Genomic DNA, 230,686 nt, shown 5'->3' on the forward strand with positions numbered 1-230,686 from the left:
CGACTACAGCGCGTTCGGTCCATTCCGGTTCGACCGCAACCAATACGACGACGCTCTGCGGGACCTGACCAGGCCGATCAGCTCGGACATCGCGTGAACACAATTCGCCGCAGGTGCCGCTCGCATCGGGTCTGTAAAGCTAACTTTACAGACCCGTCGGTGCGGCGGCTGGCCTCTGTGAACCCTGAGTCTGCGGCTCGACCTGGAGTACTGCCTGCCGAGTGGGCCGGACGCGCGATTCGTTGATCAGCAGCTGGTCGGTGCCGTTCGAACAGTGTCGTCCGGTGCGTTCGCTCTCGTCGTTCAAGGGGCAGTCGAATTTCTCGGGATCGTGGTGGATGGCGACGACTGCCGACCATGTCGGCTATGAATCCTGGTTGGAGCGGACCATTTGATCTCGTTCAATGCCGATCCCGAGGTGGTGGCCGTTGCGTCACAGCCGTTCTGGTTCCGCTGGAACGACGGCCACAAGGGCCGGCGGCATGCGCCGGACTACTTCCTTCGGCTGCGTGACGGCCGCGCGGTCGTCGTCGACGGGCGGGCCGCCGACCGGATCGAGATCCGCGACGCCGAGGCATTCATGGCCGCCGCGCGCGCCTGCGCAAGTGTGGGCTGGGAATATCGTCGAGTCGGTGCCGTTCCGGCGGTGCTGGCGGCGAACCGGCGTCGGTTGGCTGGCTATCGCCATCCTCGCTGCGTGCGTCCAGAGCCGGGGCTAGCTCGGGAGGTCCTTCGCCGAGCTGCGGCCGGTGATGGCTGGAGCGGAGGCGGTGGGCGATCCCGCGGTGGTGTTGCCGACGCTGTTTCACCTGATGTGGTCCGGCCTGTTGACTGCGGACCTGAACACCACGGTGCGTAGCGCCGGCGTCCGCGAGATCTGGGAACGCCTCCTCGACCATCACCACGCAGCGGTCGCCCACACCGCAGTCAACGCCTATATCGTCGATCGCCGCGCCCCGGCCGCAACCCCGCACCCGATACCCTGGGTATTGGTAACCACGGATATTCGTTCGTGCGGAATAGCCCCAGATTGGGGCGAACGCCCGCTCGCCGACGCAGCCTGATCGCCCCAGACAACCTTGCCGGTGAAGTTCTAGCGGTAGCCGTGCACCCTAGTGCCGGCGGATGGGGTGAGGTTTGGGCAAGGGATGCTCTGTGATGTCGGAGGCGGCCGACCGTAGAAGGTCGAGAAGAGCGCAGCCCAGGTAGCCCCGAAAACTCGCATAAGCGGCACGGTAGTAGCAGTTCCAGTAGCTCACGACCCGCCTCTGGGTGCGCGCGAAGAAGGCCGGGTTGTCCGCAACGAATGTACCGTAAGCGAGATGTCCGCTGGCACCCGGCGTAGCGAGATCACGAAGCCCGTCGCGGATGACGACCAGGATCTCCAAGACGTACTCGCCGACCAATTGCACCACGAACGGGACGACCCAGGGATCCGCGGATCCGACGAGCTGCTCCAAGTGGCGCTGCCGCACCCTCCCATCGCAGTGCCTCGAGTACAAGCAGTGCAGAAGCTGCCGTTGACGCGCCGACAACGACCTCACCGCGTCAGCCGATGGCTCGTCGTTGTAGAGGCGCCCAGGGATGTGACCTGCTGGCCCCCCACCACGACCGAGAAGGGGTTAAGCGACCCGAAGCGGGAAGCAGGCATGACCGCCAGCACTGCCTGGGCATCGCCAGCAAGTTCGGCCGGGAACGCCGCGATCAAATCATTGCTGACGGAAGGCGGTTGCACGGGCTGATCATAGGCGGAGGCCCTGGCCCACGGCAGGGATCAACGACCTTCCAGTCACCCAACCCGGCGAACATATGTGGTCAGAGCACCTAGGTCTTCTGACGGGCGAGGGTCGCGGCGTAGCCGAGGTGAGTGTTTCCGGCGATGGTTGCCCACTCGGTTGCGGTGCCGATGCGCAGGCCGAGGAGATCACTGATTACGGCGTCGGGCAGTTTGACGGCCAGTTGCATCAGGGCGCTGTTGCGGCCGATGCGCGGTGGGATGCCGAGTTCCTTGAGCCGGAAAGCGAGCTGCTGGGAGCTCATGTGCTGGCCAGGGACCGCTCCGGGGAACAGCCATGAGTGGTTGTCAGTGTGTCCGAGGACGGCATAGCCGCGGCGATCGGTAGTGAGGCGCAGGACGAGGTCGTTCAGCGGCGGTGGAAGATCGACAGGTTTGCGGCCGAGCTTGAGCTGAACCCCGTTGTTGGTGCGGATGACGTGGTTGACCTTCAGTTGCGTGATTCGGGCGGCGGGCTGGGCGTAGAGCAGGCCACCCTGCTACCTGGTTCGCGGGTCTTCGACACCGAGGAAGTCGGGGTCATGCTGCGCCACGTTCTGGCCTCCGAGCCCGTTCGGACTTCCAGGACTGGCAGCCCTGGCGAGGACTGGTCGTGGCCGCCGCGACCCAGATCCTCGACTACGTCGGCGGAACTCTGATCATTCCCCAGACGGTTCTGGTCAACCAATACTGGCAGGAGATCCGCACCGGACTGGCCGACGCCGGGATCCCGATCTGTCACTTCGTGCTCCACGCCGACCGCGACGAACTCATCCAGCGCATCCAGAACGACCGTGTCATGGGACCCTCGCAATGGCGATTCGATCACCTCGACGATTACGACGCCGCCCGCTCTTGGCACAGCCGGCAAGCACACGTCATCGACACCACCGGCCTACAGCCACGCCAGGTCGCCGAACTCATCGCCGCCGACACCGCCCGCGCCACAACGAAATAGGCCAACCCGGGCGGCAGAAACAAGCGGAAAGCCCTGCCACCGAAAACAGCCCACCACAGGTCACCCACCGACCGATCGGCCAACCTCACCGGCACACTTCCGCCAGCAGGACAACTCGATCAACTATCGGATCGAACCCGAGCACCGGGTGGTCGTAGTCACCCTCGGCGGCCATTGTCACAGGTTTGCCCAGGCAGCGACCGATCACCCGAAAGAAATCGCAGAGGGTGTCCACACCGTTTTGACCTTGTAGCTGGCGGAGGTCGATGTCAAAGTCGATCTCCGCCGGAGACGTTGGCCGGAAAATCGCCAGAACGCCCGGATCAGGCCAGACATGCAATTCCGCCGCGTCCGCATCAGCCGGGCGCGACAGAACCTCCGAGGCAGACGGCAACGGCCTGACCTCGACGCCCACCCAGTACTCCCAAGCCCAACCACTCGACTGGACCAAGTCGAACATCGCCTGCCAGTCCTGTACCGAAGTGTCCGGCACTGTCACATCGGGCAGGGCTCCCATCAGGTCAGGATCGAAAAGCGCCTGGACACTATCCCAGAGCAGATCAGACATCCCGTAATGATGCCAACAGTCAACCCCGGAATCCAGCTCGCGACACGCAAGCCGGACATCAACACGCCAACCGACTGATGCTCATTTCCACGGCCGGGGTCCAAACCTCGGCATCGCCGACGCCGACCGGCCCGCCGGAGACCACACCGGTGACGAATATCCAATCGGCTCGACCGGAGGGAAAGTCGGCTGGCTCGACAATCATTCGTGGAGCTCCATCACACATTGAATGCTCCTCCGCCCATACGATGAAAGGTCCACCTCATTCCATGAGGATTTTCAGGTGGTCGGCGAAAGTCTCGACCAGGCTCTTGAGCACGGCTTCGCCCTTCACGGCGGACGCCAGCGAGGGGCGACCAATGATGCCGCTGGTTGTGTACGCGGCCATACCGGTAAGCAGGAAGTGAGGCCGGTCGTCCGCATCGTGGTCCGATACACGCCAGTTGTCGCCGACGAGCTCCGGTTTCGCGTGCAACAGGATGGAGGTTTCCAGTTCGCCACCGTGCATGTCGGCGTGGGCGGTGGTCGCCATCCCCGCGCTCTCGCGAGCCGCATTCCACTCTTCTCGGCCGGGGAAGAGTGCGACACTACGGGCTTCGGTGTTGGCCTGGAGGGCGATATTCGACAGAACGTAGTTGCCGCCGTGGCCGTTGACGAGCACCAACTTGTTGATACCGGAGCGCGCCAGCGAGGCCCGGATGTCCTCGATCACCGCGATGAGAGTGGCGGCATCGATGCTCACGGTTCCAGCGAACCCCTTGTGCTCATGAGAGCACGAGATGGTGATCGGCGGTAGCAGCAACAGTCCGTACGTCTCGGATAGTCGCTGTGCGATCAGGCAGGCGACCGCAGTGTCGGTGATCAACGGCAGATGCGCGCCATGTTGCTCGAAGCTGCCGACCGGCAGGACCGCCACGGTCGCCGCACGGCGGGCCTCATCCACTGATGTCGCGGTGCTCATCAATTCCACTCTGACGTTCTCCTAGTCTTCATCGGGGCCGCTGATTCCGGTAGGCGCAGGGTGCGGCGAAGCGTGTGGTCGAGCTCGCGAGCGTGGCTGAGATATCCTGTCTGGGTGAGCTTTTCGGTCACTCGGTGTAGCTGTTGAATGGTGCGACTCGAGCGAGTGTCAGCGACGATCACCAGGGCATGGCCAGCTGTCTCGTATGCGTCATCGGGTTGGCCCACTCCGGCGTAGGCTGCGGCCAGCCGCGCCAGACCGACCCCGAGGTCACGGCGGTTGCCGGGCTTCCAGTTCTCCAGTCCGTGTTGAAGGTCGTCGAGGGCAGCCTCCGGCCGCCCGAGCTGCACCCAGCAATGCGCGGCTTCCATCGCGATGTACCCAGGGGTGCAGTAGCCCGACATGTCTCCCGGATCGTTCTCGGGACTGCTGCACGTTCGGGTGACAGATTTGATCACGCGGCCCGGCCGGCCGGTGGGGTCATGATGGTCTCGTGTTCGACCGGCGTCAAACGGCCGAGGGCGGTTTGACGCCGGCGGCGGTGGTAGGTCCGCTCGATCCAGGTGACTATCGCGATGCGTAATTCCTCACGGCCGCACCAGGATCGGCGATCGAGGACATTCTTCTGCAACAGCGCGAAGAAACTCTCCATGGCGGCGTTGTCACCGGCCGCCCCGACACGGCCCATGGATCCGGCCATGGCGTGACGAGTCAAGGCGCGCACGAACTTTCGGCTTCGGAATTGCGACCCTCGGTCGGTGTGCAGGATGCAGCCGGCCACATCACCGCGTCGGGCGACCGCGTTGTCGAGAGCGCGCACGGCCGGCACCGATTTCATTCGCGAGTCGATGGAATAGCCGACGATCCGGTTGGAGTAGAGGTCCTTGACCGCGCAAATGTAGAGCTTTCCCTCACCGGTCCGGTGCTCGGAGATGTCGGCCAACCACACACGATTCGGAGCCTCGGCGGAGAAGTCGCGCCTGACCAGGTCGTCGTGGACCGGCGGCCCGGGTTTGCCTCTGCCGCTTCGCTTCTTGCCGAATACGCTCCACCAGCCGTGGTCCGAGCAGATCCGCCACGCGGTCCGGTCGGCCATCGGCTCACCCGCGGCGCGGGCCTCGTCGGCGAGGAACCGGTAACCGAATTCCGGGTCGTCGCGGTGGGCGTCGAACAACGCGTTCGCGCGGTGGGCCGCCTCGAGTTCGGCATCGGTGACCGGCTCGGCCAGCCATCGATAGAACGGCCGGCGGGCCGGTTTCAGCACCCGGCACGTCACCGCGACGGGGATTCCGTCGGCGGCCGGCTCGCGGACGAGCAGGTAGGTCATCTTCCCGGCAGATTCGCCTGCGCGAAATAGGCGGCGGCCTTCTCGAGAACCTCGTTCTCCTGCTCCAGCAACCGAATTCGACGCTTCGCATCCCGAAGCTCTGCCGATTCGCTGGTACTGGTACCCGGTTTGGTTCCCTCGTCGATATCGGTCTGGCGCATCCATTTCGACAGCGTGACCGGGTGCACCCCGAAGTCGGCGGCGATCCGATCGAGGGTCACCCCTGGTTCACGATTGCGAGCCACCCGCACGACATCGTCACGGAACTCACGAGGGTAGGGCTTGGGCACAGCGACATCCTTCCAGCCCGCCCGAAGGCAAAGCCAAATCAGGTGTCACCTATCCATGCAGCAGTCCCTTCCGAGCTCAGCCAGATCGAGGCGATGCTACGCGAGCTCGACGTGCTTACGGCAGTCACCGCGCGCGACACAGACTCGCTGGTTCGCCAACTCCACATCGACGCTGTGGCCAACGAATTCGAGGCTCGAGAACTCGCAGATCGCACCCGCGAAGTTGCCGAGCTTCGCGACAATTTGGAATCCCGCCTGGACTACCTGCGGACAGAGATCATCAGCGCGAATTACAGGCTTGCCACATGATGACCGGCTCGACCCATATCGGGACTGTGAAATCAAGGGTGTCAGCGGACATGGAATAGTGGCTCTGGCTCACTTCCGATGATCAGTCCGTGTCGATCACGTTGTGAGGCAATGGATTACGGTAGATACCCTGCTCGTGGTTGTTGGTGAGGCGGTCGAGTCGGTCTTCCAGTTCTTGTTCCCCATTTGGCGAGTGTGCGGCTCGTCGGTGTGGAATCGAGGGGGCGAACGATCGGTTTCGCGGCGATGACGACGGCTCCGGTGGCGGCGTGCCCGGTGTGCGGAACGTCGTCTGATCGCGTGCCCAGTAGATACGAGCGCCGACTGGCCGACCGCGCCGTTGATGGTCGGGAGGTATCAATTCGCCTGCGGGTCGAGCGGTTTCGATGCATGAACCACGAGTGTGGGCGCAAGATCTTCGCCGAGCCCGCTGTGGGCGTCGCAGCGCGATATCAGCGGCGAAGTCGGGTTCTGACCCGATTGCTGATCTCGATCGGGTTGGCGTTGGGCGGGCGTGCCGGGCACCGGCTGACCGGCCATATCGCCGCGCAGGTCTCGCGATCAACGTTGCTGCGACTGGTGCGTGAACTACCAGTGACCAAGGAACGGTGAAGGAAAAATCGGCTTCCGCTCAAAAGCCAACAATTGGGATGGCTGGACAATGGACTACACCGGGCCGGGAAATAAGGGAGCCGACATCAAGGTCAGACTGGGAGCAGATGCAGAAGCATGGTATGAGTAGCCGTTCGACTCGATACAAATACGATTAAACACACTTCGAATGTTTGATATTGGGCTCAACAATTCAGATCACCACACCATCTGAATGTCCAGTCTGATGACGACACCGACGGCGCATCCTCGAATAATATGACCGCGCCTCTGCCACAGAGCAGCGGAGGCACGGTCCTAGCCGGTAGGATGCGGCAAGTGTGCATGGCGATGAGTTGGAATACACTATCCGGGATCTATATGCGAAGAATTTAACCCGATGTATTCCAGATGACGGCACGTCGACTTTGAGATCGATACGGACGCCAGGAATCGACAGCAGCTAACAAAGCTGGTTTGACGAAAGTAGGCCGATAGGCCCGGATATCGGAAAGGAATACAATGAACGACCGACATTTGCTGACAAGCTCGGACGCCTACAAAGCCATCCATAGTGAAATGAGTTCATTTTTTCACTTGAACCGGAGGTTCCCGGAAGACGTGTATCGAGTTGGAGGTTCGAGAACAGTCTTCATGGAATACGAGACGGGGATCAATCCTCGCTTCTGGCCTACGCTCAGCCGTTTGGCGCAGATAAATGGTGACGAAAACGTCGACTTCATGGTGGTGAATCCCGCGCACGGAAGCGTAAACGTTCCAGCAAGCTGGAACGTTTACCCAGCATTCTCGATGCCCGTGTCCGCTTCCGCCGCCGAATTCGGAGACGCCCTTACTGAGCCTACACCGGACGATGACAATTTCTGGCTCATTGGTGATCTGTCGGAAGTCATCGCAATCACCGGCGCCTCTGGATTATGGGGATGCTGGGGAGAGCAGAGTAGCGGAATTATGGCTATCCGAGCCGCTGATACCGGCGAGTTCCAGAGATGGCGCGAGGATATCGATCTCCACTGGTGGGGCACCTATGGGATCCTGGATATCATCGCCCCGAATTGTCGAGACTGGCGGATACCACACGAATTTCTGGATCCATTCGTAGACAACTACCGATGGACACTACAACCCCAGGCTCTGGAGAGAATGGCATTCGGAAAGACAGCGGATCCGAATCAAAAATGATAAATCACTCCTACGAGATCGAAGGAACATTCGACCAAAAAGACGGCACCAGATTGCCACTCTTCTACTAAGTCATGCACCGAATGATGAATTTCGAATCACACCCGAAAGCACGACGGGTCGGACACTTTGTCAACCGACACGATGGCGATCAATATCGAGTCTTAACGAACAAGCAATGGGAGCTGGTCGAGCTATTGTTGCCGAAATCCGATGGCCGTGTGGGCCGCAACTTCATCAACAATTGCCTAGTGGTAGAGGGGATGTTATTCCGGTTGCGGACCGGAGTGCCGTGGCGGGATCTACCCGAGGTATTCGGGCCATGGAAGACGGTATGGAAGCGGCATCACCGGTACGCCGATGACGGCACGTGGGATCGGGTTCTGGTCGCGTTGACCGCGCTCGCCGACGCGACCGGAAACCTGAACTGGGTTCTGTCGACAGATTCTCCGGCTCGCACCAGTATGACGCGAATGCGCGCCCTCGACCCCGGATGTACCCGCCCGAATGGTGAGTCGCGTGTCGGCCGAACATGAGGCGACCTGACCACAAATGCACGCCAATGATTCGAGGTGGATCCGATGCATGAGCCCGTAGTGTGGGCAGTCCCGCCTACCGATACTGGTGAGGTGCGTTATTGGATGATGCCGCACCAGGCGGCGAAGCCGCGCACTGATTCGGTGCTGCGGGCTTCTTCTCGGGCGAGAACGCGGATTGTTTCGTGGACCATCGGGTGGTAGCGGGTTTGGGTCGCGCCGATCGTTTTCGCCTTTTGCAGCGCACCGAACGCGGCGGGGCGGTCGCCGTGGAGCAGGTAGCCGCGGGCGAGGTCGATGTAGTGATGGCCGGCGCGTTCGTGGGGTGTGGTTTTGGGGATCCGGACGTCGGCGGCTCGGGTGATGGCTGTGGTGCCGTCCATCATTTCCACGGCGAGCCCGACCGACCAGATGGCGACGTTGGTGGGGCCGAAGCAGAGTTGGAAATGGTTGAGATCCTGGCCGATTCGCTGTGCGGTTTCGGTCGCTTCGGTCAGGTGTGCGTCGGCGAGGTCGCGGTTCCCGGTGCGGGCGGCCACCAGCGCGGATTTGAGGTGCAGGTTGCCCCACATAGATAGGGTGCGTTCGTCTGCGGTGCCGATCGACGGTTCGATCCGCCCCCGGCTGTGTTCGAGGAGCCGGGTGGCGGTGTTCCAGTCGGCGGTGCCGAGTAGTTCGCCGGCGCGTTGGTAGTCGCCGCACAGCACGAGCAGTTCGTCGCCGGATAGGGCTGCGGCCCACTCGTATCGGTCTACCGCCAGTGATGACAGATCGATGTAGCCGAGTTTGTAGGCGACCTGCGAGGCCGCCGCGTAGGTTTCGGCGGCGAGGCCGAACAGGCGCTCTCGATCGGTGCCGGTCGTGTGGGTCCAGGCGATGCGCAGATCGGCCAGTAGGCTCGGCAGCAGGGTGCCCAGGTCGCCGAGTCGTACCGCGTGCCGCAACAGCGACGCTTTCGCGACATCGGTGGCCAGTTGCGCGAACGGCCGCGCCGGGAGGTCGTCGTCCGGGTCGAGGCGGTAGGCGGCGAGTTCGCGGCGCAGGTCGGAGATTCCGGCGTGGACCTGCTGTTCGTCACGGGTGGTCCGTGGGTAGGGCTGTTGGGTGAGGTCGGCGATCCCGACCTTCAACGCGCGGGCGACCGTGCTGATGAACGCCGGTGAGGCGGGGACCTTGCCCTGCTCGACCTTCTTGAGCAGGCTCAGGCTCACGTTTGCTTCGGCGGCGAGGCGGGGCTGGGTCTTTCCGGCGAGTTTGCGCAGCTCCGGGAGCTTGCGGGCGATGCCACCGATGTTGTCGTGCTCTATCACGTTCATGGCCTCATTTCAGCGGTTTCCCTGCACCCGGAGGGACAAGAACTTTGTCCCTCCGCCGTATTGCGTTGCCGCACAGTGTTGTCAGCGCGGCTCGACACCAGGTTCTCGCCATCGACCCACCGGCGGACCACTGGCGCGACGCCGCTGGGGGACCTCCTGTATCGATGCGCGTCGGGCGAGTTCCCCTGCACCGATTTTCTCGCATACGGCCCCGGTGTGGGAGTCCTCGGTGCCGAGTGCGCACTCATTCCGGACGAAAGGTGATCGCGGTGGACAAGAAGATCCTGCTGACCGGCGGCGGCGGATATATCGGGTCGGTTCTGACGAGGAAACTGTTGGCCGACGGGTTTCGAGTGGTCGTGGTGGACCGGTTCTTCTTCGGGCGGGACACACTGCCCGCCGCCGGCACCGACCTCACGCTGATCGGCAAGGACGTGCGCCGATTGACGCGCGCCGACCTCGATGGTGTCGACTGCGTGATAGATCTGGCCGCGATCTCCAACGACCCCGCCGGAGAACTCGATCCGCAACTCACGATGGATATCAACCTGCATGCGCGGGTCCGCTGCGCCCGGCTGGCGCGGGACGCGGGCGTGGGCCGCTACATTCTGCCGTCGTCGTCGAGTGTCTACGGCCAGCAGGACGGCCTGCTGGCCGAGTCGGCGGTCATCAAGCCTCGCACCACTTATGCGGCGGCGAACGCCGACGCCGAGGCTGGCGTGCTGGCGCTTACCGGCGACGGGTTCACCGTGGTCGCGGTGCGGCAGGCGACGGTGTTCGGCGCCTCGCCGCGGATGCGGCTGGATCTGGTGGTGCACCAGATGGTCATCCAGGCCGTGCGACGCGGCGTGATCCCGGTGCTGGGCGACGGGCGGCAGTGGCGGCCGTTCGTGCATATCGCCGACGTCGCCGACGCCATGGTGACCCTGATCGGCGCACCGGCCGACCTCATCACCGGTCAGCGGTTCAACCTGGGCGGCAACGACCTGAACTATCGGATCGTCGAACTCGCCGAGATCATCGGCCGCGAGACGAACGTGGACCGCTTCGCCCCGTACCCCGGCCTGGACGACCGCTCGCACCGCATGGACTTCACCAAGATCGAGAACACCCTGGGCTTCGTACCGTCCCGCACCGTAGCCGACGGTGTCCGGGAGGTCATCGACGGGCTGGAGACCGGCCGTATCGACGAGAACGATCCGCGCGGGTTCACCGTGCCCTGGTACGAGCGACTGCTGTCGGCCGGCGGCCCGGACAGCCCCGCCGTCTACTGATCGCAGGAAAGGGGGAATCACCAATGCGGACAGGCGAATTCGATGCGGTTGTGGTCGGTGGCGGCGTCACCGGGTTGACGGTCGCGCTGCGGCTGGCCGGAGCCGGGATGCGGGTCGCGGTGATCGAACGGGACCTGCTGGGTGCCGGAGCGACCACCCACAACCACGGCGTGCTGCACTCCGGTGCCCTGTATGTGCGGTGGCATCCGGAGATCGTGCGCGACTGCGCCGACGGACGGACCGCGTTCGTGGCGTCGTTCCCCGACTGCCTGTCGGGTGTCGAAACCTGCTGGTACATCGGCACATCCGCGACTGTGGACGTGTACCGGCCGCTGTGGGAGCGCCACGGCATCGCCGCCCGCCGGGTGGAGCAGGCCCAGCTGGGTGAGGTGCTGGCCGATCCGGACGGTGTCGCCGGCCACGCGGTCGCCGAATCCGTGATCGACTCGCACGCGCTGATCTGTGAGCTGGCCGCACGCGCGGCGGCGGCCGGTGTCGAACTGATCGTCGGAGCGGACGCCACCGAGATCGTCACCGCGGACGGGCGGGTCCGGGGCGTCACGACCACCACCGTCGCGCTCGACGCCCCTCGCGTGGTGGTGTGCGCCGGGATCGGTACCCGGCCCCTGCTGCAACGATCGGGCTCCAGGGTCGTCACGGAGTTGACCTCGCGCCTGGAGACCATGATGGCGTTCCCGGGGACGCTGGCGACGGCGGTGATCGGGTTGGAGTTCGGGTGGCCGTTCCTGGCGCCGTCGGTGACCGGCCGGGCTGTGCTCGCGTCCCGCTACGGGGCACCGCAACGGTTCGTGCGCGGTGAGGCCGACTGGCCCGTCCCCGCCGCCGAGATCGCCGCTCTGATAGGCGATCTCGGCACCCGACTGTGTCCGGGCGTGCTGGACCTGGATGCGGGAGTGGCGTGGGTCGGGGTGAAGACCGAACACCCGACCGGCTCCGATCAGTGGGGAACCTCCCCGAACTACGCCGTTGTCGACCACCGGGTCCGCGACGGGATCACCGGCTGGTGGACGGTGCTACCCGGCAAGATGACCCTCGCCCTGCACGCCTCCCGAGCCGTCGCGACCGCGATCACCGGCACTCAGGGAAACCTGACGCTCCCGGCACCCGGCCGCAGTGCTCCGCGGTCGGTGGAATCGCTGGTCGCGGTCACGCCGTGGACGGCACACGAGGAGGTGGACGCGGCATGATCCCACCGTTCTCCGCAGCCCTACGCGACGACGAGATCGCCGTGATGCTCGCCGCGACCGCCGAGATCGCGCGGTCGGGCCGGTTCGTGCTCGGCCCGCACACCGAGGCGTTCGAGGCCGCCGTCGCCGCCATGGCCGGTACCCGACACGCGGCGGCGACCAGCTCCGGGTCGACGGCACTCGAGGTCGTGTTCCGGGCGATCGGGGTGTCCGGCCGCACCGTGCTGGTGCCGGCCAACACGAACTACGCCACCGCCGCGTCCGCGCTCGCGGCCGGTGCCAGGGTGCGTCTCTACGACGCGGGCCTGTACCCCGACCTCGACGACCTGCGGGCGAACCTGAGCGCCGACGTCGCCGCCGTGGTGGTCGTCCACATCGGCGGCTATCTCTCCCCGGACCTCCCGCAGATCGTGTCGCTGTGCGACGACGCGGGGGTCGCGCTTATCGAAGACGCCGCCCACGCCCACGGATCGACTCTCGAAAACCGTGGTGCGGCCGGAAGTTTCGGTATCGCGGCCGCGTTCTCGTTCTTCGCCACCAAGGTCGTCACCGCAGGCGAAGGCGGCGCGATCACCACCGACGACAACGCGATCGACGCGGCGGCGAGAATCTACCGCAACCAGGGCAAGGACGACACCGGCCTGCACGTCGTCACCGGCGGGAGCTGGCGCATCACCGAACTCGGCGCGGCCCTCGCCCGTACCCGGCTCACCCACCTCGCCGACGACCTGATCCGCCGACGCAACATAATCGACCGCTACACCGAATACCTGACCGCACTGACGTTTCCGACACTGCACGGGCAGGTCAGCGGCCACAAGGCCATCGCGATCCTCGACACCGGCGCGGACCGGGAACGGTTGCGTCGCACCGTGTCCGAGCGCGGGATCATCCTCGCGCGGGGTGTATACGAACAGCCATTGCATCGGCAGCCGGTATTCGCCGACCTCGCGGCGGGCCGAGCATTCCCGGTCGCCGACGGGTTCGCCGACACCCACATATGCCTGCCGTTGTGGCCGGGCATGGACGACGACACGGTCGATCGGATCATCGGCGCGGTGACCAATTACTGACTGCTCTGCCCGGCCGGTTCAGCCGCGGGCCGGGTCCGGACGCGCCCAGTCGAACCCGAGTTCGCCCTTCTCCGACAGGACCGCTTCCCACCAGGGCTGATTATCGCGATACCAGGCCACGACCTCACCAATGCTCGTGTCGAACTCACGTTGCGGCTTCCACCCCAACACGGTCTCGATCTTGCGCGGGTCGATCAGATAACGCCGGTCATGGTTGGGCCGGTCCGGGATGTGCTCGATCCACTCGACCGGCTCCAACCCCAACTCCGTGATGACGCGGCGGGCGATCTCGATATTGGTGACCTCGCAGCGACCGGACACATCGAAGATCGGCAGCAGCGACGGGTCCGTCGCCGCTGCCGCAGGGATCGGGTCCAGTTCGGCGTGCAGGACGCGGTGGATCGCGGCGCAATGGTCGGCGACGTGCAACCAGTCCCGCGACTGCCGGCCGTCACCATAGATCGGGACCTTCCGTCCCCGCAGCAGGTTCGTCACCGCGAGCGGGATCAGCTTCTCCGGCATCTGATACGGGCCATAGTTGTTGGCGCAGTGCGTCATCCGGATCGACATCTCCGGATAGGTCTGCATATAGGCGCGCACCATCTGATCCCCGGCCGCCTTCGCCGCCGAATACGGGGTCTTCGCGTTCAGCGCGGAGCCCTCGCTGAACCATTCCGCACCCGCTGCCAACTCGCCGTACACCTCGATCGTCGACACATGCACATGCGCGGTCACCGGCATCAACCGGGAACACTCCGCCATCACCTGAGCACCCAGCGCATTGGAACGCATGAACGCCGACGGACTCAGAATCGCCCGATCATTGTGCGACTCCGCCGCGAAATTGACGACATAGTCAGGCCGGTACCGGCGGTAGACATCGGCCATCGCGTCGAAGTCAGCGATATCGGCGTTCTCGAAGCTGATCCGATCCCGCACCGGGGCGAGATTGGCTTCGTTTCCCGCGAACCCGATGTAGTCGACCGCGACGATCTGCGCGTCCGCCTCCCACTCAGCAAGTAGGTGGACGTAATTCGCGCCGATGAACCCCGCAGCACCGGTCACCAGGTAGACAGCCATGGGGCCAGAGCCTAGCCGACACCCTGGTGAGGCATAGTTGCACAGCGCTCAAGGTAGCCGGCGAACCAAAAAGGGACTGCTGCACGGATGGGTGATACGGCCTGGCTGCGATCCTTGTGGTCCCTTGTCAGGCAATGTGTCTGGTGCCGCCGCGCCGAACGTCAGCGAGTGTTTGTGTCGCTGTTGGGCGGTAGCTTCCAACTGGATTGGGTCATATAGTTCGTAGCCGGCAGACGAGTGGGCGAAGGGGAGGTGATATGGCCGATCGTGTTGATGTCAGTCCGGCGGAGTTGCAGTCCGCCGCGGACGGATTGGACAGGCTGGCCCAGGATCTCGCCGATGCCGTGGACAGGCACATGCGGGCGGTTCGCACTTTTCTCGGCAGCGACTGGCAGGGCACAGCCGCCGATTCCCATGAAAGCCCGTGGACGGACTGGGAGGACGGGGCGCGGCGCGTCATCTCCTCGTTCGTCTCCGACGCCGCGAATCTACGTACCGCCGCGGGTGGATACCGCACCTCCGATGACACCTCGGCACAGGCCATCGTGCAGAAGGGTTTCAGTCTCAACCTGCCGGATGTCCGATAGTGGCGGGCGATTACCGAGTCGATCTGCCCGGACTACAGCAGTTGATCGATGACGCGGCGAGGTTGGAGACGACTATCGAGGATCTCGTGACCGAGATCGACAAGGGTATCGACCAATTGCATATCAGCTGGGCAGGCGGTGCCGCGGACGCTCACCGCGTCGCCCACGACAACCGCGTGGCCGCAATCGCCGAGATGCGTGCGGCGCTGCGGGAGATGAGGGCGAAATTGTCTGCTGCCCATACCGCTTACACACGGGTGGGATCGGTCAACCATGGAATGTGGCCGTAGTGAGCCCGCCGCCGACTGTCCCGATCATCAATGTCCGGGGTGATGAATACCATTCGGCCGGAGAGGTTTTCGGGCAGATGTCGACCGATGCTGTCACGACCCACGCGGCGCTGGGGATCGTGCTCGCCACGTACGCAGGTATGGCAGGCGACGACAGTGTCGGTCAACAGTGGGCCTCCGCCTACGATCCGGCCGCGCAACAGGCCATCTCGACATCGGCGAAACTGGCCACGGCCTGCGGGCAGACACGGAACCTCATCGTCATCGGCGCCCACAACCACGAGACCGCCGAAACCACCGCCGACCACCGGGATCTCCCTCCACCACCGGCACCGCAACTGTTACTGGACCCTTGCCCACCCGAGAACGCACCCTCCGCGTTCGGTGGCGGCATCCCCGAGCCGTTCGGGTGGTCCATCATCAAGGACGCGGTCGGTTTCGGATGGCCGAACGGCCACCAGGACCAACTGGAGGCAATGAAACAGGCGTGGCACACCGCCTCCCGCGACTACCGGACAATCGCCCAGGCGGTGCCGAACGCTACTGGCCTACTCGACAATCAGCAATCACCCGAGATCGAAGTCACCGTCCAGACCTGCAACGATCGTCAGGCCGATTTCAACTCGCTCGCCGACGCCTGCCAGTCGCTGGGCGATGCGTGCGGCGAGTATGCCGCCCATCTCGACGAGGCACACCACAAGATCCTCAACGAGCTGAAGGAATTCGCCCTCGAAGCCACTGCCTGGGAGGTCGGGTTCGCCGTACTCGCCCCGTTCACCGGCACCCTGTCGGAATGGGTGGGCAATGCGGCGTTGGTCGCTCGCGTCGCCGCCAAGGCACGTCGCATCGCCGCCATCATCGGCGAACTCGCCACCAAAGCGGCGAAGATCGTCACCGGCACCCTCACCCCACTCGCTGAGCGGCTCAAGCCCCTGCTCGAACGGGTCCGAACCTGGGTCGAAACGGCCAAGACGAAACTGGGGCGAGGTGGCGACGGCCCTCCGGGGACGAAAGTCGGCCCCGCCGCGACGGACGCGGACCGCGAAGCGCTGATACATGAACTTCAGCAAGCGGGGGTCAAGTTCGATCCAGATAAACTCGTCCGGATCGGACGGAATGCCGACGGAAAGATCATCTTCCTCGAACAAGGAAACCCACGAGCCGGACTCCAACACGTACTCTCCCATGCCAACGACTTCGCGAACAAAGGAATCCCCGAGAACGAGATCGCAGATGTCGTCATGAAAGCAGTGACCCAAGGAGAACGAGTAGGCGTATCGGGTCGCGACCGACCGATATACCAGATCATGCACAACGGGACGCTGATCAGAGTCGCTGTGACAGTAGGCAGCAACGGGTTCATCGTCGGAGCCAACCCGGTATCATAGGAGCACAATGAATCACCTGGAACTACGACCGGAAATTCAAATGTATCCGACCTGGGTAGAGCGGGACGGAGTATTGGAGAATGCGTCGCCGGACTCTTTGGGGATTTCGGATACCCTGTCCGACGCATTGAATGCATGGGCGGATCGATGGGATTCAACCTATGACCTCGTCAACGACCCCGGCAATCCGAAGTTCGAATCACCGACAGCCGAACAAGCCTTCTGGTCCGATGGTCGACAACTCGCCGATCGTCTGCGTTCGGAACTCGGCAACGACTGGACAGTGAACTTCGACTCCAACGGCTCGGAATGACCCGACGGCACACGCCCAGCCGGGCAGGCACAGCAGCCAGGGACCGCAAGGGGTACGCGTAGTGGACTTGCAGGAATGGGAAAATCGTCTGCGGCAGGATCTCGCCGCGCTCCAGTCCAGCGGCTACCAGTTGGCGACCAAAGTCGCCACCGTACGAGGCCGCGCCGAGGCCAACGGTGTCCGGGTCGAGGTCGACGCCGACGGAAATATCACCGACCTGCAAATCGCTTCCGGCGCTATGCAATGGACCAGCAGCCGACTCACCGCCACCCTCCTCGACTGCCATCGCAACGCCCGCGCGGACGCCAGAGCACAGATCGAAAACCTCGCCGCGAAATCCGATCCCCATATCCGCGACCAACTCCAGCGAGCACGCAAAATCCCCGACCCTCAAAGGCATCTCGACAGCCAACAAATGACCGAAGACGAGATCCAAGCTGCTGACGACGCCTACTTCCACAACCGCAACCGCTACGGCGGATGGAACGACCGACGATAGGCCGCACGTCTCGTCCGCAGCCCGAACCGGCGGGGATCGAGCGTCGACTCGACCGAAACCCGCGTGCCGGGACCCGGTTCGGAACCCCAAGTGCGACTTGAATACCAGGAACGTTCCGAACCAGCCACCAGCCGACTCGCCCCACCACGACCACATCGAACACCGCCGGATCATCGCGGGAAGGAGAAAAGCGCAGCTCAACCAGGGTAGCGCTGGACGTTCGCGTCCAGCGAGGATCGCAACTTGACCCGCTGGGTGTTCTTGAAGGCCACCGGGTCGTAGCGCTGGACGTTCGCGTCCAGCGAGGATCGCAACAACGAGGAGACCGGCGAATTCTACGACACCTATAGGTAGCGCTGGACGTTCGCGTCCAGCGAGGATCGCAACATGGAGCGCATGGGCTTCACCGCCACCCCGGATGGGTAGCGCTGGACGTTCACGTCCAGCGAGGATCGCAACATGATCTGTTGGACGCTCGATAAGCGTCGGCCGGAGTAGCGCTGGACGTTCGCGTCCAGCGAGGATCGCAACCGTCTCGGATCCTGGCGATGTACTCGCGGCTGAAGTAGCGCTGGACGTTCGCGTCCAGCAAGGATCGCAACGCGCCCTGAATGAAGGCGTCCCACTCGCTGGCGCTGGTAGCGCTGGACATCCGCGTCCAGCGAGGATCACAACGTCGTCGACCGTGGCCCGTGATCGGGCCGTCGACTGCGTAGCGCTGGACGTCCGCGTCCGGCGAGGATCGCAACACCAGCCGGTGAACGTACGCGGTTGCCGCAGTGGTAGCGCTGGACGTCCGCCGTCCAGTGAGGATCGCAACCACCGAGACGACGACGTGACCGGCGTATCCGGCAGTAGCGCTGGACGTCCGCTTCCAGCGAGGATCGCAACCTGTGGTGTCAATCCGGTGGCGGCGGCAGCGGTGGTAGCGCTGGACGTCCGCGTCCAGCGAGGATCGCAACGAGACCGGCCAGCGCAAACCACGTGTCAGCCAGGTCGTAGCGCTGGACGTACACGTCCAGCGAGGATCCGCAACGCGCGTCGCCGGACGAGGCCGGCCGCGGCAAGCTCCGCCCCCGCCGGACCGGGCCTCAGCTTCGGTCGAGCAGTCGCGTCCGCCATTTGCGTCCACTCCCCCATGGATCGATCATTTCCGCAGGTCGATCCGTGTGTTTAACGGATGTGTCCCCCTCCGGACACAGAATAACAGCAGGTCAGGGGCTTGATCGCAAGGTTTCGCCTCCTCTGCGTCCACACAGCGGTCCACACACAGGGAATCTGAGGGGATTCGGCCTGACGCAAGGACCCATGCCCCATGGCAACAACTCCCCGTGTACGAGTCCGCAAAGACGGCACAACCTACTCACAGGTGCGCTACCGCATCGAACGTGACGGCACACTCGTCCAAACCTCCCAGTCGTTCGACGACCACGCCGCCGCGATTCGGTTCGCCAAACTCGTCGATCGCGTCGGCCCGGTCGAGGCCGAGCGCGTACTCGCCGCGCAACTCGCCGCGGTGCCCGAGGCGGTCATGTTGACGCCGTGGCTGCACCGCCACGTGAAGCTGCTCGGCGAATCCGTCGAGGCGGAAACGAAGCGAAAATACGAGCGCATCATCGACCACTCGATCACACCGTTCTTCAACGGAAATCATCTTCCGGTGGACGCGGTCACTCCCGATATGGATGTCGCGTGGGTGGAATGGCTCGCGCACGAACTCGGCAACTCACCGAAAACCATCGCCAACAAACACGGCCTACTCTGCGCGGCGATGGCCGCGGCGGCCCGGCGTCGACCGACACCCCTGATCCCGTGGAACCCCTGCGCGGATACGAAGCTGCCCAAGCGAATCGCACGCGAGGTCGACCACCTCAACGAACTCGAGTTCGAGCTGATCGACGCGCTACTGACGCCGCATTGGCGGCCGTGGTGGGAATTCGGCGTGATGTCGATGTGCCGCCCCGGCGAGCAGGGCGCGCTCACCGTCGGCGATATCAGCCCGCTCACCGGCGCGGCGTCGATCACGAAGGCATGGAAATGGGCCAACGGCAAGCTCAAACTCGGCGACCCGAAATCCGCTCGCGGCATCCGCACGACCTTCGTGCCGCTGGAAACCGTTGCGCGCCTGGATCTCGACCGCGACACCAGCGCACCGCTGTTCGTCGGGCACACCGGCCGACCGGTGACAAGTATCAGGTTCTGGGACGAGGGTTGGGCACCGATGATGGACCGCCTCCGCGCACTCGCAACCGACGATGCCGATCCGTTCGCCGGCCGAAAAGGATGGGAGGGCTTGCCCTTCGACGTTCTGCGACAACGGTTCGGACACCTCGCCAAACGCATGGCCGCCAAGAAACTCACCCCCTACACCAGCCGCCACACCGGCATCAGCTGGCGCCTACAGGACGGTGAACCGATCTGGGTCGTCAGCCGCGACGCCGGACACTCATCGATCGCCATCACCGACGCACGATACGGACACATCTCCGCCGCGGCCAGCGCGGCCAGCGCCGAGGCCATCGCGGGCAGGTTGCCGCGGTTGCGTGCACACATCCTCGACCTGGAACAGGCACGGCGACGACGGCTCGTACGGCTCGGGCAACTCGGCGAGATCGAGCGCGTCGCCGGTGGATTCGAGGCGGTCTGGATGGACGAGCGCGGCCTCGTACGATCGGCCATGTTCGTAAGGTATGACGAGGCGGTCGACCACGTCGCCGAGAACGAGGCCGGCGACCTGCTCGCCACCGCATGACCGGCCGCTTTCATTTCATTACAGGTGCGACGAAATGAAAATCCAGCCCGGCCACTGCCGGCTTCCGATCAGCCCGGAGTCGGTGTGCGGCACAGCGATTCTGACCGGTCCCCGATGACGGGACCACCCGGTCTTTGAGTCCGAGTTGTTTCGTCCGGATTCAGTTGATGCCGCAGGCCGCAGGATGGTGGGTGTGGTCGCAGCGGGCTGCGTACTCGGACGGAGTGAGATACCCCAGCGCCGAATGCCGATGCCGATGCCGATGCCGATGGTTAGCCGGATAATTTCGATTGGCAGATGCGCCGCATACACCACGGGCAGTAACCTAACCAACCGTGTACAAGTATGTCCTAGCCGCTGTTATCGCGTTGACGGTTCTTTCAGGCGGGTTTTATCTACTGGTAGATCGGATGACCAGCCGAGCAAATGAACCGTCTACAGTGTGCGACACTATAGAGCCTATTTCCCCTGCTCCTACTACCGGCACATCAGGGTATTTCACTGCCGGCAACACGGGTGGTGGATACTGAAATAATAAAGAGAACCTCCTATCACCCGCAACGAAATCCGGCATCTATTCGCGGACTTGCTGCTGCAACCGATCCACACCATCAGTTACCGACTGCACTGGTCGATCTGGCGCTGACGGCACCAACACCGCGCCCACACCAGCCGTTACCAGCGACGATCCCGCCGCCTCACCTGATCATGAAGTCCGGCTGGAGTATTAGGCGAGTGCAACACGCAAAAGTGGGTATTGACCGAGACCGAGTACGGATGACCGGGGCCACCGGGGCACGTACAGGGCCAACTGATCCGGCGACATTGCGGTAGCAGCTGAGCAGGAACATCCCCGCGCGTGCCAGAGCCGACCGAATCCGCCACCGGCGCACCGGTTTCGGTGGAGGACCATCCCCGCGCGTGCGGGGCCGACCGTTGACACGCCGCCACGCGGCCGGATTGTCTGGACCATCCCCGCGCGTGCGGAGCCGGCATGCGCTGGAATAGCATTGCGCGCCCATCGCGGGGACCATCCCCGCGCGTACGGAGCCGACCCAATCGCGGTCGTGGTCCGACGATGTGGGTGCGGACCATCCCCGCGTGTACGGAGCCGACACTTGTCGACCTGCAGCGTTACAGTGCAGTTTGTCGATTTTCATTCGGTTGACGCCGACGGTGCGCATCTGTCGTTGTAGAGGAAGGTGAACGGCAACTCGCTCTGCTTGTGGACTGCGGGAACGGTGTTTACACCGGTCACGATGTGTTCCGGTCGTGTGTGACCGGCGAGCCGCCCGCTGGCCACTCGCCCCTCGGAAAGGATGGGAGTTCGTCCATGCGTCGTGCCCTGCCCCGTGTGCCCCTGCTGGTGTTATTCGCTGTGACAACCGCGACCACGGTCACCGCCGATGCGGAACCGGCCCCGCCACTCTGGGACGGTACGCGCACCATGCCCACTTGTTGCCGCCGATGCGGCGCGGATTGTCCGGCGACCGGCGCCGCCACGACTCGCAGTCGTCGACGTCCTCGTAATCGGCATGTTGCCAACACTTTTCACGCTCACGCAGGAATGTGAAGAACAGTCGGTAGTCCTTGACGTAGGCGCGTTTGGACTCCTCGGCCAGGAACCCGACCTTCGACCGGCGCAGGAAATACGCCGGCCAGGCATCGACACGCCCACCCGGGTCGATCAGGATCGGCGTCCCCGGCTCGATACTCAGCGCACGGTCACGGCTGTCGATCGCGGCCCAGTCGTCCAGCTGTGGGAGAAACATCCCGCGACGTCCAATACAGCAGCCATTCCCCCTGGCAGATCACCGACACCAGATTCCATGCAGCGCATCACAACACGTCGGCACGCAACACATCTGAACCTTCCAGGGAACAGTGCCGTTGATTCCGAGATACTTTGCGACTTCACGGTCTCGCTTGAACCGGCCGTCAGGAGGAATGAAAACACCGATATTCGTGCACAGCAGTGCCTTCGAAATAAGCGATCCGCTCGTCAGTCGCCCCGCTCCTGTTCGCATCGGTATGAACAGGTATCTCCGCGTCCCGCACCAGCCGCGCCAACGCGTCAACCTATTCCTAGGTGACACCGGCCGGCCGGCCGCATATCCGCACTTCCGGCGAATGGCCGTGTGTCGTTGCGATTCCGCTCAGCTGTCTATCGCGTGGCAGGCGGAGAGCAACGCGCGCAACTCCGCGCGCGGCGGGTTCGGCCGTACCGCAAGGAAACTCGGCATCACCGGTTCGGGGTTGCGCAGTGGGCGGAACACCACTCCGGGGAACGTCAAGCGGACGGCCATGGTGGCGTAGTAGACGGTCCAGCTGGGTTGCCCGAAACCGACGGCGGCCAGGGTGTCCTGATCGGTGGTGAACTCCGGGCCGAGCACCGGTTCGAAGCCGGCCTGCCTGCAGCAACCGATGACCAGATCGTAGAGCGCGGGATTGTGGGAGCGAGCGACCAGGCGTAACGGCAGCTCAGCAAGCCGGGCCAGGTCGATCTCTCGGAGCACAGCCAGATCGTGCCGAGCCGGAATCGCCGCAACGAGCGCGTCCGACCACAGCGGCAGCAGTTCCAGGTCCGACTCGTCGCGAGGACCGCGCAGCACGGCCGCGTCCAGCTCGCCGGAACGCACCCGCTTGATTCGCTCGTCGGCGTCGGCATTGGCAAGTTCGAGATGGGCGTCCGGGGCAAGCCGCGCGAACTCGACGAGCAGCTTCTCCAGCCGGGTGCCGAGCCCGGTACTGGTCCCCAATCGGATGGTTCCGGTGCGCTCGATGCGCAGATCTTCGACGGCCTGTCGAGCCTGCGTCACGGCGTTCAGCACCTGTTCGGCGTGCGGTTGCAGCCGCCGCCCGGCTTCTGTGAGGCGCACGGTGCGGGTGGTGCGCTCGAACAACGTCACCCCCAGCTCCCGTTCCAGCCGGTTGACCTGCTGGCTCACCGCGGACTGCACGATGTGCAGGCGCTCGGCGGCGCGGCCGAAGTGCAATTCCCCGGCCACCACCAAGAAGTACTGCAACTGACGTAACTCCACCGCCGCAAGATTAATCAGTTCTGGTGATCAATGCCAGCTGGTTCCGGCCATTTTTCCTCGCTTCCGATCACGGTTTCCTGGAGTTGACAGCCAAGCACCACGGAAGGAACGGCGAAATGCCTTACCGCACCATCAACGACACCCAGCTCTACTATGAGGACGAGGGCACCGGGCAGCCGCTGTTGTTTCTGCACGGCTGGGGTACCAGCGGGCGGACCTGGGGCGCTCAGCAAGCCGAGCTGGTTCACGATTTCCGGGTGGTCACCCTGGACTGGCGGGGCTGCGGTCGATCGGATCGGCCTGTGGCAGGAAATACGCTGGAAGGCGTGGTCGCGGACCTGGTGGCGTTCATTCGAGAGCTCGGGCTCCAGCGGCCGATCGTCGTCGGTGTGTCGATCGGCGCCACCTTCGCCACCGAGCTCGCGCTGGCCGATCCGGATCTGTTGGGTGGAGTAATCGCCGTGGACGGTCCGGCATATTGGCCGGCGCAGGGCATGCCGCTCGCGGAGGTCATTCACGAAATGCGTTACAACCGTGTGTCTTTCGCCGCTCAGTGGGTGCCGAACTGGTTCGCGCCGGGCACGAGTCCGACGCTGATCGAGTGGACCGTGCGCCAGATCCTCGATGCGGGCGTGTACATCGACGAGCAGTTCCATGTCTTTGCCGAGTATGACCCCCGCCCGCGACTGCCCGAGTTGCGCACCCCGATCCACTACGTGCACGGCGCATTGGACGCAGAGATCCCGATCGAGGTGGCGCGGGTGTGTGCTGCCCACACTCCGGGCGCCGAGGTCACTGTGATCGAGGGCGCGGGACACATGCCGCAGCAGGAGAAGCCCGCCGAGTTCAATGCCGCGTTGCGGATCGCCGTGGCGGGCTTCACCACCGATGCGGCCGACGCCTGAAACTCTCGACAGATAGGGACTATTCGCCATGCCCACAACCACCGTTCAACTCAGCGGCGGGCCGGCCACCGTGGCCTACGATCGCACCGGCACCGGCCCCGCGGTGATTCTGGTGCACGGCACGGCGGCCGGTCGCGACCAGTGGGCCGCACTGACCACCGAGCTCGCCGATCGCTACACCGTCGTCGCTCTGGACTATTCGGGTTCGGGCGGCACCGTCGACCACGGCGGGCCGCTCACCCTGGCCGATCTCGCAGCGGAGGTGCGAGCCGTCGCCGATCATGCCGGGCTCGACCGGTTCCACTTGGTCGGCCACTCACTGGGCGCGGTGATCGCCGCCCACTTGGCCGCCACCGCACCCGAACGCGTGCGTTCACTGCTGATGCATGCCGGCTGGGTACGCACCGACACCCGCATGGACGCGGAGTTTCGATACTGGATCGACCTGCTGCACAACGACGCTCGACACGGCACCAACTCGTTCGCACAGTTGCTGCCCTTGATGGCCTTCGGCCCGCGCTACTGGACGCGAGTCAGCGCCGAGCAGAACACAGCCGTGGTCAAGCAACTCACGGACGCCGTCGCGCCCGGCGCCGACCGGCAGACCGAGGTGAACCGTACCGTGGACGTGACCGAACTGCTCGGCCGCATCACCGCACCGACCCTGGTCTTGGCCAGCGTCCACGACCGGCTCATCCCGGCCGAACAGCAACAGCAACTGCTGGCCGCCATTGCCGACGCCCGCTACGCGGAAATCGACGCCGGACACGGCGCACCGGGTGAGGATCCGGATGGCTTCCACGCCAAAATCATCGGGTTCCTGGACCCACAAATCCCCCCAAGCTGACATCAACACCGGACCTGCCAGAGAAATGAATGCAGTTCGTGCCGAACGCGCGTCCGCAGGTGCCGATGGAAACCTCGCGGCGTTCGAAATGCGGTGGCAGGATCGACCAGGCCGGTTCGTGCAAGGGTCCACCAACGCCCGATCCCGATCCGATGGCGACCGGGTCCGACCCGGCGCTTCTTGCGCACCCCCGACGGGTCTTCTCAACCCTCGTCCCGCCAGAGCCGCCGGGTGCGTTTGCGATTGACGGTCAGGCCCTCGGCACAGCACGTGCGCTTTGCACCATCCCCACCGCGGATGGGTCCGCGATTTCGCCCGGAGCCGTTCCCCCCACTCCTTGCCGATCTCGTCTGTCAACGGCTGTCGGCGCCGACAGCCGCACCGATCGCGCTCCGTGCGGGGCTCGTCGGCATCGGTCACAATCGAGCGATGCTGGACAGAGTGCGCACGATCGGCACACAATCGCGCAGGACAACGAGCATGCTGTTCTCGCGAGTGGGCAAGCGCTACAACACAATCAACCGCCGCGCAGGCCGGCTCGAGCTATTCCCGGCCGTCGGATTCGCGCTCAGCGCGGGTCTCGTGGTCGCTATTGGGGCCTACGGGCTCCTGCATTGGGCCATACCGGCCAGCGAAGCGAAAGCGGCACCGATAGATATCACCCGTGTCGCGTTGACGATCGTCGCCGGAGTTGGCGGGGTAGTGGCATTGGTGATCGCCTACCGCCGCCAGCGTGATATCGAGCAGAGCAGATTCGTGGAACGCTTCGGTGCGGCGGCAAGCCAGCTCGGGGCGGCGGATGTCGCGGTGCGGATCGCGGGGGTGTACGCGATGGCGGGCGCCGCCGACCAATCCGATGGCCTGCGTCGTCAGCAATGCATCGACGTCCTCTGCGGCTACCTGCGCCTGCCCTACGTCCCCGACCATGGCAGCAGTGGCCGCACCAAGCTCGTGACCACCATCCCCCGTGCCGAAGGCGGTGAAACCGAGGAGCACGTCGAGTACCGGCAAAACGATCGGGAGGTTCGCCGAACCATCCTCCGCGTCATCGCGGACCATCTGCTGACTGAAGCCGAATACTGCTGGTCGACAAGCAATTTCGACTTTCGCACCGCGCACCTCGAGGGAGTCGTCTTCGACGCCGTAACCTTTTCCGGCCTCGCGTGGTTCGACGAGGCGACGTTCGCCGGCCCTGCCCGGTTCGACAAGGCGACTTTCGCCGGCCCCGCCGGGTTCGACAGGGCGACCTTCACCGGTCCCGCCGTATTCAACGGCGCGACCTTTTGCGACCGCACCCGATTCAGCGAAGTCACATTCAACGACCGCGCCGAGTTCCGAGGTGCGACGTTCAGAGCCGTCGCTGAGTTCTACAGAGCGACTTTCGACGGTCACGCCGAGCTCCGCGAGGCGACATTCAACAATGCCGGGTTCTACAGGGCCACGTTCAACGGCCACGTTCGCTTCGACAAGGTGACCTTCAACGGCGGCCTGGTCTTCCATGCGACGACGTTCAATGGTCACGCGGAGTTCCAACAGGCCACGTTCAGCCATGCGGTCGACTTCGGCAAGGCGATATTCAACGGGCGCGCCGGGTTCCGAGAGACGAAGCTCAACGGCGATGCGCAGTTCGCCGAAGCCGTTTTCGACGGACCTGCCGACTTCGCGGGAGCCACATTCACAGGCCGGACAACTTTCCTGGACGCTGACTTCGGCTCCGAACAAGTGGTTTTCGACGGTCCCGCACGGTGGAGTCCGCCTGAGCCGGAGTTCGACTGGAGTCGAGGCGTCGGCGAGAAACCGGCGAATATCGAGCCGCAGGACTGGCCACGTGCCACAACAACCTCATGATGGAGACCCCGCCGGCGCCGGCGAAGTCTGCCACAACGGCTCGTCCGCATCAGCGACCCCTTTAGGTCGGCGAGGTAGACGCATCCAGAGGAATGCCTCCGGGCTTGTCGGCAGCCATCGCTCAACGCGCGTTCCCGGTTCGACTACCGAGCCTGCTGTATCGGGCTGTGAGGTTGTCCCGGCAGGGGATTCGGGCCTGCCTTTCGAATGTGCCTGTGCAGTAGCGTTGCCGGGCGTGTCCGATGCTTTTTTTGACAGGGTGTTCGCTGAGGTGACCGATCGGGATCCGGAGGTCCGCCGAGCAGGCTTGAAGCGGCTGGCGATCTGGCCCGGCTACATCAATTCCATTTTGACGCAGGTGCTGCGATACGAGGAGTATTCCTACGCTTGGTCGGATTGCGCCGACATGTTGAGCGAAGACCTCTGTGATGACAAGTTTTCCTTGGAACTCTTCGTCGATGACCTGATCGAGGCGCCGGACCAGGTCGTGTTCGATCGGTTGGCCGGTCTGCTCGGGCTACCGACTGGGACACGCCTACCCGGCTTCGCCATCGACGGTCACAGCGGTGCCTGCGTGCTCCCCGCGCCCGCTGTGTCAACCGACCTCCATCAACGGGTCGCCGTGCTGGTGACGCTGCTCGGAAGCCCCCTGAAGTCCGTGCGGCAGAACGCAGTGCGGTTCCTGGCCGCCCTCGGCCCCGGCGTCGCCCCGCTACTGCGCGCGATACGGAACACCCGGACGCCGGGTCGGCGCGCAGCGATCAGCGCGCTGGCGGAGTTGGATTGGACCGAACTGGACCCGGCCGACCAAATGTTGGCGCAGCGGCTGATTCGAGTCAAGCAACCCGGCGAAGTACCGCAGCCGGTGACTCCGCAGGGCGAGTGGTATGCGGTGCCAACGACCGACCAGGCGGCAGTGCTGGCCGCGTTCGATCTTCGGGACCCGATGCCGGTCACCATGCGGATGGGGTTCGCGCCCTGGCAGCGGAACGGTCCATGGCGGCCGCTGCCCGAGTACCTCGGCTACGGCGTCACCGGTCAATACGGGCAGGTGTTCGTCACACCGGTCCTGGACGGGTGGACATTGGTATTCGCTGACAGCAGCGTGCTCGCCGCGGAGGAGAACCCAACCGAAGACGAAGTCGAGTTCGCGGCCGCGCATCGCCGCTGCGCCGAGTTGAGCCGCCACTTCGGCGCCGCGCACTGGTACCTCGAATCCGAGGACGGTGGATGTTTCGACCAGAGCGGATGGTGCATCGCCGCGAACGGCGACATTGTGCGTTCCTGCTACTACGACTTCGATATCGACGGCGGCGTACGGATCGGCCCCGCAACCGAATCCGGATCACACCCGACCATCGACGAAACTCGGGCTTGGATAAACGAGAACAGCCAGGGAGGAGCCCCACTGGTGCGGCCGCGCTCCCGCGCATCGGAAATAGCGGAACTCATGGCCTCGCTGAAAGCCTCTCGCCCCGATTTCGCGTTCCGTCCCAGGGCTGAAGTGACCGACGACATCGACGACGAGCCGCTGGTATGGGAATTCCGGTCACTCGTGGTGGCCTCGCGACTTTCGGTGAACCCCAGAGCGCTGGGATCACATACCCGTGTCCAAGGCACCGGCGTCCTTGCCGTGCCCGCAGGCAAACCAGACACGAGACGCTATGGCGCTCTGCCCATCTAAGGTTTCGCGGCCGGCAGCGACCTCGCGGACGGTTCTAGTCCTACCCCTCAGTCATAGCGAGCACGGGGTGTGGTGTGTCTGCGGCTGCCTTCGGGGGCGGACACGACGATCGTGCCTGTCATCGACCGAGGTCGTCGAGATGCGGCACCGACTCACAGATTCGCCAGGCCTGCCAGCAGCGCCGGCGCCGGGAAGGTGCCCTGCATGGTCGCGGCACGAGCGTACCCGCGGTCGCGGGCGACCAACACGATCGCGGCTGCGGCCATCAACCCGCAACCCATCAGGATCAGCGCCCAGCCTGCTTCCTCGCGCACTCGTAGCAATACCGTTCCCGAGAGGACGGCGATCGCGCGGAACAGGTTGTAGAAACCCTGATTGAACGCCCACGGCCGGACAGCGGCCAGGTCGGCCTCGGAGACGCGAAAAACCTTGGAATACACCGCAGGTCGCGTGAACAGGACAGATTCGAGAACGAAGATGTAGAGATGCACGACCCCAGCGGCCGCGGCCAGTGTTTGTACGACTCCGAGCATCGGACCTCCACTGAGCAAGCCTCCCGGTTACAGGGAGGCAAGTCCGCGTCATGCTACTCGGAGCAGCCCCGTACACACTGCCACCGGTGCGCGAACTGGGGCCGATCGCTGTCGGGCTCGAACTGTAGCCGATGGTGCGGATCGCCCCTCAACCGAACAACCAATTGACGCAGCACGTCCACCGCCTATCGATCGCGATGCGCAAAGCGTCGGCTCGTGGCAGCAGACCCACACCCGAGGCGGTGGGGTGGCGGTTCGGCAGTGCACGACCTTGGTGACGACCCGATCGAAGGGGCGGTCCGCGCGATGATCGTCGGACAGGGCCGGGAACGCGGCCTGATGGCGATGTCGTCGCGGATGAAACGCATCCGTTCGATGCCGTCGATATCGCGCTCGGTTCGTCGGTGTCCCAGTTGATGATTCGCACGCCATCAACCTGTTCGAGGTGAGTTCGGCGGCCGGGGGTGACGGCCGGGTCGACCGAGCGCAGCAGCCGGGGACCGATCTGTTCGGGTGACTCGTCGCGGAAGGTCAACGCCCACTTCGCGCAGCGATCGCATCAACTCCCCGTTGAGGTTTCCGAGGAATTGGCTTGTGTCTGCCCCTGGCCACGACATCGGCCAGAGCCGCTCGGACCGTGGGGAAATCGTCTTCGGCGCCGCGCGAGTCCTGTAGCGAAGCGAGCGTATTCGTACACGTGATGATCCATCGCGCTCGACGACCGAGGCAGACATTTCGCATTCGGCGAACACACCAGGGTTGTCGTTCCCAGCGCTGTTGAAACATCCCGCGTTCCCGCAGAATTCGACGCGGCTAGAGAAGCGAAATCTCTAATCGCTCGGTAGGACCACGCCCCCACCGTAATTGAGGACCGTAGGGCAGACGCCGGAACCGTCCTGAATGCCGCCGTTTCGATCGGGAGACAGACATGGCTCTCGAAACCCGAAACGTTGTGCGAGACAATCCCCGAAGAACTTCGCGCATGGAGCCGACACCGGGTCAGGGGTGATCGGGGCACTGCAGACCCTCGGCTGCGTCGCGCCATCCGTGGCGGGTCAACCACAGATGCACCAGTTCGGGGAGCCTGCCGACCGTCGGTGCGGGTCGCGGCGGGTTCGCCGCCGTCGGTGCCTGCCCGCCACGCGACGGACCGCACCGACCGGTCATCGGAGCCGGCACGGAGGGGCACCCGGCGACACCGGACCGTGAACGGTGTCCGGACACGCCGATGCGACGCGGCCGGGTGGCATCGGAGCGCGGCACCGCCGACCGTCGGACGCGCGCAACGTCTTTCGTCGAACCCTCCGGTCGCGGAGCGTAGTCGGGGGTTCGGGCGTGCCAGGGCGGTATCCGCGCGAGGAGGAGGAGGAGGAGGAGGAGGAGGAACCCGCGTGTGCATCGATCATGGCGAATGGCGGCCACGAAGAAGACTCCGACGGATTTCGGGCCGGACGCGAGATCGGCACGGCCGGAACACCGTCGGGTCCGATTCCGTCGCGGCCGGGTGTCTAGAGGGTGGTCTGTCTCCACCACGGCAGCAGGGGTTCATAGTCGTGCTGGTGGGCGTAGATCACGATGTGGGCGCGGGGTAAATCGGGGGCGAAGGTGACCGCCAGTTTCTCGTCCCGCAGATCCGACGGCGGATGGGTCCGCAGGGGATCGGACCAGGTACGCACGAACGTCTCCGTCTCGTCCTTGACGATCAGGGTCGGGCGCGCGGCCAGTGTGTTCACCGCGGCCTGCGCCGCGGTGGCCGTGGCGAACACCGCGATGATGTATCGGCGCTCTACCGCGCCAGGGAGTCTCTGGTTGCACACCCAGCGCCCCACCGCGTCGATATGGCCGAGGAAATCTTCGTTCGCGGCGCGACCGTCGGCCAACCCCGTGCAGTCCGCTCCCGATGGCGCGATGCCCATGAAGTTCCCGTCGTCGTTTTGCGGCAGCAGGGTGGGGAACAACGCCCTGGTCGCGTTGATCTTCTCATTCGCCGCCGATCTGGCGGACTCCGCCGCGGCGTAGGAGGCATGGATGGCAGCAGCATCGGGAGTGGTCGACCTCGCGGCGGCCGGCGCGCCACTGCCGCCGTCGCGGGAAGTCGACGTCGCGGCCACCACCACGACCGCGGCCACCACCGCGAGCACCGCCGCCGCGAGCACAGCCCGCGACCGCGATCGGGAACCCTTCGTCGGCGTCTTCCCGACCGGAGCCGGCGACGCGGGAGCCGGGGCTGGGTCGGATGCCCGCACCGTCGGCGCGGGCGGGGCAGAGACGTTGAGCACGGTGGGTGCGGACCTGGCCGAGATCGCCTCCGGCACCGTCGTCTCCGGGCGGGACACCGCCGCGCGGGCAGCAGCGGCGAACTCCCCGCACGACGGGTATCGGTCCTCGGGGCGTTTGGCCAGCGCGCGCACCAAGACCGCGTCCAGTCCCGCAGGCAGGTCGGGACGTACGGCGGTGATCGGGGGCGGCGGTAGTTGCAGATGACCGGTGATGATCTGCACCGGATCGGGCGCGTCGAACGGACCGCCCCCTGTCAGCAACCGGAACAGGCTGCACGCCAAGGAGTATTGATCCGAGGCGGGCACCACCCGCCCCGTCGTCATCTGCTCCGGCGACGCGTAGGTCAGGGTCGCGGTGAACACACCGGTCCGCGTCAACCGTGCCGCGTCGGCACGCAGCCGCGCGATCCCGAAGTCCGCCAACAACACTCGCGGTGGCACCCCGGCCGTCGACGGGCGTTCGAGCAGGATGTTCGCCGGCTTCACATCCCGGTGCAGCATCCCTCGCCCGTGGGCGTAATCCAGTGCGGCGGCGACGGATTCGACGACATGAACGACCAGCCCGACCGCCGTGGCCCCCTGGTCGAGACGGGTCGCGTCGTGGCCGTCGACGTACTGCATGGTCATCCACAACCGGCCGTCCTGCTCTCCCCGGTCGAGCACCGCCACGATACCGACGTGCTCGAGCCGGGCGACCAGATCGGCTTCGCGTTCGAAACGGGCACGAACCTCTGTGTCGGACAACAGATCCCGATTCAACAGCTTCAGCGCGACCAGTTTCGGCAACCGCGGATGCCACGCCCGGTACACCTCCCCCATCCCTCCCCGCCCCAACAACCCCTCGATCCTGTATCCGGCGAACACATCCCCGCGCTCCACCAAGCCCCTTTCCTCAGACAAGCCGAAAACCACGCGCAGCCTAGCCGAAACCACCACCGCCACCCGTTCCCCGCATTGAACCTTCCACAGTCACCGGCCGACACCCGTACTGGACCTGCGCGGTCAGCTCGGCTTCGCGTACCGGGCCGCGCCGGACCAGTCGATCATCACGCAGGCCTCGTCACCGAGGACCCAGGCGTCGTGGCCGGGTGGGCAGAACAGGTAGTCGCCGGGGCCGATGTCGTTCTCGGTGCCGTCGTCCATGCGGATCCGCATCCGGCCGGAGAGGCAGTAGCCCGAGTGCATGGCCTGGCAGCTGTCGGTTCCGGCGATGGGCTTGACGTGTCGCGACCACTGCCAACCCGGTTCGAATACGGCGCGGCCGACCGGACCGTGTGGCGTCTCCACCAGGTCCATGCGGCCTGCTCCGGCTTCGAATGGCCGTGTCTCGTCCGGGGTGTGGAAACTTCGCACGACCAGGCTCCGTGCCTGACCGTCGGACATATCGTCTTCGCGCAGCAGGTCGAGATTGCGGAAGACCGCCGGGCCGTCACAGAGTATGGCGATTTCCTCGGCGAACCGCGTCGTCTCGGGAAGATCGGAATTCTGCATCGCCTCGGTGTAGGAGGGAAATTCGACCATCTGCAGATACGTGTCCGCACGATCGCGATCCTTGGTCTCCATACCGCGCAGAGCTGTGCGTTTGCCCGCCGTCGCGGCGAGCCAGGCATCGAGCTTCTCGTTGAACTCATCGATGTGGGTGGTCGTGAACTCGATCGCCTGAACAAACCTGGTCATAGCTGGGACTCCTTTGAAGAAAGACACCCCGGCCAGAACGATACTCCGCGATAGCTGGATAGGTGCTGATTCCGGTGTCCGGATTCCACCCGGGGTGCTGTTCGGTCTCTGACTCTGCCCCGATGCACGTTTACCGACCTCGAGCCGGGCTTTCGGTCGCGAGCCCACGCGGTCGGGCCGAACCCCGTCCCGTCTAGATCGGACAGCACGATCCGGCCTGACTCCTCGTTCAGCAGCGGGCTTCCCGTGTGGGGGTCGCGATGGGTCGTGTGGCTCCACCTCGAGGTGGAGACGCGACCTGTGGAACGACCAGCGGCAGGAGCATGTGCTCGGCGGGAGCACACGCCGGTTCGTCGCTTGACGAGCGAAGCGCGTCACTGCGACTTCCGAGCACGCTACGATCGGCTCTCGATTCGAGTCCGAGGAGGTCCGATGGCGAAAGAAGTTGTTCTACAGTCGTTTTCCGGTGAACAGGCCCGCACGATCCGCAGCACGATCGCCGACGTGCAGGCCCGCGGATACGTCGATGCCATCGCCACCGGCAACCCGTTCGAGTCCACCGAGGCGTTCATGGACCGCTTCGACGTCTATTCGGCCATGCCGGGCTTCTCAATGGTCCTGGCCACCATCGATACCGAACCGGTCGGCCAGATATTCGGTTGGCCGCTCGCCACCGACACCACGTGGTGGACCGGCCTCGACCTCGACTCGGGACAACCCGAATCCGGTGAATTCGCCGTAGAGGACGGAACCAGAACGTTCGGGCTCAGCGAACTCATGGTCGACAAGTTGTACACCGGCCGCGGCATCGCCGGAACACTGTTCCGGGGCCTGCTCGCCGACCGCCACGAGCAGCGAGTCACCTGGCTGGTCAATCCCACCAACTCCGCGTACGCCATCTACCGGCACTGGGGAGCACGACGCGTCGGCACACTCCAACCCACCTGGAACGGCGCCCCACGCTTCGACGTACTCATCGTCGACCTCCCACTCTCGCCCCCCTCCGGCGGCTGATCCGGAGTCCTACCCGTCATCGTGGGAATGCGCCGAGCAGGCGAGGAACCGGCGAGTTGCGTCGTCGGTGACCGCAGTGGCCGGATTCCGCACGGCCGGTGCGGGTTCCGGGTGCCCTAATACATCGTCCTGCACCGCGCCCCCTCGATGTCCTCGGCTCACTACGCACGCGACGGCCGCCATCATCGCCGGCGATCCGGCAAATCCTGCTCGACCATTCTGCTCGCGGATCTGGATGCCCCGCGCAAACAGCGCAACACCCCTGCCCCGGCTCTATCAGCACTTGATCGACGAACACGGCATAGGTTTCCCATCCGGTGGTGGTGGGCCATGTGGTGTTTCCTGCCCGATGGTCACCTTGTGATCGGGTTGCGCGGTTGGTCGCTGCGGGTGGCACTATGACACTGATATGTCAATGGTTTCCGAGGTCGTTCGTGACAGTCTCGATGGTCTGTCGGTCGGCGACGCGCTGGGTGCTCAGTTCTTCGTGCCAGGTCGTTCCCTGCCCGATCTTCTCGCTGGTCGACCGCCCGCGCCGCCGTGGCAGTGGACCGACGATACCGAGATGGCCTGTTCGGTATACCTGGAGGTCCGGGACCGAGGGCATATCGACCGCGACGCACTGGCAGCGGCCTTCGCCGACCGCTGCGAACCCTACCGGGGCTACGGCGCAGGCACGGTCGTGGTGCTGCACGAGATCCGCGACGGGCGTCCCTGGACCGACGCCGCGGGCGCGGTTTTCGGCGGGCGCGGCTCCTGGGGCAACGGAGCCGCGATGCGTGTCACCCCTCTCGGTGCGCATTTCGCCGGAGATCCCGACCGTGCCGCAGCGCAGGCCGCGTTGTCGGCCGAGGTGACACATCAGCATCCCGAAGCGATTGTCGGCGCCATGGTGGTCGCTGTCGCGGCGAGTCATGCTGCGGCCACTCGTGGAAATCCCTGCCCGCCGGGCGAATTGCTGCAGGTGGTCGAGCCTTATCTGATCGACGGACGGACCGCGGCAGGTGTCCGCCGCGCTCGGAGGCTGCTGGGTCGGTCGGTTGCCGAAGCCGCGCACGAACTCGGCAACGGAGCAGCGGTCAGTGCGCAGGACACCGTGCCGTTCACCCTGTGGGCCGCCGCCACCTTTCTCGACGACTATCCCGCAGCTATCACCGCGTGCATCGAGGCCGGTGGCGATGCGGACACAACCGCCGCGATCGTCGGTGGAATCGTGGCGGCGCACACCGGAATCGGTGCCCGAGGCAGGATCTGTGGAATACCCGAGCAGTGGCTGTCGGCACGAGAGCCACTGCCACCCTGGTCACGGGATTCGTGATCGCCGACAGTCCGGTAGCTAACACGTATGCGGCGTTGTCATCGGCAGGGTGCGCGATCAACGACTGGTAGACCGCGATCGGATGCGGGCTCCGCCGGTCGGTGGTGTTGCGAGGCGGTCTCGGGTTCATCGCAGGCCGCGCTCGTTGGGGTGTGTGGGAACCTCGCGGGCGGTGATCGCGAACATCGGGATGACGCGGTGTCCCGCGCGCTTCTCGAAGACACGGTAGATCGGCAGGTGCTCGGCGAGTTCGTGATAGCGGGTATCGCGGTCGGTGCCGAGGATTTCGGTCGCTGTCACCGGGATGTCGTGTCCGGCGATGGTCACCTGTGCGTCAGGGTGCGCGCGGAGGTTCATCGCCCAATTCGGTTGGCGGTCCTGCCCGTAGTTGCTGCCGATGATGATCAATCGCTTCCCGTCGGGCAGGTAGAGCAGCGGTGTGGTGTACCGGCGGCCCGTCTTTCGGCCGGTGTGGGTCAGCAGCAGCAGAGTCGCGCCGATCGGACCGAATAGGGTGAAGCGGCCCCTGCTGCGTCGTATCAACCAGCAATCGAGCGGGGCGGCGTTCTTGCTGAGCCATGTTCCCGCCGGTGTCGCCGCGAAGCCGAGGATGAGTTTGGCCAGTGGTCCCCCCGCCCGGCCCCAGGTGACTTCCGGCCAGCGGCTCGGTACCTCCTCGTGCGCGACCACGGTGACTCCTTCATCGCGAGTGGATTGCGTTGAGCGGGAATGGTCTTCGGGAGAAGATGTCAGCTGATCGACCTGCCGGTAATGAGATCGGCGGCCCGCTCGGCGATCATGACGACCGGTGCCTGGATGTGTCCGCGGGTGATGCGCGGCATGATCGAGGCGTCTACTACGCGCAGCCCATCGGCCCCGTGGACCCGCAGTGTCGGGTCGACGACCGCGTCGGCGTCGATACCCATGCGGCAAGTGCCCGCCAGGTGATAGACGGTGCTTGCGGTGTGGCGGATGTGCGATTCGATACTCGCCGCGTCCCCGAGGTCCAGGTCGTCGAACCACGGCGCGCCGACATAGGGTGCGAGTGCGGTGGTGTCGAGAAGGCTTTGTGCGACGTTCATTCCGCGCACCAAGGTCTGGATGTCCCCCGGATCGAACAGGTATCGCGGATCGATCCGCGGCGGGTCGGTCGCCCTGGCCGAGCGCAGGCGTACTGTCCCGAGACTGGATGGCTGTATCAGATCCACGGCGATGGTGATCGCGTGCTCGGAGATCGGGTCGAGGCCGTGATCGAGGAACGCGACCGGCAGGAAGGCGAGCTCCAGGTCGGGAGCTGTCCGGGTGTCGTCGCCGGGGAGGAAGCATGCTGCTTCGCCGACGTTCGAGGTCAGCGGTCCGCGGCGGCGGAGCAGGTAGGTCAGGCGCGCGGCGAGGGTGCCGGCCGCGGCCAGTGTGACCGGTTGCGGGCAGTGCACGATCAGCGGCACGTACAGGTGGTCCTGGAGGCCGTTGCCGACGCCGGGGAGCGTGATTCGACAGTCGATTCCGTGCTCTCGCAGGTGTTCTGGATCGCCGATGCCCGAAAGCATGAGCAGCTGCGGTGAATTTACCGCGCCCGCACTGAGGATGACCTCGGCGCGAGCGGTCAGTGCCGATGACTGTCCGTGCTGGTCGGCGACTTGCACGCCGGTGGCGCGCACGCCGTCGAAGGTGACGCGCTCGGCACGCAGATTCGTCAGAACCGTCAGGTTGGGATGGTGCAGGCCGCGCAGGTAGGCATCGGCCGCACTCCAACGGCGGCCGCCGCGCTGCGTCGCGGGAAGCGATGCGTAGCCGGTGGTGTCCGCGACGTTCGCCTCGGGCAGCGCGTGGAAGCCACGCTCGGCGCAGGCGGACAGGAAGGCCGCGGTCGCCGGGGATTGGCTGCGGATCTCCTGGATGTGGAGGGGACCGTCGCTCCCGTAGGTGTGTTCCTTGTTGCTGCCGGTGCGACGTTCACTGCGTTGAAAGTATGGTTCGACCTCTTTGTAGGACCATCCAGGGTTGCCCGCGGCGGCCCAACCGTCGAAGTCTTCGCGATGCCCGCGGGTCCACACCTGGGCGTTGATCGAGGAGCAGCCGCCGAGTACGCGGCCGCGGGGGCAGCGGATGACCCGATCGGCGAGGCCGGGTTGCGGCGTGGTCCGGTAGTCCCAGTCGTACTCGGTGCCGATCAGCATTGGGAAGGCGGCGGGAACCTTTATCGCCGGATGTTTGTCCGGTCCTCCTGCCTCGATCAGCCCGACGCGAGTGCGCGGCTGCATGGACAGGCGGGCGGCGAGTGCACAGCCCGCCGAACCTGCTCCGATGACTAGGTAGTCGAAGGTTGTATCCATGAGGTCGATCCTCGAAGTGGTTCGGTGACTTGCACCCCGATCAAGCGGGCGCATGTCTGTACGACGGTGTCGCGGTCGGCGATCGACCAGGAACGCGACGCGGCGAGCGCTCGCAGCTCGGCATCGGGCTCGAAAGCGATGACCGAACCCACGTGCTCGAATACCTCGGCATCCCCCACCGAATTTCCGATGGCGAATGAACCGGCCCCATCGAATTCCGGGTCGTCGACGAGTCTGCGCATGATGACCGCCTTTCCGCCGGGATAGCCCGGTGCGTAGACGAGATCGCGCGTATGGCGCCCATTCTCGACGGCCACCATGGCGCCCCACCCCGCATCGAGCCCCAGCCCCACGACGACCTCCTGCACGAGCGGATGCGCACTTCCGGAGATCAGATGCAGCCGATATTCGGCACCGCGCAGCAGCTCGATGAGGTCGGTCGCGAATGGATAGAGCCGGCCGCGGCAAGCCGCCCAGGTACGCGCCGCAGTCGAGCGCACCGCGGTGGGAGCAACACCTTCCATCGCTGCGGCGTACGCCTCGTATGCCGTATGGAGGACGCGCACACGGTCGCGGCGAGCGGTCAATGCGCCGTACTGTTCGATCGCGGCGAGGCAGGCCGTGGCGGCGTCACGGTGGCAGACCCCGTCATCGATCAGATTTCGCAGATAGTGGGCACCCAGGACACCGGGGAACAGGGTGCCATCCATATCGAGAATGGCGTACTTCATACGATTTCGGCCTCCTGCTCGGTGGCGTTCTCGGTCAGCGCCGTCGCCTCTTCGAGCAGCGCATCGACGATTTGATACTCGGGAACGGTGCGGACCACCTCCCCCTTGACGAAGATCTGGCCTTTGCCATTGCCGGAGGACACGCCGAGATCGGCCTCGCGCGCCTCACCGGGGCCGTTGACCACGCACCCCATCACCGCGACACGCAGCGGATACGGGAACCCCTCGAAAGCCGCCTCGACCCTGGCGGCGAGCTGGTGAATGTCGACCTGGACCCTGCCGCAGCCGGGGCATGACACGATCTCGAGTTCGCGGGGACGCAGCCCGAGCGACTGCAGGATATGGTTGGCCGCCTTGACCTGTTCGGTCGGCGGCGCCGAAATCGAGACCCGGATCGTATCGCCGATGCCCTCGGCGAGGAGAATTCCGAAGGCCACCGCCGATTTCACGGTTCCCTGCAGCAGCGGCCCCGCCTCCGTCACACCCAAGTGGATCGGGTAGTCGCACCGTGCGGCCAGGAGCCGATTCGCCGCGATCATCGTGCGCGGATCATGGTGTTTGACCGCGATTTTCAGATCACGGAAGCCGTGTTCCTCGAATAGGGCCGCCTCGTGTAGCGCCGAATCGACCAGCGCTTCGGCGGTTGGGGCGCCATGCCGCTCGAGCATGCGGCGATCCAGCGAGCCGGCATTGACCCCAACACGAATCGGTATTCCGGCCGATGCCGCGGCTTCGGCGATATCGCCGACGCGATCGTCGAACTCCTTGATGTTGCCGGGGTTCACCCGCACAGCCGCGCAGCCGGCATCGATGGCGGCGAAGACATAGCGGGACTGGAAGTGGATGTCGGCGATCACCGGCAGCGGCGATTTCGCGACGATCAGTGGCAGCGCGGCCACATCGTCGGCCGTCGGCACGGCCAACCTGACAATGTCGCAGCCCGCCGCCGTGATCTGGGCGATCTGCTGGAGGGTGGCATCCACATCGGAGGTGCGGGTGGTGGTCATGGTCTGCACCGTGATCGGCGCACCCCCGCCCACGGCGACCTTGCCCACCTGGATCCGGCGGGATCGCCGTCGCGGTAGCGCCGCTACGGGCACACCGAGGCTTTGAATCGTCATGAATTCTCCGCACGATCGGTCAGCGCCACATGCGACGCGCGCGCGATGGCAGCGATGTCCGTCGCGCACAGCCCAGCGGCAGTGAGGATTTCGGCTCGGTCGCCGTGTCCGAGGTAGCAGTGCGGCAAGCTCATCACGTGCACCGGAATACCAACCTCGGAGATGGCCGGGTCGCGGGCGATGGCCGCGCCGACCGCCCCGACACCGACGTTGTCTTCCACCACCACGATCAGCCGGTGCCTGCGACATTCGGCGCGCAGCGCTGCCGAGGGCGGCAGCACCCAGCGCGGGTCCACGACGGTGACGCCCACCGCGCCCGCCAGCAACTGGGCGGCCTCGACCGCGGCGCCTGCGAGTGGGCCGACCGCGACGATCAACACCTGCGGATCGTCGGCGCGCTGGAGTACGTCGAGATCGTCGATTCTTTCGATGGCCGGGATGTCGGGTCCCACCGAGGCTTTCGGGAAGCGGACCGCGCTCGGCCCGTCCGCGTAGGCCACCGCGGCATTCAGCAGTTCGCGCAGCGAGCTCGTATCGCGTGGTGCGGCAACCCGCATATCCGGCACGGTGGCGAGCAGCGTCAGGTCCCACATGCCGTGGTGGCTGGGGCCATCCGGCCCGGTGACCCCGGCCCGGTCCAGGACGAAGGTCACAGGTAGGTGGTGCAAGCCGACGTCGAGCAGCACCTGGTCGAAGGCCCGGTTGAGGAAGGTCGAATAGATCGCGACCACCGGGTGCAGGCCCACCATTGCCAGACCGGCCGCGCTGGTCACCGCGTGCTGCTCGGCGATGCCGACGTCGTAGCAGCGGCGCGGGAAGCGCTCGGCGAAGCGAGACAGTCCGGTCGGACCGGGCATGGCGGCCGTGATCGCCACGATATCGTGGCGGACCGCGCCGATATCGACCAGTTCCTCGGCGAACACCTCGGTCCAGGATGTGCGCTTGCTTGCGGCGGACACCAGCGGCTCCACCGCGTGCATCCGCTCCGCGTGTGCGCATGCCGTGTGGTGACCGTGCCCCTTGATCGTCTCCACGTGCACCACAACGGGTCTGCTTAGGCCCCTGGCGCGCCGCAGCGCGGCCTCCGTCGCGGCGATGTCATGCCCGTCGATCGGGCCGATATAGTCGAGGCCGAGAAGCTGGAAGATATTGGGCGACATCGGCATCGCCGCCCCGAGCGGGGCCGCCCGCAGTGCGGTCAAATGGTGGGCGAGTGCGCCGACCGTCGGTGAATACGAGTGATGATTGTCGTTGAGCACGATGATCACCGGCCGCTGTGGCGCGGCGCCGATATTGTTGAGTGCCTCGAAAGCCATACCGCCGGTCATCGCACCGTCGCCCACCACCGCCACCACGGCCCGGTTCCGGGCATCGTGGAGCTCGAGCGCTTTGGCGATGCCATCGGCATAGCTCAGCGCGGTGGAGGCATGGCTGTTCTCGATGATGTCGTGCTCCGACTCGGCGCGATCGGGATATCCGGACAGACCACCCGGTCGCCGCAGTCCATCGGCAAAAGCGTGCCATCGTCCGGTGAGCATCTTGTGGACATAGGTCTGGTGGCCGGTGTCGAAAAGGAGGAAGTCCTCCGGCGACTGAAAAACACGGTGCAGCGCAATGGTCAACTCGACCACGCCGAGATTGGGACCGAGATGGCCCCCGCCGGCCAGGACGGTGTCCAGGAGGAGTTGGCGAATCTGTTCGGCCAGGATCGGGAGTTGATCCGCGGGCAGATCGCGGACATCTTCGGCACAGTGAATTCCTGCCAGCGGCCGGTTCACGCGCGCGAGCGGCTCGCCCGCCAAGGCAGTGGAAGATGCACCGGGTTCGCGGGCAATGGAATCAGGAACGCTCATACTCGAGAACATCCTCTTCACAGCCGACTTGGATTCGCCATATTTATTCACCGACACAAACGAACTCCATTCCCGACAACTCGGCCGGGCCATACCACCGCAAAGGGCGGCTTTGGTGGTCCACCTGTCCGGATACGGTCTGCTCGGATCAGCAGTTGGCGCGAATATAGGGCACGACTTATCGTCGGGCCGGAACGGTGATATCGCACAGTGCAGACGCTGCGGCACGCAGGATCAGGGATGAGTTGGAGCGATCGATCGGGTCCCTGTTCGCGGGACGCGGCGAATTCGCAAGATCGGCTGTATGCGTTGGTGACGCGTTACGCTGACGAGCCTGACCATAATTGTACCGCACCGACTCTCGACCGAAACCCTGCGGAGCGATGAAATTTGCGATTGCCGCCGACACCGTGAGTCACGCTACCCGAGCGACCCGGAACCGCTGAAATGCTGCGGCAAAACAGATTTGGGCGAACCGTAGCAAGATCGCCACGGATGATTGCCGACCATTCGCCCGCGACATCATGCGATACTTTCAATACGGGGGGCCGAAGTTCCGGGCCGAAACCACCACTCGTGCTACGCAGGCGCAGGGCATAGCGGCGGTCCAGCGGGGAACCCTGTCGTCGCATCGGCCCGTTTACCCGGCCGCTCAGGTGGCGCAATATTCCTCTCGGATCACCCGAACGACATGCCATGCCATACCTTGTGCCGCGGGTAGATCCGAAATGCGGTGATGTACCTGAGAATGTCGCGCAGAGACACGAAACGCTGACCGAATTCTGACATTCACTCGAGGGGAACGTCCTGATGATGGCACCTCGCAATATCGCGCCCATCGGCTACTCCGGCGGATCTGCCCCGCGTTCGGGGCCGTCGGGCACCCTCGGCGCTGACAATAGGCTGACAACCTACGCGAACACAACGCGGCGTCGCGTCGATACCATTCTCGAACTGTTCTTCGCCGATAAAGCCCGCCGAGCCGACTCCGATCGGTTGCCCCCGGATATCGTCGGCGCCCTGCACGCTCACATATTCGCCGGAGGATCGCGAACGCGTGCGACATTGTGTGCTCTCGGCTGGCAGTCCAACGGCGGACAGGAACGTCTGCCCGGCGCGGTGCTACGCGCCGCAGCCTCGCTGGAACTCCACCACGCCGGAGTTGTCGCCTATAACGACCTCATCGAAAACCAGGAGCCGCGCCGCGGGATCGTGCCGCTGCGCCGCATGATGGAGTTCAGATACGTCAGCGAGTCCCTCGGCAAGCAGTCCGCCGGACTGCTCGGTCTGCTGACTCTGGCCTGGTCCGATGAGCTGTTTCACGGCGCCAGACTGACCGCCCGCCAGCGCTGCGCGGCTATTCCGGTGCTCGCCGAGATGCGGGCCGACGTCATCTACGGTCAACTCCTCGCACTCACCGGAATGGACTGTGACCTCGGCGATGTGGACCTGGCCCTGCGGATCGTCCGCTACAAAACCGTCGGCTATCGCTACGAGCACCCGCTTCAATTGGGCGCATCGCTTGCCGGCGCGAACCCGGATATCCGAAGAACCCTGTCCGCCTATGCCCGCCCGCTCGGCGAGGCTTCGCAGCTGTGCGCCGATCTGCGCAGCGTCTTCGGCAACCCGCTCACTCGCGAGCAACCCCGGCCCGAAGACCTCCAAAGAAGCCGCACCACCGTGCTGTTCAATATCGCGGCGGCTGTGGCCGATGCGGATCAGCGTGCAGAACTACTGACACTCACCGCGAATCCGGATCTCGACGCGACCGGCGCACAGCGCTGCCGCGAGATTATCGAGACCACCGGCGCGGCCGCCGAGACAGTGCGTATGGTCGCACAACGCCGCGCCCTTGCCCTGCAAGCCCTCGAGGCGACGCCGATCCCGATGCCTGCCGCCGAGATGCTGCGCGTACTTGCCCGCCGCGTTACGGCCAACATCCCGAGTTCCTGTTGTCTCGGGCGGGGCACATCGTGATGATCCCTGTGTAACGAAGCGAGGTTGCGCTGCGCGAAGATCACGCCATGGAAGCCGGTAGCCCAGGCCAATTTGTGTACGAAATTGCAATCGGGCCACACCAATCGGCGAAGAGAATCGGCCGCAAGATCCGATGAATGCGTCCGCTCCCCGACATCGAAGGCGAGCTTTGGACTCACTCGACTGTTTGCGGGCAACCCACAAATATAGCACAGCGATCCTCGCCCAAAGATGAACGCGAGCACGTGCTGCGCACGCATGATAGCCTCGATATGTTTCACAGAGGCGGATCGCTCTGGCCGGCTCGGGCAGGGACGTAACCGCCGAGGCCCATCAGCTGAATAAACAGCAGGGCTCCTCAATTCGATCAGACCGGTATCACCGGCCCCCCAGTACAGACGGGTCCATTTCGAAGACTCGATGACCGGGTCGAGAACAACCGGGCGGATAAATTTACTCGGAGCGAACCGTGATCGACGATCTGAACGATGACTTCTGGCCGGGGACCGAACGGATCATCGAATCCTTCCTCGACCGTCAACGTACCCGCATGACAGATGCCGGGCTCGGTGACTATTACGATGACGTTCGAGCAATGATCGACAACCCAACGGGGAAGCATTTCTGTTCATGGTTTGTCTATTGGGGTTGGCGCGCGGCAGGCGGATCAGGTCCGGCACAATTACAGAATCTGCAAACCACGGCAGCTTCGATCGAGATGCTGCATGCCGCGCTTCTGCTGCAAGACGACGTGCTGGACGGCAGTGACTACCGCCGGGGGCAACCGGCAGTTCGGAAGGTTTGCGCGAATCGTCACGCCGCTCATGGCTGGTACGGTGATGCGGCACAATTCGGAGACGGTTGCGCGATCGCTTTGAGCACTATCGCCCAGGACTGGTCGACGCAATTACTCAGGACGCTGCCCGATACGCCGAGTATCCAGCGTGCCATGGAGATCTTCCACGACCGAACCGTTGTCACAGAATGCGGACAGCTCCTCGAACTCGTCACTCGGGCCGACCGCGACTACACCATCGAGCGGGCTTTGCGGATCAACCAGTACAAGAACGGCGCGTACATGTTCGCGCCGACCATGCGAATGGGTGCCGCGATCGCCAATGCCGGGGAGCGGGTTCACGAAGCGTTCCATTCAGCAGGGTTGCTGTTGGGCGAGGGCCATCAGAGCCGCAACGACTTGCATGGCGCATTCGGCGACTCCCGGACCCAGCCGACCGGGGGCTTCGACGACCTCACCGAGGGCAAGCCATCACTACTGCTTTCCTACGCGATCCAGGACGCCGATGCCGACCAGCACGCGACCCTGCTCGAGCTGTACGGGAAGCCGCATCTGACACCCGCGCAGGCTCAGCGAATTCGCGCGTTGCTGGAAGCCACCGGAGCGCGCACCAAAACCGAGGAGTTTATTTCCACCCGATTCGCCGAGGCATGCGCCATCCTGCGATCGGCGCCCATCACCGCAGCCGGATACGCAGGTCTCACCGAGTTGGCCCGCCGCGCTCTGTATCACACCACGAAGATAGGCGCACGTCATGTCCAGGAAAAGTGAAATCCTCAGTACAGATCTCGACCGCAAAGCGTTCGCGTACTACGACAACAAACGCAATGACCCGATCAACCTCGCGCTCGGCGATTTGGACGGACTCTATCACCATCACTTCGCCGTCGGCGATTTCGACCGCACGATCCTCGAACTACCCGACGACCAGCGTGACACCGCGATCAACGAAGCTATTCACGCGATGGAGACCGATCAGGTCGAACTGCTCACGACGGCCCTGGAACCGTTGACATCAACCGCACGGGTCCTCGACGCGGGCTCCGGCCGCGGTGGCACCGCATTCATGCTGCACCGGCGATTCGGGTGCCGCGTCGACGGCGTGAATACCTCTGCCTATCAGATCGACTTCGCCCGCACCGAGGCACAACGTCACGGCCTCGACCAGGTGGTGTCGTTCCATCGGCGGAACATGAACGACACGGGCTTCCCCGAGGAAACCTTCGACGCCATCGTCACCAACGAGACCACCATGTACGTCGACCCGTATACAGCGTTCCGAGAATTCTCCCGTGTGCTCAAGCCCGGAGGCACCTACGTTCTGGTGTCGTGGTGCAACAACGACACCGTTGCACCGCATCCCACGGCGGAGGCGATGGCGATCGACGAGAACTACCACTGCCACACCCATCGCCGCAGCACCTACCTCGCGGCGCTGTTGAACGCCGGACTGGTGCCCTATCGCGTCGACGACCTCACCGCTGACGCCATCCCCTACTGGGAACTGCGCTCATGGTCCACGCTCGCCACCGGCGTCGAAGAACCATACTTGACCGGCTATCGCAACGACCACGTCAACTACCTGCGGATAATCTCCCACAAACGAGCCGATTACCAACCTGTGCCCGCAGTTGAATCCGCGACCAACGCGGAATGACGCGACGAAAAGTGAGCGTGGCCGCCCGGCGACCAAGTCAATTGTGGATCTCGAAGGAGATTGCGTCGAGGACTTCCTCGCACTTGCCGATCGCGTCCTTCTCCGAACTGCCCGATGCGACGACGTACATGCCAACGGCGTTGCGTTCATGGCTGTCGGTCTGCTCGACAATCGTGTCACCGACGGTCGATTTGAAATTGAGCCGCAGATCGGACCGATCCTCGAATTGCCCGGCGCCCCGGATCGCGACGATGCGCCCGGCAGGCGGCAGGAAATAGCGCACGGCCGCGCCACCGCTACCCGACCCAGTGGTGGCGGCGTAGCCGGGCAACCGCAGTCGCCGCAGCGCGACCAGCAGCGCCAGCCGGGTCACCTCGATGCCGGAGGCCAACCGCATCAGCTCGGGCAGTCGGGAACCCCCGATCCGGCTCTGCGTCTCGATCACGGCGGGGCCGCTGTCGGTGATCATCACCTCGGTGTGCGCCGGACCGGTCACGATGCCGAGGCAGTCCAGCAGGTCGAAGACGAGAGCTATGGTGTCCTCGGTGTGGTGGCCCAGATCGCCGGGAATCGAATGACCGGCCTCGAGTCGGCCGATCATATGTTTGCGCGTGATGGCGAGGACCAGATGGTTCCTGTCGATCGTCAGGGTGTCGACGCTGAATTCGGCTCCGCGAGCTCGTTGTTCGACCAGCACCTCCCGATAGCCGCGCCGTGCGAATTCCGACCACACGGCAGGCGCGTTCGCCGGATCGACGTAGTGCACGTCGCGGCTGCCGGTGGCGTCGACGGGTTTGGCGACCACATCGCCGCCGAGCTCGGCGACCGCATGGGCGAATTCCGCGGGCGTCGTGCAGGTTCGGTATTCGAGAGTGGGTACACCGTTGTGCCGCATGAGTTTTCGCATCGTCGGCTTGTGCACCGACGAATACACCGCCGGAACCGAGTTGCCCGCGAGACCCAGTATCGCGTTGAGCCTGGCCGCGGCGAGTAGACCGTCCTCGTCGAGCGAGACGACCGCCGTCGGTGGCCGCGACAGCGCGGACTCCAGGACCGCGGCCTCCACGCTCGGGTAGTTCCCGAGGAAGTCCAGGTCGTGGAAGGCGGTGACCAGGCCGGGCAGCGCCGGATCGAAGTTGGCGCGGCGGGTGTCGTGGATCAACTCGACGTCGATGTCCTCGTCCCGCGCGATCCGCAGGATGTCGGCGTTGCCGCCGATGACGACGATCGCCTGCCGATCACCGGTCGCTGAACAGCTGTTCATCGTCCTCCTTCCGCTTGGCGGCTGCCTCGGCCGCACTGATCCCGCCCTGCCGCAGAATGTGCAGGGTCTCGTTGACCTCGGCGACGCAGCGGTCCAGATCGGCCGCGATGACCTCCGGGTTCGGCGTCCAGGTCGCCTCCTGCAGATACCGTTCGAGCAGGTAGGCCGACCGGCGCGCCCGATGCCGCGCCAGTTCGAAGAACTGCGATTCGATCTCCGCCGAAACGGCGCCCGCGTCCTCGCGCACCAGCGGATAGAAACGGTTCGGGTCGGGAAAGGTGGCGTCGACAGGATCGAAGGCGCTGGCCATCGTCACCCGCTCGCCCGGCGTGCGCAAACTGGATGCCCGATGCAGCACCGCGGCGCCCTGGAGCAGCACCGCCCACCCGGCTCGCACCAAACCGGGAGTGACGATGCGGGATTCGGGCACCTCCTCGCCGGCATCGAGGAACGCGCGCCCCAGATTGCGTGGACCGTCGAAGAATTGGAAGTCGCCGCCGTCGAGGTCGGCGGTGTCGAAGACGTTCACGACCAGCACGATGCTGTTGGTGTCGCAGTGCCATTTGACCGCGGGCAGCACCGGATCGGCAGGCGGAATGTTGAGGTGCCCCAGCTCGTGGGACAGGTAGGTCGGCAGGACAGCCACGCCCAGCACGGACTGGATGAACTCGTGCAGGCAGGGTGAACCGATCAGATCGCGGATATAGGCGTTGCGATGCACGGTCCCGCGCACCATCGCCCCGGTGGCCGCGGGCTTGACAGCGGTCGATGCGCCGGAATCGCCGTTCAGCACGGTCGATTTCAGGGTTCGCACCACGTGCTGCAACTTCTCGACGCCGCGTGGGCTGAACATCCGGAACGGCGCGGTGACCGCGATATCGGCGGGGAAGCGGGCCTGGATGCGCGGTGAATATCCGAGCTGCGCCATCGTCGTGTGCGCGGCCGGTCGTCGCAGATCCAGATCGGTCGCCGGATCGAACACGATCTCGGGAGCGACGCTGCGATAGCGGGGATGCGGCGGATGCGGACCGCTGACGTCGATCATGCTCGACTGCTCCTGTCGGTGGCGAATTGTTCCCGGTTCAGGCCGGCTTCACACCAGCCGCGCAGCACCGCGTCGACCGCGTCCTCGAAGCCGCGGTCGATGCCTGTCGTGCGGTTGATGTGCAGATGCATCAGTGACCGAGCGATGGTGAGGAGGCTGCGGTCGCGACGCTGCTCGAGCAGTGTGCGCCGGTAGCGCTCCTGGGTGGCGCGCCAGCGCTCGATGACCGGCCCGGACCGAGTGAAACTCGCGCGCCGGTCCGCGAATTGCGCGATGTACCAATGCCTGTCGGCGCGGAATACTTCTCGGCGGTGATCCCGATCGAGGGCCGCGCACAGCTGCTCGCGCCAGGACGCACCGAGGATCGCCTCGGCGATGCTCGCGGTCCGGACGGCGACCGCGAGCAGGTTCTCGCGATCGAGAGCTCGGTTGTCCGCGGCGGCGGACACCGCCAGCACGCTGTCGGCGTGGAATACCGATTCGGCCGCGGGCATGGCCTGCGGCCCGCCGTAGCGATGGAGTTCGGGCACGTATCCGGCCAGCACCACGGCGCGGCAGAGACGTTCGGCTCGTAGCGAATCGAGCACCGCGTGGACCGCGAGTTCGGTGCGCCGCCCGAATCCGCCGGAATCCGGTTCCACCCGGATTCTGAGATGGTCGCCGTCGGCGTCGCGATACCGCACGAAGAACCACCGCGGCCCGACACCCTGCGCGCCACCGGGCAGTGCCGCCGCGAATCGCCGCAGCACCTCGTCCTGATGTGCCACGGCCGCATACACCTTGAAATACAGCCAGGCTCCCGACACGGCACGCTCGCGGGCCGTGGACCGATACAGCTCGACATGCGGTCGCGCGGGTGAGACCGGCGGCTGCGGCGTGTAGGAGAAGACGAGTTCGGTGATATGCCCACCGGCGCCATCGATTCCGTCGAAATCGAGAATCGACTCCACGATCCAAGGATCGCGGCCCTGCGCCAGTTCCTGGCGCAACACCTCGACATCGAGCCCGCTCGCGGTGTCGACGCTGGTCCCCTGATCGCCGCGGGGGACTTCGACATAGCGCGGCAACCCGGCCGCGCGGGCCCATTCGGTGAAGCCCGGACCCCAAGCCGTCCGGTCGGCCACGACAGCGCGCAGCGCCATCGGCAACCGCCATTGGCGCCGCCGCAGGACGGTGTTCCGATACCGCACGCGGGGCAGCGACATCCGTGTCGACGTCAGCATCCCCCACGACCATTCGCCGAGCAGGGCCGCGTCGAATCCGGACAGATCCCACAGCAATCGGGCGATTCGCGGGGCGGCATGCACGAGACTGCGCATATCCTCGCGAACCACTCGTAGCGGTCGCGGGTCGTCGGCCGTCGCCACGCACAACCGCGCACCGTCGGAATACACGACGACGTCCCGGATCGGGATTTCGCCGCTGCCCCGAATCCGGTCTATCGCGATGCGCAGCGGGGCGACGCGGGCGCCGGTGCGCGCTACCGCGGCGTCGTTGCCCGCGAAGGGCTCGAAGGCGAGCCCGGCCACGCGGTCTCCCATGGCCCGCACCTCGTCGGTGACCGCCCGCACGTATCGCTCGTCGAGCAGATGGCGGAATCGTCCGGCCACCGCGCCGAGACTGGGCGAACCCGTGGTCGATCGGATCAAGGTGAAGGGCCGGGCAGTGGCGTGGGTTTGTTCGGGCAGGGCGAGGTGGAATCCGATATCGCCGGGGGAATCGGCTTGGACCCCGGTGACACCGGCCAGCATCTCCACCATGTTGTCGGTGAGTTCGAACTCCGAGCGGCTGTGATCGCCACGAGCGGACAGCAATTCGGCCAGCAGTTCGCTGCGGTCCCGCAACGGTCCGGACGCGGGTCCGAAACTCGGTGCCGCGGAACGGTAGTGGTCCGGATAGCCGATCCCGGCCGCGCCGTCGACAACCTCCAGGATCGGCACGGCGTGTGCGACACCGAATTGCTCACGGAAGCGCCGGTGGTAGTCGGTGAGCGCCGTCGATCGGATCGACGGCGGGCAGATTCGCGCCATCGCCTCGATGGCGTGCCGCGCTTCCGCGGCGACCGCGTCGGCGATGCGCAGCGGCGCAACGACTTTCAGGTCCGGCACCACGGCCGCCGACGCATTCGACGGACCGGTCGCGACGAGGAAGCCCAGCGCCGTCAACTCACGCACGTCCGAACCGATCTCGGATGCGTCGGCCCCCAACCGATGCGTGGTCTCGGCGATCAGGTCCCCGGTGCGAATCGGGGAGCCCGCCAGCGTCAGAATCGCGTCGACGGTGCCCGATGCGCGCAGCATGATCGCTCCGTCGCCGCGCCGCTTACCGGCCGCGGCGACGTCGTCGTCCAGTGTCCACAACTCGCCGCGCCGGACCGCACAGTAGTTCGTCACCAGCACTGCCGGATTCGAGCCCGCCGCGCCGGATCTCCTCGCCTCGACCGCCTCGAACCGGGGCGGGCCGACCGCGGTCGATTCGGCGCCGACGATCGCTGTTCCCACCCCGGCGAAGAGCCCGAAAGGCACAGTGCGGCAGCGGAAGCGGATCTCATAGCGACGCAGCGACACCGCAGCACTGCGAATACGCTTCGCGGGCACCGACTTTCCCGCCGCGACCTGCTCCACCACGGCGGACAGTTGCGGGCTCGCTACCGCCACCGCCCGCATGAACGCTGTGTCGTGCACTTTCGCGACCAAATAATCCGTTGCCGCGCCGGCGAATTCGAAGCCGCCACGATCGTCGGTCCCCTCGGCCGCTGCCGCGCCCGCCAGCCGCACGAGCACGGTGTCGAGCACCCTGATCACCATGGCCGCCTCACCTCTCCCTCTGCCGAATACTCGAGCCGCGGAACTCCCGCGTGGCCACGAAGACAACCGATCCCGCCATCCCCACCGCAGAGACAACCAACGCGGTGCGGGTGTCGGCGACGGTCGCCAGTACACCGCCGGTCGCGGCGCCGAGCGGCATGACGCCCCAGATCACCCACCGAATCGAGGCGTTCATCCGCCCCAGCAGCTCCGGCGGGCACACGCTCTGCCGGAAACTGGTCTGGGCGATGCTGAAAACCATCGCGGTGAAGCTGCTCGCGAACAGGCCCGCCGCGACCACCAGCACACCCGCGCCGTGGAATCCGAGCGGAACCAGGATCACCACCCAGCCGAAGCTGGACTTCATCTTCCACAGCGTCGTCAGGTCGCCGTATCGGGCGATGAGCCGCCCGCCGACCACTGCGCCAAGGACACCCCCGATACTTCCGGCACCCAACGTCGCTCCGGTGATCGCCGCGGACGCGTGCAGATCCTTGGAAACGAAAACGACGACGAGCGCGGTCCGCATCGAGACAAAGAAGTTGGTGACGCCCAGGCACAGGGTGATACGCCGAAGTATCCGATGGGTGAAGACGAATTCGAGGCCGGCCCGGATCTCGCCCAACAATCGCCGCCGCGGGGGTCGAGCCGGCCGGTCGCGGACTCGGAAGGAACTGAGCAGCGCCCCCGACCCGACGAAGGTGACACAGTTGAACACGACAGCCAGCGGCGCTCCGATGAGCCCGACGACCACCCCGCCGATACTCGGCCCGAGCACTTCGCTGACCGACGGCGGAATCGCCATCCGGGCGTTCGCATGGACCAGGCCCGATCGCGGGACGATCGAAGGAATGATGCTCTGGTAGGCCAAGGTGAACAGCACCGTCAGACAGCCGCTGACGAAAGTCACCGCCCACAGCAGCGGCAACGACAGCAGATGCAGTGCCCACGCGATCGGGATGGCCATCGTCACCAGTGCGCGCCCGATATCGGCCGCGATCATGATCAGCCGGTGATCATGATTGTCGACGAAAACGCCGAACGGCAACGCACACAGCAGAAAAGCGGCCGCGGGCAGCGCGGTCAGGATCGAGACCTCGAGCGGATCGGCCGACAGCATCCGCAGCGCGATCAACGGCATCGCCAGCGTCGACACCGCGGTGCCCAGCTCACTGACCATCGAGCCCGCCCACACCCGCCGAAACGGGGTCCGGTTCCACGCCTCGGTCGAGGTCATATCACACCTGCGGGGAGAAACCGCTCGCGTGTGCCGAATAATTCGCGGTCGAGTCGAATGCCGCGATCGGCAAATTCTGCGGTGCGCCGATCGACATGCCGACGTACGGCGATCGAGTCGAAAAGGCGAAAGTCCTCGAACGATGTGACGCCACCTGCCACCGCAGGTTCGAACAACAATCGGGGACAAGGTGAGCCGTGGCGGATTCCCAGCGAATTGGAGAACGTCGCGCGCAGCACACGCAGACGTTTCCAAGTATTCCTGCAATGCTCGGCCGGTGCCCGAGTCGTCATCGGACCCATCACATCGCGGTGGGTAGTGAATCACGCGACGAGTTCGACCGCTCGTTGACCACCGAATGACAATCGGATTCGGCGACAACCGGAATCATTCGATTGGATTTGTTCACACCGGACTCCTTCGGGGATCGGCCTGCGCCGAGGGTGCGGCGCTACGCGCCGCACCCTACAAACGATCCTGCAGTACCGACTCAGCTGCGAGCGAAGTCGGTGATCTGCGCGAAGTCGGTAATCTGGGCAACATCGGTGATCTGCGCGAAGTCAGTGATCTGCGCAACGTCAGTGATCTGCGCGAAATCGGTAATCTGCGCAATATCGGTGATCTGCGCAATATCGGTGATGCCCGCATAGTCTGTGATATCGCATGCAGCGCCACCAGAAACGGAGTTCGAGGTGCGAACGTATTCGATTGCCATCGTATTGCTCCTTGCAGATATGTACCAGCACCCGAAATGCTGGAACATAGTAAGTATTCACGGATTTGACACGAATATTCTGCGCGCAGAGTGCAGCTGATTCGGAGGTGATCGGCCGTCCGAATTCATCGGTCGCAACAGGCGGAGCTCTCACAATCGGCGCATTCCGAAAAGTGAAAGTATCCCCCTATCAAGACTTCTGATATCGCCGGGATACGTTCTGTGACCCGGGCGACACCAACAGTACGTCGCGAAGAGAAATAATGTCAAGAGTGATCTTCGGTTCGGACAAACCAACTGTAGCCTCGCGACTACGGATGACACTCTGCGCCACCGGCTTTCGTTCTCGCATAGGTATCACCTCTGTCCAACCATGCGAGATGCCTTGCGCTGCAGCCCAATCGGATGTCGCACCGGACGACCGGCATTCCGAACCGGAATTCAGTTGGCAGTTTTATGAAATCTCAACGAACGAATAGTATTTTGCGCATGAACTCGCCCATGTCGCGAGTTCACCGCGATTCGCGTGTCACGGTCCCCCATCGGACACAAGCACTACGCGCACAGGCGCGCCGCTTCGGCGGTGATCACCTGCGGCAGGCCGAGCTGCCCGCACACCTCCCCCGCCCATCGAATCCACCGGCTCGCACTCCCGCTATACCTCGTTCGTCCCACGCGCCGGTCGTAATCGACTGTGGCACAACCGGACCGACCGGTTCGAGACCGAGTTCGGGCCGCTGCGAACCTACGTGATCGACGGTTCGACCATCCCGATGACACCGACGTGGCATTCTTGCCGGAAGGTATCGACTTCGGGAGGGATGCGGTGGTAATCCCATTGCGCGACATCGGGTATGTGCTCATGGGGCTTGGATGGGATCCCGTGCGCGAGTGGTATCGGGAACGCGCGATCGACCTGAACGCCGCCGCGCTGCTGTATTCCGGCACCGGTCTGCGCGAGGTGGTCTACCACGAGCGACTCGATTCGCCGGATGGGTCGGTGCGGCTGCACGGTGACAGCCTCGACGGCGTGGGTCCCGGTGACGACGAGGTCATCTCCGTCGACCTGACTCGCCTGCCCGGCGACATCACCGCGATCCTGTTGCTGGTGACGAGTCACTCCGAACAGACCTTCGCCGAAGTGCGAAATGTGTTCTGCCGCTTGGTCGATGGTAGCACCGGAGCGGAGATCGCGCGCTACGACCCGAGTGGCGTCCCCGCTACCGGGCTCGTCGTGGGCGCCCTGGTGCGCGCGTCCGGCGGCTGGGAGTTCCGCGAGATCAACGAGGGCGTCCACGCGCGTCATCCCGCCGAGGCCGTTCCATATCTCACCCGGTACCTCACGTAAGCGAGCATCCCCAGTTGTCCAGGGGGACAACGGGATCAGACAGAGCGGGTTCGTCGATGCCGCTCGGTCACACCGGGTCGAGGTCGTTGATCCGTTCGGTGGGTTTGGTTGCGCGGCGGCCTGCGTGGTGGATGCCGACACCGACGATGAGGACGACCAGCAGGGCCGCGCTGGTGCCCAGGGTCCCGAATCCGAGCCCGCCGTTGGCATGGGGTTTGGACAGCAGGTCGCCGACGGTGGCCCCCAGGGGGCGGGTGAGGACGAAGGCGACCCAGAACAGGAGCACTCCCGACATATTGGTCAGGTAGCGCATCGCCAGGATTGCCATCATGACGGCCGCGATCAGTGTGGCGCCTGCCCAGTATCCGAGCCCGGAACTGTCGGACAGATAGTCTCCGACCGACGTGCCGAGGGTATTGGACAGCAGGATCGCCGACCAGTACAGGATCTCTCCACGCAAGCCGGTGATCGCGGAAACGTCATAGGTTTGCCCGCTCAGTTTCCAGATCACGAAAACAATTGCCAGACCGGCGATCAGGATCGCGGCACCGGCCCCGTAGCCGAGGCCGCCGTCGGTCGAAGTGCCCGATCCGGGGCCGCGGTTGAGCAGATCGGAGATGGTCGTTCCCGCAGTGCTGGTCGCGCCGATGACCGTCCAATACAGACCCGGATGGAACTGCCGGACCCGCAACTGGGTGCACAGCGCGACCCCGAAGATCGTAAGAAACAGCGCCGACGCGGCCGCGTAGCCCAAATGCAGTGTTTGGGCGAGCAGGTCGCCGCCGGTTTCACCGAGCGTGGTCGCCGCGATCTTCAGCACCCAGAAGCCGGCCGTCACCTGAGGCAGTTTGTAGTTGCGATGCGCCACCACGGTCATACGCTGATCTCTTTCCGCCGAAACCCGATTCGAGAAACACGCGACAGCTTGTCAGCCGGCTCCTGAGAACACGCTGAGATCGTTGACGCGACACGGCAACCGGCCCGCGACCAGCGCCGCAGGTCGTCCAACCGGCAGTCGTGAATTCCGGCCTTCCCGCGGAAGATCCGACACGTCCGCCGCGAATTCCGGCCGCTCCGCGATTTCGACCACCGCCTCGGCCACGGCGAAGGCCTCCTTCGGACCACCCGCGCCCTCGGCGCGCTCGGGCTGCGCAGGGGACACGGCGGCGTGCCTGACCGACAGCTCGTCCTAGGCCGTGGCCATCAGGCTTGCGATCCACCTGCTCGGCTGCTGCCAGCGCATCGGCAGCCGATGTTCGCCGAGATCACGGCGGTTCGCAACGCTCCGCAGATGCCCGAAGGTGACCCCAACTCGCGCCGGCCCCGCGCCACCCCTGGTCCACACGCGCGGCCGCGCCACCGAAAGACGACACGTAGCGAAAAGCCAGGGCGGCCTATGTGCCAGTCCGGCGACAACCGCGGCTGCTCCGAACCCGGCGCCCGCGACGGTCCGAGTCGTGCGATCGAGATCACCCTACCGATAGTCTGCAAAAGTAGTCTACGAATATAAGCTAACCGCTGACCGCTTCCAGCTGCCGATCGGAGAACTTTCGTGAGAACCCTCCCCCGAACCGTCGCTCGCCCCCTGTTGGCGGCCGTACTCGCCGGATCCCTGGTTGCCGCCGCGGCATGCACCGACCAGGACGCGACCACATCCGCGCCGAGCGCCGCGCGGTCCGAACCGACCGACCGAATCGACACCACCGAACTCCAGCGCGACGCCGACGCGATTCGCGATGTCGGCGTGACCGGCGTGCAGGCCCGGCTGGTGCGTGCCGATGGTGGAAATGCGGTGGTGACCAGCGGTGTCGCCGATCTCGCGGGCAAGAGTCCGGTTCCGGGCGACGGATACTTCCGGATGGCCAGTGCCACAAAGACTTTCACAGCCACCGTGGTCCTGCAGCTGGTCGGCGATGGCAAGCTGGCACTGCAGGACACGGTCGAGAAATGGTTGCCTGGCGCCATTCGGGGCAATGGCAACGATGGCACGAGAATCACTGTGCGCCACCTGCTCAACCACACCAGCGGGCTTGCCGACGCCCTCAATATGGGTTCGCGCCTGCCGACCCCCGACGCCTATCGGCAGCACGCCAACGATGTCGAGACTCCAGGGGAGCTGGTGGCCGCGGCCGTGCGGAATGAACCCGACTTCGTCCCTGGAGCCGGCTGGAACTACAACAACACCGGCTATCTGCTGCTCGGCATGATCATCGGCAAGGTCACCGGCAAGCAATGGTACGAGGAGGTCGCGAGCCGAATCATCGAGCCGCTCGCTCTGAAAGGCACCAGCTATCCGGGTGGGGCGACCACGATCCCCGACCCGCACGCCAAGGCGTACGTCCAATGGCCGACGGGCGGGCTGATCGACACCACCGAGAACCGGCTCGCCGAACTGGTCGGACCGGCGGGCGCACTGACCACCACGACCGCCGACCTCAACACGTTCTTCCGGGCGCTGCTCGGTGGCAAACTCCTGCGCCCCGAGCAACTCGCCGAGATGAAGCGCACCGTGGACACCGCCGAGGAGATCCGGGCGGTTTGGCCCGGCGCGCGCTACGGACTCGGACTGTTCTCGGTCGAATTATCTTGCGGCGGAAGGTATTGGATGCACGGCGGTGACAATGCCGGCTACAAGACCCGCGACGGCGTCACGGACGACGGCGCCCGCAGCGTCGTCGTCTCCATGTCGACGATGTTCCAAGACGGCACGCAGCGCCCCACCGACCAGGAGAACGCCGCACTGGCGCTGGTCGATCACGCGCTGTGCCGCCGGTGAGCGACGGGACCGGAGGAGGCAGCGCAGCGTGACCACGGAGGGACCCGCGAACGCCGCAATCAGACACCGCTACATCGTGGCACCCAATCACGTTCCAACCGAGGGGAATTCAGCAATGCGAACAATCCGTCGCGGTCTGTGTGCGCTGCTGGTCGTCGCATCGGCCATCGCGTCGACCGGCTGCCGGGACACCACCGCAGCACCGATACAACCACCGGCCGACCGTGCCGTTCTGCGACAAGCCATGGTGGACATGGTGCGTGCGGGCGCGGTCGGCGTGCAGTTGCGCGTGCACGACGATTCCGGGGACTGGACCGCGAGCGCGGGAGTATCAGAGCTCGGCAAGCCGGAACCGCCGTCCACCGACGGTCGATTCCGGATCGGCAGCATCACCAAGACTTTCGTGTCCACGGTGATCCTGCAACTGGTCGCCGAAGGCAGGTTGGGTCTCGACGATCCGGCAGACGAGCACCTCCCCGGATACGGTATCGACCGGCGGATCACCGTGCGAATGCTGTTGCAGCACACCAGCGGACTGTTCGACTACACCGGCGACCACAACTCCGACGGCGGGTTCGAGGCCGGAATCCCCTTGCAGGGAGCCGAATATGTCGATGCCAAGATGCGCGGGTACACCCTCGGCGAACTCGCTCGGCTCGCGTTGTCCAAACCGGCCCGGTTCGCGCCCGGCGAGCGCTGGCAGTACTCGAACACCAACTATGTGCTCGCCGGGCTGCTCATCGAAAAACTCACCGGCACACCGTATGCCACGCAGATCCGGACACGATTGCTGATACCTCTCGGGATGTCGGATACTTCGCTGCCCGGCGCCGAGCCCACCGTCGCCGGGCCGCACGCGCACGGCTACCTCGAATATCAGCGCGACGGGAGAACCGAACTGGCCGACATCACCGAACTGAACCCGTCGTGGGCCGGTTCCGCGGGGGAAATCATCTCCACCACAGCCGATCTCGACCGATTCCTGGCCGCGCTACTCGGCGGCCGGCTGCTCACACCGCAACTGCTGCAGGTCATGGGAACACCGTTCCCGGTGCCGGATCGGCCGGGTGGGTTCGGTTTGGGGCTGGTCGATCGCCGTGTCGGCCCGGACTGCGACGTCTACGGACACACCGGCGGTATACACGGTTACCTGTCGCAACTCTACGGCTCGAAGGACGGCGCTCGGCGCGTGGCGATGTCGATCACGCTGAACCAGGATCCGGATTCACAGGCGGGCGCGTTCATTCCCGCCGTGATGTCGATCCTGGGCACCTTGTGTCGATGATGCGGCGCAGGATATTTCGAGGTCAGCGGAATCTGCCGAGGGTCACCTCGAGCCAGTTCTCCAGCACATCCTCTTGACTGAAGATCGGCGCCTGTTCGATCGCCGCCCACAGTGCCGGGTGGCGGGCCGGGTCCTCGGCGAGCAACGCCTTGCCCTGCGCCCAGAACTCGACACTGTCCTCCCACCCGCCGGGCTGTCGCTGCACCGCCGCGCACCCGATCAGGAACCGGTTGACGTTGCCTGCCAACGCCACCGCGGTCCGCACCGGCAGCCCGGCCTCGGCGAGCAACGCCAGCATCCGATCCATGATCGCCAGACTCCGATCGGTCGATACCCCCAGTGCCGGATCCAGCAACCCCGGCCGATCGATCACGAACACCCGATACAGGTCGCGCACAATCTGTTCGAAGCCCTCGATACCACCGGCCTTCGGCATCGGAACCTGGCCGTGCGCATCCGCGACCAACGCCGCCAATAGCTCGGCCTTGTTGCCGAAATATCGGTACAACGCCATCGGATCCACTCCGAGCCTGGTCGCGACCGCGCGCATCGTCATCGCCTCCGCGCCCTGCTCCGCGATCACCGCCGCCGCGCCGTCGAGGATCATCGGCTTGTTCAGTGTCCCGCGCGGTGTCCGCCGCCGGGTCCGCTCCACCATGCATTCCTCCTCGCCGGGCGATGATCGACAATTGTCGACTACAACAGTAGATCCGACCGGCGCAGGCCGGTGGCCCCGGCTACAGCAACTGCGCCTGGATGAAGCCGTGAGCAGGACGGCGGTGCCGCCGATTTCGCCAATGATCAGTGCCGACATGAACGCGGTCGTGCCGCGGACAGGGTGGCGAAACTGGTTGTCGGTCTCGCCTCGCCAAGGAGCCATCCGCGTCGACCTGCCGCTGAGGTGGTTGCTCACCACCGTTTACAGCCTCATGCACGCCGCCGCGGCAGAGGTCAACACCGGACACCTCCCACACGCCGATGCCGCAGGCATACTCGAAGCCACCCTGCTACCCGTGTTGCGAGCGCCGGACCGGGCCACTCGGAGACGGTGAGCCGGGGAGAAGATGCGACCTCGGCTACCTTCGATGGTGTGCTGGAACGGTTGGAGCTGGAGAGTTTTCTGACGCTGGCCGAGGAGTTGCACTTCGGGCGTACAGCGGAGCGGCTGCATATTTCGCGTGCCAGGGTGAGTCAAACGATCCTCGCCATGGAGCGGCGCATCGGCGGCCGATTGTTCGATCGCACCAGCCGTACGGTGGCGCTCACCCCGCTCGGCGTTCGGTTGCGTGCGGATCTGGCGCCCGCCCACCGCATGATGGTGGAGGCGGTGACGCGGGCCAAGGCGACGGCGCGCGGAATCGCGGGCTGTCTGCGGGTCGGCTATCTCGGCGGTGCGGCGGGCACGCTGGCGCTCGAGGCGATCGGCGCGTTCACGCGCACGCACCCCGATATCGATGTGCGGGTGGAGCAGACGCGGATGGCCGATATGTTCGGGCCGCTGCGGCGCGCCGAGGTGGAGGTGCTGATCACCCAGTTCCCGGTGTGCGAGGCGGATTTGGTGCGCGGGCCGGTTCTGCTCCGGGTGCCGCGTCTGCTCGCCGTGCCCGCCGATCATCCGCTGGCGCGCCGGGACGGGGTTTCGCTGGAGGATCTGGCGCAGGGCGAGGTTTTCGCCTGTGCGGGTGCGGTGCCCGAGTATTGGCAACTGCACCTCGCGCCGGAGCGGACGCCGGGTGGCGTGCCCATCCGGCGCGGGCCGACGGCCGCGTCCATACCGGAGACATTGGCCATGATCGGGGCCGGACAAGGTATTTCGCCGGTGGGCGCGGATGTGCCGCGGCAGTACGCACCGCGCGGTGTGGTGTATGTGCCGTTCACCGATGCCGATCCGGTGGAGTACGGGGCGGTGTGGCGGGCCGATGGCGAGACCGCTTGTGTACGTGCCTTCGTCGCGGCGGCGGCCGAACTCGTCGCTATCGGTAAGCCCGGCTAACCGTTCGGTACGAATTGCGTGGCTGATTTCCGCCAGAAAACCCGGCACTCTAGACCGAGTGACGAATGATCTTGCCAGTCGGCCCGATACGGCCACAGCCACCCACCGTCGTGCCACCCCGGCGCTGATCGCCTTGGCGCTCGGCGCTTTCGCCGTCGGCACCACCGAGGTGGTGATCGCCGGACTACTACCCGAAGTGGCCGCCGACTTCGGAACCTCGCTGCCGGTAGCCGGGCTACTGGTCTCCGGATACGCACTCGGCATGGTGGTCGGCGCACCGCTACTGGCCGTACTCGGCAATCGGATGCCGCGCAAGCGAATGCTGCTCGCCCTGGTCGTACTCTTCACGGTGGCGAGCCTTTTGAGCGCGCTCGCACCCGGATACGCGGCGCTCATGGTGGGACGGGTGGGTTCGGCGCTGGCGGGCGGGGCCTTCGTCGGCGTGGCGGCAGCGGTGGCAGCGGCACTGGTCGGGCCGCAACGCAGGGCCAGTGCCATCGCCACCGTCTTCATGGGATTGAGCCTGGCCAATGTGCTCGGCGTGCCCGCGAGCACCGCGCTCGGCCAGGCACTCGGCTGGCGGGCGGCCTTCGTGGCGATCACCGCGATCGGTGTGGTGGTGTGGTTCGCGCTGGCGCTGCTGGTGCCCGCGGTGCGGGTTCCCGGCGGCGACCTGCGTGCGGAACTCGCCGTGTTCCGGCGCGGCCGGGTGTGGATCTCCCTGGCGGCCACCGCTTTCGGATGGGCGCCTTTCCTGACGGTGCTCACCTACGTGACGCCGCTGCTTACCGATATCACCGGATTCGACGCGCGCACAGTGCCGCTCGTGCTGGTGGTGGTCGGTGTCGGCATGGTCATCGGCACCCCGGTCGCGGGGCGGCTGGCCGATCGGGCGCTGTTGCCGACGCTGTATGGGACCTTGGGCGGGTTCGCGCTGGCCTCGGCGGCGCTGCTGGTATTGGTGCACAGCAAACCCGGTGCGCTGCTCGGCTTTCTGATCTTCGGGGCGGTCGGCGCCGCGGTCATCCCGCCCTTGCAGGCAAAGGTGCTCGAAACCGCCCGCGGGGCGGATAATTTGGCCTCGGCGTCGAATGTGTCGGCCTTCAATATCGGCAATGGGGGCGGACCGATGCTGGCGGGCGCGGCGCTCTCGGCCGGGGCCGGATCCACCGCACCGCTGTGGATCGCCGCACTGCTCGCCCTCGTCGGGCTCGGCTGCGCTGCGCTGGTGCGGTAGCGACAGGGTTGCGATCGGTGACAGCACTGCCGAGATTCGGGCGCACAGCTCCCGTGACCGGTTGACGTCGGCGTCGTTCCTGGCCGCGGCGCCGAGTTCGAGCGGTTCCGGAGGTTCGGGGCGACGCCGCCGATCCGGCACATAGTTGGGAATGATCCGGTTCCGCAAGACCCCGGTTGACTGGTTCAATGGCTCCCGGTCTGCGGGGTTCGCCGCACGCCGCTGCTCGACCACGGATCCATGACGCACCCGCGATACATTCTCTTCGAAAGATGGTCAGTGTGAACAGCATTACCAGGTCGTGGCGATGAGCCCGATCGGCCGCAGGCGCTTCGTATTCGGCCTCACGGGTGTCATCGGCACATTGTCCGCGGGATCGGGGCAGGCGCGGGCGCGCTCGCCACTCTCGCCCGCCGACCTCGGTGCAGGCGAGATCGCAAGCAACGGATCAGCTTTCGAGCGGGCACAGCCGAGTACCTTCTTCGGCACGGCCTCGGTGGCCTGCGCGGCGGCCATCGACAGCGACAGCGCGGGCGATCTGTGGCCGACCTGCTGGGCCGACGACGACAATCTGTACACGGCCAACGGTGACGGCCGCGGCTTCGGCGACGGGAACAGCGACGATATTGTCGTCAACCGGATCACCGGCGACCCGAAGTCCGGTATCACGGGCGTGCGGTTGACCGCCGCCGATCAGGTGGGCGCCATTTGGGGCGATCCCGGCAAATACAACCGGAAGCCGACCGGGATCGTCTGTGTCAACGGGCGGCTCTACCTCGCCATCCAGGATCTGCGCAGCGGAAACGCCGACACCGCGTTCAACGACGCGCCCAACGCCGCCGTCTCGTGGTCGGACGACCATGGCAGCACCTGGCACACGACCCAGCAACCCATGTTCACCGGCGGGGTGTTCACCACCGTGTTCTTTCTCGATTTCGGGCGCGATTCCGGTGACGCCGCGACCGCGTTGGGTCCGGACGCGGCGCGCTACGTCTACGCCTATGGCCTGGATGAGAATTGGCGCGGATCCCTCACCGCAACGGTCGCCGACCCGGTGGACCTGTTTCTGGCGCGCGCACCGAGCGACGCGGTCGAACATCGCGACAAATGGGAGTTCTACACCGGAGTCAGCGGTGAAGCCCCGCAGTGGACGCGGATCATCGAGGAAAGACGGCCGGTGCTGCGCGACACCAGACGGCAGTACCCGACTCTGCGCAACAGCGATCAACACCCGCACAATCTCTCGGTGCTCTCCCAAGGCGGCGTCGTCTACAACAAGCCGCTGAAGCGGTACCTGTACACGTCGTGGACGGAGTACACCTTCGAATTCTACGAGGCGCCCGCACCGTGGGGACCGTGGCGACTGTTCTTGACCAAAGACTTCGGCGGCTACCCGTGGTTCGGTCGCGGCCCCGGCCTCCCCGGCCCGAAGAACGGCGGCTACGGCACCACCATCCCGTCGAAATTCATTTCCGCCGACGGCAGATCGATGTGGGTGCAGTCGAATTGGTGGGTGGGCAACTCCGGTGGCCGGACCGACTACACCTTCAACCTCCGCGAACTGACCGTACGGCCTTTCGTGGCGCAGGCGCCCGCGAATCAACCCGACCGGCGCCGCAATCTCGCCTATATCGGTGAATCCGTCACACCCATCGAGAAAAGCGCGCACTTCGGTCACAGCGAATACCTCTGCGACGGCGACTTCACCAAGAGCGAGGACAGTTTCGATCAGGAGAACAAGAACCTGGACTTCTGGGGTTTCACCTGGGCCGCACCGTATTTGCTGAATACCGTCATCTACACGACGGGTGAGATATTCGACAACGGCGGTTGGTTCGCCGCCGGGCTGCGGATCCAGATCCGACAGAACTTTCGCTGGATCGATGTGCCGAACTCCGAGGTGGAACCGCGCTATCCGTACGGCCCCGCCGCAGGACCTTTCAGGACATATACCTTCACCTTCGCCACGATTTCCGGCGATGGTGTGCGAATCATCGGCAAGCCTGGTGGGCGCGCGTATTTCACTTCGATCGCCGAACTGGAGGTCTATTACCGCTGACTTCCACGCCTGCGGCGAGCCACTCCGGGACGAGGTGCGCAATGCCCTGTTCGCAGCGGGTTTCCCGTACGAGCGCTACCCGATGCATACAGGGCACACCCCTTCTGGCTCGGCGGCGGCCATTGGGCGCTGCCGGCCCCGAATCACCGGCAGCCCACCCGCCCCTGCTCGAGATCCCGGCTTACCGTGGATCGCGGGCGGGAGGACGTCACAGCGCGGCGGCCGGGTCGGGGGTCTACTGTCCGCGAAGCAGTTCGACTACGTGCGCGAATTTCTCCATATTGTCCTCGCGGACCGTGAAGTAGCTGAACCCGAACCGCTCACGGTGCGCACGCAGCCGCTCGGCCTGCTGCTCGGGCGTGCCGATGAGCAGGATGGGCGCCTCTTCGGGCGCGCATCCTTCGGGCAGCAGCGGTCCCCACTGTGCGACCAGTTCCGCACGTTCCGACGGCGAAACCACCTTCTGCACCAGGAGATTCAGTTCGATCTCCGCGAAGCGCGCGCCGAGCAGCCCCCGAAGAAAGTCGATCCGCGCACCGGTCTCGATAGGTCCGGCCGGTAGCAGCGCGGTCCCCTCCGTATTGGTGTTCGCACCGGTCAGCCCGATGATGTCGGCATTCTCGGCGGCCACCCGGAGCAGCTTGTCGCCCCAGCCCGCGATGAACAGCGGCGGACCGCCGGGCTGGACCGGCCGGGGCAGGAATTCCGGATCGGCGAATAGCTTGCGCAGGGTGGCGGTGGCCTCGGCGAGCTGACGCACCCGTCGGCCACCGGAGCCGAATTCGATACCCGCGGCGTCGAATTCGGCCTTCACATATCCCGCGCCGAGGCCGAGTTCGATGCGGCCACCGGTGAACAGATCGGTGCCCGTGACATCCCTGGCCAGCAGCACCGGATTGTAGAAGGGGACGTTGAGCACATAACTGGTGATCCGCACCCGCGAGGTGACCGAAGCGGCGAGCATCATGGCCGGAAACGGAGCGGCGATACCGAGATGATCGGGTATCCCGATCACATCGTAGCCGAATTCCTCTGCCCTGCGGCATTTTTCGATCCACTGGTCGCGGGATTCGGGCACCACGAGAACGACCCCGAAGCGGAATCGGCGCGGCGCTGTACCCGGTGATGTCACGCGGCACCGCCGCGGCCGGATCGGGCTGCGCCCTCGAAGTCGGGGATGAGCGGGTCGTGCACGGCGCGGGGGTCGCGTCGGACGAGTGCGCCGCGGGGCTTGGCGGCGATCTCGGTGGGTGCGGACATGACGCCTCCATGAATTAGCGAATGTTCTCTAATATCGCCAAGCATGCCACATCCCCGCCCGTCCGCGCACTGGCACGGCGCCGAGTCCGGGGGTTGGCCGACGTTCAGCAGCAGTCTTCCCCACGCCAGGCTTGTCGACCCTCGCGTACGGCGAGTGCGGCGATGCCGAGGGCGACGATCGGGTCGAGCCACCACCAGCCGAACAGGGTATTGGCCAGCAGGCCGACGAGGACACCGGCGGCCAGGTAGGCGCACAGCAGGTTCTGAGTTCCTTCCCCGCTGGTCGCGGCGGAGCCGAGCCTGGCTCCCAGGCGCTTCTTGGCGATGCCGAGTACCGGCATCACGATCAGGCTCGAGATCGCGAGCCCGATGCCCAACCAGCTTGTCCGGGCGTGGTTTCCGGCGATCAGGGTGGTGATCGCGTCGTAGGCGATGTAGGGGGCGAGCAGGAAGAACGTGACCGCGACGGCTTTGTGGGCGCGGGTTTCGGCGGTGTCGGACAGGGTGCGGGCGCCGGTGAATCGCCACACGATGACGACACTGGCCAAACCCTCGATGGCCGAGTCCAATCCGAACCCGAGCAGCGCCACCGAGCCCGCGAAAACCGCCGCGGCGATCGCGACCGCCCCCTCGGCCCCCATGTAGAGCAGCGACAGCCACGACAGCAGCCGCGCCTGCCGCGCCGCCCGATGCCAGTCGTCCCGGTCGACGGGGACAGCAGGCTGCGCACCGCAGCAGTCGTCGCGGATTTCGCTTGCGGGCGAGGGTAACTCGTCGAGTTCGTGGCGGAACGGATCGATGCTCACGACAGCGGCCCGCACGGCTCGGCGCCGTAGGTCGGGCACAGCGCCACCGCGTTGCCGGTCGCCGCCAGCACGGTCTCGGCGGCGGTCAGTATGTCGACCAGACCCGGCTGGGCGAGCCGGAACAACGATGCCCGACCGACCGGCGCGGAGTCGACCAGTCCGCAATCACGCAGGCAGGCGAGGTGTTTCGACACCGTGGACTGAGCAAGGCCCAGTTCGTCGACGAGATCGACCACACGGGTCGGCCCCAGGGCCAGTCGCCGCACGATCGCCAGCCGTGCCGGGTCGCCCAGCGACCGGAACAAGGCCGCCGCGGGGGCGAGTTCCACCCGCCCCGGCCCGGCGTCCGAAATTATAATCGCCATCCGGCGATGTTATCGTTATACGGCATTAGTCGGCAACCCCATCGCGGCGCGCAGGATTCCAGGGTTGTGCGGGCGAAGATGATGGCGGCATTCAAGTAAGCACCGTGCCGCGCCGCTGCAGCCAAGCGATCGTCTGGAACGGCACCGCGACGAACACTATGCCGCCGACCAGGTTGCCGAGTGTGGTAACGACGATGTTCGTCAGCAGACCGTGGCTCCCGAAACCCCATTCCACCACCGTCGCCGGAGCATCGTGGTGCAACACCGACAGCAGCAGGGGCAACCCCAGGAAGCCGATGTTGGCGATGACATGCTGCGTTCCGCCGATCACGAAGGCGAACGGCCCGTAGAACGCGAACCCCATCCGAGCGACGTCGCTGCGCGCCTTGAAGTACATGCACATCGAGGTCTGCAGGAACCAGGTGCACAGCACCGCCAGCAGCAGCGCGGTCATCGTCGGCTGTGTCGTCTTCGCGGCGGCGACGGCGGCCGCGCGCTGTGCGAAGGCCCCGAGGTAGGGTCCGCCTGCCGCGGCGCAGACGGCGATGAACGTCAGCGCACCGGCGCAGTTGCCGACCAGCCCGACGACCAGCAGCCGCGCATACGCGCCGAGGCTCATTCGCTTCTGCAGCACGGCCATGAACCCCGCGGCCATGTCGGCGGTGATCAGCGACATGCCGGAGACGAGGATCAGCACGAACGACATTCCGAACGCCAACCCCATCAGCAGCGCCGCGACTCCGGGTGAGGTGACGCCGATGCTCACTGTCAACGACAGCAGCACACCGAAGGCGACCATCGCTCCCGCGATCAGGGAACGGACAAGCAGCGTCCACGGATTCGCGGCCTTCTCGATCGCCATATCGGCGACGCGGGTCGCCATCTGCCCGACGGTGAGCGGCTCGAACGGATCAGGCGGCGCCGAAGCTGCCCCGGTCACGACCGGTTTAGCGGATTGGGGGGCAAGGACGGTGGACATTCGCTCCTCGATTTCGGGGGGAGGTTGGCCGCACCGCGCACGACGGCGGTGACGAAGCCGGTGTATCTGGAAGATGCTGCGGCGGAGCGCAGTTCAGCAGGACGCTGCGGCCCGACCGGGACGCGGCAGCGGCGTCGGTCGGTCGCCGCGTTCGCAGGATGTCGATGAGCAGGATCGCGTGGCCACCCGCGGTGTCACGCACAGCGATCGAGTTCCCAGCGCAGTTGCGACTCCGCCGGTGACTGCACCGGAATGAACGCGGCCTCCCGGAACCGGCGGCTCGCGCCGGTGCGCAAGGCATAACCTTTGCCGCCCGCGGTGCGAACTTCCAGGGCGGCCGCCGCGCCTGCCAGTGCCGCGGCCGCCAGGCGCAGCGAGAGCAGTTCCCGCCGACCGGGCGGCGCGGGGGTGCCGACCGCAGGCGCCAACTCCGCCAGCGTCGACTCCGCCGCCGACAGTTCCGCCGACACCGTCTCGACCTCGGCGGCGAAGACCGAGTTCACACCGGTCAAGCCGACTCGCGCCCTGGCGACGCAGCGGCCTGCCAGGCCGAGGCACATCGCCGACTGCAACAGCAGAAAGGTCGGGCGCACCCGCGCCAGGAAGGATCCGACCTCGCGGCTCAGCACCTGATCGGCGCCGATCGCGGCGTTGTCGAGTTTCAGGTACGAGGAGGCGGTACTTCCCAGCGCCAGCAGATCGAAGTGGTCGCCGATGGTGACGCCGTCGGTCGACAGCGCCAGCCCGACGATCAGCTTCTCCCCCGTGTCGGTGCGGGCAGCGGTCACCAGGATCGAATCCCGGTACAGGTTGCTCGCCCAGCGCAGGGTGCCGTCGAGGACATAGCCGTCGCCGTCCGCGGTGGCGGTGAGATCCAGTGAGCCGCATCCGGCCGCATCTTTGAATGCCGAAGCCATCCCGGTGACGCCGAGGACCGCCCCGCTCGCCAGCAGCGACGCCGCTTTCGCCGCCCAGGCCGTCCCGGCCACGGTCAGGTATTGGATCGTCATGCGGTGCGCCCATACCGCGAAGGCGGTCGACATGCATTCGGCGGCGAGTTCACCGAGCACCGCCGCCATCGCGGGCAGGCCGCCGTCGTCGTCGCCTGCCGCGCCCAGACCGAGGACGCCCAATCCGGCCAGTGCGCGGATATTCTCCCGTGCGCTGCGTTCCCCTTGATCGAGGGCCGCGGCGGCGGTGGCGATCGTCTCGATGGCGTCGGGGGGCAGCACTGCGGCGCGCCGCCAAATCTGTTGCCCCGGTTGCGTTTCGCTGGTAGTCATCGTTCGCGCCTCACTCGACGGCGAGCGCCGAGGCGACCACCACGGGGCGGCGGAAGGTATTCAGCACCGGCGACCATTTGATCGCGTTGTCGTGGATCTCCTGCAGCACCGAAGCATCCGCGTCCCCGGCGAGTGTCACCCGGCATCGGATCTCGGAGAACCCGAGCACCTTGCCCTCGGGCGTATCGCCGACACCCCACACGGCCGAGATATCGATATCCCCTTCCATCGCGACCTCGATTTCCGACAGCGTCACCCCGCGATGGGTCGCGTTGGCGAGCATCCCCACCGAGATACATGACCCGAGCGCGGCGAGCGCGGTTTCCGACGGATTCGGCGCCGCGTCGTCACCGAGCAGGGCAGGCGGCTCGCCGACCAGCATCGGCGCCAGTTCGCGGACATAGGTCATATTGCGAAATCCCGCTTCACACACGGTTTTCGCCCGCAACGTCTTCTTCCCGGTGCTCGGGTCCTCCTTCGCGGCACAGGACAACTGGTCGAGCCCGACAGCGTCGATCTTCAGCGCATTGCCCGAGATCGTGGTCATCGTCTGTTCTCCTCTGTCGATGGAATCGATCGGCGGCATCCGTGTCGAGACGGCTCGCCTTCGCGCCGATTCGGCGGCGTCGCAGCGCCGCATCGTTCGCCACCCAGTGTCACAGACCGATCGTTCTGTCCGCATAGTTCGGATCAGCGAGATCGGAACATGATTCGATCACGGAAACCGGTGTTCCAGCAGCGAGATTCAACCTATTGCCGCATCAACCAGCGGGGTCGATGGGCAGACTGATCATTCTTGGAGAGGGCAGCGGCATAATAGGCGCCATGGTTGTCGAGGTGACGTCTCCGGCCGACAGACTGCTGGCCACAGCGGGCAGGCTGTTCGCAGCGGAGGGTATTCGCGCGGTGGGTATCGAACGGCTGGTCACCGAATCCGCGGTGGCGCGGGCAAGTCTCTACCAGGCGTTCGGCTCCAAAGATCAACTCGCCGCCGAATACCTGCGCCACCAGCACGAAACCGACCGCCGCGCCTGGCATGTGGCGTCCCGCAGGATCGCGGAGCCGATCGGGAAGGTGCTGCTGTTCTTCGAGTGCGCCGCCCGCGCGGCCAGACAGCGCCACTATCCCGGATGCCTGTACATCAACGCGGCGGCGGAATTTCCCGACCGGTCCCACCCGGTGTGGCTCCCGATCGACGAGCACCGCGAGTGGATGCGCGCCGCGGTGGCGGCGTTACTGCGGGAAGCCGGGGTCCCGCAGCCCGACGAACTGGCCGCGTCGATTCAGTTGCTATACGACGGCGGGCTTTCCGGCTCCAAGGCCACCGGCTCGGTCGACCCGATCATGCGGGCTCAGCGGCTGGCGCGGACACTGATCGACCGCGAACCTGCCGACGCGACCGAATAGCCGGGCTTGCGACGGGTTCGCCGCGACGAATCCGCGCGGAGGTTCGCCCACGTCCGCAGCGGCCGCGGCCCGTCCGGCGGCTCCGGTAAGCGCTGTCCGGTAACGGTTTTCGCTGCGGACATCGACATCGGTGAGTAGCATCGTAGCCAGGTATTCGCCCCTCTCCCCGCAGAGGTGTGTAATCACCGTCGACCTTGGTGCTTCGCGACGTGTCCTGAATCGGTCGGTCACGGGTCCGGCCGACAACCTCGTTCGCCACCTTCCGTTTTCAACTCGATCGTCTGGAGTTCTCTGTGTCTTTGCCTCAGCCGCCGGAAACGACGCTGCCCTCCTATCGTGGCGGCCCGATCGCACCCGGTTCGGCGATAGGCGACGACGGACCTCGAGTAGCCATCTACACCCCGGAGTTCGCCGCTGATCCTCAGCGCGTCTACCTGGAGTTGCGAGCCCGCTACGGATCGCTGGCCCCCGTGGAGATCGCACCGGGAGTTCCGGCGACCCTTGTCGTTGATTACGCGACAGCGAAGCGGATTCTGCACGACCCCGAGCACTTTCCGGCCGACCCGCGGACCTGGCAGGCGACTGTGCCGCTGGACTGCCCCGTCCGGCCGATGCTGCAGTGGCGACCGAACGCGCTGCGCAACACCGGAGATGTCCATGCCCGGCTGCGCTCGGCCAACATCTTCGCCCTCAATGGGATCGACCTGCACGCCGCGCAGGCGCTGGTCGAGCGGATCGCGGCGCCGCTGATCAACACCTTCTGCACGACCGGAAACGCCGATCTGCTCGCACAATTCGTGCGTCCGCTCGTCTTCGAGGTTCTCAATACGCTCGTCGGCTGCTCACCTGATATCGGCGCACGCGTCGCGCGCGGCATGGCCGCCGTCTTCGACACCTCCGCCGATGCCGAGGAGGGCAACGTCATCTTGGAATCGGCGCTGTACGAGCAGACCATGCACAAAATCGCCGAGCCCGGCGATGACATCACCACGCGAATGATCGCGCACAGCGCGAACCTGACCGAGGAGGAGGTGATTCACCAACTGGTCGTCGTCTACGGGGCCGGGATCGAACCGACAGTCAATCTCATCTCGAATACGTTGCGGCTGATGCTGACCGACGACCGCTTCGGCAGTGGGGTGGTCAGCGGCAGCCTCTCGACCGGGGACGCGCTGGAGGAGTTGCTGTTCACCGATCCGCCGCTGGCGAACTTCTGCTTCAGCTATCCGCGACAGCCGATCCTCATCGACGGCGTCTGGCTGCCCGCCCATCAACCGGTGCTGATCAGCATGTCCGCGTGCAACAACGATCCCGCGGTGCGTTCCGGAGATTTCACCGCCAATCGATCCCACCTCGCCTGGAGCGCGGGTCCACATGCCTGCCCGGCGAAGGACCTGTCCTCCACCATCGCGCGCGCGGCGATAGATCAATTGCTCGATGCGATACCCGAAATGGAATTGGCGGTCCGTATCGAAGAGTTGCAGTGGCGGCCGGGACCCTACCATCGCTCCCTGGCGAGTTTGCCCGTCGCCTTCGCACCGACACCTCCGATGGTTGGGTGAAGTTGTCCTGTCACCGTCGCTGCCGGCGGAATACGCGACGCCGGCGGCTTACGGTGCCGGTCGGCCCGACTTCGCGATCTTCGTCGGCGGAGGGCATTTGGACGACGATCCCACCGAGGTACACCTCCTGCATGGTCGGTATGCCGATGCCAGGAGGCAGGCTGACCCACACGGACCGCCGCCGCATCGCGGCGTGGCTGGCCGACGGGCTCGGGTACGCCGACTCGGCCGACCGACCTCGACGATCAGTCGCGAGGTCGCACGCAACGGCGCACTCGTCGACTACCTGGCCGAGCCCGCGCAGCAGGCCGCAGGCCATCGCGCCCGCCGCCGCAAACCGGCCCCGGCCCGCCGCGTCCGCGATCGACGGGCAGTCGACCGAGGCGGCACGCGAGTTCGTGAACCGGTTCGCTGCCCTGCTGGCCGCGACCGGCATGCCCGGGATGACCGCGCGGGTGTTCGTGTGCCTGCTCACCGCCGACGCCGCCGGCCTGACCGCAGCCGACCTGGTCCGCGAACTGCGGGTCATCCCCGCGTCGGTATCCAAATCCATCGGCTACCTCGAAGCCATGGAACTGGTGGTGCGCCAACCGGATTCGGGCGGGCGCCGCGAGCGCTACCGCATGGACGACGACGTCTGGCTCCGGGCGTGGCAGGCCGACACCGGCGCTCACGGCGAGATAGCGATTGCCGCGCAGCGCGGCATCGAGATCTTCGGCACGGACACCACACCCGGCGCCCGGCTCGCCGAGATGGGCCGGTTCTTCGCCCGAATCAGCGAGCAGATGCGCGGCAGCGGGCGCGCCGAGACCGTCGGCTCCGACGCACTGACCGTGCTCGCCGCCCTCCTCCACGCCGCCAGGCCACTCCCCCTGACCGAACTGGCGACCGCGCTCGACTGGCCCCGAGCCCGCGCCATCGCCGCCCTCGACGCGATCGAACGTCAACCGGCCATCGCCGATCCACTCGCCCTGCGCACCCTGGGATTCGAAACGTACACCCTCACTACGAGATCGGACCGCCTGAGCCCGATACAACGCCAAGCGCTCCAGAAGTAAGTGACGCGGCATCGTGGCGGGAGATTGCCGGCAATGACCTCGGCGCAAGGGGCTTTCGAGTCGACTGTGAGCTGCGCGGTGGGCACGGTGGCGGTAGCGTCGCCGCCGGTATCCGTATGACAAGGGAGAAGTATGGCCGTCGAGTCGAAGCCGAGCAGTCCACCCGCCGAGTCGATCGGCGCCGTCGGCGGACTGCGGTTGCCGCCGATCGGATTCGGAACCTATCAGCTCAACGGGGCCGCGGGCGTCGATGCGATCGTCACGGCGATATCGAACGGCTATCGCCTGCTGGACTCCGCGGTCAACTACGAGAACGAGGGCACCGTGGGTGTCGCGGTGCGGGCCAGTGGCATTCCGCGTGAACAGCTCATCGTGACCTCGAAACTGCCCGGTCGCCATCACCGGTACGACCAGGCATTGGCGACGATCGAGGAGAGTGTCTATCGGACCGGACTCGAATGGATTGATCTCTATCTCATCCATTGGCCACTGCCGAGACTCGACCGCTATGTCGAGGCCTGGCGCGCCCTGATCACCGCGCGCGAGCGCGGAATCGTCCGCCACATCGGCGTATCCAACTTCTTGCCGGAGCATCTGCAACGGCTCGTCGAGGAGACCGGTGTGCAGGCGGAGGTGAATCAGATCGAGATGCATCCGTACTTCCCGCAGATCGAGGCGCTCGCCTACCATCGCGACCATCGGATCGCGGTGCAGGCTTGGAGCCCGCTGGGTCGCGGCACGGATCTGCTCACGCATCCGACGCTCCTGGAAATCGCGGCCCGGCATGGGGTTTCGCCCGCCAGGATCGTATTGGCCTGGCATACCGCGCTCGGGGCGATACCGCTGCCGAAGGCGGCTTCGGCAGCGCGGCAACGGGAGAACCTGGATCTGTCCTCGTTCGCCTTGAGCGAGCAGGACATGGACCGCATCACCGCCATGGGCCGCGCGGACGGGCGTGTCGCCAACCAGGACCCGGCCACCCACGAGGAGTTCTGAGCCGGATCGCCTGCACCCCAGGACAATCGCGGGCAAGGTCCCGAGATGCCGCCGCGCTCGCTCGCGGCGGCATCGCCGCGCGCGGCAACCCAACGGCTCGATCGCGAACTCTGCCAAAGGGAATCCCGTCTTGCCTACTTCGGCGTGATCTATATCACGCCATACCACCGCCCGCCCACCCCTTCGGGGGCATCACACTCGCACCCGACTCGGTGACACGACAACGACTTCTTTCGCTGCATCGCAACATCTTTCGAAGCCGCGCCGAGCCACACCCAACATATCCCCAACATTGGGAGCAGTGCCGGAAAACACACCGACTCGGCCCGCACCCCTGTCGAACGCCTTTGGACGCGAAACGAATATTCGCCGTCCGGTTGCGCTTTCCGAACGCGGGCCTAATATTTCGGTATGAGCAAACGCTCCGTGATCATCAGCACACTCGGGGTTCCTTCTCAGGTATACGGAATGCATGGCGGTGCGGGCCGCGCGGAATATGCGGTACACGCGCGCCGTTCCCAATTCTTCGGACCGTGGGAAGCATTCGAATGGTCGCTCCTACCCCCAGGCGGAGTCTGCGGTGAGCACCTGCACACCCGCACCGAGGAGATCTATTTCATTCTCTCCGGATCCGGAGATATGGTCCTGAACGGTGAAATCCGCGATGTCCGGGCGGGCGATGTGATCTTCACCTGCGTCGGAGCCTCGCACGAATTGCGCAATACACACGACAACGACTTGACCTGGCTGGTGATCGAACTGCTCTCACCGGCAACCGCGAAGGTGTTCGACGAAGTTCACCTCGACGACAGCCATCGTTCGGATTCGAAAGGCACCGCAGGAGTCGGCATGACGGAAGTAATCTCGCTTCGCGAACCCGGAATCATCGACGAATTGCCGCTGTCCGGCCCGATGCGGTCGGTCGGTAGGCATCTGCTCGCCGATGGCGATTCCCTGACATTGCGGACAACGGATCACGAATATGCCGTCTATGTGCTTTCCGGCGTCGGAACCGTCGAATTCGGGGCGAACACCATCGTGGTCGAGAAGGATACGGCGATCTCCTTGCCGCTCGGCGAGAATGCCGAATTCCGGTCGCTGGGCGAGCCGTTCGAATTGTTCGTCGCCTCCATGGCCGTCCCGCAGCGCACCGGCGCCGCGGCATGATCATCAGCCCGCCGGGCCATGCCTCGACCACCTACTTCACGGATGCGAACACCGTCACGATACGCACCCCGCTGCGCCGAGGGCATGTGTACACCGAGTGCGAAGCATTCGACATCGTCACCATTTCACCTGGTGGGCACTATGAACCGGCGGTCGACGGCACCGAATCGGTCCTCTTCGTCACCGAGGGCTCGGCGAGGATCAGCACGGCCACCGAGGTGCGCGAGGCGACGGCAGGCGATGTCGCGACGATCGGCGACGAATCCACGACCCTCGACATCATGACGGACTCCGGATGCACCCTGCTGTGGTTCTCCATTCATTCCCGTCGCGTGACCGAAAATCTGCCGCCCCGCCTGCCGGGCCGGCAGTAATACCGCAGAGGATAAAGCGTCATGACCGGTGGCAGACCCGCAGCCGATCACATCTGGAGAATGCAAGCCAAGCAGGATGTCGACTATCCGATCATCCTCACCGACAATCTGTTGGATCCCAATAATCCGGCATTGGCGGAGGCGAGCGGCGGCGGCACGGCGCGCAGGCTGTTCGTGGTCGATGCCGAAGTGCACCGGCTCCACGGCGACTCCCTGATCCGCTATCTCGACCACTACGGCATCGACCACGCGATTCTCGCGGTGCCGGTATCGGAATCGACCAAAACCCTGGAAACCGCCCGGCAACTTGCGCGCGATATCGGCGCGCTCGGTCTGCCGCGCAAATCGGTGGGTACGGCGATCGGTGGCGGAGTTCTACTCGATGTGGCCGGTGTCGCCTTTTCGCTCCTGCGCCGCGGCACACCCTATATTCGTGTCGGCACCACACTGCTCGCGGTGATCGATGCCGCATTCGGCGTGAAGGTCGGCGTCAATGACGACGGCCAAAAGAACCGGCTCGGCGCCTATTATCCGCCGCGGGCCGCGCTCCTGGATCGCGCATTCCTCGCCACTCTGCCACACCGGCATCTCGTGAATGGTGCGGGCGAGATAGTGAAACTGGCGCTCATGCTGGATTCCCATTTATTCGACCTCTTGGAACAGCACGGCAAACGCGCGATCGACGCGGCATTCCAGCCCGGAGACGACGATGGCCCCCTCGCCGAGATCCTGCGCCGCTCGGTCGGGCACATGCGAGATGAACTGGCCGCCAACCTCTGGGAGCACGACCTCACCCGATTGGCCGACTTCGGACACGCCATCAGCCCCACCTTGGAAATGCGGGCGCTGCCCGAACTACTGCACGGCGAAGCCGTCGCGATCGATATGGCCCTGTTCGCGGTCGTCGCCCGCAGGCGCGGGCTGGATCGCGGTGAGACGGATCGGATCCTCGGCCTGCTGCGCGAGTTGGGCCTGCCGATCCACCACCCGCTGCTGAGTCGATCGATGCTGAGTGCGGCGCTGGCCGCCACGGTGGAACATCGTGATGGGAGACAACGGCTTCCGCTGCCGGTCGGTATCGGGCAGGCCCGCTTCGTCGACGATGTCACGGTGGACGAACTCGCCGACGCCGCCGAGTATCTGGCCGCGCGCGCCGAGACGACCGCGGCCGGGGCATTGTGACCGACCCGACTGTGCGGCACCGGTCTGTGCCCGCGCTGGCCGCGATCGTCGAACGGCCCGGCGCCCCATTCCGATTCGAAGAGGTCACCCTCGACGGGCTGCGGCCGGACGAGATCCGGGTCCGGCTGCACGCCGCCGGTGTCTGCCACACCGATTTGAACGCTCGGGCAGGCAATCTGCCATTCCCGATGCCCGCGGTTTTCGGGCACGAGGGCGCCGGTGTGGTCGAGGCCGTCGGCACCGCGGTGACAACACCGAAGCCGGGCGAGCGCGTCGTGCTGAGTTTCGCCTCGTGCGGCGGTTGCCGGGCATGTCGCGCCGGGCGCCCGGTCCGTTGCGGACAGTGGGGCGCGCTAAATCTGAGCGGAGGCAGCCGCCTGGACGGCACCGCCACACTGCATCGCGAGCACCGGCCGGTGCACGGTCATTTCTTCGGACAGTCCGCCTTCGCGACGCGGGTCACGGTCAACGCGCGCTCCGCGATCCCGGTGCCCGATGATGTGCCGTTGGATGTCGCGGCGCCCCTCGGCTGCAGCGTGCAGACCGGAGCCGGTGCGGTGCTGCGGATTCTGCGTCCCACCGTCGGCAGCAGCCTCGCGATCTTCGGTGCGGGCGCGGTGGGACTGTCGGCGCTGCTCGCCGCCCGGCTCACTCCCGCGGGTCGGATCATCGCCGTCGACCTACGTCCCGAACGCTTGGCCATCGCGCGCGAATTGGGCGCCCAACACCTGATCGACGCCCGAGAAGGCGATGTCGCGGCCAGGATTCGGGAGATCAGCGACGGCGGCGTGCATTACGCACTCGATACCACGGGCGATCCGTCGGCATTGCGGACCGCCGTCGACAGTCTCGCCATCGCCGGTGTCTGCGGCGTGATCGGCGCGGCGCCACCGAATACCGAGGTGCGCTTGGATATGGCGGCGATGCTCGATCGGCTGCCCCGCCTCATCGGGATCAACCAGGGCGACGCCGATCCGCGATCGTTCATCCCGCAACTGCTGGAGCTGTATCGAAGCGGTCGGCTTCCGTACGACAAGTTCATTACGCGCTTTCGTTTCTCCGAGATCGAGGCGGCCGCGCAGGCGGCGGCCCGCGGCGCGGCGATCAAACCGGTTCTGCTGTTCGATGTGGATGAGGTCGAATGACTACCCAAGGGGCTCCCGCTCTGGTCCGGGACATCATGCATTCCGCGTTCCTCGCGCGGGCGCTCTACGCTCTGGTCCAACTCGACATACCCGATCTGGTTGCCGCGAACTCGCTTTCGAGTCCCGAGCTGGCAGGCAAGGTGGGTGTCGACCCCGGCCCGCTGCGCCAGTTGCTGCGGGCGGGCGCGTCGGCCGGGTTGTTCACTACCCGCGAGGATTCGCACGGGGTCACCCGGTATTCGCTGACCGACGCGGGAATGGCCCTGACCAAGGATCACCCCTCGGCGACCCGTGACCTGATCACCTGTTTCGAGGGGCCGATCTGGCGCGAATCACTGACCGTGCTGCCCGCCCGCGTCGCCGGTGGCCGCACCGGCCCCGAAATCGCGCACGGCGCACCACTTTTCGAACTCCTGAGCAATGATCCGGAGGCGGGCGCCGCATTCGATCGGCTGATGACCGCCCAGCACGGCGGTGAGCACGCGCTGATCGCCGCGGCCGCCGACCTCGAATGGGCCGCGACACTCGTGGATGTGGGCGGCGGCACCGGCGGGTTGCTGACGCGGATACTCGCCGCCAATCCGCGGCTGTCCGGCACGCTGTTCGACCAGCCTGCGGTGCTCGAGCATGCCGGTGCGCTGCTGGCGCGCAGCGCGGTCGCCGATCGGTGCGCGATGCTGCCGGGGAACTTCTTCCACGAAGTCCCGGCAGGCGCGGACGTGTATCTGCTTTCCCACATCCTGCACGACTGGGACGACGATCAGTGCCGAACCATCCTGCGCACCTGCGCCGCGGCGATGACACCGCAGAGCAGGCTGCTGATCGTCGAATCGATCCTGCCCGATGACGACGCCACCGCCCATCCGGCGCGGATGCTGGATCTGGTCATGCTCGCCGTCCTGTCGGGTCGGGAACGGACCCTGGGCGAATACCGGCAACTGCTCGAGTCGGCGGATCTGCGACTCCGGCGAGTAGTGCCGACCGGTTCACCGGTCAGCGTGCTGGAGTGTGTCCGCTAGGGCCTGTGTCGGAGTCTCATTCGGAGGCATCCGTGGCTCAGCTCGTCGCCTGGCAAGCAGGGGGAAGCACTCCTACACACATCTGTAGCCCTCCTGAACAGGACCGATACCAATACTGTGACCTTTACCACATAGCGAGCTGCGCCAGTCGGGTGGCATGAAGCCAGACGGCCACCTCGCGATGCGGCCGACGTCCTGTCTTGCGTCAAGATACTGGCAGGATCTCCCTGGCCATAAGGTTTACGCCAGCGAAGGAGTGACCGTGCTGAACGCGCGGTAAATCCGATGAGCGAACGTAGGCTCTCACGGTGTTGGAGTTCGCGATTGAAGATCTTCGCCACGTCCGCCTTCGGATTGGGCGATGGCATTTCCGCACTTGGCGCACCTGGGGGATGGAGCTGCCCAAGGGGTACCGCGAACCGAAACTGGTCTACGCCGTCGAACTGCTCGACGAGGACGACAGGAGTGTGGGCCAACTTGGCGCGTTCGTCTCAAGGGAGATGGCTGAGGCTTGCGTGGCGCGGCTCGAGGTCGAAGGTTGTACCGACCTGGTCGTCAATATGATTCCGGTCCACACCCGACTGGAGGACTGGCAGTTCGATCGATAGCTTGCGTGAAACGCTCCGCGCGCTGAACCCGACTGCCTTGGCCTGGGCTCCTGATCTTGTGCTCGGAACGTAAATCGAGCAACCCTGCCAAGAAGTTTGACGCGCTAGAGTCCCGTGGAATCGTACCCACGTCTGATGTCAGTCCCTGGTGCGCTCGATACCCCGACCGCGACCACCGATGTCCCGGCTCCGGCCCTGGACTTGCGGGGGTTCTTGTCCCTCCCGCTCGCGCTCGCTCTCCAAGCCGGGTGCTTGCTGGTGTTGTATGAGCGCGGCCACCTCCGGGCTTATGCCACGCTCCCGTAGCGCTTGGCCGTATGCCTCTCGCGCTTCGCGGGCTTCCCGCTCACGCTGTTCCTTCTCGACTGCTTCACGCCGCTGAGCCGCCACCGCTGCGCGGCGTTGGTCTTCACGCTGAACGGTCAGTGCAATGGTGTTCAGGTCCTTGACCACGTCTTCGCGTCGGTCTTCACGCGATAGCTCGAAAGCAATCTCCATTTCGCGAGCCTGATCTTTGCTCAAATCAAGCATTCCGAGCATGTTTCGGGTTTCTTGCCGTTCCTGCTCGCGAAGTACATTCAAGCCTTGTGTGAGTTCTTTGTGGATTTCATAGAGTTGGTCGGCATCGATTGCCCTACCGACTTCTCGGTCCTTCGCGATCTGCTGCACCTGGGCCTGAATATCCTTGCCGAGCTGGTCCTGCATTCTGGCGGTTTCCTCACGCTGACGGGCTTGCTCTTGCTCTCTTACCTCCCGGTTCCGCTCGGCCCTTTCGCGGGCTTCCACCTGTCCACGCTCGACACCTTCCCGGAACCGTTCCATGTCCCGGAAGAGTGCTGTCCTCTCGCGCGCCTTCTCCATTGCGAGTTGCCGAGCCTGCGCTAGCTCTTTCGCCCTCTGTTCCCGCTCCATTCTTTCGCGGGTTTCAATACGCCTGCGGTCGTGTTGGTCCCGAACGAGTTGTATCCGCTCGGCGCGCTCGATGCGTTCCCGCTCTTTTTCGATCTCAAGTTGGCGGGCCTTTTCGGCTGCCCTTTCAACTTCCCGCATCTGCTGACGCTGTTCGCGGGCTTGCTGGCCGACACTGCCTACTTCGAGTTGTTGACCGGGTTCCCTTTGCAGCCCTTGAATCCAGACCTCATGGGCAACGTCACGGGGGATCAACTGGTGTACGAATTTGTCCTTGAAGTCACGATTCAAGCGATCGATGCGTTCCTGCACTTCTTTGGAACGATATTCCCCCTGAACGGATCTCAATGTGAACTCATCCAGCACGCCTTGTTTGAGGAGGTCATACGCCACGTCCAATTGCTTTTCGTCCTTCTCGCCCTCCATCCTTCCCGACTTCTCTTCGATACCGGAAATCTTGCCCCGATCATCCCTGATCTTGTCGAAATGGACTCGTTTGTTCCCGACTACGAACGCACGAGGCTGCCTCTGCTGCTGAACATAGCCAGCCTCGCCGTCCCGAAAATATCGGTAGGTGCCGTTCTCGAAGATCCGACCGCGGGCATTGTTGCCTTCGACCTTGTCGCGGTCTTTGTCGTATTCGTCCGACACGACACTACCACCCCACCCGAGGGATTCTGTTTAGAATTTCAGCCGATCACGGTTATCGGACTCTTCGGAGTCCTCCCGTCGCTTCTCCGCATGATCTTCGGCGTACTCACGCAACACTCGCACAAAATGGGAGAACATTCCGTCGTAGTCGGACCGTGCAGGGGATTCGATCATGTCCTTCACTACCTGCCAGACAACGATTTCATCTTCATCGAAGGTATCGCAGGCCACAGCCGGACTGAAATTCCAAGGCGAAAGCTCGAGGTCAGCCCATTCGGCGTCGACCCATCGCCCACCCGTGAACTCGACAAAGCACTCGCCAGCGAAGCAGACGAAAGCATCGGTCATGGCAAGGTTCGCGACAGCGGTATCGATATCCGGGAACAATCCCTCAACAATCCGATTCAATCGCTTCACCTCCGCCGAATCTTTCTCCCACACCTTCGACGGGATGCGGTCAATACCCGCATAATCCATGAACTTCCGTGCCTGCGCTGCCTGCCGATCGGGATCAACCCATTTACCCCAAGCGGTTTGCTCGACATCGATATCGAATCCCATTTGATCGTCGCTCACAGTGCCTCCGTCTCCCGTTGTGTCGAACGTTCCAGTATCGATCATCACCGCTCCGATCCGCCGATGAACCAGGACCATCGGCGGGTTCACTCAGTCTTCGGGTCGGGTTTCTCTGCTATCGCGCTGATCAGTCCCCAGGTGATTCGGCCGGCGTCGTCCGGGTCGCCGTGCGGCGCGTAGCCGGCGTCGTCGAACACGATGCCCATACCTGTCCATTCGCACCGGTTGCCCACGGAATCGATATGCGCGGCGATTCGCCCTGCGACCACGGGCACGAAGCGCCTACACAGCGGCGAGCAGCACGGAGCTTCCACCACCACCGAGGGGACACCGGGCTCGGTCTTGAACAGAATCAAGTGCGACGTGGCGATCCAAGGACCGCAATCACATTCACCCATCGGCCCGGATTCCTTCGTAATTATTTGTGTTGCAACAAGTTTCATGACTTGCCGTATGTTCGTGCGGTCCCCGCCGTCGCACGGGCGATACCCGCACCCACAGGGTGATCACGGACTGCCGCCAGTACCGCCAGTCCGCCACGAGTCCCGCAGTCGGAGCCATAATCACCACGTACAACTCTTCCCAACTCACGGCCACCTCCCCGATCCGACCTCATGACGCACCGGCCAGTACCGCAGTCCGGCATCACGCCGGACACGAACCCGGTGCCGATCGACTTGCAGCATCCGCGCGATGATCACCGCAGGCACAGCGACCGCGAGAAGGGTCGCCCCCGCTTCGATCATGGTCATGACATCACCATCGCCTCGACAGATACCAATTCACGCATCCCGTCCCCTTCTTCTTTGTCCGTAATTGCTTGTGTCACAACCGATTCCCAGTAGTCGATGTCGTCGGGTTCGCGTCTCCAGAGCAGCGCCAGTTCCCGAATCACTCCGAGCAGCGGCACACCGACCGCGAGCGCGCTGCTGACAACGGTCACCCAGGTCACGACCGCATCTCCGGGTTTCTGGACGCACCGGCCCCCGCTTTCGCGTCCAGGAGTTCGGTAACGACCGCCTCCATGCGCTCCCACACCGGACCCTCGACCGGACGGCCGACTACGTGCCAGGTGTCCAGCGCCTCGAAGTACTCGGTCATCGCACGGGCGAGACGGGAATTCACGACACCCCCGTGGGTGCGATCCGGGTGAACCTCGCCCTCGGCTCCATCACCAGCACATCGGCCAAACGCAACAGCGCCTCGGGCGGCCGACCGTCCCCGAAATGCTTCAGACTCGGCACGATCACGGCGGGCACCCCGAGGTTCGCTACCAGAGCGATCAGGGCTCGTTCCGAGGCGAACGGGTCGGACACCGCCATCGTTTTGGTGTAGCTGTATCCGAAATCACCTGCCGCACTCCGCATCAGGGGCTCTATCGCCTGCTGGCGGATACCGGCAATGTCACGACGCAAATACCCCAACACCCTCGGGAGACTCACGACCGCACCTCCGGCGTGATCACCGCTGCGAGACCGTCACGCAGCATGTACAGGACTTCTTCCAGAGTCCGGCCGCCATGGCAGGGCGCGAGCAGTGCCGAAATCGGTTCCAGCGGAATGGGTTCCACCGCAGACTGCTTCTTCGGGCTTTCCCAGTTGAGGAGCCCGACCAGTACAGCAGTGATCAGCCCTTCCGACGGGGAATCGAAGATCGGAACAGCTACTGCTGGTCGGGGTTTCGATTCAGGCATCGAGAGCCATCCTCACCACGCACGCACCGATCGCCGCCGACACCACCACCCAGGGCGGCAAAGCCGCGTCCTCGCACGGCTCCACCACCCATCCCCGGTGCTCGACACCAGCAAGAGCGGGTGTCGGCAAATCCACATCCAACCCCACACCGATCAGCGCAACACCGAGCCTGCCCAGCTTCCGATACAGGTCACGGTCCGGCCTGCCCGTATCGGGGCATACCAGCGCGGTCCACCGCCCCGATACGGGGTCGCACATGATCGGCGGGCACCCACCCGAGGCCCGTGTGAGATGTGCTCGTACCCACTCGCCCAAATCGGCGGGCATCACCACCGCCCCGAGCGAGGGAGATGTCCGCACGGTGATCCGGCCCGTGCCGAAATCGAGCGTCGCGGGGAGACCGAACACGTTGCGGTAGTGGGTGTATCGCGCTTCCGACGTATCCGCCGGATCTGCCTTGGTTTCCATCGATAGACCTCTGATCGCTATCGGAGTGACGTTGGGGAGTGCGCCCGGCCCTGGCGTCCCCGGGAATAGGGGCCAAGGAGTGGGACGGAACTCCAACCGAGTGCATTCGAAGGTATGAGCAACCGAGGGACGCTAGAACCGTGCTGGGGACGTTTCCGAAGACACTTCAAACGTCCTGAATGTCTCCTAGCCTTACGGGTATGGCTCAGCAGAGGCTGGAGACGGCAATCCTCAGATCAGGGCTCAGCTCTGCGGAGCTGGCGGACAAGGCAGGCGTAGACGTGAAGACCGTCAACCGATGGCTAGCCGGTCGGGTACCGCACCGCCGGACACGGGTGCGGGTAGCTGAACTACTCGGCGAAACCGAGGAAACGTTATGGCCTGCCGCGAGGCCGGACACCCAAGCCGGGGCGCCAGCGACCGCAGAGGTTCTGGGTGCTTACGCACACCGAGCCGAGATACCCAACGATCTGTGGGTGTCGCTGGTGCACAAGGCAACTCGGCGAATCGACATCATGGGGTACGCCTACCCGTTCGTGCTGGAACTGTTGCCCAAAGCCTCCGAGGTGATTGCGGCCAAGTGCTTGTCCGGGTGCGACGTCAGGCTGGGGTTCGCCGACCCGGACTGCGATCACGTCATCGAGCGAGACACGCTGGAACAGATGAACGGCACCCTCCCCGGCCGGATACGCAACGCGTTGTCCATGCTCGGGCCGTTGCCGGACACCCCAGGTTGCCGAGTGGGTCTGCACTCCACGCACCTGTACAACTCGGTGTTCCGGTTCGATGACGAGATGATCGTCACCCCGTACTTGTTCCGCGCCAGGGGATACCAGCACACCGCGCTCTACCTGCGCCGGTTGTCACCACACGGGATATTCGAATCGTTCGCGGACCAGTTCGAACAGATCTGGCAAACCACTGTGCCGTACACAGAGAGGGATTCCCGTGGGCTCACGGCGTGACTACTACCGTGACCCGAACGCGCCGGAGCCGAACTCACTGAAACCAGGCGCATCCGCGCTGGTAACCGACGAACACGGTCGAGTGCTGATGCAGCGGCGTGGCGACTCGGGGAACTGGTCGCTGCCCGGCGGAATCATGGAGGTAGGCGAGACATTGGAGGACTGCGCGGTCCGGGAGACTTTCGAAGAGACCGGACTGCGCATCGAGATCACCGGCCTACTCGGCATCTACACCGACCCTGAACACGTGATCGCATACGCAGACGGGGAAGTCCGGCAAGAGTTTGCGGTGGTCTATTACGGCCGGGTGACTGGCGGACAGATCACGGTGTCGCACGAGTCCACCGCCGTGGCGTTCCTGAACTTGGCGGAAGTCGAATCATTGCCGGTGCACCCCACAGTCTGGCTCAGGTTGCAGCATCATGCAGAGCGCAGAAGTTCGCCCTACCTGGGGTAGCAAATTCGTTCCGGCGGCCACGTAAGACAGTCTGGCCTGGACAGACCAGGTTGCCTGTATGAGGGCATCCGTCGAGAAATGATTAAGACCTGTGGATGACGGGAAGGACGCACCTTCCCGGATGATCTATCAGTCCGAAGTCTTGATCTTGCCGGCGCGCCAACGCCGGTCGGGAAGGTACGTCCGTGCTCACGGTAGTTCACAACAGCTCCTCCGCCGACGGCGAGGCCGGTTCGACCCGGTCGTTGCTCGATGAGATCGTCCGCGATGGTGCCCGCCAGATGCCGGCCGTCGCGTTGAAGGCCGAGGTCGCCGCCTATGTCGCCCAGTTCGCCGATCAGCTCGACGAGAACGGCCACCGATTGGTGGTTCGTAACGGTTACCACGCCGAACGGGAGGTCCTCACGGCGGCGGGCGCGGTGACGGTGAAGGCACCGCGGGTCGACGACAAGCGTGTGGACCCCGAATCTGGTGAGCGGCAGCGGTTTTCCTCGGCGATCCTGCCCGCGTGGGCGCGTAAGTCGCCGCAGGTGGCCGAGGTGCTGCCGCTGCTGTATCCGCATGGGTTGTCCACCGGCGACTTCGGTCCAGCCCTGGAGCAGTTCCTCGGCTCCGGTGCCGGGCTCTCGGCGGCGTCGATCACACGGTTGACCGGCCAGTGGCAGGACGAGGCCCGTGGCTTCGCCGACCGGGATCTGTCGGGCACCGATTATGTGTACTTGTGGGTCGATGGGATCCACACCAAAGTGCGGCTCGAGCAGGAGAAAATGTGTCTGCTGGTGATGATCGGGGTCCGCACCGATGGCCGCAAGGAGCTCGTCGCGCTCGCCGACGGCTACCGGGAATCGACCGAATCGTGGGCTGATCTGCTGCGTGGCTGCCGTCGACGCGGCATGACCGCTCCCGTGCTCGCGGTCGGTGATGGCGCGCTCGGGTTCTGGAAGGCATTGCGCGATGTGTTCTCGACCACCCACGAGCAGCGGTGCTGGTTCCATAAGAGTGCCAATGTCCTTGCCCTCGCTGCCGAAATCGGCGCATCCCGGTGCGATCGCGGCGATGAAGGACATCTACATGGCCGAGGACATCGACAAAGCGCAGATCGCGGTCAAAGCCTTCGAAATCGACTACGGCGCAAAATATCCGAAAGCCGTCAAGAAGATCACCGACGATCTCGATGTGCTTCTCGAGTTCTTCAAATACCCGGCCGAGCACTGGATCCACCTGCGCACAACGAACCCGATCGAATCCACCTTCGCTACCGTGCGGCTACGCACGAAAGTCACCAAAGGGCCCGGCTCACGCGCGGCCGGAATTGCCATGGCCTACAAGCTGATCGAGGCCGCCCAAGGCCACTGGCGCACGGTCAACGCCCCCGACCTGGTCGCGCTCGTGCGCAACGGTGCACTGTTCCACAAAGGCAAGCTACTCGAACGCCCCCGCGACATCACCCCGACATCACCAACCGACCCGGCCGACACCACCCGAACGGAGATCGCCTGAAACTAGCCAATCCACAGGATTTGACAATATCTCCGACTCGGGTGTGCGGGCCGACCGCCGTGAGATCCACCGATCCGTACGCGGCAACGGTCGCGGCACACTACGCAGTGTGGTCGACTGCCCTGTCCATCCTCTTCGGCGCTGTCCACGTGCCCGGCCAGCGTCGCGTCTCCGCCAGATGCAGCCACCAGCCGCGAACAGCGCCCGATGACGCCTGGTGACTTGCCATGTGTGGGGCCGCGACAGCAGAATCTCCTTGTGATCAAGAGAATCGAGTCTTCCGGTATCCGGTGAGCGTGTTCGAGGTCCGGGTGGACCGCGTGCTGGGTGTCGGCCCGTTCTGCGAGATCGGTCAACCGCGTGTCACTGCGACTTCGTCTCGGGAAGCGCTCATTGCGGTCGGCGGGGAGCTTATCCGACCGCAATGGCACGGTCGCGACGTCTCTGACCGATCACGACCGAATCCGGGTTGGCATCCGACGGCGGTTTACCGCTCCGGAGATCTCACCTGTCTGTTCCAGTTGACTACGTGTTGGCCGGTCAACGCGCTCGCTTTCCACCCCACCCTGCCGTTGTTGGCGATCGGCACCGGCGCATACGATGGCGGATGGTCCTATGAAGGCGAGCTGCTTCTGTTGGACCTGTCCACCGGCGCTACCGTGTCGCTGCTGGCCTATCCCCGGGAGGTTCGGGAGCTCACTTGGCAGGATCCGGAGACTCTTGGACTGGTGCTTGGAATTCCCTGTGACGAGGATGAGAAACGGTTCGGTACCACGTCTTTGGCTTGTTCCATCCGTCGCGATGATTGGGACCGGGCCACCGTGGGCATGCTGCGCATGCCCTACGGCGAAAAGCCGTACGCGGACGCATCTGACACTGATCCGTCTGTCGCTGCCGCTGTCATTGAACGGCTGTGCACGGAACGAGGACGCGCGTGGACGCCCCGCCGCGCGGTCTGGGCGGTGCAGGCTCTCGCCGATGGCCGCGTTCTCGCTGCACTCGAAGGCATCGCTGTGGAGTGCTGGACGCCGACGTCCGAAGACTGTGCCTGGCAGGTGCCCGCGGGCGGCACGGGCTACCAGGTAAACACGCTGCCGGACGGACGAACCGCGCTGGCGTTGACACAGACCCCACGCAGCTTCTACGGCGGCCGATGGACGAGTGAGCCGAGTGTTGTGGTGGAGGTCGACCTGAACGGCGGTGCCGTCCGGACGACCCTCCAGGCGGCCTCCCCCACAATCATGGTGTCACGAGCGGACGGTCGGTGGGCGCTGCGCGACACCGAGCACGACACCGCGACGATGACCGGAGCAGTCACGCTCGTCGACCCGGAAGGTGCGCACCCGAGCACGGTCCAGCTGGGGCGTTACGACCTGATCAATCACTACTTCGACATCCGGTACGCCCCGGACCTGCTCTTCCTCCAAGGAATGGGCAACAAACCCTCGCATGACAAATGGGTGGTCGCCGTCGACACGCCGCACGGGCGGGTACGACGGCTATTCCCGCTCGAGTGGGACGCCTCGCGCGGTGGGCATCTATTCGGTGGCTGTGGCGCCTACCTCGATGACCGTGCCGGACCGGCGCTCGTCCACGCCGGCGCCGTTCACGACCGCGCTGGGCTGTTGGCCGGAAATACCTTCGTGGCCCGCCGCAAGTATCCGACGGGCGAGCCGCAATGGGTCTTCACAGCCGACCACCAGGCCACCTCCCTCGACGTGGACGCCGACTTCGTCTACGTAACGTTCAACTCTGGGGAACTGATCATCCTGCGCACCGTGAACGGCGCGGTGCGGACGCGCCAACAGCTACGGGTGAACGGCCACCGAGTCGTTCCGCTCTCACTGGCACGCGTAGGAGCGAACCGGCTTGTGATTGGCACCTTGGACGGTCGGGTCCTCGATTGTTCGGTCGCTGCGCTGCAACGGTCGGGATAGCCCGCGTTCGGGTTCTTCGCAAGATCGCGGGGTCGGGCAAAGCCACCGGCTTTGGCGTGCATGCTCGATCACAGTGTTCCGTAAGCCGATCCACCAACGGAACACCACGGCCGCAGGATTCCGGCCCAGCTCACCGGTGTTCCGTAGAGGTGTTCCACGAACCGTTCCGGTCAACCCCCGTTATCCGGAACAATTCCGGGTATGGGTGAACCGTTCCGCGTCGGATACTTGAGGTGCTGGGGAGTTTCCGGACAGTGGCCTTGAAGTAAAATTCAGGGATAGCTGAACGGAGAATTTGTGACTCGCAAGAAGATTCCTTACTCCCCGGAGTTCCGTGAGGCGGCTGTGTGGGAAGTCGTCGACCGTTCTCGTTCGGGTGCGGAAGTGGCCCGCGAACTCGGTGTCAATCCGAACACGTTGTGGTCGTGGGTCACGGCCTATCGGAGAACGCAGGGGACGACTCGAGTCGATTCGTCGCCGACGGATCAGGCTCGGATCAAGGAGCTGGAACGACGAGTCGGAGAGTTGGAGCAGGAGAACGATTTTTTAGCCAAGGCATCGGCGTTCTTCGCGAAGAAACACCGATGACAACTAAATACGAGTTCATCCACGACCACGAATCCGATTTCCCGGTCGCACGGATGTGTCGGTGGGCGGGAATCTCCAGGTCGGGGTATTACGAGTGGAAAACTACCCGCGAGCCGAGGAGATCCACCACGGCACCCTCAAACTGCCGGTCTGGCACCGGGAAGAAGACCTACCGATCGTCGACCGCTATATCGAGGCCATCCGCAAAGTCACCGAGCACCACACCGAGTTGAAGGGATAGAGATCGATGATCGAAACCACGCTGCTGAAGACGCTGACCAGCGACGCCGCACGCGACCACGTGCAGCAACTCGTCGTCGGCGCGGTAGTCGCCCACGGCGGCAAAGTCCTGCTGCTGCAACGACCCGCCGACGACTTCATGGGCGGCATTTGGGAACTGCCCAGCGGCAAGGTCGATCCCGGCGAACCCCTCGACCAAGCCCTCGTCCGGGAGGTAAAAGAGGAGACCGGGCTCGACATCGCGGGCATTCGAAAGTATTTGGGCGAGTTCGACTATAAGTCCGGTAGCGGCAAGAAGAGCCGACAGTTCAACTTCACCGTTGATGTCGTCAGCCCCGAACCGGTCGAGCTGACCGAACACGACGCCTACACCTGGACCAGCCTGGCCGAAGAACCACCGGTCTCCGACGCGGTGAAGGAAGTCCTGCACAGGCATCGGGCTGTCTGATCGAAAGCTGGACATGCCGTATTCCTTTCGACAATTGCTCGACACTTCTTGTCCTCGCCCGTCGCGCAGCCGGCCTCGGGATCGCCGGAAACGGCGCGGGCAGCCCGGTAATCGGTCCGCGATGCGGTATCTCTTTTCGGACCATGATCGCGGCGACAGGAGACTCGAGTGCGCACCAGGATGATCGGAATAGTCGCAGCCACGCTCGCGGCGACGCTGGCTGCGGCCGGATGCGGCAGCCACGATGGGAAAGCTGACCGGATCGCGGTGAAGGCGATGGTCATCACCATGTTCGATCCGGAGGCCGAACCCTGGGTGCAGCGGCAGCACTGGACACGCGAAGTGCCGCTCGCGGGTGTCCGAACACCGGTGCGCTGCGCCGATTCCGGCCTGTGCATGATGGTGACCGACGAGGGCAAGGTGAATGCCGCGCTGTCCACCGCCGCGATGCTCGCCGACCCGAAGTTCGATCTCGGCAACGCGTATTTCCTCACCGCGGGCATCGCCGGGACGCCGCCGAATGCGGGGACGCTCGGTTTCGCGGCCTGGTCGCGCTGGGTGGTCGATGTCGATCTCGGACATCACATCCTGCCCCAGGACGACCCGGCCGTGCCGAACGGCTATCTGCCGCTCTCGGATCAGGACAAGCCCGTCACCCAGAGCTACGAACTGAACGGCAAGCTGGTGGAGGCCGTATACCGCAACACCAAGGACGTCGCGCTCGCCGACGACCCGTCGCTGGCCCCGGTGCGGGCCGCCTATCCGGCGCAGGCCGGTCACGACAAACCCTATGTGGCGCAGTGTGATACGGCCACCGGCGACAACTTCTTCTCCGGTGCGGCGTCGTCGGCGAGTGCCGCCTACATCGTCGGGTTGCAGACCAATGGCCAGGGCCGCTATTGCACCTCGCAGATGGAGGACAACGCCACGGCCGCCGCGCTGGCTCGCGCGGGAAAGCTCGATCGCTACGTCGACCTCCGCACCGCGAGCAATTTCGATCAGCCCGCTGCGGGCGGGTCGGTGACGGACATGCTGAAGGGTCAGTACATGGGGTTCAAGATTTCGGTGGAGAACGCGTACCGGGTCGGGTTGGCAGCGGCGAACTACCTGATGGAACACCCAAACCTGACCTGAGCGACCCACCCGCCTGCGTCATGTGCGGCCCGAGTTCGGCGAGGTGTCGACGCCGGTGGAGAAGTCACAGTCGTGTCGTTCCGTGACTGTTCCATGATCTTCTGCGTGCCGAATTGTCTTGCACTACAATGCGATTAGCGATGTTTCCTGAACCTCGACTGTCGCCCGAGGCATGCCCCGACACTCCGATGGGCAGCATGTATGCCGTCTCACCTTGAACGAGGAGAGCTCATGACCGAACAATCAGTCGACGCGGCACCGCCGCCGGTCGATGCCGATGTGCGGATCGTTGGATCGTGGCAGCAGACCCACCCCCCGGAAGCAGTGGGGTGGGTAATCAGCTACATCATCACCCTGGCCGCGCAGGACGAACGGGTGACCAAGTGGGGGATCGGCTTCCAGGTCCCGCTGGGAACGCGCACCAACCCCACCGAATCCCCGTGGTACGTGGTGGATAACGACGGCGCAGGCGGGGTCGTTGTCATCAGCTGTACCGACGGCTCGCACACCGTCGAACCCGGAACGCCCTTGCCGGTAGGCGTGCAACTGCTCTACCTGTCCCAGGCCGACGCCGGTGACGGTGGCCTGGCCAATCTCTACGCCATCGCCCAACCCTGACCCGCGGCTTTTCCCTATCCCGATGCCGCCTTCTTCGCCAGTAAGCCGTGTCGTTTGGCACGTTGTTTTGTCCCTGCCGGCGACCCCGGCAGATCGCCCCATGCTGGTTGCCGTATCCGAAAGGTGCTGAGGTCCAATGACAGTGGAGAATTCCTCCCGAACGGCCGGCGTGATACCAAGTGTTTTCCTCGGCGCGGGATCCGCAGGGCAGGTGGCAGCGATCCTGAGAAGCGCCGAGGTTGTAGCGATATCGCTCGGCAATGGGCACCGTCTGGCTGTGACCGAGAGCGGAACCCTACTGGCCACCGGTGGCGACTATTTCGGGCAGGTGTCGGGGATCCTGCAGGCTGTTGGCGGCAGGAAAGTCACTGCTGTTGCCGCCGGCGGCTTTCACAGTCTGGCGGTAATCGAGGATGGGACACTACTGGCTGTCGGCATGGATCAATTCCGACAGGTATCGGGAATCCTCGAGGCCGCGGAAGGCAAGAAGATCACCGCTGTCGCCGCCGACAACTACCACAGCCTGGCGGTGACAGCGGACGGATTGTTACTGGCGGCCGGGATGGATTTCTCGGGAACAGTAAAAAGGATTGTCGAAGCCGCAGAAGGTAAAACAGTCACGACCGTGGCAGCCAGCCTCTATACGAGTCTGGCGGTGACCGACGACGGGACTTTGCTCGCCGCAGGCATGAACACATCCGAACAGCTGACCGGAATCCTCGCAGCCGCAGACGGCAAGATAGTCACGACAGTGGCGGGCGGCACCTCACATACGCTGGCGGTGACCGAAGAGGGGACCTTGCTGGCCGCAGGCGCCGACCAGTACGGGCAGGTGTCAGCGATCCTCGAGGCGGCTGATGGCAAGAGGATCATCGGGGTGGCCGTCGGTCATACGCACAGCCTGGCACTGGCGCAGGACGGGACGCTGCTCGCCGCCGGGAACGACAGTGAACTGCAGGTCTCGGGGATCCTCGAGGCCACCGAGGGCAAGCAGGTCACCGCCATGGCCGCCTGCGAGGACTACAGCGTGGTGGTGGTGCGAGAACGCGAGGACGACTCGCTGAAGCCGCGGCAGATCCACGCATCGTTTCGCATCGAACCCCACGACCCGGACGGCCTGTACCGCCTGGAGTTCAAGGCGGGCAACACCTACCAGTCGGTATATGCGACCGGAAAGTTCGCGGTGCTCGACACCGAGAACGCCCTGGACACCGAAGTCATCGTCCGAGATGTTCTCTATCCAGGGCCTGTCCCCACCGGAACAGTGAAGTTCACTTTCGACGAGACCACCGGTGTGGTCGACATCGATGCCGAGCAGAGTCGATTGCCCGACGGACTCACCTACAACACCCTCGACAACAACCGGTTCGCCTTCACCCATGTCAAGTGATTGCTTGGGCTTCCTGTGAGCCGCAGAACCGATCTCCGACGGTCTGTCGCCGGTAGACGTCGCGTCTGGCTCGAGGCCGCTCGTCGATCCGGAACGGCCGCTCGGAGTGAGGTTCTGCGCTGCCCTTATGCCTGATCGTCGTGGCGGGAGACGATTTTGCGGCCGGGTTCCAGGATCGCTTCGGGGAGGTCGTTCCAGGCGACGATGTCGGAGTAGAACAGTGACGGGGTCACCAGTCCGGCGGCGATCGAGTCGAGCGCGGGGCCGATATTCGGCACATTGTTGGCGCGGGCGATCCGGAGAGTGACTCCCTGCACGTACATTTCGTACGCGGGCACGGTCGTCGCACCGAAGATCCCGCCCAGGCTTTGGACCCTCGCCTCCGGGGCGGACAGTTCGATGCCGCGGCGCAGCCATTCGACATTGCCTGCGGAGGCATCGACCACGAGGTCGAACCAGCCGGCAGCGAGATCCGGCGGTTCCGACAGCGCGACCGCACCCAGATTCGCGGCCAGTGCCCGGTTCTCGGCATTGCGATCGACATAGACGACGTAGTCGGCGCCGTGGACGAAGGCGCAGGCGACTACCAGCAACCCGGTCGAACCGTGCGAGAGCATCAGCACCCTGGTGCGACCCTCGCCGCGAACGTATCGGACCGCCAGATCGTGGGCCACTCCCACCGTATCGCCCACCGCGACACATTCATACGGATCCAATTCCGGTGGCACGCGGATCAGCATCGCGTCGGCGTACGGCACGCGCACCACATCGTCGAATAACCCACCCCAGTCGCCTGCCACCGCCAATCCGTAGGTGGCCCCGTGCGGCACGGCTTCGCAGTGCGCGGTCCACCCGCGCAGGCACCGGCCGCACTCGCCGCAGCAGATTTCCGGCGGCACGACCACCAGATCACCCGGTCGCACCCCGGCGACCGCATCCCCGATGGCCACCACCTTTCCCACCGCCTCGTGCCCGAATGCGAAATCCCCACGCAACGGCGTGGCCCCGGACAGCACCGGCACATCGAAGGGACAACGACCTGCCACCACCGGCGTCACCAATGCCTGGCCGTCATTCTCCAGCGCCGGGGTGGGGACCTCTCGCCATTCCGTCCGACCGGGTTCGACAAACCACAGCGACCTCATCAATTTCGTCTCCCAGCGGCGCTTCGAAACCGGCCACACAGATGGTACAGCGATCTCACGGAGCGCGAATGGAATGCGGCTGCTACCAATTCTTTTGGGGTTTTTGATGGAAACAGCGAAATGGTGTGCGCGAGCAGTGCGCTCGAATCCCCACTACCCGGTTCTGACGATTCGACTCGATCCATTGTCGAACTCCACCACGATCCGCGCGATATCGCCAGGATGTTCCGGATCGAACCACACCGCGACTTCGTCATCGACGGCGATCGGATGGGCGGGCACCTGCAACGCGGTCGGCGTCAGCCACCGGCGGGTGCCCGCGCGGTCGGTGAATGCCACGCTCAGCCGGACGACCTTCGGATTCGGTGTCGCCGGAAAGCCTTCCAGCCCGGTAGAAATCACCACACCACGGGCGCGAACCGCTCGCGCGCGCAGTCCAGAGGCCGCGATGCGCCGCCGCCATCGAATCAGATAGCCCACAACCATCAAGGTCAACATCAGCAGCGCGAGGATCAGCGAAGCACCGCCCGCGAGCCGGACCGTCTGCGCACTGCCGGGAATCGACAGGACACTTCCGGCCACCGCGGATACCGCGGCGAGGTACTCCACCGGACCCAACGCGGATCGCCTCGACCCCAAAACCGCCGTCTTCATTCGCCACGCCGAGACAACGATCATCCCGATCATCACGATCCACACAGCCGGAAGCAGCGCGAGCAACCACAATGGGTCACGCCCCACCCGTGGCACCGAAACAGCCAGCAGCACACCCGCGCTCACACCGAACGCCAGGAAAATCGTCTGCTTGACCCCCGAAGGACCGGCCCGCACGACGGCTCCGCGAAGGGGAGAATGCGGCGGGACTGTGCTCATTCGCCGAGACTAGCCGCTTCGCGGCGGCCAATACCGCACCCACCCGATACCGCGACAGCCACCGCCTCAGCCGGCGGGGTTGGGGTACCTCCGCGCGGTTCGTTCAGCGAGTCGTCACGGCGTGCATGCCGCGGCGATCGAAACACTGTTCTCGTACAGGTGATGCCGGGCGATGCGGCCGTCCTCGACGGTCAGACGCAATGCGAAGGGACCCCCGAATGGCTTTCCCGTGGCGCGCACGGTGCCGGAGAAATGCCCGAAGAGCACAGCATCCGTGCCCGCAACCATGCAGGTGTCGATACTGATGTCCTCCGGAACGGTCTGCGCCGGCAATTCCTCGAACTGTGCGGCGCATTCGGCGGCCGTCCGGCGCGGCTTGATCCACGGGACAGCCGGATTCTCCGCGAGCAACCAGTCGACTTCTTCGGCGAACAGGGCGCTGTGTCGATGACCTCGAAGGTCAAGGACGGCTGTTACCCGTTGTCTCGGTGACGAATCCCGCAAGCACCTGGTTCACCGCGGCCGGGTGCGTCCAATTCGGGGCATGACCGGCACCCCGGACGGTCACCACCGGACCCGCACCACGCAACCCGACGGCCAGCGCCTCGGACTTGGTCGCAGTACTCGACTCGTCGAACTCGCCACGCAGAACCAGTGCCGGGCAGGCGATCTCGGCGAGCCGGTCCAACAGGCAGTCGCGCTCGACGAGACATTCGGCGGCCGCACGGATCGCCCCGCGATCCGACGCCGCCCACTTCGCCCGCCACAACCCGTGATCCGTCGACGTGCCGCCGATCAATCGAGGAGCCAACCGATCGGCGAGAAAGTCCAGCGGGACCTCGGGATTGGTCCACGCCGCGAACAACTCACGATAGGAAGCCTTCTCCGCAGTAGTCGAGGCACCGGCCTCGGTGTCGAATAGCACCAGTGCTTCGACCCTTTCGGCAGCCAGCAGCGCCACCCGCAACGCGACATAGCCGCCCTGCGACATCCCCGCCAGCGTCGCACGGTGAATCCCTGCCGCATCCATTACCGCGAGCAGATCCCGCGCGGAATCCCAATATGTGAACGGCACATCGGGATCCGACTTCGTCGCGCCATGCCCACGAGCATCCCAGCACAGCACCCGGAAACCTCGCGCGATCAGGTGCGCCGCTTGGGGGCCGAACATCACCGAATCCATAAAGAACCCATGCCCGAATACGACCGGCCGGCCCGATCCACCGGAATCAGTGAAGAAGATCCGAACACGATCTGCACTCGACACGTACGGCATGGACGAAGCGTAGCCGCGTAGCCGATCAATAGCACCGAAGTCCACTCCCCACCACGGTATTCGGATAAAACAGCGCCCGCCGATCGCGTCGACGGCGTGCGGTTCCGCAGGGCGGGGTCTCACCGCCGATATCGCACAATCACCTTGCGTCCGTTGAACTTTCCTCCGCGGCATGTGCCGACCCTGCCACCGCGCCTCGTAAGCGGAAGGGACTTGGTCTTCACTCTTCCACCGCCTCGGCGGCACTGCCTCCACGTGATACCTGCGATTGGGGTTACGGGCTCGACCCTGGCCGCGGGCTCAACTCGGGTCACGGACTCGACCGGGGTTGCGGGCTCGGCCCAGCTGGGGGCACTGTCCATCCCGAATCCGATCGCGACGAGAATTGATACGACTCCCGCCTGCTTCGCGTATCGCATTTCCCTGCCTCCTTCGATGATCCGATCGGCATTCGATAGTTCGGAGTCGATTGATTTCGTCGACAAAATATTTGGTCATCGAGTTGCGGCGATGGTATGCGGATCGAGACCGCACCCTCCTGCTTCGACACCACTACCGAACCCTAATCGAACCCCATACGGCACATGAGCTTTCTGAGTTCGGTGTGTCGTCCTCGCGATACGAATTCCGCGGCCGGTGACCGCGACGTTGAAAGTGACTATGAACCGGCGCCACGGAGTTCCAATCGCTTCCCGACCCGAATCAATTGTTCGAAATTCTCTTCGGCCGGAGCGGCACTGATGAAGGTCGATCAGTGATCGCCGAGAGGCACTGCTCTGCAACGGATTTCGCGATCGGGGTCCGGTCACACCTTGCGAGGGTTCCCTCGGGTCCGGCTTCGTAGGGTCGATGGCCGAGAGTGCGGCAGGGGGCGGGAATGCCGGCTTCCCGGTGCCGAAGAAGCCGAAATAGCGCGCGCTATATGGTTCTTGGAGTTCTCGACTCGACAGGATGGATGTTGTGGACGCTGGTGATCGGAGGGCGGCGGAGGCCGACGAGGCCGGGCGGAAGGTGAAACCGTCGCGCGCGGTTGGTGATTGGGTCCTCGTGTTGATCTGTGTGGCGGTAGTGGCGGCCGGGGTGCTCGTCGGCGGGTTGCTGCACAAAACAGAGCGGTCGACGAAACCGCTTCCGCCCGAATCTGCCCCGGCGGCGCCGACGCACTCGGATGGCGCCTATGTCACACCGCCGGTGATCTATCCGGTGGCGATCCCCGGTTGCGACGCGGTCGAGCCGCCCCGCGGCGGTGGATTGACCAGCTCGCTCACCACCTTCACGACCTCCTATGACAACCCTGCCTACCCGTGGTTCTCCGGCGCGAAAGCCGAAGCAATGACGCAGGCGTTGCGCGGCGCCCTGCCGGGCGATGTCGAGATCGGCTTCGCTCCGGTGGCGGAATCGCTGGTGTTCCAGCCCATCCCGGTAGAACAGAACGGGATGGCATTCGGCGGTCGCACAGATGCGCGAGCGACCGTGCTGCGTGGGGATCGTACGGGTTCGCTATCGGTGTCGGTGTGGCAGTCGACCGGCCCTGTTCCGCCGTGTGTGGCGGGACATCTCGACGAGCGTCGGCACCTGGCCGACGGCGGCATCGCCGACGTTCAAGACAGCTGGTACGAGATTGACAAGGTGCGCACCCGCACACGCAGCGTGCGGGCGTATCTGCCCGACGGCACCGTCGCGGACGTTCATGCCGATGATGTCGCGGCGGACCGAGGTCATTCCGGTGCCGTGCCTTTGACCATCGACGAACTGGTCGCGATGGTCACCGCGCCATCGGGTCTGCGGGTTACGACGCCGGTGCCGCCGAGTACGCCGAACCCACCCGAATCCTGCACTGTTGCCACCGGATCCGGCAAAACCATCGACCGGGAGACCGTCACCCGACTGAACACGGAGTTGGCACGGATCCCGTTGGACGGATTGCAACTCGAACGTCCGCTCGGCGACCTGCGTCCCTCCGGCACCGGAGGTGAGCTGTGCCAGGCGGTCCGAGCGAACACCCCGCAGGGACGCGCACATTTCGCGATCGCGATGGGCACGGGCCAATCGGCGGACTCGGGACCGGGACAAGGGAATACCCGGCGACTGCCGAATGGAGTGATCGTCGGAGATCAGGAGGTCATGGCAATCGATAGTGCACCGCAATCGAGGCCCGAGACCGCCAGGACAGTAACGGTTACCTACGCCTCGGGTTCGTGGGTCCGCATCTCTTGCAGCGGCGAGACGGCGCCAATGTCATACGTCCAACTCGAGGCGATCGCGTTGACTCCGGGACTCGAAGTGGTAGGAGCGTAGCCGGCCTCGGACTGGTTCGGTCCATAGGTTTCGAACTCCGCCCCGGAGACTCGGTCATCGGTCGCTCTGCGCGGAACGGGTGATGAGCAGGTTCGCGAGCAGTCCGACGATCGCCGCGCCCAGCAGCACGAATCCGACGTGCAGGAGTCCGGTCTGTGGGCTGGTCGCCGCGTACAGACCCGCGGCGACCGCCGCGCCCAATGCACCGCCCAGGTTGTGGAAGGTCCACGACGCGCCGACGGCGAATCCGGCTTCGTCGGTGTCGACGGCCGAGAGTGCGGCGAGGGTCGCGGGAGCCAGAATGAGAGCCCACCCGGCGCCGAAGAACACGAATCCGACGAGCAGCAGTGGAAGCGATCCGCTCAGCGCGCCGAGGACGACGAGGACGGCGGTGCCGGTGAATGCGCCGAAGCCCCACTTCAGCGGCGTCGTGGGTCCGCTGCGGTCGACCCATCGACCGACGCGCGGCGAGGCGAGTGCCATTGTGGCGCTTACCAGTAGCAGTGACAGGCCGGTGGTGCGGACATCGAGGTGGTGGCGGTCGGCCAGGTAGGGCGGGAGAACGAGCAGCGCCGAGGCGTAGAAGACGGCCAGGAAGAAATCCGAGGCGAGTGCGACACGGAAGCGGGGGTGGGTGAACAGCGTCGGTCGCAACAGCGGGGTGCGCGCACGACGCTCGACCACTGCGGTCGCGACGCCGCAGACAACCGCGAGCACCGCGGCGATCGCCATCGGCGCGCCGAACCATCCCGTCGTCTCGGGCAGCGAGGCCACCGCGACCAGCGCCGCGACGGTCACCGCGACCAGCGTCTGACCGGGCAGATCCAGCCCGGCCTGCCGACTCGGGGCCGGTGCGGGAACCGCGACGGCGACGGCGGCCAACGCCACGACGCCGAATGGGACGTTGATCCAGAACACGGCCGCCCACCCGAAGGCGGGCACCAGCAGGCCGCCGAGCACCGGCCCCAGTGCGAGGCCGATGCCGTTGACCGCGTACAGCCAACCGATGGCGCGACCGCGCGCCCCCTCCTCGAACAGGGTCTCGACCAGTGTCGATGTCCCCGTGTAGAGGATGGCGCACGCGGCTCCCTGTACGAAGCGGGCCGCTACCAGCCAGCCGATCGACGGCGCGAGTGCCGCGCCCACCGAGGCGAGGACGAACACCGCGGCGCCGATCAGCAGGGTTGGCTTGCGCCCCAGGTGATCTCCCAGTCGGCCCGCGGTCACCATGAACATGGCCAGGGCGGTGAGGAAGGCGCTCAGCACCAGCTGCGAGACACCGAGCGAAGTGTCCAGATCGTGCGTGATGGACGGTAGCGCGGTCGTGACGATCGTGAGGTCGATGCAGCCGAGGAACGACGCGATGGCCAAGCCGAGGAAGCCGACGATGCGTCGTGCTTGCGGAACCGGTGTCAATTCGGCGGCTGTGGTCCGGCTCATTTCGCCGACCTCCGCTTCTTGAAGCGCAGCGGCAGCCAGGTGACCCGCTGGTCGGGGACGAACCGGTCGCGGGTGGCCTGCATCGCCGCCGAGATGTGCTGCGGATAGATCACGTGGTCGTAACCCGCCGCGGCCCAAAGCGGCTGGATGATCGGGCATTCCTCGAGGAGGTAGGTCAAGCAGCCGTGGCGGGCTCGTGCCGGGTCGTCTATCGCCTCGTCGCCGCCGCGGCGGTCGATGAAACGGTCGATGGTGGCGTCGATCGCGGTCCGGTAGCCCGCGTCGGTGTCGTAGGCGAGCCGAATCCGCTTGAGCAGCCGCGGGTATCGGGCGTCGCTGAGCGCTTCGTCCCAGCGCAGGATGTCGACGTCGGATTCGATCAGGTCGAGCAGGGGCTGGTTGCGGGCGATCCATTGGTCGCCGCGACGGCGCGAGAGCGAATACGCCTGTGCGGGCGGCAGGTCGAGATTGTGGCGTTGCAGTGTGTCGGCGACGGCGACGGTGACCCGCCCGAATCCACTGCGGTTGATCAGATCGATGGTGGCGCCGAGCTTCTCGCCTTCGTGGTAGTCGGCGCCGACGCTGGTGAGCAGGATCGCGGTGGCGCCGGTGTAGTCGTAGCGCTGCCCCTTGAGGTCGAAGGCCGCCTTGTGGGACGCCGAGGCCAGGCGTGTGTCGGATTCCGGTGCGGAAATCGTTGCGGTGGTGGTCATCTCAGCTCCACACCGCCAGCGGCTCGTTGTTGCGCACACCGACGAACAGCCCCACCGTCACGCGGGGGCGGTCGGCCGAGGGACGGACCGCGTGGACGCGTCTGGGGTCGATGAAGATCGCCTCGCCGATCTCGGGTGTGATGGTCACCGTCGGATCGCCGACGGCAGAGCGGTCGATGCCCCAGACCCGGTCTCCCGAAAGCTGTTGGTAGTGCTCCTCGTTGGGATACTCGTCCCAGAATTCGAGTTCACCGCCGCGGTCGGGGAGGTCGAGGTAGAACGTTGACCGAGAGTTGGCGGACGATGCCGAGGTTCTGCCCGTCGGGCAGGTTGCGTTCGACATTGTCGGTGTGCGGTTCGAGGTCGACGCCTGCCTGCTGGTATCGCACCACGCCCGCGAAGAATTTGCGGCTCTCCGAGGAGAGCACGGTCGCGCCCGTCGGCCATACCTCGTCGAGCAGCAAGCGCAGTGTGTCCGCGGGATACGGGTACGGTGCCGCGATCGAACGCAACTGCTCGAGATGGCCTGCCGCGGCGGCGAAATAGGCGTCCTGCTCCTCGGCGTTCCCGGTCTCGGAGAACGCGTAGCCGATACGGCGGAACTGCGGGTCCGTCCCCAGTGGACCGTGGTCGTCGCGATCGAGGAAGCGTTCCCGTAGCGCGCGCAGATTCTCACCGGTCAGCAGGTCCCGCACCCGGACGGCGTACACCTCGCCCTTCAGCAGTCTCAGCAGGTCATCGGCCGAGAATTCGCGCTGGGTCGTCCGCACCACGAGGGCCTGGTTGTCCACCGGCCGGGCGTCGTTGGTGAAATCAATGGTCATGAGCGGATACTCCTCGCCAGTGCAATCGATTTCGGCCGACGCTGCCCGAAACTCGTTGTGACCGTGCGCAAAAGTGGCACAGGCAGACACTACGTCGGAGCCGAGCCGCGAGTCAGGGTTAAGATCATCCTGCGGGGAAACGTCGACATGAATTCGTAATGCCTTGTACCACAATTGATTACAACTATCCTACGTATTTCGCGATCGCAGGCCGACCGGTCCGGCCTGCCCCGCCCCCGCAAGGGTCGACGCGCCCGAGTCGGATCGAGAGCGCCGCCGCCATCATGCGCCCACCGGGCCGTATCTGTTTACAAGGTCGGATTCGACCGAACCGTCCAAGTAGGCTCGTTCCATACGGCGAGCGCGAAAGGCAGGAGTTATGGGCACTACCGGCGAGCGCATCGCGAAGCTGCGCAAGGACGCGGGCCTGAGTCAGGCCGAACTCGGCAAGCAGATCGGTGTCGATCAGAAACGGATCAGCCGGATCGAGGCCGGAGCCGAATTGACATTGGCCGAAGGGCTGCGCCTCGCGGGCGTCTTCGAACTCTCCCCTTCCGAACTGGCGGATGCCACAGTGCAGACTCCGGCACTGTCCGGCGTGTGGTACGCCGCCTGGCAGACCTCGCACGACGGAATCGAACACATCGAAGTCCACCAGGTCAAGGGTGTGCACGACGGGCGAATTCTCCGCATGCAGGGCACCCGAGCCCACCCGGGTAAAGAGGACTGTTACAACTGGATGGGCGAGATGCGCCTGTGGGACAGCGACATCCTGATCGGGTGGTATGTGGCGTCGGACGGGTTCGTGAGATACCGAGGGAGCCTGTACCTTTCGCTGCACCCGCACGGCCGGGCCATGATGGGAGGCCGGGTGGGCCTCGGCTATGGCGGAGCGGTGGCCAGGGGCTGGACCGCTCTCACCCGCGATGACCGAGCCGAACGTCTCGTGCGCGAGATGGCGGGGACGGACGGATACACGCAGGCATGGCCGAAGCTGGGCATGGAGTCGTAGCGGGACCCGGCGACCGGCCTGCGACGGTGGGACATGGCGAGATCTACGATTCCAGTTTCAGTTTCGACCAACCCTGAACGCGCCCCTCGGTGCGAGACATTTCGCGGACGAGACGTTCGGCTCGGTCGTCACGCGTGATGGCGGCCCAGCCCCGAATGATCTGTCCGGCGTAGCCGAGACCGGCCCAGGTCCCGATCATGGCCCGGCCGTGCGGGTGTAGCGAGAGGTACAGGCTCCCTTTGTATCTCACGAACCCATCCGAGGCCGTGTACCAACCGATGAAGATGTCGCTGTCCCACAGCCGCATCTCGCCCACCCAGCTGTGGCACTCGGCGGCCGCGTCGCGTTTCTGCACGCCGTGCAGGTGGAGAATTCGCCCGTCCTGCGCGATCCTGAGTTGGCGGGTGTCGACATGCTCGACGCCCTCGTGTGCCATCTGCCAGGCGGCATTCCACACCCCGGACAGCGGAGGGCTTTGCGTTGTGATGCCCGCGAGTTCGGAAGGGGAGAGTTCGAAGATGCCCGCGAGGCGCAGACCTTCGGCCAAGGCCAATTCGGCTCCGGCCTCGATGCGGCTGATCCGTTTCTGATCGACGCCGATCTGTTGGCCGAGTTCGGCCTGGCTCAGGCCCGCGTCCTTGCGCAGCTTAGCGATGCGCTCGCCGGTACCGCTCACGACTCCTGCCCTTCGCGCTCGCCCCCACGGAGGAAGCGTACCCGGACACGCGATCAGACTAATTCGTCTGTCTAGACATAACCGACTGAAGGGTGCATGATGGTGCCGGCACCCCGTTTCGGTCGACCCTTTTCCCGAACGGGAGCACCCACCAGGACGAATTTCGGGAGCCGCATCATGAATGATGGACAGCCACAACGGGATTCAGTATCGTTCTCGCTCAACCGGGACCGGACCGAGATCAAAGGAGGCCCGGTCACGGCGCCCCCACTCCCGACCGAAGCCGGGCGAAGCGGGCAAGCATGGCGGTGAACCCATTCGTCAAGGCCCGCTATGCGCGCGCCCTGGTCGCGTACCACCAGGCGGATGCCGCGTTCAAGAACGCGGGCACTCCGAAATCCGGCGCCGACTATGACCGATTCGAGAAGGCCCGCCTCGAATTCCTGGCCGCGGCCAGGGCGAAGGCAGCCGACGAGTCAGCGTTGCGCGGCCCGGAAGTGGGCGGTTCCGCACGATAGATCCCGAGGTTCCGTAGATCGCGACCGGCGCTGAAGCAACTGACATGTTAGATTGACATGCCAGTGCAATCGGAGTGCGGATCTCGAGGGGATCGTATGAGTACGGAAATGTCGGTAATGGTGCTCGGCGCGGGCGCGACGGGTGGATATCTCGCCGCACGGCTGGCCAAGGCCGGGGTGCCGGTCACCTTGATCGCCAGGGGCGCGAATCTGCGGCAGATCCGCGAGCACGGCATCGTGCTCGAAGATGCCCGCGCAGCGCGTGAAGTGGTTCGGCCGGATCGCGTGCTGGCTGTCGAAGAGGTCGATCGCCCGGCCGATCTCGTGCTGTTCTGTGTGAAGTCCTACGACACCGAGACAGCGGCACGATCCGTACCGCCGCTGGTGGCATCCGACGGCCATGTGCTGTGCCTGCAGAACGGTGTCAAGAACGAACAGATCCTCGCCGGAAAGCTCGGACCGTCGCGCATCCTGTCCGGCGTGCTCTACATCGGCGCGGATCGGTTGGGACCCGGCGTGATTCGCTGCTCGGCGCCGCCCAAACTGATCGTCGGCCCCTACTTCGGGCTCGATCTCGGCGCGAGTTCGCAAGTGCGGGAGTTGTTCTCGCGGGCAGGTATCGAAGCCGCGGTCGAACCCGAAGTGAGCTCGTCGAAGTGGCAGAAATTCCTGTTCAACTGCGGGCTGAACCCGCTCACGGCGATCACGGGAAAGCGCCTGGGGGAACTGCTGTCGTATCCGGCGACGGCCGAGGTGTTCGACCTGCTCGTCGCCGAGGCCGCCGCCGCGGCCCGCGCGGCAGGCGCACCGCTGGCGCCCGACCACCGGGTCCGCGTCCAGCACACCGCGGCCCGGATGGACATCTCCTCGTCGATGGCCGAGGATCTCGCGGCCGGGCGGAAGATCGAACTCGAGGCGTTCACCGGCTATGTCATCGAACTCGGCGCGGCCCACGGCGTCCCGACACCGGTCACCCGAGCCGCGCATGGGATGCTCGTGGCGCTCGACAGCGCGACGGCCTCGTAGTTCCCCTGGCGGCGGTGTCGAAGACCGAATACGAAAAAGGAGCAGGGGGCACAGGTGACGGAGCTACCGGGCGTCGGCCGTGATCTGACGGACGCCGCCTACCACCGCATCCGGTCGATGCTGCTGCACCAGGAACTGCGCCCCGGTGAACGGACCTCGGTCGGTCAACTGTGCGCGGCGCTCGGCCTGGGCCGAGCGCCGGTCAAGGCCGCCATCGACCGGCTCGCCGGCGAGGGTTTGTTCCGGATTCGCGGCCGCAGTGGCACGTCGGTGACCAGTCTGACCGCGACCGGAGTCCGGCAGATGTTCGAAATGCGCTCACTGTACGAGGACGGCGCGGCCCCGCTCATCGCGGAGCGGATCACCGACGAACAGATCGCCGACGTGCTCGCGCTGGTCCCCGCGCTGACCGCCGGACCGACCCCCGAGCAGCGGCTGCCCGACGAATTGGCCCGCCGGATCGAATTCATCGACAAGGACGTCGAGTTTCATCGACTGATTATCGCCGGCGCGAACAACCCGCAGCTCAGCGACGCCTACCGATCCTTGAACCTGCACCTGTTGATCTCCCACTACCTGGTCCTGGACGCGGGCGCGCACGAACGGCAACGCCAGGACGAACATGTCGAGATCGCGCGCGCGCTGGCGCAAAGAGATGCCGACGCCCTGGCGGCAGCACTGCGCAGGCATGCCGACGCCGTACGCGACGCGATCACCCGCACCATCGACCATCGTGCGGTCGCACACTGAGCACGATCGCCCGAACTCATGAACCGTTCGAGAACCTCAAATAGAAGGCCCCGAATATCATGACGATTCCGACATTCACCAGCAGGCGCGCCCAGAAATACTGCCTGAAGAACAAAATATCCACGCCGACCACGACGACTACCAGCGCGAACACGTAGAGCACCACGACCGCTCTTGTCATCCCCCATTTCTACTCCGTGTGGCGGCAATGGTGAGCCCGACGAGCCTGCGATCGGTCGGGTGACACCCGGTCGGGGGGATGTTTGGAATGCTCGCTGCGCCTAGGCTCTCCCGAGAACCCTCGACATGAGGTAATGCCCATGTATTCACCATTCCCGGAGCCCGGTCGCGGCAACGGCGGACGCGTGAATTTCCCTTTCACAGACGGGCTGCCGAACTCATGACCATTCAATATTGGCTGCGCTGGCTGTCGCTGCACGGTGTGCCGCGCGCGGTGCTGCGCTACCACTCGAGCCGGGGCGATACCTTCGCGCGGATGCTCAGCCCGAAGGGCATTGTCGATCCGCACCCGTATATCGAACGGATTCGGGCGCAGGGCAAGCTGGTGAAGACCCCGCTCCCCTGGGTGACCTGCGATTACGCGGTGGCCAAGGCGATCCTGCGGGACAACCGATTCGGCGTGCGCAGCTCGGCCAGGATCGAGATCCCCAAGGTGCTGCAGCGATTCGCGAATCGGGTGCCGCCACCGGCCAATCCAGCGGATCCGCCCGCGATGCTGCGAATGAACCCGCCCGAGCATGCCACGATGCGCAGACCGGTCGTGTCGGCGTTCACGCCGCGCGCGATCAAGAAGCTGCGCGACCGGGTGGAATCGGTCACCGAGGAGCTGCTGGCGGCGTTACCGTCGAGCGGCACAGTCGATCTGGTGGAGACCTTCGCGTCCAGGGTGCCGATCGCGATCATCTTCGAGATGCTCGGCATGCCGCGCGAGGACGAGGCGAAGTTCCTGGCCTGGGGCGAGGATATGACGCCGATGCTCGACGTCGGCGTCTCCTGGTCGACCTACGACCGCGCGATCAAGGCGGCCACGGAACTCAACGACTACCTCGATGTGCACATCGAACGCTTGCGCCGCGACCCCGGCGAGGACGTCCTGTCCACCATGATCACCGGTGGCGAGCTCGATCAATACGCGCTCAAGGCCAATACCAGCATCATCATCGGCGCCGGATTCGAGACCACCGCGAACCTGATCGCCCATGCCGTGTCCCTGCTGCTTGGCCACCCCGACCAGTGGGATCGGCTGCGCGCGGAGCCGGAGCTGTGGCCCAACGCCGTCGAGGAGGTGCTGCGCTACGAGCCGCCCGTATTCATCACGGCCCGTTCGGCATTGACCGATGTGGAGCTCGAGGGGGTGCCGCTGCCGCAGGGCAGCATGGTCATGTTGTCGCTCGGGGGCGCCAACCGGGACCCCGCGGTGTTCACCGACCCGCAGCGCTTCGATATCGCCCGGCCGAATGCCGGCGAACATCTGGCCTTCAGCAACGGTGTGCACGCGTGCTTCGGCGCCAACCTGGCGCGGATGGAATCCACCCACGCCTTGCGCGCGTTGTTCGAGCGGTTTCCCGATATGCGGGCGGCCGCTCCGCCGCGGCTGCGGCAGCAGCTCACCTTCCGCGGCAATGCGAAGGTGCCGGTCGAGCTCGGCCGCAGTGTTCGCAGCACGCCGTCGCCGGCGGGCTGAAGGTCCCTCCCGTGACATCGAGCGCCCCGCATCCGCTGCCGGGCGCTCGCCGCGCGTTTCGGGCACATCCATTCCGGAGAGCCCGCGCCGCCGAATTCGGACAGCAATTACCACAATTCGTTTCGCCCGTGTAAATCCATTCGATCCGGTGATCGCCACCCCCACACGGGGGGATGTGCCGTCGCGGCGATCTCCATATGATTTGCTCGGAAGCTCGTAGCGAAAATCGCGACGGCATACCGACTCTCGGACTCGGCTCGACTGTGAGCCCCGGTCCCGGTGTGTGCTCTGGGAAACAATATCGATATCGACCACCACGGCATCTGGCGAAGTCGCGCGTGGTCGATCGATTTCGTGACAAACAAGGTTATGCGAATGAATTCTGTGCTCAGCTCGTCGACCGATTCCACACCTATCGCGCACGAAGGCATTGCTGTAGTCGGCATCGGCTGCCGCTTCCCCGGACAAGTTCGGAATGTGGGTGATTTCTGGCGGTTGCTCATCGAGGAGCGCGATGCCGTGCGCGAAGTGCCGCAGGACCGCTGGGACGCCGCCGCGTTCTACGACCACGACGCCGCGCGGCCGGGGCACATGCGGACCCGCACCGGCGGCTACCTCGATGACGTGTCGTCGTTCGACGCGCACTTCTTCGGCATCACGCCGACCGAGGCCGCGCGCATCGACCCGCAGCAGCGGCTGTTCCTGGAGACCACCTGGGAGGCTCTGCAGGACGCGGGCATTGTCCCCGAGCAGATCGCGGGCGAGAAGGTCGCGGTGTACGCGGGCGTGTCCGGACACGATTACGGCATCATCCAGCTCAATCCGGACAACCGGTACCTGATCGGCGGTCACACGATGACCGGCGTCACCAATTGCATTGTCGCGAACCGCGTTTCGTATCTGCTCGACCTGCGCGGGCCGAGTATGACGGTGGATACCGCGTGTTCGTCCTCGCTGGTCGCGATTCACCTGGCGATGCGCAGCATCCGGTCCGGCGAGGCGACGATGGCGCTCGTCGGTGGTGTCAGCACCCTGCTGCTGCCCGAGGCGACGATCGGATTCAGCCAGGGCACCTTCCTGTCCCCCGAGGGCCGGTGCCAGTCGTTCAGCAGCACCGGTGACGGCTACATCCGCAGTGAGGGTTCGGGCACGATCGTGCTCAAACCGCTGTCGGCGGCCATCGCCGACGGCGACCGGATCTACGCGGTGCTGCGCGGCAGCGCGACGAACCAGGACGGCCGCACCAACGGCATCTCCGTGCCGAGCGAGGACGCGCAGGCGGAGATGATTCGCGACGCCTGCCGCGACGCGGGCGTGGTTCCCACCGATATCGGCTACATCGAGGCGCACGGCACGGGTACGCCGGTCGGCGATCCGATCGAGGCGCGCGCGCTGGGAAAGGTGCTGGGTGCGGGCCGCAACGGGCAGGGTCCGTGCGTCGTCGGCGCGGTGAAATCCAATGTCGGACACCTCGAGTCGGCGGCGGGCATGGTCGGCATCATCAAGGCGTGCCTGGTGGTGCGCAACGGTGAGATTCCTGCGAATCTGCATGCGGAACAACCGAATCCGAAGATCGACTTCGATGAGCTGGGCCTGCGCCTGGCACAGACGCGCCAGCCGTGGCCGAATGCGGGGCGGCGCCTGGCCGGGGTGAACTCCTTCGGATTCGGCGGCTCGAACGCGCACGTCGTCCTGGAGGGCCCGCCCGCGGCCGACGAGCGGTCGGAATCGGTGCGCACCGCCGCGGCCGCGGATCCGGTGCTGTTCACGCTGAGCGCCAAGACCGGCGAGGCGCTGCAGGCCTACGCCGACACCTACGCCGACTTCCTGACCGATCCGACGCACGCGGCGAACCTGCCCGCGGTCGCCGCCGCCCAGGCCCGCACCCGGTCGCACTACGACCGCAGGCTCGCGATGGTGTGCTCGTCGACGGAGGATCTGCGTGCCGCACTGCGCGATTTCGCCCGCGGCGCCGAGTCCGATGGGCTGCGCGGCGGGGTGAAGGGGTCCGGCACCGGCCGGGTGGCCTTCGTGTTCTCCGGCCAGGGTCCGCAGTGGTGGGGCATGGGCCGCGAATTGCTGGCCCGGAACGCGGTTTTCCGGGAGACGGTCGAGCGCGTGGATGCCGAGTTGCGCAAGCACGCCGACTGGAGTGTGCTCGAGGAGCTCGGCCGCGACGAGGCCGACAGCCGCATCGGTGAGACCTTCATCGCCCAGCCCGCGGTGTTCGCGATCCAGGTCGGCTTGGCGGCACTGTGGCAGAGCTGGGGCATCACCCCGGCGGCCGTCGTCGGCCACAGCATCGGCGAGGTGGCCGCCGCTTACGTCTCGGGCGCGCTGTCGTTCGAGGACGCGGTGCGCGTGATCTTCCATCGCAGCCGGGTGCAGCAGCGGGCCTCCGGCAAGGGCAAGATGCTGGCGGTCGGTCTGCCGTTCCACGCCGCCGAAGCGCGCCTCGCGGGCTATCGCGGCCGCGTCGAGGTGGCCGCGCTCAACGGTCCGGAATCGACCGCGTTCGCGGGTGATCCGGACGCGCTGGAGGAGATCCGGCGCGAACTCGAGGCCGACCGGATCTTCTGCCGAATGCTCCAGGTGAGCGTGGCCTTCCACAGCCATCACATGGACCCGCTGCACGATGAACTGCTCGCCTCGCTCGACGGCATCGGCTCGGGACCCGCCGCGGCGCCGATGTATTCCACGGTCACCGGCGATGTGCTGCCGGCCGGCGCTCTCGATGCCCAGTACTGGTGGCGCAATATCCGCGAACCCGTCCGGTTCGCGCCCACCATCGGCCGCCTGATCGCTGATCAGCACCTGACCTTCATCGAGCTGGGTCCGCACCCCATCCACTCGACCGCCATCGGCGAGCTGCTGGATCAGCGCCAGGTGACGGGTCTGGCGGTGCCGTCGCTGCATCGCAAGCAGAGCGATCGGCGCACCCTGCTCGACTCGCTCGGCGCGCTGTACACCGCCGGATTCGATCCGGACTGGACGAATGTCTTCGCGGGCGGCGAGCGCCTGTCATTGCCGTTCTACCCGTGGCAGCGCGAAACCTACTGGCTCGAAACGCCGAAGTCGCACGGCAAGCGCTTCCCGTCGGGGATCCATCCGCTCGTCGGGATCCGCACCCCGGTCGCCGACGAGCCGGACAAGCACGTGTGGGAACTGACCATGGACACCGCCGTGTTCCCGTGGCTGGAGGACCACCGGGTGCAGGGTCCGATCGTGTTCCCCGGCGCCGGGCACCTCGACCTGATCGTGGGCTGCCTGACCGAGGTGTTCGGCCCGGACCGGTACTCGATCGAGAATGTCGAATTCCGTCGCCCGCTGTTCACCTTCGACGACCGGCCCGCCCCTCGGGTCCAGGTGGTCCTGACCCCGTCGCTGCATTTCGGCGTCTACAGCCTGCAGGACGGCGACAAGGACTGGGTGCTGCACTCCTCGGGCACCGTGCGGCGCGGCGCGCCCGACACCGAACTGCCGGTGCCCTTCGCCGACCTCGACGCGCACTGCCCGCTCGAATTCGATCCGGCGCGGGTGTTCGCGAAGTTCCGCAACAACGGCCTGATGCTCGGTCCGGCGTTCCGGGCCATCACCAAGCTCAAATACGGCGAGCTGCGTTCGCTCGGACGCATCGACACCCCGGAGTCCATCGCGGACGAAGCCCCGCGGCACATGATCCATCCCGCGCTGCTCGACGCGTGCTTCCAGTCGCTGTCCATCGCGATGGGCAACGACCCGAACACCGAGGACAAGCACCTCTACATTCCGTTCGACATCAAGCGGTTCAGCTTCCACGCCAAGGCCGGCCGTCGGGTGTTCTGCTACGGGCAGGCCAACATTCTCGACGACCCCGCCTACTGCGAGGGCGATCTGTGGCTGCTCAACGAGGACGGGTCGCTGGTCGCGCACTTCGAGGGGTTCAAGGGCAAGTCGATCACTCAGCCCACCGAGGACCGCGACGCGCTGCTGCAGTGGCTCTACGAGTACCGCTGGCGGCAGGCGCCGGTCCGGGTGCGCACGCTGCTGCCCGCCGATTTCGTGCCCGAGGACCAGGACCTGCGGGCCGCCGTCGACCCCATCCTCGACGAGGTGCGCGCCTGGCCGCTCAATCAGGCGTACTACGCGGAGACCGAAGCGGAGATGAACCGGCTCTGCATCGCCTACGTGACGGAGGCCTGGCACCGACTGGGTATGGACTTCACGCCGGGCAGGCGCGTCACGCTCGACGACCTCGCCCGTGAACTCGGCATGCCCGACAAGCATCGCGACTACCTGGCGCGCCTGCTGGAACTGCTGACCCGGCACGGCATCACCGCCGCCGACGGCGCGGGCTGGCAACTGCTCGACACACCCGCGCGGGTGGACACCGCCGCGGCGCTGGCCCGGTTGCGCGAGCGGCATCCCGAGTGCGAAGCCGAGTACGCGGTCCTGGAACGCTGCGGCGCCGAATTGGCCGCGGTGCTGCGCGACGAGGTCAATCCGATCGAACTCATCTTCCCGGAGGACGAGTTCCAGTCGGTGGTGGATCTCTACGAGACGTCGTTCTCCTTCGAGCGGTGCAACCGCACGGTCGCCAAGGTGGTCGCCGAGTGTGTGCGGGCGCTGCCGAGCGAGCGGCCCATCCGGGTGCTCGAGATCGGTGCGGGCACCGCGGGCACGACCGGCTGGATCCTTGCCGAACTCCCCGCCGACCGCGCGGAATACGTGTTCACCGATATCGGGCAGCTGTTCCTGAACAAGGCCAAGCAGCGGTTCGCGGAGTTCGATTTCGTGGACTACCGCGTCCTCGATATCGAGCACGACATCGCGGAGCAGGGCTTCGATGCCCACTACTTCGACATCGTGGTGGCGGCGAATGTCCTGCACGCCACCGAGAATCTGCGCGCCACCCTCGGCAATGTCGGCGAGCTGCTCACCTCCGGCGGCGTGCTGCTGGTCGTCGAGGAGACCAACCCGCCGCACTGGGTCGATCTGACCTTCGGTATGACCGACGGCTGGTGGCGCTTCGCCGATCGCGATCTGCGGCCGGACTATCCGCTGCTGTCCGAGGCGGGCTGGCAGAGCTTCCTGCCGACCGCGGGCTTCGAACACGTGCAGATCTTCTCGGAGATGACGAGTCCGGAGCAGACCGGCTGCTCGGTCATCGCGGCGCGCGCTCCGCAGCTCGATCTCGCACCGCATCAGCCGCGCGTCGAGACCGCCCCGTGGGTCGTGCTGGCCGATACCGGCGGCGTGGCCGAACAGTTCCTCGCCCGACTGGGCGAGGCGGCGGCAGGCAGTGTCGTCGTCACCCGCGGCGGCGGTTTCGCACAGTTGGACGACCGCAGCTTCGAGGTGGACCCGACCAGCAATACCGAGCTGCGACGGGTGCTCGAGCAGGTGCGAGCCGGCTCGGGCACGGTGGCGGGTGTCCTGCACCTGTGGAACCTGGACTTCGCCACGACCGAGCTCACCACCGAACTGCTGGCGCAGGTGCAAAGCCATGGCGCCTACAGCGTGATGGCGCTGGCCCGGGCGGTCGATCAGCTGGAATGGTCGGTGGCCCCGCGCTTCTGGGTCGCCACCTCCGGTGGACCGCTGGTGGACCGGGCCGACCGGGTGATCCCGTCGCAGTCGCCGAGCTGGGGCATCCTGCGGGTGCTGCTCAGCGAGCACAGCAGTCTGCGGGCGAAGATCCTCGACTTCGATCCGGCGGCCGACGCGGGCGCCCGCGCGGCGCAGTTGTTCGACGAACTGCTGCACGTGCGGACGCCGGAGGAGGAGATCGCCTTCCGGGGCGACACCCGGTTCATCGATCGCTTCGAGCACCTGTCGCTCGCCGAGTTCGAGACCTCGGTCGCGACACCGGTCCGCGGCTCGGACGGCGCGCCGTTCGTGCTGAACGTCCCCGCCGACCCCGGCATCGACGAACTCCGCTACGAGACGCAGTCGGTCGCCGCCCTCGGCCCGAACGATATCGCCATCGCGCCGAGCGCGACCGCACTGAATTTCCGCGACATCATGTTGACCCTCGGCGTGCTCTCCGAGGGCGCGAGCACCGGCGGGTTCTACGAGAAGAACCTGGGCGTGGAATGCGCGGGCGTGGTCACCGAAGTGGGTTCGCAGGTCGAGGGATTCGCGCCGGGCGACCCGGTCGTCGCCTTCGCCCGCGGCTGCTTCGGCTCCAGGGTGGTCACCGAGGCCCAGCAGGTGTATCCGGCGCCGGGCAATCTGTCGGCGGTCGAGGCCGCCACCCTGCCGATGGCCTACCTGACCGCGTGGTACTCGCTGGTCGAGGTCGGCCGGTTGCGGGCGGGCGAGCGGGTGCTGGTGCACGCGGCCGCCGGCGGTGTCGGCCTCGCCGCCGTGCACATCGCGCACCTGTTCGGCGCGACGGTGCTCGCGACCGCGGGCAGCACCGAGAAGCGGGACTATCTGCGTTCGCTGGGTGTGGCCGACGTCTTCGACTCGCGGTCGTTGACCTTCGCCGACGAGATCCGCGCACGCTACGACGGCGTTGACATCGTGCTGAATTCCCTTCAGGGCGAGACCATTCCGAAGAGCCTGGAACTGCTGCGACCGCACGGCCGGTTCGTCGAGATCGGCAAGAAGGACATCTACGACAACTACAAGCTGGGGCTCAAGCCGTTCGGCAACAACCTCAGCTACGCCGCGGTGGATATCGACCGCATGCTGCTCGAGGTGCCCGACCGCTGCCGCGAGGCCATGACCGCGGTCCTCGATCGGGTCGGCGCGGGCACCCTGCCGCCGCTGCCGCACACCGGCTTCGGCGCCGCCGAGGTGGGCGCGGCGTTCCGATACATGGCGGGCGCCAAGCAGATCGGCAAGGTGGTGGTCGAATTCGATGCCGACGCCGAGGTTCTCGTCTACCCGACCGGCGCCGAGGACGCCGCGCTCGATCCCGAGGGCACCTACCTGATCACCGGCGGCTACACCGGTTTCGGTCTGCGGACCGCGCAGTGGCTGGCCGCCAAGGGCGCCCGCAGCATCGTGCTGGTGGGACGCCGGGCGCAGATCGACGCCGAGAACGAGCAGCCGATCGCGCTGCTGCGCGCCGCGGGCGTCGAGGTGGTCCTCGAACGCGCCGACGTCTCGATCGAGGCCGAGGTCCGGGGGCTGCTCGAACGGATCTCGACCCTGCCGCCGCTGCGCGGCATCTACCACGCCGCCATGGTCATCGCGGACGGTCCGCTGGCCGCGATGACCGAGACCGAGTTCCTGCGGGCGGTGCAGCCGAAGGTCGACGGGGCCTGGCATCTGCACCACCTCACCCGCGACCTCGAGCTGGACGCGTTCGTCATGTACTCCTCGATGAGCTGGAACGTCGGCACCCCCGGCCAGTCGAATTACGCCGCGGCGAACGGCTTCCTGGAGGCGCTGGCCCTGCACCGCAAGCAGCTCGGGCTGCCCGCGCTGACCGTCAACTGGGGCGCCATCGACGAGGTCGGGTTCGTCGCCCGCAACAAGCTCGACACGCTGTCCTGGCTGGGGTGGACGCCGATCTCCCCCGGCTACGCACTGGACTTCATCGGGCGCTGCCTGGTCCAGGGGGTGAGCCGGGCCAGTGTCTTCGGTGTCAACTGGGCGAAGATGAATCAGGTCATGCCGATCGTGCGCAGCTCCCCGCGCCTGGCGCATCTCGCGGCGCACGACGCACCCGGCGCCGCAGCGGGCTTCGGCACCGAGGGCCTGCGCACCGAACTGTCCGAACTCCCGGCCGAGGAGCGGCTGCCGCGACTGACAACGGCTCTGACGCAACAGATCTCGCGGATCTTCGATATGCCCGTCGATCGTCTTCCCCTGGATGTGGGGCTGACCGATCTCGGGATGGACTCGCTGATGGCGGGCCAGATCCGCAATATGCTGGCCAAGCATCTGGAGATCGATTTCCCGACCATGGGTCTGATGCGCGGTCCGAGCATCGTAGAACTCTCCGGTGAGGTGCTGGCCCAGCTGTCCGGCGAGTCCACCGGCGGCGCGGCGGCGCCCGCCCCGGTCACCGGTCCCGACCGGTGGATCCGCACCATCGTCGGACGCTCGAATACCGCCAGCCTGCGGGTATTCGCACTGCCCTTCGTCGGCGGCGGCGCGTCGGTCTTCACTGCGTGGCCCGGCGACCTGCCCGACACCGTCGAAGTGGTGGGCATCCAGTTCCCCGGTCGGGAGGACCGACTCGACGACACGCCGGTCGACTCGATGCCCGCGTTCGTCGCGGAACTGGCCGAGGCCATGCTGCCCTACCTCGACCGGACCTTCGTGATCTACGGGCACAGCATGGGCGGGCTGCTCGCCTACGAGCTCACCAGGTATCTCGAGCAGCACTACAACGAGGTGCCGATGAAACTCGTCATCGCCGGTTGGCCCTCGCCCGCACTGGTGCGGGACTACGTGCGCGACCTCGAGCACATTCGCGACGGGTTCGATCTGGAAGGGGCCTCCGACAGCCAGGTGCTCGCGGTCCTGCGCGACAACAAGTTGCTCGATATCCCGGTCGAGGACGAGTCCTCGATCCTGCACTGGCTGCCGTCGATCCGGGCGGACCTGAAGATGCTGGGCGACTACGACTTCGAGAACGGGTACACGCTGCGCGCCCCGATCTCGGTGCTGCGCGGCGCCGATGACCCGGTGTTCGAGCCGGACCAGTTGCAGGGCTGGGGCAAGTTGACCAGCGGCGGCTTCGCGTACACGAGCGTGCCGGGTGGCCACCTGTTCATCCAGAACCCGCACCCGCAGGTGATGACGACGATCGCTCAGGAACTGTCCGCCGAGGACGCCTTCCCGAGCTTCACCAGTCTGGTGGACGGGCACTGACCCCGCCCGAAGACGACCGAAACGGAGCAGAGACGATGGAACCGGCCAAACGGTACGACGTGGTGATCTGTGGTGGCGGCCTGGCGGGGCTGACGCTGTCACGGCAACTGAAGCGGGCCATGCCCGATCTGACGGTGCTGGTGCTCGAACGCAGCGGCGGCGGCATCCCGGAGGGCGCGCACAAGGTGGGTGAGGCGACCGTCGAGGGCGGTGCGCACTACTTCGGCGAACAGCTCGGCCTCACCGGGTATTTCAATCGGCGACACCTGCACAAGCTCGGGTTGCGGATGTTCTTCGGCGATTCGCACGGGCCGCTGGAGCTGCGGCCCGAGCTGGGCGCCCGGCGCTTCCCGCGGGTGACGTCGTATCAGATCGACCGCGGTCGTTTCGAACAGGATCTGCGCGACCGCGCGGGCGAGCTCGGAATCGAGCTGGTCGAGCAGGCGAAGGTGCTCGATATCGAATTGTCCGCCGACGCCGACCATCTCGTGAGTTTCGAGGCGGCCGACGGCGAGCGGACGGTCCGTGCCCGGTTCGTCGTCGACGCCTCGGGGCGGCAGCGGCTGCTGCAACGCAAGCTGGGTCTGAGCGCGCCGAGCCCGCACAGGATCAACTCGGCCTGGTGGCGGTTCCGCGGCGAATACGACGTCGAGCGGATGACCGGCACCACCGACCCGACCTGGCGGCCGCCCACCCAGGAACGGCGGTGGTTCTCGACCAATCACCTGATGGGCACCGGCTATTGGGTGTGGATGATCCCGCTGTCGTCCGGCAACACCAGCATCGGCATCGTCACCGACGAGAACATCCATCCGTTCCGTACCTACGGCACGGAAAAGAAGGCGCGGCAATGGATCGCCGAGCACGAGCCCGCCCTCGACTCGTTCCTCGAACACGCCGAACCGCTGGACTTCCTGCAGGTGCGCAATGCCGGCTACGCCTCCGAGCAGATCTTCTCCCACGAGCGGTGGGCGTGCGTCGGTGAGGCCGCGGTCTTCCTGGACGCGTTCTACAGTCCGGGATCGGATTTCATCGCCTACACCAACACCATCACCACCCGGATGATCGAACTCGACCGCAAGGGGCGGTTGACCCCCGAGGTCGCCCAGAGCTTCAACCGGCTGATGCTCGAGGACCTCTGGCCGAACTATCTGGGGATGTACCAGCACAACTACCGCATCTTCGGCAGTGCGCCCGCCATGTTCACCAAGGTGATGTGGGATACGTCGTTCTACTGGGCGCTGCCGTCGCAGTTGCTGTTCCGCAACCTGATCGGCAATGAGGACGCGGCCGCCGAATTCCGTCCCATCGCCAAGCGATTCCAGGGCATCCAGTCGCGGATGCAGGCGAATCTGCGCGCCTTCGGCGCGCAGGCCGCGCAACCCGACAAGTACCTGTTCGTGGAATACAGCAAGGTGCCGATCTGCGCCGAGTTGCACCTGGACCTGCTCACCGAGAAGACGCAGGACCGGACCTTCCGCGATATGCGCCGCAATGTCGACCGACTCGAGGCTTGGGCCGATTCGTTCGAGCAGGAGGTCGCCAAGCGGTACGACCTGCCCGACCGGGAGCCGGTCGCGGCCGAATGAGCCGGGGCCACACAGCGAGAGGAGCGAATGTGACACAGTTCGAGAATCGGGTCGCGATCATCACCGGCGGCAGTCGCGGCATCGGCAAGGCGCTGGCGCTGGCCCTGGCCGAGCGGGGCGCCGATATCGTCATCGGCGCGAAGACGATGGCGGCGGGCGGGCGACTGCCGGGCAGCGTCGCGGAAACCGTCGCGCAGGTGCAGGAACGGGGCGCCGAGGCCCTGGGCGTGTACTGCGACGTGCGCAACGAGGCGGACCTGAAGAACCTCGTCGACCGGACGGTGGAACGTTTCGGCCGGGTGGACATCCTGGTCAACAACGCGGGCGCCATGTGGCTGCAGTCCGTCGAGGCGACGCCCGCCAAGCGCTACGACCTGGTGATGGGGATCAACGCGCGGGCGCCGTTCCTGCTGGCGCACCACTGCATTCCGCACATGCGTCAGGGCGGCTGGGGCCACATCGTGAACCTCAGCCCGCCGCTGGAACCCGAGGGCATCCAGCACATGGGCGGCAAAGTTGCCTACATGTCCTCGAAGCTCAACGCGACGCTGCTGACCCTCGGGCTCGGCAAAGAGGTCGCCGCGGACGGGATCGCCTGCAATACGATCTGGACCCGCACCCTGATCGGGACGCTCGCAACGCAGAATCTGGGCATCGGCGACCCGGCCGACTGGCGGACCGAGGATATCGTCGTCGACGCCATCTTGGCTGTGCTGGAACAGGATCCGGCCAAATACACCGGCAATGCCCTGCTCGACGACGATATCCTCGCCCAACTGAAGGGCGTCGAGGATCTGTCCCGGTACCAGTTCGTGCCCGGCACCGAACCGACCCCGATGACATGGGAGCGCTGGGACCTGATCGCCGAGGTCGCGCAGCAGATGTACTTCGCCGCCATGGCCTCGGCCGACAAGGCGAGAACCGCACCGCGGCCGGAAGGCGCCTAGCGTGCCGTCCTCGCGCATCGGGTCCTACGGCCTGCTGGTCCGGGGCCTGCTCGAAGGCGCGGGTTCGCACCGGACGTTGGCGCTCGAACTCGAGCGCCGCGCCCGGACCCAGCCCGCGCACCCGTTCCTGTTGTTCGGCGATCGACGCTACGACTACGCGGACGCCAATCGCATGGTCAATCGCACCGCCCACGCGTATCGGGCCGCGGGCTTGGTCAAGGGCGACGTGGTGGCGCTGCTGATGGCCAACCGGCCCGAGTTCCTGTGGCACTACCTGGCCGCGGGAAAGCTGGGTGTCGTTGTGGCACTGGTCAATACGCAGACCCGCGGGGACGGTTTGGTGCACGCGCTCACGGCCTGCGGGGCACGTTGGGTGGTGGCGGGTTCGGAGTGTCTGGCCGCGCTGCGCGACATCGGCGACCGGCTGCCGGACGAATCGGCGCCGCGACTGCTGGTCGACCGCGACCCGGACGGACCCGACGTCGACACCGCCGATCTGACAGTGTTCTCCCCCGCCGAGACGGTCACCGATCCGCCCGGCACCGGCGCGCATCGCCTCGGCGACACCGGCGCGTACATCTTCACCAGCGGAACCACCGGACTCCCCAAGGCCGCCGTCGTCAGCTATCAGCGGCTGACCACCGTCGGCCGGGTGCTCGGCGCCCTGGCGTGGCGATTCGAACCCGACGACGTGGTGTACAACTGTCTGCCGCTGTTCCACACCCACGCCCTGGCGATTCCGCTGGCCAGCGTGCTCACGCACGGCGCCACGCTGGCGCTCGGCCGTCGGTTCTCCGCGGGCGGGTTCTGGCGCGACATCCACCGTTTCGAGGCAACCGGTTTCAACTACATCGGGGAGATGTGCCGGTACCTGGTGAACACCCCGCCCGGCGAATTCGAGGGCGGGCATCGGGTGCGGGTCGTCGTCGGTCAGGGACTGCGGCCCGACGCCTGGACGACCCTGCGGGACCGGTTCGCGATACCGCGGATCGTCGAGATGTACGCCTCGACCGAGGGCAATATCGCCACGCTCAACCTGTCCGGCACCGTCGGCTCGGTCGGCAAGCTGCGACTCGGCGGCAAACTGGCGAAATGGGATTTCGAGCAGGGTGATTTCGTGCGGGAGAACGGCCGTCTGGTGCCGTGCGAACCGGGCGATGTCGGCGTCCTGCTCGGCCCGATTCGCAAACGCACCCCGTTCGCGGGCTATCGCGATGCGGATGCCACCCGCGCCAAGGTGCTCACCGACGCCTTCCGCGACGGGGACGCGCTGTTCGACACCGGCGACGCCTTCCGTCTCGACGAGCACAACAATCTGTTCTTCGTGGACCGGCTCGGTGACAGCTTCCGATACAAGGGGGAGAACGTCTCGACCACCGAGGTGGAGGAGCAGTTGCTGCGGTGGCCCGGCATCGCCGAGGCGAGCGTGTACGGCGTCACGATTCCGGGCCGGGAGGGCCGCGCGGGCATGGCGTCCGTCGTCCTGCCCGACGGGAGCGCCTTCGACGGCGCGGGGCTGGCCGCCCACCTGGACGCGACCCTGCCGCGCTATGCGCAACCGGTCTTCATCAGGGTACGCTCATCGTTGGAAACCACTGCGACACTGAAGCTTTCGAAGCTGCGGATGCAAAGCGAGGGTTTCACGCCGCAGGCGGGAGAGATCGTCTACCTCCGCGACGAGTCCGACCGCGACTATCGGGAACTCACGTGGGAACTCTACGAAGGCATTGTTCGAAGCGAGGAAGGAACCACCCTTGACCGACGCAGCACCTGACACGGTTATCAAAGGGCACGACGAGATCGTCGAGCAGGCGATCGCCGCATTCGACCATTTGCCGATCCCACCCGGAATCGAATTGCAACTTCCCCCGGCGTCCACGGTCGCTCTGGGTTTGCGGTACGAAGAATTCGTTCCCGGCCGGTCGCTCTCGGCGACGGTGGAGATCCCGGCGCAGTACGGCAACGCCATGGGAATTCTCCAGGGCGGATTCCTGGCCGCCATGTTCGATGACCTGATGGCGCCGCTGAGTTATATCACCTCGAAGAATCCGACAACGAGTATGGAATTGACCACGCATTTCATGCGGCCCGTATTCGTCGGAGAGCGATTGACCCTGACCGCGACGATCCGCAAACCCGGACAATCGGTGATCTATATCGCCGCCGAGGCGCACAACGGCAAGAACAAGCTGGTAGCCACGGCCATCTCCGCCCTGCAGGTCATCCAGGTGCCGAAGTCCTGACCTCCGCCATTCGACAATCCGGCCCTGGCACTTCCCGGTGGAAGATCCACTCTGGGAAGTGCCAGGGCCGACTTTTGTGTCGAATCTTTTCTCACGCACCACTGCGCGCGTGCTCGGCACGGACCGCGACGACCGCGGCCTCGATGCGCGATGCCACCTGCAATTTGGTCAGAATTCGACTCACGTGTTCTTTCACCGTGTCGAGGCTGATGAACAACCGGGCGCCCACCTCCCGGTTCGACAACCCGCCGACTATCAGCAGCAGGATCTCGCGTTCCCGGTCGGTCAGGCTCGACAACCGCTGCCGCATCTCGAGGTCGGTCGACTTCGTCGGGCGCGACCGGCCGACGAACACCACCGCACCCGAGGTGACCAGCCGCAGCGACTGCAATACCGCCGGTATGCCGCATTCGGCGGCCAACACCACATCCGCGAATTCGAGCTGCGAGCGCTCCGCGTGCCGCTGCACCAGCAGCACCACCGACGGCGGATAATCCAGCGCGCGCAGATGCTGCGCCAAGGATCCCAGGCCCGGCACCGGCGCGACCGAGGCATCCAGCAGCACCACATCCGGGCACCACCGCCGCGTCTTCTCCGCCACCTCGCGAATCCCGGAGGTGCCCGCCAGCGTCAACTCCTGGCTACCGGCGAGCGCCCGCTCGAAATCGTCCCGCAGAAATGGCGAATCCGAGGCGATCAGTACGGTGCGCTCGCGCGTCCGCATCGGCAGGCAGGTCCGGCCGAGCCCGCCGTGCCGGTTCGCCAGTCGCCGTGAATCGAAGGAATCATTCATGGCACGCTCCCGAATCGGCTCCGAACGAACCGGCCGACGGCATCGCCGACAGGTTCTCTTCGGGGAAGGTCATGGGAATCCGATACCCGAAACAGGCGCGTGTGAGTCGCTCCAGAAATGGATGAAACAATGTACCCCCTAGGGTGCCCAGAATCGACCCGTCACCAACGGGTCGGAGCGCTTGTCGAGGCCGACCTTCGGAAGGTATCGCACGCTCGGCCGTGCAATACGTCGGCACAATATCGCGGACCGAGTACAGCCGCAGTTGGCCTCCCAACTCTCCCACCGCGCCTTCGGGCCCGAACCCCCTGCTGGAATCGAGTACAGATCACAGGCGAGCAGCATGTTTGTCAAATTTCACAAGAATTATGTACTCCGATCCTAATCGGAGATGCGCCCACCTGCATCCCCCGACCGGGGGACCCAGATTACTGTGGTAAAAGCACCGAACTTTTGGTCATCGACATTTTCCGCCACCACCGCCCCTGCGCTCGGACGATCCGTCCGCGACGGACCATTCCGAGCGCCTATCCCGGCGCCGCGACACCCGCGCCGGGGTCGTGGACCGGCTTTGGGACGACGCGCGGCAACTCCCCTACCACCCGACCGCGCCGCCCACCTCACACCGACGCCGCGCCCACCCGCTCCACCAGGCCCCGCGTCAGCGGCGCCGGTACGGCATGAGCTTCCCCCGCCCGCAGCAGCGCGCCGCCGATGGCGTCCAGTTCCAGCGGCAGCTCGGCCGCGGCGTCGCGCTGCATGGACGACATCGTCTCCTCCGGGAAACCGTCGTAGAAGCGCAGTGCCGCATCGACATCCGCGGCGACCCCTACGGCCCGACAGATCCCGGCGACTTCCTCGAGCAGCTCGATCAACTCCGCGCGGTGTTCGGTGCGCACGCTGCCGATCGGTGCCCGGTAGTAGGTCGTCATCAGCGCGAACGGCGCCAGCGCGAACAGCTTTCGCCAGAGCATGGCCGTCTCGTCCTCCTGCACGCTCGCGCGCAGGCCCGCATCGTTCAATACCCCGGCCCACTCGGTGAGGCGCTCGCGCACCACCGGCGCACCGGCGAGGTCGATCTCCGCGAACGCGCTGCCGTGCACGATGCGCCCCGGCGCGGTCCGCGTCGATTCGGCTCGAATCACCCCCGGCGCGACCAACTCCGGCCGGTACCGTTCGCGCAGCGCGCCCGGATGCTCGACGCCGTTGAGCAATGGCACGAGCAGCGCGTCACCGGTCGCCTCCGGCGCGAGGGATCGCACGGCCGCGCTCAGCGCGGTCTGTTTCACCGTGATGAAGCACAGGTCGGCGGGCTCGCGCAGTTCGGTGTCCGCCTCGACCCGCGCCTCGAATTCGCCGAATTGCTTGCTGCGCACCCGAATCCCGCCCGCGCGCAGCTCCCGCACCGTCTCCGGCCGCCCCAGGCAGATCACTCGATGACCGGCTCGGGCCAGCAGCGCCGCGAGCAGTCCCCCGATGCCGCCGGGGCCGAGCACGCACACCGTGTACTTCGGCGAATTCGCCATCGTCACCATCCTTTTCGACTGTGGGAATTATCGCAGTCGCGATCGGAGGCCGCGCGGCGGGCGAATCACCGCTGCGGAAACCAGACGTCGTCGGGACCGAGATCTTCCACCCGGTAGCAACCCAAAGCGCTGATCATGAGCCGCATTTCGAGGGCGAGGCAGTCGAGCAACGCCGAGAGTCCCCGCTCCGGATCCGCATCGGCCGCGATCAGTGCCGCCCGCCCCAGACCGACCGCCGAGGCCCCCAGGGCGAGGCATTTCACCGCCCTACCGCCCTCCCAGATCCGGCCCGAGACCAGTAGACAGTGCTCGCGCGCGTCGACCCGGCGCAGGCACTCCGCCAACGGCAGCCCCACCTGGTCCAGGAATCCGAGCGGCGCCCAGCCCGAACCGCCCTCGGCTCCGTCCACGGTCACCGCGTCGGCCCCGGCCGCCCACGCGAGGGCGCTCGCCAGAGCCACATCCCGCGCGGGCGGCAGTTTCACCCACACCCGGCAGCGCGGATAGTTGTTGCGCATCAACCGAATCTGTTGGCGCAGCACCTCTTCGGTGAAGGTGCCGGGGGTGCCGCAGCGCAGGACCGGTGCGTCGGCCACGCCGTAGAGATCGACCAGGTCGTACTGCGCCTCGAGCCGCGGCGCGCGCTCCCGCGGCACCAGGGTCATCCCGCCCAGGCCGGGTTTGGCGCCCTGGCCGACCTTCAGTTCGAAGCCCAGCCTGCCGGTGCTCAGCAGCGGTTCGACGGCCGGATCGCTGTAGATCAGATTCCACACCTCGGCGTCGGCGTCCTCGGTGCTCTGCTGCACGATGACACCGCCGACACCGTCGGGCACCGCCTTGGCGTACTCGGTGATCCGCGCCAGCAGCGCGCTCGGATCCTCCGCGACCATCCGGCCGTAGCCGGAGACGGGCACGATGTTCTCCCCGATCACCATGGGGATGCCGGCCGCGCCCGCCTGCCTGGCGACCGTGACGCCGAGATCGCCGGAGACCGCCGCCGTCGATCCGAAGGCCGAGATATACACCGGCAGTGTGGAATTCAACCCGCCGACGACGGCCGACAGATCGACGTCGGCGGCGCGGGGTTCGCGCCCCAACTCGACCAGCGCGGCCATCCGGTTGGGCACGAAGACCGGCGGCACCAGCCGAGCCCGATCCAGTGCGTCGGCCTGCGTCGGATCCGCGGTGCGGGATTCGCCGAACAGTGCCGAACCGTAGCGGGTGTGGTCGGGGAAGATCGCCCCGGCTCCCGCCCTGGCCCGAGCGCGCACCCGCGCTTGCGGAAATCCGGTCGCGGACAAGGATTCCGCGGGTTCGGCCCGGTCGTTCAAGGCCGGGCCTGTCCGGGTAGCTTCGGATAGGCCGTGGCCTGCCAGACCGCGTCGAGTCCGCCCAGGAACCGGGTGAACCGCTCGACACCGAGGCCGAATCCGGCGCTGGCCGGGATGCCTTTCCTGGCCAGCGTCAGGTACCACTCGTATTTGCCCGGATTCTCCCCCGTCTCCCGGATGCGGGCCAGCAGCCTGCGGTAGTCCGACTCGCGTTCGCTGCCGCTCATCATTTCTCCGTATCCGCCGGGGAAGATCAGGTCGAAATTGCGCAGCACCCCTGGATCCCGCTCGTTCTCCCGATCGTAGAAGCCGCGCGAACCCTTCGGATAGTCGATGACGAAGAACGGGTGCGCCGCCTTCGCGGAGACGAGTTCCTCACCGCTCCACTCGATCTCGGTGTCGGCGCTCTGCGGATACCCGAGCTCGACGAGTTCTGCGACGACGGCCGAATGTCGTTTGCGCTCATAGGGTTCGGCGACCGCGAGCCGCAGTTCGCCGGGGTCGCGGCCCAACACATCGAGCTCGGCGGCGCAGGTCTGCACCACCTGCCGCACGCAGTGCCGGGTCAGGCGCTCGGCGACCTCCATCGCCTCTTCGCGGGAGCCATCGGCGATCTCGACATCGAGCTGGTGGAATTCCACCAGATGCCGATGGGTCACCGCGGTTTCCAGCGGCTCGAGCCGAACATTGGGGGCCACGTGGAAGATCTTTCCGAAGCTGAGCAGCGACGCCTGTTTGTACAGGATTCCACTGGTCATCAACTTGTAGCGGTGCCCGTAATAGTCGACGTCGACCTGCTTGGCGCCCCGCGCGCCCGGATCGGTCACCGGGCCGATGATCGGCGCCAACATCTCGGTGAATCCTTCGCCCGCGAGGAATTCGCGTGCGGCGCTGAGGAATCTGCCCTGCAGGACCAGGGCCGCGGCGGTGCGCGGGGAGGTCAGGTGGTCATAGGGGGTCGGAAGGGCGGTCGTCATCGGTTCGGTATCCATGGTCTGGCGGTCGCTCCCAGGACGAGGGTGAGGGGCGGGATCGGTTACAGCAGTTGATGTTCGAGTTGCCGCAGCGCCCGATACGAGGACCGGATCACCTCGGGATCGGGGTGCACGAGAAACACCACGCCCGGCGAGGAATTCAGGTCGACGGTCGGCCTGGTCGGCTGGGCTTGGGCGAACCGGAAGCGCGCGCTCTCGAACGCGGGCAGCCGCGCCAGCGCCGCGGCCAGCTCCGCGCGCGGGAACGGCAGCTCCCGGCGGGCGATCAGGTTGACGCAGCGCGCGGGTTCCGCTCGGTCGTACACCGCCGCTCGCGCGGCCAACGCCCGGCCGCCGCCCGCGTAGCAGTCCAGGGTCAGATCCACCTGGTTGACGCCGGTGCATCGATCCAGCGCCGCCGGATTGGCCAGACCCGACAACCGGGCGCCGGTCTCCAGCAGCATCGGGCCGAGCGCGGTCCGGATCAGCTCGGTGTGCGCGGGTCCGTTGACGACGCCCAGCGCGTCCAGGCAGCCGCGCACGTACTCGAGCAGTTCGGGCAGCCACGGATCCCGCGGCGACACCAGATCCTCGAAATCGTAGATGCGGCGCCCGTCCGCGCTGGTTCGCTTGCGGCTGATCCACACATCGGTGCACCAGTGCTCGCCGTCGCGGCTGACCGAGTTGACGATGTACTCCTCGCCCACGAGATACTCCTGGGCCAGCGCCACCGCGTTGGTGCGCAACATCAGGTTGGTCTTGCCCAGGATCGACGCCGCGGCCGCGCGCACCTCCGCATCGGTCGCGCAGATGAACACGTCGTCGGATCCGGCGCTGTCGAGCGGTTTGACCACGATTCGGTCCAGACCGGCGCAGCGGCGCCACTGCAGCACCGCCTCGACGTCGCTGCTGGTGTACTGCCGCGCGGTGCGCAGTCCGGCCGCCGCCACCGCCTCGAGCATCAGATACTTGTCGCGCCGGATCCCCGACAGCGCGGGATCGTTGCCGCGCAGTCCCAGCTTCCAGGCGATCTCGTCGGCGGCTTCGATCCCGAACTCGCTGGCCGGGATCACCGCCACCGGGTCGTATTCCGCGAGCAAGCTCACAACGTCATCGGCGCGGCTCGGATAGACCAGGTCCGCGACGAACAGCTCCGAGGGCAGACTCGCGGCGAAGACGGCGGGCAGCGCCTGTCGGGATCGCACATGGACCAGGCGGTACTCGGCCGCGGCGTGGCGGGCCAGCAGCGCGCCGGTGGACAGCGCGTCCACCAGAACCAGGACGGGGCGCGTGCTCATCGCGGGTCCACGGCCAGTTCGCGGGCCGCGTCGTAGCGGCTCGCGACATGATTCAGCATGGTGAACAACTGATCCGAGGTCAGCGCCCGCCCGGTGCGCCCGCTCCCCTCCGGCAGCGGGAGACTGCCGCGCGAACCCCACACCAGGGCGCCGCGCTCGTCGATCAGGCAGGTCGTCGCCGCGTGGTTGTCCGCGTGCAGACAGAACGGGATGTCGAGCAGTCCGCGCGCGAACGCCTCGACCAGTGCGGCGCCGATATCGGTGTTCAGGTTCAGGACCGTATCGATGAGTGCCCGTGCCTCCGCGAGGATCTCGTCGCGGAACTCGCGCTCGACCCGCGTCCCCGGTGCGGGCGGTCCGGCCGATTCGGCCGCGGCGAGCCGCAAGGCGGCCACGTTCTCCGAGACGGACGGGATCTGCCAGGCCTCCGACACCGTCTTGACGATCAACCGCTCGCAGCCCGCGTCGCGAGCCAGCCGGGCGCTGTCGCGAATCAATCGGGTGGCGCCGTCGGGCGTCCGGGGAAACAGGCCCATGTAGGAGTAGAGCACGACGTGCCAGGTGGTATCGCCGAGGTAGCTGTCCGCGAGCGCCCGCAGGGCCATGATCGCGCCGCGATCCTGTGCCTCGAGGGTGCCCTGGGCATAGCTGAGCGACAGGTGCCGCACGCCGTGCTGCCGGAAGAAGCAGCCCTCGAGCACGGCGATCGCGATCAGCAGCGAGGGCGGGCACAGTTGCCCCAGCATGCAACCGCCGAAACTCTCGATATGTCCCGCCTCGGTCTCGCCGCCGAGCAATCGGCAGCTCTCCGCCCACTCGGCCACGGCGCGGGCGAGCGGGATCCGACTGTAGGGCAGGCAATAGGAGACCGGGCCGCCTTCGGTGGCGTCCAAGCCGACTTCGATCAACCGCCGGAAGACATGCAGGGGCAGCGCGGTGCCGTGCCGGAGCTGCACCGGGAATCCCGGCCCGTACAGCTCGTCGAGCAGTGCGGTGGTCACCGCCACCGGATGCGACACCAGCGGGTACCCGTTCAATTCCTCCCCGGCCGCGAGGCGCTGCAGCGGCGTGACATGGTCTCCGATGCGGTTGTAGCTGTCGAGGGTCAGCGTGCCGACGACCGGAAAGTCCAGCGCCGCGACCCGTGCCAGTCCCGCCCGCATCGCGGCGGGCGATCCGAATCCCATGCGGGGCTGCACGACCAACCGGCCCGAGCGGGCGCAGTCGGCGACGAAGCGATCGAGATGGCCCCCCATATCAGCGGCCCGAGATCAGTTCGATGGCCTGCGCTCCCGTGCGCGCGTCGACCGTCCGCACCCGGTGCTTGTGCGGATCGCCCGCGCGCACCCGCGCCATGACGGTATCGCTGCGCGAAAAGTCCACCAGGGCACTGTGATACAGCGTCCGCAGATGGTCGGCGGACAATCCGGACACCGACTCGAGCCAGTCGATGAGCGGACCGGGCGCACCCCGCAGCGCATCGTGCAACTGTTCCAGTTCGACGATCCGCTCCGGATGACAGCGTGCGAGGAAGGATGCCAACCGCTCGCCCCGATCGGTGAACGGGGAGAAGACCATCGCGGCCAGGGCGTCCTCGGACAGTCCGAAGGCCCGCGCGGCGTAGGCGGCGGCCACCTCGCGGCGGGCGTCGATCTTCTCCGGTGTGTCGTAGCGGCCCAGCGCCAGCTCGATGAGTCGGTCGGGCATCTCCTTCTTGCGCATCATGGCCTCGGCGAACTCCAGGTACTCGCCGATGCCCGCCGCGTAGCTGCGGCCCTCGACCAGTTCGACGCGCAGGCCGCGCAGGTGCGCCATGAGAGTCGGGTTCGCGCAATCGGATTCGGTGAAGCTGAAGGCCAGGTCGTCGAACCGGAAGCCGAGGAAATCCACGATCAGGTCCCAGTGGTCGTGCACCCGGTAGCTGACCTTGTCGAAGACGGAGACGAACTGCGGCTGCACCGAGCGGTCGCCCACGGCCACCTCCCGCTGCGTCAGTTCCGCGTCCGCGCCCGCACCGAACAGTTCCCGGTAGTACGCGTCACCGATGCCGCGCAGCGCGCTCAGCAGATCCGCGAAAACCATGCCCGAACGGCGATCGATCGCGATCCCGGTCTCCTTGGCCAACCGCAGGATCCACGCCGCGTACAGTGCCTGCTCGCGGCGGGAGTCTCCGGTGATGATCGCGTCGACGCCCCCGTCGCACCAGGCGGCCCGGCCGTAGAAGTCGGCGACGGCGAGGTTGCAGCTGTTGCAGAAGGTCGGGCGCCCGTCCCCCGCCGACCGGTGCCCGTTCATGAGCACGTCGACCCGGTTGACCGCGATCAACTCCGCCGGCAGCGGCAGATCGACCCGGAATGGCCGGACCAGCGTGTGATCGACGGTCAGCAGTTCGGTCCGGTCATCTCCTGGCATCCGCAGCGCGGTGTACACCCGGTCGATGTTCTCCATCACCGCGAGCGGCACACCCGCGTGGCGCATATTCGCCACCCGCAGCGTGAATGTCGCGCCGTGCTCGAGCTGCAGGTGCAGTTGGACGGCCCGCACGAAAGCGACCACGTAGGTGCTGTCCTTGCCACCGCCGTAGGCCACCATCACCTTGTAGTGGCCGATCCGCGCGACACCACCGGCCGCGTCGGTCAAGGCGATGCCGACGGCCGATACGCCTGCGCGTTCCTCGGCGGAGAAGAAGCCGAGCAGTCGCGCGTACAGATTCCGGTCGTCCTGGTCACTCACAGCGGCACCGCCTCGAAGCAGAAGTTGTCGATGATCTTTCGGATGCCGGTCTCGGCCACCTGTTCGTTGTCGTGCAGCACGATGAAGCGCCCGGAGTGCAGCGCGTCGTAGGCGCCGCCGGGTGCGAGCACCTCGCCGGGCGCGGGGATCAGCTCGCGCCAGATCATCGGCAGTTCCGCCCGCATCGACCCGGCGGTGACGACCCGGACCGTCCGGTCCGGCTTCGGCACGATCAGCCAGCCGCCGGACGGATCGCCGTTCTTGACCGGCGGCGTGATCGGTTGTCCGGCAAGAGCTCTGAGCCACATCTCGTAGAGGTTGACCCCGAACAGCTTGTTCAGCAGGTGTGGCACATCCCCGCCGCCCACCCGGCCACCGATCTCGAGGAACACCAGATCCCCGGCCGGGGTGAGGAACAGCTCCAGATGGAACGGCGTGGTGCGCAGGCCAAGGACGGCCACGCAGCGCCGCGCGAAATCCTCGATCCGGGTCCGCAGCGGCGAGCACTGCAGCACCACCGAACCCAGTGGCGCGCCGGTCGCGAAGCTCAAACAGTCGTTGACGTAGCGGGAGACCACCTGGAAGGCGATCTGCGAATCGTCCCCGGCATAGCCGTCCACATGATGAATCACCCCGGTCACGAATTCCTCGACCTCGTAGCCGGACAGGTCGATCGCCGACAGCACCCGCTCGAGCGCCGCCGAGTCGTCCACCTCGTGCACACCGATACTGGCGGCGCCGTCGACCGGCTTGAGCACCACCGGATATCCGACCCGACGCGCGAAGTCCCGGACCGCGTCGGCGTTCGCGCACGGCGCGAACCGGGGCGCCCGGATGCCCGCGGCCGCCACGACCTGCTTCATCCGCACCTTGTCCCGGTACCGGGCGACCTCGTCGATGGTCGGCCCGGCGATACCGAGTTCCTCGCGGATCCGCGCCGCGATGCCGAGGGTGAACTCCGAGAGCGCGATCAGGCTGTCGACCGGCCCCACCCGGTCCACTGTGCGCTGTACGGCGGCGCGAAGCAGATCCACGTCGTTGACGTCCTCGATCTGCTCGAGGTGCGCGATCAGGGTCGGGTCGACGAGCACGCCCGCGGCGCCGCCCGCGTCCACGATGTAGCTCACCCGGTTGGCGACATGGTCGATGAATTCCTCGTATCGGGTCAGCTCGTTGTCCCAGCGCGCCCCGTCGGAGAAACGCGGCCACCGGTTGACGACGACGATGTGCATCACGACACCTCCGCGGCCTGCGCCGCGTCGGCCCAGGGCGGCAGCGGCGCGGCCTGCGCCTTCCAGGACGCGAACCCTTCCGCCACACCGAAATTCAGGAAGCCAACGAAGTTCGCGATGGCGTCGTCGCTGAGGAACACGTCGGTGTAACCGGCGGCGAGCAGTTCGCGCCGCGCCTGGTCGCCCGCCGACACCGAGGTGGTGAGCTTGCCGCCGACCACGCAGGGCACCCGCAGGTCCCGCTCGTGCAGGGCCGACAACACTTCGAGGGCGCCGTAGCTGCCGTCGCCGTTCACGCTGGAGACCACCAGCAGGTCGGGACGGTCCTCGGCGACCGTGCGCACCACCTCCTCGACGGGCGTACAGGCCCCCAGATTTCGCACCTCGCCGCCCTGTTCCTCGATGACCATCTGCAGGTACACCAGATTCCAGATGTGCGAATCGGATTCGACAGTGGTGAGCACACAGCGAAAACGGGATTTCATGACACGACTCCTACGGATGTGCTCACCCTGGCGGCGATCGCCCGGTGGAAGCTCACCATCGTCAGCGGAAGGAAAACGGCACCGAACAGGCACAGCAGGATCGCCAGCCCGGTGATCAGATGCTGGGGGCCGAGAGTGGCGCCGACACTGGCGACCAGCACACCCGCGATCGGGAACGACAGCAGGTTCAGCAGATAGAACGGCCCCATTACTTTGCCGAGGTGTTCTCGCGGCAGCACTTTCAGGCGCTGCGTTCGGTTGAACACGTTGTAGAGCGCATCGCCGACCAGGACGGCCACGAATCCCACCGCGTACATCGGGAAGGCCGGTGCGAAGCCGGTGAGCAGCAGCGCGGCGCACAGCAGCGTGAATCCGATCGCCCCGAGGGCGGAGATGCCGAACCGCTTCAACAGCATCGGGACGAACAGCAGATTGATCAGTCCCATCACGCCGACGGCGGTGTTCAGCAGACCGTAGGCGGAATCGCCCGCCCGGAAGACCCCGGTCACCAACGCGGCGTTGGAGGCCAACAAGGCAGCCAGCGCCAGATTGATCGCGAAATTGAGCACGCCGAGCAGCAGGACCGGGCGGTTGTGCGCCAGGATCCGCCAGCCCACCAGGAGTTCGGCCGTCACCGCACGCACCGACCGGTCCGTCACGGCCTGGACCGCGCCGCGCGGCAGCGGCAGCCAGCACGCCGCACTGCCCGCGAAGACCGCGGCGGCGACGAACAACAACCAGACCTTGCCCAGATACAGTGCCGCCAACGCCGCCAGCGCAGGCCCGAGGGCCATCGCGAGCAGCTCCATATTCTGTACGAGCGACTGCACCGCCGCGATCCGATGCTCGCCCGCCAACTGCGGCACGACCTTCTCCACCGACATCCGGACCGGCGCGATGCACAGCGACAGGCACGCGCCCCCGGTCATCAGCGCGGCGGTCGTCCAGGACGGCATGACCACGCACAGGGTGCCGACAGTGCCGAGGATCGCGGTCCGGACCAGGGCGACGCGTCGAAACAATCGCGCGCCGCCGTCCCGGTCGGCCATCAGTCCCGCGAACGGGTAGGCGATCAGGCTCGGCAACCACTCCAGTGCGAACGCGACACCGAGTCCGATCAGCGACTTGGTGTTCTGAAAGATGATCAGCGGCACCGCGAACAGCACGACCTGCTCGGCGATCAGGCCGAAGAGCACGCCCGCGGCGAACAGCGCCCGGTGGTGCGGCGGCGACTGCGTCGTCGTCATACCGTCTGCTCGGCGCGTTCGTGTTTCCGGATCAGGGGCAGCACCCTGGTGTAGAAGATGCGCATCTCGGTGCGCGTCGGCCAGCCCGAGAAGATGAACTCGCTCACGCCCGCGGCCCGGTAGCGGTGCAGGTATTCGGCCACCTCGGCGTAGCTGCCGACCACACACAGCGCGGGTCCGCCCCGATAGGCGACGGCGCCGGAGTAGATCATCGGCGAGAGCCAGTCGTCGTGCGCCTGATCGGCGAGCCGGAACGAATTCTTGACCGCCTGCGAATCCGAAGCGGCGACGAACTTCTCGACCCAGGCCCGGTGATCCTCGTCCGGATCGCGCATCATGGCGGCGAGGTCGCTCAGCGCCTCGGCCCTGGTCTCCCTGGCCAGCACGTGCATGCGGATACCGACGCGGGTTCCCTTGTCCAGCACCGGCTTCGCGACCTCGGCGATGCCCTCGGGGGTGTCGCCGTAGCGCAGCCAGCAGTCGCCGTACTGGACGGCCGTGTCCTGCGCGATCTCGGACGCGCCGCTGATGTAGATCTCCGGCCGCCCGCCATCCTTGTAGCCCAGGCCGAGCTGCGCCTGCTCGATCCGATAGTGCGTGCCCGCGAACGACAGCGGGCTCTCCCCCCGCCAAAACCGGTGCAGGACATCGAGGAACTCCTGCGAACGCGCGTATCTGGCGTCGTGTTCGAGGAAGTCGCCGTAGTAGGCCTGTTCCGCGGGCGAGATGCCTGCCACCAGGTTCAGCGAGATACGGCCGTCCGACATCCAGGACACTGTGTTGACGATCTGCGCGAACAGTGTCGGGGGCACCAGGCCCGGCCGATACGCGAGCATGAACTTCACCCGCTCGGTCTCGCGGACCAGCGCCCCGATCATGGGCAGCGGATCGGGCATGTGATAGCTGATGCCCATCAGCAGCGTATCGACCCCGATGGCCTCGGCTTCGCGGGCGAAATCGACGATGCCGCCGAAGTCGAGCACCCCCACCTGATACTTCTCGGTCGCCTTCTGCTGCCCGCTGTCCAGCGGTGAACACCAGTGGAATCTGACCGGTCGGCATCCCGGAGCCCCGGAGCCTGCTGGATGATCGTCGCGCCTCACGACAGCAAGCGTGGCAGGAGCTTCTGAAACAACTCTGAAATCTCGGCCGTATGCTGTGTCCCACAAGGCAATTGGTCACCGACCTTGCCGAATTGCGGCAGTGCCCGCCGACGACGCGACCGGGCGCGCACCTTCGCGACATCCAACTCCCCGAAGTCCGCAACTACCCGAATACGCGGCTGCGGCGACCTCATCGCGCTGCGTATCTTTTTCGGTAGCCCGGTGATCCCGGGCGGCCCGTTCGCCGCGCTCGCCGGGGAACGACGCGGCATCGTCCCCCGATCGACGGGGCCGGTTCCCGTGGCAGAAGGGGAATTCCTCACTGTGACAACAGAAGTTCATCTCCTGGGGCCGTTGCGCATCACCGTCGACGGCGTGGAAGCCGACCTCACCGGGCAGAAGTTGCGCGGCATCCTGGCGGTGCTCGCGCTGCGCGCGGGCCAGCCGGTTCGGCGCGACGAACTCATCGAAGAACTCCGACTGTCGCGCACCAGCGACTCGTCCAATTCACTGCACGCCCATATCGCGCGACTGCGGCGGTGGTTGCGCGCGCGGTCCGCCGATCCGGGAATTCTGACATCCGTCGGCTCCAGCTATCGCCTCGACCTGGACCGCCATGCGGTGGACGCGCACCTGTTCGAGGATCGGGTCGAGCACGCGCTCGAGATCTCCGACGACGAACCCCGGCGCGCGAGCACCCTTCTCACCGAGGCGCTGGCACTGTGGCGCGGTGACGCGCTGGCCGATCTCGACGGCGGGCCGTTCGTCACCGACCGGGCCGCGCAATTGCGCCGGCTGCGCGCCACCGCGCGCGAGGTCCTGACCTCGCTGTGGGTCGAGGCCCACCAGGATCGGCGGGTCATCGTCTACGCCAGGCGGTTCCTGGACGACGACCCGCTCAACGAGCGACTGTGGGAATCGCTGATCGTCGCGCTGCGCCGCTCGAACCGACCCGCGCAGGCGTACCGGGCATTTCGCGAAGCCGACGAGCTCTATCGCGCCGAGTTGGGCATTCCGCTCGCAAGCAGTGTGCGCGAGGCCCTCTCGGGTCCCCTGTCGCCACCGCTCGCGGCGGGCCTGTGACCCGCGGGCGAGATCGACACCGTCAATCGACGACGGCGCGATCGGTGTCACCGATCAGGTATCCCAATTGCACCCTGGTCGAGATCGACAGCTTGCCGAAGATTCTGCGCAGGTGGAAGTTCACCGTGTGCGGGGAGATGCGCAACCGGGTCGCCACCTGGCCATTGGTCATGCCCGCGCTGACGAGCCGGGCGATCTCCCATTCGCGCCCACTGAGCGCGGTCGCGCGCAGTCCCCGATGCGTCGGGGACAGCGCCGCACGGCAGGTCCGGTCCACGGCGGTGTCCGGAATCGGCAGTCCCACCGCGCCGACGGCGAATCGCTCGACCGCGCTGAGGATCCGGTCGGCCAGTTCCCGGTCCCCGGTGTCCCTGGCGATCGACACCAGCAGATCCGCCACGACATCGCGGACCGGCTGTTCCTCGATCAGCGCCACCAGCAGCACCCGAAGGCTGCGATCGTAGTCGGCGGTGAGTTCGCAAGCCGGACCCAAGGATTCCGATGACCGCACGATCGCCTCACTCCGCGGTGGCCTGCTGGACCGGCATCCCTTCCCGGAATGCCGCGTGACCCGCCGGGGGCACGGGCGCGCCGAAGGGGTTGAACCACAATCGCAGCAGCTCGCGAGAGATCTCGTCGGTGTCGACGAACGCATCCCTGGCATGCACGATCGAATTGTCGTTCAGCAGTTGGATGTCGCCGGGCCGTATCTGCATCTTCAGCGTGAAATCGCCGCGGTTGGCGATCGATTCGAAGGTGTCGAGGGCGAGGCGCTCGACCGGGGACACCTCGATTCCGTAGCGCTCCCGCGCCGACTCGATGAAGTTCCGCAGATAGTACCGGCAGGTCAGCCTGCCGTCGTTCCAGGAGTACACCGTGTTCCGGTAGTACGGCGCCTCGCCGCCGGCTTGTTCATCGCGGCGATCGTAATAGAACCCGGCGTAGTACAGGCCGAGCAGTTCGCGATGATTCCGCAGCAGCTCATTGTGGATGGTCACCGAACTCGTCAGACTGCTGAGCCCGCCCTGCCCCGAGGATTTCAGACACAGCAGGCCGACGATATCGGAGCTGTCGGTATGGAACGGCAGTGACTCGTTGGTTTGATAGCCGCGGGTGGAGGCGTTCAGCAGGCCGCCGTTTCCATAGTTCTTCACCGGCACGATGACCTCGCCGCGACCGTTCTGCGTGACGGGGATCCCGAGGTGCGAGCACAGCCCCCAGTACATCATCTCGATGTCGGCTCGCGGGATGTCCGCGCCGATCGGAAAGCCGCGCAGCACCACGAATCCGCGACCCTCGACGAGGTCCTCGGAGACTTCGGCCAACTTCTTCGCCAGCTCATTCAGCGGAAAATCGGCGCGGGTGATCTCGGACAGCGCTTTTCCGGCGCCGCGCGCGGACCGCAACGCCGCGAACAACTCCGTCGTATCCGATTCGGTGATCGCGACGGTCCACTGGTCGGGATCGGTGTAGTCGGTGGATAGCCAGGCCGCCGGGCCGGTTATTGTTTTGGTGCAGATAAATTCGGACACAGAATTCCTAGCGCGTAGACAGATTCCATTCCGATACTCGCGAGTTCCGCAATATCAGTATCGAGACTAAGCATTGGCACGAACCCCGACATCCCCCCGCACGGGGGGAACTCGGGGCGCACCAGTTAGTTGACGCCCGGAAACTGCCCGATCCGGCAGCGTTTGCTGTCCGCCGTCAGCCCCAGCAGCGCCAGCAGGATCGTCGCACCCAGATGGGCGGTGATGTCGGCATGATCGTAGGGCGGCGAGATCTCCACCAGCGATAGCGTTTTCAGATTCGGCGGCCGCATCATGCGCAGCGTGGCCAGCGCGAACGCCGACGAGGGGCCGCCGACCTCGGGCAGCGAGGTCCCCGGCGCGAACGCGGGATCGACGAAGTCGACCCCGAACGACATCGCCGCGGGCCGATCCCCCACCACCGAGGCGATGGTGCGCGCGACCCCGGACGGGCCGAGATCCAGCGCCTCGTCGGTGCTCAGAACCGGAATGCCGAAGCAGTTCATGCCCTCGCCTCGGACACCGATCTGCACGCTGGTGTCCGGATCGATGAGACCGTGGTCGATCGCGTGCCGGATGACGGCGGGCTCGAATCGGCTGTGCGCGGCGAACCTGATGAGCGACAAGGGGCCGTGTTGTTTTGCCGCCGAGCGCAATTCGGCCACGGCGAGGCTGTGATCCCCGCCGATGAGCACCGGAAGTATCGCCGCGCTGTGCAGTCGATCGAGGTGCTTCTCGATACAGTCCAGTATTTGAGCGTGCTGTCCCGGCGCGATATCGACATCACCGCCGTCCACCACCGACACCGTCTCGTCGATCACCAGATCGCGCACCCGGCCCGCGTATCCGGCGCAGGCACTGGCCGCGCGCACGGCCGCCGGGCCGAATTGGGCTCCGCTGCGATGCCGGGGGTCACCGTCGAGGGGGACGCCCAGGATCATCACGTCCGCGCAGTCCTCGTCAAGCAGCTGCTGAATCTCCCGGCGCGGTAACCGGAAGAAGGTCCCTGGCTCACACCCGAGCCGAGAATTCGCCTGCCCGATCAATTATTCCGACCCCCTCGAGTCGATGACCGCACTAGCCTCTGGATACCGATAGTCCCCGAATGCTTCCTCCCCCGATCCACAACCGAACTCTACTTGCGTCGAATTCGGCGGACATCCCCCCGACCGGGTGGAGATTACGAAGTCGTCAAAACGGCAGCGTGGGAACGGCATCCAGCAATGCCCGCGTGTACGGATGCCGCGGATCGCCGAATACCCGGCCCGTCTCGCCGTGCTCGACGACTCGACCGTTGTCCAACACCAGCACCCGGTTGCACAGCGACTGCACGACCGCCGGATCGTGCGACACCAGCACCAGCGACAGCCCGAACCGGGCCACCAGGTCGCGCAGCAACTCCACGATCTGCGCCCTGGTCGCGGTGTCCAGCGCCGAGAACGGCTCGTCACCCACCAGGACCTTGGGCCGCGGCGCCAGCGCGCGGGCGATCGCGATCCGCTGCCGCTGCCCGCCCGAGAATTCGTGCGGATATCGGCCTGCCGCGTCGGGCTCAAGACCCACGGCCGTCAAGAGTTCGGCCACCCGCGGCCCGTGCTCGCCGGGCACCCGCAGGCAGCGCAGCGGCTCGCGGATCGAATGCCCCACCAGCAGTTGCGGATTCAATGATGCCAGCGGATCCTGCAGCACCACCTGGACCTCGCGCCGGAACCAGGTCAGATCCCGGCCCGCGACCACCCTGCCCCGATAGCGCACCACCCCGCTGTCGGGCCGGTCCAGCGCGAGCAGCAGCCGCAGCAGGGTGGACTTGCCCGCCCCGGACCCGCCGACGATGCCCAGATGCTCCCCCTCCGACAGGGTCAGGCCGACATCGCGGACCGCGGCGAGAACCGGCCGGTTCGATCGGAATCCTTTGCGCGGCAACCTGAACGATCGGTTCAGTGCCGTTGCCTCGAGCAGGGTCACCGCGACGCCTCCGAATCCGGGCCGAGCGGTAGGACCGAAGCGCGCCGGAAGGTCGTCGCGGCCGCCTGTTGCAGCAGTCGCCGCGTCACGGGCTGCGCGGAGCGCGTCAGGCCCGCTAGCAGATCCGCGTCCTCGACGATCCGTCCCTCGTGCACCACCAGCACCCGGCGGGCCATCCGGGCCAGCACCGCCAGATCGTGGGTGATGAACAGCAACGCGGCGCCCTGGTCGTCCACCAGATCGTCGATGACGCCGAGAACCTCGTTCTGCACCAACGCATCCAGCGCGGTGGTCGGTTCGTCCGCGATCAGCAGGTCGGGTCGCGCCGCCAGCGCCATCGCCACACAGACCCGCTGCAACTGACCTCCCGACAATTGATGCGGATAGGCCCGCACGATCGTCTCCGGCGACGGCAGCCCCACCCGCGCCGCCAGAGCGACCGCCGCCCCGTGGGCGGCCTTGCGACCGAGGCCCGCGTGCAGGCGCAGCGGCTCGGACAGTTGCTTGCCGACGCGCATCAGCGGATTCAGCGCCGAGCGCGGCTCCTGGAACACCATCCCCAGTCGCCTGCCGCGAATCGCCGACAGTTCCCGCTCGTCCGCGCCGAGCAGTTCGACACCGCCGAAGCGCACACTGCCGCTGACCGTGGCCTGCGCGGGCAGCAGGCCCGAAACCGCCAGCGCGAGCATCGACTTCCCGGACCCCGAGGCCCCGATCACGCCGACCCGCTCGCCCGCGTCGATGCCGATATCGATGCCGTCCAACACGATTCGTCCGCCGAGCCGGACCCGCAAGCCGGTGACCTCGAGCAGTCGGGTCATCGCGACCTCGCGTCCTCGCGCAGCCGCACATCGAACGCCGCGCGCAGGGCGTCACCCAGCAGATTGAATCCGAGCACCGTGCCCGCGACCGCCAACCCCGGCCAGATCACCAGCAGCGGACGGATCCGGATGTACTCCTGCTGCTCGCGCAGGATGCTGCCCCAGGACGGCGCCGACGGCGAACTGCCGTAGCCCAGGTAGGTCAGCGCGGCTTCGGCCAGCACGGCCAGCGCCATCATGGTCGACAATTGCACGATCAGCGTCGGCCGGATGCCCGGTAGGACATGGGTGCGGGCGATGCGCGCGGCCGAGGCGCCCGCCGCCCTGGCCGCCAACACGTAATCACTGGCGAGCACCCGCGCCACCTCGGCGCGCATCACGCGCGCGACCGCCATCCCCGAACTGATGCCGATCGCCAGCGCCACCGTCAACAGCGACCCGCCGTAGACCGCCACCAGGATCATCGCCAGCAGCAACGCCGGAAACGCGACGCCGACACCGATGAGTTCGGCGGCGGGCGCGGCGACCGGGGGCAGCACGGAATTCGCGGCCAGCGCCAAGGTCAGGCCGAGTGTCCCGGCGATGACGGCCACCAGGACCGCCACCACGAGCGTCTGCCACGCGCCCGCCAGCAACTGGCTGAAGACATCGTGCCCGACCCGGTCGGTCCCGAGCAGATGTCCGCCGCGCAGCGGCAACAGCCAGGCCTGCCGCGGATCGGTCGCGAGCGGGTCGTGCGGCGTCCACCACGCCGACACCCCGCCCGCCACCACCAGAGCGGTCACCGCGGCGACTCCGAACAGACCGCCGGGCCTGCGCAGCACCGGCGCGAACCTGCGGAATCGATGACGCCCGTTCACAATCGCGACTCCAATCTGGGGTCGATCAGCCGGTGGATCAGGTCGACCACGAAACCGATCACCAGCACGGCGGTGACGAGCAGCAGCATCTCGCCCTGCACCTTCACCAGATCGCGGTTCGCGACATCGGTCAGCAGCATGCTGCCCACCCCCGGCAGGGTGAACACCCGCTCCACCACGACGGCCCCGACGATCAAAGTCGCCGCCTGCAAACCCAACACGGAGACGACCGGCAGTGCGGCATTGCGAAACCCGTGCCGCACCAAGGCTTGACGCAACGGCAGGCCCTTGGACCGCGCGGTTCTCAAGTACTCCGAGTGCAGGACACCGAGGATTGCCGACCGCACGAATCGAAACAGCACCGCGCCTTCGGTCAATCCCAGTGTGAGACACGGCAACACCAGGCTGCGCAGCGCGGTCGCAGGCTGCGCCCACCGATCGGCCGGAAAACCCTGCGCCGGAAGCCATGGCAGTTCGACCGCGAACACCAAGGTCAACAGCATGGCCAGCCAGAGGCTCGGAACGGCGATACCCAACTGCGACAGGGCATTCGCCAGGCCGCCCGCCCTGGTGCGGTGCCGCACCGCCGCCCACGTCCCGAGCGGGACCGCGAAACCGATCGCGACCAGCAGCCCGCCGAGGATCAACGGTCCGGTGACGGCCATCTTCTGCGACAGCTCGGCGCCGACGGAGGTCCCATTCAACTGCGAGTGACCGAAATCGCCGCGCGCCACACCCGCGATCCAGGACAGATACTGTTCCGGCAGCGACCGATTCAGACCGAGATCGGCCCGGATCGCCGCCAACTGCGCCGGTGTCGCGTGGATGCCGCCGATGGTGGTCGCGACATCACCCGGCAGCAGCCGCAACATGCCGAAGATCAGCACCCCGGCGACCAGCATCGACAGCACCAGCAGGCCGACCCGCCGCAGCGAATACCACAGCACGGCTCACCCCGTCACTTGGCTCATTTGGTCACGGCCAGCCGGGTCGCCGGAAGGCGGTTGCTGGTCTCGTGCTGCGGAACCCCGAACACACCCTTGCGGATCACGGTGTTTCCCTCACCGAGGAACAACCAGTCGCACGGGGCGTCCTCGGCGATCCGGCGCGCCGCCTGCTGCAGCAGACCGTCGCGCGCACTGTCGGACTCGGCGGTGAGCGCCTGCTGATACCACTGCTGGACCTGCGTGCTTTCGTAGCCGAAGTAGTACCCCGGCTGGGCATAGATATTCAGATCCCGCGCCTCCGCGTGATCCACCAGACTCAGGTCGTAGTCGTGATTGCGATACACCTTCGACAACCAGGTCTGGAACTCCATCGGATGGACCGTCACCGTGACACCGACGGCCCGCAGGTCCGAGACCAGGATATCGCTCAGCGCCGTCGGATAGTGATTCGGCACTTCGAGACCGAGCTGCAACCCGGACCCGAATCCGGCTGCTGCCAACAGCTTTCGCGCACTATCGGGATTGTAGGCGTCGATCGAGGTCAGGTCGGCGTACCACGGATCCTGCACCGGCACCGGGCTGCCGATGCGCGTCCCGCCGCCGAACGCCGTGATGAGGGCATCCTTGTCGATCGCCTGCCGAATGGCCCGGCGCACCTGCGGATTCGACAGTGCCGGACGAGTCTCGTTGAACGCCAACGTGTATTTGTCGGTCGAGGTGCCGCGCAACACGGTGAAACGGCCGGTGTCGGCGAAGGTGCTCAGCAGGGTCGGATCGGTCGCGACCTCGATATCGGTCTGCCCGGTCAGCTCCGCATTGTTCGCCGCCGTGGTGTCGACGATGATGTGGAAGACCACACCGGCCACCTTCGGCGCACTGCCCCAATAGTTCGGGACCCGGCCCAAAGTGAGTGTGGAGCCCCGATTCCACTGGCTGATCCGGAACGGGCCGGAGCCGTTCTCCGTGCCGTCCAGCGCGGCGAAGTCGGTGCCGCTCTTGTAGACGATGCCGCCGCGCTGCGCCAGATTCCACAGCAGCATGGTGTCGCGCTGACGCAAACGAATCACGACCGTCGCGGGATCGGGGGCCACCACCTCCGACACCGCGCCGAAGGAGCTCGCGCGCAACGCTTTCGATCCGGGCGCGATCTGCTGCTGCAGCGACCACACCACATCGGCGGCGGTCAACGCCGAACCGTCGTGGAACGCGGCTTTCGGCGCGAGGTGGAAGGTGTAGGTCAACCCGTCGGGCGTCTGCTCCCACGCGGTGGCCAGTTGCGGCACGATCCGGTCCCGCGCGTCGGTATCGATCCCGACCAGGCCCTGATACACGTTGTCCAGCAGGATCTGATCGACGGCGACGCCCGCGGTGGTGAACGGGTTCAGGCTCGTCGGCTCGACGGCCAGCCGCACATGCACCGTGGCATCCAGGTTCAGCGCGCTGTCCGGTGGCGTCGCCTGCTGCGTCGCGACGGCGACACTCTTGCCGTCGGACCCGGCGCCGGAGCCGCACGCCGAGACGGCCAGCACGCCGATCGTCATGAGCGCCAATCCGACCCGATGACCTCGTTGCAACCGCTCCACCACCCTGTCGACCAGCCCGGACCCGGTCGCCGCTAGCGGCGCCCATATCGATGTGAAAACCCTAGGGGTGGTTCACGGCCGCGAACATCCCCCCGAACGGGGGGAACCGGGCGCGCCATCGGTCGGCTACCGTGGGCCGTCACCGATTTCGAGGACAGGTATGTCGATCGATATTCCAGGGGTCGGGATCGGGCACTGGTCCGATCCGATCGGCGAGACAGGGTGCACCGTCGTCCTCTTCCCGCCGGGCGCCACCGCGTCGTGCGAGGTGCGGGGCGGCGCTCCGGCGTGCCGCGAGCTGGCGGCGCTGTCCCCCGACAAGACCGTCCCGTTCGCCGACGCGGCGGTGCTGACCGGCGGTTCCGCGTTCGGACTCGCGGCGGCCGACGGCGTCATGCGCTTCCTGGAGGAGCGCGGGCGCGGCGTGCCGACGCCGGCCGGCCCGGTGCCGATCGTCCCGACCATGGCGATCTTCGATCTCGGCGCGGGCGACCCGGCCGCGCGACCCACCGCCGAACACGGGTATCAGGCGGCCATGGCCGCGACAGCGGACGCGGTGGTCACCGGCCGTGTCGGGGCAGGCGCGGGCGCCTACACCTCGCAGTGGCGCGGCCCGGCAGGCCGCCGTCCCGGCGGCGTCGGCTGGGCACAGCGCAGACTCGGCGAGCTGGTCGTCGGGGCGCTGTGCGTGGTGAACGCCTTCGGCGATATCGACGACGGGACGGCCGAGATCACCCTGGACGCGGTCGCACAGCTGCACCCCGAGGACACTCCGGTCCGCACGCACACCACGATCGGCGTCGTCGTCACCAATGCCCGGCTGGACAAGATGGGCGCGCACATCCTCGCTCAAGGCGCGCACGACGGCCTGTCCCGCGCGCTCACCCCACCGCATTCCCGCTTCGACGGCGACGGATTCATCACCGCCGCGACAGGAACGGTCGACACCAATGTCGACGTGGTGCGGCTGATGGCATTGGCCGCGGTGACCGACGCCATCCGATCGTCTACGAGCCCACGCTGTTCCACAGATCGCAGTGGTGCTCCCGACTGAGGTCGACTGCCCGAATACCACCGTCGCCGGGAGCGAATGCCTGCACATACGGCACGGCGGCGTCGGGGCGCAGCGCAGGCCATTGGGGCAGGCCGGGTCCGTTCGGATCGCCTGTCGCGGCGAAGCGCCCCCACGAACGAATCATCGCCTCGGCGAGGCGTTCTTGATCCGGCGTGAGTTTCGCGGACACCCCCGCCAGATCGAAGAGGTATGCCAGCTCCGAAGCATGGTAGGCGCCCGGTGGGATCCCGGCGGGATCGGCGAAGACGACAGGTGCTTCCCGGTCGGCGAATTCATACGCGAAGGTGGGTACACGATCGGCCAGTAAGCGGTTGGCGGTCAACGTGTTACACACGAATACCCGGTCGGTGGTGAGGGTTGCCCACGCGAGTGTGGGGGTGCCGAAGGCATCCAATGGGTAGGTATCGGCAACCCGGTCCGCATCGCCACCGAAGGAGTCTTGTAGCAGTTCGCGGTAACGATCCGCCGAAATGCCCTGTGGGTAGGCGCCACTGACGTTGAGTCGGTCCTCGTCCAATGTGTTGCCCGACAGCACAGGCACCTGATTGAAGCGGTGCTCGTGCAATACCGTGACCGGGTTCTCCGGCAGCACGCTGTTCCCGTAGATCGGGCTCCATTTGAGCTTGGCTCCGGCCGCGAGCAACTCCGCGACGGATTTACCGCGCAGACACGCCGCCGCTTCCGCACCGGTGCAACCGAGTTCGGTCGCCAATCCGACGCCGACCTGCTCGGCGCTCGCACGCGACACCCACGAGGACCCGGCCCGCGACCCCGGACCGATCCCGTTCTTCGGCCAGTCCTTCAGGCAGCCACCGCTTTGCAGAATCACCTTGTCGAACAGCCCGGCCGAGGACGGCGAAACCACATGGGCACAGACGGAACGACCACCCGCCGACTCACCGAACAAAGTGACATTGCCGGGGTCGCCCCCGAATGCCGCCACATTGCGCCGCACCCACCGCAACGCCGCCTGCTGATCCTGCAACGCGATATCGCTCGATCGACCGAGGTCTGGGTGGGCCAGAAAACCGAACACACCGAGCCGATAGTTGAATGTCACCACGACAGCGTCGGCGAGAGTGCTGAGCCGCCGCGCGTCGAAGTCGGCCCCGGCACCGGCGATGAAGGAGCCACCGTGCACCCACACCAGCACCGGGCGGGGCGTTTGGTCATGCGGCGCGGTGACATTCAGAGAGAGGCAGTCTTCCGAAACACTCGGCTGGGTGATCTGCCCCGCCCGTTGGGGACACCGATCGCCGGGCGTGCTCGCCTCTCTCGGCTCCACCCAGTGAGCCGGGGGTCGCGGCGGCTCCCATCGCGCCGCACCGACGGGAGCCGCAGCGTAGGGAATACCTTGAAAAAGCCTGTACCCCACCGCATTCACGCCACGCACGGGTCCGGAATCAGTCTGAACCACGACTTCGTCCCCCGGATCCGCACCGGCCTGCGCCACCCCCGGCGCCCCCACCAGCAACCCCACGAGAACAGCGAGCACTCCCCATTTTCTTCGGTCAACTGTCATGACGCCTCTTTCACTCGCCACGACCCTAACGTCGATGATCTTGGATATCTCGAAACGCGCGATGTGCGCCTTACCCGCCTTTTGCGCGGAACCTGTTGCGCCGCCGGCGCTGTCGCAACCGCGCACAAAGTCAAGGCAACTCCAGGACCGCCTTGCCGTGCAGGCGGCGGTTCAGCAGCGCGTCGGCCGCTTCGCCGACGCGCGTCCAGTCGCCCCGCCAGACGATATTCGGGTCCAGGGCGCCCGCCGCGACTCGCTCGGCCAACCAGGTCAGGTCGGGGGCGAGATCCTTGCAGGCCAGGAGGAAGAAGGTGACGATTGAACGATCGTGGCGGCCCTGATCACCGAAGAACGCTCCGAACGGGAACACCTCGCCCGCACCCGCGACGTGACCGACCGCGACGAGAGTTCCGCCCTCGGACAGGTTTTGGTAGGCGTCGACGAGAACGGGGCCACCCACCAGATCGATCACACCGTCGACAGTCGCGTCCAGGTCGGCGAGATCACCGATGACCTCGTCGGCGCCGAGTTCGCGCAGACCGCGCGCATGTGTCGCGGGATCCCCGGTCGAGGCGATGACATGCGCACCGGCGAGATGGGCGAGTTGCACCGCGTAGCGACCGGTGCCGCCGGTCGCTCCCGTGATCAGAACCCGCTGCCCCAGCAGGGATCCGAGTCGGCGCAGCGAGCGCAGGGCACTCGCACCCGCGACCGGAACCGTACTTATCGCGCCAGGGTCCGCGCCGGCCGGAATCACGCCGATGAGGTCGGTGTCGACCGCGCGCAGCTCCGCCCACGCACCGTCCCAGCCGAGCGTGACCACCGGTGTCCCCACCGGCGGGCCGGAGCCGTCCGCGGCCGCGCGCTCGACGACCCCCGCCGCATCCCAACCCAATACCGAGCCTTCGGCCGCCTCGGCAACCCCGTATCGAAGCTCCCCATTGTTGAGCGAGGTCGCGGTCACCCGAACCACCGCCTGATGTGGCGTCGGCTCCGGATCCGGCACCTCACCGATCCGCAATCCAGCCGCGACTGCGTGGTCCACGACCAATGCGCGCATGCCACAACACCTTTCGAGTAGCAAAACCCTGTCGCGCTCCGCTGCCGGGCGCGGGGTCCAAAATGCCACCCAGTGGCAACTGCTGTCAAGAGGCGATAGGCAAGCGGGGGCGTCCGGTTGCTAGTCTGTCAACATGACCGACGCACGGGCGCCCCTGCGCGAACGCAAGAAGCAGCGCGCTCGGCAAGCGCTGATAGACACCGCACTCGACCTGTTCACCGAGCGCGGCTTCGACAACACGACCCTCGACGAACTCTGCGACACGGTCGATATCTCCAAACGCACGTTCTTCCGCAACTTCACCAGCAAGGAAGACGTCGCCATGGCACCGCTGCGGGATCTGTGGACCGCCTTCCCGACCGAGCTGAGCCGGCGCGACGCCGGCACCGAGCCATTGCGCCTGACGCTGCAGAACAGTCTGCTGGCGGCATTGGCTCTGATGCCACAGGACTGGGCGCCGCGAGCCGCACGCAGCCACCGCCTCGCCCGAAGCACACCATCGATGAGCGCGAACAACCTCCAATTCTGCGACAACACAATTCGCGATTCCCTCGACACACTCCGCGCCCGCTACGCCATCGATCCGCGCACCGATCAGCGTCCCCGCCTCGCGCTCGATATCGTCGTCGCCGCCTTCCATTGCGCTATCGACAACTGGATCGCCGATCCCGGCGACCTTGACGCGGCCACACTCGCCGCTCATATGCGTGTGGTGTTCGATGCCATACCCGACGCGCTCACCATGGTTCCGGCACCGGTACCGGTCGAATCGAATTCGATCGCGCACCAGACGGTTCCGAATCGACCGGAGTAGAATAATTTGGGCAGAAAATCGGTGGAGCACCTGACTCGATCGGCTAATAGCTATCTTCAGGTCGGCGACTTGCGTGACCTGGACAATTGAGCCGCAGTCTGCTCGCTGGAGGCATGCGAGTCGCGAGAACGTATCCGATGTGTCAGGGAAACGCTCCGGAGTCGACAATCCCGGTTCGTACGAACCGAAAGGGAAGTCCATGCCCATCATCGATCCCAATGTGAGCAGCCAAGGCACCAAAACGGCGAAACGCGGACGAACAGCCGTCAAGCTCGTGGCAGAAGACGGCGAAGCCAGCCTGATCCTTGACGGTGGCCTCATTTCGGTGACTGCCAACGCCAGGCTGACCGAAACGGACGGAAGTCCCATCGAGGGCAAGACCATCAAGTTCTGTCCCGGACATTCCAAGAAGGTCCACGGCACGGCGGTCACCGATCCGGAGGGGAACGCCGAATACGACTCGGGCAGCAACGCCGCCAACCCATTTACCTGGGTTTCGGCACTGCTGGAAGGCTACACCGCGATCTTCGACGGAGACCCCGACTACCAAGGGGCGACGTCCCACGCCTCGCTCACCCTCAAAGGCTGAGACAGATCATTCAGGAGGGTTGCGTTCCAGTCGTTTCCATGGCGATCAAGCGACCCGGCGTGGGCATGCCCACAGCCGGGTCGGAAAGGAGAACGGCATGACCAAGCAATCCGGCGGCACCGCCACGCAGGCACGCAAGCAGGAGTTCATCGCGAACTTCATCCAGGACGGTGAATTCAACAACCCTGCCATCGGGGATTCGGAAGCGAAACCCTATCGGGTGATCAAGGGTCCGGAGAATCTCGGACAGTGGCAAGTAGAGGGCACAGCAGTTCTGTACGGCCGCAAACTCACCGAGGAAAAACATCAGGCGCTCGATATCGGCTCCGCGACCCTCACTCAAGAGTTTTCGGCTCCGCAGGGCCGCAAGGTCGAGATCACCTGGAAGCACAGCATCAACACCGATCCGGAATGCCAAGGACAGGGCTCGCAGGAGTACGACGTCGTCGTGCTGGACTCCGACCAGAAGGAGATCATCTCCCGCAGCTACCAACCCCACAGCAAGTCCTTCGCCACGGCCCCGAATCCACTGTGGTTCGAGGTGCGGGACGCGGGTTCCTACACGATCCAATTCCAGGGCCGGACCAGCAAAGCCTGCGGCCCGCTGATCTATCAGGTCGTGGGCAAGGCAGCCGAGTAGCGAATACTCGCGATATCGGCTGCCCGCCCGGGATCTGCAGCGAAAGCTGCTCTACCGGGGGTCGCCGCGACCCACCCCACTCGATGCGGGGTGGGCGGGCGATGACTCAGGACGCGCAGAGGGCTGCGTCGACGGCCGCGATCATGTCGGTCTGGATGGTGGGGGCGGTGGGGTATTGGTTGACGGCGACGGTGACGGCCTCGCCGGATTTCGTGTAGCCGGTGCGGGTTCGGAAGCCCACGATGGAGCCGCCGTGACCCCAGACCTCCTTGCCGCAGGAGCTGGTGATGCGGGCCAGACCGAGACCGTACTGCCAACCAGGGTTGATCTCATCGGCCGGGACGGTGCGTTGCATCTCGGCGAGCTGCGGTGCCGGCAACAGCTTGCCATTGAGCAGTGCGAGGAAGAAGCGGTTCAGTTCTCGGCCGGTGGAGATCATCGCGCCCGCTGCCCCGGCCCACGTGGTGTTCTGGTCGGTGAGATTCAGCGACTTGTCTTCGACCAGGGCGTATCCCTGCGGGTGCGGGCCGGGGATATCGGTTTGCTCCGGTGCGGGCAGGAAGGTCGCGGTCAGGCCGAGTGGTTCGGCGATGCGGCGCTTGATCTCGGACGCGAGGCTCTGCCCGGTCAGTTTCTCGATGATCATGCCGATGAGAACGTAGTTGGTGTTGCTGTAGGAGAACCTCTCGCCGGGGGGAAAGTTGGCGGGGTGTCTGGTCCATGACATCCGCACCAGCTCGTTCGGCTGGAAGATCTTGCGGATCGAATCCTCTTTGTCGAATTCGGGTTCCTTCGAGTAATCCGGGATTCCACTGGTGTGCTGCAGCAGATTTCGCACCGTGATCTTGTTCGCGTCGTAGCCGACACCGCGCACCACACCGGGCAGATACTGCTCGATCGGTGCGTCGAGTTCCAGTTTGCCCTCGGCGACCAACTGCAGCGCCACCACGGCCACGAAGGTCTTGGTGTTGCTGCCGATGCGCACCCGCGCATCGGCCGGGAACGGCTTGCCCGATACCGCATCCCCGATACCGTGGTTGTATTCGCGCACCTTGTCGCCATTGGTGAGCACCGCCTGGGTGCCCGGCACCTGGTCGGCGCCGACCAGGCGTTCCAGCGCCGCCGCCAGCGCGGCGGGCTCCTCGGCCGAGGTCGGTTGCGCGGCGGTCGATTTCGCGGAATCGGTCTGGTCGGAGCCGCAGGCCCCGACCAGCGCGGCGGCCAGGACCAGCACCGCCACCCTCGCGCACGCGCCTCGAACAACGTTGTTGGACAACGTATTACACCTTCTCTTCATTGAGGAAACAGTAGAGGTGGCGCGCGGTTCCACCGAGGGTGCGGGCTCCCGAATCATGGGCGTGGCCGCACCCCCACCCACCATCATGCCCGACTCCCCCAACCTCGCAGCGTCCCTGTGGTAACCCGCCGCTGAACCGGCACGACTTCGGAGATGTCCGGGGAAGGCCGGCCCTTCGACCATGATGGGGTCATGACGAACCTCCGCAGCGGGGTGTTGGCCGCAGGGATAGCACTGACGCTGGTGATCGGGGCCGGATGCGCGCGGGCATCGGAGACAGTGGGGCTTCGGTTCACGGTCGCCGAGGGATTGAACAGCAACGAATTCGTAAGGGCGGGACCGGTCGCGGCGCACCCTGTGTTGCGCTCGGGCCGGGAACCACGGCTCGTGGTGGCCTTCCCGGCCGGTGACAGCGGTGTCGGAGTGTGGTTCGCACCCCTGTCCGATCCGGCTTCCTGGACCGTCACGAAAGCATCACAGCCGCTGCGGGAGCACGATTCGCAAGGACGAGCGCTGTTCGGTGCCACGTTCGAAGCCACGATCGCGGCACCGGAACTGGTACTTAAGCAGGCGATCCTTTCAAGTATCCGAGTACTGCGCGACTTCGACAGCAACGGCACGGTTCCGCCGGAAGTCCTTGTCGCACCGCGTATTTCAGCCGACAAACTCGACTGGTCACGAGACCGCATCGACGGCGCGCCCGGCTACCACCTGACCGTCACCGTGACCGAGGGCAGTGTGCGACCGGACGGCACGGCCCTCGCCGCAGGCGCCGACGGCCGAATCGGCCTGCGGATCTCCGCATCGACCGGTGACACACCACTGACGCCCCTGCCCGGAAGCGAGCTGCTCAACGGCACGCAGCGCCGTCTCCCGGCCGCGGAGAACACACTCACGTACCTAAGCTACCGGGAGAAATTCCTCGCGGGCTCATGGCATTTCGACACCTACTTCGGCCGGGACACCCTCATCGCGCTGCAGTTGCTCATGCCCGTGCTCACGCCCGCCGCACTGGACGCCGGATTCGATTCGGTCCTGACCCGGCTGAGCCCGGAAGGTCTGGTAGCCCACGAGGAGTCGATCTCGGAGCACGCCGTCCTCCAGCATCGCCGCCAGGACGGAACCTCAAGCGCCGCACCGACCTACGACTACTCGATGATCGACGAAACCTATCTACTGGCCCCCGTGCTCGCCGCCTATCTGCTCGACGATCTTGCCGGTGCGGCGCATGCCCGCGAATACTTCCGAGCCGATCCCCGTCGCACGACAGCGCTGGTCACCAACCTGCGCCGAGTCGTGGCAACGGCGGCCGCGTTCGCACGAGATCCGCGGTACACCAATCTGATCGGACTACCGACCGGTAAGGCGGCAGGGCAGTGGCGCGACAGCGCCGACGGCCTGGCGGGCGGGCGGTACCCGTACGACGTGAACTGTGTCCTCGTGCCCGCCGCGCTCGAGGCCGCCGCGCGTTTGGCAGGCAGCGGACTGCTCGATCTCGACGATGCCGCCAGGGCGGCGCTGGCCCCGGCGGCCGGCGACGCGAAGATCTGGCGATCCGAGGCGACCCGCCTGTTCGCGGTGACCGAGAGCAATACCGATGCCGCCCAAGCCATCACGGACTATGCCGCCGAGGTCGGGGTCCGGCCCGATGACGCGCTCGCCGCACTCGGCCCGAATCCCTTCGCTTTCCACGCCATCGCCCTGGACGCCGACGGCAGGCCGATCCCCCTCCTGCATTCGGACGAGGTCTTCGACCTACTGTTCGGATCACCCACCCCCGAGGCGCTCACCCGCGAGATCGCGGCCATGGCCGCGCCGTTTCCCCTGGGTCTGCGGACCGGCGCCGGCCTGCTCGTCGCGAACCCGGTCTTCGCCGACCCCGGTGTGCGGCAACGGATCACCGCACACGACTACCACGGCACCGTCATCTGGTCCTGGGTGCAGGCCGCCTTCGCCGCAGGCCTGAACCGCCAACTCGCCCGCACCGACCTATCCGACACCCTCCGTGACCAACTCACAACCGCCCGAAAAGCCCTGTGGCAGAGCATAAATGCTGCAGCGTCCATATTGAATTCGGAACTGTGGAGCTGGACCTACCGCGACGGCGCCTACCGGCCGGTGGCGTTCGGCGCGGGAACCGCCGACGTGACCGAATCCGATGCCGCCCAGCTGTGGAGCACCGCCTACCTCGCCATCACCCCGCCGTGATCGGTGACGGACGTAGTCGGCGTCCGTGACCTTCGCCCCTAGGTGCCGCGACCGCGCGCCGGTCACCGTGATCAGGTGCGATGCGACCAGCGGGAGGGATGGAACCGATGACCGATGCGCGCGAGGACGGCTTCGCGACTGCGGTGCGCGAACAACCACCGACCGATGCCGAACTCGCCGATATCGACATGTGGTGGCGGGCGGCGAACTATCTGTCGGTCGGGCAGATATTCCTCATGGACAACCCGCTGCTGCGCGAACCACTGCGACCCGAACACATCAAGCCGCGGCTGCTCGGCCACTGGGGCACCACACCGGGGCTGAATTTCATTTACGCGCACCTGAATCGGGTCATCGCCGCACGCGACCTCGACATGATCTACATAATGGGGCCGGGACACGGCGGCCCCGGCCCGGTCGCCGCCGCTTGGCTCGAGGGCACCTACAGCGAGGTGTATCCGGAGATATCGCAGGACGCGATCGGCATGCGGCGGCTGTTCACCCAGTTCTCGTTTCCCGGCGGCATCCCCAGTCATGTCGCCCCCGAGACGCCCGGATCCATTCACGAAGGCGGCGAACTGGGCTATTCGCTGTCGCACGCCCACGGCGCGGCCTTCGACAATCCGGACCTGATCGTGGCCGCCGTGGTCGGCGACGGAGAGGCCGAGACCGGACCGCTCGCCACCGGCTGGCATGCGACGAAATTCGTCGACCCGCGCCGCGACGGCGCGGTGCTGCCGATCCTGCACCTCAACGGCTACAAGATCGCCAATCCGACCGTGCTCGCGCGGATCGACCGCGACGAGCTCGCCCAGCTCCTGCGCGGCTACGGCTACCTCCCGTACCTCGTCGAGGGCGCCGAACCCGAGCAGATGCACCGCGGCTTCGCCGCGACGCTGGACCGCTGCCTGCAGGAGATCGCCGACATCCAGCGCCGCGCCAGGTCCGGTGGCGACGCCACCAGGCCGCGCTGGCCGATGATCGTGCTCGCCTCACCGAAGGGCTGGACCGGACCGGCCGAGGTCGACGGACTGAAGGTCGAGAACTATTGGCGCGCACACCAGGTCCCGTTCGCCGACGCGCGCAGCGAGGCGCACCGCACCGTGCTGGAACACTGGATGCGCGGTTACCGGCCCGAGGAACTATTCGATGCCGCAGGCGCGCCCGTCGCGCGCATCCGCGACCTGCACCCGGCGGGCGACCGGCGCATGAGCGCCAACCCGCACGCCAACGGCGGACCGCTCGTGCGCGGACTGGATCTGCCGGACTTCCGCGACTACGCGACGCCGGTCGACCAGCCGGGGGTGGCGATGGCCGAGTCCACCCGCATCCTCGGCGGCTTCCTGCGCGATGTCATGGCCGCGAATATGACGACCTTCCGCATGTTCTCCCCCGACGAGAACAACTCCAACCGGCTCGACGCGGTCCTGCAAACCACCGACCGCACCTGGAACGCGCCCACCCTGCCCACCGACGATCATCTGGCCATCGACGGCCGCGTCATGGAGATCCTGTCCGAGCACACCTGTCAGGGCTGGCTGGAAGGCTACCTGCTCACCGGACGGCACGGCCTGTTCTCCTGCTACGAGGCGTTCGCGCACATTGTCGACTCGATGTTCAACCAGCACGCCAAATGGCTGCGCACCACCAACCGCATCCCGTGGCGGCGGCCGATCCCCTCGCTGAACTATCTGCTCACCTCCCATGTCTGGCGTCAGGATCACAATGGCTTCTCCCACCAGGATCCCGGCTTCATCGACCATGTGGTGAACAAGAAATCCGAGGTCATCCGGGTCTACCTGCCGCCGGACGCCAACACCCTGCTCTCGGTCGCCGACCACTGCCTGCGCAGCCGCCAGTACGTCAACGTCATCGTCGCGGGCAAACAACCTCAGCCCCAGTATCTTTCGATGGAAGACGCGATCGTCCACTGCACCAAGGGCATCGGCCGCTGGGAATGGGCCTGCACCGACGCGGGCGCCCACCCCGACGTGGTCATGGCCTGCGCGGGCGACGTGCCGACCATGGAAACCCTCGCTGCCGTCGACCTGCTCGGAAATCTCTTCCCGGACCTGAGGATTCGCGTCATCAACGTCGTCGATCTGATGCGTCTGCAGGACGACCGCGATCACCCGCACGGCCTGTCCGACCGCGCCTTCGACACGCTGTTCACCGCCGACACCCCGGTCGTGTTCGCCTACCACGGCTACCCCTGGCTCATCCACCGCCTCACCTACCACCGCGCGGGCCACGACAACTTCCACGTCCGCGGCTACCTCGAAGAGGGCACCACCACAACACCTTTCGACATGTGCGTCCGCAACCGCATCGACCGCTACCACCTCGCCATCGACGTCATCGACCGCGTCCCCCACCTCCTGCCCGCCGCCGCCCACACCCGAGAACACCTCCAGAACAAGCTCATCCAACATCACGGCTACATCCGCGAACACGGCGAGGATCCCCCCGAGATCGCCGAATGGCACTGGCCCGAGACCCCCTCGAGCACCCGCACCAGCCAAAGTTGATGCGGGTCCGCGCGAGAACTGCTCCCTCAGCCGTGCGGCAGAGTTGGGGGTGGGTTGGGTGTGGGCTTGGGAAGTTCCTGCAGTTCGCCCGGAATATGTCCGGTCACCTTCGGGACGTGGCCAGGTTGGCGGTCGGTCTGGCTGAGCATATTCGGGTCGTCCGGGTAGTGCGGAACCTGGGCGACCACGCTCGGCGCTTCCTTACCGATATGGGTGTTCTCGCCGCGCGGCAGGTTCTCGAGCGGCCCCCAGGGGGACATCGTCGCCTGCCGGGAGATCAGCGTCGTGGTGGTCCCGTCCGGCTTGTACTGGTAGCCCTCGACACTGGGATAGGAGGTGACACTCCCGCCCGCGGCGATATTGCCCCGGCCCGTCGGCGTCAGGGTCATATCACCCATGACGGGAAAGAATTCCGCGCCGGGCGGGGCGAGTGCGTCCGTCCCCTCGTAGTGGATGGCCAGCGAACCGTCGTTGCCCTGCACCGCCCGGACGGTGGGATCACCGGCGCGGATCCTGCCGTCTTCGCCGATCGTCGGATTCTGTCTGCCGACAAGGATGCCGTTGTCCATATCGGCATAGAACGAGACCCTGGATTCTTCCGCGGACACTGTTGAGGACGGGCCGCGATTGTCCCCCTTGTTCTCAGGGAAGAAACCGTCGAATCCCACATTGTCGAAGAGGTTGAAGACGTTGTGCACATCGGCGGACGGGATGTACATGTTCTGCCGGTACACCCCCGCACCGGTGATCGGATCGAACATGACGGTGGTGATATTGGCCTTGACGCCTTGGTATTTCGGGTCGTAGGTGTGCGGGTCCAGCGCATCGGCCATCCGCCAGTCGTTCTCGGAGAGCGGATCACGATGGTAGGCGGCGCGGAACGCGGCGAGCTGGTTGGCGCGACGGTCGAGTTCGTTCTCGCCCGGCGCACCCGGTGGCGTCAGGGGAAGCTGCCCGTCCGCGCCTTCGATCAGGACGGCGAGGTCCTGATCGAATCGGGTGGCGGCGGCGACGATATTGTGCACGCGGGCTTGCAGGTTCGCGATCAGCGTTTGCCGCGCATTGTCGAACGGCACATGTAATTTCTCGGTGACGATACCGGCGGGATCTATGGTGAGGAAACACGCGTCGGCTTCCTGCTGAAGGTCGAGCGCGTCCTTCTTCAGCGCGACGCCCTCTTCGTAGCAGTGCAGCGCGGCCGTGCCGACCTGCGACACCTCGTGACGGTGACTGTCGATATCCACCCTGGTTTTTCCGACCGAATCCTGGGCGGCCTTCGCCGCCGGACCGTCCCAGGTGTGCAGGGTATTCAAGCCGTGCAGCGTTTCGTGCAGATCGGCGCACGAACCATTGGCCGAATTGCAGATACGGAATATTTGCTGCAATTGTTCCGGATCGAAGCCGAGTACATCGCGGAAGGAGAGCGCCGCCGCACCCCCGCCATCCGGCGCCAACGAGACCATCGTATCAACCCCGCCCGCCGGCTTTCTCGATGCCTGCCCGCCCCTTGTCTTCCGCGGCCCGGTATTCGATCGCGCTCGAATGCAGTGTGCGCCCATGGCCTTCGACCCGGTGCACCATATGCTCCGTCCGCGCCCGCCAGTCTTCGACCTTGTTCATCAACGCCGCACGAGTCGCGCCGAATACCGTGCTGGAATAGTCTTCCAGGTCGGTATGGTGCCTGGCGAAGTTCTCGTCGGCATCCGAGGCCGCCGTGGTGAACCGATGCCCGATGACATGCAGATCGCCGGGACTGACCTCGATTGTCTTGTCGCCGGCACTCTCCGATGGAATACCGAACGAATTATCCCCGATTCCAACCATTTCCGGTGGCCTTCCAACGAAAGGCATTCTCCCACTGAGCTATCCCTCCGGTTGGCCATTGTAGCCGAGCCGTGCACACTGCGGCCATATTTGTCGGAACTCGACCTCGAATGCCGGAATTCGCCGAATTGTCGGAATTAACTCTCGAATGGCTGTGCGGCGCGGCGATTCGGCAATGCTCGCGCGAAACGGGCGGATCGAGGTCATGCTCATGGCCGAGGCAGACGTCGATCGGCGTGAGTATCAGGGCTCGGACCAGGGTTATCCCCGATGACAACCATGCCGCCGTGCGGCCAGGATGGCCGGGTGAAACCATCTGGCGTGCTGGTTGTTTCGGCATCTCTATGCTTCTGCGGATACGGCGCGATCCGGCTCGTCGGCAAGGCGAGTGGGCACTACGGACCCGGCATCGCCTGGCAGGCAGCGCATTTGGCCGGATTGGCCGCGCTGGCGCTTTTCGTCCCGGTGGTGCTCGGCCTCGGTCGCGGACTGCCGCGCGGCCCGGTCCGGACCGGCGTGCTGTCGGTGCCCCTCATGGGATCGGCCGCCGCCATCATCCAGTTCGGTATCGATATCGTCTTCGCCGTCCTGGCGCCGGACGCCACCCGAATGACGACGCTCTACCGCGATTTCTCGGCGATTCCGGGTGTCAGCGCGGTTGTCTACACGGTGGGGCCGCAACTTTTCTATGCGGGCCTGGTCTTGCTGGTGGTGCTGCTCGTCCGAGTGGGCCGCCTGCCATGGTGGAGCGCAGTGGTATTGGTGGTGAGCGTGCTGTTGTCCATCGTCTCGCTGGATCTGCTTCCGATCACGAGCCTCGGTATTCTCGGTGCTTTGCTACCCGCAGGCCGGCTGAGCGACGAGCACACCGGACCCCGCACACGAATTCCCGATGCCGAACTCGATCCCGTTCCGTTGGAACAGCATCCCGGCCACGCATAGCATCCGCGAGTCGCACTGCGCCACATCCCGATGCGGGCGGATATGACGGCGTCGGTCGGCTGGTCTTGTCGTGCGGTCAGATTCGGCCCAGCGCGGCGATCGGGCTCTCGATGTAGTCGGCCAGCAGCCGCAGGAACCCCTCCGCCGAATCGGCATCGCATACGCGCTGGTCGAAGGTCAGCGAGAGACGGGTGATCTTGCGGAGGGTCATTTCTCCGCCGACCGCCCACGGGCGATCGACAATGCGACCGATCCCCAGCAGGGGCGCATCGGGATTCGCGGCGGTCGCGGTCGAGCCGTCCATGCCGGACGCCCCGTAGTTGTCGATCGTGAAAGTGCCGCCGGTGAGTCGGTCGGCCGGGATCGTTCCGGAGTCGGCAAGCGCGAGCACATCCCGCAGCTGGGTGGACAGTTCGACGGTGGTCATCGCATCGGCTCGCTCGAGCACCGGGACGACCCGGCCGTGCGGCGTTCGCGCGACAATCCCGAGATTCACCCGGTCGAACCGTACGATCTCGCCGCGCTCGATGTCCACGACCGCGTTCAGCTCCGGATACTGCCGCAGTGCGGCAATGGCGAGCCGCGCCGGCAGGGCGGGCAGACCGATCCGCTCGCCGCGGGGCAACGCCGCGTTGATCACGCGCCGCGCCCGCAGCAGTTCGGTGGCATCCACGTCCAGCCAGGTGGTCGCGTCCGGAATCTCGCGGCGACTCGTGGACAGCCTGTCGGCGATCACCTTTCGCACGCCCGCGAGCGGAATCCGCTGCGCGACAAACCCGAAGGCCGCCGCCACCCTGGATCGCCCACCGGCGCCGGACGCTCGGCCATCGGCACCGCCCGACCCCGCCACTGCCCCGGCCGAATTCGCCACAGCCCCGGCCGAATCGCCTGCATGCCCGTTCAAGGCCGCCGTAGCAGGAACCGAATCCGAAGCACCACGCTTCGAATCCGATACGGCGCTGGGCGAATCGACGGCGGCATCGCCAGAACCCACCACAGCGCCACCCCGATCCGCCGCAGTCGCGGACGCGCCCGCCAGTGCGTCATTCGAATCCGATGCGGCACCACGCGAATCCGATGCGGTGCCACGTGAATCCGCCACAGCGCGGCCCGAACCCGGCGCAGCGCCTTCGGCGCCATTCGAATCCAGCCCGACGCCCCTGGCGCTCCCGGCGGCACCACCATTCGAATCCACCGCTGCGGCGCCAGGCGAGCCTGCTCCCTCGGCGATCCCGATCCCAGCACCGGCACTCGCCGCGGCAACATCGGCTTCGGTGATGACTCCGCCGACCCCGCTGCCCGAAACCGTACGCAGATCAACTCCTCGATCCCGCGCCGACTTCCGCACGGCAGGCGAAATAACCTGCGGCACACCATCATCCGATCCAACACCGCCGGATCCCCGCGTGCCTGCCATCCCCCCCACCCGGCGCCGTCGCCTACGCGTTCCCGCGCTGGTCCCGTACCCGATCAGCACATGACCCGACCCCGCCCGCTCCTCTTCTCGATACTGCTCGTACCTCTCCCCCGGAACGTGCGCGTCGAACGGCCTTCCAATCAGCCCATTGGCTGCGGATTCGACGCCGACGGTGATCAGCGGTGCGCCGACGGCCAGTGCCGAGTTCTCGGGCACGTGCAACTCGATGACGGTCCCCGCGAACGGAATCTGCACCTCGACCGTGGCGCGCGGCATCTGCACCACGACCACTTTCTGGCCGATGACCACCGTATCCCCGACCGCGACCCGCCACGCACGCACGACTCCCTCGACAAGACCCTCGCCGAAGTCAGGGAGGGTGAATACCTGCTCAGCGCGTTCGCCGGCGCCAATGATTCGCTCACTGCGTTCGCCAGTACCAACGTTTCGCTCACTGCGTTCGCCCGTATCCATGATTCGCTCACTGCGTTCGCTCATGCCGACACCGTCCATCGTGGGTCCGGGACGTCGTCCCACTGCAGTCGCTCGACACTGTCGAGCACCCGGTCGACGTCGGAGAGGTACAACTTTTCGAGTTTCGGTGCGGGATAGGGGACATCGAGTCCGCTGACGCGCAGCACGGGCGCCCGTAGCTGGTGGAAGCAACGTTCCTGTACACGCGCGGCGATCTCGGCGCCGACTCCGGCGAAGCCCTGTGCTTCCTGGATGACCACGCAGCGGCCGGTCTTGCGGACCGACGCCATGACCGTCTCGTCATCGAACGGGACGATCGATCGCAGGTCGATGACTTCCAGGAACCGGCCGTCCTCGGCGGCGGCCCGCGCCGTGTCGAGCGCGACCGACACCGACGGTCCGTACGCCACCAATGTCGCGTCCCGACCTTGCCTGCGCACCGCGGCTTTGCCGATCGGTTCACCGAGTCCGAGTTCGACATCCGCACTTTCGAAGTAGAGCCGTTTCGGTTCGAGGAAGATCACCGGGTCCGGATCCTCGATCGCACGGCGCAGCAAACCGTAGGCGTCGCCCACGGTCGCGGGCGTGACGACCTGCAGACCGGGTGTGTGCGCGTAGTAGCCCTCGCTGGAGTCGCAGTGATGCTCTACGCCGCCGATACCTCCCGCGTAGGGCATGCGAATGACCATGGGCATGGTGATGGCGCCCCTGCTGCGATTGCGGAGCTTCGCGACGTGCGAGACGATCTGTTCGAAGGCCGGGTAGGCGTATGCGTCGAATTGCATCTCCACCACCGGCCGGAATCCGCTCATCGCCATCCCGATCGCGAAGCCGACGATGCCCGCCTCGGCGACGGGGGTGTCGAAGCAGCGGTCGTCGCCGAAGCGTTCGGTCAACCCGTCGGTCACCCGGAAGACGCCGCCCAGCGCGCCGACGTCCTCACCGAAGATCACCACGTTCTCATCGGCGGCCAGCGCGTCGCGCAGCGCCTGATTGAGCGATTGGGCCATGGTCAGCATCGTCATCGCGACACCTCCTCGGATTCGGCGGCCAGTTCGGCGGCGACCTGCGCCTGCTGTTCGCGCAATTGCGGTGTGGCGGTGGCGAAGACGTGCCGGAAAATATCGTCGGGGTCGGCGGGTCGTTCGGAGTGCATCGCGGCACGCACCGCCGCGGCGGTCTTGTCGGCCTCCTCCCGCACCCGGTCTACAGCGGCGTCGTCGAGCAGGCCGTGCGCGCGCAGGTAGGTTTCCAGGCGCGCGATCGGATCGCGGGACAGCCACCGCTCGACCTCGGCCGATTCCCGGTAGCGGGTGGCGTCGTCGGCGTTGGTGTGCGCCTCGAGGCGATAGGTGTGCGCCTCCACCAGTACCGGTCCGCGCCCTGCCCGCGCGTATTCGACGGCCGCGTCCAGCACCGCGAGCATGGCCATCGGATCGTTGCCGTCCACCTGTTCGGATCTGATTCCGTAGCCGACGCCCTTGTGCGCCAGCGACGGCGCGACGCTCTGCCGCGCCAGCGGCACGCTGATGGCGAACCCATTGTTCTGCACCAGGAACACCACCGGCGCGTGGAAGACCGCCGCGAAGTTCAGGCCCTCGTGGAAATCGCCCTCGCTGGTCGCACCGTCACCGCACAGTGCGAGCGCCACGGTCGGGTGGCCGCGTCTGCGCTCGGCATAGGCCAGTCCGGCGGCGTGCGGCAGCTGGGTGGCCAGCGGTGTGCACTGGGGTGCGGTCCGATAGACGGCGGGGTTGTAGCCGCAGTGCCAGTCGCCTGCGAGCAGACCGAGCAGCGCGACCGGTTCGACGCCGCGCGCGCCGATGGCGACGGTGTCCCGATAGGTGGGGAACATCCAATCGGTGACCTCGAGGCACATCGCCGCCGCGATCTCGCAGGCTTCCTGCCCGCGCGAGGACGGGTAGACGGCCAATCGCCGCTCTTTGGTCAATGCGGTGGCCTGCAGGTCGAATGCCCTGCCCAGCACCATTTTTCGATACATCTCGACGAGGCGGTCGGCGCTGGGGAGCGGATAGTTGGCCTTGCTGTCGACCGCTTCCCCCGAAGGGGTCAAATACTGGACGGCGCTGTCCGCAGGGAGGAATTCTCGGTACTCACCGGTGTGATCGACGAGAGGCATGACACCTCCAGAGACGATGCGGCCGGATATGCTGCCGATAGCCAGGCTCTTTGTGGAGAAGCGAATTCGCGGGACAGACCAATGCCCTCGGTCGCCAACCCCGGCCGGATGTCTCGGCGACCCTCGCGAATTGCCTCGGCAAAGACAGAGTAATCCTAGCAAATCACCCGCATCCCGGCCGCGCCCAATTCTCGCCGACATAGAATTGCCACGCCCCACACCCCTACGAGCGGTGACCCGGAACCTGCGCGACCCGAATGACTTCCGAGGAAAGATTGAGCCATATGGCGACTTCCGGCAGTTCCACCGCAGGCCAGCGCATCGAGATTCGCCGTCGTCGCCGCGGCCTGTCGCGGAAGGTGGTCGCGGGTCTCGTCGGCCGCAGCGAGGAGTGGCTGCGACTGGTGGAGTCCGGGCAGCGCAGGCTCGACAGCATCGCCCTGCTGACCAGGCTCGCCGAGGTGCTGCAGATCGATGACCCCACCGATCTCGTCGAATGGTCCATGCCGAAGACGCCCGCCTTCCTGCCGAACCCGACCGATGAGCTGACCGCGCTGCGGCACGCCATCACGGCCCATCCCGTCCTGCGCCACGATCCGGCCGAGGCGAATCGCGATCCCGAATCCCTGACGGCCGATGTGCACTATTGCTGGCACCTTTGGATGAATTCGGGGCGGCGCCACTCGCAACTGGCCGATACCCTTCCGGCCGCAATGAATGCGACGCGAATGGCGCATTGGCGACTGCGGACACCGCAAACAGCCGACCTGCTGGCCGGTTTGTATCACATTTCCCGATATCTGTTCGCCGCATGCGGCGATCACTCGACCGCGACGCTGGTGGCCGATCGTTCCCTGGAACTCACCGCGCAATACCGCCTGCCGCTGCCGATCGCCGCAAGCACCTGGCATCTGGCCTCGGAGTTGCTGCACTGGGAGCGGATCGACGAGAGCCGCGAGTGCGCCCTCGCCGCCGCCGACCTGATGCCCGCGGCGGAACCGCAGGCGGGGGCCGCCGTGCTGCGGGGCGCGCTGTTGCTGCTCGCCGCGCTCAGCGCCGCCGACGACGAACAGACCCGCCACCGCCTGCGCACCGCGGCACAGGAAGCCGCCGACACCGTGGGCGGCGACTGCCACGAACTGGGAATCCCCTTCGGACCAACGGAGTTCCACATCGCCGAGATGCGGATCGCACTCGACCGCCACGATCCGGACCGGACCATCCGGCTCGCGGCCGAGGTGGATCCCGACGACCACCTGCTCGTCCAGCAACGCGTCGCGTACTACGTCTACCAGGCCACGGCCTTCGTCCAGCGGCACGACGACACCGGTGCCACCTTCGCGCTGATGAAGGCGGCCTCCATCGCCCCCGAGGACATCGGGCACAATCCCGCGGCGCGCGAATGCCTGCAATATCTCGCCCGGCGCGGCAATCACCTGGTCCGGGCCGAGGTCGGCTACCTGCTCGAGTTGGCCGGACTCGTCGGCTGATCCCCGCGGCGGCGGGGTCCAAAATAATTTGGAATTCGACGCGTCGGCTCGAGCCAGGATTGGAAGACGATCGCCAATTCCGTTGGGAGCCAACTCGATCCCCGTACCACCCGGCGGTGCGGCCGTACGGTTCTGAGGGATAGCTGACCGATGAGCACCTGCGAATGACGCTGCGACACCACCGGCTATGCGACGAAACCGGGACGCCCATGACCACACCTGTCATCACCTTCGCTCTGCTCGGCACCCTCGAGGTGCGCCATAACGACCACGTCATCCCGATGACCGGCAAACATCAGCGCAGCCTGCTCGCCGCGCTGCTGATCCACCGCAACAACCCGGTCCCGCTCGGCGATCTGATCAATGAACTGTGGCCCGATGGCCCGCCGCGGTGCACGCCGAACGCGCTGCACGCGCAGATTTCGCGCCTGCGCCGCACCTTGCCGTGCGGTGCCGAAACCGGAATCGACCTGCGCGCCCAATATCCCGGCTACCTGCTCGACGTGCCCGCGCAGGCGCTGGACACCTTCTGGTTCCGCTATTGGCTCCAGCGCGCGAACACGACCAAGAGCCGTGATTTCGACGAGGCGCTGAGTTGCTATCGGAAGGCGCTGGACTGCTGGCGCGGCCCCCCGCTGCACGATATTCCACCGGGCCGGATCCGCGATTCGGAGGTCGAGCGCCTCGACCGCGAGCGGATCAACGCGCTGGCGCAGATGACCGAGATCGAACTCGCCTGCGGCCGCTACCTCGATGCCATACCCCGCCTCGAACGCCTGATCGTGGAGCATCCGCTCGAGGAACACCTCTACGTCCAGCTGATGATCGCGCTCGAGCACGTGGGCAGGCCGGGCGACGCGATCCGCGTCTATCAGCGGGCACGCCAGTGCCTCGCGGTGCAGCTCGGTCTGTCGCCCTCGGCCGTGCTCGATCACACCATGGACCGAATCCTGCAGCGCGGCTGAAACTTCCGCGCCACCATCCCATTTGGAGGCCGCCATGCGCGCGATACGCTTCCACCGATACGGCGATCCGGACGATGTGCTGGTGGCCGAGGACATTCCGATGCCGGTGCCGACCGGTGGGCAGGCACTGGTCCGCGTGCACACCCGGCCGGTCAACCCCTCCGATGTCATGTACATCGAGGGCCGCTACGGCCGCGCCGCCGAATTCCCGGCGACCGCCGGATTCGAAGGGGCAGGCGTCGTGGTCCGGCCGCCCCCGAATGGGTTGCCCGCGACCGGAACCAGGGTTTCGGTGGCCGCGCGCGGCACCTGGCAGTCCTATGTCGCGGCGGCGACCGATGAGGTCATCGTGGCCCCGGATGGGGTGGACGATATCCTCGCCGCGCAGCTCACCGTCAACCCGTACGCGGCGCGAATGCTGTTGGACCACCTGGATCTGCCGCCCGGCGGCTGGGTCGCGCTCAGCGCGGGGGCCTCGGCGGTAGCCGTGCAGTTCGGGTTGCTCGCGGCCGCGCGGGAGGTGCGCTGTATTCACCTGGTGCGCTCGAAGTTCCAGGCCGAACGCTTGGCAGGCGGCGGCGCGGATATCGTCATCGACCTGTCCCAAGCCCCCGACGCCGGTGCGGGCGGTCCCGACGGCTGGGCCGCACGGATCAAGGAGATCACCTCCGGCGGCGTCGACGCGGCCATCGATTCGGTGGGCGGGGCCGTGGGCCGCCTGCTGCTCGACAGCCTGCGCACGGGCGGCACACTGGTCGCCTTCGGCATCCTGTCCGGCGAACCGATTCCGGTGCCCACCGGCGAATTGATATTCCGGAATCTGCACCTCGAAGGTTTCTGGTTGCCCGAGCATCTGGAAAAACTCTCCGACGTCGAACGGAAGAATCTCGACGCGGCCGTATTCGAGGATCTGCTCCGAAATCCGGAGGCGCTGGCCGTCGCCGATACTTTCGATCTCGCCGATGCGGCGGATGCGGTTCGACGCAGCAGGTCGACGGATCGCACCGGGAAAGTTTTACTGGTCGGATGATCAATTCGATGGAAATTCATATCAGCGCCGGATCAGCAGCACATCAATTCCCCATCAGTGGCATGGGCTAGAAAGTAGTGGCCCCCACAAACTCCCCTAGGAAGAGAATCCGTGGACCAATACAACGCATCGAATGCGACCCCACTCGAATCGCCCATTCTGCCGTGCGTCGATATCTGCGGCACGGAGGCGACCGTACCTTCCGCGATTCCCGGACTGGCGGACCCGTCGGATCCGATCGCCATTGCCGCGCACTATCGCGCGCAGGGCGCCGACAAGGTCTTCGTCGATGTGCAGGATTCCTGGGAGAACTATCGAACATTCCTTCCGGTGCTCAAGAAAATGGCCGTCGGTGGCGGATTGTGGGCGACGGTGGCCGGTGGCCGCCTGCCCTCGGCCGCCGCCGCGGACATGCTGTTCGAGGCCGGCGTGCAGGTTCTCGGCTTCAGCACCACCTCGCTCGAACACCCGTCGATGGTGTGCAGGCTCGCCGACCGCTACGGTTCCGCCCGGCTCGTCGGCATCATGAATATCCGCCACACCGCCGAGGGACACTGGCACGTCTTCGTCGACGGCGGCACCAGGCCGACCGACCTGGATGCCATCGTCTGGGCGCAGATGCTCGTCGATCTCGGCGTCGGCTCGCTGCTGCCGAACAATCTCGACCGCGAGGGCACCGGCGCCGGATTCGACGTCGACCAGGTGCGCGCCTTCGCCGACGCGGTGCCGATTCCGGTCATCGCCTCCGGCGGCTGCGGCTCGCTCGAGCACATCTACGGCGCGCTGACCGTCGGCGGCGCCCGGTACGCGATCGTCAACAAGGTCGTGCACGGCGCGCGGATCTCGCTCACCGACGCCTACGACTACCTGCGCACCGGTGGCGTGCCGGCGGCGTGATGACCGCCCGCTGGATTCGACTGAGCGGCCCCCGCCGCTCAGTCGAGAGCCGCCGCCGCTCAATTGAATTCAGCGGCCTCCGCCGCTCAGCCAGATTCAGCGGCCTCCGCCGCTCAGCCAGATTCAGCGGCCTCCGCCGCGGCGGCCCAGTAGCCGCCGATCGCCTCGTCCATCTGTCGCCCCGCGACAATGGCGCGCTGCGGATCCTCGCCCGCGTCGAAACCCTCTTCGGCGGCCAGCAGCGCCTGCCGCTCGAGTTCATCGGATTGCCCGCCCGCGTAATAACCGACGAATTCCGCGGGCACCGCGAGACCGGATTCGGGCAGCAGCGCCAGCATTTCGTCGCTGTCGGGAAAGTATTTGACCATATCCCAGTACAGTGCGATGCCGGTTTCCGAAGCGTTGCCCAGCCAGCCCATCCGTCCCCAGAATGCGGCCACCTGCCAGGCCCGCGGATCCTCCGGCCAATACTGGAGCGTGGGCGCGTCGAGACGCATCGCCGCGCAGACCTTCGACAATTTCGGGCCCGCCCGATTGATGAGGTGGATCATATTGGCCAGGAATTCGGTATTGTGCTGCCTCGGAAATCTGGCCAACACGGCGGCGAATCCGGTGATCTCCGCCGGATGACATTTATGGGTGACACCGACCAGACCGGGTATCGCGGTTTGCGGCAACGTGCCTGCACGCAATCGTTCCAGGAAAATATTGGGTATCGGACGGTCGACCGACATCTTCTGCAGCGTCTCGATCGCCGCACCCGCTCGCGGCATATCCGTGAAATCGGTGAACATACTCGCCTCCTGCCGTACGGGAAATGGTCGCGAATATCGCAGACAACACTGCCACCGGGGCGTGACCGAGCACTGAGGCCGCACTGACGCGACACTGACCCCCTTCCCTCGGCTTCGGCCGGATCCTCCTCCCCCTGGATGCCCACCATGACTGACGAGTTCTTCGCCGATCTTTCCGGAGCACGAGCGATCGGACCGACCACCGTACTGGAGCGGGTGGTGCTGATCCCCGATCCGACCGAGTACCGGACCGCGGACTGCCTTGTCGCCTTTGTCGCGCTGCTGTCCTGGTGCCTGTGCACCGACCACTCGGTGCTGCGCATCGACGACAGCGCGGGCGGCGTCAACGCCTCTCGCACACTGCCGCTGCCGCTCGACGGCGCGACCGCCGTCGCGGACCTCCACCGCCTCCTCGCCCCGGAGATACCGTCGACGGGCGCGATTCGGGTGCGCTGCCTGGATCGCGACGCGGCGGTCGTCCCGCTCGGCTTGAGCGTTGCCATGTCCCGGTCGGGCAGGCCGGATCGGGTCTCGCTGACCGTCGAGGGCAGGCATCCGCACCAGGGCAGGCTGTGCGATCTGGCAGGCAACCTGGCCACGCTGCTGGGCCGGGTCCGGTCCCACACCGGAACCCTCGCCGACCTCGACCCGTTCGACGGCACCCAGTTGACGGCCATGAAATCCCGCTGGCAGCAAGCCAATCCGGTGCTGCCCATGATCACCGTGCCCGAACTGATCGCCCGGCACGCGCATCACCGACCCGAGGCGCCCGCACTGACCTATCGGGGCGACACCATCAGCTATCGCGCGCTGTGGGCCGAGGTGAGCGAGCTGGCGAACAAGCTCACCGATCGCGGCGTGCGGCCGGGAGACAAGGTGGCCGCGCTGCTCGGCCCCGGCCCGGCGGGTGTGCGCTGTTTCCTCGCCACCATGCTCGCGGGCGGCTGCCACGTACCGGTCGACCGCCGGATGCCGCAGGCGCGCCGGGACCACCTGCTCGCCGACAGCGGCGCGGGCTACCTGCTCGATCCGGACGCCGAGGAACCCGTCACCGAAACCGGCGCACCGCACGCCCCGTCCGATCCGGACCTCGCCTACCAGCTCTACACCTCGGGCACCACGGGAAAACCCAAGGGCATCGGGATATCCCACCGCAATCTCACCCACCTGCTCGCCAATCCCGAACTGCCGCTGGACCTTCGGCCCGACGATGTCTGGACGCTGTTCCACTCGTACTCGTTCGACTTCTCCGTCTGGGAGATCCTCGGCTGCCTGGCCACGGGCGGACGGTTGGTCGTCCTCGACGCGGAGAATGTCATGGATCCGAGCAGACTGCGGGTCACTTTGCAGCGCGAGGGCGTCACCGTGTTCTGCCACACCCCGTCGGCCTTCGCCCGGATCATCGCCGTCGACGAGCGCGATCCGCTGCCGCTGCCGCGGCTGCGGTATGTCATCTTCGGCGGGGAGAAGCTCGAGCCGCCCCCACTGCTGTCGTGGCGACTGCATCATCCCGACGTGCGCCTGATCAACATGTACGGCATCACCGAGGCGACGATTCACGCGACCTTCCACGAACTCTCCGACGAGGATCTCTGCGAGGTCCGCAGCCCGATCGGTCTGCCACTGCCCGGCACCGCGCTGTACCTGGTCGACCCGGACACCGGCCGCCGCCTGGTGCCCGACGGGGCCGTGGGCGAAATCTGGTTGGGCGGTACCGGTATCGCCGCCGGATACCACAATCTGCCCGAACTGACCGAGCAGCGCTTCCCCACCGGCGTTCTCGGCGAGGACCGCCTGCTGCGCACCGGAGATCTGGCCCGCCGCCGCCTCGACGGCCGCCTGGAATACCTCGCGCGCGCCGATGACCAGTTCCAGTGGCACGGCCACCGCATCGAACCCGGCGATATCGAATCCGCGCTGCGCGAACATCGGCTCGTCGCCAATGCGGCGGTGGTGATGTCGGGCCGGTCGGGCGGGTTGATCGCGGCCTTCGTCGTCGCGCGCGCCGAAGCGGATTCGACCGGGCCGCCCACGAAACAGCAACTGTCCGAACATTTGCGCACCCGGCTGCCGCAATACATGGTGCCGCACGTCTTCCACTTCGTCGCGGCGCTGCCGCTGACCGATACCGGAAAACTGGACCGGCGCGGGCTGATCGCCATCGACGAGTCCGGCGGTCCCGATGCGGTATCGCATCGCCCTGCGGTGCAACGGGATCGGCGTGAGTCCGATGCCGAGCAGATCCCCGCGGCCGTCGCGCGGATTCCGGTCGAGCCGCTGTCCGCGGTGCAGGAGCGGATATTCATCGCCGATCGACTGGCCGGTGTACCGAATGGGTATGTGGAGACCCTCGCCTGGCGCGTCGGTGGCGGACCGATCGAACTCGCGGCGCTGCGGGCCGCGCTCACGGCATTGACCGAGCGGCATCGGTTGCTGCGCACCGGATTCGTCGTCGACCGCGGGCGCGTGCGGGCGGTCGCCGGATCGGCGTGGGAACCCGCAGTGCGGGTCATCGAGGTGAGTGAACCACCGGAATTCGGGGCCACGCTCAGCACGCCGATGGTTCCGGCGAGCGGGCGGTTGCTCGAGGCCGTCGTGGTCCGAGCGCGAGGGGCCGAGGATGTCCTCGTTCTGCATCAGCACCATCTGATCACCGATGAGGGTTCGCTCGGACCGCTGATGGACGATCTCGACCGCTGCTACCGGGCCGCCCGCGCGGGCGCGCCCGCGACGCAGTGGCCGGGCGCGCAGTACGCCGATCTCCCGCCGGAACCCGAACCCGAGGCGGGCGCGCTGGCTGCCGCCACCGAATCGCTTGCCGGGGTGCCGATTTCGATCCTGCCGCCGGTGCACGCGGTCGCGCCGGATGGCCGCATCGCGGTCGAAGTCCCGGTGGCGCGACAGGTGCTGCGCTCGGCCTGTCGCACCTATGGCGCACCGGCGCATACACTGATCGCGGCGGCGCTCGCGCTGGCGCTGCACCGCTGGCTCGAAACACCGGATATCACTTTCGGTTCCGTGGTGTCGACGCACGCCGAGGGAGCGGGCGCGGCCATCGGCCCGCAGTTCGATCTCACAGTCGTGCGCTCCCACCTCGGCACGGTCGGCGATGTGGTGCGATCGGTACGCGCTCGGATCGCGGACGCACTCGACGGCCCGCCGGTGCCCTACCACCGGTTGGTCGCCGGGATCAGAAGCGAACGGGGCGCCGCACCGTACTGCGAGGTCCTGCTCAGCGGATACGGCTCCGCCGCCGCGGACATTCCGCTCGGCGCGCACCGCCTGACCCGGCTGCGGGTGCCTGCCGCCCTCCGACGTCAGGGGCACCCGATCGTCGTCACCGCCCACGACGTGGGTGCGCCCTTCGACCTCGACCTCTGCTACCAGGGTGAGCGGGTGAGCCGGGCCGGGGCCGAGGCGCTCGCGGCCTGCCTGCGGGATGCGCTGCTCACCGTGGTAGGCGCGGGAGAGGCACCCCGCACCACCGAAATGGTGGCGGCGCAACAGGTTCCGACCGTGGCAACGATACTGACCGCCGGACCGGCGGCGCCCGCGAACGGCGCACCGAGATCCGTCCCCGCCATGCTCGAATTCGCCGCCGCGACCGCGCATTCGGCACCCGTGGTGCAGTCCCGGTTCGAATCGGCCGCACCCGAATCCCGCACGGGGTCCCGCGATCCCGTCCGGTCGGCCGACCTCGCGGACGAGATCCGCCGCAGCTGGCTCGACGTGCTCGACGCGACGGACCTCGGACTCGACGACAACTTCTTCGACGTCGGCGGCGATTCGGCCAAACTCATCGCGGTCCACGCCGAACTCGAGCGATTGCTCGGCCGGGAGGTGCCGATCGGCGTGCTGTTCGCCTGCCCGACCATCCGCGAACTCGCCGATCACCTCGAAGCGGAGGGACCGTCGTGACCGCGCCCGTTGCCGTGATCGGCCTGGCCTGCCGCTTTCCCGGCGCCGCCGACGCCGCGCAGTTGTGGCGACTGCTGTGTTCGGGATCCGACGCCATCACCCGAGGTCCCGGCGACCGTCCGACGCGCGTCGCCGCCTACGGCACGCTCGACGACGGACACGCCTTCGACGGCGCCTTCTTCGGGTACTCGCGCGCCGACGCGGCCAGGATCGATGCCCAGCAGCGCGTCTTCCTCGAGGTCGCGGCCCAGGCCATCGACAATGCCGCGATCGATCCGACCCGCCCCGGCCACCGCATCGGCGTCTTCGCCGGATCCGATCCGCCGCACCCCAGCGAGGCCGACGAAACCTATTGGGACAAGGACTTTCTCACCAGCCGCGTGGCCTACAAGCTGGGACTGACCGGGCCTGCGATGACGGTCCAGTCCGGCTGTTCGACCTCGCTGTCGGCCGTCCATGTGGCATGTCAGAGCCTACGGTCGGGTGAATGCGATATCGCGGTGGCAGGCGGGGTCCGCATCGCCGAGGACTCGACCGGATACCCCTACCTGGCGGGCGGCATCCTCGCTCCCGACGGCTATTGCAGGCCCTTCGACCACGCCGCCGCGGGCACCGTGCCCGGCGAAGGGGCCGGCGCGGTCGTGCTGTGCCCGCTGAACGACGCGCTGGCCGCCGGATACGAGATCGACGCCGTCATCCGCGGGTCGGCCTGCACCAACGACGGTTCGCACCGGGTCGGGTTCACCGCGCCCTCCCCGCGCGGCCAGGCCGAGTCCGTCCGCGCGGCACAGCGGCTCGCCGGGGTCACCCCGGAGGAGATCGGCTACATCGAAGCCCACGGCACCGGAACACAATTGGGCGACCCGATCGAGGTCGAAGCCCTCGCCGCGGTCTTCCACGACCTGCCCGCGGGCGAACACTGCGCCCTCGGCTCGGTGAAGGGCCACCTCGGCCACACCGGCTGCGCCAGCGGGATCGCCTCCCTCATCAAGACGATTCTGATGCTGCGCCACGGACAATTGGTCCCCACCGCCAATTTCACCGCCCCGAACCGACTGCTGCACCTGGACCGCACCCCGTTCTTCATTCCCACCACCGCCCAACCCTGGACGACACCGCGCCTGGCCGGGGTCACCTCGATCGGCATGGGCGGCACCAATGTGCACGCCATCGTCTCCGGCCCGGTCGACCGGCCCGCACCGAGCGCCCCGACCGCCTCGGCCACCCGGATCCTCACCCTGTCCACCCCCGCCGCCGACACCCTCCCGCGCTACCGCCGCGAGATCGCCGACGCACCGAACACCGCCGCGACGCCGAATTCCACTGCTACGACCGGTTTTTCACCAGAAGACCTCGCCGACACGGCGTGGACGCTGGCCGCGGGCCGACGCGACCATCCGTGGCGCACCGCGGTGGTGGCACGCACCCCCGACGAGGCCGAACACGCGCTGTCCGGAGCGGTCGAACCAGTACGCGCCACCGACAGACCCAAGGCCGTGCTGCTGTTTCCGGGTCAGGGATCGTGGCGACCGGAGGCGGTGCGGCTCGCGTGCGAGCGGCTGCCCGCGGTGGCGGAGGTGTACGACGCCGCATCCGCCCTGGTGCGCGAACAGTTCGGAATCGACCTCGCCGACGGCGGACCCGACGCGCCGAATACGGTCACCGAGCAGGTCGGCCTGTTGGCCCTCGGGTACGGACTGGCAGTCCAGCTGCGGAACTGGGGTGCGCGGCCCGTCGCCGCGCTCGGCTCCAGTCTCGGCGAATACACCGCCGCGACCGCGGCCGGGCTGTGGACGCTCGAGGACGCACTCGAGATCGTCGCCCGCCGCGCCATGGCCATGGCCGCCTGCCCGCCGGGCGCGATGCTCGCGGTGCGCAGGGCCGCCGCCGAACTCGGGCCGTTCCCGCCGGAGGTGTCCCTGGCCATCGACGGCGTCGACCTGGCCGTCGTCTCGGGACCCGAGCACGAGATCGAGCAGTATCGGAAACTCTTGGAACACCACGGCATTCGCAGCAAGCCGCTGGCCACCGCACTGGCCTTCCACGCACCGGCCATGCGTGCGGCCGCGGCGGAACTCGAGCGGGTCATCCGGGCCGCGCCGACCGGCCGACTGCATTTCCCCGTCCTGTCCAACCGCGACGGCGGCCCACTGTCCGACGAGCGTGCGCGGCAGCCCGGCTACTGGGTCGAACAGATGCTCGGCACCGTCCGGCTGGCCGACAATGTCGGACAACTGCTGTCTCGCGGGGACCGGCTGTTCCTCGAACTCGGCCCCGGCGCCGCGCTTTCCGGCGCACTGCGCCGCCACCCGGACTGGCAGGCCGACAATCGCGTCATCGCACTACCCGGATCCGGGAACGAGCACGACCTCGCCCGATCCATCGCCGATCTTTGGCAGGTCGGCGCGCACGTCGAACCGACGGTGCTGGCCGGACCCGGACCGTACCGGCTGCGTCATCTGCCCGGTCCGCCATTCACGCGGACAGCGCAGGCCGCGGCCGTCGAACCGGTTGCCGCAGAACGCACCAGCCCCGCGAGCCCAACCTTCACCTGGCCTGGAACCGGTGGCGGCAGTAGTGCCGCGGCCGGTCCGCGCGGCGAACATGGGAGCCTGCAGCAACCCGGAACCACAAGTTCGACCGGAACCGGACCCGAAACACAGGGTTCCGCACTCGAAACGATCGCAACCGCAGCGGCCCTCGGCCTGCCAACAGCCGACAACAGCGAGTCGCCCACACACGAACGACTGAGCATCGCAACACAATTCGACCACACCGATACGGTTGCGCGCACGGTCCTGAACGCCTGGCACGAATCCCTCGGTGTCGACACCTTCGAACCCGACGACGACTACTACCGCCTCGGCGGCGATTCGCTCGGTGTGCTGCATCTGCTCGATCGCCTTGCCACCGAACTCGAGATCACCATCCCGGTAGAGGATTTCACCGCGCACCCCACTCTCGGCAACCTCGTCGAGTTGGCTCGTGCCACAGCCGTTCCCGTGACCTCGCACCACGAACCGATCACCCGACCGGTCGTCCTGACCACGGGCAGCCGCACCCCGATCTTCTTCGTTCCCGCGCTGACCGGAGGACCACTCGCCTACGCGCGCATCGCGGCGGCGCTCCCGGACCGCGCCTGCTTCGGGCTCAGACCGCCCGACCGGTCCACCAGTCCGGTGCGCGGCCTCGCCGACCTGGCCACCTACTACCTGGCCCAGCTCGACACGACAGCGGAATTCGTCCTCGCCGGTTGGTCCCTCGGCGCCACCGTCGCCCACGAGCTGACCCGGCAGGCGAATCTCCTCGGCATCCACCCCGAACGACTGATCATGATCGACGGACATCCGGCGCGCTTCGGCCTGCCGGGGCTGCTCTCCCCCGAGCATCTGGCCGTCGCCCTCCCCGGCCTGCGCGAACTGCGTGCGGCTCGGCGCGGCCGAAAGCTCGACGCCCGCAATCGAACCGGCCTGTCGAGCCCGCAGGAGGCGGCGGCGGCCACCGCCGATCTCACCGCCCTGCTGCGCTATCACCCCCGGCCCGTCCCCGTCCCGACCACCATTCTGCGCGCGGGACGCACCGCGGCCCAATGCGACCGGCTGGCAACCCATTTGGCCGGACTCTATCCCGGTGGGGTGCAGGTGCTCCCGCAACCCGGCGACCACTACGCCCTCCTCACCGACACGGGTGCGCGGTTCATCGCCCGCACCATCGACACCGTCCTCGAGCAGGGAGCAGCACCATGACAGTCGCCCAGAATGTGCTCAATCGAGCTGCCACACAACCGAATTGCCTTGCCATCGAGGATGAGGACGGTGCGCTCACCTACGGTGAGCTGGCGCGGGCGGCGCTGCGCGGCGCGACGCTGCTGACCCGGCACGGTCCGCCGGGCAGCCCGGTCACGGTGCGTGTGAACAGAATGCGCGATCACATTGTGGCGGCACTCGGGGCGATGCTGGCCGGACGGCCCTACGTCCCGCTGGACCCGTTGGATCCGGCGCGACGCGTCCATCGATTCCTGTATCCCCCATTGATCGGCACCGTCATCACCGATGATCCCGAGCTGTCCGGGGAGCACATCGTGGGCATGGACGACCTGCGCGCGAGCGAGCCCGCCCCCCGGCCGAGCCCGCCCATCGCGCAAGCCTTCGTCATTCGCACCTCCGGATCCACCGGGGTGCCGAAGGGCGTCGTGGTCGGGCACGCCAGCCTGACCAACCTCATCGACTGGCACAACCGCACCTATCGGGTCGCCACGGGGACGCGCCAATTGCAGACCGCCAACCCCGGATTCGACGCGGCGGTCTGGGAGATCTGGCCGTGCCTGTCCGCGGGTGCGACGGTGGTCGTCGCGCCCGCGGAGATCCGGCTCTCGCCGGGCGGCATCATCGACTTCGGGCGCGAACACCGCATCGACCTGCTGTTCAGCCCCTCGCCCATCGCCGAACTCATCGTGGACCTCGACGCCGACGACGCCATCACCTGGCACACCCTGCTCACCGGCGGCGATGTGCTGCGTTTGAATCGGATCCCCAGCGGATGGTCGGTCGTCAACCACTACGGGACCGCCGAGGCCACCGTCATCACCACCGCGCACACCATCGACGCACTCCCCGACAACGGGCTCCCGGCCATCGGGCACCCGATCGACGGCGCGTTCGTCCGGTTGCTGGACGAGGCAGGCCGGGAGGTGCCGCCTGGCACAATCGGCGAACTCTACGTCGGCGGTCGGGTGCTGGCCGAGGGCTACCTGGCCCAACCCGAGGAAACCGCACAGGTTTTCGTGCACGAACCCGAGCACGGCAGCCGCTGGTACCGCACCGGTGACCTGGCCGCACGCGATGCGGACGGCCTGCTGTATTTCCATGGTCGCCGCAGCGTCGAGCAGTTGAATATCCGCGGGGTACGCATGGAGGTCGGGGAGGTCGAGGCGGCGCTCATCCGCCATCCCGGCATCCACGACGCCGCCGTCGCGCCGATCGGCCCGCCCGGCGCGGATCGGATCCTCGCCGCGCTGATCGTCGCCGACGACACCGTGCCCGCGCCGGGCCGGTTGCGCCGAGATCTGGCGGGTGAACTTCCGACCGCGCTGATCCCGACCCGCCTGGTCCGCGTGCCCGCCATCCCCCTCACACCCAACGGCAAGATCGACCGCCGCGCCGTGCTCGAGGTCCTCGAGGGCGAGCAGCCGCACCATCGACCCGACAGGAGTATCGCGTGAATGAGAACGAGGACGCCGAAATGGCCGCCATGACCACCATCTGGGCCGAGACGCTCGGCACCACGCCCGCGCCCGACGAGAACTTCTTCGATCTAGGCGGACACTCGCTGACGGCGGCGAAGATCATGCACCGCACCGAAGTGCGCACCGGAGTGCGACTGCCCGCCACCGTGCTCTACGACCACCCCACCGTTCGAGCGTTCGTGCGCGAACTGGCGCGCCGGACGACCGTCTCCTGAGGAGTCCACCATGGAAATCAAGATCACCGCCAACCCCACGGCCACCGATCTCGTCGATGCGGTCGCCCGACTGAACGCCGAGTATCCGCTGACCAATCCGCTGCTGGAGCGTGGCCGCGCCGGCACGCTCACCGTGGCGCACCTGCGCGCTCTGGTGGCCGGGGAGATCCGGCTGCACCCGCCCGAGATGGGCACCTACGGGGTGCTGATCGGCCGTTTCCCCTTCGTCCCCGCCGCACCGTATTTCGGCAAGCTGGCCAGTATGGTCTACGGCGCGACCCCGCGCCTGATGCACTGCGCCGCGGAGCTCGGACTCGACGACGACGAGATCGACGCGCGCACCGTCGGTCTGCCCAACTACGCCTACAACGGGGTCATGTCCTGGCTCGGCCAGTACGGCAGCACCTCCGCCGCCGCCCTCGCCGCCCTGGTCGATATCGAGATCTACTACCGCGACACCTTCGAACTACTCGACCTCATCCGCGCCAGGGGCCTCGACGCCCCCAAACCGTTCATGGACTACTACGCCAACGGCGAACCGGGACAATGGGAAGACGGCGCGCTGGAAGTGATCCAGCACGGCCTGGACTCCGGCGACAACCCGCGCGACACCGTCCACGCGGGCCGCCTCATGGCCGAATGCATCGAACAATTCTGGATCGGTGTCGATGCCAACGCCCGCTGAGCGACCGGCGCACACCTCGGACCCCGATTACCAACTGAGGGTCAGTTTGCCGAAGAACTCACCTGCCGCCAGGCGTCGCAGTGCGAGGCGGGCCTGGTCGAACGGGTAGGCGGTATCGATCAGCGGCCGCAGGCCGTTCTGCGCCATGAAGTCGAACAGTGCTGTCGCCTCCTCGGCGGTGCCGCTGGTCGAGCCGACGACGGACAGTTCGTAGGCGAAGATTCGGGTCAGGTGGGCTGCGGGGAGCGCGCCGGTGGTGGCGCCGGAAACCACCAGTGTGCCGCCGGGGCGCAGCGCGCGCAGGGAGTGGTTCCAGGTGGCGGCGCCGACGGTTTCCATCACCGCGTCGACGGGTGCGGGCAGCACCGCGCCGGACGGGAACGCTTGGTGCGCGCCGATCGCGAGGGCTCGGACACGTTTCGCTTCGGTTCGGGTCGTCACCCAGACGCGGTAGCCCGCCGCGCGGGCGAGCGCCACGAGCGCGGTCGCCACGCCGCCGCCCGCGCCTTGGATCAGAACCGTATGCCCCGGCCGTAATCCGGAGCGGGTGAACAACATTCGGTAGGCGGTGAGCCAGGCGCCGCACAGGCATGCCGCCTCTTCGAACGAGAAACCGGGCGGTTTGGGTATGAGCGTGTGCGCGGGCACCGCGACGGTGGTCGCGAAGGTGCCGTGGTGGCACTCCCCCAGAATGGTGCGCCGCGGATCCAGTGGCGCGTGCGCGTACTTGGGATCGAATACCAGCCCTGTAACCAGAACCTCCCGCCCGGACGGATCGATACCGGCGCAGTCCGAGCCCAGGACTATGGGATAGCGGTCCGCGGGCACGCCCGCACCGCGCAGGATCCAGAGTTCGTGATGGTTCAGTGACACGGCGCGCACCGCCACCGCCACCCATCCGTCGGGGATCGGCGGGTCGGGGAAGGACCCGATCCGCACCGCCGACAGCGGGTCCTCCGGCGCCGGATGATCCGCCCAGACGGCCTTCACCGGACGGTCATGCCGAGTCCCCGCCGGGGACGGTTTCCAGAAATGCAGCGAACCGGTGCGGGGTGGGATGGTCGTAGACGGTGGCGGCCTTGACCGCGATCCCGGTGCGTCTGCGCAGTGCGGCCGTGAACTCGACGGTGAGAATGGAGTCCAGGCCCAACTCGGTGAACGTTTGGTCGGGGCTGATCTGGTCCGGGTCCATGATCAGCACTTCGGCCACGGATTCGATTACCGGCGCCTCGAGTCTCGGACGAGCGTGTTGACTCATCGGCGAAGCGTCGCCGAGCGGACTGACCGGGACGCTGACGACCCTGCTGACGGTGTAGTTCAGCGTCGCTGTCAGTGGGCTGGTCACCGGTCGTTCGTAGGGTGGTGCGTTCGGTTTTGCGCGCCGAATCCCCCACGGAGGAATCATGAATGCCGAACATCGCTACGGTGACGTGCTCTACAGCCATCAGCAGGACAGCGAATTGACCAGGTTGACGTTGCTGGGCCGACTCACCAACGAGCACACGCTCCGCTGTCTCGGCGAGCTTCGACCCCGTCCGGAGTGGCGATGTCTCGAAATCGGCGCCGGGACGGGGCATATCGCGTCGGTACTGGCGCACGAGTACGGTGCCACCGTCCTCGCGACCGACCTGGATACCAGTCTGTTCGCGCCCGAACAAACGTCGAACCTGCGGATCATCGAGCACGACATCACCACCGAATCCTTTCCCGATGGCCACTTCGATCTCATAGTCGCCCGCTACGTCTTCGAACATCTCCGCGAGCGCGACGACCTGGTGCGCAAGACAGTGCGGTGGCTGCGCCCCGGCGGCAGTCTGCTTGTGGAGGACTTCTCCGACTGCGTCTTCGACAGCTCTCCGAACGAGATCTACGCACAGGTCATGGGCGCCTTCTTCCGCACGCTCACCGAAACGATCGGTTCCGATATCACCTACTGGGCGCGCCGATTCCCGCAGCCGCTCGCCGCGGCGGGGTTGCGCGATATCGGTGTCGATGCCGCGCTGTATCCGTGTTACGGCGGCGGATTACTGGCCGAGATTCTTCGGTTGAGTGTCGATCAGCTCGCACCGTCGATGATCTCGACCGGATCTGTCACCGAGACCCAGATCCGCGAACTCAACGCGCTGCTGGCGGACCCGGACTTCTTCGATCTCGGACTCATCAGTGTCGCCGCGTGGGGGCGCCGCGTCGGGTAATCGCGAGGCCGAACCAATGGTGGTTGCCATGTCAGCAGTTATCGTCACCCGTCACGACGGAATCCTGGAGATCCGCATCGATGACGCGCAGGCACGAAACCGTCTCACCCCGGGCGTCCTCGCGGGCATTCCCGCGGCCCTGCGCAGCGCCGACGCGGATCCGCGGATCAAAGTCTGTGTGCTGCTTGGCAGGCCCGACGTGTTCTGCCTCGGCGCCAGGCAGGAGGATCTGCTGAGTCTGCGGGCAGGCAGGCTCACCGCGATGTATGCCGACGAGTGTGTGCGCGGCCCGCTGCGCTGCCGGGTCCCCGTGGTCGCCGCGATGCGCGGTCATGCGATCGGCGGCGGACTGCTCCTCGGATTGTTCTGCGATGTTCTGGTGCTGTCCGAACGCTCGGTCTACCGCGCCAATTTCCTGCACTACGGGTTCACTCCGTGCTTGGGCGCCGCCGCGATCATGACGAATCGGCTCGGCGCCGTACTGGGCGCCGAGATGCTCCTGACCGCGGACGGGTATCAGGGCCGGACGCTGCGGGAGCGAGCGGCGCCGGTCCGCGTGGTCGACCACGAATCCGTAGAGCCGCGAGCCTCCGAGCTCGCGGCCCGACTCGCCGCGGTTCCCCGCAGCACCCTCGAAATGATGAAATCCCTTCTGACACGGTCATTGCGGGCCGATACCGACCGGGATATCGCCGAGGAGCTCGATATGCAGCATCGCACGATCCGCCTGCCCGAGATCGCCGACCGCCTTCGGGAGACATCCGATCAGCGATAGTCGCCGATCAGGACGACGCCGGGAATTCGGTCAACAACTCCCGAATCTCGCCCGCGGTGGTGTCGACATGTTCGGTGAGGATCGTCAAATGGTCGCCGGGGACGGCGGTGGCTCGACTGGTCCAATGCTCGGACCATCGACGATTGGGGTTGCCCGGCAGATCACTGCCCGCACGGATATACCGCACCGGCACCGAAAGGGCGCCCGGTGACCAACGGTGCTGAAACAGTTCGAAATACCACCCCATGGCCGTCAGCGCCGAATCATCGGTGGCGACGAATTCGGGTCCGGCAGCCAACATTCCACGCAGCACCGGGGAAAGCGCCATGCTCGCGACAACGCCCTGCGGCGGAGTGTCGAGCAGAATCAGGGCACGCACCCGCACCCCGATCGAGGACAGCCCGGCGGTGAGCGCGTGCGCCACCCAACCTCCGGAGGAGAAGCCGAGAAGCGCCAACGGCTCATCATCGCAACATTTCTCGACAGCGATCGCCATTGCCCGCGCGAGTGCGGTGGTGTCGGCCGGAAGATTCTCGCCCGCCCGAAACCCCGGCAATCCCACCGCGAGCACACGATGGGACCCACGCAGCGCGCCCGCGAGTCGCGCGTACGCGATATGCACTGCGATCGGCAGAATTCCGCCGACACAGACCAGGTCGGGCAGGTGCGCGTCCTCGGTCAAACGGAATGTCGGCACCTCCAGACGCGACGTGGTGAAGGCGCGGCCGCTGCGGGCAGCTGCAACAATCGCTGCCATGCCATGTGATACCCGATCCCGCGCGATCGGATCCTCGTCGAGGAGTTCGGTGAGATACGCGCGCACCGTGTGCGCATCTGCCGGCTCGGTCGAAGACATCAAACCCTCCGGCGCGTGGATGCATTCGACGGAATGGGTGTTCGATGGAAAACGGTGTTCGATGGAATGAAGATTCGGCGGAATCAACCAGCTCACGCAAGATACCATGAATCCGGCGAGCTCGATGCTTCACAAATCCTCGTCACGATTGTCGAATTCGGTGCTACACAATGCGATCCACTCGCACGCGGAAACACGGCCTCGTCTCGGTAGGAGTGTTTCATGTGGTCACCTTCGCAGCCCACCGCCGCCGTCGAAGTCCGAGAACCACGGTTCCTGCTCCTCGGCCCGCCGGTGGTGAGCGGCGCGGACCGGGTCGTCGTCTTGAAACCCGGTCTGCGCACCAACCTGCTCTCCCTTTTGCTCGCGGCTCGCGGAAACCCGGTCTGGGACAGTGCATTGATCGCCGAACTGTGGCCGCGACGACCACCGCTGGCGGCCGAGAACGCGCTGCAGGCGAACATCTCCAGACTGCGGCGCGACCTGATCGGTTGGGGATTGGCAGCCGGCGAGGTCGGCGTGCGCCGGATCCTGGTCGGCTATGTGCTCGAATGCGACCCGCGGCGCGTCGACCTCACCCACTTCGAAGTGTGGTCCCGCGACGCGCTGCGACTGGGTGCGACCGATCCGGAGGCGGCCTTGGCGGCGGGCCGTCGGGCGTTGAGCCTGTGGCGCGGCAGGCCGCTGGCCGGTTTGGATCCGCCGGTCGGCGTTCGGGCGATGTGCGCGCGGCTCGAGGAGCGATACCTGCAGACGCTGGAGACCGTCGCGGCCTGTCAGCTCGCGTTGGGGCGGCGCATGGAAATGCTGGAGGACCTCAGCGATCTGGTGATCCGCTACCCCTACCACGAGCGTTTCCACGAACTGCTCGTCGAGGCACTCTTCGATGTGGGCAGACAGGATCGTGGTATCCGGGTGTACCGGCAGTTCTGTGATCGACTGCGGGACGAACTCGGCGTGGATCCCTCGCCGCGCTTGCGGTCCGCGTATTCCCGGCTGTTGCTGCGGAACTGATCGTCGGGGTCTCGGTGTAATGCCGATGTAAGCGGCTCGGTGCACGCTGGCACCATGACGGTGCAGCAGCGGGTCGATCCCGCGACGCCGATATCGGCCCCGGATACCGAGCGGGCGCTGCTGCACACCATGCTCCTGTCCAGGGAATTCGATCGACGCGCCGCGCTCTGTTTCCGGCAGGGCGGCGCCTGGTTCCACATCTCGAGTGCCGGACACGAGGCGCTGGGCGCCCTGGCCGGTTTGCTGCGCGACGACGATGTCATCGCCCCGCACTATCGGGACCGCGCGCTGCTGCTCGCGCGCGGAATGTCGCTGGCCGACATGGCACATGATCTGCTGGCGACCGCGGGCGGGGACGCGCGCGGCCGCAATATGACGAGCCACTTCAGTGATCGCGCGAACAATGTGTTCTCGATCGCGAGCCCCGTCGCGAGCAATTGCCTGCCCGCCGCCGGTCTGGCGTGGGCGGCCCGGTTGCGTGGTCGCGAATCGGTGGTGCTGTGTCTGACCGGTGACGCCTCCACGCGCCAAGGCGAATTCTACGAAGCGGTGGCCTTCGCCGCCGAACGGACGCTGCCGGTGATATTCCTCGTCGAGGACAACCGGTACGGGGTCAGCACGCCGACCGACCGCACGAATCCCCGCGCCCTCGGACTTCTCGGCGCGGACCTGGTGGTCGCGGTCGACGGTCTGGACACCAGGGCGCTGGCGCTCGCGGCGGCCGAGGCGATCTCGACGGCGCGGCATTCGGGCAGGCCGCGCGTGCTGTGGTGTCGGATGGACCGCCTCGACGCGCACACCTCCGGCGACGACCAACGGATCTACCGGCCGCCCGCGGAGTTGGCGGCGCTGGGCGATCCCATCACGCTGCTGGCGGACCGCCTGCTCGCCGAGAACACCCTCACCCGCGCGGATCTGACGGTGATGCGGGCCGAGGCCGTGGCGACCGTCGCGGCGGTCTTCGAGGTCGCGGCCCTGCATCCGCACGCCGATCCGGCCACACTGGGTGAGGAACTGTTCGCCGCCCCGCCGATGGTGCTCGCGGCGGAACCGCCCGCCGAGACCATGCTCGCGGCCGTCAATGCCGAACTGGCTGTGGCGCTGGAGGATCCGCTGACGGTCGTGTTCGGGGAGGATGTCGAGGATCCGAAGGGCGGCGTCTTCGGTCTGACGAAGGGCCTGACGCCCACCGGTCGGGTGTTCAATTCGCCGCTGGCCGAGGCGACGATCGTTGGGGTCGGAGTCGGACTGGCCGCCGCGGGCCTGCGACCCGCCGTCGAATTGCAGTTCATCGATTTCGCCGGACCCGCGTGGAACCAGCTCACCGCGCAGGCCGCCACCCTGCGCTGGCGCACCCACGGGAGGTGGATCTGCCCCCTGATCATCTACGCGCCGTACGGCGCCTACTTGCCCGGCGGTGGCATCTGGCACAGTCAGAGCAACGAGAGCCTGCTCACCCATGTACCAGGGTTGCGGATCGCCGTGCCCGCCGGACCGGCCGATGTGCACGCGGTATTCCAGCAGGCCCGCGCCGGCGAGGATCCGGTGGTGGTGCTGCTGCCCAAACACCTGCTGCGGCAACGCGACAACGAGTTGTCCTGCGCGGGCGATCCGCTGCTGCGGTCCGGAGCGGATGTGACGATAGTGGCCTGGGGGAACTGCGTGGAGCTCGCCGTCGCGGCGGCCGACGAGCTGAGCGGCGACCACGTCGGCGCCGATGTGGTCGGGCTGTGCTGGCTCGATCCCTGTGATCCGGGGCCGGTCCTGGAATCGGTGCGCCGAACCGGTCGACTGATCGTCGTGCAGGAGGATGTCGCCGCGGGCAGTTTCGGCGCCTCGGTGATCTCGGCGGTGCTGTCGGACGACACCACCTTCTACCGGCTGCTCGCCCCGCCGCGATTGCTGTCGCGCGCCCACGTTCATGTCCCCTACGACATCGGTTTGGAATCCGCCGCCTTGCCGTGCGCAGCGGAGATCTGCCGTGTCGCCCGTGCGTTGTCGAGCCAGGAGTAACCGGTGCCGGAGATCCGCGTGCCACAGTTGGGCGAGGGCTTGGTGGAGGTCCGCGTGGTCCGATTGCTGAAACAGGTGGGCGACACTGTCGAGCGCGACGAGCCGCTGTACGAGGTCGAGACCGACAAGGCCATGATGGAGATCGAATCCCCGATCGCAGGCCGGATCGATGAGTGGCTGGTCGGCGTGGGTGATGTCGCGGCGGTGCACCAGCCGGTCGTCCGGCTCGTCGACACCGCGCGACCGGACGTCGAGACGGTGCGGATACCGCCGCGCACCAGGGTGCTCGCGCGCGCACTCGGCATCGATGGGGATCAACTGTCGCGGTGGGCACAGCAGCAGCACGCCGCGCTGCTACCCGAACATCTCGAAGCTCTCGTCGCGGGCGAGCGCACCGAACGAAAGACTGCCGCTCCCCACCCGTCGCACACCGAGCACATCGTGTCGGCCGCCGAGGAGAAACTGCATCGGGCACTGGCAGCCGCGCACGCGTCGGTTGTTCCGGCGTCGATGGCGGTGCAGATCGCCGCGGCCACGCTCGACCGGGCGGCGACCGCGCTGCGCGCGGAATCGACCGCGTTCACCACGGTTTTCACCGCCTTCGCCTATCTCGCGTGCCGCACCACGAACGATCACCCGGCACTGCGCACCCGCCGACTCTCCGCCGAGCGCCGCCGGGTCTTCGATCACCTGCAAGCGGCCCTCGCCGTCAGCACCGCCGACGGCGAGCTGGTCACCGCCACCCTCCGCGACGCCGATCAGCTGGACTATCCCGGATTCGCCGCCGCCTACGCCACCGCGATCGAGAACGCGCTGACCGGACACGGTCACGCCGATGACACCGTGACACTGGCGCTCTCGCATGTGGACAGTCCGTCCGCTCAGTTCGCAGTGCCGACCGTGGTATCGCCCGCGGTGGCCACGATCTTCCTCGGCGCACCGGGGCCGACCGGTCACCGGCATATCGTGCTGGCCTTCGATCACCTGGTGTTGAACGGGCACCAGGCGGCTGCCTACTTGGATGATCTGGTTGCCCTGATCGAGCGGACCGCAGTGCCTGCCACCGAGACCCGACGCCGTTCGGACGCTGCCGCACCGGATGACGTCACCGCCGTCGTCGCGGATGTCCTCGGCACGACCCCCGATCCCGACGCGGTGCTGGATCAGTACGGGCTCACCTCGGCCCAGGCGGTCCGAATCGCGCAGCGCCTCAACGCCCGCTACGGCAGCGAGCTACCCGCCACCGCCGTCTGGCACCATCCGACGGTGCGCGCTCTCGCCGCCGCGCTCACCCCGCGACCCGCGCCACAGACCACCGTCGAGCCGAGGCCGAGTCGCGACGATTCGCCCATCGCCCTGATCGGCGCCGCGTGCCGTCTCCCCGGCGCGGCGGGGATCGAACAGTACTGGCAACTGCTCTCGCGTGGTCGCGCCGTTTTCGGCGATATCCCGCCCGACCGGTTGCCGGAATTCACCGCGCCCGAGGGCGTCACCGCTGTCCGTGCGGCACTGCTCGACGATATCGCCGGATTCGACGCCTCCTTCTTCGGCATCAGCCCGCGAATGGCGGCCGGTATGGACCCCCAGCAGCGACTGCTGCTCGAACTCGCCTGGCACGCAGTGGAATCCGCAGCCATCGCACCCGAGACCCTGGCGGGTGGCCGCACCGGAGTCTTCATCGGCGCCGGCGCCTCCGATTACCGCGAGCGCGCCGCCCGCCTGGGTCTGGCGCAAGCCGCCACCGCCGTCGGCACCCTGCCCGCGTATCTGGCCAATCGGATCTCGCAGTTCTTCGACGTGCACGGCCCGAGCATCACCGTCGACACCGCCTGTTCCAGCGCGCTGACCGCACTGGGCCTGGCGGTCGACGCGCTGCGCTCCGGGTCCTGTGCGAGCGCCATCGTCGGGGCGGCCCACACCATCTGCAACAGCTTCAACGCGACGGCCTACTACCGAGCGGGCATGCTGTCGCCCACCGGAACCGGCACCGCGTTCGATGACAGTTGCGACGGTTTCGTGCGCGGTGAAGGGGCGGTGGTCTGTGTCCTCAAGCGGCTCGCCGACGCGCTGCGCGACGGGGATCCGGTGATCGCCACCATCCGCGGAGTCGCGGTCAATCACGGTGGCCGCGCCGCGGGCGCCGCCGCGCCCAATCCGGCCGCGCAGACCGCGCTCATCCGCGCCGCACTCGCCGATGCCGGACTGTCGGGCAGCAGCCTCGGCTATCTGGAAGCGCACGGCACGGCGACGCCGCTGGGCGACCCCATCGAATGGGAATCGTTGACGGCCGCGCTGGCGGGCATCGCCACCGCCGCCGGACCGCAGCACCGGCTGTGGGTCGGGTCCGCGAAATCCTATGTCGGGCACCTGGAAGGAGCGGCCGGACTGGTCGGGCTGCTCACCGCGGCGCTGGTCGTGCAGCGCGGTCGGATCCCCGCACTCGCCGGTTTCGACAAGCCCAACCACCGGCTCACCGTCACCGCCGTGCCGCTGACCTTGGCCGAACACGCCTGTGATTGGACGACGGATGAACCCAGGTTCGCCGGGGTGAACTCCTTCGGTCTGGGTGGCTCCAATGCCCATGTGATCGTGGAGTCGGCGCCGAACAGAGCGCCGCCGCCGGAAAAGGCAACGGGCACACTGCTATTCCCGCTCTCGGCGCGCACCGAAGCGGCGCTGCGCACCCTCGCCGCGGATCTCGCCGAGCGGCTGTCGCAGCCCCGCGCCGAGTATTCCCCGAGCCGGGTAGCGGCCACCCTGCAACTGGGTCGCGCCGCCTTTGGGGTGCGGCGGCTCATCACCACGCCCGATCTGGGCACGCTCGTCACCGCGCTGCGGTCTCTCGCCGCCGAAAGCGGTTCGCCCGAACCGCCGTCCACCCTCGAGGACCCGGTCGCGGCGGCCACGGCGGATCGCTGGTTGCGCGGAGAATCCGTCCGCTGGACCGACCTGTGGCCCGAAGGGGCCATCCCCCAGCGCATCGCGCTGTCCGGCTATCCATTCCAGCATCGGCGGCACTGGCTGACCGATGCCGAAGCGCAGGAGCCGAGGACATGACCGATCCCGTATTCACCGCGATCCGCGACAGTGTGCGCGACGTACTCCCCGACGTCGACGCCGACCGTATCCGGCCCGATATCAGCCTGGTCGAACTCGGTGCCAATTCCCTGGATCGGATGGATATCGTCGTTGACGTCATGCGCCGCCTCGGTGTCAAGATCTCCAGCGAGGAATTGGCGACCGTACGCGATATCGGTGGCCTGGCGGAACTGTTGCGGACCAAGACATGACCCGCCGTCCCGTCGTGATCAGCGCGGCGGCGGTGCTCAACGCGCTCGCCGAGGATCTCGACGATTTCGGCCGAGCTTTGGCGGCCGGGCGCAGCGCGATCAGCGCGGCGGACGAGCATGTGCCGAGCGCGGCGCATACCGCCGCCGGGGCCTTTCTCGACGGTTTCGACCTGCGCGAGTGGGCCGCACGCCATCTCGACGACGAGGCGGCTCGCACGCTGGTCCGGGCGGCGCGACGCTGCGCGCTGCCCGCTCAGACGGCCGCCTGTGTCGCCGTGCGCGCCCTGCGCGCCGCCGAACTCGACGCGGACCTGCTGGCGCCCACCTCGGTGCTGGTGGCGGGCAGCAATCTCGCCCTCGGCTATCAACACCGAGTAGCGGTGGCGTTCGAGCAGGGCCGGGCGCCGCAGCCGTCACACGCGTTGGTGCACATGGATATCGATGTGGTCGGCGCGGTCGGCGACGCCACGGGATGCCGAGGCGAAGGCTGGTGCCTGGGGGCTTCCGCGGCCAGCGGGACGTTGGCGCTGATCCAGGCGACGCGGATGATCCGCGGCGGCGATATCGACCGCTGCCTGGTGATCGGACCGTGTTGCGAACTGGGACCCGCGGAGCTGCGCGCCCTCTCGGATGCCGGGGCGCTGGCGGGTCCCGACGACGCCGACCCGACCCACGTCTGCCGCCCGTTCGACACGGCCCGCCGCGGCTTCGTACCGGGACAGGGCGCGGCCGCGGTACTGCTGGAAAGCGCCGACAGCCTCGCGGACCGAGCGGGTTCGATGCTGGCCCGCATCGTCGGAGTCGGCGTCCGACTCGACGGCAGGCGCGGTATGGATCCCGCACTGCCGGGCCAGATCTCGGCGATGCGATCTGCGCTGGCGGATGCGGGGCTGAGCGCGGATTCGGTCGACTACGTCAACGCGCACGCCGCAGGCACCAGGGCGGGCGACGCGTGTGAAGCCGAGGCCATCCACACTGTCTTCGGGACCGGTCCGCTGGTCAATTCCACCAAGGAACTGATCGGTCACGGTATGGGTGCGGCCGGTGTGCAGGAGACCGTCGCCACCGTCCTACAGCTGAGAAATGGCTTCTGCCATCCCAATCCGAATCTGACCGACCCGTGCCACCCCGGTGTGCGCTTCGTCGGCCCCCGGACTGTGCGCGGCGATCTCACCACCGCGATCAAGAACGCCGTCGGCGTCAGCGGTATCAGCGCCGCGATCGTCCTCACCACCGAGGAGGCGCCATGCGGGCCGTAGGAATCGAAGCAGCGTCGGTCTATGTCGGACAGGCCGTTGTCGGCGTCCCCACTGTTTTCGAAGGGCGCGGACTCGACGCCTCCCGGTACGAGAACCTCATGATGCGCACCAAGAGCGTCGCGTTGCCGTGGGAGGATCCGGTGACCAACGCCGTCAACGCCGCCCGGCCGATCATCGAAGCGCTGAGCCCGCGCGAACGCGACCGGATCGAATACCTCGCCATCGGCACCGAATCCGGGATCGATCTGAGCAAGACGATCGCCAACTACGTGCAGCGCCACCTCGGGCTGTCCAACAACTGCGGCGTCTTCGAGGTCAAACAAGCGTGCTACGCGGCATTCGCGGCACTGGAAACGGCGGTGAATTTCGTCGCGGTCGCCCCGCGCCCCGGAACTCGCGCCCTGGTCATCAATGCCGATATTCCCCATCCCGTGCAGGGCACCTACTACGAACCCAGCCAAGGGATGGGTTCGGTGGCGATACTGCTCGGCGATCACCCCGAACTGGCCGTCTTCGAGCCGGGCGCCAACGGCCACTACACCTTCGAGGTGATGGACTCGTGCCGTCCGCGATACACCCTGGAGGTCGTCGACACGGATGTCTCACTGCTGGCCTATCTGGAGTGCCTGGAGGGCGCGTTCCTCGACTATGCCGCCAAGAAACCGGGAACCGACATCATGCGGGATTTCGAACTGCTCTGCATGCATACCCCGTTCGGCGGCATGGTCAAAGGGGCGCACCGATCGCTGCTGCGCAAGCTGACGAATCTGACCAAGGACCAGATCGATCAGGACTTCCTGGACCGGGTCGAACCGTCGATTCGGTACGGAATGCGCATCGGCAATATCTATTCCGGCAGTGTGTTCTTGGCACTGACCAGCGCGCTCGCGCACAGCGACAACACTGTTGCGCGTCGCATCGGCGCGTTCTCCTACGGATCGGGCTGCGGCTCCCAGTTCACCGGGATCACCGCGCTGCCCGGCCCGGCGGCAGCCGCATTGCGCGCCCGCATCGATGCCGCGCTCGACCGACGCGTCGAATTGGATTGGGACACCTACGCGCGGCTCGCCGACCTGGCCGGACGACCGGCCGCGGGCACCCGCGACGCCACAGTGGACGCCGACATCGGTTTGGTCGCCGAGGTGGCAGCCGACAACGCCGCGCCACGACTCGTGCTGACCGGCATCAGTGACTACCGGCGGGAATACCGGTGGGAGGGGCGCACACCATGACGGTGCGGACCGACGGACCGGTGACCACCGTTGTCCTCGACCGGCCCGACGCGGGAAATCCGCTCGACGACCAGGTGATCGGCACGCTGCTCACCGTCCTGGACGAGGTCGACAAGCACAACCGCGCCATCGTGGTGTTGCGAGCCGTCGGGCCGACCTTCTGCCAGGGCATGCCGTTGGATGTCCCGCCAACCGAGTGGGCCGACCAGCCGCTGCCCCCGCCCTGGCGACTGTTCCAGCGGATCCACAACAGCTCCGCGCTGGTCGTCGCGTCGATCGACGGCTCGGTGCGCGGTGGCGGCGTCGGCTTGTCGGCGGCCTGCGATCTGGTGATCGCCGGACCGTCGGCCACCTGGCGGCTCACCGAAGCACTGCTCGGATTCGTGCCCGCCATGGTGCTGCCGTTCCTGGCCGAACGCATCGGAGTCGCCCGCGCCGTCTCGTGGACGCTGACCGCGCGCACCATCGATGCGGATCTCGCCTGCCGAACCGGATTGGCCGATCTGCTCGCGACCGATCCGCAAGAGTCGCTGCACGGTCTGCTCCGCGACCTGCGCCGCCTGCCCGCAGGGACGGTGTCGGCACTGAAATCGTTCCGGCAGTGTGCCTTTCGGATCCCCGACGAGATCGGCGCAGCCGCCGGAGCCGTCCTCGCCGAGCGCCTGGCCGCACCGGAAACACAGCACCGGCTGCGGGCGCTGCGCGAAGCGGGACTGCTGTCGGGCCGATCCTGAAGTTCCAGGCGGACAGCGACTCACGCCCCGCCGAACTGCTCGACGCACGGCAATATCCCGATGCGACAGCCCAGGTTGTGCAGTACGCCGCCAGGCCCCGCATCCCACATCGCGGGCGCACCGAACGCGCGCAGCGCTTCGACCGTCTCGGACCACCGCACCGGCAGCAGCAGCGACCGCACCAGCAGTTCCACACATTCCTCCGGATCCCGGTGCGGGCGACAATCAATACCCGACATCACCGGTATTCGCAACGCACCCAACGACACTCGCGCCAGCACGGCCCGCCACCGGTCGAGTGCCACCCCCATCAGCGGGGAATGCGCCGCCGCGCCCACCGGCAGATATCGCGCGAGAGCGAAACGATCCTCGGCCGCCGCGACCGCCGCGCGCACCGTCACCGGATCACCCGACAGCACGATCTGTCGTTCGCTATTGATATTGGCCACTTCGAGAACCCCCGGATGCACGGCGAGCACACTGCGCCGCAACCACTCGACCTCCAGCAGGTCCAGGCCCATAAGCACCACCATGATGCCCGGCTCGGACCGCTGCGCCTCGTGAAACAGCTCCCCTCGCCGCACCACGACTTCGAACCCGTCCTCGGCGCTCATACCACCGGCGAAGACGAAGGCGGTGAGTTCGCCCAAACTGTGCCCCGCGGTCGCCGGAACACCGGCACGGCCATCGGTTTCGGCCAGAGCGTTGAGCAGACCGCACACGTACACGACCGGTTGCGCGACCCTCGTGTCGGTCAAATCCAGATCGGTGCGACGCCGAACCCCGAACCGATCCAGCAGTCGCCGCACCATCGGTTCGTCCGGTAGCCGCGCGAGGGGTTCGGCGAGTTTCTCGGGCGCGATGCCTTGGCCGGGGAAGACCACAGCGGGTGTCACGTCCTCACCCCTCCACGATCTGGTGCCGGGAAACGGCCAGATTCAACCGTTGCAGCCGCGGTCCCGGCGGCAGTTGGTGTTGATGGCGCAGCCAAGAGCAGGTGCGACGGTAGGCGTCCTGCGCCTCGGCCGAGCGGCCGGTGCGGGCCAGCGCCTCGATCAGCAGCGCGCAGCCGCGCTCCCAGCCGGGATCGGCGGCGAGCTCCTCGCGGAGCCGGGCAACGGCCTGCTCGAAGGTGCCGAGCCGGAAATGGGCGCGAACGAACGCGGTGACGACCATGCGCCGCTGTTCTTCGAGCCGGATGCCCGCACGGCGACGCAGACTCGCCTCCGGTGCGCTCGCGAAGGGCGGTCCGGTCCACAGACCCAACGCGGCATCGGCCTTGGCGATGACCTCGGCGAAGGCATGCCCCGCGCCGGCGGCGGCGATCTCGGTGACGAGACGCTCGAAGACCGCCACATCGACGCGGCATGCCGCGGCATCGAGCCGGTATCCGCCTGCGGCCGAGACGATCTCGGCGCCGTCGAGGATCGAACGCAGTCGACAGACATGCGCCCGCACCGCGTTCGGAGCGTCACCCGGCGGAGCCTCACCCCAGAGTTCGTCCACCAATTCCGAATAGGGGACGACCGTTCCGCATCGGACCGCCAGAACTCCCAGCAGCGCCACCCGCTGCGGTCCGCTGACCGGCACACGCCGCTCGTCCCGTTGGATATGGGGCGGGCCGAGCACCTGGATCCACAGCATGAGGACTCCGGATCTCGAATCGAGCACGAACGAACACCTGGCGCTCCACGACACCGCACGACCATGACCGCACCACTGACCGCCGCGCTGAAATGCGATGTCAGCGTGGCGGTCAGGGTGGAGAAAAGTACACCGATACCGGAGACTCAGCCGCAATGGCAGCGACCGGTTTGTCGGCCACGCTGGACGGCATGGCAAACCTGTCCTACGCCACGGGGTGGCGCAAGTATCTGTGGCTGGCCGCCGGGATAGCGCTGGCGGTGGCAGGCACCAACGGCGAGTGGGCGATCCCGCTCGCCGGATGGGTGTTCTCCCTCGCGATGATGCGCTTCGCCCGCAGTAGCGGCGTGTGGATCGGGTCCGCGGGAGTCGTGCTCGGTTACTGCGTGGCGACGGTGGTGCTGGTGGCCGCGTCGGGCAGTCTGACGGTGCCGCCGATCCTGGTGGGCTGCGTATTGCTCAGCCTGTTGCTGAGCGTTCCGTTGCTGGCCGACCGGCTGCTGTGCACGCGACTGCCGGTGTTCGCCGCGACGCTGGTATTTCCCGCGACGCGGGTGGCGCTGGAATTCCTCCTCGCCACTTTCAGCCCGCTCGGCACCGTCTTCGGGCCGCTCGCCACCGTGCAGTCGACGAATCTGCCGCTGCTGCAACTGGTTTCGGTGACAGGAGTCTATGGGATCAGCTTCCTCATGGCCTGGGCCGCTCCGGTGGTCAATGCCGTGCTGGAGCGGCGCGCGTGGCGGGCGGTCGCGGCGGCCTATGTCGCGGTGCTCGGCCTGGTGCTCTTCGGCGGGAGCCTGCGGCTGGCGCTGGCCCCGTCCCCGCAGACCGTGCGGGTGGCCGGGATCAGCGTCTCGCGCGACGCCGAGCAGCGCATGCACGGCCTCAACAACTTTCACACCCCCACGCTGACCCCCGAGCAGAAACCGGTGCTGCGCAAGGCCTTCGCGGAACTCACCGACGACCTGTTCGCCCGCACCCGCCGCGAGGCCGACGCGGGCGCGCGCATCCTCGCCTGGCCCGAGGCCGCAGGCGTCGTCCTGGACGATGACTACCCGGAATTCCTGCGCACCGCACGGGAATTGGCCGTGGACAAACACATCTATCTCGATCTGGGTTTGGCCGTGGTCCAGGCGGGCGACCCGCCCACCCGCGATATCGCGGTGCTGGTGACCCCCGACGGGCAGATCGAGTCGACCTACGACAAGGCGCACCCGGTGCCCGGTATGGAAAACCTGCGGCCCGGCGACGGCCGAGTGCCGGTCGCGGCGTCCCCGTACGGCAGGCTGGGCCACCTCATCTGCTTCGACGCCGACTTCCCGCGCACCGCCCGCGCCCGCGCCGATATCGTGTTCGTCCCCTCCAACGACTGGCCGGGCGTCGCGCGCACCCACGCCGCCGACACCGTCTTCCGCGCGGTCGAGAACGGATACGGCATCCTGCGGCAAACCAGCAACGGGATCGCGATCGCCGTCGACGCCTACGGAACCCCGCTGGCGCGGTCGGACTATTTCGCCTCGACCGAGCACAGCATGGTCGTGTCGATGCCGACCCGAGGCACCCGAACGATCTACGGCATGGTCGGCGACGTGTTCGCCTGGCTGTGCGTCGCGGGAGCGGCCGGGCTGGCGGCGGCGGGCGTGCTGCGGTCGAGCCGATCATGAGAACCATCGAGAAAGGTGCGAGGATGCCACGAGTGCGGACATCGCTGCGGGACAGGCTGGCGACACCGGTCCGAGCGGCGGCCATGATCGGGCTGTCGGTCGCGGGACTCGGTGCGGCGGTGCTGGTCCTGCTGTGCGCGGGGCTCGCGGTCCTCGGCGCCCGAGGACCGTTCGCGAGCGCGGCGGGTTGGCTGCGTGCGCTCGCCGATGCCGCGCGGCGGCAGGCGCGTCGTCTCGGCGTCGATATCCCGCGGCCCTACGGTCCGCAAACCGATGCCGCGTCCCTGCTGAAGTCACGCGCTACCTGGCGTGATGTCGGCTGGGCCGTCCTCGACCCGCTCGCGGGCACCTGGGCCGCCCTCATCGCCGCGGGCATGCCGCTCTACGGGCTCTACGGTGTGGCGCAACCGCTGCTCTGGCAGGGCGGAACACACTCCTACGGCGCACTGCGCGTGAACTCCGCGACCACCGCGCTGGCCGCGGTCCCGGTAGGACTGGCGGTGACCGTACTCGGCCTCCTCCTCGGACCGGCGCTGCTGCGGTTGCGCGCCCGCTGGGCACGCAAGCTGCTCGGTCCCTCCCGCACCAGCGCGCTCGAGCAGCGAGTGCAGACCCTGGTCGGGACCCGCGCCGACAGCATCGACACCGGGGCCGCCGAACTGCGCCGCATCGAACGCGACCTGCACGACGGCGCCCAGGCCCGCCTGGTCGCGCTCGGCATGGGTCTCGGCAACGCCGAGCGGTTGTTCGACGAGGATCCCGCCACCGCCCGCGCACTGGTCGCCGCCGCGCGCGAGACCTCATCGAAAGCGCTGGAAGAACTGCGCGACCTGGTGCGCGGCGTGCACCCGCCCGTCCTGTCCGATCGCGGCCTGGCCGACGCGCTGCGCGCGCTGGCCCTGGATTCGCTGCTCGAGATCGATGTGGTGTCCGATCTCGAGGGGCGACCGGCAGCGCCCGTCGAATCGGCCGTCTACTTCGCGATCAGCGAATTGCTCGCCAACGCGGGCAAATACGCGCCGGACAGCGCCGTGCGCGTGCTGCTGCACCACAGCGACGGTGTCCTGCGCTGCAGCATCGCCGACGACGGACCCGGCGGCGCCGATCCGTCCCGAGGCACCGGCCTGCAAGGCATTCGACGCCGCTTGGCCGTCTTCGACGGCACCATTGCCATCCACAGCCCGACCGGCGGACCCACCCGCGTGCACCTGGAGGTACCGTGCCGGATCGGCTCCGCGTAGTCGTCGCCGAGGACCTGTTCCTCATCCGGGATGCCCTGGTGCGCATACTCACCGACCACGACTTCACCGTTGTCGCCGCCGTCGACAACGGCCCCGCGTTGCGGCGGGCGCTGACCGAGCTGCAACCCGATGTGGCCGTGGTCGACGTGCGGCTGCCGCCCTCGTTGACCGACGAGGGCCTGCAGGCCGTCATCGCCGCCCGCCGCGCCCGGCCGGGCTTCCCGGTGCTGGTGCTGTCCCAGTACGTCGAGCAGCTCTACGCGCGGGAACTGCTCGCCGACGGAGCGGGCGCGGTCGGCTATCTGCTCAAGGACCGCGTCGCCGATACCGCGCAGTTCGTCGACGCTGTCACCTCCGTCGCCCGCGGCGGCACCGCGATGGACCCGCAGGTCGTCGCCAAACTTCTCAACAGGAGCGACGCGCGCGGACGCACCGCGGCGCTGAGCCCGCGCGAACACGAAGTGCTCGGCCTCATCGCCGCGGGACGTTCGAACGCGGCCATCGCGCGGCAGCTGATCATCTCGCCCAGCGCGGTCACCAAGCACATCGCCGCGATTTTCGGAAAACTGCGCCTGCCCGAATCCGAGAACGACAATCGGCGGGTCCTCGCCGTGCTCGCCCACCTCGATCGGTGAGCTCCTGGCTGAGCAGGCACAGCCGCCCGGACTCATAACTTCCGGGCACCGAATCGGTTGCGGCCCAATACGACCGGGGACTCGACACGCCAACCGGGATATCGCGAAAAATTTTCGAAAACGAATCGGACGGCCAGACACGTTGCCCGGCAACCGATCCGGGATTTACACTGGGCGGCCTGACACTCGACCTGCCGGACGGCGCCCCGGTCGGCGGCGTACACGTCCTGCAGGTCACCCAGTACGACGACAATGACGCCCTGCTCGGCGGAATCCGTTACCTGGCAATGGCGGCCAACGCGGAACTGATGCTCCCCTGCGTCTGATCCGGTGACCGCAATGCAGTCGGTGGCCCCATGGCCCGCGCTCGCGGGGCGACCGACAGAGTCGAGCCCCGGCGAAATCACCGGAGCGATTTCCCGGGGCTCGACTCGCCCACTGAACATCTCATGGGCCGAAAGATGAGCATGCTCAGCGCATCAGAACGCCACCGTTGATGTCGTGGGTGGCGCCGGTGATGAATCCGGCGCCGTCGCCCGCGAGAAATGTGACCAGGTGGGCGATTTCGGCGGGATCGGCGATGCGGCCGACCGGGATCGCGGCCGCGAGGTCGGCCATGGCCCGCGCGCCGATGGTGTGAACCATCGGGGTCTCGATCATGCCGGGGGCGATGACGTTCGCGGTGATGCCGTCGGCCGCGAGCTCCTTCGCGAAAACGCGAGTCATCGCGATGAGCGCGGCTTTGGATGCGCCGTAGTGCATCCCGGTGGGACGCGGCTGCTGTGCGGACAGCGAGGCGATATTGATGATGCGTCCGAACCCGCGCTCCCGCATACCGTGCGCGGCGGTGCGGGTGAGAAGGAAGGCCGCGCGCACATTGACCGCGAATACCGTGTCCCACTCCTGCGCCGGGATATCCCAGAGTCCGGTCATGGGAGCCACGGCCGCGTTGTTGACGAGGATGTCCACGCCGCCGAGCCGCTCGACGACGGTCCGATAGGCGGCGTCGAGCTGGTCCGGATCGGCGAGGTCGGCGGTGATCGGTGTTGTCCGCGTGCCGATTTCGGCGGCAGTGCGCGCGTTGGCGTCGGCGTCCCGGTCGAGCATCGCCACGCTCGCGCCCGCCGCGTGCAGTGCGGCGGCGATCGCGGCGCCCAATCCCTGGGCGGCGCCGGTGACGAGTGCGGTCCGGCCGGATAGATCGATGGTGGTCATCGGGAACTCCGGTCTCAGTGGGTGGCGAAGAACAGTTCGTGACCGATGCGGGCATCGATCTCCAGGTACTTCCACATCGGGAAATCGCCGACGAGGGCATTGCGCACGATGCCGCATACGGCCTGCACGGCCGCCAGGTTCGGAGCGTCGGCGAGCACATAGGAGATCGGCTCGCGCGCACCGGTGCCGACCTGGAGCAGATCCTCGTCGAGCGTGCCGAGCACGGTGATGCCGAACCGCTCGCCGAGGCGGTCGAAAGCCGGGGGTATCGCCTCGAAGACGCGGGCCTGTTCCGCGGCGGGGGCCGAGTAGAACTCGCGGGTCACCCAGAGACGGAACAGGACACGAAGCTCGCCGGTGGTGGACACAACTCTCCTTGGATGTTTGCACTGACCTGTTGAGTAGGATCAAACTGTCAACACAGTCTCGAACTGTTAATGGAGTCTCGAACTGTCAACACAGTATCGAATTGTTAGAGAGTTGTCGAAATGACGGACGACGCCCAGCCGGGCGGGGTCGACGGGGATCAACCGGACACCGCCCGGATCGAACTCGACGCGATCCTGCATGCCACCGCGGATCCCCTGCGGCGGCACATGCTCGCGCTGCTGGCCGAACACGGTGAGATGACGGCGGCGGAGATGGCGCTGCCCGTGTCCCGCGCGACGGGCAGCTACCACTGCCGAATCCTGCGACAAGCCGGTTGGACGCACACCAGGGTGCGCGGCCGGGAACGGTACCTGTCACTGCGCCGCGCCGACCTCGACGGACTGTATCCGGGACTGGTCGAGGCGGTGCTCGCCGCGGAACTGGCGGAACGGGAGCGCCCGAAACACTGAGGCGCTCCCCGCCGACGAGCCGACCTCATCGAAAGCCGCACCGCCGCAACACCATCCCGAACCTGCCCGTTGTCGCTCCGCTACGGGTGCCCGATTGGCGTGTCGCATTCGACAGGTGCAGGCCGGTCACTATTCTGCGGTGATCGAGTGCGATTCGGCTCGTGGACGAATATGCGGGACCGAGATCCGGAATGCGATGTCGTGCGAACGAACGGAGGTATTCCTGTGAAAGTCGTGACAATAGGTTTTCTCACTGCGGTTTTGGCGGGTATGGGGCTCGGCGGCAGCATGATCGCGAATGCGGCCCCGCCCGAGGTCTCGCTCAAGGACTGCGCACGCGAGGGCGGGCAGCCGATGGGGCCGGGCGGGGCGATGGTGTGCTTCGGCGGCAAGTACAACGGCTACCGGATAGTAATTCGCTAGCAGCTTCTTCCTCGTCGAATGCGGCCGGGTGCACGTCCCGGCCGCATTCGGCATTTCCGGACCGTCGGGCAGCAGGGTGGGCGACCTACCTGTCCACGATCCTGCCGCCAGCCCTACTGCTCCGGCTTCGCCGACGCCGACCGGGAAACACCCGGCAACCGACACTGCTTTGTCGATACCAAAAAGATCTCCATGGAGATTTCTCGTTTCCACAGGAGGAATCGCAACGGCCAGTCGATAGCGTGACCAGAACCACTTACTCCTCATGCCCGGCAACGAGGCCTCGGACAGGAACTCCATGCAAGCAGTTTTCAACCCGGCGGATCCGGCGTTCACAGCCGACCGCTATGCGACCTACCGCACCCTGCGCGACAATGCCCCCGTCGCACCGATCGAGGTCAACGGTCACGAGGCCTTCGTGGTCACCCGCTACACCGACGCGAGCCGGATCTTCAAGACCCCCTCCGCGCGCGTGCAACCCCACGCCGGACAGTTCCCGCAACATATCGGGACCGGACCCGCGTCCGAGTTCTACCGACTCTCGCTGCCGTCGATGGATGCGCCATCGCACACCAGGCTGCGGAAGCTCGCGGGCGCCGCCTTCTCCGCGCGAGCGGTGGCGACCTTGCGTTCCCGGGTCCAGGAGATCATCGACAACGGCATCGACCGAATCAGCGACAACAAGGGTGAATTCGACTTCGTCGCCGAATTCGCCGCCCGCGTGCCCGCCGAGATCGCCTGCCGACTGCTGCACGCCCCGATGTCGGAGGCGCACACCGTGCTCGAACGGATGCCCGACCTCAACGCGGTGCTCAGCCATGGCGGCATCACCCCCGAGAAGTTGGCGGCGGCCGACGCCGCGGCCCAGTTCTACATCGACTACATCGGTGATCTCGTCGACACTCTGCGCGGAAAACTCGATGCCGATGATCCGGTGGGCGCGCTGCTGGAAGCCGAGGAGGACGGCTCCCGGATGACGCGGATCGAATTGGTCATCACGCTCGTCGGGTTCTTCGTGGCCAGCTATCACACGACCCTGGTCGCGATGACGAATGCCGTGTACGCCCTGTCGACCCATCCGGAGCAGATGAACATTCTGCGCGCGAACCCGGATCTCGCCGGACAGGCATGGGAGGAGGTGCTGCGGTATCTGTCGCCTGTGCATTTCATCCACCGCTATGCCGGACAGGCCCAAACCCTGCACGGTGTGGATATTCCGGAGGGCGGCCAGATCCTTCTGGGACTCGCCGCCGCCAATCGGGACGAACGCTTCATAGATGACCCGGACACCTTCGATATCGAGCGGGAAACCAACAGGCATCTCGCGTTCACCGCGGGCGGCCATTTCTGCCTGGGCGCACCGCTGTCCCGACTCGAAGGCCACCACCTGCTGCGGACGCTGCCCGCGCGAGTGCCGAACCTTCGGGTAACCATCGACAAGCCGGATTGGGGTCCCGATCTCAGTTTCGCGTTCATGCGCTCGATGACGGTGGCCGCCGAATGAGGGCTTGGGGGCCGGACGGTCGCCGCGCCGCGGCCTGCGTCACCTTCGACCATCTCGGTGAAGCGGCCGAAATTCAAATCGGCGCTTGGCGATCCGATGCGCCCGTCGGCTCGCACCCGAGCGTCTCGCGGCAACTGCCCGATCTACTCGCGATGCTCGACACCCGATCGGTCCCCTGCACCTTCTTCGTGGAAGCCTGGAACTACCAGCACTATTCGACCGCATTGGATTCCATCGCCGCGCACGGTCATGAAATCGGCTGGCACGGTTGGCTGCACGAACCGTGGTACCAGTCCACTCCGGAGACCGTCGCCGAGTCGCTGCGCAAGAGCATCGAGGTTTTCGAACGCTACGGCCACCGTCCGGTCGGGGCGCGGCCACCGGGCGGACTGCTCGGCGACCACGACCTCCGGGTGCTCGCGGAGGTCGGATTCGAATACGTTTCCCTGGCAGGGAATGTCACCGGCGCACAGAACGGTTTGGCGCTGCTGCCGTTCCCGTGGAGTGCGGTGGACGGCGCCTACTACCTCGATTCGTTTGCCGCACTGCGGGAACCACCCGGTCAGGGCGCGGTCGATCTCGACAGCATGCTGTCCGCCTACGACGCGTACCTCGAAAGGACAATCGCCGCGAGCGGACTCGCCACCTTCGTCTTCCACGTGCCGTGGCAGGACCGACCCGAACGCGTCGCGGCGATCGCGACCCTGATCGATCGGATCGCCGCCGACGACCGGGTGTGGCTCGCCTCCGGCGAGCAGATCGCACGCTGGATGCTCGCGAATCCGGATACGCCGCGGGTGCGGCACACCGACAGCCCGCCCGCCTGGTGACTTCTGCCCCACAGCTCGTTTCAATAGACCGAAATGTGAGTTCATCCATGAATCTGCGGATCGTCAGCTTCGCCGACGGCACCCGGTTCGCCCCGGGTGTCATGGCCGACGACGACACCATCGTGCCGCTCGCCCCGGTACTCGAAAAACACGGTATCCACCTCGATTCCACGCGCCAACTGCTCGGATTGTGGCCCCACCTGCGCATCCTGATCGGCGCGGAACTCGACAGCGGAGGACACCGGACCCTCTCGGCCGACTCCGTTCGTCTCGGTCCGCCGGTCCCCGATCCGGGTCAGATCATCGCGGTCGGGTTCAACTACGACACGCATTCGGAGGGCTTCTTGCTGCCTCGGCCCGCCGAAACCGTCGTGTTCACCAAGAGCCCCACCAGCCTGAGCGGCCCGCATGACCCCGTCGTGAAACCCGCGATCTCAATGGCACTCGACTACGAAGCGGAGATCGCCCTGGTCATCGGACGACCCGGCTACCGCATCGACCGCGCCGATGCCGCAACGCATATCGCCGGCTATATGCTCGCCAACGACATCACCGCCAGGGATGTCGCGCTGCCCGGCGGTTTCGATTCCTCACCGCTGCAGGCCCAGATCGTGCGCGGCAAGGGATATCCGACGTTCTGCCCGACCGGGCCGTGGTTGCTGCCCGCCGAGGGAGCGCCCGAGTCGTTCGAGTTCGAACTCTCGGTCAACGACGAATTGCGCCAGTCCGGTTCGACCAGGGACATGATGCTCGGATTCGCCGAGATCATCGCCTCGGTGAGCGCCTCCATCGCTCTGGCCACCGGCGACATCATTCTCACGGGCACTCCCTCGGGGTGCGGATTCCAATGCGACCCACCGCGATATCTGATGCCCGGCGATGTGATCACCGCCCGTTCGGACCTGCTGGGCGCGATGCGCCTGCCCGTCGTCGAAGAGAGCGCGCTCCCCGATCCCACTGCGAGGCAAGCATGAGAATCACATTCACCGCCGAGGGCACGTCCAAAACCGTCGACGCGGACGAGGGCAGCTCGCTGATGCAGGTGGCCCTCGCCAACGACATCCCCGGCATCACCGCCGACTGCGGCGGCAACGCCATGTGCGCGACCTGCCACATCTACGTCGACGCCGCCGATCATGCCCGGCTGCCGGAGATGGCCGAGGAGGAGGACGAGATGCTCGCTTTCACCGGCGCGGACCGGCGCGCCACCAGCCGCCTCGCCTGCCAGATCCAGGTGCAGGACCGCCTGGAGTCGATCGCGGTCCAAGTCGCCGCGCAGCAGTCGTAATCACCCGAGATCCGAAAGGCCCACCACCGCAATGTCAGCCAACCGCACCGCCGCACCCATGGTCATCGTGGGTGCGGGCCATGCGGGCGTCCAGGTCGCGAGTTCGCTGCGGGAACGCGGCTTCGCCGACCCGATCGTGCTCATCGACGCGCAGGCGCGCACACCGTACCAGCGCCCGCCGCTGTCGAAGGAATACCTCAACGGCGCCGCTCCCGATCCCGCACCGCTTCGGCACCGACAGTTCTACGACAGCAACAACATTCAACTGCGCCCCGTTCAAGCGACCCGGATCGACCCGCACGCGCGCATCGTCGGTCTCGACAGCGGCGAACAGCTCGAGTACCGATATCTCGTCTTGGCCACCGGCGCGGGCAACCGCGTCTTGGACGTCCCCGGAGCCGATGCGCCGCGCGTGCGCTACCTGCGCACCCTCGACGATGCCCGCGCGCTGCGCGAAAACCTCGCGACAGCAACGGATATCGTCGTCATCGGCGCCGGGTTCATCGGGCTCGAAGCGGCCGCCGCCGCCCGAAAGAGCGGCTGCCGGGTGCGGGTGGTCGATACCGCTGATCGTGTGATGGCCCGCGCGGTCTCGCCCGCGACGTCGTCCCGAATGATGCGGGTGCACAGCCGAGAAGGCGTGATCTTCCATCTGGGGCGCTCGGTCCGCGAGTTACTCGGCACCGGCCCCCTCAAGGTGCGATTGGACGACGGCACTACCCTTCCCGCCGATCTGGTGATCGTCGGAGTCGGCGTCACCCCGGCGACACAGCTCGCGCAGGATGCGGGCCTGACCATCGAAAACGGTGTCAGCGTCAACGAATTCCTGCAGACCTCGGACCCGGATATCTTCGCGATCGGCGACTGCGCGAGCTTCCCCGACCCGCGTGCCACGACGCGGACCCGCCTCGAATCGGTCCAGAATGCCGTCGATCAAGGCAAGTTCGTCGCGGGCCACATCCTCGGCGACCGCGCCGCCTACCACGCCCTGCCCTGGTTCTGGACCCACCAGTATTCGACGAAACTCCAGATCGCGGGCCACCTCTCCCGCAGCGACGAATCCTTGCAACTCGGTGAGCCCGAGGCGTTCTCGATCCTGCACTTCCAGGCGGGCAGCCTCGTCGCAGTCGAATCGTTCAACCGTCCCGGCGACCATGTCGCCGCCCGCCGCATTCTCGCGGGCGCCGAGGCACCCACCTCGGCGCAGGCGCGGGCCGACGGATTCTCGCTGAAGCTGTACGCACAGTCGATGATCGCGGGCGGGAGACCCGAAACCCAGTATCAATCCGCCGGGAGCGCACCCCGCATCGACGCCGACGGCGTCCAGGCGCGTTAGGCTGCTGCGATGAGCGCCGATCGCGACGCGGTCCGCCGGTTGTGCGAGGCGGTTGCCCGGCGGATCGAGAACGACAACCCCGATCTGACCGCTCGGATCCGCGCCGAATTGCCCTCCTACGGGCGAATCTCGCTCGCGGAACATCGCCGCACCGTCCACGAACTCGCGCGGCGCATGCTGACCAGCATCGCCCACGGCGGTGCTCCGATCGCGGAACATCTGCAATACACCCGGCGAGCCGCCCTGCGTCGGGCGCAGTTGGGCGTCTCCGCCTACGACGTGCTGCGTTCCTTCCACATCGTCAGTCGCGGCCTGTGGTCCGCGCTCCAGTCCGCCCCGGAGGCCTCCGAGCAGGCATTGATCCAACTGGTGCAACCCCTCGGAACCTGGACCGAGGCCATGACCGCGGCCGTCGTGGACGCCTTCGTCGACGAATCATCGATGCCGCAGGCCCGCGAAGCCGAGATCCGCAGGCGCCTGATCGCCCGACTCGGCGACCCCGCGCACACCGACGAGGTCGCCGAAACCGCCCGCACCCTGGCCTTCGATATCGAGGGCCGCTTCCAGGCCGTCTGCGCACCGCGCGAAACGTGGCCCGATGCCGAAATCGAGAACCTGCAGCGAACCACGCGCCGACTGCCGGGAGTCGTGCATTGCGGTGCGCGCGGCCGAACACTCGTGGTGCTCATTCAGGACTGCGACGTCGACTCGGTCCTGCGCGCGGCCCAGGGCATCAGCGGTGAGCGCGCCCGTTTCGGCATCGGACTGGTGCGAACCGGATTGGACGGCGCCCAACTCAGCACCGTCGACGCGGAACGCGCCTTGAGAATCGCCGAAATACAAGGCACAGGTTCGGCATCGTTCGCCGACTGCTGGCTCGAAGCCGCACTACTCGACCGACGAGCACAGTTGGCCGAACTCTTCGACTCGGTGCAACGCGTCGCCCAAACCCACCCGGACCTCGCCGAAGCCGTCATCACCTACGCCGAGAGCGGCTTCTCCCTCGCCCGCGCGGCCGAACGCCTACGCGTACACCCCAATTCGGTCGCCTACCGCCTCAGCCGCTGGCACCAACTAACCGGCGCCGACCCCCGAACCTTCTCCGGCCTCGTCCAATCGGTATCGGGCTGCCGTCTCCTCGGCCCCCATGCTCAATAGCGATCACATCGACTACGCGGGTATCTCCCTCGGACACACGATCGTTCTTATGGACCGCGCGCCGAATGACATCACGTGGAACTCGCCCCTCTGGATTGCCGCAATCGCCTCCGGCACGGTATATCTCGCACTCGTGTGGTGGATTCGGCGAACTCGGCGCTCCCGCGGTGTCATGCGTGAGATATCCTGGCTCGCCCGCACCGACCAGGGCCGCACCGCCTACCACTCCCACCTCGCCGCCCTCACCGCCCTCACCCGCAAAGCAGGCGAGGCCACCGCCTCCGGCTCGGCCGGATAGCCGAGGTCCGCGCGATGGCCGAGAGCGGCGACCGGACAGCCGCACGGCGGCTGCGGCGGATATCCGCCACGGATCCGAGCGGGTAGTCGACTTTGCGGGACAGCGTCGTTCGAAGTCGTGATTCAACTGGCGAAGATGAGCGTGGCGGGGCCGGGGGTTTCGACGAACTGGATATCCATGAATCCCGCTGTGGCGAGCCAGTGCCGGTAGTCGACGCGCCGCCAGGTGGCGCCCGCTTTGGTGCTGAGCAGCATCTCGGAGTTGAAGATCAACGGGAACGGCGGCCCGGATCGGTCGTCGTCCACCACGAAGTCGTTGACCACGAGGGTGCCGGTCGGTTTCAGCGCGCGGCGGAACTTGCCGAAGACGGCGATGTTCTGGTTCGGACTCTCCTGGTGGGCGATGTGGGAGTAGACGGCGACATCGTATTCGGCGGCGCCGAAATCGGTGCTGCGGAAGTCGCCGTCGATGGTCCGGAACCGTTCTCCCACACCGAATTTGCCGACGAATCCGGTGGCGATGCGGTTGACCGCGCTCCAGTCGAGCTGGGTGGCGCGCGCCCGCGGATTCATACCGAGCAGGATCGCGGAGAAGATTCCGGATCCGCCGCCCACGTCGAGGATGGATACCGGCCCCGCCGCGGCCAGGTCGAGCCGCTGGCCCGCGATGGTGGCCGAGGGCACCGACAGCGGCGCGATGGCGGGCACCAGCGCCTCCCAGATCGGATTGTCCGGCATGTCGCTGGTTTCGGCGCTGACGGGGATTCCGGTGGTGACGACCTCGGCGAGCGCCTCGCGGCGCGCGAGATCACCCGCCTGCCTCTTCGCGAATTCGCCGAAGTAGCCCGGTTTGCCCTCGACCAGGAATTCGGCGGCTTCGGGCGCGTTGCGGTAGACGCCGCCCTCGACCTGAACGAGCCCGAGACCCACCAGGCCGTCCAGTAGCGCCTGCGCGCCGCGCTCGGATATCCGGGCGCGCTGCGCAATCTGCTCCGCGTCGGTGGCGCCCGCCGCCAAGTGGGTGAACACCGAATGCGTCGCCCCCGTGCCCAACAGCGCCGCCGCCCAATGCCCCGTCGCCATTTGGAAGATTCGTTCGGGCGTGATCGTGTTCTCGTTCATTGGATACCTCCGAACGCAGGTGAGAACCGGTCCCGCCCAACTATAGTCACGATCAAATGCTTCGAGACCGGATCGTGAACCAGCCGAATTATCGATACTTTCGCAAAGAAAATTCATATCCGGGTCGAAATCGCCGCCGAAATCCGGATGAACCGGACTCGGCCCGTGGAATGGTACAAAACTCGATATGAACCGACACATCCATTTCGTGGGCAGCCTGCCCGCGCCCCTGATGACCAGTCACCGCGGCGCAATGGAATGGATTCTCGAACACGGCGCGGGTCAGCCGCTCGCCACCCTACCCTGCGATCTGGAACCGGACTGGATGGTCGGCTACCTGCGCGGACTCGCGGCCCGTCGGGGCGCCGTCGAATTTAGTTGCGGGAGCGATGATTACGTCGACTACGACCATATGCCCGCCGTATCGGTCCGCCGGGGCGCCACCTTGCGCGCCGAGGATGTCGGCATGCGACGTGTCGAACGGATCACGCACATCGTGGCCGCCTACCGGAAATTGCGGCAGGAGCGACCCGAAATCGATGGCGTGCGTTTACAACTGAGCCAACCAGGGCCACTCGATATGAGCCTGTTGACTTTTGGCGGCCCGGCACTGGCCACCGGCCTTCCTCTCGGACCGGCCCTGCGCAATATCGGCTGCCTCGGCGCGGCCCTGCGCCATACCCCGGTGTTCGCCCGCGCGGTGCTCGAGGAAATAGCCGAAATCACCGCGGCCCACGGTTCGATCATCACCTGGCAGGTCGAATCACCGGTGTCGCTGCTGTCGATGATCAAAGGTGCGCAGTTTCGCACAACGGCTCCGCTCGCCGCCATGATGGCCCGCTATTTGGCAGGCTTCCTCAGCCAACTGCACGGTCTCGACGCCCACGCGAGTCTGCACCTGTGCTACGGCGATCACAACCACACCGCACTGCTGCGGCCCACGAGTCTGGCCCCGGCGGTGGCGCTGCTCAACCGGCTCGGTCGCGAACTCCGCAGGCTCGACGTCCCCCTGCCGACCGTCCACATCCCGTGCGCGTTCGGCGCCGAACCGGCACCCCTCGAGCAGAGTTTCTACACACCGCTGCGCCGCCTGGACCCCGCCTGGAACCTGATAGCAGGCGTGGTTTCGCCCCACAGCATCCTCGACAGCATGCTCGCGCTGCGCCTGTTCGAACTCGCCGCCGATCGCCCGGTGCACGCGGTCGCCACCGCATGCGGCCTGGGTCGCTGCACGGTCGAGGTCGCCGAGCAGGCGGCCACCGCCACCGCGACCACCGCCATGCTGGGGAATCAGCCGCAAGCAGCCTGGCAGGGCTACGCGTTGGCGACAACTCCTCGGCAGGCAGTCCGATAGACGTTGTCGAACGGGTCGCGCGCCATCGCTCGATATGCCGAGTCCACAACGACGGCACGGCGAACCGTTCGGCCACGACAATTCCGGTACGGTAGTCCCGAAAAGATTCGACCGGCTCGATTCCCGCCGATGGAAGGAGTTGCAGTTGTCTCTGTCTCGTACGGTCTCCCGAATTCGATTCCGCACCTTCGCGATACTGAATGCCGCAGCGGTCGCGAGCGGGCTGATGATCACCCTCGCGGCGGCACCCGCCTCCGCCGCGGGCGCATTCACGGTCAGCGAGGCGCAGTTCGATCGAATGTTCCCGGACCGCAACAGCTTCTACACCTACAAGGGACTGACCGAAGCCCTGAGCGCCTACCCGAATTTCGCAGCGACCGGCAGCGATGCGGTGCGCAAGCGCGAAGCGGCGGCCTTCCTGGCCAACGTGAGTCACGAGACCGGCGGACTGCGGTACGTCGTCGAGCAGAACAGGGCCAACTACTCCCACTACTGCGATCGGAGCCAACCCTACGATTGCCCGGCGGGCGGCAGTGCCTACTACGGACGCGGCCCGCTGCAACTCAGCTGGAACTTCAATTACAAGGCGGCCGGTGACGCCCTGGGCATCGACCTGCTGCACGACCCGTACCAGGTGGAGAAGAACCCCGCAGTGTCGTGGAAGACCGGCCTGTGGTTCTGGAACACTCAGAAAGGCGCGGGCACAATGACCCCGCACGAGGCGATCGTCCAGGGCAAGGGATTCGGCGAGACGATCCGCAGCATCAACGGCGATCTGGAATGCAACGGCAAGAATCCGCAAGAGCGCGACGACCGGATCGGCCTCTACCGGAAATTCGTCGCCATCCTCGGCACCGACACCGACGGCGGCAATATCTCCTGCTGAATCGCGGGCTCGGGGTGGCACTTCGGCCGGTGCCACCCCGGCTCTATGCTCTGCGGGCATGGACGGGAGCACGCCGCACGGCCTCGAGATCCGCCACCTGCGTGCGTTCGAAGCGGTGGCGCGGCTGGCTTCCTTCACGCACGCCGCACAGGAACTCATGATCACCCAACCCGCACTGAGCCGGACGATCCGCAGGCTCGAAGAGCTGCTGCGGGTACGACTATTCGACCGCTCGACCCGCCACGTGACGCTCACCGACGCGGGCGCGACCTTCCTGGCGCACGCCATACGGGTGCTCACCGAACTCGACCGGGCCGTCGGCGCGGCGCGCAGGCAGGGCACCATCAAACTCGGCTTCGGCTGGTTGCTGCCGACACCGTGGGCGCAGGATACGCTCGCCCGCTTCGAAAGCGCCACCGGCAGTTCGGTGGAACTCATCCGCACCGATGATCCGCTCGCCGCGGTGCGACAGGGAAAAGTAGACCTCGCGCTGATACGCGGCGATGTGCCGAACCCCCGCTTGCGGATCATCCCCCTCTTCGAGGAGACACGGGTCGCCGTCTGCGCCGAGCGATACCCGCTGGCAGCCGATCTGGATTGGTCCGAGATCCCGCGGTGGCCCTTGGTGGTCAATACCGTCAGCGGCACCACGGGCGCCTGGTCCTGGCCCGATGGCGACGGCCCGACCACCATCGTCGAAACCGCCAATTTCGACGAGTGGATCGAAACCATCGCCGCCGGTCGCGGCATCGGCGTCGCCCCCGATATCGCGCTGCGCCGTCACATCCACCCCTCGGTGCGATTCGTTCCGATCACCAACGCCCCGAAAATCCCCGTCTCCCTAGCCTTCCTACCCAGCGCGAACGGCCCGGCCCTGCGCCGCTTCCTAGCCGCCGCGCTCCACTCGGTCGGGTCGGGCCGCACGTCTTGTACTGCGAATTCCGAGCCTTTGGCGTAGCCGCAGGCGGTGACTCAGAACCCGCAGGCGCTGTCGACCGCGGCGAAGGCGCCCTTGACGTCCGGGTTCCCCAACAATGCCTGGTGGTCCCGCGCGGGTGCGGCGGCGAGCCGATTCAGTTGCGCCGCCGCGTCGTTCAGCGCGTTCTTCACCTTGCCGTCATCGGCGTCGGCGGCCAGTTCGCTGAACCGGCGGCCGAGTTCGGACCACCTGGTGGCGGCGTCGCCCGCGTCGTTCGCCTCGGACTGTTTGCTGAATTCGTCCACCACGGCGCCAACCGTGACGCAGGTGGCCTGTTCGCTCACCGCACCCGCCGGACCGGCCACCGCGATGCCGACGCCAACGACGGCGGCCGATGCCAGCGCCAAGAGTGTGCCGCGCATGTGAAGCTCCCTCGATCAATCGCCTGAGTTCAAAATGTAGACCGTCCAGTCTTATCAATGTGTCTACCGGATAGTTCCCATCATTGGGAATTCAGCAGGACGACCCCCTGATGACGGCCCGCACCAGCATAATTCGCATCCGCAACCTTGCACACCTGGCGAGACGACGAATGGCGTCCCCGGGTGGACACCACCCGGAATAGACCGTCGCGGCAACACACGCGGCCGCACCTTCGGACGAAGGCACGGCCACGCACATCGACACTGCGGCAGTGATGCCTACACGTTCACCGAACCAGGCTCCCCTCCTCGAGATTCCCCGCGCACGAGGTCCGCGACGACAACCCCGACGCCGCGACCACCACCGCGACGAGCGCAGCGGTCACCGGCACCACCAGCGCGGTGCGCAGCCCGCCGATCGCGATCGGCCCGGAGGCGACGGTCACCGCCGTGACAGCGGAAATGCCGAGGGCGAAACCGAATTGGAAACCGGTGTAGAGCAGACCGCCCGCGAGTCCGTGCTCCTGCTCCGCGACACCGTCGGTGCCCGCGATCGTCAGTGGACCGTAGACGAGGGCGAAGGCAAGGCCGAGCAGCAGCATGGTCGGGAGCATCGCGGCGTAGGCCCAATCGATGTTCATCGGGAGGAACAGTAGGTAGGCGACGGACGCAAGCAGCATGCCGACGAAAATGACACGGGCCGTGCCGAATCGGCGCACCAGACGCGGCGTCAGCGTCGGAGCCAGGATCGCGTCGATGCCGATGACGACCATCGCCAGACCGGTCTGCACGGCCGACCAGCCCCGCACCTCCTGCAAATACAGCGTGCCGACGAACTGGAATCCGGCGAACGATCCTTGGAACAGCAGCCCAACTATCGTGGTGCGCAGCACATTCGCGGACCGCAGGATGCCGAGCCGAACCAGCGGCGCCTCCGAACGCCGCTCGATCACCACGAACAGCGCCAGCAAGAGCAATCCGACCGCGAAAACGGCAGCGGTCAGCACCGCGGACTCACCGGGATGCTCGAGGCGGACAACACCGTAGACCAGCAGCAGCATCGCCCCGGTGACGGTGAGCGCGCCGAGCACATCGAATCCACCTCGAACCCGTTGCGGCACTTCGGAATCACGCACCAGCGCGAGAACGCCGACCAGGATCACCGCCGACAGCGCGACGGGCGCGAAGAACACCCACCGCCAGCCCAGCGCGGTGAGCAGGCCGCCTGCGACCATCCCGAGCGAGAATCCGCCCGCCGCGATACCGGAGTAGACCAGCAATGCCTTGTCACGCACCGGACCTTCGGCAAAGGAAGTGGTGACCAGGGACAGACCGGCCGGCGCCAGGAAGGCCGCCGCCACACCGGTCACGAACCGTGCGATCAGCAGCATCCATCCTGTCGTGGCGAATCCGCCCAGTCCGGAGAAGACCAGGAAGACGGTCATCCAGAACACGAACATGCGGCGACGGCCCAGCAGGTCGGCGGCGCGCCCGCCGAACAGCATGAATCCGCCGTATCCGAGGACGTACGCGGACACGACGCCGCCGGCCGTGCCGGTGGACAAACCCAGATCGGCGCGGATGGAGGGCAATGCGACATTCAGCATGGCCACATCGACGCCCTCCAGGAAGATCGCGCCGCACAGCACCGCGAGCACCGCCCACGCACGTCCCGTCATCGTCGTGACAGCCCCTGGCGAGGGCGCGGTTACCACCATCGGTCGAACTCCTTCTCGGTTCCCCATCAGGGGGTCGGTTACTACTTGTTACCGAGCCGAGTCTCGAGCAGAATGGTCGATTATGGAAGAAGGCACTTCGAAGTCACTCGGTGACTGCGCGGATACCGGCGTCGACTACAGCGTTCTCCAGTGGGATCAGCGGGCCGACTGCGAGGTGCGCCAGATTCTCGACCGCATCGCCGACAAGTGGTCGCTGCTGGTGATCGCGCTGCTGGACAAGCGAACCCTGCGCTTCACCGAACTCAAACGGCATATCGACGGCGTGAGCCAACGCATGCTCAGCCGCACCCTGCGCCACCTCGAACGCGACGGACTGATCGAACGCACGGTATTCCCCACCGTGCCGCCCAGGGTGGAATACGCGCTCACCCCACTGGGTTCCGGCCTGCACGCCACCATCAAAACCCTGGTGGACTGGACCGAATCGCATCAGCGAGATATCGCCGCCGCCCGCTCGGCCTACGATCGCCGAGTCGCGACGGAGGTCTGAGCCACGAACGTGCGCTCAGCGAGCGTTCGCTCGAAGGAGCACGCCGAGCGCGAGCAGCAGCAGCAGCGCGACGACAGCGGTGAAGCCGATGCCCGCGACGCGCAGCCCCCAGATTCCGGCGGCCCGGCCCGCCGCGACGACCGGCGCCGAAATCCCCAGGTAGACCACGACGAAGAAGCTCGACATGGTGCCGCCGCGCTGGTCGACGGGCGAGCGCGCACCGATCAGCGCCACCGCCGCGCGGAAGGCGACCCCATGTCCGAGGCCGACCGCGACGGTGGCGATCACCAGTGCCGCGACCGAACCCGACACCAGGGCGAGAGCGAACCCGCAGACCGCCGCGATGGCGCCCGCGCATCCGGCGGTCAGCGCCGCGGGCGCGGGCAAACGCCGCGTCGCGACCTGACTGACCGCGGATCCGGCGAACATCCCGAAGACCACGCCCCCGGACAGCGCCGGACTGCTCACATGCAAAAGCTTTGCGAGAAAAGCGGGTTCGATGGCGGCCACCAAACCGAACATCGCGAAGCACGCGAACATCACCGCCGATACCGCGGGAAAGATCGGCCGCACTTCGCGAGGCAGGGTCGGCCAGTCGATCCGCAACCGCGTCCCCGAACCGGGTCGCCGCGACTGCGGCACGAACCACACGCCCACCGCCGTGAGCACGACGAGCGCCAGGTGTACGGCGAATGGCGCGATCAGCGGGGCCGGACCGAATGCGGCGAGCAGTCCGCTCAGCAGTGGCCCGCATCCCAGACCCAGCATATTGACCGCGGTGGCGACCAAGCCCGCATGCGCCTGATCGCCCTCCGGCTCCAGTTCGACCAGTGCGGCGGTGGCGGTCCCGGCGATCATTCCCGCCGAAAGTCCGGACAGCACACGGCCGATCAGCAGCCCGGTCACTCCCGGCCAGGCCAGGAATGCCAATGCCGACAGTGCCGCGCAGGCCAGGGCCGCCAACAGCACCGGTCGCCGACCGATCACATCCGAAATCCGGCCCAGCAGTACCAGCGCAGCGAGCACACCGATCGCGTAGCTGGCGAAAAGCACTGTGACAGTGAGATCGTCGAATCCGAGACGGTGTTGCAGTGCCGGATAGAGCGGTGTCGGCAATGTCGTGCCGACCATCGTCACCCCCAGCGCGGCCGCCACGACCCGGAAGCCCCGGCGCGCGGCGTGTTCCAGTCGAATCATGGCCCCAGCCTGCGCCGACCACGAATGATCGGTCCAACAGGTGCTACCAATGCGATCAATCGGTTGAGTCGATTGCGGCACTAGTTCACTAGCTTGCTAGAGTGCTAGCATGAGCCGGGTGGGTGAGAACGAAGTCAAGCAGTTCAACGTGTATCTGCCCGTAGAGCTGATCAAACAGGTGAAAATCCGGTCGATCGAGACCGGCAGCTCACTGTCGGCCCTGGTCGCCACCGCATTGCGGGCCTATCTCGCACAAGACACCGACCACTGAAGCCCCGAAACTCGAAAGAAGGCGAAAACCCATGAGCACCAACGGTATCGAGATGATCTTCCTGGAAACCCACAACTGGGGAAAGGCGGTGAAATTCTTCCAATCCCTCGGCTACGAACTGGAATTCGACACCGGCCACGGATCCGGGCAGCTCCGCAACACCACCGGCCCGGCCCTGTTCATCGCCGAACGACCCGAAACCGAGGAAACCCGTCTACAACTCGTCCTCGGCGTGCCCGACGCGGACTCGTTGCGAGTCGATCCCGGTATCGAGGTGGTATCCGAACCCGAGGACACCCACTACGGCACCAGGGAGATGGTCGTGCGCGACCCGGACGGCCGGACCTGGACGCTGTCGGCCCCGAGCAAAGGCGAGTAGCGCTACCCAACCTTGGGATTGCGTCCGCGCGCCGCCGCGATCGGATCCACTACCGTGCTCGCAGTCGTGACGCTGGTAGCAGGCCGGAGTCAACCCTGGAACCAGAGGGGATTGTCATGGGCCGGTCGCCGGGCGCGTTGGACCTCGCCTACTCACTGACCGAGGCGGCGGCGGCACTGCGCGCCGGCGCGGTCAGCGCGACGGAATTGCTGGAGCGGGCGCTCGCGAACGCCGACGCCCACGACGGCGAGATCGGTGTGTTCCTCAGCCGTTTCGATGAGCGGGCACGCGAACAGGCGGCAGCGGTCGATGATCGGATCGCGGCGGGTGCGCCACTGGCGCCATTGGCGGGAATACCGGTGGGCCTCAAGGATATTTTCGCCCACCCGCACGCACCCACCACAGCGCAGAGCCTGGTGCTCGACCCGGAGTGGGCGCGGTCGGTGGGTGCGAGTGTCGTGGCCCGCAGGTTGCAGGCAGCGGGCGCGATCGTGGTCGGCAAGACCACGACCCTCGAATTCGCGATCGGTGTTCCCGACCCGCGGACCCCTTTTCCAGTGCCGCGCAATCCGTGGGATCTCGAATGCTGGGCGGGCGGTTCGAGTTCCGGATCCGGCAGCGGTCTCGCCGCGGGGATGTTCCTCGGCGCGGTCGGCTCCGATACCGTGGGCAGTATCCGAATTCCAGCCGCCTTCAACGGGATCACCGGATTGAAGCCGACCTTCGGCCGTATCCCGAAATCGGGGATGGTTCCGCTGGGGTACACCCTCGATCATGTCGGACCGATGGCGCGCACCGCCGCCGACTGCGCGCTACTGCTTTCGGTGCTCGCCGGGCACGACGCCTCCGACACCTACAGTGCGCCCGTCCCGGTCTCCGACTATCCGGCGGCACTGACCGGTGACCTGCGCGGAATCACCATCGGCGTGGACACTCTCGACCGGTACGCCACCGGCGGTATCGATCCCGCGCAACCCGCCCGCTTCGCCGCCGCCATCGACATTCTTCGGCAAGCGGGCGCCGCCATTGTCGAGGTCGAGGTGCCGATGTACGCGGAAGCCACCGCTGTCGACATAGTCGTCATGGCCGCCGAATCGCACGCATACCACCGGGGCGATCTGCTGACCCGATGGGACGATTACGGCCGCGCCACCCGCGTCTCCCTCGCCGCGGGCGAGGTGGTCAGCGGCGCGGATTATGTTCAGGCGCAACGCGTCCGCCGTATCGCGCAACAGCGCATGCAGGAGATGTTCGACGAGGTCGACCTGATCGCCACCCCGACCGGCCACCTGGGCGCACCCCGCCTGGACACCATCGACCCGTACGCGCCGATGAACGCGCTCGCCTCCCTGCACACCGCCTACTGGAACCCCCTCGGCAACCCGACCCTCGCCATGCCGATCGGCCTCGCCGCGGCAGGCACTCCCCTGTCGCTGTCCCTCAGCGGACGCCTCTTCGACGAATCCCTGGTATTGCGCGCGGCCGACGCCTACCAACGCCGCACCGAGCACCACCTGTCCACCCCCACCGCCCTCCGGAAGCCGCACCAATGACAACCTGGACCACCGACCCCACCGAAGCCGCCGCGGTCGAATCCGTAGCCCAATTCGTCTCCGCCCTGGCCCAATCCCTGCACACCGTCGCCGAGGCCCGCTACACCACCCCGGCCGCCCTGCCCTTGCTTCCAGCACACTCGGCGGAAGAGATTCCCAACCGTATGTAACCCTGGTCGCATGAGTGCGCGTCTGGATTTGCCGATCATTCCCCCGGCGGTGCTGGGCGGGATCGTCGAGATCGGGCAGCGTGGCGGGTGGGGATGCTGGGGGTGGCGATGCGCTCGTGTGCCACGGTCGGCGAGGCGGTGGCGGTGGGGATGCAATGGCATCTGGCGTCGGGCAGTCTGATGGATCTCGAGATCGAACGGCTCGACGATGTCATGGCGCTGCGGATGCACGAGCGGTGGCCGAACCGCAGTTGCTGAGCTTCGTGGTCGAGGAAGTCCTGTGCAGCACAATCGTTTTCCTGCGATCGGTGGTCGGATCGGGGTGGTCGCCGACGCGGGTGCAGCCGAGTTACCCGCCGCCGCCGTGGGCGCGCCGCCGCAGGCTCGCGGCGGCGGGCGAGAGCTTCCACGCGGTGCGCGATCGGGTCCGCGAACGTCGCGCCAGCTATTTGCTGCGCGATTCGACGCTGCCGGTCGCGGTGATCGCTCAGCACGCCACACCGTCACCAACGTCCATGATCAGTACACCCAGGGACAGCCCTCCTCACAACTCTCGTTCGACAGCGCGAACCGTCCCCTGGGCGCTCGCGCACAACACCGGAGCACCCTCGGCGGGGATCGCGAAAACCTGGCACTCGCAAACCGCTTGGCGGCGGGTGGCATCGATGACGCGGGCGACCGCACGCAGCCGGACACCGGCGGCAGGCCGCAGGTAGGTGATGGAGAATCCGGCGGTCAGCACATTCGCCCCGAGGGTGGCGCCACCGGCATAGGTGATGGTGTTGTCGGCGAGGTAGGCGAGCACGCCGCCGTGAACGTAGCCGAATTGCTGGCGCAGTTCGTCGCGGATCGGGATCTCGAGGGTGGCGCCCTCGGGGCCGAAGGCGGTCAGTTCGGCGCCGACCAGGACGCTGAACGGCTGGGCGGCCAGCACGGAGCGGGCAAGATCGAGCGATAGCGCGGTGGTCATCGGGCGGCTCCGTCTTCGTTGTGATCGGGGGTGCGCAGGGTTTCCCATGCCGCCGTGGCGAGTTCGTCGGCGATGGCGGTCGGGGCGGTCGTCGATATGCCCTCGAGCCAGTGGCGGGCATATACCTGGGTCGGACCCAGCCACAGGGCATAGAGCAGATCGAGGGGCAGATCGCGCACCGTGCCGTATCCGACGTGGGTGCGCCACCAGCGGTGGGTATTGCGGAGGAATTCGCGATTGCTCTCGCTGTCGCGGGTGCTGAGCGGCCGCGCCGAGACCAGAACCTTCGCGCGGCTCTGGTTCTCGGTCACCCAGCGCAGTTGTTGGCGCACAGCGCCGGTCACGCCGTCGCGGGCATCGGTCGCCTCGCCCAGCACACCCCAGAAGGCGCGCTGATAGTCGGCCATGGCGTGCTCCCAGACCTGTCGGTACAGGTCCGACTTGTCCGGGAAGTGGTGGTACAGCGCGCCGACACTGGCGCCCGCCGCCGCGCGGATCTGCCCGAGGGTGGTGTCGACCGCGCCGTGCTCGGCGAACTGCTGTTCGGCCGCCAGCAGCAACCGATCTCTGATCTTCACATCGAGAATATTATTCTGTCCCGCGGCTGCCGCAAGACAGGGCGGCAGCCGCGGTTTCACTAGACCGCAACCGCGTCCAGTTCGAGTGTGGCCGCGATGGCGTCGGCCAATTCCACACCCTTGACCTCGAAGTGGCGGCTGAAATACGCCTGGTGCTCACCGTGCTCATGGAAGTGATGCGGGGTGAGCACCGCCGAGAACACCGGGACATCGGTCTCGAGTTGGACCCGCATCAGCGCGTCCACCACCGTGGCTGCCACGAAATCGTGCCGATAGATACCGCCGTCGATGACCAGCGCGCAACCGGCCGCCGCGACATACCGGCCGCTATTGGCCAATCGCCTGATACGCAAAGGGATTTCGAAGGCACCGGGAACTTCGATCACATCGACTTCGGTGAATCCGTGCTCCGCGAGCCGGGTGCGGCAGGCCGCGACCGCCCGGTCGACTATGTCGGCGTGCCAACGCGCGCAGACGAGGGCGATCCGATTCGAGGTGGGTGACATGGTTCTACTCCTGTTCGCTATGTCACCCAGGGCAACGCGAACAGAGAACACCCGAAAGGAATGTTCCCGATGTCGCGTTCTCTTGCATCCGGACTGTGACCGTCGGCTCCGGGATCACACCGGGATCTGCTGACCCACCGCATCCGAGGACACCGTGGCGCTCGCGGGCTCATGCGTCCGAACCGTCTCGAATGCCATCACCGCCGGTGGGGAATTCCACCCCGCCCTGAGAACGTGTACGACCGGACTGTAGCACCACCTGTCGGATCGCCAGAACTGGGAAGTGACGCCTAGAGCACTTCGCCGACGGTGGGATAGGACTCCTGCGCACCCGCTTTGGTGACGGCGAAGGCCGCGACCCGCGCCGCGTAGGCAGCGGCGATGTCCAACGGTTCGGACAACCCGAGCCGCCAGGCCAGCGCGGCTGTGAAAGCGTCACCGGCGCCGGTGCTGTCCACAGCCCGAACCCGCACTGCCGGAATAAGTTTCATCCCCGCCCCGTCGGCAACCAAGGCCCCGCGCGAACCGAGGGTCACGACCACCGAACGGGGACCGAGGGCGAGCAAACCGGCGGCCCATTCCTCCGGGACATCCCCCGGCTGCGAACCCAACAGCACCCGCGCCTCGTGCTCGTTGACGATCAGCGGATCGGCCGCGGCCAACACCTCATCGGGCAGCGCACGCGGCGGCGAGGGATTCAGCACGAACCGGTTGTGCGGCCGCAGGTTTCGCACCACCGCCACGACCGTTTCCAACGGAATCTCCAACTGCGCCGAAACCACCCGCGCGTGTTCCAACAGGTCGGCCCGCACATCGGCCGGAGTCAGCCTGCCATTGGCTCCGGGCGACACCACAATGCTGTTGTCACCCGACGGATCGACAGTGATCAACGCGACACCTGTCGGCGCACCGCCAACAAGGACGTGCGAAGTATCGACCCCGGCGGCCCGCTGCGCGTCGAGCAGAAACCGGCCGTGCGCATCGTCGCCCACGCGGGCCAGCAACGCCGTGCGCGCACCGAGTCGCGCGGCGGCGACCGCCTGGTTGCCGCCCTTCCCACCCGGATGCACCACCAGGTCCGAACCCAACACGGTCTCACCCGCGGCGGGCCGCCGCTCGACGCGGATCACCAGGTCGGCATTGGCCGATCCGACTACCACCAGGTCGAATTCGCACATCGCCGCCTCCCGCGTCATTTGCCGAATCCGGCCACATTGTCCTTGGTGACGACCTGCACCGGGACTTTGATCACCGCATCGACCGTTTTGCCCTCGGCGGCGGCCTTGGCGGTGCGGATCGCGATGCGACCGAGTTCCTTGGGCTGCTGGGCGACCGACGCGTACAGCGTGCCCGCCGCCACCGCCGACAAACCATCCGGCGTGCCGTCGAATCCGACGACCTGCACGGAGCTGCCCGCCTTCGCGCCGAGCGCCTTGATCGCGCCGAGCGCCATCTCGTCGTTCTCGGCGAAGACACCCTGGATATCCGGGTGGGCCTGGAGCAGGTTGGCCATCACGTCCAGTCCCTTGGTCCGGTCGAAGTCGGCGGGCTGCTCGGCGACGACGGTAATTCCCGGATAGTTCTCGAGGCCCTCGGTGAAGCCCGCGCCGCGTTCCCGACTAGCCGAGGTGCCGGGCCGGCCGCGCAGCACCACGATTGTGCCTCGGCCACCGAGCTTCTCGGCCAGCGCTTTGGCCCCGAGCCTGCCGCCTTCGACATTGTCGGAGGCGACCAGGGCGGCGGTCTCGGCATTGGACACACCGCGGTCGACCGCGATGACCGGGATGCGGGCCTTGTTGGCGGCGCGGGCGGCAGGCCCCGCCGCGTCGGAGTCCACCGGGTTGACCACGATCGCACCGAGATTGGTGCTCGTGAAGTTCTGCAATTGGTTGCCCTGCTGGGTCGCGTCGTTCTGCGCGTCGGTGACGGTCAGGTCGATGCCCAGCTTGTCCGCCTCCTGCTGCGCGCCCTGTCGGATCTGGACGAAGAAGGGGTTGTTCAACGTCGACAGCGACAATCCCAGTCGGGGCGTGGTGGACGCGGAACCCTTGTGCAGCAGCGACACTGCGCCGATGGCCGCCACCGCGACGACCGCGGCGAGCACATAGGTCAGCGCCTGACGCGTCTTCCCGACATCCTGCGTCGCCGGAGCCGACCCTGACCTGCGCCGCAACGTATCCAGCAGCACCGCGAGCGCGATGACGACACCGATGACCACCTGCTGCCAGAACGCCGACACCGAAAGCAGATTCAGCCCATTGCGCAGCACCGCCAGGATCAGCGCGCCGATCAGCGTGCCCGAAGCCTTGCCCTTGCCGCCCGCCAGACTCGCCCCGCCGATGACGACGGCCGCGATGGCGTCGAGTTCATAGCCGAGCGCCGCCTGCGGCTGTGCCGAGGACAACCGGGAGGCGAGCACGATCCCGGCGACAGCGGCGAAAACCCCGGCCAGACCGTAGATCACGACCTTCTGCCGAGACACCCGCAGCCCGGAAAGGCGCGCGGCCTCCTCATTGCCGCCGATCGCGTACATGGCCCGCCCGATATAGGTGCGCCCCAACACAGCAGCCGTGACCACACCCATCGCGATCATCACCAGTACCGGCACCGGCAGCCACCCGCCGAGGGTGTCCCCCAGGTGCGACACCGAATCCGGGAAGGGGATCGGACTGCCCTGCGAGATCACCAGCGAAAGACCGCGCGCCACCGACAGCATGGCCAGCGTCGCGATGAACGGCGGCAGTTTCCCGTACGCGATGAGCGCGCCGTTGACCACACCGCACCCGAGTCCGGTGGCGAGTCCGAGCAGCACCGCCAACCAGACCGGGACACCCGCCGAAGTGGCGCTCCAGGCCAGGACAGTTGCCGAGAGCGCGGCCACCGAGCCGACCGACAGGTCGATGCCCGCCGCGACGATGACGAAGGTGACACCGAAGGCGAGGATCGCCGTAACCGCCGCCTGCACACCGATATTCAGCACATTGTTAGTGGTCAGGAAGTCACCCGACAGCGCGGAGAGCACGATCACGAGCAGGATGAGCGCGCTCAGCGCGCCATTGTCGAACAGCAGGCGGCGCAGGCCGTTCGCGCGGGTGTCAGTGGCCACGGTGGGACTCCAGTTCGGTCGAGCTCGGTGTTGTCTGGGTGGGTGATCCGACGGCCAGCGCCATCACGGCGTCCTGCGTCGCGTCCGCGGCGGCGAGTTCGCCCACGATCCGGCCCCTGGCCATCACCAGGATCCGGTCGCTCATGCCGAGGACCTCGGGCAGATCGCTGGAGATCATCACGACCGCGGCGCCCGCGGCGGTCAATTCATTGATGAGTCGATAGATCTCGACCTTCGCGCCGACATCGATCCCGCGCGTCGGCTCGTCGAGTATCAGGACCTTGGATTCGGCCAGCAGCCATTTGCCGAGGACGACCTTCTGCTGGTTACCGCCGGAGAGTGTGCGCACCTGCTGGTCGAGACCGGCCATCCGCACGCCGAGCCGCGCCGCGACCTCCCCCGCGGCCGCGCGCTGCCCGGCGCGGTCGACGAATCCCCCGCGCGCGGCCGAACGCAGCGTGACCAGACCGAGGTTCTCCTCGACCGAGGCGTCGAGCAGCAGGCCCTGGCCCTTGCGGTCCTCCGGGATCAGACCGATTCCGGCGGCCACCGCCGCATGGACATCATTGCGGCGCAACCGCGCACCCGCGACACGCACGGTGCCCGCGTCGTAGGGATCCGCGCCGAAAACCGCGCGCACGACCTCGGTCCGACCGGCCCCGACCAGCCCGGCGATGCCGACGACCTCACCGGACCTGACCTCGAAGTCGACCTCCGCGAAGACACCCGCCCTGGTCAACCCCTCGATGACCAGCAACGCGGCGCCGGTTTCGGCGCGCTCCCTCGGATACTGCTGCTCGATCGAACGTCCGACCATCATGCGCACCAGTTCATCGGCGGGCGTGGACGCGGGTGTCCGGCCGACACTGCGGCCGTCGCGCAGGACCGTCACCCGATCGCCCAGCGCGGCGATCTCGTCCAGGTGGTGGGTGATGAACACGATGCCTACGCCCTCCGCGCGCAGCCCGCGCACGATGACGAACAGCTTGTCGACCTCTTCGGGGGTTAGCACCGCCGTCGGCTCGTCCATGATCAGCACCCGCGCCCGCAGACTCAACGCTTTCGCGATCTCCACCATCTGCAGGCGGGCGATCCCGAGGTCGCGCACCTTGGTGTCGGGCGATACCGGCACACCCACCCGCTCGAGCAGTTCGGCCGCCTCGGCGCGCATCCGCTTGCGGTCGATCATCCCGAAACGGCGCGGCTGCCTGCCCAGGAAGATGTTCTCCGCGACCGTCAATTCGGGGACGAGAGTGAATTCCTGATAGATGGTGGCGATCCCGAGACGCTCGGCATCGCGGGCCGCGTTGATGCGAACCTCGGTGCCGTCCACCAGGATTCGCCCGCGATCGGGGCGATGCGCGCCCGAGAGCATCTTGATCAGCGTGCTCTTGCCCGCGCCGTTCTCACCGAGCAGCACATGCACCTCGCCGCGACGCAGGTCGAAATCGACACCGTCCAGGGCGACCACGCCGGGAAAGGATTTGCCGATCCCCTCGAGGCGCAGCAACTCCTCCGGGTCGCCGGTTCGCTCACTCACGAATCACTCCTTTCGCCGCACGAGCGGCGGACGACGAGGCGGGCGGGCAGGGTGACCGACGGCGCCGGTCGGCCCGCGATGCGTTCGACCAGGGCGCGCACCGCGGCGTGACCCAGTTCCCCGGTCGGTTGGGCGATCGCCGTGATCGGCGGATCGGTGTGAATGAACCAGGCGATATCGTCGAATGCGGCCAGCGCGATATCGCGGGGCACCCGCAGTCCTCTGGCCCGCAGGGCGTCCAGCGCGCCCAGTGCCATCAGGTTGTCGGCGGCGAAGACGACCTCGGGCGGCTGCGCCAGATCCAGGAACCGCTCGGTGGCGCGCCGACCGCTCTCCGCCTGGAAATTACCCTGTCCCACATAGGTTTCCGGGAGCTCCAGGCCGTATTCGGCCAGCGCCGCGCGAAAGGCATCGACCCGTTCGCGGCCCGTCGTGGTGAGAGCGGGACCGCCGATGATCGCCAGCCTGCGATGCCCGAGTTCGTAGATGTGCGCCACCAGATCCCGCACCGCCGCGCGCCCGTCCGCCCGCACCACCGGAACATCGATGCCCGCGATCCACCGGTCCACGAAGACCATCGGCACGCCCTCCCGCGCCGCGGCCGGTATCAGCGGCGAACCGCCCTCGATGGGAGCCATCAGCAGACCATCTATGCGGCGGTCCAGCAGCGTGCGGATGTAGTGGTCCTGCAATTCGGGCCGCTCGTCGGCATTGCCGATGATGACGCTGTATCCGAGGGCGCGCGCCTGCTCCTCCACCGAGCGGGCCAGCTCGGTGAAATACGGGTTGAGCAGGTCACTCGTCACCAAGCCGAGCGTCCTGGTCTGATCGGTGCGCAGCGAGCGGGCCACCGCATTGGGCCGATACCCCAGCTCATCGACCGCTCGCAGCACTCGCGCGCGGGCCTGCGCGCTGACCGAGGGGTGGTCGTTGAGGGCGCGCGAGACCGTGGCGACAGAGACTCCCGCCCGCGCGGCGACGTCCTTGATACCCGCCACTGCCCACCTCCTATGGAAACGATTACATTAGGCATTGGAAACGATTACACGGATTTGGTCAAGTCCTTGCTCGACATGAAGCAGCGCCAGTCGAGTTCAACTCTCGACTGGCGCAGGCTTTTCACCGAACTGCTTCAGCGGGGTGTCACAGCAGCCCGCAAGCCTGAGCGAGAAGTTCGGCCTGGCGGAACCAGTCACCGGCGACGAGGGTGACCACCACCCGTCCGGCGCCTTGGACAGCGAAGGCATTCAGGTGTTCGGCTATGACGCCGGTGTCGCCATGGGCGAGGCTGCTCTCGACATGCTCGACCGGTATCCCGAACATGCCGTCCGGATCCGACAGCGAGTTGAGGATCGCCGGATGGTCGGGAAGCGCGGGGTCGCCCTGGATGGCCACCATGGCGTTGGCGGTGAGGGGCGGGGTGGCGCGACCATTGGCCGCGGCCTCGAGGCGAACCCGGTGGGCAGGGATGCCATCGGATGGCCCGAGTAGGAACCAGCCATCATGGGCAGCGGCCCGGCGGACGGCGGCATCCGACATGCCGCCGATGATGATCGGCGGCACGGTGGCCGGCGGACTGAGCTGGATCGCGGCGGAGTTGATGTGTGTGGGTTTGCCCGAAATCAGGTCCGGCAACAGACGCAACGCGTCATCGGTTCTCCTGCCGCGTTCACGCACGGGCACACCTGCTGCCGCCCAGGAGCGGTCGTGGCGGTCGCCGCCGATCCCGACACCGAGCAGGAGCCGGTCGCCGGAGAGATGCTGCAGCGAGGCCACCTGTTTGGCCGTCCACGCGAGCGGGCGCAGCGGCAGGACGAGAACACCCACGCCGAGGCGGATCCGGCTGGTCACCGCGGCGGCCGCGGCCAGCGAGGTCAGGCTCTCCAGCACGGGTATGCCGGTCCCGGCGATGAGCTGGTCGACCACCCATACCGATTCGAAGCCCAACTCCTCGGCATGGCGGGCGGCCGCGGCGACATCTCCGAGGGATCCGTCGTGAGTGGCCAGGGTGGGCAGTAGAACTCCGATGTCGAGATCGACCATAGTTACCTCCCGTGTGGTCAGTTAATTCTTGTAACTATGGCGATCGTGCGGCATCCTGAGCGGTGATGGAAGAAGGCACTTCAATGTCGGTCAGGCACACCGATGTGTGTGACACCGCCTCATGCGAGATCCGGGATCTGCTCGACCGCCTCGCCGACAAATGGTCACTGCTGGTGGTGGAGCTGTTGGGCCAAGGCCAACAGCGGTTCGGTGAACTCCAGCGGGCGATCGAGGGCATCAGCCAGCGAATGCTGACACTGACACTGCGCAATCTCGAACGCGACGGCCTCGTGGTGCGCACGGTGCATCCAGTGGTGCCGCCTCGTGTCGACTACGAGTTGACGCCCGTCGGTCGCAGCCTGCTCACCATCATCGGCCCCTTGGTGTCCTGGACCCGCGAAAACCGCGCGGAAATCACGCATGCCAGAGCCCGCTACGATTCGAAGTCTTCGACCGGCCCGAGCCAACAGACTCCCTGAACTCACCCCGCCAACGCCGTGAACGCCTGCGGAGAACTGATCAATCGTGAAGTGACGTTCCCGCCCGCGAAGCCTTCCAGATTCGACTGCGCAGGTCTCGACCGCGAATCACCTGGACACGCCAGGGTTCCAGGCGCATGACATGCAAACGCGGGTCCGAGGGAGAAGTCCAGAAGTTGCCCAAGGGATAGCCCGCGCTCTGGGGGCTGGTTCGGTCGTAGAGGCCCCACACGTGCTCCTTGATGGCGAGCGTGTTGTCCCATTCGGCGGTGGCGTCGATGGCGACGGAGTTGTTGCCGGGCGACCAGTAGGAGAAGGACGTGTGCGGGTTGCCTGCGAGGTGTGCCGCTTTGACCGGGGTGTGATAGGTGGCCAACCAGCCCAATGGCGTGTCGTTCACCTTTTCCCAGACCGGGATCAGCACGCGGGTGCGCGGCCGGTTGCGGGAGTCGACAGTGACCATGGTGGCGTAGTTGATGGCCCCGATGTAGGCGTTGAATTCCGCTTCCAGGTCGGCGAATTCGGACACGTTGATACTCATGGACTCCATGCTGGCGACACGGGCGGGTCCCGACCAGTGGCACCGGTGACTTTCTCCACCAAATTCGTGCCATATGATTCGGGCGTGAGTGTCGGTTCTGTCGCCCTGGTCGTCGCTGCCGACATCGGTTTCGCCTACTGGGATCTGTACGAGATCAGCATCCCGGCCACTGTTTTCGGGATGCCGCAGCCCGATCTCGCCGACCCGTGGTACGAGCTGCGGGTGTGCGCGATGGGTGATCGGACTTCGGTGCCGGGATTCGGGGTCAGCACCCGATACGGGCTCGCGGATCTCGCCGCCGCCGATACGGTGATCGTGACCTCGGTGCCGGAGGAGGTTGTCGACGGCGCACCCGTGCCCGCCGAGTTGGTGACGGCGTTGCGGCACGCGCACGAGTCGGGTTCCCGCATGGTCTCGCTGTGCTCGGGTGCGTTCGCCTTGGCGGAGGCGGGGATTCTCGACGGCCGCCGCGCGACCGCGCACTGGCAGCACGCGCCCACCCTCGCGCGGCGCTATCGGAAAGTGCGAGTTGATGATTCGGTCCTGTATGTCGACGAGGGCGATATCCTCACCAGCGCGGGCATGACGGCGGGACTGGATCTGTGCCTGCATATCGTGCGCCGGGATCTCGGCGCGCATGTCGCCAACCAGCTGGCCCGCCGCATGGTCGTGCCCGCGCACCGGCCGGGCGGGCAGGCACAATTCATCGACCTGTCGGTGCCGATCGCCGACGATGCCGGGCTCGCACCCGTATTGGATTGGGCGCGAGCCAATCTCGATCGACCGTTGACCATCGACGACCTGGCCCGACAGGCCGGGATGAGCCGCCGGACGTTCTATCGCCGCCTGCAGGGCGCGACCGGAACGACGCCGCTGCGATGGTTGCTCAATCAGCGTTTGGCGTCGGCTCAAGCGCTACTGGAAGCCACGGACCTGTCGGTGGATCGGATCGCCGAGCGCACCGGGATCGGCACGGCCAATAACCTGCGCCACCACTTCCTCAAACAGCTCGGCACCTCCCCCGGCGAATATCGCAGGGCCTTTCCGCGACAGCGCGCCAACGGACTGTAGCAGGAAGGGATTTCAGGCGGGCTCATGTTCCGAACGGGGGCGGTTCAGGACGAGGTCGCTCGCGAGGACGATGACTTCTTCGCGGGTGCGGCCCGAATGATCGGCGGCGAGGAAGTGGCTGCCGATGGCGGCGCAGAAGGCGAGCAGGCTGCGGGCCTCGATCTCGTCGGGATCCGAGCAGACGGTGCGCAGCGCGGACCGGAGCAGGTCCATGCGGCTGTTGTCGACGCGGCGCAGGCGGGCGGCGACGGCGGCGTCACGGCGGGCCCAGTCGCGGATGGCGAGGTCGATCGGGAGCAGTCGGTCGTCGGAGAAGGTGAGCATGCCTGCGAGACGGGCTTTCTCGAGGATATCGCCGTCGGTCTCGTCGATGCGCTCGAGCACTTCGTCGACGGCCTCGTGCTCCCAGGTGTCCAGCATTGCCGTCAGGAGGGCGTCGCGATCGGCGAAGTAGCCGTAGAAGCCGCCTTTGGTGACGCCGAGGGATTTGGCGAGCGCCTCGACGCGCACGGCATCAACACCGCCGGCGGCCAGCGCCCGCAATCCTTCCTCGATCCACGTTTCGCGTGGTGTGCGCAGCGCGCCCATACTGTGGTCCACCTCACTCGCGTATCTCGACCCCGACCCTTGATTGTACGCAAGCGTATATCTTATCCAGCGGAAAGCAGCGGGTTCACGGAGAATGTTCGCCTCGGCGAGTTTCGGCATGGCGCCCCTGGCGGGTTGACCTCGAGGTAACTCGAGGTTTAATGCTACGTGGCATGAGTTCGAGCAACAGCGCAAAGCCCATTGCGACCGAAGCCCTTTCGATCGACGACGAGCGTGCCATTCGTGACCTGGTAGCCCGCGCAGACCGTTCCCAGGCCGACGCCGCTGCACTCCCCGGCCTGCACACCGACACCACAGCGATCGTCAACTTCTACGGCCGCCGAATCCTCGGCCGCGACACCGTCGAGGCGGCAATGAACGCGGCCCTGAGCAGCGGGCTCGGGGCTGTCCGCACCAGCGTCGAGGTAATCGACATCCGACCACTCACCGGCGACACGGCCCTCGTCAGCTGCATCAAAACGGTGTACGACGAGCGTCCGGCGGCCGAGCAGGTCCCGCCGACCACCGGTGCGCTGACCTACGTGACCGTGCGGACCCCCGCCGGGTGGAAGATCGGTCTGGCACAGACAACGCCCATCGTCTCGGACTGACAGCCGGCGCGGGCCGCCCGCAACATCGGGTTGAAGGCCGCCATTCGGCCGCTGAGGCCCTCAACTCCCGGACTGTCCGCCGAATACGTCCATTGTCTAGTTGAAGAGACCCGCGAAACTCCCATGCGGGCACGGTGATTACGCAGGTCTTCGACCTCGCGCTCACCCCGAGCACCCGCGTAACTCAGCGTTAACTCAATACTCCGCCGCGTAACGTCGCGAACCCGCACGCTGTGGTCATGCACGAGGAAAGACCCCACCGGACGTTCGCCGAGGACGTCGGCGTCCGGGCCATGCTCCGCCCGGTGAACCAGCAACCCGGATCCACCCGATTGGCCGCGCGCCGAGTGCGCGACCTGCTGCGCGCCGAGATCCGTCGCGGCGCGTTCGCCGACGGACGACTGCCCGCCGAATCCGAACTCATGGCGCGGTATCAGGCGTCGCGGGAGGCGGTGCGCGAGGCGCTCGACCTGCTGCGGCGCGATGGACTAATCGAGCGGCGGCGCGGACTGGGCACCATGACGATCCGGGACGAGTACCTGGTTCCCGGTCTGCTTCCGCCGCGCGGCGATCTGTACGAGACGTATCTGCCGGGTGGTCATGTCACGCCGCGCGTGCTGCACCGGGCTTGGCTGCCCGCACCCGATGCGGTGGTCGCGCATCTGGACGGTGTCGCTCCCGACGACGACTGCCTGTGCATCGACTACGTGTTGCTCGTGGACGACCGGCCGACCGGCGTATTCACCAACTATTTGCGCGCCGGGGAGGCCGCACGGGTCGAGCAGCAGTTGTTCGACACCGACTTCTACTCGCTGCTGCACGACAGCGCGGTCACCCCAACGAATTTCGATCTTTCGCTGCAGGCAGGCACTGCCGACGACTGCACCGCGACCCTGCTGCGGATACGGCCCGGTGCGCCGATCCTGCTGTGGGAACAAACCATTCGCGACCAGAACGGCCAAGCCGTGGACTACGCGCTCGGGGCGCTGCGCGGCGATGTCGTCATCACCCTCGGCGGGATACCCCGTATCGATCTCACCCATTCGCTGCCACCCCGCCGATGAGGACATCATGACCACGACCACCCGAATCACCACCGCCACCGAAGCCGCAGCGGCCCTGCGCAGCGGCGAGGTCACCGCCGCTCGACTATTGGACCAGTGTCTGGCTGCCGCCGATGCCAACGACGAACGTGTCGGCGTTTATCTGACCCGTTTCGACGAGATCGCCCGCGGGCGGGCCGCCGAGGTCGACGCGAAGATCGCCGCCGAACATCCACTCGCGCCGCTCGACGGAATCCCGTTGGGCCTCAAGGACAATCTCGCCAGCGGACACGGACCGACCACCGCGCAGAGTCTGGTCCTCGATCCGGCATGGGGTCCCGACGCGGGTGACGGCCCGGTCGTACGGCGACTCGAACGCGCGGGCGCGATCATCACCGGCAAGACCACGACCATGGAATTCGCTGTGGGCCTTCCGGATCCGGACAAACCCTTCCCGATCCCCCGCAACGCCTGGGATATCGAGCGCTGGGCGGGCGGCTCGAGTTCGGGCTCCGCCAGCGGCGTCGCCGCGGGGATGTTCCTCGCCGCGATCGGCACCGATACGGCGGGCAGTATCCGAATCCCGGCCGCGTTCAACGGAACCACCGGGCTCAAACCGACTTTCGGCCGCGTCCCCAAAACCGGTGTGGTGCCGCTGGGATACACCCTCGACCATGTCGGGCCGATCGCCCGCAGCGCGGCCGACTGCGCGCTGCTGCTCTCGGTCATCGCCGGGCACGATCCGATCGACCCCTACAGCGCCGCGACACCCATCGCCGACTACACGGGCGCGTTGACCGGCGATCTCACCGGACTCACCCTCGGCGTCGACACACTCGACCGCTACGCCGACGGCGGTATCGATGCGGCCCAGCCGGGCCGGTTCGCCGCCGCCGTGGCGGAACTCGCCGAGGCGGGCGCCCGCATCGTCCCCGTCGAGGTGCCGATGTATCGGGAGCTGGTGGCGATCGATGTGGTCGTGATGTTGGCCGAGGGCTACACCTATCACCGCCGCGCCCTGCGCGGGCAGTGGGACGACTACGGCCGGGCGACCCGCGTCATCCTCGCCGCAGGTTCGGTCGTCGACGCCGCGGATTACCTTCAGGCGCAGCGTGTTCGGCGGATCGCCGCCGGACGGATGGCCGAACTGCTCGACCGGGTCGATGTCGTGCTCACCCCGACCGGACATCTCGGCGCGCCGCGGCTGGATGCCATGGACCAGCTTCAGCCGCTGAATGTCCTTGCCTCCCTGCACACCCCGTATTGGAACCCGCTGGGCAATCCCACGCTCGCCGCACCGATCGGGTTGTCGGCCGATGGTCTGCCGCTGTCGATCTCGATCAGCGGCAGACATTTCGACGAGGCGACCGTCCTGCGCGTCGCGGACGCCTATCAGCAACGCACCGGCCACCATCTGGCCGATCCCACCCTGTGAATTTCGGAGTTTCGACAATGAGCCACACCTGGTCCACCGACCCGGACGAGAACATCGCGATCGACGCGCTCGGCCGGGTCGTGCGAGCGATGACGGAATTGCTGCACCATATCGACGATGCCCGATACCTCGACCCCGCAGGAGGTTTCAATAGCCAGCGCTGAACATGCGGTAGCCTCCGGACAGTGAAATCCGTAACGTGCTCTGTAGCAGGTATTCTCGCCGCCGCGGCTCTTGCCGCCGCGGCGCCGATGGCGGCGGCGCTGCCCACCGGTTCCTCCGGAACCGGCGACGGCCGCGACATCGTCATCATCGACAACACCCTCGAAATAAGCCAGATGAGCGAATGCTGGTCCAGCGGGTTCGCTCGCGAGATCCAGTTCCAGAACCGCAGCAAGCGGCCGTATCTCGTGTACTCGGGCAATCACTGCACGGGCGATCTCGTCGCGACGATCGCGCCCGGCACCTCCGCGACCTACTTCGCGTGGTCGGCCATCGGAGGCTGAGTAACTACTTGGCGTCCCAGTAGCATTCGACCACCGCGGTGGTGAATGGGAAACGGACGGGCGTCGGGCCGAAGACAATTCGGCCCGCCGCATCGGCCGCGCTCGCGATGGCGGCCGCCACCGCCGCCGACTCCGCTTCGGGACAGTGCACGATCACCTCGTCGTGCTGGAAGAAGACCAGTTCGGCGCGCATCTCGCGCAGTGCGTGGCGCACGCCTGCCAGCATCAGCAGCGCCCAGTCGGCGGCGCTGCCCTGGACGACGAAGTTGCGGGTGAAGCGCCCGCGCGCCCGCGCCGACGCTGAATTGTATTGCGGCTGTTCGTCTTCAGGGTCGGAGGAGACCGGAGGGCAGGTGCGGCCGAGCCAGGTGCGCACCAATCGACCCTCCGCACCCGCGTGCGCCGCCTCGTCGACATAGGCGACGGCGGCCGGATAGCGGCGGCGCAGTTCGGCCAGGTGGGTCAGCGCGTCGCCGGAGGTCTGGCCGTAGATCGCGCCGAGCAGCGCGATCTTGGCCTGCGCGCGGTCGCCGTCGAAGGCGCGGGCCGCCAGATCGGCGTACAGGTCATCGCCGCGGCCCGCGACCTCCATCAGCTCCGGATCGCGGGAGATGGCGGCAAGCACCCGCGGCTCCATCTGGTCGGCGTCGGCGACCACCAGCCGCCACCCCGGATCGGCGCGGATTGCCTTCCGAATGACCTTCGGAATTTGCAACGCCCCACCGCCATTGGTGGTCCACCGGCCGGAAACCGTTCCGCCCGGCAAATATTCGGGACGGAACCTGCCGTCGTGCACCCACTGCTCCAGCCAGGACCAACCGTGCGCGGTGTAGACGCGGTAGAGCGACTTATAGGCCAGCAGCGGCTCGATGGCCGGATGATCGACCTTCTGCAACTCCCACTTCCGCGTCGACGACAGCGCGATCCCCTCGCGGGCGAAGGCTTTGATGATCTCGGCGGGCAGATCCGGTCGCACCCATCCGCCCAGCGCCCGCGAGACCTGCGCGGACAGTTCCGCCATCCGACGCGGCTGACCGCCCGCCATGCGCTCGCCGAGCAGGCCGTCGAGAACCTCGCGGTGAATATCGGCCCGCCACGGAATCCCGGACCGCGACATCTCCGCGGCCACCAGCATCCCCGCCGATTCGGCGGCCAGGAGCAACCGCATCCGATCCGGATGTTCGGCGCGGTCGGTCCTGGCGAGCTGTCCGGCGTAGACCTCCAGCAGCGCGGACAGCTCGTCGGTGCCGGGCGGCAGCGGCACCGGACCGGAGTCGAACAGCGAGGGTTGGGTTTCGGCGGCCCGCACCGGTGCGTCCGACGGCACCGGCAGATCGCGCAGCCGAGCCCAGGCCGCGGCCAGCGACCGCGCCTGACCCGATTGGCCGTGCTCGTGGCCGATCAGCAGGGCCTCGGCCGCCTCCACGTCGTAGCATCGCTCGACCCGGACACCAGCCCGCCGATAAATCTCGGCCGTCGATCGCCAGACCCATCGGTGCGCCTGTGGGCGCGACCGGATCGCAGCGGACAATGAGGACGCCACCTCGATCGGCCCCGCAGGGCGCCCGTCGGGGCCGAGCGGACATAGTCGCGCTCCTCCGCCTGCCGTCTCGGCCACCGCCCATCGCATGCCCGCAGTCTGGCATCGACCACCGACAACTACTGGGGCAGGTTGCGGTCGAACAGGGCCAGCAGTTCGCGGTAGTGCCGTTCGTCGGAGGCGGCGTCGTAGGCGGCGGTGTCGGCCTGGGTGTAGCCGTGCTGGGCGCCCGCGTAGACCTCGGTGCGATGCCGAACGCCTGCGGCGACCAGCGCCTTGTCGAATTCGGCGAAATGTTCCGGCGTCATGTGGCGATCCTCGCCCGCGTGGGCGAAATACAGTTCCGCCGTGATCTTCCCGAGGGTCAGGTGCGGACTGTCCGGGGTGTCGGTGACAAGTGGTCCGCCGTGGAATCCGGCCACCGCCCCGATCCGGTCCGGGAACATGGCGGCGGCCTGCACCACTATCCGCGCACCCATGCAGTATCCCGTCAGACCGACCTTCGCCCCGGTGACCAGCGGGGATGCCGCCAGCCAGCCGAGGTATGCCTCGGTGTCGGCCCGCAGGCGGTCCGGTGTCAGTGCATTGATCAGC

At 66.5% G+C, this 230,686-nt stretch carries 218 protein-coding genes, 3 pseudogenes, 1 CRISPR repeat array and 1 riboswitch (1 of these 223 cut by a window edge); of the genes and pseudogenes, 118 read left to right on the plus strand and 103 right to left on the minus strand.

The features are described 5' to 3' along the window. The first annotated feature begins 421 nt into the window (after positions 1-421). Positions 422-859 (plus strand): TnsA-like heteromeric transposase endonuclease subunit, encoded by a 438-nt coding sequence (locus D5S18_RS25615; RefSeq protein ID WP_239004041.1) that lies wholly within the window; start codon positions 422-424, stop codon positions 857-859. Continuing rightward, a complete protein-coding gene (locus D5S18_RS35910) occupies positions 771-1,064 on the plus strand; it encodes a hypothetical protein (protein WP_239004050.1) in 294 nt (97 codons plus the stop codon). The genes D5S18_RS25615 and D5S18_RS35910 overlap by 89 nt, the downstream gene beginning before the upstream one ends. A 48-nt stretch (positions 1,065-1,112) precedes the next feature. Here D5S18_RS35910 and D5S18_RS35445 read toward each other — a convergent pair whose 3' ends face one another. Together D5S18_RS35445 and D5S18_RS25625 are read right to left on the minus strand one after the other, a co-directional pair. Continuing rightward, positions 1,113-1,460, minus strand: coding sequence for a hypothetical protein (locus D5S18_RS35445; protein WP_203236910.1), 348 nt, complete (start codon positions 1,458-1,460; stop codon positions 1,113-1,115). A 364-nt stretch (positions 1,461-1,824) separates the two neighbouring features. Continuing rightward, on the minus strand, positions 1,825-2,040 hold the full coding sequence (locus D5S18_RS25625) for a hypothetical protein (protein WP_120043661.1): 216 nt from the start codon (positions 2,038-2,040) through the stop codon (positions 1,825-1,827). A 347-nt stretch (positions 2,041-2,387) separates the two neighbouring features. Here D5S18_RS25625 and D5S18_RS25630 point away from each other — a divergent pair, with 347 nt between their 5' ends. Further along, the gene (locus D5S18_RS25630; protein WP_239003997.1) at positions 2,388-2,732 is read left to right on the plus strand and encodes a nucleoside/nucleotide kinase family protein; all 345 of its coding nucleotides are present in this window, start codon (positions 2,388-2,390) and stop codon (positions 2,730-2,732) included. An 85-nt stretch (positions 2,733-2,817) separates the two neighbouring features. Here the strand turns inward: D5S18_RS25630 and D5S18_RS25635 are convergent, their stop codons facing one another. The 4 genes from D5S18_RS25635 to D5S18_RS25650 form a co-directional block, all read right to left on the minus strand. Further along, entirely contained in the window at positions 2,818-3,300 is a 483-nt protein-coding gene (locus tag D5S18_RS25635) for a hypothetical protein (protein ID WP_120043662.1), read from the minus strand. Positions 3,301-3,358: 58 nt separating this feature from the next. After that, complete coding sequence (locus D5S18_RS35020) at positions 3,359-3,505, minus strand: hypothetical protein (RefSeq protein ID WP_158607955.1); 147 nt, start codon at positions 3,503-3,505, stop codon at positions 3,359-3,361. A 57-nt stretch (positions 3,506-3,562) separates the two neighbouring features. Continuing rightward, positions 3,563-4,261 (minus strand): creatininase family protein, encoded by a 699-nt coding sequence (locus D5S18_RS25640; RefSeq protein ID WP_239003998.1) that lies wholly within the window; start codon positions 4,259-4,261, stop codon positions 3,563-3,565. A 454-nt stretch (positions 4,262-4,715) separates the two neighbouring features. Then, a protein-coding gene (locus tag D5S18_RS25650) for an IS3 family transposase (RefSeq protein WP_120043665.1) occupies positions 4,716-5,878 on the minus strand; the annotation gives its coding sequence in 2 pieces (ribosomal slippage) (positions 4,716-5,591 and positions 5,594-5,878; 1,161 coding nt in all). On the opposite strand from D5S18_RS25650, the gene D5S18_RS35185 reads away from it, so the two are divergent. The 5 genes and pseudogenes from D5S18_RS35185 to D5S18_RS36470 all read left to right on the plus strand — a co-directional run bounded on the left by D5S18_RS35185 (position 5,771) and on the right by D5S18_RS36470 (position 8,514). Further along, positions 5,771-6,187, plus strand: a complete 417-nt coding sequence (locus tag D5S18_RS35185; protein ID WP_162500992.1) for a hypothetical protein — start codon at positions 5,771-5,773, stop codon at positions 6,185-6,187. The two genes, D5S18_RS25650 and D5S18_RS35185, sit on opposite strands and share 108 nt — an antisense overlap. Before the next feature lie 246 nt (positions 6,188-6,433). After that, positions 6,434-6,571 (plus strand): annotated as a pseudogene (locus tag D5S18_RS36465) (hypothetical protein); the annotation flags it as partial. Between the two features lie 6 nt (positions 6,572-6,577). Further along, positions 6,578-6,799, plus strand: a complete 222-nt coding sequence (locus D5S18_RS25660) for a hypothetical protein (protein WP_239003999.1) — start codon at positions 6,578-6,580, stop codon at positions 6,797-6,799. 501 nt (positions 6,800-7,300) lie between these two features. Further along, entirely contained in the window at positions 7,301-7,978 is a 678-nt protein-coding gene (locus tag D5S18_RS34540; protein WP_147404164.1) for a hypothetical protein, read from the plus strand. Positions 7,979-8,064: 86 nt separating this feature from the next. Next, the gene (locus D5S18_RS36470) at positions 8,065-8,514 is read left to right on the plus strand and encodes a transposase (RefSeq protein WP_369410436.1); all 450 of its coding nucleotides are present in this window, start codon (positions 8,065-8,067) and stop codon (positions 8,512-8,514) included. Between the two features lie 98 nt (positions 8,515-8,612). Here D5S18_RS36470 and D5S18_RS25670 read toward each other — a convergent pair whose 3' ends face one another. Then, a complete protein-coding gene (locus D5S18_RS25670) occupies positions 8,613-9,830 on the minus strand; it encodes a helix-turn-helix domain-containing protein (protein WP_120043669.1) in 1,218 nt (405 codons plus the stop codon). Positions 9,831-10,099: 269 nt separating this feature from the next. Between D5S18_RS25670 and D5S18_RS25675 the strand changes: the two genes are divergently transcribed. Genes D5S18_RS25675 through D5S18_RS25685 form a run of 3 tightly spaced genes read left to right on the plus strand, consistent with a single transcriptional unit; the run spans position 10,100 to position 13,385 of the window. Beyond that, positions 10,100-11,104, plus strand: a complete 1,005-nt coding sequence (locus D5S18_RS25675; RefSeq protein ID WP_158607958.1) for an NAD-dependent epimerase/dehydratase family protein — start codon at positions 10,100-10,102, stop codon at positions 11,102-11,104. 23 nt (positions 11,105-11,127) lie between these two features. After that, positions 11,128-12,312, plus strand: coding sequence for an FAD-dependent oxidoreductase (locus tag D5S18_RS25680; protein WP_120043671.1), 1,185 nt, complete (start codon positions 11,128-11,130; stop codon positions 12,310-12,312). After that, positions 12,309-13,385 carry a DegT/DnrJ/EryC1/StrS family aminotransferase gene (locus D5S18_RS25685; RefSeq protein ID WP_147404166.1) on the plus strand — a complete coding sequence of 359 codons (1,077 nt, stop codon included), beginning with the start codon at positions 12,309-12,311 and terminating at the stop codon, positions 13,383-13,385. Before D5S18_RS25680 ends, D5S18_RS25685 begins: the two co-directional genes overlap by 4 nt. An 18-nt stretch (positions 13,386-13,403) precedes the next feature. Here the strand turns inward: D5S18_RS25685 and D5S18_RS25690 are convergent, their stop codons facing one another. After that, positions 13,404-14,465: a dTDP-glucose 4,6-dehydratase gene (locus D5S18_RS25690; protein WP_120043673.1), complete on the minus strand. Its 1,062-nt coding sequence runs from the start codon at positions 14,463-14,465 to the stop codon at positions 13,404-13,406. A 257-nt stretch (positions 14,466-14,722) separates the two neighbouring features. Between D5S18_RS25690 and D5S18_RS25695 the strand changes: the two genes are divergently transcribed. The 6 genes from D5S18_RS25695 (at position 14,723) to D5S18_RS25725 (ending at position 20,294) form a co-directional block, all read left to right on the plus strand. Then, positions 14,723-15,052, plus strand: coding sequence for a WXG100 family type VII secretion target (locus D5S18_RS25695; RefSeq protein WP_120043674.1), 330 nt, complete (start codon positions 14,723-14,725; stop codon positions 15,050-15,052). Beyond that, complete coding sequence (locus D5S18_RS25700; protein ID WP_158607959.1) at positions 15,052-15,342, plus strand: WXG100 family type VII secretion target; 291 nt, start codon at positions 15,052-15,054, stop codon at positions 15,340-15,342. The genes D5S18_RS25695 and D5S18_RS25700 overlap by 1 nt, the downstream gene beginning before the upstream one ends. A gap of 77 nt (positions 15,343-15,419) precedes the next feature. Continuing rightward, positions 15,420-16,730: a WXG100-like domain-containing protein gene (locus D5S18_RS35450; protein ID WP_203236911.1), complete on the plus strand. Its 1,311-nt coding sequence runs from the start codon at positions 15,420-15,422 to the stop codon at positions 16,728-16,730. 7 nt (positions 16,731-16,737) lie between these two features. Further along, entirely contained in the window at positions 16,738-17,043 is a 306-nt protein-coding gene (locus tag D5S18_RS25710) for an immunity protein CdiI family protein (RefSeq protein ID WP_120043676.1), read from the plus strand. 61 nt (positions 17,044-17,104) lie between these two features. After that, a complete protein-coding gene (locus D5S18_RS25715) occupies positions 17,105-17,542 on the plus strand; it encodes a YbaB/EbfC family nucleoid-associated protein (protein ID WP_120043677.1) in 438 nt (145 codons plus the stop codon). Positions 17,543-17,748: 206 nt separating this feature from the next. Continuing rightward, positions 17,749-18,292: direct repeats of the CRISPR family, unit length 37 nt; unit sequence GTAGCGCTGGACGTTCGCGTCCAGCGAGGATCGCAAC. Between the two features lie 565 nt (positions 18,293-18,857). After that, on the plus strand, positions 18,858-20,294 hold the full coding sequence (locus D5S18_RS25725; protein WP_147404167.1) for a tyrosine-type recombinase/integrase: 1,437 nt from the start codon (positions 18,858-18,860) through the stop codon (positions 20,292-20,294). A gap of 1,397 nt (positions 20,295-21,691) precedes the next feature. On the opposite strand, the gene D5S18_RS25730 is transcribed toward D5S18_RS25725, so the two are convergent. Beyond that, on the minus strand, positions 21,692-22,066 hold the full coding sequence (locus D5S18_RS25730) for a hypothetical protein (protein WP_120043680.1): 375 nt from the start codon (positions 22,064-22,066) through the stop codon (positions 21,692-21,694). Positions 22,067-22,450: 384 nt separating this feature from the next. Continuing rightward, entirely contained in the window at positions 22,451-23,335 is an 885-nt protein-coding gene (locus D5S18_RS25735; RefSeq protein ID WP_120043681.1) for a LysR family transcriptional regulator, read from the minus strand. A gap of 116 nt (positions 23,336-23,451) precedes the next feature. Here D5S18_RS25735 and D5S18_RS25740 point away from each other — a divergent pair, with 116 nt between their 5' ends. The 4 genes from D5S18_RS25740 to D5S18_RS25755 all read left to right on the plus strand — a co-directional run bounded on the left by D5S18_RS25740 (position 23,452) and on the right by D5S18_RS25755 (position 28,619). Next, positions 23,452-24,240 carry an alpha/beta fold hydrolase gene (locus D5S18_RS25740; protein ID WP_120044059.1) on the plus strand — a complete coding sequence of 263 codons (789 nt, stop codon included), beginning with the start codon at positions 23,452-23,454 and terminating at the stop codon, positions 24,238-24,240. A 28-nt stretch (positions 24,241-24,268) separates the two neighbouring features. Next, entirely contained in the window at positions 24,269-25,087 is an 819-nt protein-coding gene (locus D5S18_RS25745; RefSeq protein ID WP_120043682.1) for an alpha/beta fold hydrolase, read from the plus strand. A 429-nt stretch (positions 25,088-25,516) separates the two neighbouring features. Continuing rightward, entirely contained in the window at positions 25,517-26,935 is a 1,419-nt protein-coding gene (locus D5S18_RS35025) for a pentapeptide repeat-containing protein (protein ID WP_158607960.1), read from the plus strand. After that, positions 26,916-28,619: a HEAT repeat domain-containing protein gene (locus D5S18_RS25755; RefSeq protein ID WP_147404169.1), complete on the plus strand. Its 1,704-nt coding sequence runs from the start codon at positions 26,916-26,918 to the stop codon at positions 28,617-28,619. Before D5S18_RS35025 ends, D5S18_RS25755 begins: the two co-directional genes overlap by 20 nt. A 152-nt stretch (positions 28,620-28,771) precedes the next feature. Here D5S18_RS25755 and D5S18_RS25760 read toward each other — a convergent pair whose 3' ends face one another. Further along, positions 28,772-29,152 (minus strand): DUF1304 domain-containing protein, encoded by a 381-nt coding sequence (locus D5S18_RS25760; protein WP_120043684.1) that lies wholly within the window; start codon positions 29,150-29,152, stop codon positions 28,772-28,774. A 1,335-nt stretch (positions 29,153-30,487) separates the two neighbouring features. Between D5S18_RS25760 and D5S18_RS35030 the strand changes: the two genes are divergently transcribed. Further along, on the plus strand, positions 30,488-30,664 hold the full coding sequence (locus D5S18_RS35030; protein ID WP_158607961.1) for a hypothetical protein: 177 nt from the start codon (positions 30,488-30,490) through the stop codon (positions 30,662-30,664). On the opposite strand, the gene D5S18_RS25770 is transcribed toward D5S18_RS35030, so the two are convergent. Both D5S18_RS25770 and D5S18_RS35915 read right to left on the minus strand, forming a co-directional pair. Beyond that, positions 30,661-32,331 carry a serine/threonine-protein kinase gene (locus D5S18_RS25770; RefSeq protein ID WP_239004000.1) on the minus strand — a complete coding sequence of 557 codons (1,671 nt, stop codon included), beginning with the start codon at positions 32,329-32,331 and terminating at the stop codon, positions 30,661-30,663. The two genes, D5S18_RS35030 and D5S18_RS25770, sit on opposite strands and share 4 nt — an antisense overlap. Positions 32,332-32,433: 102 nt before the next feature. Then, complete coding sequence (locus D5S18_RS35915) at positions 32,434-33,108, minus strand: cupin domain-containing protein (protein ID WP_239004001.1); 675 nt, start codon at positions 33,106-33,108, stop codon at positions 32,434-32,436. 432 nt (positions 33,109-33,540) lie between these two features. Here D5S18_RS35915 and D5S18_RS25780 point away from each other — a divergent pair, with 432 nt between their 5' ends. Both D5S18_RS25780 and D5S18_RS25785 read left to right on the plus strand, forming a co-directional pair. Further along, positions 33,541-34,122: a GNAT family N-acetyltransferase gene (locus D5S18_RS25780; protein ID WP_120043687.1), complete on the plus strand. Its 582-nt coding sequence runs from the start codon at positions 33,541-33,543 to the stop codon at positions 34,120-34,122. Between the two features lie 409 nt (positions 34,123-34,531). Next, on the plus strand, positions 34,532-35,440 hold the full coding sequence (locus tag D5S18_RS25785; protein WP_120043688.1) for an ADP-ribosylglycohydrolase family protein: 909 nt from the start codon (positions 34,532-34,534) through the stop codon (positions 35,438-35,440). A gap of 126 nt (positions 35,441-35,566) precedes the next feature. On the opposite strand, the gene D5S18_RS25790 is transcribed toward D5S18_RS25785, so the two are convergent. Genes D5S18_RS25790 through D5S18_RS25810 form a run of 5 tightly spaced genes read right to left on the minus strand, consistent with a single transcriptional unit; the run spans position 35,567 to position 41,481 of the window. Then, on the minus strand, positions 35,567-36,130 hold the full coding sequence (locus tag D5S18_RS25790; RefSeq protein WP_158607962.1) for a nitroreductase family deazaflavin-dependent oxidoreductase: 564 nt from the start codon (positions 36,128-36,130) through the stop codon (positions 35,567-35,569). 59 nt (positions 36,131-36,189) lie between these two features. Continuing rightward, positions 36,190-37,776: a GMC family oxidoreductase gene (locus tag D5S18_RS25795; RefSeq protein WP_120043690.1), complete on the minus strand. Its 1,587-nt coding sequence runs from the start codon at positions 37,774-37,776 to the stop codon at positions 36,190-36,192. Further along, a complete protein-coding gene (locus tag D5S18_RS25800) occupies positions 37,752-38,507 on the minus strand; it encodes an HAD family hydrolase (RefSeq protein WP_120043691.1) in 756 nt (251 codons plus the stop codon). The genes D5S18_RS25795 and D5S18_RS25800 overlap by 25 nt, the downstream gene beginning before the upstream one ends. After that, positions 38,504-39,628, minus strand: a complete 1,125-nt coding sequence (gene ispG, locus D5S18_RS25805) for a flavodoxin-dependent (E)-4-hydroxy-3-methylbut-2-enyl-diphosphate synthase (RefSeq protein ID WP_120043692.1) — start codon at positions 39,626-39,628, stop codon at positions 38,504-38,506. The genes D5S18_RS25800 and ispG overlap by 4 nt, the downstream gene beginning before the upstream one ends. Beyond that, positions 39,625-41,481 carry a 1-deoxy-D-xylulose-5-phosphate synthase gene (locus D5S18_RS25810; protein ID WP_120044061.1) on the minus strand — a complete coding sequence of 619 codons (1,857 nt, stop codon included), beginning with the start codon at positions 41,479-41,481 and terminating at the stop codon, positions 39,625-39,627. The genes ispG and D5S18_RS25810 overlap by 4 nt, the downstream gene beginning before the upstream one ends. An 810-nt stretch (positions 41,482-42,291) precedes the next feature. Between D5S18_RS25810 and D5S18_RS25815 the strand changes: the two genes are divergently transcribed. From D5S18_RS25815 to D5S18_RS25825, 3 genes are all read left to right on the plus strand, one after another. Further along, entirely contained in the window at positions 42,292-43,458 is a 1,167-nt protein-coding gene (locus tag D5S18_RS25815; RefSeq protein WP_120043693.1) for a polyprenyl synthetase family protein, read from the plus strand. Between the two features lie 469 nt (positions 43,459-43,927). Continuing rightward, on the plus strand, positions 43,928-45,025 hold the full coding sequence (locus D5S18_RS25820; protein WP_120043694.1) for a polyprenyl synthetase family protein: 1,098 nt from the start codon (positions 43,928-43,930) through the stop codon (positions 45,023-45,025). After that, positions 45,009-45,911, plus strand: coding sequence for an SAM-dependent methyltransferase (locus D5S18_RS25825; RefSeq protein WP_120043695.1), 903 nt, complete (start codon positions 45,009-45,011; stop codon positions 45,909-45,911). The genes D5S18_RS25820 and D5S18_RS25825 overlap by 17 nt, the downstream gene beginning before the upstream one ends. Before the next feature lie 37 nt (positions 45,912-45,948). Here the strand turns inward: D5S18_RS25825 and D5S18_RS25830 are convergent, their stop codons facing one another. From D5S18_RS25830 to D5S18_RS25850, 6 genes are all read right to left on the minus strand, one after another. After that, positions 45,949-47,175 (minus strand): ATP-grasp domain-containing protein, encoded by a 1,227-nt coding sequence (locus tag D5S18_RS25830; RefSeq protein ID WP_120043696.1) that lies wholly within the window; start codon positions 47,173-47,175, stop codon positions 45,949-45,951. After that, positions 47,150-48,220 (minus strand): hypothetical protein, encoded by a 1,071-nt coding sequence (locus tag D5S18_RS25835; RefSeq protein ID WP_120043697.1) that lies wholly within the window; start codon positions 48,218-48,220, stop codon positions 47,150-47,152. The genes D5S18_RS25830 and D5S18_RS25835 overlap by 26 nt, the downstream gene beginning before the upstream one ends. Then, positions 48,217-51,027, minus strand: coding sequence for a lantibiotic dehydratase (locus D5S18_RS25840; RefSeq protein WP_120043698.1), 2,811 nt, complete (start codon positions 51,025-51,027; stop codon positions 48,217-48,219). Before D5S18_RS25840 ends, D5S18_RS25835 begins: the two co-directional genes overlap by 4 nt. A 7-nt stretch (positions 51,028-51,034) precedes the next feature. Then, positions 51,035-52,264 (minus strand): MFS transporter, encoded by a 1,230-nt coding sequence (locus tag D5S18_RS25845; RefSeq protein WP_120043699.1) that lies wholly within the window; start codon positions 52,262-52,264, stop codon positions 51,035-51,037. Further along, positions 52,261-52,557 carry a hypothetical protein gene (locus tag D5S18_RS34545; RefSeq protein ID WP_158607963.1) on the minus strand — a complete coding sequence of 99 codons (297 nt, stop codon included), beginning with the start codon at positions 52,555-52,557 and terminating at the stop codon, positions 52,261-52,263. The genes D5S18_RS25845 and D5S18_RS34545 overlap by 4 nt, the downstream gene beginning before the upstream one ends. A 197-nt stretch (positions 52,558-52,754) precedes the next feature. Beyond that, positions 52,755-52,979, minus strand: coding sequence for a hypothetical protein (locus tag D5S18_RS25850; protein ID WP_120043700.1), 225 nt, complete (start codon positions 52,977-52,979; stop codon positions 52,755-52,757). Between the two features lie 826 nt (positions 52,980-53,805). Here D5S18_RS25850 and D5S18_RS25855 point away from each other — a divergent pair. Next, entirely contained in the window at positions 53,806-54,327 is a 522-nt protein-coding gene (locus D5S18_RS25855) for a TerD family protein (protein WP_239004002.1), read from the plus strand. A 67-nt stretch (positions 54,328-54,394) separates the two neighbouring features. On the opposite strand, the gene D5S18_RS25860 is transcribed toward D5S18_RS25855, so the two are convergent. Together D5S18_RS25860 and D5S18_RS35035 are read right to left on the minus strand one after the other, a co-directional pair. Then, on the minus strand, positions 54,395-55,195 hold the full coding sequence (locus D5S18_RS25860; protein ID WP_120044063.1) for a COG4705 family protein: 801 nt from the start codon (positions 55,193-55,195) through the stop codon (positions 54,395-54,397). A 60-nt stretch (positions 55,196-55,255) separates the two neighbouring features. Further along, on the minus strand, positions 55,256-55,429 hold the full coding sequence (locus D5S18_RS35035; RefSeq protein ID WP_158607964.1) for a hypothetical protein: 174 nt from the start codon (positions 55,427-55,429) through the stop codon (positions 55,256-55,258). A gap of 450 nt (positions 55,430-55,879) precedes the next feature. Here D5S18_RS35035 and D5S18_RS25870 point away from each other — a divergent pair, with 450 nt between their 5' ends. Both D5S18_RS25870 and D5S18_RS25875 read left to right on the plus strand, forming a co-directional pair. Further along, on the plus strand, positions 55,880-57,103 hold the full coding sequence (locus D5S18_RS25870; protein WP_120043702.1) for a serine hydrolase domain-containing protein: 1,224 nt from the start codon (positions 55,880-55,882) through the stop codon (positions 57,101-57,103). A 115-nt stretch (positions 57,104-57,218) separates the two neighbouring features. Continuing rightward, positions 57,219-58,388, plus strand: a complete 1,170-nt coding sequence (locus tag D5S18_RS25875; protein ID WP_120043703.1) for a serine hydrolase domain-containing protein — start codon at positions 57,219-57,221, stop codon at positions 58,386-58,388. A gap of 22 nt (positions 58,389-58,410) precedes the next feature. Here D5S18_RS25875 and D5S18_RS25880 read toward each other — a convergent pair whose 3' ends face one another. After that, positions 58,411-59,046 (minus strand): TetR/AcrR family transcriptional regulator, encoded by a 636-nt coding sequence (locus D5S18_RS25880; protein WP_158607965.1) that lies wholly within the window; start codon positions 59,044-59,046, stop codon positions 58,411-58,413. Between the two features lie 390 nt (positions 59,047-59,436). Here D5S18_RS25880 and D5S18_RS25885 point away from each other — a divergent pair, with 390 nt between their 5' ends. The 3 genes from D5S18_RS25885 to D5S18_RS25895 all read left to right on the plus strand — a co-directional run bounded on the left by D5S18_RS25885 (position 59,437) and on the right by D5S18_RS25895 (position 63,677). Further along, positions 59,437-60,381, plus strand: coding sequence for a LysR family transcriptional regulator (locus D5S18_RS25885; protein WP_203236912.1), 945 nt, complete (start codon positions 59,437-59,439; stop codon positions 60,379-60,381). A 58-nt stretch (positions 60,382-60,439) separates the two neighbouring features. After that, positions 60,440-61,618 carry an MFS transporter gene (locus tag D5S18_RS25890; RefSeq protein WP_203236913.1) on the plus strand — a complete coding sequence of 393 codons (1,179 nt, stop codon included), beginning with the start codon at positions 60,440-60,442 and terminating at the stop codon, positions 61,616-61,618. Positions 61,619-61,925: 307 nt separating this feature from the next. Beyond that, positions 61,926-63,677, plus strand: a complete 1,752-nt coding sequence (locus D5S18_RS25895; protein ID WP_147404173.1) for a glycoside hydrolase family 183 protein — start codon at positions 61,926-61,928, stop codon at positions 63,675-63,677. Positions 63,678-63,912: 235 nt separating this feature from the next. Here the strand turns inward: D5S18_RS25895 and D5S18_RS25905 are convergent, their stop codons facing one another. From D5S18_RS25905 to D5S18_RS25930, 7 genes and pseudogenes are all read right to left on the minus strand, one after another. Then, entirely contained in the window at positions 63,913-64,809 is an 897-nt protein-coding gene (locus D5S18_RS25905) for an LLM class F420-dependent oxidoreductase (RefSeq protein ID WP_120043707.1), read from the minus strand. Continuing rightward, the gene (locus D5S18_RS36185) at positions 64,806-64,937 is read right to left on the minus strand and encodes a hypothetical protein (protein ID WP_282434886.1); all 132 of its coding nucleotides are present in this window, start codon (positions 64,935-64,937) and stop codon (positions 64,806-64,808) included. The genes D5S18_RS25905 and D5S18_RS36185 overlap by 4 nt, the downstream gene beginning before the upstream one ends. Before the next feature lie 104 nt (positions 64,938-65,041). After that, complete coding sequence (locus tag D5S18_RS25910; RefSeq protein ID WP_239004003.1) at positions 65,042-65,743, minus strand: cation efflux transmembrane domain-containing protein; 702 nt, start codon at positions 65,741-65,743, stop codon at positions 65,042-65,044. Further along, entirely contained in the window at positions 65,740-66,108 is a 369-nt protein-coding gene (locus D5S18_RS25915; RefSeq protein ID WP_120043708.1) for an ArsR/SmtB family transcription factor, read from the minus strand. Before D5S18_RS25915 ends, D5S18_RS25910 begins: the two co-directional genes overlap by 4 nt. A 91-nt stretch (positions 66,109-66,199) precedes the next feature. Beyond that, positions 66,200-67,024, minus strand: a pseudogene (locus D5S18_RS25920) (formate/nitrite transporter family protein); the annotation flags it as partial. 257 nt (positions 67,025-67,281) lie between these two features. Further along, on the minus strand, positions 67,282-68,370 hold the full coding sequence (locus D5S18_RS25925; RefSeq protein ID WP_120043710.1) for an acyl-CoA dehydrogenase family protein: 1,089 nt from the start codon (positions 68,368-68,370) through the stop codon (positions 67,282-67,284). Positions 68,371-68,380: 10 nt separating this feature from the next. After that, positions 68,381-68,917 (minus strand): OsmC family protein, encoded by a 537-nt coding sequence (locus tag D5S18_RS25930; protein WP_120044066.1) that lies wholly within the window; start codon positions 68,915-68,917, stop codon positions 68,381-68,383. A 278-nt stretch (positions 68,918-69,195) separates the two neighbouring features. Between D5S18_RS25930 and D5S18_RS25935 the strand changes: the two genes are divergently transcribed. The 10 genes from D5S18_RS25935 to D5S18_RS25980 all read left to right on the plus strand — a co-directional run bounded on the left by D5S18_RS25935 (position 69,196) and on the right by D5S18_RS25980 (position 78,888). Then, positions 69,196-69,777: a TetR/AcrR family transcriptional regulator gene (locus D5S18_RS25935; protein ID WP_120043711.1), complete on the plus strand. Its 582-nt coding sequence runs from the start codon at positions 69,196-69,198 to the stop codon at positions 69,775-69,777. A gap of 293 nt (positions 69,778-70,070) precedes the next feature. Beyond that, the gene (locus D5S18_RS25940) at positions 70,071-71,339 is read left to right on the plus strand and encodes a cytochrome P450 family protein (protein ID WP_439651175.1); all 1,269 of its coding nucleotides are present in this window, start codon (positions 70,071-70,073) and stop codon (positions 71,337-71,339) included. 140 nt (positions 71,340-71,479) lie between these two features. Further along, complete coding sequence (locus D5S18_RS25945; protein WP_203236914.1) at positions 71,480-72,397, plus strand: GbsR/MarR family transcriptional regulator; 918 nt, start codon at positions 71,480-71,482, stop codon at positions 72,395-72,397. 132 nt (positions 72,398-72,529) lie between these two features. Continuing rightward, positions 72,530-73,393 carry an aldo/keto reductase gene (locus tag D5S18_RS25950; protein WP_120043712.1) on the plus strand — a complete coding sequence of 288 codons (864 nt, stop codon included), beginning with the start codon at positions 72,530-72,532 and terminating at the stop codon, positions 73,391-73,393. A gap of 411 nt (positions 73,394-73,804) precedes the next feature. Further along, positions 73,805-74,560, plus strand: a complete 756-nt coding sequence (locus D5S18_RS25955; protein ID WP_120043713.1) for a cupin domain-containing protein — start codon at positions 73,805-73,807, stop codon at positions 74,558-74,560. After that, positions 74,557-74,934 (plus strand): cupin domain-containing protein, encoded by a 378-nt coding sequence (locus D5S18_RS25960; protein WP_120043714.1) that lies wholly within the window; start codon positions 74,557-74,559, stop codon positions 74,932-74,934. Before D5S18_RS25955 ends, D5S18_RS25960 begins: the two co-directional genes overlap by 4 nt. Before the next feature lie 21 nt (positions 74,935-74,955). Then, on the plus strand, positions 74,956-76,116 hold the full coding sequence (locus D5S18_RS25965) for a sedoheptulose 7-phosphate cyclase (protein ID WP_120043715.1): 1,161 nt from the start codon (positions 74,956-74,958) through the stop codon (positions 76,114-76,116). Continuing rightward, complete coding sequence (locus D5S18_RS25970) at positions 76,113-77,261, plus strand: NAD(P)-dependent alcohol dehydrogenase (RefSeq protein WP_239004004.1); 1,149 nt, start codon at positions 76,113-76,115, stop codon at positions 77,259-77,261. Before D5S18_RS25965 ends, D5S18_RS25970 begins: the two co-directional genes overlap by 4 nt. Next, positions 77,258-78,280, plus strand: coding sequence for a methyltransferase (locus tag D5S18_RS25975; protein ID WP_120043717.1), 1,023 nt, complete (start codon positions 77,258-77,260; stop codon positions 78,278-78,280). The genes D5S18_RS25970 and D5S18_RS25975 overlap by 4 nt, the downstream gene beginning before the upstream one ends. Before the next feature lie 308 nt (positions 78,281-78,588). Beyond that, positions 78,589-78,888, plus strand: a complete 300-nt coding sequence (locus D5S18_RS25980) for a hypothetical protein (RefSeq protein WP_147404175.1) — start codon at positions 78,589-78,591, stop codon at positions 78,886-78,888. A 138-nt stretch (positions 78,889-79,026) separates the two neighbouring features. Here the strand turns inward: D5S18_RS25980 and D5S18_RS25985 are convergent, their stop codons facing one another. The 8 genes from D5S18_RS25985 to D5S18_RS26010 all read right to left on the minus strand — a co-directional run bounded on the left by D5S18_RS25985 (position 79,027) and on the right by D5S18_RS26010 (position 83,186). Then, positions 79,027-80,448, minus strand: a complete 1,422-nt coding sequence (locus D5S18_RS25985; protein ID WP_120043719.1) for a hypothetical protein — start codon at positions 80,446-80,448, stop codon at positions 79,027-79,029. Positions 80,449-80,478: 30 nt separating this feature from the next. Then, entirely contained in the window at positions 80,479-81,024 is a 546-nt protein-coding gene (locus tag D5S18_RS25990; RefSeq protein ID WP_120043720.1) for a hypothetical protein, read from the minus strand. A gap of 86 nt (positions 81,025-81,110) precedes the next feature. Further along, positions 81,111-81,467, minus strand: a complete 357-nt coding sequence (locus D5S18_RS25995; protein ID WP_147404176.1) for a hypothetical protein — start codon at positions 81,465-81,467, stop codon at positions 81,111-81,113. A gap of 305 nt (positions 81,468-81,772) precedes the next feature. Next, entirely contained in the window at positions 81,773-81,976 is a 204-nt protein-coding gene (locus tag D5S18_RS26000) for a hypothetical protein (RefSeq protein WP_120043722.1), read from the minus strand. Continuing rightward, a complete protein-coding gene (locus D5S18_RS35040; protein WP_158607966.1) occupies positions 81,973-82,149 on the minus strand; it encodes a hypothetical protein in 177 nt (58 codons plus the stop codon). Before D5S18_RS35040 ends, D5S18_RS26000 begins: the two co-directional genes overlap by 4 nt. Next, the gene (locus tag D5S18_RS34550) at positions 82,146-82,466 is read right to left on the minus strand and encodes a hypothetical protein (protein ID WP_147404178.1); all 321 of its coding nucleotides are present in this window, start codon (positions 82,464-82,466) and stop codon (positions 82,146-82,148) included. The genes D5S18_RS35040 and D5S18_RS34550 overlap by 4 nt, the downstream gene beginning before the upstream one ends. Beyond that, on the minus strand, positions 82,463-82,717 hold the full coding sequence (locus tag D5S18_RS34555) for a hypothetical protein (RefSeq protein WP_147404180.1): 255 nt from the start codon (positions 82,715-82,717) through the stop codon (positions 82,463-82,465). Before D5S18_RS34555 ends, D5S18_RS34550 begins: the two co-directional genes overlap by 4 nt. Continuing rightward, positions 82,710-83,186 (minus strand): DNA-directed RNA polymerase subunit beta, encoded by a 477-nt coding sequence (locus D5S18_RS26010; RefSeq protein ID WP_120043724.1) that lies wholly within the window; start codon positions 83,184-83,186, stop codon positions 82,710-82,712. The genes D5S18_RS34555 and D5S18_RS26010 overlap by 8 nt, the downstream gene beginning before the upstream one ends. Positions 83,187-83,386: 200 nt before the next feature. Here D5S18_RS26010 and D5S18_RS26015 point away from each other — a divergent pair, with 200 nt between their 5' ends. The 10 genes and pseudogenes from D5S18_RS26015 (at position 83,387) to D5S18_RS26060 (ending at position 92,463) form a co-directional block, all read left to right on the plus strand. Then, complete coding sequence (locus D5S18_RS26015; RefSeq protein ID WP_203236915.1) at positions 83,387-84,151, plus strand: helix-turn-helix domain-containing protein; 765 nt, start codon at positions 83,387-83,389, stop codon at positions 84,149-84,151. Then, positions 84,135-84,608, plus strand: a complete 474-nt coding sequence (locus D5S18_RS26020; RefSeq protein WP_120043726.1) for an NUDIX domain-containing protein — start codon at positions 84,135-84,137, stop codon at positions 84,606-84,608. The genes D5S18_RS26015 and D5S18_RS26020 overlap by 17 nt, the downstream gene beginning before the upstream one ends. A 185-nt stretch (positions 84,609-84,793) precedes the next feature. Continuing rightward, positions 84,794-86,108: pseudogene (locus D5S18_RS26025) on the plus strand (IS256 family transposase). Between the two features lie 290 nt (positions 86,109-86,398). Next, a complete protein-coding gene (locus D5S18_RS26030) occupies positions 86,399-88,045 on the plus strand; it encodes a hypothetical protein (protein ID WP_120043727.1) in 1,647 nt (548 codons plus the stop codon). A gap of 297 nt (positions 88,046-88,342) precedes the next feature. Beyond that, the gene (locus D5S18_RS26035; protein ID WP_158607967.1) at positions 88,343-88,633 is read left to right on the plus strand and encodes a transposase; all 291 of its coding nucleotides are present in this window, start codon (positions 88,343-88,345) and stop codon (positions 88,631-88,633) included. Positions 88,634-88,727: 94 nt separating this feature from the next. Then, on the plus strand, positions 88,728-88,874 hold the full coding sequence (locus D5S18_RS26040) for a hypothetical protein (RefSeq protein WP_203236916.1): 147 nt from the start codon (positions 88,728-88,730) through the stop codon (positions 88,872-88,874). A gap of 6 nt (positions 88,875-88,880) precedes the next feature. Further along, complete coding sequence (locus D5S18_RS26045) at positions 88,881-89,321, plus strand: NUDIX domain-containing protein (protein ID WP_120043729.1); 441 nt, start codon at positions 88,881-88,883, stop codon at positions 89,319-89,321. A gap of 168 nt (positions 89,322-89,489) precedes the next feature. Then, complete coding sequence (locus tag D5S18_RS26050; RefSeq protein WP_239004005.1) at positions 89,490-90,455, plus strand: purine-nucleoside phosphorylase; 966 nt, start codon at positions 89,490-89,492, stop codon at positions 90,453-90,455. A 231-nt stretch (positions 90,456-90,686) separates the two neighbouring features. After that, a complete protein-coding gene (locus D5S18_RS26055; protein ID WP_120043730.1) occupies positions 90,687-91,073 on the plus strand; it encodes a hypothetical protein in 387 nt (128 codons plus the stop codon). A 211-nt stretch (positions 91,074-91,284) separates the two neighbouring features. After that, positions 91,285-92,463 (plus strand): hypothetical protein, encoded by a 1,179-nt coding sequence (locus D5S18_RS26060; protein ID WP_158607968.1) that lies wholly within the window; start codon positions 91,285-91,287, stop codon positions 92,461-92,463. A 125-nt stretch (positions 92,464-92,588) separates the two neighbouring features. Here D5S18_RS26060 and D5S18_RS26065 read toward each other — a convergent pair whose 3' ends face one another. The 4 genes from D5S18_RS26065 to D5S18_RS26080 all read right to left on the minus strand — a co-directional run bounded on the left by D5S18_RS26065 (position 92,589) and on the right by D5S18_RS26080 (position 95,757). Further along, positions 92,589-93,608: a zinc-dependent alcohol dehydrogenase gene (locus D5S18_RS26065; RefSeq protein WP_120043732.1), complete on the minus strand. Its 1,020-nt coding sequence runs from the start codon at positions 93,606-93,608 to the stop codon at positions 92,589-92,591. Between the two features lie 153 nt (positions 93,609-93,761). Continuing rightward, positions 93,762-94,481, minus strand: coding sequence for a hypothetical protein (locus D5S18_RS26070; protein WP_147404182.1), 720 nt, complete (start codon positions 94,479-94,481; stop codon positions 93,762-93,764). A gap of 114 nt (positions 94,482-94,595) precedes the next feature. Then, positions 94,596-94,985, minus strand: coding sequence for a nuclear transport factor 2 family protein (locus D5S18_RS26075; RefSeq protein ID WP_120043734.1), 390 nt, complete (start codon positions 94,983-94,985; stop codon positions 94,596-94,598). Then, on the minus strand, positions 94,942-95,757 hold the full coding sequence (locus tag D5S18_RS26080; RefSeq protein WP_120043735.1) for an alpha/beta fold hydrolase: 816 nt from the start codon (positions 95,755-95,757) through the stop codon (positions 94,942-94,944). Before D5S18_RS26080 ends, D5S18_RS26075 begins: the two co-directional genes overlap by 44 nt. 951 nt (positions 95,758-96,708) lie before the next feature. Between D5S18_RS26080 and D5S18_RS26085 the strand changes: the two genes are divergently transcribed. Further along, positions 96,709-98,055, plus strand: a complete 1,347-nt coding sequence (locus D5S18_RS26085; protein WP_239004007.1) for a hypothetical protein — start codon at positions 96,709-96,711, stop codon at positions 98,053-98,055. A gap of 54 nt (positions 98,056-98,109) precedes the next feature. On the opposite strand, the gene D5S18_RS26090 is transcribed toward D5S18_RS26085, so the two are convergent. The 4 genes from D5S18_RS26090 to D5S18_RS26100 form a co-directional block, all read right to left on the minus strand. Further along, entirely contained in the window at positions 98,110-99,495 is a 1,386-nt protein-coding gene (locus tag D5S18_RS26090) for an MFS transporter (RefSeq protein ID WP_120043736.1), read from the minus strand. Continuing rightward, entirely contained in the window at positions 99,492-100,208 is a 717-nt protein-coding gene (locus tag D5S18_RS26095; RefSeq protein ID WP_120043737.1) for a tRNA-dependent cyclodipeptide synthase, read from the minus strand. Before D5S18_RS26095 ends, D5S18_RS26090 begins: the two co-directional genes overlap by 4 nt. A 1-nt stretch (position 100,209) precedes the next feature. Further along, positions 100,210-100,356: a hypothetical protein gene (locus tag D5S18_RS35920; RefSeq protein ID WP_239004008.1), complete on the minus strand. Its 147-nt coding sequence runs from the start codon at positions 100,354-100,356 to the stop codon at positions 100,210-100,212. Between the two features lie 100 nt (positions 100,357-100,456). Further along, the gene (locus D5S18_RS26100) at positions 100,457-101,032 is read right to left on the minus strand and encodes a hypothetical protein (protein WP_239004009.1); all 576 of its coding nucleotides are present in this window, start codon (positions 101,030-101,032) and stop codon (positions 100,457-100,459) included. A 379-nt stretch (positions 101,033-101,411) separates the two neighbouring features. Here D5S18_RS26100 and D5S18_RS26105 point away from each other — a divergent pair, with 379 nt between their 5' ends. Beyond that, entirely contained in the window at positions 101,412-102,044 is a 633-nt protein-coding gene (locus tag D5S18_RS26105) for a helix-turn-helix domain-containing protein (RefSeq protein ID WP_120043738.1), read from the plus strand. Positions 102,045-102,087: 43 nt separating this feature from the next. Here D5S18_RS26105 and D5S18_RS26110 read toward each other — a convergent pair whose 3' ends face one another. Further along, complete coding sequence (locus D5S18_RS26110) at positions 102,088-102,720, minus strand: helix-turn-helix domain-containing protein (RefSeq protein ID WP_158607969.1); 633 nt, start codon at positions 102,718-102,720, stop codon at positions 102,088-102,090. A 302-nt stretch (positions 102,721-103,022) separates the two neighbouring features. Between D5S18_RS26110 and D5S18_RS26115 the strand changes: the two genes are divergently transcribed. The 3 genes from D5S18_RS26115 to D5S18_RS26125 all read left to right on the plus strand — a co-directional run bounded on the left by D5S18_RS26115 (position 103,023) and on the right by D5S18_RS26125 (position 105,014). Beyond that, entirely contained in the window at positions 103,023-103,238 is a 216-nt protein-coding gene (locus tag D5S18_RS26115; RefSeq protein WP_120043740.1) for a hypothetical protein, read from the plus strand. A gap of 96 nt (positions 103,239-103,334) precedes the next feature. After that, positions 103,335-104,264 (plus strand): ketopantoate reductase family protein, encoded by a 930-nt coding sequence (locus D5S18_RS26120; protein WP_158607970.1) that lies wholly within the window; start codon positions 103,335-103,337, stop codon positions 104,262-104,264. Positions 104,265-104,318: 54 nt separating this feature from the next. Then, a complete protein-coding gene (locus D5S18_RS26125; protein ID WP_120043742.1) occupies positions 104,319-105,014 on the plus strand; it encodes a GntR family transcriptional regulator in 696 nt (231 codons plus the stop codon). A gap of 16 nt (positions 105,015-105,030) precedes the next feature. On the opposite strand, the gene D5S18_RS35455 is transcribed toward D5S18_RS26125, so the two are convergent. Further along, a complete protein-coding gene (locus D5S18_RS35455) occupies positions 105,031-105,195 on the minus strand; it encodes a hypothetical protein (RefSeq protein ID WP_203236918.1) in 165 nt (54 codons plus the stop codon). A 219-nt stretch (positions 105,196-105,414) separates the two neighbouring features. Here D5S18_RS35455 and D5S18_RS26130 point away from each other — a divergent pair, with 219 nt between their 5' ends. The 6 genes from D5S18_RS26130 to D5S18_RS26155 all read left to right on the plus strand — a co-directional run bounded on the left by D5S18_RS26130 (position 105,415) and on the right by D5S18_RS26155 (position 120,312). Beyond that, entirely contained in the window at positions 105,415-106,719 is a 1,305-nt protein-coding gene (locus D5S18_RS26130) for a cytochrome P450 (protein ID WP_120043743.1), read from the plus strand. 375 nt (positions 106,720-107,094) lie between these two features. Then, positions 107,095-115,533 carry a type I polyketide synthase gene (locus D5S18_RS26135; RefSeq protein ID WP_158607971.1) on the plus strand — a complete coding sequence of 2,813 codons (8,439 nt, stop codon included), beginning with the start codon at positions 107,095-107,097 and terminating at the stop codon, positions 115,531-115,533. 35 nt (positions 115,534-115,568) lie between these two features. Then, entirely contained in the window at positions 115,569-117,122 is a 1,554-nt protein-coding gene (locus D5S18_RS26140; RefSeq protein ID WP_120043745.1) for an NAD(P)/FAD-dependent oxidoreductase, read from the plus strand. Between the two features lie 29 nt (positions 117,123-117,151). Next, positions 117,152-118,069 carry an SDR family oxidoreductase gene (locus D5S18_RS26145; RefSeq protein WP_158607972.1) on the plus strand — a complete coding sequence of 306 codons (918 nt, stop codon included), beginning with the start codon at positions 117,152-117,154 and terminating at the stop codon, positions 118,067-118,069. A 1-nt stretch (position 118,070) separates the two neighbouring features. After that, entirely contained in the window at positions 118,071-119,843 is a 1,773-nt protein-coding gene (locus D5S18_RS26150) for an AMP-binding protein (RefSeq protein ID WP_120043747.1), read from the plus strand. Continuing rightward, positions 119,824-120,312, plus strand: a complete 489-nt coding sequence (locus D5S18_RS26155) for a PaaI family thioesterase (protein ID WP_120043748.1) — start codon at positions 119,824-119,826, stop codon at positions 120,310-120,312. Before D5S18_RS26150 ends, D5S18_RS26155 begins: the two co-directional genes overlap by 20 nt. A gap of 91 nt (positions 120,313-120,403) precedes the next feature. Here the strand turns inward: D5S18_RS26155 and D5S18_RS26160 are convergent, their stop codons facing one another. From D5S18_RS26160 to D5S18_RS26210, 11 genes are all read right to left on the minus strand, one after another. Next, positions 120,404-121,105: a LuxR C-terminal-related transcriptional regulator gene (locus D5S18_RS26160; protein ID WP_120043749.1), complete on the minus strand. Its 702-nt coding sequence runs from the start codon at positions 121,103-121,105 to the stop codon at positions 120,404-120,406. A 620-nt stretch (positions 121,106-121,725) separates the two neighbouring features. Continuing rightward, complete coding sequence (locus tag D5S18_RS26165) at positions 121,726-122,631, minus strand: ketopantoate reductase family protein (protein ID WP_120044070.1); 906 nt, start codon at positions 122,629-122,631, stop codon at positions 121,726-121,728. Positions 122,632-122,696: 65 nt separating this feature from the next. Continuing rightward, positions 122,697-123,962 (minus strand): glutamate synthase-related protein, encoded by a 1,266-nt coding sequence (locus D5S18_RS26170; protein WP_120043750.1) that lies wholly within the window; start codon positions 123,960-123,962, stop codon positions 122,697-122,699. After that, the gene (locus D5S18_RS26175; protein WP_203236919.1) at positions 123,959-124,939 is read right to left on the minus strand and encodes an asparagine synthetase A; all 981 of its coding nucleotides are present in this window, start codon (positions 124,937-124,939) and stop codon (positions 123,959-123,961) included. The genes D5S18_RS26170 and D5S18_RS26175 overlap by 4 nt, the downstream gene beginning before the upstream one ends. 59 nt (positions 124,940-124,998) lie before the next feature. Then, positions 124,999-126,234, minus strand: coding sequence for an ATP-grasp domain-containing protein (locus D5S18_RS26180; RefSeq protein WP_120043752.1), 1,236 nt, complete (start codon positions 126,232-126,234; stop codon positions 124,999-125,001). Continuing rightward, the gene (locus tag D5S18_RS26185) at positions 126,231-127,490 is read right to left on the minus strand and encodes a methylaspartate mutase (RefSeq protein ID WP_120043753.1); all 1,260 of its coding nucleotides are present in this window, start codon (positions 127,488-127,490) and stop codon (positions 126,231-126,233) included. Before D5S18_RS26185 ends, D5S18_RS26180 begins: the two co-directional genes overlap by 4 nt. A 1-nt stretch (position 127,491) precedes the next feature. Beyond that, a complete protein-coding gene (locus D5S18_RS26190) occupies positions 127,492-128,967 on the minus strand; it encodes a hypothetical protein (protein WP_120043754.1) in 1,476 nt (491 codons plus the stop codon). Then, positions 128,964-130,199 (minus strand): ATP-grasp domain-containing protein, encoded by a 1,236-nt coding sequence (locus tag D5S18_RS26195; protein ID WP_120043755.1) that lies wholly within the window; start codon positions 130,197-130,199, stop codon positions 128,964-128,966. The genes D5S18_RS26190 and D5S18_RS26195 overlap by 4 nt, the downstream gene beginning before the upstream one ends. Further along, a complete protein-coding gene (locus D5S18_RS26200) occupies positions 130,199-130,684 on the minus strand; it encodes a cobalamin B12-binding domain-containing protein (RefSeq protein WP_120043756.1) in 486 nt (161 codons plus the stop codon). Before D5S18_RS26200 ends, D5S18_RS26195 begins: the two co-directional genes overlap by 1 nt. After that, on the minus strand, positions 130,681-131,931 hold the full coding sequence (locus tag D5S18_RS26205) for an MFS transporter (protein ID WP_120043757.1): 1,251 nt from the start codon (positions 131,929-131,931) through the stop codon (positions 130,681-130,683). Before D5S18_RS26205 ends, D5S18_RS26200 begins: the two co-directional genes overlap by 4 nt. Next, positions 131,928-133,034 carry an LLM class flavin-dependent oxidoreductase gene (locus D5S18_RS26210; protein ID WP_120043758.1) on the minus strand — a complete coding sequence of 369 codons (1,107 nt, stop codon included), beginning with the start codon at positions 133,032-133,034 and terminating at the stop codon, positions 131,928-131,930. The genes D5S18_RS26205 and D5S18_RS26210 overlap by 4 nt, the downstream gene beginning before the upstream one ends. 324 nt (positions 133,035-133,358) lie before the next feature. On the opposite strand from D5S18_RS26210, the gene D5S18_RS26215 reads away from it, so the two are divergent. Next, entirely contained in the window at positions 133,359-134,117 is a 759-nt protein-coding gene (locus D5S18_RS26215; protein ID WP_147404185.1) for an AfsR/SARP family transcriptional regulator, read from the plus strand. A gap of 22 nt (positions 134,118-134,139) precedes the next feature. Here the strand turns inward: D5S18_RS26215 and D5S18_RS26220 are convergent, their stop codons facing one another. The 8 genes from D5S18_RS26220 to D5S18_RS26255 form a co-directional block, all read right to left on the minus strand. Further along, complete coding sequence (locus D5S18_RS26220) at positions 134,140-134,628, minus strand: helix-turn-helix transcriptional regulator (RefSeq protein ID WP_203236920.1); 489 nt, start codon at positions 134,626-134,628, stop codon at positions 134,140-134,142. 7 nt (positions 134,629-134,635) lie between these two features. After that, entirely contained in the window at positions 134,636-135,649 is a 1,014-nt protein-coding gene (locus tag D5S18_RS26225; protein WP_158607973.1) for a TauD/TfdA family dioxygenase, read from the minus strand. Positions 135,650-135,774: 125 nt separating this feature from the next. After that, positions 135,775-136,587, minus strand: a complete 813-nt coding sequence (locus D5S18_RS26230; RefSeq protein WP_120043762.1) for an arginase family protein — start codon at positions 136,585-136,587, stop codon at positions 135,775-135,777. 250 nt (positions 136,588-136,837) lie between these two features. Then, positions 136,838-137,611 carry an ABC transporter ATP-binding protein gene (locus tag D5S18_RS26235; protein ID WP_120043763.1) on the minus strand — a complete coding sequence of 258 codons (774 nt, stop codon included), beginning with the start codon at positions 137,609-137,611 and terminating at the stop codon, positions 136,838-136,840. Next, positions 137,608-138,432 (minus strand): ATP-binding cassette domain-containing protein, encoded by an 825-nt coding sequence (locus tag D5S18_RS26240; RefSeq protein WP_120043764.1) that lies wholly within the window; start codon positions 138,430-138,432, stop codon positions 137,608-137,610. Before D5S18_RS26240 ends, D5S18_RS26235 begins: the two co-directional genes overlap by 4 nt. Beyond that, positions 138,429-139,292, minus strand: coding sequence for an ABC transporter permease (locus D5S18_RS26245; RefSeq protein WP_239004010.1), 864 nt, complete (start codon positions 139,290-139,292; stop codon positions 138,429-138,431). Before D5S18_RS26245 ends, D5S18_RS26240 begins: the two co-directional genes overlap by 4 nt. Beyond that, positions 139,289-140,239: an ABC transporter permease gene (locus D5S18_RS26250; RefSeq protein WP_120043765.1), complete on the minus strand. Its 951-nt coding sequence runs from the start codon at positions 140,237-140,239 to the stop codon at positions 139,289-139,291. The genes D5S18_RS26245 and D5S18_RS26250 overlap by 4 nt, the downstream gene beginning before the upstream one ends. A gap of 20 nt (positions 140,240-140,259) precedes the next feature. Continuing rightward, on the minus strand, positions 140,260-141,780 hold the full coding sequence (locus D5S18_RS26255) for an ABC transporter substrate-binding protein (RefSeq protein ID WP_120044072.1): 1,521 nt from the start codon (positions 141,778-141,780) through the stop codon (positions 140,260-140,262). 202 nt (positions 141,781-141,982) lie between these two features. Here D5S18_RS26255 and D5S18_RS26260 point away from each other — a divergent pair, with 202 nt between their 5' ends. After that, entirely contained in the window at positions 141,983-142,876 is an 894-nt protein-coding gene (locus D5S18_RS26260; protein ID WP_120043766.1) for a P1 family peptidase, read from the plus strand. Here the strand turns inward: D5S18_RS26260 and D5S18_RS26265 are convergent. Together D5S18_RS26265 and D5S18_RS26270 are read right to left on the minus strand one after the other, a co-directional pair. Next, on the minus strand, positions 142,830-144,419 hold the full coding sequence (locus tag D5S18_RS26265) for a carboxylesterase/lipase family protein (RefSeq protein ID WP_120043767.1): 1,590 nt from the start codon (positions 144,417-144,419) through the stop codon (positions 142,830-142,832). The genes D5S18_RS26260 and D5S18_RS26265 overlap by 47 nt on opposite strands. A 130-nt stretch (positions 144,420-144,549) precedes the next feature. After that, the gene (locus tag D5S18_RS26270; RefSeq protein WP_120043768.1) at positions 144,550-145,479 is read right to left on the minus strand and encodes a zinc-binding dehydrogenase; all 930 of its coding nucleotides are present in this window, start codon (positions 145,477-145,479) and stop codon (positions 144,550-144,552) included. Between the two features lie 133 nt (positions 145,480-145,612). On the opposite strand from D5S18_RS26270, the gene D5S18_RS26275 reads away from it, so the two are divergent. The 3 genes from D5S18_RS26275 (at position 145,613) to D5S18_RS26285 (ending at position 147,522) form a co-directional block, all read left to right on the plus strand. After that, on the plus strand, positions 145,613-146,293 hold the full coding sequence (locus tag D5S18_RS26275; protein ID WP_120043769.1) for a TetR/AcrR family transcriptional regulator: 681 nt from the start codon (positions 145,613-145,615) through the stop codon (positions 146,291-146,293). 199 nt (positions 146,294-146,492) lie between these two features. After that, complete coding sequence (locus D5S18_RS26280) at positions 146,493-146,882, plus strand: hypothetical protein (RefSeq protein WP_120043770.1); 390 nt, start codon at positions 146,493-146,495, stop codon at positions 146,880-146,882. A 97-nt stretch (positions 146,883-146,979) separates the two neighbouring features. Continuing rightward, entirely contained in the window at positions 146,980-147,522 is a 543-nt protein-coding gene (locus D5S18_RS26285) for a DUF642 domain-containing protein (RefSeq protein WP_120043771.1), read from the plus strand. Between the two features lie 106 nt (positions 147,523-147,628). Here the strand turns inward: D5S18_RS26285 and D5S18_RS26290 are convergent, their stop codons facing one another. Then, on the minus strand, positions 147,629-148,798 hold the full coding sequence (locus D5S18_RS26290; RefSeq protein ID WP_239004011.1) for a serine hydrolase domain-containing protein: 1,170 nt from the start codon (positions 148,796-148,798) through the stop codon (positions 147,629-147,631). Positions 148,799-149,011: 213 nt separating this feature from the next. Here D5S18_RS26290 and D5S18_RS26295 point away from each other — a divergent pair, with 213 nt between their 5' ends. Both D5S18_RS26295 and D5S18_RS26300 read left to right on the plus strand, forming a co-directional pair. Then, positions 149,012-151,027: a hypothetical protein gene (locus D5S18_RS26295; protein WP_120043773.1), complete on the plus strand. Its 2,016-nt coding sequence runs from the start codon at positions 149,012-149,014 to the stop codon at positions 151,025-151,027. 107 nt (positions 151,028-151,134) lie between these two features. Then, positions 151,135-153,555: a phosphoketolase family protein gene (locus tag D5S18_RS26300; RefSeq protein ID WP_120044073.1), complete on the plus strand. Its 2,421-nt coding sequence runs from the start codon at positions 151,135-151,137 to the stop codon at positions 153,553-153,555. 26 nt (positions 153,556-153,581) lie between these two features. Here the strand turns inward: D5S18_RS26300 and D5S18_RS26305 are convergent, their stop codons facing one another. Both D5S18_RS26305 and D5S18_RS26310 read right to left on the minus strand, forming a co-directional pair. Continuing rightward, positions 153,582-155,018, minus strand: a complete 1,437-nt coding sequence (locus D5S18_RS26305; protein ID WP_120043774.1) for an Rv0964c family protein — start codon at positions 155,016-155,018, stop codon at positions 153,582-153,584. Between the two features lie 4 nt (positions 155,019-155,022). Next, positions 155,023-155,379: a WXG100 family type VII secretion target gene (locus D5S18_RS26310; protein WP_120043775.1), complete on the minus strand. Its 357-nt coding sequence runs from the start codon at positions 155,377-155,379 to the stop codon at positions 155,023-155,025. A 306-nt stretch (positions 155,380-155,685) separates the two neighbouring features. On the opposite strand from D5S18_RS26310, the gene D5S18_RS26315 reads away from it, so the two are divergent. Continuing rightward, the gene (locus tag D5S18_RS26315; protein ID WP_147404188.1) at positions 155,686-156,321 is read left to right on the plus strand and encodes a hypothetical protein; all 636 of its coding nucleotides are present in this window, start codon (positions 155,686-155,688) and stop codon (positions 156,319-156,321) included. 76 nt (positions 156,322-156,397) lie between these two features. Here the strand turns inward: D5S18_RS26315 and D5S18_RS26320 are convergent, their stop codons facing one another. From D5S18_RS26320 to pdhA, 3 genes are read right to left on the minus strand one after another with little or no spacing between them, the layout of a single operon-like run. Beyond that, positions 156,398-158,236, minus strand: a complete 1,839-nt coding sequence (locus tag D5S18_RS26320) for a 2-oxo acid dehydrogenase subunit E2 (protein WP_239004012.1) — start codon at positions 158,234-158,236, stop codon at positions 156,398-156,400. Further along, entirely contained in the window at positions 158,233-159,237 is a 1,005-nt protein-coding gene (locus tag D5S18_RS26325; protein WP_120043777.1) for an alpha-ketoacid dehydrogenase subunit beta, read from the minus strand. Before D5S18_RS26325 ends, D5S18_RS26320 begins: the two co-directional genes overlap by 4 nt. Continuing rightward, a complete protein-coding gene (gene pdhA, locus D5S18_RS26330) occupies positions 159,234-160,352 on the minus strand; it encodes a pyruvate dehydrogenase (acetyl-transferring) E1 component subunit alpha (protein WP_120043778.1) in 1,119 nt (372 codons plus the stop codon). The genes D5S18_RS26325 and pdhA overlap by 4 nt, the downstream gene beginning before the upstream one ends. 284 nt (positions 160,353-160,636) lie before the next feature. Between pdhA and D5S18_RS26335 the strand changes: the two genes are divergently transcribed. The 4 genes from D5S18_RS26335 (at position 160,637) to D5S18_RS26350 (ending at position 164,734) form a co-directional block, all read left to right on the plus strand. Beyond that, the gene (locus D5S18_RS26335; protein ID WP_158607974.1) at positions 160,637-161,842 is read left to right on the plus strand and encodes a helix-turn-helix domain-containing protein; all 1,206 of its coding nucleotides are present in this window, start codon (positions 160,637-160,639) and stop codon (positions 161,840-161,842) included. Positions 161,843-162,051: 209 nt separating this feature from the next. Beyond that, positions 162,052-162,807, plus strand: a complete 756-nt coding sequence (locus tag D5S18_RS26340; protein WP_158607975.1) for an AfsR/SARP family transcriptional regulator — start codon at positions 162,052-162,054, stop codon at positions 162,805-162,807. 34 nt (positions 162,808-162,841) lie between these two features. After that, positions 162,842-163,837, plus strand: coding sequence for a zinc-dependent alcohol dehydrogenase family protein (locus tag D5S18_RS26345; RefSeq protein ID WP_120043781.1), 996 nt, complete (start codon positions 162,842-162,844; stop codon positions 163,835-163,837). Positions 163,838-163,948: 111 nt separating this feature from the next. Then, a complete protein-coding gene (locus D5S18_RS26350) occupies positions 163,949-164,734 on the plus strand; it encodes a HisA/HisF-related TIM barrel protein (protein WP_120043782.1) in 786 nt (261 codons plus the stop codon). A gap of 113 nt (positions 164,735-164,847) precedes the next feature. Here D5S18_RS26350 and D5S18_RS26355 read toward each other — a convergent pair whose 3' ends face one another. Next, the gene (locus D5S18_RS26355; RefSeq protein ID WP_120043783.1) at positions 164,848-165,528 is read right to left on the minus strand and encodes a hypothetical protein; all 681 of its coding nucleotides are present in this window, start codon (positions 165,526-165,528) and stop codon (positions 164,848-164,850) included. Positions 165,529-165,675: 147 nt separating this feature from the next. On the opposite strand from D5S18_RS26355, the gene D5S18_RS26360 reads away from it, so the two are divergent. Genes D5S18_RS26360 through D5S18_RS26380 form a run of 5 tightly spaced genes read left to right on the plus strand, consistent with a single transcriptional unit; the run spans position 165,676 to position 175,591 of the window. After that, the gene (locus tag D5S18_RS26360) at positions 165,676-169,446 is read left to right on the plus strand and encodes a non-ribosomal peptide synthetase (RefSeq protein WP_158607976.1); all 3,771 of its coding nucleotides are present in this window, start codon (positions 165,676-165,678) and stop codon (positions 169,444-169,446) included. Continuing rightward, entirely contained in the window at positions 169,443-173,192 is a 3,750-nt protein-coding gene (locus D5S18_RS26365) for a type I polyketide synthase (RefSeq protein ID WP_120043785.1), read from the plus strand. The genes D5S18_RS26360 and D5S18_RS26365 overlap by 4 nt, the downstream gene beginning before the upstream one ends. Further along, positions 173,189-174,667, plus strand: a complete 1,479-nt coding sequence (locus tag D5S18_RS26370) for an amino acid adenylation domain-containing protein (RefSeq protein ID WP_120043786.1) — start codon at positions 173,189-173,191, stop codon at positions 174,665-174,667. The genes D5S18_RS26365 and D5S18_RS26370 overlap by 4 nt, the downstream gene beginning before the upstream one ends. Beyond that, positions 174,664-174,906 (plus strand): acyl carrier protein, encoded by a 243-nt coding sequence (locus D5S18_RS26375; RefSeq protein ID WP_120043787.1) that lies wholly within the window; start codon positions 174,664-174,666, stop codon positions 174,904-174,906. The genes D5S18_RS26370 and D5S18_RS26375 overlap by 4 nt, the downstream gene beginning before the upstream one ends. Positions 174,907-174,916: 10 nt before the next feature. Beyond that, entirely contained in the window at positions 174,917-175,591 is a 675-nt protein-coding gene (locus tag D5S18_RS26380) for a hypothetical protein (RefSeq protein WP_120043788.1), read from the plus strand. Positions 175,592-175,618: 27 nt separating this feature from the next. On the opposite strand, the gene D5S18_RS26385 is transcribed toward D5S18_RS26380, so the two are convergent. Both D5S18_RS26385 and D5S18_RS26390 read right to left on the minus strand, forming a co-directional pair. Further along, positions 175,619-176,581, minus strand: coding sequence for a zinc-binding dehydrogenase (locus D5S18_RS26385; protein ID WP_120043789.1), 963 nt, complete (start codon positions 176,579-176,581; stop codon positions 175,619-175,621). Between the two features lie 7 nt (positions 176,582-176,588). Further along, entirely contained in the window at positions 176,589-176,936 is a 348-nt protein-coding gene (locus D5S18_RS26390) for an acyl carrier protein (protein WP_158607977.1), read from the minus strand. 58 nt (positions 176,937-176,994) lie between these two features. Between D5S18_RS26390 and D5S18_RS26395 the strand changes: the two genes are divergently transcribed. Continuing rightward, entirely contained in the window at positions 176,995-177,786 is a 792-nt protein-coding gene (locus D5S18_RS26395; protein WP_120043791.1) for a class I SAM-dependent methyltransferase, read from the plus strand. A 28-nt stretch (positions 177,787-177,814) separates the two neighbouring features. Further along, positions 177,815-178,561 carry a polyketide synthase gene (locus tag D5S18_RS26400; protein WP_158607978.1) on the plus strand — a complete coding sequence of 249 codons (747 nt, stop codon included), beginning with the start codon at positions 177,815-177,817 and terminating at the stop codon, positions 178,559-178,561. Between the two features lie 7 nt (positions 178,562-178,568). Here the strand turns inward: D5S18_RS26400 and D5S18_RS26405 are convergent, their stop codons facing one another. Further along, positions 178,569-179,417, minus strand: a complete 849-nt coding sequence (locus D5S18_RS26405) for an alpha/beta fold hydrolase (protein ID WP_158607979.1) — start codon at positions 179,415-179,417, stop codon at positions 178,569-178,571. 222 nt (positions 179,418-179,639) lie between these two features. Here D5S18_RS26405 and D5S18_RS26410 point away from each other — a divergent pair, with 222 nt between their 5' ends. From D5S18_RS26410 to D5S18_RS26440, 7 genes are read left to right on the plus strand one after another with little or no spacing between them, the layout of a single operon-like run. Then, entirely contained in the window at positions 179,640-180,431 is a 792-nt protein-coding gene (locus D5S18_RS26410) for an AfsR/SARP family transcriptional regulator (RefSeq protein ID WP_120043794.1), read from the plus strand. A 54-nt stretch (positions 180,432-180,485) separates the two neighbouring features. Then, a complete protein-coding gene (locus D5S18_RS26415; protein WP_120043795.1) occupies positions 180,486-182,444 on the plus strand; it encodes a dehydrogenase E1 component subunit alpha/beta in 1,959 nt (652 codons plus the stop codon). A 3-nt stretch (positions 182,445-182,447) separates the two neighbouring features. After that, positions 182,448-185,501: a beta-ketoacyl synthase N-terminal-like domain-containing protein gene (locus D5S18_RS26420; protein ID WP_120043796.1), complete on the plus strand. Its 3,054-nt coding sequence runs from the start codon at positions 182,448-182,450 to the stop codon at positions 185,499-185,501. Beyond that, complete coding sequence (locus D5S18_RS26425; RefSeq protein WP_120043797.1) at positions 185,498-185,734, plus strand: phosphopantetheine-binding protein; 237 nt, start codon at positions 185,498-185,500, stop codon at positions 185,732-185,734. The genes D5S18_RS26420 and D5S18_RS26425 overlap by 4 nt, the downstream gene beginning before the upstream one ends. Further along, positions 185,731-186,993: a beta-ketoacyl synthase N-terminal-like domain-containing protein gene (locus tag D5S18_RS26430; protein ID WP_120043798.1), complete on the plus strand. Its 1,263-nt coding sequence runs from the start codon at positions 185,731-185,733 to the stop codon at positions 186,991-186,993. Before D5S18_RS26425 ends, D5S18_RS26430 begins: the two co-directional genes overlap by 4 nt. Then, positions 186,981-188,225 carry a hydroxymethylglutaryl-CoA synthase family protein gene (locus tag D5S18_RS26435; protein ID WP_120043799.1) on the plus strand — a complete coding sequence of 415 codons (1,245 nt, stop codon included), beginning with the start codon at positions 186,981-186,983 and terminating at the stop codon, positions 188,223-188,225. Before D5S18_RS26430 ends, D5S18_RS26435 begins: the two co-directional genes overlap by 13 nt. Next, a complete protein-coding gene (locus D5S18_RS26440; protein ID WP_120043800.1) occupies positions 188,222-188,959 on the plus strand; it encodes an enoyl-CoA hydratase-related protein in 738 nt (245 codons plus the stop codon). Before D5S18_RS26435 ends, D5S18_RS26440 begins: the two co-directional genes overlap by 4 nt. A gap of 20 nt (positions 188,960-188,979) precedes the next feature. Here D5S18_RS26440 and D5S18_RS26445 read toward each other — a convergent pair whose 3' ends face one another. Together D5S18_RS26445 and D5S18_RS26450 are read right to left on the minus strand one after the other, a co-directional pair. Further along, positions 188,980-189,855: an ACP S-malonyltransferase gene (locus tag D5S18_RS26445; protein ID WP_147404192.1), complete on the minus strand. Its 876-nt coding sequence runs from the start codon at positions 189,853-189,855 to the stop codon at positions 188,980-188,982. 4 nt (positions 189,856-189,859) lie between these two features. After that, entirely contained in the window at positions 189,860-190,630 is a 771-nt protein-coding gene (locus D5S18_RS26450) for an AfsR/SARP family transcriptional regulator (RefSeq protein WP_147404194.1), read from the minus strand. A gap of 128 nt (positions 190,631-190,758) precedes the next feature. Between D5S18_RS26450 and D5S18_RS26455 the strand changes: the two genes are divergently transcribed. From D5S18_RS26455 to D5S18_RS26465, 3 genes are read left to right on the plus strand one after another with little or no spacing between them, the layout of a single operon-like run. After that, positions 190,759-192,267, plus strand: a complete 1,509-nt coding sequence (locus D5S18_RS26455; protein WP_158607980.1) for a nitrilase-related carbon-nitrogen hydrolase — start codon at positions 190,759-190,761, stop codon at positions 192,265-192,267. A 23-nt stretch (positions 192,268-192,290) separates the two neighbouring features. Beyond that, positions 192,291-193,508 carry a sensor histidine kinase gene (locus tag D5S18_RS26460; RefSeq protein WP_120043804.1) on the plus strand — a complete coding sequence of 406 codons (1,218 nt, stop codon included), beginning with the start codon at positions 192,291-192,293 and terminating at the stop codon, positions 193,506-193,508. Next, on the plus strand, positions 193,487-194,143 hold the full coding sequence (locus D5S18_RS26465) for a response regulator transcription factor (RefSeq protein ID WP_120043805.1): 657 nt from the start codon (positions 193,487-193,489) through the stop codon (positions 194,141-194,143). Before D5S18_RS26460 ends, D5S18_RS26465 begins: the two co-directional genes overlap by 22 nt. Before the next feature lie 471 nt (positions 194,144-194,614). On the opposite strand, the gene D5S18_RS26475 is transcribed toward D5S18_RS26465, so the two are convergent. Together D5S18_RS26475 and D5S18_RS26480 are read right to left on the minus strand one after the other, a co-directional pair. Beyond that, positions 194,615-195,358, minus strand: a complete 744-nt coding sequence (locus tag D5S18_RS26475; RefSeq protein WP_120043807.1) for an SDR family NAD(P)-dependent oxidoreductase — start codon at positions 195,356-195,358, stop codon at positions 194,615-194,617. Between the two features lie 14 nt (positions 195,359-195,372). Next, complete coding sequence (locus tag D5S18_RS26480) at positions 195,373-195,726, minus strand: hypothetical protein (protein WP_120043808.1); 354 nt, start codon at positions 195,724-195,726, stop codon at positions 195,373-195,375. Between the two features lie 120 nt (positions 195,727-195,846). Between D5S18_RS26480 and D5S18_RS26485 the strand changes: the two genes are divergently transcribed. From D5S18_RS26485 to D5S18_RS36190, 9 genes are all read left to right on the plus strand, one after another. Further along, positions 195,847-196,197 carry an ArsR/SmtB family transcription factor gene (locus D5S18_RS26485; RefSeq protein ID WP_120043809.1) on the plus strand — a complete coding sequence of 117 codons (351 nt, stop codon included), beginning with the start codon at positions 195,847-195,849 and terminating at the stop codon, positions 196,195-196,197. A gap of 234 nt (positions 196,198-196,431) precedes the next feature. Then, a complete protein-coding gene (locus tag D5S18_RS26490; RefSeq protein WP_147404195.1) occupies positions 196,432-196,620 on the plus strand; it encodes a hypothetical protein in 189 nt (62 codons plus the stop codon). A 298-nt stretch (positions 196,621-196,918) separates the two neighbouring features. Continuing rightward, a complete protein-coding gene (locus D5S18_RS26495) occupies positions 196,919-198,124 on the plus strand; it encodes a cytochrome P450 (protein ID WP_120044075.1) in 1,206 nt (401 codons plus the stop codon). Then, entirely contained in the window at positions 198,121-198,954 is an 834-nt protein-coding gene (locus tag D5S18_RS26500) for a polysaccharide deacetylase family protein (RefSeq protein ID WP_120043811.1), read from the plus strand. The genes D5S18_RS26495 and D5S18_RS26500 overlap by 4 nt, the downstream gene beginning before the upstream one ends. A 35-nt stretch (positions 198,955-198,989) precedes the next feature. Beyond that, entirely contained in the window at positions 198,990-199,928 is a 939-nt protein-coding gene (locus D5S18_RS26505; protein ID WP_239004013.1) for a fumarylacetoacetate hydrolase family protein, read from the plus strand. Next, positions 199,925-200,242 carry a 2Fe-2S iron-sulfur cluster-binding protein gene (locus D5S18_RS26510; RefSeq protein WP_120043813.1) on the plus strand — a complete coding sequence of 106 codons (318 nt, stop codon included), beginning with the start codon at positions 199,925-199,927 and terminating at the stop codon, positions 200,240-200,242. The genes D5S18_RS26505 and D5S18_RS26510 overlap by 4 nt, the downstream gene beginning before the upstream one ends. Before the next feature lie 31 nt (positions 200,243-200,273). Continuing rightward, complete coding sequence (locus D5S18_RS26515) at positions 200,274-201,578, plus strand: NAD(P)/FAD-dependent oxidoreductase (protein ID WP_120043814.1); 1,305 nt, start codon at positions 200,274-200,276, stop codon at positions 201,576-201,578. Positions 201,579-201,587: 9 nt separating this feature from the next. Further along, a complete protein-coding gene (locus D5S18_RS26520) occupies positions 201,588-202,736 on the plus strand; it encodes a PucR family transcriptional regulator (protein ID WP_120043815.1) in 1,149 nt (382 codons plus the stop codon). A gap of 172 nt (positions 202,737-202,908) precedes the next feature. Further along, a complete protein-coding gene (locus D5S18_RS36190) occupies positions 202,909-203,034 on the plus strand; it encodes a hypothetical protein (protein ID WP_282434888.1) in 126 nt (41 codons plus the stop codon). 122 nt (positions 203,035-203,156) lie between these two features. Here D5S18_RS36190 and D5S18_RS26530 read toward each other — a convergent pair whose 3' ends face one another. Next, positions 203,157-204,155 carry a class I SAM-dependent methyltransferase gene (locus D5S18_RS26530; protein WP_120043817.1) on the minus strand — a complete coding sequence of 333 codons (999 nt, stop codon included), beginning with the start codon at positions 204,153-204,155 and terminating at the stop codon, positions 203,157-203,159. A 187-nt stretch (positions 204,156-204,342) separates the two neighbouring features. Between D5S18_RS26530 and D5S18_RS26535 the strand changes: the two genes are divergently transcribed. The 3 genes from D5S18_RS26535 (at position 204,343) to D5S18_RS26545 (ending at position 207,353) form a co-directional block, all read left to right on the plus strand. After that, a complete protein-coding gene (locus D5S18_RS26535; RefSeq protein WP_120043818.1) occupies positions 204,343-205,509 on the plus strand; it encodes a hypothetical protein in 1,167 nt (388 codons plus the stop codon). Between the two features lie 145 nt (positions 205,510-205,654). Continuing rightward, positions 205,655-206,395, plus strand: a complete 741-nt coding sequence (locus D5S18_RS26540; RefSeq protein WP_203236923.1) for a chitinase — start codon at positions 205,655-205,657, stop codon at positions 206,393-206,395. A 58-nt stretch (positions 206,396-206,453) separates the two neighbouring features. Then, positions 206,454-207,353: a LysR family transcriptional regulator gene (locus D5S18_RS26545; RefSeq protein ID WP_120043820.1), complete on the plus strand. Its 900-nt coding sequence runs from the start codon at positions 206,454-206,456 to the stop codon at positions 207,351-207,353. Between the two features lie 14 nt (positions 207,354-207,367). Here D5S18_RS26545 and D5S18_RS26550 read toward each other — a convergent pair whose 3' ends face one another. Together D5S18_RS26550 and D5S18_RS26555 are read right to left on the minus strand one after the other, a co-directional pair. After that, positions 207,368-207,736, minus strand: a complete 369-nt coding sequence (locus D5S18_RS26550) for a hypothetical protein (protein ID WP_120043821.1) — start codon at positions 207,734-207,736, stop codon at positions 207,368-207,370. A 287-nt stretch (positions 207,737-208,023) separates the two neighbouring features. After that, positions 208,024-209,454, minus strand: coding sequence for an MFS transporter (locus D5S18_RS26555; RefSeq protein WP_239004014.1), 1,431 nt, complete (start codon positions 209,452-209,454; stop codon positions 208,024-208,026). 82 nt (positions 209,455-209,536) lie between these two features. Here D5S18_RS26555 and D5S18_RS26560 point away from each other — a divergent pair, with 82 nt between their 5' ends. Beyond that, on the plus strand, positions 209,537-209,965 hold the full coding sequence (locus D5S18_RS26560; RefSeq protein WP_120043823.1) for a winged helix-turn-helix transcriptional regulator: 429 nt from the start codon (positions 209,537-209,539) through the stop codon (positions 209,963-209,965). Positions 209,966-209,980: 15 nt separating this feature from the next. Here D5S18_RS26560 and D5S18_RS26565 read toward each other — a convergent pair whose 3' ends face one another. Further along, complete coding sequence (locus tag D5S18_RS26565; RefSeq protein WP_203236924.1) at positions 209,981-211,162, minus strand: MFS transporter; 1,182 nt, start codon at positions 211,160-211,162, stop codon at positions 209,981-209,983. Between the two features lie 118 nt (positions 211,163-211,280). Between D5S18_RS26565 and D5S18_RS26570 the strand changes: the two genes are divergently transcribed. The 5 genes from D5S18_RS26570 (at position 211,281) to D5S18_RS35050 (ending at position 213,793) form a co-directional block, all read left to right on the plus strand. Beyond that, complete coding sequence (locus D5S18_RS26570; protein ID WP_120044077.1) at positions 211,281-211,433, plus strand: ribbon-helix-helix domain-containing protein; 153 nt, start codon at positions 211,281-211,283, stop codon at positions 211,431-211,433. A 31-nt stretch (positions 211,434-211,464) separates the two neighbouring features. Further along, the gene (locus tag D5S18_RS26575; RefSeq protein WP_120043824.1) at positions 211,465-211,812 is read left to right on the plus strand and encodes a VOC family protein; all 348 of its coding nucleotides are present in this window, start codon (positions 211,465-211,467) and stop codon (positions 211,810-211,812) included. A 116-nt stretch (positions 211,813-211,928) separates the two neighbouring features. Beyond that, positions 211,929-213,365, plus strand: a complete 1,437-nt coding sequence (locus tag D5S18_RS26580; RefSeq protein WP_120043825.1) for an amidase — start codon at positions 211,929-211,931, stop codon at positions 213,363-213,365. Next, complete coding sequence (locus D5S18_RS35045) at positions 213,362-213,535, plus strand: hypothetical protein (RefSeq protein WP_158607981.1); 174 nt, start codon at positions 213,362-213,364, stop codon at positions 213,533-213,535. The genes D5S18_RS26580 and D5S18_RS35045 overlap by 4 nt, the downstream gene beginning before the upstream one ends. Before the next feature lie 102 nt (positions 213,536-213,637). Next, a complete protein-coding gene (locus tag D5S18_RS35050; RefSeq protein WP_158607982.1) occupies positions 213,638-213,793 on the plus strand; it encodes a hypothetical protein in 156 nt (51 codons plus the stop codon). 286 nt (positions 213,794-214,079) lie between these two features. On the opposite strand, the gene D5S18_RS26585 is transcribed toward D5S18_RS35050, so the two are convergent. The 8 genes from D5S18_RS26585 to D5S18_RS26620 all read right to left on the minus strand — a co-directional run bounded on the left by D5S18_RS26585 (position 214,080) and on the right by D5S18_RS26620 (position 222,278). Continuing rightward, positions 214,080-214,505, minus strand: a complete 426-nt coding sequence (locus D5S18_RS26585; RefSeq protein WP_120043826.1) for a PaaI family thioesterase — start codon at positions 214,503-214,505, stop codon at positions 214,080-214,082. After that, complete coding sequence (locus D5S18_RS26590; RefSeq protein WP_120044078.1) at positions 214,502-215,083, minus strand: TetR/AcrR family transcriptional regulator; 582 nt, start codon at positions 215,081-215,083, stop codon at positions 214,502-214,504. Before D5S18_RS26590 ends, D5S18_RS26585 begins: the two co-directional genes overlap by 4 nt. 59 nt (positions 215,084-215,142) lie before the next feature. Continuing rightward, positions 215,143-215,589 carry a 6,7-dimethyl-8-ribityllumazine synthase gene (locus D5S18_RS26595; RefSeq protein WP_120043827.1) on the minus strand — a complete coding sequence of 149 codons (447 nt, stop codon included), beginning with the start codon at positions 215,587-215,589 and terminating at the stop codon, positions 215,143-215,145. A 72-nt stretch (positions 215,590-215,661) separates the two neighbouring features. Then, a riboswitch (FMN riboswitch) is annotated at positions 215,662-215,827 on the minus strand. A gap of 52 nt (positions 215,828-215,879) precedes the next feature. Continuing rightward, positions 215,880-216,785, minus strand: coding sequence for a ribokinase (locus D5S18_RS26600; RefSeq protein ID WP_239004015.1), 906 nt, complete (start codon positions 216,783-216,785; stop codon positions 215,880-215,882). Further along, positions 216,782-218,695 (minus strand): ABC transporter permease/substrate-binding protein, encoded by a 1,914-nt coding sequence (locus tag D5S18_RS26605; protein WP_120043828.1) that lies wholly within the window; start codon positions 218,693-218,695, stop codon positions 216,782-216,784. Before D5S18_RS26605 ends, D5S18_RS26600 begins: the two co-directional genes overlap by 4 nt. Next, positions 218,685-220,235 carry a sugar ABC transporter ATP-binding protein gene (locus tag D5S18_RS26610; protein WP_120043829.1) on the minus strand — a complete coding sequence of 517 codons (1,551 nt, stop codon included), beginning with the start codon at positions 220,233-220,235 and terminating at the stop codon, positions 218,685-218,687. The genes D5S18_RS26605 and D5S18_RS26610 overlap by 11 nt, the downstream gene beginning before the upstream one ends. Further along, positions 220,232-221,233, minus strand: coding sequence for a LacI family DNA-binding transcriptional regulator (locus D5S18_RS26615; protein WP_120043830.1), 1,002 nt, complete (start codon positions 221,231-221,233; stop codon positions 220,232-220,234). Before D5S18_RS26615 ends, D5S18_RS26610 begins: the two co-directional genes overlap by 4 nt. 145 nt (positions 221,234-221,378) lie before the next feature. Next, on the minus strand, positions 221,379-222,278 hold the full coding sequence (locus D5S18_RS26620; protein ID WP_120043831.1) for an LLM class flavin-dependent oxidoreductase: 900 nt from the start codon (positions 222,276-222,278) through the stop codon (positions 221,379-221,381). Positions 222,279-222,361: 83 nt separating this feature from the next. On the opposite strand from D5S18_RS26620, the gene D5S18_RS26625 reads away from it, so the two are divergent. After that, positions 222,362-222,757: a winged helix-turn-helix transcriptional regulator gene (locus tag D5S18_RS26625; protein WP_239004016.1), complete on the plus strand. Its 396-nt coding sequence runs from the start codon at positions 222,362-222,364 to the stop codon at positions 222,755-222,757. A 40-nt stretch (positions 222,758-222,797) separates the two neighbouring features. Here the strand turns inward: D5S18_RS26625 and D5S18_RS26630 are convergent, their stop codons facing one another. Then, positions 222,798-223,298, minus strand: coding sequence for a pyridoxamine 5'-phosphate oxidase family protein (locus tag D5S18_RS26630; RefSeq protein ID WP_120044080.1), 501 nt, complete (start codon positions 223,296-223,298; stop codon positions 222,798-222,800). Positions 223,299-223,382: 84 nt separating this feature from the next. On the opposite strand from D5S18_RS26630, the gene D5S18_RS26635 reads away from it, so the two are divergent. After that, entirely contained in the window at positions 223,383-224,369 is a 987-nt protein-coding gene (locus D5S18_RS26635; RefSeq protein ID WP_239004017.1) for a GlxA family transcriptional regulator, read from the plus strand. A 12-nt stretch (positions 224,370-224,381) separates the two neighbouring features. Here the strand turns inward: D5S18_RS26635 and D5S18_RS26640 are convergent, their stop codons facing one another. Then, a complete protein-coding gene (locus D5S18_RS26640; protein ID WP_120043833.1) occupies positions 224,382-224,957 on the minus strand; it encodes a TetR/AcrR family transcriptional regulator in 576 nt (191 codons plus the stop codon). Between the two features lie 173 nt (positions 224,958-225,130). On the opposite strand from D5S18_RS26640, the gene D5S18_RS26645 reads away from it, so the two are divergent. The 5 genes from D5S18_RS26645 (at position 225,131) to D5S18_RS26660 (ending at position 228,552) form a co-directional block, all read left to right on the plus strand. Further along, positions 225,131-225,568 carry an SgcJ/EcaC family oxidoreductase gene (locus D5S18_RS26645; protein ID WP_120043834.1) on the plus strand — a complete coding sequence of 146 codons (438 nt, stop codon included), beginning with the start codon at positions 225,131-225,133 and terminating at the stop codon, positions 225,566-225,568. A 239-nt stretch (positions 225,569-225,807) separates the two neighbouring features. Beyond that, positions 225,808-226,632, plus strand: a complete 825-nt coding sequence (locus D5S18_RS26650) for a GntR family transcriptional regulator (RefSeq protein ID WP_120043835.1) — start codon at positions 225,808-225,810, stop codon at positions 226,630-226,632. A gap of 7 nt (positions 226,633-226,639) precedes the next feature. After that, positions 226,640-228,046 (plus strand): amidase, encoded by a 1,407-nt coding sequence (locus tag D5S18_RS26655; RefSeq protein ID WP_120043836.1) that lies wholly within the window; start codon positions 226,640-226,642, stop codon positions 228,044-228,046. Between the two features lie 17 nt (positions 228,047-228,063). After that, positions 228,064-228,210 (plus strand): hypothetical protein, encoded by a 147-nt coding sequence (locus D5S18_RS35055; protein WP_158607983.1) that lies wholly within the window; start codon positions 228,064-228,066, stop codon positions 228,208-228,210. Positions 228,211-228,297: 87 nt separating this feature from the next. Further along, positions 228,298-228,552 carry a hypothetical protein gene (locus D5S18_RS26660; protein WP_120043837.1) on the plus strand — a complete coding sequence of 85 codons (255 nt, stop codon included), beginning with the start codon at positions 228,298-228,300 and terminating at the stop codon, positions 228,550-228,552. Positions 228,553-228,556: 4 nt separating this feature from the next. Here D5S18_RS26660 and D5S18_RS26665 read toward each other — a convergent pair whose 3' ends face one another. After that, positions 228,557-230,182 carry a bifunctional 3'-5' exonuclease/DNA polymerase gene (locus D5S18_RS26665; protein WP_120043838.1) on the minus strand — a complete coding sequence of 542 codons (1,626 nt, stop codon included), beginning with the start codon at positions 230,180-230,182 and terminating at the stop codon, positions 228,557-228,559. 29 nt (positions 230,183-230,211) lie between these two features. Next, a protein-coding gene (locus D5S18_RS26670; RefSeq protein ID WP_120043839.1) for a dienelactone hydrolase family protein crosses the window boundary here: on the minus strand, positions 230,212-230,686 show its 3' portion. The gene runs 287 nt beyond the window's last position; 475 of the gene's 762 nt are visible here — the last part of the coding sequence; its start codon lies beyond the right edge, outside the window; the stop codon is at positions 230,212-230,214.

This window comes from Nocardia panacis, from assembly GCF_003598715.1.
Lineage (GTDB): Bacteria > Actinomycetota > Actinomycetes > Mycobacteriales > Mycobacteriaceae > Nocardia > Nocardia panacis.

What these genes read in the sequence shown, in the direction of transcription:
- D5S18_RS25625 (WP_120043661.1), bottom strand. Translation starts at nt 2,040, where the DNA reads ATGAGCTCCCAGCAGCTCGCTTTCCGGCTCAAGGAACTCGGCATCCCA.
- D5S18_RS25635 (WP_120043662.1), bottom strand. Translation starts at nt 3,300, where the DNA reads ATGTCTGATCTGCTCTGGGATAGTGTCCAGGCGCTTTTCGATCCTGAC.
- D5S18_RS35020 (WP_158607955.1), bottom strand. Translation starts at nt 3,505, where the DNA reads ATGATTGTCGAGCCAGCCGACTTTCCCTCCGGTCGAGCCGATTGGATA.
- D5S18_RS25640 (WP_239003998.1), bottom strand. Translation starts at nt 4,261, where the DNA reads ATGAGCACCGCGACATCAGTGGATGAGGCCCGCCGTGCGGCGACCGTG.
- D5S18_RS25660 (WP_239003999.1), top strand. Translation starts at nt 6,578, where the DNA reads ATGAACCACGAGTGTGGGCGCAAGATCTTCGCCGAGCCCGCTGTGGGC.
- D5S18_RS34540 (WP_147404164.1), top strand. Translation starts at nt 7,301, where the DNA reads ATGAACGACCGACATTTGCTGACAAGCTCGGACGCCTACAAAGCCATC.
- D5S18_RS36470 (WP_369410436.1), top strand. Translation starts at nt 8,065, where the DNA reads ATGAATTTCGAATCACACCCGAAAGCACGACGGGTCGGACACTTTGTC.
- D5S18_RS25670 (WP_120043669.1), bottom strand. Translation starts at nt 9,830, where the DNA reads ATGAACGTGATAGAGCACGACAACATCGGTGGCATCGCCCGCAAGCTC.
- D5S18_RS25680 (WP_120043671.1), top strand. Translation starts at nt 11,128, where the DNA reads ATGCGGACAGGCGAATTCGATGCGGTTGTGGTCGGTGGCGGCGTCACC.
- D5S18_RS25685 (WP_147404166.1), top strand. Translation starts at nt 12,309, where the DNA reads ATGATCCCACCGTTCTCCGCAGCCCTACGCGACGACGAGATCGCCGTG.
- D5S18_RS25690 (WP_120043673.1), bottom strand. Translation starts at nt 14,465, where the DNA reads ATGGCTGTCTACCTGGTGACCGGTGCTGCGGGGTTCATCGGCGCGAAT.
- D5S18_RS25695 (WP_120043674.1), top strand. Translation starts at nt 14,723, where the DNA reads ATGGCCGATCGTGTTGATGTCAGTCCGGCGGAGTTGCAGTCCGCCGCG.
- D5S18_RS35450 (WP_203236911.1), top strand. Translation starts at nt 15,420, where the DNA reads ATGTCGACCGATGCTGTCACGACCCACGCGGCGCTGGGGATCGTGCTC.
- D5S18_RS25710 (WP_120043676.1), top strand. Translation starts at nt 16,738, where the DNA reads ATGAATCACCTGGAACTACGACCGGAAATTCAAATGTATCCGACCTGG.
- D5S18_RS25725 (WP_147404167.1), top strand. Translation starts at nt 18,858, where the DNA reads ATGGCAACAACTCCCCGTGTACGAGTCCGCAAAGACGGCACAACCTAC.
- D5S18_RS25730 (WP_120043680.1), bottom strand. Translation starts at nt 22,066, where the DNA reads ATGTTTCTCCCACAGCTGGACGACTGGGCCGCGATCGACAGCCGTGAC.
- D5S18_RS25740 (WP_120044059.1), top strand. Translation starts at nt 23,452, where the DNA reads ATGCCTTACCGCACCATCAACGACACCCAGCTCTACTATGAGGACGAG.
- D5S18_RS25745 (WP_120043682.1), top strand. Translation starts at nt 24,269, where the DNA reads ATGCCCACAACCACCGTTCAACTCAGCGGCGGGCCGGCCACCGTGGCC.
- D5S18_RS35025 (WP_158607960.1), top strand. Translation starts at nt 25,517, where the DNA reads ATGCTGGACAGAGTGCGCACGATCGGCACACAATCGCGCAGGACAACG.
- D5S18_RS25760 (WP_120043684.1), bottom strand. Translation starts at nt 29,152, where the DNA reads ATGCTCGGAGTCGTACAAACACTGGCCGCGGCCGCTGGGGTCGTGCAT.
- D5S18_RS35915 (WP_239004001.1), bottom strand. Translation starts at nt 33,108, where the DNA reads ATGACCAGGTTTGTTCAGGCGATCGAGTTCACGACCACCCACATCGAT.
- D5S18_RS25780 (WP_120043687.1), top strand. Translation starts at nt 33,541, where the DNA reads ATGGCGAAAGAAGTTGTTCTACAGTCGTTTTCCGGTGAACAGGCCCGC.
- D5S18_RS25785 (WP_120043688.1), top strand. Translation starts at nt 34,532, where the DNA reads ATGTCAATGGTTTCCGAGGTCGTTCGTGACAGTCTCGATGGTCTGTCG.
- D5S18_RS25795 (WP_120043690.1), bottom strand. Translation starts at nt 37,776, where the DNA reads ATGGATACAACCTTCGACTACCTAGTCATCGGAGCAGGTTCGGCGGGC.
- D5S18_RS25800 (WP_120043691.1), bottom strand. Translation starts at nt 38,507, where the DNA reads ATGAAGTACGCCATTCTCGATATGGATGGCACCCTGTTCCCCGGTGTC.
- ispG (WP_120043692.1), bottom strand. Translation starts at nt 39,628, where the DNA reads ATGACGATTCAAAGCCTCGGTGTGCCCGTAGCGGCGCTACCGCGACGG.
- D5S18_RS25810 (WP_120044061.1), bottom strand. Translation starts at nt 41,481, where the DNA reads ATGAGCGTTCCTGATTCCATTGCCCGCGAACCCGGTGCATCTTCCACT.
- D5S18_RS25815 (WP_120043693.1), top strand. Translation starts at nt 42,292, where the DNA reads ATGATGGCACCTCGCAATATCGCGCCCATCGGCTACTCCGGCGGATCT.
- D5S18_RS25825 (WP_120043695.1), top strand. Translation starts at nt 45,009, where the DNA reads ATGTCCAGGAAAAGTGAAATCCTCAGTACAGATCTCGACCGCAAAGCG.
- D5S18_RS25830 (WP_120043696.1), bottom strand. Translation starts at nt 47,175, where the DNA reads ATGAACAGCTGTTCAGCGACCGGTGATCGGCAGGCGATCGTCGTCATC.
- D5S18_RS25835 (WP_120043697.1), bottom strand. Translation starts at nt 48,220, where the DNA reads ATGATCGACGTCAGCGGTCCGCATCCGCCGCATCCCCGCTATCGCAGC.
- D5S18_RS25840 (WP_120043698.1), bottom strand. Translation starts at nt 51,027, where the DNA reads ATGGTGATCAGGGTGCTCGACACCGTGCTCGTGCGGCTGGCGGGCGCG.
- D5S18_RS25845 (WP_120043699.1), bottom strand. Translation starts at nt 52,264, where the DNA reads ATGACCTCGACCGAGGCGTGGAACCGGACCCCGTTTCGGCGGGTGTGG.
- D5S18_RS34545 (WP_158607963.1), bottom strand. Translation starts at nt 52,557, where the DNA reads ATGACGACTCGGGCACCGGCCGAGCATTGCAGGAATACTTGGAAACGT.
- D5S18_RS25850 (WP_120043700.1), bottom strand. Translation starts at nt 52,979, where the DNA reads ATGGCAATCGAATACGTTCGCACCTCGAACTCCGTTTCTGGTGGCGCT.
- D5S18_RS25875 (WP_120043703.1), top strand. Translation starts at nt 57,219, where the DNA reads ATGCGAACAATCCGTCGCGGTCTGTGTGCGCTGCTGGTCGTCGCATCG.
- D5S18_RS25880 (WP_158607965.1), bottom strand. Translation starts at nt 59,046, where the DNA reads ATGGTGGAGCGGACCCGGCGGCGGACACCGCGCGGGACACTGAACAAG.
- D5S18_RS25895 (WP_147404173.1), top strand. Translation starts at nt 61,926, where the DNA reads ATGAGCCCGATCGGCCGCAGGCGCTTCGTATTCGGCCTCACGGGTGTC.
- D5S18_RS36185 (WP_282434886.1), bottom strand. Translation starts at nt 64,937, where the DNA reads ATGTCCGCACCCACCGAGATCGCCGCCAAGCCCCGCGGCGCACTCGTC.
- D5S18_RS25915 (WP_120043708.1), bottom strand. Translation starts at nt 66,108, where the DNA reads ATGGCGATTATAATTTCGGACGCCGGGCCGGGGCGGGTGGAACTCGCC.
- D5S18_RS25925 (WP_120043710.1), bottom strand. Translation starts at nt 68,370, where the DNA reads ATGACTACCAGCGAAACGCAACCGGGGCAACAGATTTGGCGGCGCGCC.
- D5S18_RS25930 (WP_120044066.1), bottom strand. Translation starts at nt 68,917, where the DNA reads ATGACCACGATCTCGGGCAATGCGCTGAAGATCGACGCTGTCGGGCTC.
- D5S18_RS25935 (WP_120043711.1), top strand. Translation starts at nt 69,196, where the DNA reads ATGGTTGTCGAGGTGACGTCTCCGGCCGACAGACTGCTGGCCACAGCG.
- D5S18_RS25945 (WP_203236914.1), top strand. Translation starts at nt 71,480, where the DNA reads ATGCCGATGCCAGGAGGCAGGCTGACCCACACGGACCGCCGCCGCATC.
- D5S18_RS25950 (WP_120043712.1), top strand. Translation starts at nt 72,530, where the DNA reads ATGGCCGTCGAGTCGAAGCCGAGCAGTCCACCCGCCGAGTCGATCGGC.
- D5S18_RS25955 (WP_120043713.1), top strand. Translation starts at nt 73,805, where the DNA reads ATGAGCAAACGCTCCGTGATCATCAGCACACTCGGGGTTCCTTCTCAG.
- D5S18_RS25960 (WP_120043714.1), top strand. Translation starts at nt 74,557, where the DNA reads ATGATCATCAGCCCGCCGGGCCATGCCTCGACCACCTACTTCACGGAT.
- D5S18_RS25965 (WP_120043715.1), top strand. Translation starts at nt 74,956, where the DNA reads ATGACCGGTGGCAGACCCGCAGCCGATCACATCTGGAGAATGCAAGCC.
- D5S18_RS25975 (WP_120043717.1), top strand. Translation starts at nt 77,258, where the DNA reads ATGACTACCCAAGGGGCTCCCGCTCTGGTCCGGGACATCATGCATTCC.
- D5S18_RS25995 (WP_147404176.1), bottom strand. Translation starts at nt 81,467, where the DNA reads ATGAAACTTGTTGCAACACAAATAATTACGAAGGAATCCGGGCCGATG.
- D5S18_RS34555 (WP_147404180.1), bottom strand. Translation starts at nt 82,717, where the DNA reads ATGCCTGAATCGAAACCCCGACCAGCAGTAGCTGTTCCGATCTTCGAT.
- D5S18_RS26010 (WP_120043724.1), bottom strand. Translation starts at nt 83,186, where the DNA reads ATGGAAACCAAGGCAGATCCGGCGGATACGTCGGAAGCGCGATACACC.
- D5S18_RS26015 (WP_203236915.1), top strand. Translation starts at nt 83,387, where the DNA reads ATGGCTCAGCAGAGGCTGGAGACGGCAATCCTCAGATCAGGGCTCAGC.
- D5S18_RS26045 (WP_120043729.1), top strand. Translation starts at nt 88,881, where the DNA reads ATGATCGAAACCACGCTGCTGAAGACGCTGACCAGCGACGCCGCACGC.
- D5S18_RS26055 (WP_120043730.1), top strand. Translation starts at nt 90,687, where the DNA reads ATGACCGAACAATCAGTCGACGCGGCACCGCCGCCGGTCGATGCCGAT.
- D5S18_RS26065 (WP_120043732.1), bottom strand. Translation starts at nt 93,608, where the DNA reads ATGAGGTCGCTGTGGTTTGTCGAACCCGGTCGGACGGAATGGCGAGAG.
- D5S18_RS26070 (WP_147404182.1), bottom strand. Translation starts at nt 94,481, where the DNA reads ATGAGCACAGTCCCGCCGCATTCTCCCCTTCGCGGAGCCGTCGTGCGG.
- D5S18_RS26080 (WP_120043735.1), bottom strand. Translation starts at nt 95,757, where the DNA reads ATGCCGTACGTGTCGAGTGCAGATCGTGTTCGGATCTTCTTCACTGAT.
- D5S18_RS26085 (WP_239004007.1), top strand. Translation starts at nt 96,709, where the DNA reads ATGGATGTTGTGGACGCTGGTGATCGGAGGGCGGCGGAGGCCGACGAG.
- D5S18_RS26090 (WP_120043736.1), bottom strand. Translation starts at nt 99,495, where the DNA reads ATGAGCCGGACCACAGCCGCCGAATTGACACCGGTTCCGCAAGCACGA.
- D5S18_RS26095 (WP_120043737.1), bottom strand. Translation starts at nt 100,208, where the DNA reads ATGACCACCACCGCAACGATTTCCGCACCGGAATCCGACACACGCCTG.
- D5S18_RS26100 (WP_239004009.1), bottom strand. Translation starts at nt 101,032, where the DNA reads ATGACCATTGATTTCACCAACGACGCCCGGCCGGTGGACAACCAGGCC.
- D5S18_RS26105 (WP_120043738.1), top strand. Translation starts at nt 101,412, where the DNA reads ATGGGCACTACCGGCGAGCGCATCGCGAAGCTGCGCAAGGACGCGGGC.
- D5S18_RS26115 (WP_120043740.1), top strand. Translation starts at nt 103,023, where the DNA reads ATGGCGGTGAACCCATTCGTCAAGGCCCGCTATGCGCGCGCCCTGGTC.
- D5S18_RS26120 (WP_158607970.1), top strand. Translation starts at nt 103,335, where the DNA reads ATGAGTACGGAAATGTCGGTAATGGTGCTCGGCGCGGGCGCGACGGGT.
- D5S18_RS35455 (WP_203236918.1), bottom strand. Translation starts at nt 105,195, where the DNA reads ATGACAAGAGCGGTCGTGGTGCTCTACGTGTTCGCGCTGGTAGTCGTC.
- D5S18_RS26130 (WP_120043743.1), top strand. Translation starts at nt 105,415, where the DNA reads ATGACCATTCAATATTGGCTGCGCTGGCTGTCGCTGCACGGTGTGCCG.
- D5S18_RS26135 (WP_158607971.1), top strand. Translation starts at nt 107,095, where the DNA reads ATGAATTCTGTGCTCAGCTCGTCGACCGATTCCACACCTATCGCGCAC.
- D5S18_RS26140 (WP_120043745.1), top strand. Translation starts at nt 115,569, where the DNA reads ATGGAACCGGCCAAACGGTACGACGTGGTGATCTGTGGTGGCGGCCTG.
- D5S18_RS26160 (WP_120043749.1), bottom strand. Translation starts at nt 121,105, where the DNA reads ATGAATGATTCCTTCGATTCACGGCGACTGGCGAACCGGCACGGCGGG.
- D5S18_RS26165 (WP_120044070.1), bottom strand. Translation starts at nt 122,631, where the DNA reads ATGGCGAATTCGCCGAAGTACACGGTGTGCGTGCTCGGCCCCGGCGGC.
- D5S18_RS26175 (WP_203236919.1), bottom strand. Translation starts at nt 124,939, where the DNA reads ATGACGACCGCCCTTCCGACCCCCTATGACCACCTGACCTCCCCGCGC.
- D5S18_RS26180 (WP_120043752.1), bottom strand. Translation starts at nt 126,234, where the DNA reads ATGAGCACGCGCCCCGTCCTGGTTCTGGTGGACGCGCTGTCCACCGGC.
- D5S18_RS26185 (WP_120043753.1), bottom strand. Translation starts at nt 127,490, where the DNA reads ATGGGGGGCCATCTCGATCGCTTCGTCGCCGACTGCGCCCGCTCGGGC.
- D5S18_RS26195 (WP_120043755.1), bottom strand. Translation starts at nt 130,199, where the DNA reads ATGCACATCGTCGTCGTCAACCGGTGGCCGCGTTTCTCCGACGGGGCG.
- D5S18_RS26200 (WP_120043756.1), bottom strand. Translation starts at nt 130,684, where the DNA reads ATGAAATCCCGTTTTCGCTGTGTGCTCACCACTGTCGAATCCGATTCG.
- D5S18_RS26205 (WP_120043757.1), bottom strand. Translation starts at nt 131,931, where the DNA reads ATGACGACGACGCAGTCGCCGCCGCACCACCGGGCGCTGTTCGCCGCG.
- D5S18_RS26230 (WP_120043762.1), bottom strand. Translation starts at nt 136,587, where the DNA reads ATGATCCTGGGCGTCCCCCTCGACGGTGACCCCCGGCATCGCAGCGGA.
- D5S18_RS26240 (WP_120043764.1), bottom strand. Translation starts at nt 138,432, where the DNA reads ATGACCCGACTGCTCGAGGTCACCGGCTTGCGGGTCCGGCTCGGCGGA.
- D5S18_RS26255 (WP_120044072.1), bottom strand. Translation starts at nt 141,780, where the DNA reads ATGACGATCGGCGTGCTGGCCGTCTCGGCGTGCGGCTCCGGCGCCGGG.
- D5S18_RS26260 (WP_120043766.1), top strand. Translation starts at nt 141,983, where the DNA reads ATGTCGATCGATATTCCAGGGGTCGGGATCGGGCACTGGTCCGATCCG.
- D5S18_RS26265 (WP_120043767.1), bottom strand. Translation starts at nt 144,419, where the DNA reads ATGACAGTTGACCGAAGAAAATGGGGAGTGCTCGCTGTTCTCGTGGGG.
- D5S18_RS26270 (WP_120043768.1), bottom strand. Translation starts at nt 145,479, where the DNA reads ATGCGCGCATTGGTCGTGGACCACGCAGTCGCGGCTGGATTGCGGATC.
- D5S18_RS26275 (WP_120043769.1), top strand. Translation starts at nt 145,613, where the DNA reads ATGACCGACGCACGGGCGCCCCTGCGCGAACGCAAGAAGCAGCGCGCT.
- D5S18_RS26280 (WP_120043770.1), top strand. Translation starts at nt 146,493, where the DNA reads ATGCCCATCATCGATCCCAATGTGAGCAGCCAAGGCACCAAAACGGCG.
- D5S18_RS26285 (WP_120043771.1), top strand. Translation starts at nt 146,980, where the DNA reads ATGACCAAGCAATCCGGCGGCACCGCCACGCAGGCACGCAAGCAGGAG.
- D5S18_RS26295 (WP_120043773.1), top strand. Translation starts at nt 149,012, where the DNA reads ATGACGAACCTCCGCAGCGGGGTGTTGGCCGCAGGGATAGCACTGACG.
- D5S18_RS26300 (WP_120044073.1), top strand. Translation starts at nt 151,135, where the DNA reads ATGACCGATGCGCGCGAGGACGGCTTCGCGACTGCGGTGCGCGAACAA.
- D5S18_RS26305 (WP_120043774.1), bottom strand. Translation starts at nt 155,018, where the DNA reads ATGGTCTCGTTGGCGCCGGATGGCGGGGGTGCGGCGGCGCTCTCCTTC.
- D5S18_RS26310 (WP_120043775.1), bottom strand. Translation starts at nt 155,379, where the DNA reads ATGGTTGGAATCGGGGATAATTCGTTCGGTATTCCATCGGAGAGTGCC.
- D5S18_RS26320 (WP_239004012.1), bottom strand. Translation starts at nt 158,236, where the DNA reads ATGAGCGAACGCAGTGAGCGAATCATGGATACGGGCGAACGCAGTGAG.
- D5S18_RS26325 (WP_120043777.1), bottom strand. Translation starts at nt 159,237, where the DNA reads ATGACGATGCTGACCATGGCCCAATCGCTCAATCAGGCGCTGCGCGAC.
- pdhA (WP_120043778.1), bottom strand. Translation starts at nt 160,352, where the DNA reads ATGCCTCTCGTCGATCACACCGGTGAGTACCGAGAATTCCTCCCTGCG.
- D5S18_RS26335 (WP_158607974.1), top strand. Translation starts at nt 160,637, where the DNA reads ATGGCGACTTCCGGCAGTTCCACCGCAGGCCAGCGCATCGAGATTCGC.
- D5S18_RS26340 (WP_158607975.1), top strand. Translation starts at nt 162,052, where the DNA reads ATGACCACACCTGTCATCACCTTCGCTCTGCTCGGCACCCTCGAGGTG.
- D5S18_RS26345 (WP_120043781.1), top strand. Translation starts at nt 162,842, where the DNA reads ATGCGCGCGATACGCTTCCACCGATACGGCGATCCGGACGATGTGCTG.
- D5S18_RS26355 (WP_120043783.1), bottom strand. Translation starts at nt 165,528, where the DNA reads ATGTTCACCGATTTCACGGATATGCCGCGAGCGGGTGCGGCGATCGAG.
- D5S18_RS26360 (WP_158607976.1), top strand. Translation starts at nt 165,676, where the DNA reads ATGACTGACGAGTTCTTCGCCGATCTTTCCGGAGCACGAGCGATCGGA.
- D5S18_RS26370 (WP_120043786.1), top strand. Translation starts at nt 173,189, where the DNA reads ATGACAGTCGCCCAGAATGTGCTCAATCGAGCTGCCACACAACCGAAT.
- D5S18_RS26380 (WP_120043788.1), top strand. Translation starts at nt 174,917, where the DNA reads ATGGAAATCAAGATCACCGCCAACCCCACGGCCACCGATCTCGTCGAT.
- D5S18_RS26395 (WP_120043791.1), top strand. Translation starts at nt 176,995, where the DNA reads ATGAATGCCGAACATCGCTACGGTGACGTGCTCTACAGCCATCAGCAG.
- D5S18_RS26400 (WP_158607978.1), top strand. Translation starts at nt 177,815, where the DNA reads ATGTCAGCAGTTATCGTCACCCGTCACGACGGAATCCTGGAGATCCGC.
- D5S18_RS26405 (WP_158607979.1), bottom strand. Translation starts at nt 179,417, where the DNA reads ATGTCTTCGACCGAGCCGGCAGATGCGCACACGGTGCGCGCGTATCTC.
- D5S18_RS26410 (WP_120043794.1), top strand. Translation starts at nt 179,640, where the DNA reads ATGTGGTCACCTTCGCAGCCCACCGCCGCCGTCGAAGTCCGAGAACCA.
- D5S18_RS26415 (WP_120043795.1), top strand. Translation starts at nt 180,486, where the DNA reads ATGACGGTGCAGCAGCGGGTCGATCCCGCGACGCCGATATCGGCCCCG.
- D5S18_RS26425 (WP_120043797.1), top strand. Translation starts at nt 185,498, where the DNA reads ATGACCGATCCCGTATTCACCGCGATCCGCGACAGTGTGCGCGACGTA.
- D5S18_RS26430 (WP_120043798.1), top strand. Translation starts at nt 185,731, where the DNA reads ATGACCCGCCGTCCCGTCGTGATCAGCGCGGCGGCGGTGCTCAACGCG.
- D5S18_RS26435 (WP_120043799.1), top strand. Translation starts at nt 186,981, where the DNA reads ATGCGGGCCGTAGGAATCGAAGCAGCGTCGGTCTATGTCGGACAGGCC.
- D5S18_RS26440 (WP_120043800.1), top strand. Translation starts at nt 188,222, where the DNA reads ATGACGGTGCGGACCGACGGACCGGTGACCACCGTTGTCCTCGACCGG.
- D5S18_RS26455 (WP_158607980.1), top strand. Translation starts at nt 190,759, where the DNA reads ATGGCAGCGACCGGTTTGTCGGCCACGCTGGACGGCATGGCAAACCTG.
- D5S18_RS26460 (WP_120043804.1), top strand. Translation starts at nt 192,291, where the DNA reads ATGCCACGAGTGCGGACATCGCTGCGGGACAGGCTGGCGACACCGGTC.
- D5S18_RS26475 (WP_120043807.1), bottom strand. Translation starts at nt 195,358, where the DNA reads ATGACCACCATCGATCTATCCGGCCGGACCGCACTCGTCACCGGCGCC.
- D5S18_RS26485 (WP_120043809.1), top strand. Translation starts at nt 195,847, where the DNA reads ATGACGGACGACGCCCAGCCGGGCGGGGTCGACGGGGATCAACCGGAC.
- D5S18_RS26495 (WP_120044075.1), top strand. Translation starts at nt 196,919, where the DNA reads ATGCAAGCAGTTTTCAACCCGGCGGATCCGGCGTTCACAGCCGACCGC.
- D5S18_RS26500 (WP_120043811.1), top strand. Translation starts at nt 198,121, where the DNA reads ATGAGGGCTTGGGGGCCGGACGGTCGCCGCGCCGCGGCCTGCGTCACC.
- D5S18_RS26510 (WP_120043813.1), top strand. Translation starts at nt 199,925, where the DNA reads ATGAGAATCACATTCACCGCCGAGGGCACGTCCAAAACCGTCGACGCG.
- D5S18_RS26515 (WP_120043814.1), top strand. Translation starts at nt 200,274, where the DNA reads ATGTCAGCCAACCGCACCGCCGCACCCATGGTCATCGTGGGTGCGGGC.
- D5S18_RS26520 (WP_120043815.1), top strand. Translation starts at nt 201,588, where the DNA reads ATGAGCGCCGATCGCGACGCGGTCCGCCGGTTGTGCGAGGCGGTTGCC.
- D5S18_RS36190 (WP_282434888.1), top strand. Translation starts at nt 202,909, where the DNA reads ATGCGTGAGATATCCTGGCTCGCCCGCACCGACCAGGGCCGCACCGCC.
- D5S18_RS26530 (WP_120043817.1), bottom strand. Translation starts at nt 204,155, where the DNA reads ATGAACGAGAACACGATCACGCCCGAACGAATCTTCCAAATGGCGACG.
- D5S18_RS26535 (WP_120043818.1), top strand. Translation starts at nt 204,343, where the DNA reads ATGAACCGACACATCCATTTCGTGGGCAGCCTGCCCGCGCCCCTGATG.
- D5S18_RS26545 (WP_120043820.1), top strand. Translation starts at nt 206,454, where the DNA reads ATGGACGGGAGCACGCCGCACGGCCTCGAGATCCGCCACCTGCGTGCG.
- D5S18_RS26550 (WP_120043821.1), bottom strand. Translation starts at nt 207,736, where the DNA reads ATGCGCGGCACACTCTTGGCGCTGGCATCGGCCGCCGTCGTTGGCGTC.
- D5S18_RS26555 (WP_239004014.1), bottom strand. Translation starts at nt 209,454, where the DNA reads ATGGTGGTAACCGCGCCCTCGCCAGGGGCTGTCACGACGATGACGGGA.
- D5S18_RS26560 (WP_120043823.1), top strand. Translation starts at nt 209,537, where the DNA reads ATGGAAGAAGGCACTTCGAAGTCACTCGGTGACTGCGCGGATACCGGC.
- D5S18_RS26565 (WP_203236924.1), bottom strand. Translation starts at nt 211,162, where the DNA reads ATGATTCGACTGGAACACGCCGCGCGCCGGGGCTTCCGGGTCGTGGCG.
- D5S18_RS26575 (WP_120043824.1), top strand. Translation starts at nt 211,465, where the DNA reads ATGAGCACCAACGGTATCGAGATGATCTTCCTGGAAACCCACAACTGG.
- D5S18_RS26580 (WP_120043825.1), top strand. Translation starts at nt 211,929, where the DNA reads ATGGGCCGGTCGCCGGGCGCGTTGGACCTCGCCTACTCACTGACCGAG.
- D5S18_RS35045 (WP_158607981.1), top strand. Translation starts at nt 213,362, where the DNA reads ATGACAACCTGGACCACCGACCCCACCGAAGCCGCCGCGGTCGAATCC.
- D5S18_RS26585 (WP_120043826.1), bottom strand. Translation starts at nt 214,505, where the DNA reads ATGACCACCGCGCTATCGCTCGATCTTGCCCGCTCCGTGCTGGCCGCC.
- D5S18_RS26595 (WP_120043827.1), bottom strand. Translation starts at nt 215,589, where the DNA reads ATGTCACCCACCTCGAATCGGATCGCCCTCGTCTGCGCGCGTTGGCAC.
- D5S18_RS26600 (WP_239004015.1), bottom strand. Translation starts at nt 216,785, where the DNA reads ATGACGCGGGAGGCGGCGATGTGCGAATTCGACCTGGTGGTAGTCGGA.
- D5S18_RS26620 (WP_120043831.1), bottom strand. Translation starts at nt 222,278, where the DNA reads ATGGTCGATCTCGACATCGGAGTTCTACTGCCCACCCTGGCCACTCAC.
- D5S18_RS26625 (WP_239004016.1), top strand. Translation starts at nt 222,362, where the DNA reads ATGTCGGTCAGGCACACCGATGTGTGTGACACCGCCTCATGCGAGATC.
- D5S18_RS26630 (WP_120044080.1), bottom strand. Translation starts at nt 223,298, where the DNA reads ATGAGTATCAACGTGTCCGAATTCGCCGACCTGGAAGCGGAATTCAAC.
- D5S18_RS26640 (WP_120043833.1), bottom strand. Translation starts at nt 224,957, where the DNA reads ATGGGCGCGCTGCGCACACCACGCGAAACGTGGATCGAGGAAGGATTG.
- D5S18_RS26645 (WP_120043834.1), top strand. Translation starts at nt 225,131, where the DNA reads ATGAGTTCGAGCAACAGCGCAAAGCCCATTGCGACCGAAGCCCTTTCG.
- D5S18_RS26650 (WP_120043835.1), top strand. Translation starts at nt 225,808, where the DNA reads ATGCACGAGGAAAGACCCCACCGGACGTTCGCCGAGGACGTCGGCGTC.
- D5S18_RS26655 (WP_120043836.1), top strand. Translation starts at nt 226,640, where the DNA reads ATGACCACGACCACCCGAATCACCACCGCCACCGAAGCCGCAGCGGCC.
- D5S18_RS35055 (WP_158607983.1), top strand. Translation starts at nt 228,064, where the DNA reads ATGAGCCACACCTGGTCCACCGACCCGGACGAGAACATCGCGATCGAC.
- D5S18_RS26660 (WP_120043837.1), top strand. Translation starts at nt 228,298, where the DNA reads ATGGCGGCGGCGCTGCCCACCGGTTCCTCCGGAACCGGCGACGGCCGC.
- D5S18_RS26665 (WP_120043838.1), bottom strand. Translation starts at nt 230,182, where the DNA reads ATGCGATGGGCGGTGGCCGAGACGGCAGGCGGAGGAGCGCGACTATGT.